This window comes from Nonomuraea montanisoli (assembly GCF_013363975.1).
GTDB lineage: Bacteria > Actinomycetota > Actinomycetes > Streptosporangiales > Streptosporangiaceae > Nonomuraea > Nonomuraea montanisoli.
The window spans coordinates 169,256-395,230 of record NZ_JABWGN010000003.1 but is presented as its reverse complement, the minus strand read 5'-3'; the positions used below and the strand labels follow the sequence as shown (position 1 = coordinate 395,230).

At 73.0% G+C, this 225,975-nt stretch carries 207 protein-coding genes, 2 pseudogenes and 1 riboswitch (2 of these 210 only partly in view); of the genes and pseudogenes, 122 read left to right on the top strand and 87 right to left on the bottom strand.

Going from position 1 to position 225,975, the window contains the following annotated elements; all coding sequences use genetic code 11:
- The 4 genes from HTZ77_RS08700 to HTZ77_RS08685 form a co-directional block, all read right to left on the bottom strand.
- Positions 1-17, bottom strand: the beginning of a protein-coding gene (locus HTZ77_RS08700) for an ABC transporter permease (protein ID WP_175588952.1). It extends 709 nt beyond the left edge of the window; only the first 17 of its 726 coding nucleotides appear in the window; its start codon is at positions 15-17; the stop codon falls past the left edge of the window.
- A 13-nt stretch (positions 18-30) separates the two neighbouring features.
- Positions 31-918: an ABC transporter ATP-binding protein gene (locus HTZ77_RS08695; protein ID WP_175588951.1), complete on the bottom strand. Its 888-nt coding sequence runs from the start codon at positions 916-918 to the stop codon at positions 31-33.
- 45 nt (positions 919-963) lie between these two features.
- A complete protein-coding gene (locus HTZ77_RS08690) occupies positions 964-1,650 on the bottom strand; it encodes an alpha/beta hydrolase (RefSeq protein WP_175588950.1) in 687 nt (228 codons plus the stop codon).
- 137 nt (positions 1,651-1,787) lie between these two features.
- Positions 1,788-3,272 carry an aminotransferase-like domain-containing protein gene (locus tag HTZ77_RS08685; RefSeq protein WP_175588949.1) on the bottom strand — a complete coding sequence of 495 codons (1,485 nt, stop codon included), beginning with the start codon at positions 3,270-3,272 and terminating at the stop codon, positions 1,788-1,790.
- Positions 3,273-3,332: 60 nt separating this feature from the next.
- On the opposite strand from HTZ77_RS08685, the gene HTZ77_RS08680 reads away from it, so the two are divergent.
- Positions 3,333-4,508, top strand: a complete 1,176-nt coding sequence (locus tag HTZ77_RS08680; RefSeq protein WP_175588948.1) for a trans-sulfuration enzyme family protein — start codon at positions 3,333-3,335, stop codon at positions 4,506-4,508.
- A 40-nt stretch (positions 4,509-4,548) separates the two neighbouring features.
- Positions 4,549-5,574, top strand: coding sequence for a pyridoxal-phosphate dependent enzyme (locus HTZ77_RS08675; protein ID WP_175588947.1), 1,026 nt, complete (start codon positions 4,549-4,551; stop codon positions 5,572-5,574).
- A gap of 52 nt (positions 5,575-5,626) precedes the next feature.
- Here HTZ77_RS08675 and panB read toward each other — a convergent pair whose 3' ends face one another.
- A complete protein-coding gene (panB, locus tag HTZ77_RS08670; protein ID WP_175588946.1) occupies positions 5,627-6,478 on the bottom strand; it encodes a 3-methyl-2-oxobutanoate hydroxymethyltransferase in 852 nt (283 codons plus the stop codon).
- Between the two features lie 132 nt (positions 6,479-6,610).
- On the opposite strand from panB, the gene HTZ77_RS08665 reads away from it, so the two are divergent.
- The 7 genes from HTZ77_RS08665 (at position 6,611) to HTZ77_RS08635 (ending at position 15,198) form a co-directional block, all read left to right on the top strand.
- On the top strand, positions 6,611-7,828 hold the full coding sequence (locus HTZ77_RS08665) for an MFS transporter (RefSeq protein ID WP_175588945.1): 1,218 nt from the start codon (positions 6,611-6,613) through the stop codon (positions 7,826-7,828).
- Between the two features lie 468 nt (positions 7,829-8,296).
- Complete coding sequence (locus HTZ77_RS08660) at positions 8,297-9,847, top strand: MFS transporter (RefSeq protein WP_175588944.1); 1,551 nt, start codon at positions 8,297-8,299, stop codon at positions 9,845-9,847.
- Between the two features lie 7 nt (positions 9,848-9,854).
- Positions 9,855-10,487 carry a TetR/AcrR family transcriptional regulator gene (locus HTZ77_RS08655; RefSeq protein ID WP_235994452.1) on the top strand — a complete coding sequence of 211 codons (633 nt, stop codon included), beginning with the start codon at positions 9,855-9,857 and terminating at the stop codon, positions 10,485-10,487.
- 246 nt (positions 10,488-10,733) lie between these two features.
- Positions 10,734-12,818, top strand: coding sequence for a right-handed parallel beta-helix repeat-containing protein (locus tag HTZ77_RS08650; RefSeq protein ID WP_328808492.1), 2,085 nt, complete (start codon positions 10,734-10,736; stop codon positions 12,816-12,818).
- Positions 12,815-13,213 carry a cupredoxin domain-containing protein gene (locus HTZ77_RS08645; protein WP_175588942.1) on the top strand — a complete coding sequence of 133 codons (399 nt, stop codon included), beginning with the start codon at positions 12,815-12,817 and terminating at the stop codon, positions 13,211-13,213. The genes HTZ77_RS08650 and HTZ77_RS08645 overlap by 4 nt, the downstream gene beginning before the upstream one ends.
- On the top strand, positions 13,210-14,496 hold the full coding sequence (locus HTZ77_RS08640; protein WP_328808491.1) for a hypothetical protein: 1,287 nt from the start codon (positions 13,210-13,212) through the stop codon (positions 14,494-14,496). Before HTZ77_RS08645 ends, HTZ77_RS08640 begins: the two co-directional genes overlap by 4 nt.
- Positions 14,497-14,595: 99 nt before the next feature.
- Positions 14,596-15,198: a superoxide dismutase gene (locus HTZ77_RS08635; RefSeq protein WP_175588941.1), complete on the top strand. Its 603-nt coding sequence runs from the start codon at positions 14,596-14,598 to the stop codon at positions 15,196-15,198.
- Positions 15,199-15,301: 103 nt separating this feature from the next.
- Here HTZ77_RS08635 and HTZ77_RS08630 read toward each other — a convergent pair whose 3' ends face one another.
- The 3 genes from HTZ77_RS08630 to HTZ77_RS08620 form a co-directional block, all read right to left on the bottom strand.
- A complete protein-coding gene (locus tag HTZ77_RS08630; protein WP_175588940.1) occupies positions 15,302-15,883 on the bottom strand; it encodes a helix-turn-helix domain-containing protein in 582 nt (193 codons plus the stop codon).
- Positions 15,880-16,671 carry an alanyl-tRNA editing protein gene (locus HTZ77_RS08625; protein ID WP_175588939.1) on the bottom strand — a complete coding sequence of 264 codons (792 nt, stop codon included), beginning with the start codon at positions 16,669-16,671 and terminating at the stop codon, positions 15,880-15,882. The genes HTZ77_RS08630 and HTZ77_RS08625 overlap by 4 nt, the downstream gene beginning before the upstream one ends.
- A gap of 73 nt (positions 16,672-16,744) precedes the next feature.
- Complete coding sequence (locus HTZ77_RS08620) at positions 16,745-16,897, bottom strand: hypothetical protein (RefSeq protein WP_175588938.1); 153 nt, start codon at positions 16,895-16,897, stop codon at positions 16,745-16,747.
- Between the two features lie 193 nt (positions 16,898-17,090).
- On the opposite strand from HTZ77_RS08620, the gene HTZ77_RS08615 reads away from it, so the two are divergent.
- Positions 17,091-18,098: a hypothetical protein gene (locus HTZ77_RS08615; protein ID WP_175588937.1), complete on the top strand. Its 1,008-nt coding sequence runs from the start codon at positions 17,091-17,093 to the stop codon at positions 18,096-18,098.
- A 5-nt stretch (positions 18,099-18,103) separates the two neighbouring features.
- On the opposite strand, the gene HTZ77_RS08610 is transcribed toward HTZ77_RS08615, so the two are convergent.
- Positions 18,104-18,847, bottom strand: a complete 744-nt coding sequence (locus tag HTZ77_RS08610; protein ID WP_175588936.1) for an endonuclease/exonuclease/phosphatase family protein — start codon at positions 18,845-18,847, stop codon at positions 18,104-18,106.
- 80 nt (positions 18,848-18,927) lie between these two features.
- Here HTZ77_RS08610 and HTZ77_RS08605 point away from each other — a divergent pair, with 80 nt between their 5' ends.
- The 3 genes from HTZ77_RS08605 to HTZ77_RS08595 are packed head-to-tail and all read left to right on the top strand — an operon-like array spanning position 18,928 to position 21,719.
- The gene (locus HTZ77_RS08605) at positions 18,928-19,257 is read left to right on the top strand and encodes a hypothetical protein (RefSeq protein ID WP_175588935.1); all 330 of its coding nucleotides are present in this window, start codon (positions 18,928-18,930) and stop codon (positions 19,255-19,257) included.
- A gap of 16 nt (positions 19,258-19,273) precedes the next feature.
- Positions 19,274-20,605 carry a WXG100-like domain-containing protein gene (locus HTZ77_RS08600; protein ID WP_175588934.1) on the top strand — a complete coding sequence of 444 codons (1,332 nt, stop codon included), beginning with the start codon at positions 19,274-19,276 and terminating at the stop codon, positions 20,603-20,605.
- 10 nt (positions 20,606-20,615) lie between these two features.
- Positions 20,616-21,719, top strand: coding sequence for a 1-aminocyclopropane-1-carboxylate deaminase (locus HTZ77_RS08595; protein ID WP_235994451.1), 1,104 nt, complete (start codon positions 20,616-20,618; stop codon positions 21,717-21,719).
- Between the two features lie 79 nt (positions 21,720-21,798).
- Here HTZ77_RS08595 and HTZ77_RS08590 read toward each other — a convergent pair whose 3' ends face one another.
- A complete protein-coding gene (locus HTZ77_RS08590; protein WP_175588933.1) occupies positions 21,799-22,992 on the bottom strand; it encodes a TolB-like translocation protein in 1,194 nt (397 codons plus the stop codon).
- Positions 22,989-23,489 carry a SigE family RNA polymerase sigma factor gene (locus HTZ77_RS08585; RefSeq protein ID WP_175588932.1) on the bottom strand — a complete coding sequence of 167 codons (501 nt, stop codon included), beginning with the start codon at positions 23,487-23,489 and terminating at the stop codon, positions 22,989-22,991. The genes HTZ77_RS08590 and HTZ77_RS08585 overlap by 4 nt, the downstream gene beginning before the upstream one ends.
- A gap of 143 nt (positions 23,490-23,632) precedes the next feature.
- On the opposite strand from HTZ77_RS08585, the gene HTZ77_RS08580 reads away from it, so the two are divergent.
- Positions 23,633-23,977 (top strand): helix-turn-helix domain-containing protein, encoded by a 345-nt coding sequence (locus tag HTZ77_RS08580; RefSeq protein WP_328808490.1) that lies wholly within the window; start codon positions 23,633-23,635, stop codon positions 23,975-23,977.
- 171 nt (positions 23,978-24,148) lie between these two features.
- Here the strand turns inward: HTZ77_RS08580 and HTZ77_RS08575 are convergent, their stop codons facing one another.
- The 4 genes from HTZ77_RS08575 to HTZ77_RS08560 all read right to left on the bottom strand — a co-directional run bounded on the left by HTZ77_RS08575 (position 24,149) and on the right by HTZ77_RS08560 (position 30,890).
- Positions 24,149-25,918 (bottom strand): NAD+ synthase, encoded by a 1,770-nt coding sequence (locus tag HTZ77_RS08575; protein WP_175588931.1) that lies wholly within the window; start codon positions 25,916-25,918, stop codon positions 24,149-24,151.
- A gap of 52 nt (positions 25,919-25,970) precedes the next feature.
- Positions 25,971-27,455, bottom strand: a complete 1,485-nt coding sequence (locus tag HTZ77_RS48105; protein WP_175588930.1) for a BTAD domain-containing putative transcriptional regulator — start codon at positions 27,453-27,455, stop codon at positions 25,971-25,973.
- Between the two features lie 122 nt (positions 27,456-27,577).
- Positions 27,578-29,470 (bottom strand): sensor histidine kinase, encoded by a 1,893-nt coding sequence (locus tag HTZ77_RS08565; protein WP_175588929.1) that lies wholly within the window; start codon positions 29,468-29,470, stop codon positions 27,578-27,580.
- A 226-nt stretch (positions 29,471-29,696) separates the two neighbouring features.
- Positions 29,697-30,890 carry an MDR family MFS transporter gene (locus tag HTZ77_RS08560; protein WP_175588928.1) on the bottom strand — a complete coding sequence of 398 codons (1,194 nt, stop codon included), beginning with the start codon at positions 30,888-30,890 and terminating at the stop codon, positions 29,697-29,699.
- Between the two features lie 66 nt (positions 30,891-30,956).
- On the opposite strand from HTZ77_RS08560, the gene HTZ77_RS08555 reads away from it, so the two are divergent.
- Positions 30,957-31,916: a DUF5937 family protein gene (locus HTZ77_RS08555; RefSeq protein ID WP_175588927.1), complete on the top strand. Its 960-nt coding sequence runs from the start codon at positions 30,957-30,959 to the stop codon at positions 31,914-31,916.
- 72 nt (positions 31,917-31,988) lie between these two features.
- On the opposite strand, the gene HTZ77_RS08550 is transcribed toward HTZ77_RS08555, so the two are convergent.
- A complete protein-coding gene (locus tag HTZ77_RS08550) occupies positions 31,989-33,041 on the bottom strand; it encodes a terpene synthase family protein (RefSeq protein WP_175588926.1) in 1,053 nt (350 codons plus the stop codon).
- 8 nt (positions 33,042-33,049) lie between these two features.
- Complete coding sequence (locus HTZ77_RS08545) at positions 33,050-33,622, bottom strand: EF-hand domain-containing protein (protein WP_205302311.1); 573 nt, start codon at positions 33,620-33,622, stop codon at positions 33,050-33,052.
- 149 nt (positions 33,623-33,771) lie between these two features.
- Here HTZ77_RS08545 and glnA (HTZ77_RS08540) point away from each other — a divergent pair, with 149 nt between their 5' ends.
- On the top strand, positions 33,772-35,133 hold the full coding sequence (gene glnA / locus HTZ77_RS08540) for a type I glutamate--ammonia ligase (RefSeq protein ID WP_175588925.1): 1,362 nt from the start codon (positions 33,772-33,774) through the stop codon (positions 35,131-35,133).
- A gap of 413 nt (positions 35,134-35,546) precedes the next feature.
- On the opposite strand, the gene HTZ77_RS08535 is transcribed toward glnA (HTZ77_RS08540), so the two are convergent.
- Complete coding sequence (locus tag HTZ77_RS08535; RefSeq protein ID WP_175588924.1) at positions 35,547-37,703, bottom strand: hypothetical protein; 2,157 nt, start codon at positions 37,701-37,703, stop codon at positions 35,547-35,549.
- A 75-nt stretch (positions 37,704-37,778) separates the two neighbouring features.
- Positions 37,779-38,021 (bottom strand): annotated as a pseudogene (locus HTZ77_RS48685) (helix-turn-helix domain-containing protein); the annotation flags it as partial.
- An 819-nt stretch (positions 38,022-38,840) separates the two neighbouring features.
- Between HTZ77_RS48685 and HTZ77_RS08530 the strand changes: the two are divergent.
- Both HTZ77_RS08530 and HTZ77_RS08525 read left to right on the top strand, forming a co-directional pair.
- Positions 38,841-39,386, top strand: coding sequence for a Panacea domain-containing protein (locus HTZ77_RS08530; protein ID WP_175588923.1), 546 nt, complete (start codon positions 38,841-38,843; stop codon positions 39,384-39,386).
- Entirely contained in the window at positions 39,379-39,681 is a 303-nt protein-coding gene (locus HTZ77_RS08525) for a hypothetical protein (RefSeq protein ID WP_175588922.1), read from the top strand. The genes HTZ77_RS08530 and HTZ77_RS08525 overlap by 8 nt, the downstream gene beginning before the upstream one ends.
- A 491-nt stretch (positions 39,682-40,172) precedes the next feature.
- Here the strand turns inward: HTZ77_RS08525 and HTZ77_RS08520 are convergent, their stop codons facing one another.
- Together HTZ77_RS08520 and HTZ77_RS08515 are read right to left on the bottom strand one after the other, a co-directional pair.
- Positions 40,173-40,559 carry a type II toxin-antitoxin system VapC family toxin gene (locus tag HTZ77_RS08520; RefSeq protein ID WP_175588921.1) on the bottom strand — a complete coding sequence of 129 codons (387 nt, stop codon included), beginning with the start codon at positions 40,557-40,559 and terminating at the stop codon, positions 40,173-40,175.
- A complete protein-coding gene (locus tag HTZ77_RS08515; RefSeq protein WP_175588920.1) occupies positions 40,556-40,792 on the bottom strand; it encodes a FitA-like ribbon-helix-helix domain-containing protein in 237 nt (78 codons plus the stop codon). Before HTZ77_RS08515 ends, HTZ77_RS08520 begins: the two co-directional genes overlap by 4 nt.
- 359 nt (positions 40,793-41,151) lie before the next feature.
- Here HTZ77_RS08515 and HTZ77_RS08510 point away from each other — a divergent pair, with 359 nt between their 5' ends.
- The 3 genes from HTZ77_RS08510 to HTZ77_RS08500 are packed head-to-tail and all read left to right on the top strand — an operon-like array spanning position 41,152 to position 43,023.
- Positions 41,152-41,514 (top strand): YbaB/EbfC family nucleoid-associated protein, encoded by a 363-nt coding sequence (locus HTZ77_RS08510; RefSeq protein WP_175588919.1) that lies wholly within the window; start codon positions 41,152-41,154, stop codon positions 41,512-41,514.
- A complete protein-coding gene (locus tag HTZ77_RS08505) occupies positions 41,511-41,840 on the top strand; it encodes a hypothetical protein (RefSeq protein ID WP_175588918.1) in 330 nt (109 codons plus the stop codon). Before HTZ77_RS08510 ends, HTZ77_RS08505 begins: the two co-directional genes overlap by 4 nt.
- A 16-nt stretch (positions 41,841-41,856) precedes the next feature.
- A complete protein-coding gene (locus tag HTZ77_RS08500; RefSeq protein ID WP_175588917.1) occupies positions 41,857-43,023 on the top strand; it encodes a hypothetical protein in 1,167 nt (388 codons plus the stop codon).
- A gap of 450 nt (positions 43,024-43,473) precedes the next feature.
- On the opposite strand, the gene HTZ77_RS08495 is transcribed toward HTZ77_RS08500, so the two are convergent.
- Positions 43,474-45,786 carry a WD40 repeat domain-containing protein gene (locus HTZ77_RS08495; protein WP_175588916.1) on the bottom strand — a complete coding sequence of 771 codons (2,313 nt, stop codon included), beginning with the start codon at positions 45,784-45,786 and terminating at the stop codon, positions 43,474-43,476.
- 197 nt (positions 45,787-45,983) lie between these two features.
- Here HTZ77_RS08495 and HTZ77_RS08490 point away from each other — a divergent pair, with 197 nt between their 5' ends.
- From HTZ77_RS08490 to HTZ77_RS08475, 4 genes are all read left to right on the top strand, one after another.
- Positions 45,984-46,496 carry a SigE family RNA polymerase sigma factor gene (locus tag HTZ77_RS08490; RefSeq protein WP_175588915.1) on the top strand — a complete coding sequence of 171 codons (513 nt, stop codon included), beginning with the start codon at positions 45,984-45,986 and terminating at the stop codon, positions 46,494-46,496.
- On the top strand, positions 46,493-47,650 hold the full coding sequence (locus tag HTZ77_RS08485) for a TolB family protein (RefSeq protein ID WP_175588914.1): 1,158 nt from the start codon (positions 46,493-46,495) through the stop codon (positions 47,648-47,650). The genes HTZ77_RS08490 and HTZ77_RS08485 overlap by 4 nt, the downstream gene beginning before the upstream one ends.
- Before the next feature lie 70 nt (positions 47,651-47,720).
- Positions 47,721-48,236, top strand: a complete 516-nt coding sequence (locus HTZ77_RS08480; protein WP_175588913.1) for a GNAT family N-acetyltransferase — start codon at positions 47,721-47,723, stop codon at positions 48,234-48,236.
- 127 nt (positions 48,237-48,363) lie between these two features.
- Complete coding sequence (locus tag HTZ77_RS08475) at positions 48,364-49,635, top strand: YncE family protein (protein WP_175588912.1); 1,272 nt, start codon at positions 48,364-48,366, stop codon at positions 49,633-49,635.
- Between the two features lie 190 nt (positions 49,636-49,825).
- On the opposite strand, the gene HTZ77_RS08470 is transcribed toward HTZ77_RS08475, so the two are convergent.
- Positions 49,826-50,494, bottom strand: coding sequence for a hypothetical protein (locus tag HTZ77_RS08470; protein ID WP_175588911.1), 669 nt, complete (start codon positions 50,492-50,494; stop codon positions 49,826-49,828).
- A gap of 556 nt (positions 50,495-51,050) precedes the next feature.
- Here HTZ77_RS08470 and HTZ77_RS08465 point away from each other — a divergent pair.
- Positions 51,051-51,764 (top strand): PaaI family thioesterase, encoded by a 714-nt coding sequence (locus tag HTZ77_RS08465; RefSeq protein ID WP_175588910.1) that lies wholly within the window; start codon positions 51,051-51,053, stop codon positions 51,762-51,764.
- Between the two features lie 65 nt (positions 51,765-51,829).
- Here the strand turns inward: HTZ77_RS08465 and HTZ77_RS08460 are convergent, their stop codons facing one another.
- Positions 51,830-52,684 (bottom strand): alpha/beta hydrolase, encoded by an 855-nt coding sequence (locus tag HTZ77_RS08460; protein WP_175588909.1) that lies wholly within the window; start codon positions 52,682-52,684, stop codon positions 51,830-51,832.
- Positions 52,685-52,849: 165 nt separating this feature from the next.
- On the opposite strand from HTZ77_RS08460, the gene HTZ77_RS08455 reads away from it, so the two are divergent.
- Positions 52,850-53,524, top strand: a complete 675-nt coding sequence (locus HTZ77_RS08455) for a type 1 glutamine amidotransferase (protein WP_175588908.1) — start codon at positions 52,850-52,852, stop codon at positions 53,522-53,524.
- Between the two features lie 38 nt (positions 53,525-53,562).
- On the opposite strand, the gene HTZ77_RS08450 is transcribed toward HTZ77_RS08455, so the two are convergent.
- Positions 53,563-54,129 carry an HXXEE domain-containing protein gene (locus tag HTZ77_RS08450; RefSeq protein ID WP_328808489.1) on the bottom strand — a complete coding sequence of 189 codons (567 nt, stop codon included), beginning with the start codon at positions 54,127-54,129 and terminating at the stop codon, positions 53,563-53,565.
- Positions 54,130-54,215: 86 nt separating this feature from the next.
- Between HTZ77_RS08450 and HTZ77_RS08445 the strand changes: the two genes are divergently transcribed.
- From HTZ77_RS08445 to HTZ77_RS08430, 4 genes are all read left to right on the top strand, one after another.
- Positions 54,216-57,230, top strand: coding sequence for a bifunctional [glutamine synthetase] adenylyltransferase/[glutamine synthetase]-adenylyl-L-tyrosine phosphorylase (locus tag HTZ77_RS08445; RefSeq protein WP_175588907.1), 3,015 nt, complete (start codon positions 54,216-54,218; stop codon positions 57,228-57,230).
- A gap of 44 nt (positions 57,231-57,274) precedes the next feature.
- Positions 57,275-58,318, top strand: coding sequence for a hypothetical protein (locus tag HTZ77_RS08440; RefSeq protein WP_328808488.1), 1,044 nt, complete (start codon positions 57,275-57,277; stop codon positions 58,316-58,318).
- 9 nt (positions 58,319-58,327) lie between these two features.
- Positions 58,328-59,194 carry a phosphotransferase family protein gene (locus HTZ77_RS08435; RefSeq protein WP_175588905.1) on the top strand — a complete coding sequence of 289 codons (867 nt, stop codon included), beginning with the start codon at positions 58,328-58,330 and terminating at the stop codon, positions 59,192-59,194.
- 98 nt (positions 59,195-59,292) lie between these two features.
- Positions 59,293-60,165 (top strand): NmrA family NAD(P)-binding protein, encoded by an 873-nt coding sequence (locus HTZ77_RS08430; protein WP_175588904.1) that lies wholly within the window; start codon positions 59,293-59,295, stop codon positions 60,163-60,165.
- 20 nt (positions 60,166-60,185) lie between these two features.
- Here the strand turns inward: HTZ77_RS08430 and HTZ77_RS08425 are convergent, their stop codons facing one another.
- On the bottom strand, positions 60,186-61,079 hold the full coding sequence (locus HTZ77_RS08425) for a hypothetical protein (protein WP_175588903.1): 894 nt from the start codon (positions 61,077-61,079) through the stop codon (positions 60,186-60,188).
- Positions 61,076-61,441 carry a hypothetical protein gene (locus HTZ77_RS08420; RefSeq protein ID WP_175588902.1) on the bottom strand — a complete coding sequence of 122 codons (366 nt, stop codon included), beginning with the start codon at positions 61,439-61,441 and terminating at the stop codon, positions 61,076-61,078. Before HTZ77_RS08420 ends, HTZ77_RS08425 begins: the two co-directional genes overlap by 4 nt.
- Positions 61,442-61,624: 183 nt before the next feature.
- Between HTZ77_RS08420 and HTZ77_RS08415 the strand changes: the two genes are divergently transcribed.
- Both HTZ77_RS08415 and HTZ77_RS08410 read left to right on the top strand, forming a co-directional pair.
- Positions 61,625-65,458 carry a CHAT domain-containing protein gene (locus HTZ77_RS08415; protein WP_175588901.1) on the top strand — a complete coding sequence of 1,278 codons (3,834 nt, stop codon included), beginning with the start codon at positions 61,625-61,627 and terminating at the stop codon, positions 65,456-65,458.
- A 14-nt stretch (positions 65,459-65,472) separates the two neighbouring features.
- Positions 65,473-68,367 (top strand): AAA family ATPase, encoded by a 2,895-nt coding sequence (locus tag HTZ77_RS08410; protein ID WP_175588900.1) that lies wholly within the window; start codon positions 65,473-65,475, stop codon positions 68,365-68,367.
- 322 nt (positions 68,368-68,689) lie between these two features.
- Here the strand turns inward: HTZ77_RS08410 and glnA (HTZ77_RS08405) are convergent, their stop codons facing one another.
- Positions 68,690-70,114, bottom strand: a complete 1,425-nt coding sequence (gene glnA / locus HTZ77_RS08405; protein ID WP_175588899.1) for a type I glutamate--ammonia ligase — start codon at positions 70,112-70,114, stop codon at positions 68,690-68,692.
- Positions 70,115-70,278: 164 nt separating this feature from the next.
- Between glnA (HTZ77_RS08405) and HTZ77_RS08400 the strand changes: the two genes are divergently transcribed.
- The 3 genes from HTZ77_RS08400 (at position 70,279) to HTZ77_RS08390 (ending at position 72,416) form a co-directional block, all read left to right on the top strand.
- The gene (locus tag HTZ77_RS08400; RefSeq protein ID WP_175588898.1) at positions 70,279-70,740 is read left to right on the top strand and encodes an RDD family protein; all 462 of its coding nucleotides are present in this window, start codon (positions 70,279-70,281) and stop codon (positions 70,738-70,740) included.
- Between the two features lie 66 nt (positions 70,741-70,806).
- Entirely contained in the window at positions 70,807-71,481 is a 675-nt protein-coding gene (locus tag HTZ77_RS08395) for a TetR family transcriptional regulator (protein WP_175588897.1), read from the top strand.
- A complete protein-coding gene (locus tag HTZ77_RS08390) occupies positions 71,478-72,416 on the top strand; it encodes a hypothetical protein (RefSeq protein WP_175588896.1) in 939 nt (312 codons plus the stop codon). Before HTZ77_RS08395 ends, HTZ77_RS08390 begins: the two co-directional genes overlap by 4 nt.
- On the opposite strand, the gene HTZ77_RS08385 is transcribed toward HTZ77_RS08390, so the two are convergent.
- The 10 genes from HTZ77_RS08385 to HTZ77_RS08340 form a co-directional block, all read right to left on the bottom strand.
- Positions 72,401-73,195, bottom strand: coding sequence for a class I SAM-dependent methyltransferase (locus HTZ77_RS08385; protein ID WP_175588895.1), 795 nt, complete (start codon positions 73,193-73,195; stop codon positions 72,401-72,403). The two genes, HTZ77_RS08390 and HTZ77_RS08385, sit on opposite strands and share 16 nt — an antisense overlap.
- On the bottom strand, positions 73,196-73,876 hold the full coding sequence (locus HTZ77_RS08380; RefSeq protein ID WP_175588894.1) for a DUF4191 domain-containing protein: 681 nt from the start codon (positions 73,874-73,876) through the stop codon (positions 73,196-73,198).
- Positions 73,877-74,013: 137 nt separating this feature from the next.
- Positions 74,014-74,943, bottom strand: a complete 930-nt coding sequence (gene lipA, locus HTZ77_RS08375) for a lipoyl synthase (protein ID WP_175588893.1) — start codon at positions 74,941-74,943, stop codon at positions 74,014-74,016.
- Between the two features lie 63 nt (positions 74,944-75,006).
- Complete coding sequence (locus HTZ77_RS08370; RefSeq protein ID WP_175588892.1) at positions 75,007-75,981, bottom strand: M48 family metalloprotease; 975 nt, start codon at positions 75,979-75,981, stop codon at positions 75,007-75,009.
- A gap of 60 nt (positions 75,982-76,041) precedes the next feature.
- Positions 76,042-76,737, bottom strand: a complete 696-nt coding sequence (lipB, locus tag HTZ77_RS08365; RefSeq protein ID WP_175588891.1) for a lipoyl(octanoyl) transferase LipB — start codon at positions 76,735-76,737, stop codon at positions 76,042-76,044.
- A 38-nt stretch (positions 76,738-76,775) separates the two neighbouring features.
- Positions 76,776-77,513 carry a Type 1 glutamine amidotransferase-like domain-containing protein gene (locus tag HTZ77_RS08360; RefSeq protein ID WP_175588890.1) on the bottom strand — a complete coding sequence of 246 codons (738 nt, stop codon included), beginning with the start codon at positions 77,511-77,513 and terminating at the stop codon, positions 76,776-76,778.
- Between the two features lie 141 nt (positions 77,514-77,654).
- Positions 77,655-78,545 carry a TIGR01777 family oxidoreductase gene (locus HTZ77_RS08355; RefSeq protein WP_175589170.1) on the bottom strand — a complete coding sequence of 297 codons (891 nt, stop codon included), beginning with the start codon at positions 78,543-78,545 and terminating at the stop codon, positions 77,655-77,657.
- 494 nt (positions 78,546-79,039) lie between these two features.
- Positions 79,040-80,518 (bottom strand): 2-oxoglutarate dehydrogenase, E2 component, dihydrolipoamide succinyltransferase, encoded by a 1,479-nt coding sequence (sucB, locus tag HTZ77_RS08350; RefSeq protein ID WP_175588889.1) that lies wholly within the window; start codon positions 80,516-80,518, stop codon positions 79,040-79,042.
- Between the two features lie 34 nt (positions 80,519-80,552).
- Entirely contained in the window at positions 80,553-81,917 is a 1,365-nt protein-coding gene (gene lpdA, locus HTZ77_RS08345; RefSeq protein WP_175588888.1) for a dihydrolipoyl dehydrogenase, read from the bottom strand.
- A gap of 51 nt (positions 81,918-81,968) precedes the next feature.
- A complete protein-coding gene (locus HTZ77_RS08340) occupies positions 81,969-83,450 on the bottom strand; it encodes a leucyl aminopeptidase (RefSeq protein WP_175588887.1) in 1,482 nt (493 codons plus the stop codon).
- A gap of 96 nt (positions 83,451-83,546) precedes the next feature.
- On the opposite strand from HTZ77_RS08340, the gene HTZ77_RS08335 reads away from it, so the two are divergent.
- The 3 genes from HTZ77_RS08335 to HTZ77_RS08325 are packed head-to-tail and all read left to right on the top strand — an operon-like array spanning position 83,547 to position 85,938.
- The gene (locus HTZ77_RS08335; protein WP_175588886.1) at positions 83,547-83,894 is read left to right on the top strand and encodes a GntR family transcriptional regulator; all 348 of its coding nucleotides are present in this window, start codon (positions 83,547-83,549) and stop codon (positions 83,892-83,894) included.
- Complete coding sequence (locus HTZ77_RS08330) at positions 83,891-84,889, top strand: SdpI family protein (protein WP_175588885.1); 999 nt, start codon at positions 83,891-83,893, stop codon at positions 84,887-84,889. The genes HTZ77_RS08335 and HTZ77_RS08330 overlap by 4 nt, the downstream gene beginning before the upstream one ends.
- Positions 84,886-85,938: a CPBP family intramembrane glutamic endopeptidase gene (locus HTZ77_RS08325; RefSeq protein ID WP_235994450.1), complete on the top strand. Its 1,053-nt coding sequence runs from the start codon at positions 84,886-84,888 to the stop codon at positions 85,936-85,938. The genes HTZ77_RS08330 and HTZ77_RS08325 overlap by 4 nt, the downstream gene beginning before the upstream one ends.
- A 51-nt stretch (positions 85,939-85,989) precedes the next feature.
- Here the strand turns inward: HTZ77_RS08325 and HTZ77_RS08320 are convergent, their stop codons facing one another.
- The gene (locus HTZ77_RS08320) at positions 85,990-86,871 is read right to left on the bottom strand and encodes an adenosylcobinamide-GDP ribazoletransferase (protein ID WP_175588884.1); all 882 of its coding nucleotides are present in this window, start codon (positions 86,869-86,871) and stop codon (positions 85,990-85,992) included.
- Positions 86,872-86,904: 33 nt separating this feature from the next.
- Here HTZ77_RS08320 and HTZ77_RS08315 point away from each other — a divergent pair, with 33 nt between their 5' ends.
- Entirely contained in the window at positions 86,905-87,705 is an 801-nt protein-coding gene (locus HTZ77_RS08315) for an ABC transporter ATP-binding protein (RefSeq protein WP_175588883.1), read from the top strand.
- 78 nt (positions 87,706-87,783) lie between these two features.
- On the opposite strand, the gene HTZ77_RS08310 is transcribed toward HTZ77_RS08315, so the two are convergent.
- A complete protein-coding gene (locus HTZ77_RS08310; RefSeq protein ID WP_328808487.1) occupies positions 87,784-88,803 on the bottom strand; it encodes a bifunctional adenosylcobinamide kinase/adenosylcobinamide-phosphate guanylyltransferase in 1,020 nt (339 codons plus the stop codon).
- A gap of 163 nt (positions 88,804-88,966) precedes the next feature.
- On the opposite strand from HTZ77_RS08310, the gene HTZ77_RS08305 reads away from it, so the two are divergent.
- On the top strand, positions 88,967-89,173 hold the full coding sequence (locus HTZ77_RS08305; protein ID WP_175588881.1) for a hypothetical protein: 207 nt from the start codon (positions 88,967-88,969) through the stop codon (positions 89,171-89,173).
- Positions 89,174-89,372: 199 nt separating this feature from the next.
- Here the strand turns inward: HTZ77_RS08305 and HTZ77_RS08300 are convergent, their stop codons facing one another.
- Positions 89,373-90,371: an aldo/keto reductase family protein gene (locus tag HTZ77_RS08300; protein WP_175588880.1), complete on the bottom strand. Its 999-nt coding sequence runs from the start codon at positions 90,369-90,371 to the stop codon at positions 89,373-89,375.
- Between the two features lie 56 nt (positions 90,372-90,427).
- On the opposite strand from HTZ77_RS08300, the gene HTZ77_RS08295 reads away from it, so the two are divergent.
- Positions 90,428-91,402: an SMI1/KNR4 family protein gene (locus tag HTZ77_RS08295; RefSeq protein WP_175588879.1), complete on the top strand. Its 975-nt coding sequence runs from the start codon at positions 90,428-90,430 to the stop codon at positions 91,400-91,402.
- Between the two features lie 28 nt (positions 91,403-91,430).
- Here HTZ77_RS08295 and HTZ77_RS08290 read toward each other — a convergent pair whose 3' ends face one another.
- Positions 91,431-92,015 (bottom strand): DUF3043 domain-containing protein, encoded by a 585-nt coding sequence (locus tag HTZ77_RS08290; RefSeq protein WP_328808486.1) that lies wholly within the window; start codon positions 92,013-92,015, stop codon positions 91,431-91,433.
- Positions 92,016-92,168: 153 nt separating this feature from the next.
- Between HTZ77_RS08290 and HTZ77_RS08285 the strand changes: the two genes are divergently transcribed.
- The 4 genes from HTZ77_RS08285 to pspAB are packed head-to-tail and all read left to right on the top strand — an operon-like array spanning position 92,169 to position 94,731.
- The gene (locus HTZ77_RS08285; RefSeq protein ID WP_175588878.1) at positions 92,169-92,993 is read left to right on the top strand and encodes a PspA/IM30 family protein; all 825 of its coding nucleotides are present in this window, start codon (positions 92,169-92,171) and stop codon (positions 92,991-92,993) included.
- A complete protein-coding gene (pspAA, locus tag HTZ77_RS08280) occupies positions 92,990-93,268 on the top strand; it encodes a PspA-associated protein PspAA (protein ID WP_175588877.1) in 279 nt (92 codons plus the stop codon). The genes HTZ77_RS08285 and pspAA overlap by 4 nt, the downstream gene beginning before the upstream one ends.
- Before the next feature lie 3 nt (positions 93,269-93,271).
- The gene (htpX, locus tag HTZ77_RS08275) at positions 93,272-94,171 is read left to right on the top strand and encodes a zinc metalloprotease HtpX (protein WP_175588876.1); all 900 of its coding nucleotides are present in this window, start codon (positions 93,272-93,274) and stop codon (positions 94,169-94,171) included.
- 2 nt (positions 94,172-94,173) lie between these two features.
- The gene (gene pspAB, locus HTZ77_RS08270) at positions 94,174-94,731 is read left to right on the top strand and encodes a PspA-associated protein PspAB (protein ID WP_175589167.1); all 558 of its coding nucleotides are present in this window, start codon (positions 94,174-94,176) and stop codon (positions 94,729-94,731) included.
- Positions 94,732-94,764: 33 nt separating this feature from the next.
- Here pspAB and HTZ77_RS08265 read toward each other — a convergent pair whose 3' ends face one another.
- Complete coding sequence (locus HTZ77_RS08265; protein ID WP_175588875.1) at positions 94,765-95,367, bottom strand: hypothetical protein; 603 nt, start codon at positions 95,365-95,367, stop codon at positions 94,765-94,767.
- Positions 95,368-95,519: 152 nt separating this feature from the next.
- On the opposite strand from HTZ77_RS08265, the gene HTZ77_RS08260 reads away from it, so the two are divergent.
- Together HTZ77_RS08260 and HTZ77_RS08255 are read left to right on the top strand one after the other, a co-directional pair.
- Positions 95,520-97,328 carry an alpha/beta fold hydrolase gene (locus HTZ77_RS08260; protein WP_175588874.1) on the top strand — a complete coding sequence of 603 codons (1,809 nt, stop codon included), beginning with the start codon at positions 95,520-95,522 and terminating at the stop codon, positions 97,326-97,328.
- Between the two features lie 113 nt (positions 97,329-97,441).
- The gene (locus tag HTZ77_RS08255; RefSeq protein ID WP_328808485.1) at positions 97,442-98,101 is read left to right on the top strand and encodes an SIMPL domain-containing protein; all 660 of its coding nucleotides are present in this window, start codon (positions 97,442-97,444) and stop codon (positions 98,099-98,101) included.
- Here the strand turns inward: HTZ77_RS08255 and nadA are convergent.
- Positions 98,098-99,255, bottom strand: a complete 1,158-nt coding sequence (gene nadA / locus HTZ77_RS08250; RefSeq protein WP_175588872.1) for a quinolinate synthase NadA — start codon at positions 99,253-99,255, stop codon at positions 98,098-98,100. The genes HTZ77_RS08255 and nadA overlap by 4 nt on opposite strands.
- 180 nt (positions 99,256-99,435) lie before the next feature.
- On the opposite strand from nadA, the gene erpA reads away from it, so the two are divergent.
- Together erpA and HTZ77_RS08240 are read left to right on the top strand one after the other, a co-directional pair.
- The gene (gene erpA, locus HTZ77_RS08245; RefSeq protein ID WP_175588871.1) at positions 99,436-99,789 is read left to right on the top strand and encodes an iron-sulfur cluster insertion protein ErpA; all 354 of its coding nucleotides are present in this window, start codon (positions 99,436-99,438) and stop codon (positions 99,787-99,789) included.
- A gap of 111 nt (positions 99,790-99,900) precedes the next feature.
- Positions 99,901-100,887, top strand: a complete 987-nt coding sequence (locus tag HTZ77_RS08240) for a carbohydrate kinase family protein (protein ID WP_175588870.1) — start codon at positions 99,901-99,903, stop codon at positions 100,885-100,887.
- A gap of 69 nt (positions 100,888-100,956) precedes the next feature.
- On the opposite strand, the gene HTZ77_RS08235 is transcribed toward HTZ77_RS08240, so the two are convergent.
- From HTZ77_RS08235 to HTZ77_RS08225, 3 genes are all read right to left on the bottom strand, one after another.
- On the bottom strand, positions 100,957-101,391 hold the full coding sequence (locus HTZ77_RS08235; protein ID WP_175588869.1) for a CBS domain-containing protein: 435 nt from the start codon (positions 101,389-101,391) through the stop codon (positions 100,957-100,959).
- 97 nt (positions 101,392-101,488) lie between these two features.
- Positions 101,489-101,734 (bottom strand): sulfurtransferase TusA family protein, encoded by a 246-nt coding sequence (locus HTZ77_RS08230; RefSeq protein ID WP_175588868.1) that lies wholly within the window; start codon positions 101,732-101,734, stop codon positions 101,489-101,491.
- Positions 101,731-102,864: a cysteine desulfurase family protein gene (locus tag HTZ77_RS08225; RefSeq protein WP_175588867.1), complete on the bottom strand. Its 1,134-nt coding sequence runs from the start codon at positions 102,862-102,864 to the stop codon at positions 101,731-101,733. Before HTZ77_RS08225 ends, HTZ77_RS08230 begins: the two co-directional genes overlap by 4 nt.
- 184 nt (positions 102,865-103,048) lie before the next feature.
- On the opposite strand from HTZ77_RS08225, the gene ctaC reads away from it, so the two are divergent.
- The 4 genes from ctaC (at position 103,049) to HTZ77_RS08205 (ending at position 107,330) form a co-directional block, all read left to right on the top strand.
- Entirely contained in the window at positions 103,049-103,912 is an 864-nt protein-coding gene (gene ctaC / locus HTZ77_RS08220) for an aa3-type cytochrome oxidase subunit II (protein WP_456237984.1), read from the top strand.
- Positions 103,909-105,570, top strand: coding sequence for an aa3-type cytochrome oxidase subunit I (ctaD, locus tag HTZ77_RS08215; protein WP_175588865.1), 1,662 nt, complete (start codon positions 103,909-103,911; stop codon positions 105,568-105,570). The genes ctaC and ctaD overlap by 4 nt, the downstream gene beginning before the upstream one ends.
- Positions 105,570-105,983 (top strand): cytochrome c oxidase subunit 4, encoded by a 414-nt coding sequence (locus tag HTZ77_RS08210; RefSeq protein WP_175588864.1) that lies wholly within the window; start codon positions 105,570-105,572, stop codon positions 105,981-105,983. Before ctaD ends, HTZ77_RS08210 begins: the two co-directional genes overlap by 1 nt.
- Before the next feature lie 153 nt (positions 105,984-106,136).
- Positions 106,137-107,330, top strand: a complete 1,194-nt coding sequence (locus tag HTZ77_RS08205) for a L,D-transpeptidase (RefSeq protein WP_175588863.1) — start codon at positions 106,137-106,139, stop codon at positions 107,328-107,330.
- Between the two features lie 165 nt (positions 107,331-107,495).
- Here the strand turns inward: HTZ77_RS08205 and HTZ77_RS47350 are convergent, their stop codons facing one another.
- From HTZ77_RS47350 to HTZ77_RS08195, 3 genes are all read right to left on the bottom strand, one after another.
- Complete coding sequence (locus HTZ77_RS47350) at positions 107,496-107,627, bottom strand: hypothetical protein (RefSeq protein WP_268959930.1); 132 nt, start codon at positions 107,625-107,627, stop codon at positions 107,496-107,498.
- Between the two features lie 84 nt (positions 107,628-107,711).
- Positions 107,712-108,749, bottom strand: coding sequence for an anthranilate phosphoribosyltransferase (trpD, locus tag HTZ77_RS08200; protein WP_175588862.1), 1,038 nt, complete (start codon positions 108,747-108,749; stop codon positions 107,712-107,714).
- A 9-nt stretch (positions 108,750-108,758) separates the two neighbouring features.
- A complete protein-coding gene (locus HTZ77_RS08195) occupies positions 108,759-109,157 on the bottom strand; it encodes a response regulator transcription factor (protein WP_175589166.1) in 399 nt (132 codons plus the stop codon).
- A 198-nt stretch (positions 109,158-109,355) separates the two neighbouring features.
- On the opposite strand from HTZ77_RS08195, the gene ctaE reads away from it, so the two are divergent.
- Genes ctaE through qcrB form a run of 4 tightly spaced genes read left to right on the top strand, consistent with a single transcriptional unit; the run spans position 109,356 to position 113,585 of the window.
- Positions 109,356-110,006, top strand: coding sequence for an aa3-type cytochrome oxidase subunit III (ctaE, locus tag HTZ77_RS08190; protein WP_175588861.1), 651 nt, complete (start codon positions 109,356-109,358; stop codon positions 110,004-110,006).
- Positions 110,007-110,020: 14 nt separating this feature from the next.
- Positions 110,021-110,830, top strand: coding sequence for a cytochrome bc1 complex diheme cytochrome c subunit (gene qcrC, locus HTZ77_RS08185; protein ID WP_175588860.1), 810 nt, complete (start codon positions 110,021-110,023; stop codon positions 110,828-110,830).
- Positions 110,827-111,939 carry a cytochrome bc1 complex Rieske iron-sulfur subunit gene (gene qcrA, locus HTZ77_RS08180; protein WP_175588859.1) on the top strand — a complete coding sequence of 371 codons (1,113 nt, stop codon included), beginning with the start codon at positions 110,827-110,829 and terminating at the stop codon, positions 111,937-111,939. The genes qcrC and qcrA overlap by 4 nt, the downstream gene beginning before the upstream one ends.
- Positions 111,936-113,585, top strand: coding sequence for a cytochrome bc1 complex cytochrome b subunit (gene qcrB / locus HTZ77_RS08175; RefSeq protein ID WP_175588858.1), 1,650 nt, complete (start codon positions 111,936-111,938; stop codon positions 113,583-113,585). Before qcrA ends, qcrB begins: the two co-directional genes overlap by 4 nt.
- Positions 113,586-113,994: 409 nt before the next feature.
- On the opposite strand, the gene HTZ77_RS08170 is transcribed toward qcrB, so the two are convergent.
- Together HTZ77_RS08170 and HTZ77_RS08165 are read right to left on the bottom strand one after the other, a co-directional pair.
- Positions 113,995-114,282 carry an Lrp/AsnC family transcriptional regulator gene (locus tag HTZ77_RS08170; protein ID WP_175588857.1) on the bottom strand — a complete coding sequence of 96 codons (288 nt, stop codon included), beginning with the start codon at positions 114,280-114,282 and terminating at the stop codon, positions 113,995-113,997.
- Between the two features lie 18 nt (positions 114,283-114,300).
- A complete protein-coding gene (locus tag HTZ77_RS08165; RefSeq protein WP_175588856.1) occupies positions 114,301-116,031 on the bottom strand; it encodes a DEDD exonuclease domain-containing protein in 1,731 nt (576 codons plus the stop codon).
- An 88-nt stretch (positions 116,032-116,119) separates the two neighbouring features.
- On the opposite strand from HTZ77_RS08165, the gene HTZ77_RS08160 reads away from it, so the two are divergent.
- From HTZ77_RS08160 to HTZ77_RS08140, 5 genes are all read left to right on the top strand, one after another.
- A complete protein-coding gene (locus HTZ77_RS08160) occupies positions 116,120-117,625 on the top strand; it encodes a serine/threonine-protein kinase (protein WP_175588855.1) in 1,506 nt (501 codons plus the stop codon).
- A complete protein-coding gene (locus HTZ77_RS45165) occupies positions 117,615-119,048 on the top strand; it encodes a serine/threonine-protein kinase (protein WP_205302303.1) in 1,434 nt (477 codons plus the stop codon). The genes HTZ77_RS08160 and HTZ77_RS45165 overlap by 11 nt, the downstream gene beginning before the upstream one ends.
- Before the next feature lie 906 nt (positions 119,049-119,954).
- Positions 119,955-121,607: a hypothetical protein gene (locus HTZ77_RS08150; protein ID WP_175588854.1), complete on the top strand. Its 1,653-nt coding sequence runs from the start codon at positions 119,955-119,957 to the stop codon at positions 121,605-121,607.
- A gap of 83 nt (positions 121,608-121,690) precedes the next feature.
- Positions 121,691-123,955 carry a sensor histidine kinase gene (locus tag HTZ77_RS08145; RefSeq protein WP_175588853.1) on the top strand — a complete coding sequence of 755 codons (2,265 nt, stop codon included), beginning with the start codon at positions 121,691-121,693 and terminating at the stop codon, positions 123,953-123,955.
- The gene (locus HTZ77_RS08140; protein WP_175588852.1) at positions 123,945-124,598 is read left to right on the top strand and encodes a response regulator; all 654 of its coding nucleotides are present in this window, start codon (positions 123,945-123,947) and stop codon (positions 124,596-124,598) included. Before HTZ77_RS08145 ends, HTZ77_RS08140 begins: the two co-directional genes overlap by 11 nt.
- 348 nt (positions 124,599-124,946) lie before the next feature.
- Here the strand turns inward: HTZ77_RS08140 and HTZ77_RS08135 are convergent, their stop codons facing one another.
- Positions 124,947-126,887 (bottom strand): PH domain-containing protein, encoded by a 1,941-nt coding sequence (locus HTZ77_RS08135; RefSeq protein WP_175588851.1) that lies wholly within the window; start codon positions 126,885-126,887, stop codon positions 124,947-124,949.
- On the bottom strand, positions 126,884-127,402 hold the full coding sequence (locus tag HTZ77_RS08130) for a PH domain-containing protein (protein WP_175588850.1): 519 nt from the start codon (positions 127,400-127,402) through the stop codon (positions 126,884-126,886). Before HTZ77_RS08130 ends, HTZ77_RS08135 begins: the two co-directional genes overlap by 4 nt.
- A gap of 203 nt (positions 127,403-127,605) precedes the next feature.
- Between HTZ77_RS08130 and HTZ77_RS08125 the strand changes: the two genes are divergently transcribed.
- Positions 127,606-128,916 (top strand): sensor histidine kinase, encoded by a 1,311-nt coding sequence (locus HTZ77_RS08125; protein ID WP_328808483.1) that lies wholly within the window; start codon positions 127,606-127,608, stop codon positions 128,914-128,916.
- Between the two features lie 76 nt (positions 128,917-128,992).
- A complete protein-coding gene (locus HTZ77_RS08120; RefSeq protein ID WP_175588849.1) occupies positions 128,993-129,649 on the top strand; it encodes a response regulator in 657 nt (218 codons plus the stop codon).
- A gap of 61 nt (positions 129,650-129,710) precedes the next feature.
- Here HTZ77_RS08120 and HTZ77_RS08115 read toward each other — a convergent pair whose 3' ends face one another.
- Positions 129,711-130,844, bottom strand: coding sequence for a phosphotransferase family protein (locus tag HTZ77_RS08115; RefSeq protein WP_175588848.1), 1,134 nt, complete (start codon positions 130,842-130,844; stop codon positions 129,711-129,713).
- Positions 130,845-131,029: 185 nt separating this feature from the next.
- Here HTZ77_RS08115 and HTZ77_RS08110 point away from each other — a divergent pair, with 185 nt between their 5' ends.
- The 6 genes from HTZ77_RS08110 to HTZ77_RS08085 all read left to right on the top strand — a co-directional run bounded on the left by HTZ77_RS08110 (position 131,030) and on the right by HTZ77_RS08085 (position 138,498).
- Positions 131,030-132,307 (top strand): NYN domain-containing protein, encoded by a 1,278-nt coding sequence (locus HTZ77_RS08110; RefSeq protein ID WP_328808482.1) that lies wholly within the window; start codon positions 131,030-131,032, stop codon positions 132,305-132,307.
- A 262-nt stretch (positions 132,308-132,569) separates the two neighbouring features.
- Positions 132,570-133,496, top strand: a complete 927-nt coding sequence (locus tag HTZ77_RS08105) for a C40 family peptidase (RefSeq protein ID WP_235994478.1) — start codon at positions 132,570-132,572, stop codon at positions 133,494-133,496.
- A 465-nt stretch (positions 133,497-133,961) separates the two neighbouring features.
- Positions 133,962-134,121: riboswitch (cyclic di-AMP (ydaO/yuaA leader) on the top strand.
- 187 nt (positions 134,122-134,308) lie between these two features.
- Positions 134,309-134,722, top strand: a complete 414-nt coding sequence (locus HTZ77_RS08100) for a C40 family peptidase (RefSeq protein ID WP_328808481.1) — start codon at positions 134,309-134,311, stop codon at positions 134,720-134,722.
- Between the two features lie 166 nt (positions 134,723-134,888).
- On the top strand, positions 134,889-135,842 hold the full coding sequence (locus HTZ77_RS08095; RefSeq protein ID WP_175588844.1) for a hypothetical protein: 954 nt from the start codon (positions 134,889-134,891) through the stop codon (positions 135,840-135,842).
- Positions 135,843-135,850: 8 nt separating this feature from the next.
- Entirely contained in the window at positions 135,851-137,401 is a 1,551-nt protein-coding gene (locus HTZ77_RS48100; protein WP_328808480.1) for a M48 family metallopeptidase, read from the top strand.
- Positions 137,398-138,498 (top strand): glycosyltransferase family 4 protein, encoded by a 1,101-nt coding sequence (locus HTZ77_RS08085; protein ID WP_175588843.1) that lies wholly within the window; start codon positions 137,398-137,400, stop codon positions 138,496-138,498. Before HTZ77_RS48100 ends, HTZ77_RS08085 begins: the two co-directional genes overlap by 4 nt.
- A gap of 38 nt (positions 138,499-138,536) precedes the next feature.
- Here HTZ77_RS08085 and HTZ77_RS08080 read toward each other — a convergent pair whose 3' ends face one another.
- The 3 genes from HTZ77_RS08080 to HTZ77_RS08070 are packed head-to-tail and all read right to left on the bottom strand — an operon-like array spanning position 138,537 to position 141,612.
- Positions 138,537-139,454 carry a carbohydrate ABC transporter permease gene (locus HTZ77_RS08080; RefSeq protein ID WP_175588842.1) on the bottom strand — a complete coding sequence of 306 codons (918 nt, stop codon included), beginning with the start codon at positions 139,452-139,454 and terminating at the stop codon, positions 138,537-138,539.
- Complete coding sequence (locus HTZ77_RS08075) at positions 139,451-140,323, bottom strand: carbohydrate ABC transporter permease (RefSeq protein ID WP_175588841.1); 873 nt, start codon at positions 140,321-140,323, stop codon at positions 139,451-139,453. Before HTZ77_RS08075 ends, HTZ77_RS08080 begins: the two co-directional genes overlap by 4 nt.
- Positions 140,323-141,612, bottom strand: coding sequence for an ABC transporter substrate-binding protein (locus tag HTZ77_RS08070; protein WP_175588840.1), 1,290 nt, complete (start codon positions 141,610-141,612; stop codon positions 140,323-140,325). The genes HTZ77_RS08075 and HTZ77_RS08070 overlap by 1 nt, the downstream gene beginning before the upstream one ends.
- Before the next feature lie 253 nt (positions 141,613-141,865).
- On the opposite strand from HTZ77_RS08070, the gene HTZ77_RS08065 reads away from it, so the two are divergent.
- Entirely contained in the window at positions 141,866-142,633 is a 768-nt protein-coding gene (locus HTZ77_RS08065) for a DeoR/GlpR family DNA-binding transcription regulator (protein WP_175588839.1), read from the top strand.
- A 43-nt stretch (positions 142,634-142,676) separates the two neighbouring features.
- Here HTZ77_RS08065 and HTZ77_RS08060 read toward each other — a convergent pair whose 3' ends face one another.
- Positions 142,677-143,069 carry a hypothetical protein gene (locus HTZ77_RS08060; protein ID WP_175588838.1) on the bottom strand — a complete coding sequence of 131 codons (393 nt, stop codon included), beginning with the start codon at positions 143,067-143,069 and terminating at the stop codon, positions 142,677-142,679.
- Between the two features lie 232 nt (positions 143,070-143,301).
- On the opposite strand from HTZ77_RS08060, the gene HTZ77_RS08055 reads away from it, so the two are divergent.
- Positions 143,302-143,574, top strand: a complete 273-nt coding sequence (locus tag HTZ77_RS08055) for a MerR family transcriptional regulator (RefSeq protein ID WP_175588837.1) — start codon at positions 143,302-143,304, stop codon at positions 143,572-143,574.
- Between the two features lie 67 nt (positions 143,575-143,641).
- On the opposite strand, the gene HTZ77_RS08050 is transcribed toward HTZ77_RS08055, so the two are convergent.
- Positions 143,642-145,420: an AMP-dependent synthetase/ligase gene (locus HTZ77_RS08050; protein ID WP_175588836.1), complete on the bottom strand. Its 1,779-nt coding sequence runs from the start codon at positions 145,418-145,420 to the stop codon at positions 143,642-143,644.
- A gap of 172 nt (positions 145,421-145,592) precedes the next feature.
- Between HTZ77_RS08050 and HTZ77_RS08045 the strand changes: the two genes are divergently transcribed.
- The 7 genes from HTZ77_RS08045 to HTZ77_RS08015 all read left to right on the top strand — a co-directional run bounded on the left by HTZ77_RS08045 (position 145,593) and on the right by HTZ77_RS08015 (position 151,620).
- Positions 145,593-146,360, top strand: coding sequence for a metallophosphoesterase family protein (locus HTZ77_RS08045; RefSeq protein WP_175588835.1), 768 nt, complete (start codon positions 145,593-145,595; stop codon positions 146,358-146,360).
- A 157-nt stretch (positions 146,361-146,517) separates the two neighbouring features.
- Complete coding sequence (locus HTZ77_RS08040) at positions 146,518-146,955, top strand: SRPBCC family protein (RefSeq protein ID WP_175588834.1); 438 nt, start codon at positions 146,518-146,520, stop codon at positions 146,953-146,955.
- 1 nt (position 146,956) lies between these two features.
- Complete coding sequence (locus tag HTZ77_RS08035) at positions 146,957-148,159, top strand: ArsA family ATPase (RefSeq protein WP_175588833.1); 1,203 nt, start codon at positions 146,957-146,959, stop codon at positions 148,157-148,159.
- A gap of 37 nt (positions 148,160-148,196) precedes the next feature.
- Positions 148,197-148,778 carry a hypothetical protein gene (locus HTZ77_RS08030; protein WP_175588832.1) on the top strand — a complete coding sequence of 194 codons (582 nt, stop codon included), beginning with the start codon at positions 148,197-148,199 and terminating at the stop codon, positions 148,776-148,778.
- Between the two features lie 13 nt (positions 148,779-148,791).
- Complete coding sequence (locus HTZ77_RS08025) at positions 148,792-149,724, top strand: ROK family glucokinase (protein ID WP_175588831.1); 933 nt, start codon at positions 148,792-148,794, stop codon at positions 149,722-149,724.
- An 18-nt stretch (positions 149,725-149,742) separates the two neighbouring features.
- Positions 149,743-150,465: an endonuclease/exonuclease/phosphatase family protein gene (locus HTZ77_RS08020; protein ID WP_175588830.1), complete on the top strand. Its 723-nt coding sequence runs from the start codon at positions 149,743-149,745 to the stop codon at positions 150,463-150,465.
- A gap of 9 nt (positions 150,466-150,474) precedes the next feature.
- Positions 150,475-151,620, top strand: coding sequence for a hypothetical protein (locus HTZ77_RS08015; protein WP_235994447.1), 1,146 nt, complete (start codon positions 150,475-150,477; stop codon positions 151,618-151,620).
- Between the two features lie 54 nt (positions 151,621-151,674).
- Here HTZ77_RS08015 and HTZ77_RS08010 read toward each other — a convergent pair whose 3' ends face one another.
- Together HTZ77_RS08010 and HTZ77_RS08005 are read right to left on the bottom strand one after the other, a co-directional pair.
- A complete protein-coding gene (locus HTZ77_RS08010) occupies positions 151,675-152,139 on the bottom strand; it encodes a hypothetical protein (protein ID WP_175588829.1) in 465 nt (154 codons plus the stop codon).
- A 46-nt stretch (positions 152,140-152,185) separates the two neighbouring features.
- The gene (locus HTZ77_RS08005; RefSeq protein WP_175588828.1) at positions 152,186-152,944 is read right to left on the bottom strand and encodes an alpha/beta hydrolase; all 759 of its coding nucleotides are present in this window, start codon (positions 152,942-152,944) and stop codon (positions 152,186-152,188) included.
- Between the two features lie 147 nt (positions 152,945-153,091).
- On the opposite strand from HTZ77_RS08005, the gene HTZ77_RS08000 reads away from it, so the two are divergent.
- Complete coding sequence (locus tag HTZ77_RS08000) at positions 153,092-153,793, top strand: lysophospholipid acyltransferase family protein (protein WP_175589162.1); 702 nt, start codon at positions 153,092-153,094, stop codon at positions 153,791-153,793.
- Between the two features lie 39 nt (positions 153,794-153,832).
- Here the strand turns inward: HTZ77_RS08000 and HTZ77_RS07995 are convergent, their stop codons facing one another.
- On the bottom strand, positions 153,833-154,288 hold the full coding sequence (locus HTZ77_RS07995) for a MarR family winged helix-turn-helix transcriptional regulator (RefSeq protein ID WP_175588827.1): 456 nt from the start codon (positions 154,286-154,288) through the stop codon (positions 153,833-153,835).
- A gap of 84 nt (positions 154,289-154,372) precedes the next feature.
- Between HTZ77_RS07995 and HTZ77_RS07990 the strand changes: the two genes are divergently transcribed.
- Positions 154,373-154,798, top strand: coding sequence for a DoxX family protein (locus tag HTZ77_RS07990; RefSeq protein WP_175588826.1), 426 nt, complete (start codon positions 154,373-154,375; stop codon positions 154,796-154,798).
- 251 nt (positions 154,799-155,049) lie between these two features.
- Here HTZ77_RS07990 and mmuM read toward each other — a convergent pair whose 3' ends face one another.
- Positions 155,050-155,925, bottom strand: a complete 876-nt coding sequence (mmuM, locus tag HTZ77_RS07985) for a homocysteine S-methyltransferase (RefSeq protein ID WP_175589161.1) — start codon at positions 155,923-155,925, stop codon at positions 155,050-155,052.
- A 595-nt stretch (positions 155,926-156,520) separates the two neighbouring features.
- On the opposite strand from mmuM, the gene HTZ77_RS07980 reads away from it, so the two are divergent.
- From HTZ77_RS07980 to HTZ77_RS07975, 3 genes and pseudogenes are all read left to right on the top strand, one after another.
- Positions 156,521-157,555, top strand: coding sequence for a zinc-dependent alcohol dehydrogenase family protein (locus HTZ77_RS07980; RefSeq protein WP_175588825.1), 1,035 nt, complete (start codon positions 156,521-156,523; stop codon positions 157,553-157,555).
- 22 nt (positions 157,556-157,577) lie between these two features.
- Positions 157,578-157,691: pseudogene (locus tag HTZ77_RS48095) on the top strand (aldo/keto reductase); the annotation flags it as partial.
- Between the two features lie 70 nt (positions 157,692-157,761).
- Positions 157,762-158,289: an aldo/keto reductase gene (locus HTZ77_RS07975; protein ID WP_328808505.1), complete on the top strand. Its 528-nt coding sequence runs from the start codon at positions 157,762-157,764 to the stop codon at positions 158,287-158,289.
- A 57-nt stretch (positions 158,290-158,346) separates the two neighbouring features.
- On the opposite strand, the gene HTZ77_RS07970 is transcribed toward HTZ77_RS07975, so the two are convergent.
- Together HTZ77_RS07970 and HTZ77_RS07965 are read right to left on the bottom strand one after the other, a co-directional pair.
- Positions 158,347-160,842, bottom strand: coding sequence for a VIT domain-containing protein (locus HTZ77_RS07970; RefSeq protein WP_175588824.1), 2,496 nt, complete (start codon positions 160,840-160,842; stop codon positions 158,347-158,349).
- On the bottom strand, positions 160,839-161,561 hold the full coding sequence (locus tag HTZ77_RS07965; RefSeq protein WP_175588823.1) for a helix-turn-helix domain-containing protein: 723 nt from the start codon (positions 161,559-161,561) through the stop codon (positions 160,839-160,841). The genes HTZ77_RS07970 and HTZ77_RS07965 overlap by 4 nt, the downstream gene beginning before the upstream one ends.
- 106 nt (positions 161,562-161,667) lie before the next feature.
- On the opposite strand from HTZ77_RS07965, the gene HTZ77_RS07960 reads away from it, so the two are divergent.
- Positions 161,668-162,135, top strand: a complete 468-nt coding sequence (locus HTZ77_RS07960; protein ID WP_175588822.1) for a Dps family protein — start codon at positions 161,668-161,670, stop codon at positions 162,133-162,135.
- A 202-nt stretch (positions 162,136-162,337) separates the two neighbouring features.
- The gene (locus tag HTZ77_RS07955; RefSeq protein WP_175588821.1) at positions 162,338-163,372 is read left to right on the top strand and encodes an alkaline phosphatase PhoX; all 1,035 of its coding nucleotides are present in this window, start codon (positions 162,338-162,340) and stop codon (positions 163,370-163,372) included.
- Positions 163,373-163,385: 13 nt separating this feature from the next.
- Here HTZ77_RS07955 and HTZ77_RS07950 read toward each other — a convergent pair whose 3' ends face one another.
- Positions 163,386-163,979, bottom strand: a complete 594-nt coding sequence (locus HTZ77_RS07950) for a TetR/AcrR family transcriptional regulator (RefSeq protein WP_328808479.1) — start codon at positions 163,977-163,979, stop codon at positions 163,386-163,388.
- A 114-nt stretch (positions 163,980-164,093) separates the two neighbouring features.
- Between HTZ77_RS07950 and HTZ77_RS07945 the strand changes: the two genes are divergently transcribed.
- Positions 164,094-166,337, top strand: a complete 2,244-nt coding sequence (locus tag HTZ77_RS07945; protein ID WP_175588820.1) for an MMPL family transporter — start codon at positions 164,094-164,096, stop codon at positions 166,335-166,337.
- Here HTZ77_RS07945 and HTZ77_RS07940 read toward each other — a convergent pair.
- Entirely contained in the window at positions 166,327-167,181 is an 855-nt protein-coding gene (locus HTZ77_RS07940; RefSeq protein ID WP_235994446.1) for a bifunctional helix-turn-helix transcriptional regulator/GNAT family N-acetyltransferase, read from the bottom strand. The two genes, HTZ77_RS07945 and HTZ77_RS07940, sit on opposite strands and share 11 nt — an antisense overlap.
- A gap of 94 nt (positions 167,182-167,275) precedes the next feature.
- On the opposite strand from HTZ77_RS07940, the gene HTZ77_RS07935 reads away from it, so the two are divergent.
- Together HTZ77_RS07935 and HTZ77_RS07930 are read left to right on the top strand one after the other, a co-directional pair.
- A complete protein-coding gene (locus HTZ77_RS07935) occupies positions 167,276-168,178 on the top strand; it encodes a lactonase family protein (RefSeq protein ID WP_175588819.1) in 903 nt (300 codons plus the stop codon).
- Between the two features lie 81 nt (positions 168,179-168,259).
- Positions 168,260-169,486 carry a N,N-dimethylformamidase beta subunit family domain-containing protein gene (locus tag HTZ77_RS07930; RefSeq protein ID WP_175588818.1) on the top strand — a complete coding sequence of 409 codons (1,227 nt, stop codon included), beginning with the start codon at positions 168,260-168,262 and terminating at the stop codon, positions 169,484-169,486.
- Between the two features lie 57 nt (positions 169,487-169,543).
- Here HTZ77_RS07930 and HTZ77_RS07925 read toward each other — a convergent pair whose 3' ends face one another.
- Complete coding sequence (locus HTZ77_RS07925) at positions 169,544-170,320, bottom strand: ATP-dependent Clp protease ATP-binding subunit (RefSeq protein ID WP_175588817.1); 777 nt, start codon at positions 170,318-170,320, stop codon at positions 169,544-169,546.
- A 213-nt stretch (positions 170,321-170,533) separates the two neighbouring features.
- Between HTZ77_RS07925 and HTZ77_RS07920 the strand changes: the two genes are divergently transcribed.
- From HTZ77_RS07920 to HTZ77_RS07910, 3 genes are all read left to right on the top strand, one after another.
- Positions 170,534-174,313: a Pls/PosA family non-ribosomal peptide synthetase gene (locus HTZ77_RS07920; protein WP_328808478.1), complete on the top strand. Its 3,780-nt coding sequence runs from the start codon at positions 170,534-170,536 to the stop codon at positions 174,311-174,313.
- A gap of 20 nt (positions 174,314-174,333) precedes the next feature.
- Positions 174,334-175,608 carry a M1 family metallopeptidase gene (locus HTZ77_RS07915; RefSeq protein ID WP_328808477.1) on the top strand — a complete coding sequence of 425 codons (1,275 nt, stop codon included), beginning with the start codon at positions 174,334-174,336 and terminating at the stop codon, positions 175,606-175,608.
- A gap of 324 nt (positions 175,609-175,932) precedes the next feature.
- Positions 175,933-176,958 (top strand): 6-phosphofructokinase, encoded by a 1,026-nt coding sequence (locus tag HTZ77_RS07910; RefSeq protein ID WP_175588814.1) that lies wholly within the window; start codon positions 175,933-175,935, stop codon positions 176,956-176,958.
- A 162-nt stretch (positions 176,959-177,120) separates the two neighbouring features.
- On the opposite strand, the gene HTZ77_RS07905 is transcribed toward HTZ77_RS07910, so the two are convergent.
- Positions 177,121-177,951 (bottom strand): MHYT domain-containing protein, encoded by an 831-nt coding sequence (locus HTZ77_RS07905; protein WP_235994445.1) that lies wholly within the window; start codon positions 177,949-177,951, stop codon positions 177,121-177,123.
- Between the two features lie 37 nt (positions 177,952-177,988).
- Positions 177,989-179,107, bottom strand: a complete 1,119-nt coding sequence (locus tag HTZ77_RS07900; RefSeq protein WP_205302295.1) for an MHYT domain-containing protein — start codon at positions 179,105-179,107, stop codon at positions 177,989-177,991.
- Positions 179,108-179,325: 218 nt separating this feature from the next.
- Between HTZ77_RS07900 and thiI the strand changes: the two genes are divergently transcribed.
- Positions 179,326-180,522 carry a tRNA uracil 4-sulfurtransferase ThiI gene (thiI, locus tag HTZ77_RS07895; protein WP_175588812.1) on the top strand — a complete coding sequence of 399 codons (1,197 nt, stop codon included), beginning with the start codon at positions 179,326-179,328 and terminating at the stop codon, positions 180,520-180,522.
- Between the two features lie 145 nt (positions 180,523-180,667).
- Here thiI and aroF read toward each other — a convergent pair whose 3' ends face one another.
- Complete coding sequence (gene aroF / locus HTZ77_RS07890) at positions 180,668-181,699, bottom strand: 3-deoxy-7-phosphoheptulonate synthase (protein WP_175588811.1); 1,032 nt, start codon at positions 181,697-181,699, stop codon at positions 180,668-180,670.
- A 294-nt stretch (positions 181,700-181,993) separates the two neighbouring features.
- Between aroF and HTZ77_RS07885 the strand changes: the two genes are divergently transcribed.
- Complete coding sequence (locus HTZ77_RS07885) at positions 181,994-182,590, top strand: molybdopterin-dependent oxidoreductase (RefSeq protein WP_328808476.1); 597 nt, start codon at positions 181,994-181,996, stop codon at positions 182,588-182,590.
- 93 nt (positions 182,591-182,683) lie between these two features.
- Positions 182,684-183,418: a LytR/AlgR family response regulator transcription factor gene (locus HTZ77_RS07880; RefSeq protein ID WP_175588809.1), complete on the top strand. Its 735-nt coding sequence runs from the start codon at positions 182,684-182,686 to the stop codon at positions 183,416-183,418.
- Positions 183,419-184,141: 723 nt separating this feature from the next.
- Here HTZ77_RS07880 and HTZ77_RS07875 read toward each other — a convergent pair.
- The gene (locus HTZ77_RS07875; RefSeq protein ID WP_175588808.1) at positions 184,142-184,984 is read right to left on the bottom strand and encodes a deoxyribonuclease IV; all 843 of its coding nucleotides are present in this window, start codon (positions 184,982-184,984) and stop codon (positions 184,142-184,144) included.
- A 146-nt stretch (positions 184,985-185,130) separates the two neighbouring features.
- Here HTZ77_RS07875 and uraD point away from each other — a divergent pair, with 146 nt between their 5' ends.
- The 9 genes from uraD (at position 185,131) to alc (ending at position 193,241) form a co-directional block, all read left to right on the top strand.
- The gene (uraD, locus tag HTZ77_RS07870; protein WP_175588807.1) at positions 185,131-185,640 is read left to right on the top strand and encodes a 2-oxo-4-hydroxy-4-carboxy-5-ureidoimidazoline decarboxylase; all 510 of its coding nucleotides are present in this window, start codon (positions 185,131-185,133) and stop codon (positions 185,638-185,640) included.
- Between the two features lie 25 nt (positions 185,641-185,665).
- Entirely contained in the window at positions 185,666-185,965 is a 300-nt protein-coding gene (uraH, locus tag HTZ77_RS07865) for a hydroxyisourate hydrolase (RefSeq protein ID WP_175588806.1), read from the top strand.
- Positions 185,966-186,832: a factor-independent urate hydroxylase gene (pucL, locus tag HTZ77_RS07860; protein WP_175588805.1), complete on the top strand. Its 867-nt coding sequence runs from the start codon at positions 185,966-185,968 to the stop codon at positions 186,830-186,832.
- A gap of 2 nt (positions 186,833-186,834) precedes the next feature.
- Positions 186,835-187,719, top strand: a complete 885-nt coding sequence (locus HTZ77_RS07855; protein ID WP_175588804.1) for an FAD binding domain-containing protein — start codon at positions 186,835-186,837, stop codon at positions 187,717-187,719.
- Positions 187,719-188,216 carry a (2Fe-2S)-binding protein gene (locus HTZ77_RS07850; RefSeq protein WP_175588803.1) on the top strand — a complete coding sequence of 166 codons (498 nt, stop codon included), beginning with the start codon at positions 187,719-187,721 and terminating at the stop codon, positions 188,214-188,216. The genes HTZ77_RS07855 and HTZ77_RS07850 overlap by 1 nt, the downstream gene beginning before the upstream one ends.
- Positions 188,213-189,589: an 8-oxoguanine deaminase gene (locus HTZ77_RS07845; protein ID WP_175588802.1), complete on the top strand. Its 1,377-nt coding sequence runs from the start codon at positions 188,213-188,215 to the stop codon at positions 189,587-189,589. Before HTZ77_RS07850 ends, HTZ77_RS07845 begins: the two co-directional genes overlap by 4 nt.
- A gap of 134 nt (positions 189,590-189,723) precedes the next feature.
- On the top strand, positions 189,724-190,899 hold the full coding sequence (locus HTZ77_RS07840) for a glycerate kinase (RefSeq protein WP_328808475.1): 1,176 nt from the start codon (positions 189,724-189,726) through the stop codon (positions 190,897-190,899).
- A gap of 71 nt (positions 190,900-190,970) precedes the next feature.
- Positions 190,971-192,275, top strand: coding sequence for an allantoinase AllB (gene allB / locus HTZ77_RS07835; protein ID WP_175588801.1), 1,305 nt, complete (start codon positions 190,971-190,973; stop codon positions 192,273-192,275).
- The gene (alc, locus tag HTZ77_RS07830) at positions 192,276-193,241 is read left to right on the top strand and encodes an allantoicase (protein WP_175588800.1); all 966 of its coding nucleotides are present in this window, start codon (positions 192,276-192,278) and stop codon (positions 193,239-193,241) included.
- Between the two features lie 57 nt (positions 193,242-193,298).
- On the opposite strand, the gene HTZ77_RS07825 is transcribed toward alc, so the two are convergent.
- The 4 genes from HTZ77_RS07825 to thiO form a co-directional block, all read right to left on the bottom strand.
- Complete coding sequence (locus HTZ77_RS07825; protein WP_328808474.1) at positions 193,299-195,497, bottom strand: Stk1 family PASTA domain-containing Ser/Thr kinase; 2,199 nt, start codon at positions 195,495-195,497, stop codon at positions 193,299-193,301.
- Between the two features lie 287 nt (positions 195,498-195,784).
- On the bottom strand, positions 195,785-196,540 hold the full coding sequence (locus HTZ77_RS07820; protein ID WP_175588799.1) for a thiazole synthase: 756 nt from the start codon (positions 196,538-196,540) through the stop codon (positions 195,785-195,787).
- Complete coding sequence (gene thiS / locus HTZ77_RS07815; protein ID WP_175588798.1) at positions 196,533-196,733, bottom strand: sulfur carrier protein ThiS; 201 nt, start codon at positions 196,731-196,733, stop codon at positions 196,533-196,535. The genes HTZ77_RS07820 and thiS overlap by 8 nt, the downstream gene beginning before the upstream one ends.
- Positions 196,730-197,941 carry a glycine oxidase ThiO gene (gene thiO / locus HTZ77_RS07810; RefSeq protein ID WP_175588797.1) on the bottom strand — a complete coding sequence of 404 codons (1,212 nt, stop codon included), beginning with the start codon at positions 197,939-197,941 and terminating at the stop codon, positions 196,730-196,732. Before thiO ends, thiS begins: the two co-directional genes overlap by 4 nt.
- A gap of 165 nt (positions 197,942-198,106) precedes the next feature.
- On the opposite strand from thiO, the gene HTZ77_RS07805 reads away from it, so the two are divergent.
- Genes HTZ77_RS07805 through HTZ77_RS07790 form a run of 4 tightly spaced genes read left to right on the top strand, consistent with a single transcriptional unit; the run spans position 198,107 to position 200,500 of the window.
- A complete protein-coding gene (locus HTZ77_RS07805) occupies positions 198,107-199,270 on the top strand; it encodes an NAD(P)/FAD-dependent oxidoreductase (RefSeq protein ID WP_328808473.1) in 1,164 nt (387 codons plus the stop codon).
- A 30-nt stretch (positions 199,271-199,300) separates the two neighbouring features.
- Positions 199,301-199,675, top strand: coding sequence for an Rv2175c family DNA-binding protein (locus HTZ77_RS07800; RefSeq protein WP_175588795.1), 375 nt, complete (start codon positions 199,301-199,303; stop codon positions 199,673-199,675).
- On the top strand, positions 199,653-200,291 hold the full coding sequence (thiE, locus tag HTZ77_RS07795) for a thiamine phosphate synthase (protein WP_175588794.1): 639 nt from the start codon (positions 199,653-199,655) through the stop codon (positions 200,289-200,291). Before HTZ77_RS07800 ends, thiE begins: the two co-directional genes overlap by 23 nt.
- Positions 200,291-200,500 carry a hypothetical protein gene (locus HTZ77_RS07790; protein WP_175588793.1) on the top strand — a complete coding sequence of 70 codons (210 nt, stop codon included), beginning with the start codon at positions 200,291-200,293 and terminating at the stop codon, positions 200,498-200,500. The genes thiE and HTZ77_RS07790 overlap by 1 nt, the downstream gene beginning before the upstream one ends.
- Before the next feature lie 72 nt (positions 200,501-200,572).
- Here HTZ77_RS07790 and HTZ77_RS07785 read toward each other — a convergent pair whose 3' ends face one another.
- Positions 200,573-201,640, bottom strand: a complete 1,068-nt coding sequence (locus HTZ77_RS07785; protein WP_175588792.1) for a polyprenyl synthetase family protein — start codon at positions 201,638-201,640, stop codon at positions 200,573-200,575.
- Between the two features lie 90 nt (positions 201,641-201,730).
- Between HTZ77_RS07785 and metF the strand changes: the two genes are divergently transcribed.
- Entirely contained in the window at positions 201,731-202,654 is a 924-nt protein-coding gene (metF, locus tag HTZ77_RS07780) for a methylenetetrahydrofolate reductase [NAD(P)H] (RefSeq protein ID WP_175588791.1), read from the top strand.
- 417 nt (positions 202,655-203,071) lie between these two features.
- Here metF and HTZ77_RS07775 read toward each other — a convergent pair whose 3' ends face one another.
- Both HTZ77_RS07775 and HTZ77_RS07770 read right to left on the bottom strand, forming a co-directional pair.
- Complete coding sequence (locus HTZ77_RS07775; protein ID WP_328808472.1) at positions 203,072-203,725, bottom strand: GNAT family N-acetyltransferase; 654 nt, start codon at positions 203,723-203,725, stop codon at positions 203,072-203,074.
- Between the two features lie 10 nt (positions 203,726-203,735).
- Complete coding sequence (locus HTZ77_RS07770; RefSeq protein WP_407940486.1) at positions 203,736-204,200, bottom strand: YbaK/EbsC family protein; 465 nt, start codon at positions 204,198-204,200, stop codon at positions 203,736-203,738.
- 179 nt (positions 204,201-204,379) lie between these two features.
- On the opposite strand from HTZ77_RS07770, the gene HTZ77_RS07765 reads away from it, so the two are divergent.
- Positions 204,380-205,189: a L,D-transpeptidase family protein gene (locus tag HTZ77_RS07765; protein ID WP_328808471.1), complete on the top strand. Its 810-nt coding sequence runs from the start codon at positions 204,380-204,382 to the stop codon at positions 205,187-205,189.
- A gap of 349 nt (positions 205,190-205,538) precedes the next feature.
- Here HTZ77_RS07765 and HTZ77_RS07760 read toward each other — a convergent pair whose 3' ends face one another.
- On the bottom strand, positions 205,539-205,925 hold the full coding sequence (locus tag HTZ77_RS07760) for a RidA family protein (RefSeq protein WP_175588789.1): 387 nt from the start codon (positions 205,923-205,925) through the stop codon (positions 205,539-205,541).
- A 73-nt stretch (positions 205,926-205,998) separates the two neighbouring features.
- Here HTZ77_RS07760 and HTZ77_RS07755 point away from each other — a divergent pair, with 73 nt between their 5' ends.
- Both HTZ77_RS07755 and HTZ77_RS07750 read left to right on the top strand, forming a co-directional pair.
- Positions 205,999-206,919 (top strand): LysR family transcriptional regulator, encoded by a 921-nt coding sequence (locus HTZ77_RS07755; protein WP_175588788.1) that lies wholly within the window; start codon positions 205,999-206,001, stop codon positions 206,917-206,919.
- A gap of 100 nt (positions 206,920-207,019) precedes the next feature.
- Positions 207,020-208,993, top strand: a complete 1,974-nt coding sequence (locus tag HTZ77_RS07750) for a hypothetical protein (protein WP_175588787.1) — start codon at positions 207,020-207,022, stop codon at positions 208,991-208,993.
- A gap of 77 nt (positions 208,994-209,070) precedes the next feature.
- Here HTZ77_RS07750 and HTZ77_RS07745 read toward each other — a convergent pair whose 3' ends face one another.
- Positions 209,071-209,679 carry a TetR/AcrR family transcriptional regulator gene (locus tag HTZ77_RS07745; RefSeq protein ID WP_175588786.1) on the bottom strand — a complete coding sequence of 203 codons (609 nt, stop codon included), beginning with the start codon at positions 209,677-209,679 and terminating at the stop codon, positions 209,071-209,073.
- A 115-nt stretch (positions 209,680-209,794) separates the two neighbouring features.
- On the opposite strand from HTZ77_RS07745, the gene HTZ77_RS07740 reads away from it, so the two are divergent.
- The 3 genes from HTZ77_RS07740 to HTZ77_RS07730 all read left to right on the top strand — a co-directional run bounded on the left by HTZ77_RS07740 (position 209,795) and on the right by HTZ77_RS07730 (position 212,015).
- Positions 209,795-210,991 carry a cytochrome P450 gene (locus tag HTZ77_RS07740; protein ID WP_175588785.1) on the top strand — a complete coding sequence of 399 codons (1,197 nt, stop codon included), beginning with the start codon at positions 209,795-209,797 and terminating at the stop codon, positions 210,989-210,991.
- Positions 210,992-211,001: 10 nt separating this feature from the next.
- Entirely contained in the window at positions 211,002-211,196 is a 195-nt protein-coding gene (locus HTZ77_RS07735; protein ID WP_175588784.1) for a ferredoxin, read from the top strand.
- A gap of 372 nt (positions 211,197-211,568) precedes the next feature.
- Positions 211,569-212,015 carry an SAV_6107 family HEPN domain-containing protein gene (locus HTZ77_RS07730; RefSeq protein WP_175588783.1) on the top strand — a complete coding sequence of 149 codons (447 nt, stop codon included), beginning with the start codon at positions 211,569-211,571 and terminating at the stop codon, positions 212,013-212,015.
- An 825-nt stretch (positions 212,016-212,840) separates the two neighbouring features.
- Here HTZ77_RS07730 and bldD read toward each other — a convergent pair.
- The 5 genes from bldD to HTZ77_RS07705 form a co-directional block, all read right to left on the bottom strand.
- The gene (gene bldD / locus HTZ77_RS07725; protein WP_026214021.1) at positions 212,841-213,335 is read right to left on the bottom strand and encodes a transcriptional regulator BldD; all 495 of its coding nucleotides are present in this window, start codon (positions 213,333-213,335) and stop codon (positions 212,841-212,843) included.
- A 303-nt stretch (positions 213,336-213,638) separates the two neighbouring features.
- Positions 213,639-214,505 (bottom strand): universal stress protein, encoded by an 867-nt coding sequence (locus HTZ77_RS07720; RefSeq protein WP_175588782.1) that lies wholly within the window; start codon positions 214,503-214,505, stop codon positions 213,639-213,641.
- On the bottom strand, positions 214,505-215,926 hold the full coding sequence (locus tag HTZ77_RS07715; RefSeq protein WP_175588781.1) for an amino acid permease: 1,422 nt from the start codon (positions 215,924-215,926) through the stop codon (positions 214,505-214,507). The genes HTZ77_RS07720 and HTZ77_RS07715 overlap by 1 nt, the downstream gene beginning before the upstream one ends.
- 17 nt (positions 215,927-215,943) lie before the next feature.
- Positions 215,944-216,879, bottom strand: coding sequence for a carbamate kinase (gene arcC / locus HTZ77_RS07710; protein ID WP_175588780.1), 936 nt, complete (start codon positions 216,877-216,879; stop codon positions 215,944-215,946).
- A 45-nt stretch (positions 216,880-216,924) separates the two neighbouring features.
- Positions 216,925-218,169 (bottom strand): arginine deiminase, encoded by a 1,245-nt coding sequence (locus HTZ77_RS07705; protein WP_175588779.1) that lies wholly within the window; start codon positions 218,167-218,169, stop codon positions 216,925-216,927.
- Positions 218,170-218,306: 137 nt separating this feature from the next.
- Here HTZ77_RS07705 and pyrR point away from each other — a divergent pair, with 137 nt between their 5' ends.
- The 6 genes from pyrR to HTZ77_RS07675 form a co-directional block, all read left to right on the top strand.
- The gene (gene pyrR / locus HTZ77_RS07700; protein ID WP_175588778.1) at positions 218,307-218,852 is read left to right on the top strand and encodes a bifunctional pyr operon transcriptional regulator/uracil phosphoribosyltransferase PyrR; all 546 of its coding nucleotides are present in this window, start codon (positions 218,307-218,309) and stop codon (positions 218,850-218,852) included.
- Positions 218,849-219,769 (top strand): aspartate carbamoyltransferase catalytic subunit, encoded by a 921-nt coding sequence (locus HTZ77_RS07695; protein ID WP_175588777.1) that lies wholly within the window; start codon positions 218,849-218,851, stop codon positions 219,767-219,769. The genes pyrR and HTZ77_RS07695 overlap by 4 nt, the downstream gene beginning before the upstream one ends.
- The gene (locus HTZ77_RS07690) at positions 219,766-221,052 is read left to right on the top strand and encodes a dihydroorotase (protein ID WP_175588776.1); all 1,287 of its coding nucleotides are present in this window, start codon (positions 219,766-219,768) and stop codon (positions 221,050-221,052) included. The genes HTZ77_RS07695 and HTZ77_RS07690 overlap by 4 nt, the downstream gene beginning before the upstream one ends.
- Positions 221,053-221,281: 229 nt before the next feature.
- Positions 221,282-222,388 (top strand): glutamine-hydrolyzing carbamoyl-phosphate synthase small subunit, encoded by a 1,107-nt coding sequence (gene carA, locus HTZ77_RS07685; RefSeq protein ID WP_175588775.1) that lies wholly within the window; start codon positions 221,282-221,284, stop codon positions 222,386-222,388.
- A complete protein-coding gene (gene carB, locus HTZ77_RS07680) occupies positions 222,375-225,665 on the top strand; it encodes a carbamoyl-phosphate synthase large subunit (RefSeq protein ID WP_175588774.1) in 3,291 nt (1,096 codons plus the stop codon). The genes carA and carB overlap by 14 nt, the downstream gene beginning before the upstream one ends.
- Positions 225,666-225,702: 37 nt before the next feature.
- Positions 225,703-225,975, top strand: the beginning of a protein-coding gene (locus tag HTZ77_RS07675) for a dihydroorotate dehydrogenase electron transfer subunit (RefSeq protein WP_175589154.1). The gene runs 594 nt beyond the window's last position; only the first 273 of its 867 coding nucleotides appear in the window; its start codon is at positions 225,703-225,705; its stop codon lies beyond the right edge, outside the window.

Here is a 225,975-nt window from a genome sequence, read left to right as displayed (position 1 = left end):
GTGGCGGTCAGGGTCATCGGTGCCTCCAGATCATCGGGCCGACGTCGGCAGGTCGAGGAAGAGGTCCTCCAGGGTGGCGGCGCGGACCTCCAGACCCGGCAGGCGCAGCCCGCGCTCGGCGGCCCAGCTCAGCAGCGTCTGCGCCGCCAGGTCAGGGTCCTCGGCGCGGCAGACCGCCACGTCGCCGTCCACGGTCACGGGCAGCGGCAGGTTGGCGGCCGCCACCGCGGCGGGCAGCCGGAAGGACACCCGCCCGCCGCGCGCGGCGAGCGTCTCGGCCATCCCGCCGGAGGCGACGATCTCGCCGCCGTCCATGATCGCCATCGCGGACGCCAGTCGCTGGGCCTCCTCCAGGTAGTGCGTGGTCAGCAGCACCGCGGTGCCCCGCCGGGCCAGCTCGCGCACCACCTCCCAGGTCGCCGCGCGGCCCTCGGGGTCCATGCCGGTCGTCGGCTCGTCCAGGAACAGCACGTCGGGGCGGCCGAGCAGGGCGAGCGCGAGGTCGAGGCGGCGCTTCTCCCCGCCGGAGAGCTGGCGCACGCGCACCCCGGCGCGGCCGGCCAGCCCGGTCAGTTCCAGCGCCTCGTCGCGGGGCCGGGGCGCGGCGGTGAAGCCGCGCCACGCGTCGACCGTGGCCGCGACCGTAAGGTCGGGGAAGAACCCCGCCTCCTGCAGCATGATCCCGGTGCGCCGCCGCACCTCCGCCCGCTCGGTGGACGGGTCGAGCCCGAGCACCCGCACGGACCCGCCGTCCGGCCGCAGGAACCCGGCCAGCACCTCCACGGTCGTCGTCTTGCCGGCCCCGTTCCGGCCGAGCAGTGCGAACACCTCACCGGCGGCCACCTCGAAGGAGATGCCCTTCACCGCCTCGAACCGTCCATGACTTTTCCGGAGCGCTTCCACGCGAATCGCCGTCATGAACACGACTATTCCTGGGCGTTCCGGGCGGCGGCAGTGAAGAATTCACGAGACGCGCGACAGCTTCAGCAACGCGCCGGTGACGGCCTCCGGGTCCACCATCTGGTGCAGGTGCCCGCCCGGCACCCGGGTCACGGGCCAGCCGCGCCGTTGCGCCTCCTCGGCCATCACGTCGTACGGCGGGCCGTACCACAGGCACGAGCACCTGACCCGGTCCCATCCCTCGGGGACCGGGACGCGTTCGGTGAAGAAGGCGAGCGGCAGCCGGGGCTGCTCGGCCACCACCCTGGCCCGCGCGGCGGGGTCGGGCAGCATCGCCGCGACGACCTCCTCCTTCCACCAGTCGGTCCAGCGCGGCAGCAGCCCGTCGTCGCCCGCCCGGGCGCGCAGGAACTCCAGCCGCCGCTCCTCGGCGGCCCGGACCAGCCCCTTGGGCGGCGGCACGTGGGCGTCGGCGAACACGCACGCCACCACCCGCTCGCCCAGCCCCTCCTTGACCACGGGCGCGAACAGGCCCGCGGTGCTGTGGGCCACCAGCACCAGCGGCGTCTCGGGGACGGCGGCCCGCACGGCGTCGACCACCCGCGGCCAGGTCGGCGGCCCGCCGGCGGTGACGCCGGTCAGGTCGGGGACGACGGCGGCGCGGCCCCGCCGTTCCAGTGCCGCGACGACGGGCTCCCACGTCGAGGGGCCGACGGCGGGGCTGTGCAGGAACACGAAAGTGGTCGTCATGCCTCCAGGGTCGCGCGGCCGGGGAGCGCGGCAGACCGCTGTCAGCTCACAGCGGATCGCACACGGTCACCGGCGCGCCGCGGCCCTGAGGCCCGCGCTGCTCCCACGACGAGCCGCGGCCCCCAGGCCCGCACCGCTCACACGACGAGAGGGCGGCGGGAGGCCGGGCCCCTGGTGCCGTCGTAGGCGTCCCAGGCCGCCGCCAGGCCGGAGACCGCCCGCGACAGCTCCTCCCGCGGGAACAGGAAGTGCAGCCGCATGTACTCGGCATGGCCGCCGAGCGGGTCGAACGAGCGTCCCGGCGGCACCGCCACCCCGTGCCTGAGCGCCACCTGCGCGAACGAGTCGGCGTCGCCGCGCGGGATGCGCACCCAGATCGTCTGCCCGCCCGTCGCCCGCTCGAACGACCATGACGGCAGGCGCGCGGCCAGCTCGGCGCAGAGGTGGTCGTGCCCCTCCCGCAGCTCGCGCACGCGCGCGGGCCGGATCTCCGGCAGCCGTCGCAGCAGCGCCGCCGCCGCGACCTGGCCGAGCACCTCGCCGCCCAGGTCGTGCACGGCCCGCAGCCGTGCCAGCCGCGACACCAGCGGCGCGGGCGCGCGCACCCAGCCCACCCGCAGCCCGCCCCACACGACCTTGCTCAGGGAGGCGATGGTGATGACCTGCTCGCCGCGGGCGTACGAGGCGACGGGCGGCGGGGTCTCGCCCGAGAAGCACAGCTCGGCGCAGACCTCGTCGTCGACGATCGGCACGTCGTGATCGCCGGTCAGCCGCGCCAGCCGCCTGCGCTCGCCCGCGGACAGGGTGGCGCCGGTGGGGTTGCTCGCCGTCGGCACGGTGTAGACGAGCGACGGCCGCTCCCGCAATGCCGTCGCCAGGTCGGGCGGGGGCTCCGGCTCCGATCCGGCGCCGGAGAACGCGGGGGAGGGCGCGAGCGCCACCGGCCGCACCACCGCGGCGGCGTGCCGGAACACCTCCAGCGCCCCCGGGTACGTGGGCGACTGGGTCAGCACCGTGTCGCCGGGCGCCAGCAGCAGCCCCGCCACCAGCGTCAGCGCCTGCTGCGCCCCCGTCGTGACCAGGATCTCCTCCGCCGTCGTGGGCAGCCCACGGCCGCGGTAGTAGGCGGCCACGGCCTCGCGCAGCTCCGGGTTGCCGGCCGGCTGGTATCCCAGGTCGCGGAGGTGGCCCAGCCGGCCGATCGCCTCCTCGTACGCCTCCGCCAGCACGGCGGGCGGCCGGTCCGGCGCCGCGCAGGTGAGCAGGCTCACGCCGTCCGGCGGATGGAGGATGTGCAGGAGGAGGGGGTTGGCGGGCACGCCGTCGGCGCTGCGGGAGGCGGGCAGCTCCAGCGGCGCGACCCGGGTGCCGCTGCCCTGGCGGCGCGTCACGCGCCCCTCCTGCTGGAGCAGGTCGTACGCGGCGACGACGGTGCCCCGGCCGACGGCCAGCCGGCGCGCGAGCGTCCGGTCGGGCGGCAGCGGCGTGCCGGGCGGCAGCACCCCGTCGTCCACGAGGGCCCGGAACCGGGCGGCCAGCAGCAGGTAGAGCGGCCCGCGCCCGGACGCCCACCGGCCGAGCAGGTCGACCAGATCATCGATGCTGACATTGGCCCCATTCATGGACCAATTCTGCGGCATTGGCTCTGACTGAAGCCACCTCGAACGGACATCCTTGACGACATGAGCGAACTCCGACCTGAGACCCGCGTCGTCCATCCGCCGCAGCCGCCCGTCGAGCACAGCCGGCCGATCACGATGCCGATCTACCAGACGTCCGGATTCGTCTTCGACGACCCGGCGGTGATGGCCGACGCGATGGGGCGCCCCGACGGCCCGTTCGTGTACGGCCGCTACAGCAACCCCACCGTGCGCGCCCTGGAGAGCGCCGTGTCCGGCCTGGAGGGCGGCGTCGCGGCGTTCGCCACCGGCTCCGGCATGGGCGCCATCAACACGGTCCTGTTCGGCCTGCTCAAGCCGGGCGACCACGTGATCGCGCAGAAGTCCCTGTACGGCGGGACCGCCGCGACCCTCAACGACCTCACCGCCCGCTTCGGCGTCACCGTCACGTACGTGGACGAGGCCGACCCCGGCGCGGTCCGCGAGGCCGCCCGCCCCGAGACGCGGATGCTGTACCTGGAGACCATCTCCAACCCGATGACCCTGGTCGCCGACCTGCCCGGGATGTGCGCGGCGGCCCGCGAGCTGGGCCTCGTCTCGGTGGTGGACAACACCTTCGCCTCGCCGGTGCTGTGCCGTCCGATCGAGCACGGCGCGGACATCGTCGTCCACTCCACCACCAAGTACCTGTCCGGCCACACCGACGTGGTCGGCGGCCTGGCCGTCTTCCGCGACCACGAGCTGCACGAGAAGGTGTGGCACCACTCCACCGTGCTCGGCGCCTCGGCCGACCCGTTCCCCGCCTGGCTCACGCTGCGCGGCATGCAGACGCTGGCCCTGCGCATGGAGCGCCACTGCTCCAACGCCCGGCTGCTGGCCACCCGGCTGGCCGAGCACCCGGCCGTCACCGCGGTCCACTGGCCGGGGCTGCCGTCGCACCCGTCGTACGAGGTCGCCGGCAAGCTGCTGCCGGACTTCGGCGGGGTGTTCTCGTTCGACCTCGCGGGCGGGCGCGCGGCGGGGGAGAGGTTCATGAAGTCCGTACGGCTCGCCCTGCTGGCGCCGTCGCTGGGCGGCGTCGAGACGCTCACGCTGCATCCGGCCACCACCTCGCACCGCTCGCTCGACGCCGAGGCGCTGGCCCGGTTCGGCATCGGCGAGGGCACGGTCCGCATCGCGGTGGGCATCGAGCACCCGGAGGACCTGTGGGCCGACATCGAGCAGGCGTTGGCAGACTAGTCATCGCGCTGTGTCCTGGCACGATCGAGAGGGAGCCCCCATGACGGTGACGTACGAGGACGTGACGGGCGCCGCCCGGCGGATCGCGGGCCACGCGCTGCGCACGCCGGTCCTCGAGGTGTCACCGGGGCTGTTCCTGAAGCTGGAGCAGCTCCAGCACGCCGGGTCGTTCAAGGCGCGCGGCGCCTTCAACCGGATCCTGTCCGCGGGCGAGCTGCCACCGGCCGGCGTTATCGCGGCCAGCGGCGGCAACCACGGCCTGGCCGTCGCCCACGCGGCCCGCGCGCTCGGCGTCCGGGCCGAGATCTTCGTGCCCGAGGTCACCAGCCCCGTCAAGGTGGCGGGGCTGCGCGCGCTGGGCGCGGAGATCCGGCAGGCCGGGGCCCTCTACGCGCAGGCCGCCGAGGCCGCCGCCAAGCGCGCCGCCGAGACGGGCGCGCTCGCGGTCCACGCCTACGACCAGCCCGAGGTGGTCGCCGGACAGGGGACGCTCGGGCTGGAGCTGACCGGGCAGGTGCCGGGGCTCGACACGATCCTCGTGGCGGTGGGCGGCGGCGGGCTCGTCGCCGGCGTCACGGTCGGCAGCGGCGCGCTCGGCGGCGGGGTGCTCGGCGGCGGGGTGCTCGGTGACGGCGGGCTCGGTGAGGGCGTCTCGGTGGGGGGCGGCGCGCTCGGTGAGGGGACGGCCGGGCCGAGGATCGTCGCCGTGGAGCCGGAGCTGTGCCCCACGCTGCACGAGGCGCTGCGCGCGGGGGAGCCGGTCCAGGTCCCCGTCAGCGGGGTCGCGGCCGATGCCCTCGGCGCGAGCCGCGTCGGCGGGCTGGCGTACGGGATCTGCTCGCGGGCGGCCGCGGCGGGGAGCCTGGCCAGCGTGCTCGTGACGGACGAGGCCGTCGTCGCGGCGCGGCGCGCGCTGTGGGAGCGCCACCGGGTGGTCGCCGAGCACGCCGGCGCCGCGGCGTACGCGGCGCTGCTGTCAGGCGCGTACACCCCGGCGTCGGGGGAGCGGGTCGCGGTCGTCGTCTGCGGCGCCAACACCGACCCGTCCACCCTGAACGCGGAGTGAGATTCGTCGCACCGCCCGGCCGCCGTGCCCCGGCCGCCGGAAGGCGGCGCGGTCAGCGGTAGGTGTGCTCCTGGGCGGGGAAGGCGCCCGAGACGACGTCCGCCGCGAAGGCGCGGGCCGCGCGGTCGAGGTCGGCGCCCAGGTCGCCGTACCGCTTGACGAACCTCGCCGGGTGCGGCGTGAGCCCCATGAGATCCTGCCAGACGAGCACCTGCGCGTCCGTGGCCGGACCGGCGCCGATGCCGATCGTCGGGATCGACAGGGACGTCGTCACCCGCTCGGCCAGCTCGGCCGGCACGCACTCCAGCACCAGCGCGAACGCGCCCGCCCGCTCCAGGTCCTTGGCGTCCTTCATCAGCTCCTCGCCCGACTCGCCGCGCCCCTGGACGCGGTAGCCGCCGAAGACGTTGACGGACTGCGGGGTGAGACCGAGGTGGCCCATGACCGGGACGCCGGCCGACACCAGGGCCTCGACCTGCGGCAGCACCCGGTGGCCGCCCTCCAGCTTGACCGCGTGGGCCCCGGCCTCCTTCAGGAAGCGGGCGGCCGACTCCAGGGCCTGCGCCGGCGACGCCTGGTAGGAGCCGAACGGCAGGTCGGCCACCACGAGCGCCCGCGAGGAGCCGCGCACGACGCCGGCCGTCAGAGGCAGCAGGTCGTCCACGGTCACGGGGATCGTGGAGTCGTAGCCGTACACGACCATGGCCGCCGAGTCGCCGACGAGCAGCACCGGCACGCCCGCCTCGTCGAACACCCGCGCCGTCATGGCGTCGTAGGCCGTCAGCATCGGCCACTTCTCGTGGCGCTCCTTGGCCGCCGCGAGGTCGCGGACGGTGACGCGCCGCCCGGCGGCGCCGCCGTACAGGGAGGTGGGGGTGGGTGGGGGCATGGTGGAAGAAGGCATGTCGAACGCTCCTGCAAGGTCTCGAGGCGCCCCAGTGGCGTACCCGGACCCTTCGATGATGCCACCCGCGAAATCCAGTGGCGAGAGTGTCGGTGCCGCTTGCCACAATGGGTGCGGAGGTAAGCAATCACCATGGCTCTCGAACCTTACCGGCGTCTGCTCGGACTGCCCGGCGTCCGCACCCTGCTCCTCGTGGGCCTGCTGGCCCGCGTCCCGTCGACCGCGACGGGCATGGCGCTGACGCTGCACGTCGTCGAAGGCATGCGTCTCGGCTTCGGGCAGGCGGGGCTGGTCACCATGGCCAGCACGGTCGGCATGGCCGTCGGCTCGCCGTTATCCGGGAGGTTCGTCGACAGGCACGGGCTGCGCCCGGTGCTGGCCGTCACGACGGGCGCGCAGGCGGCGTTCTGGGCGTGCGCGTGGGCGCTGCCGTTCCCCGCGCTGGTGGCCGCGGCGGCGGTGGCGGGCCTGCTGGCGCTGCCGGTGTTCAGCGTGATCAGGCAGTGCCTGACGGCCATGGTGCCGCCGGAGCAGCGCCGCATGGGCTTCTCCCTCGACTCGATGATCGTCGAGCTCTCCTACATGACGGGGCCCGCGCTGGCCGTGGCCGGCGTCACCACGCTGGGCAGCGGCCCCACCATGGCGGTCATCGCCTGTGGCATGACGGCCGCCGGGCTGGGGCTGATCGCGCTCGACCCGCCGACCCGCTCGGCCGAGGAGCTCGCCGCCGAGCAGGTGCGGGTGCCGAGGCGGCGCTGGCTCACGCCCGGCCTGGCCGCGCTGCTCGGCACGGCCGCCGCGGCCACGTTCGTGCTGACCGCGAGCGAGCTGGCCCTGGTCGGCACCATGAAGAACGCCGGCCAGACCGCGTGGGTGGGGCTGGCCGTCGCCCTGTGGTGCGTGTACTCCCTGCTGGGCGGGTTCGTGTACGGCGGGCTGAGCCGGGGGTTCTCGCCGCTGGGGCTCATCGCCGGGATGGGGCTGCTGACCGCGCCCGTGGGCCTGGCCGCCGGCGACTGGCGATGGCTGGTCCTGGCGATGCTGCCCGCGGGGCTGCTGTGCGCGCCGGCGCTGTCGTCCACGGTGGAGGCCGTGAGCGGGCGGGTTCCGGCGGCGGCGCGGGGCGAGGCGATGGGCCTGCACGGCACGGCCCTGCTGGTCGGCGGCGCCCTGTCCGCGCCGATCGCGGGCGCCGTCATCGACGCGCACGGCCCGGCCTGGGCGTTCGCCGTGGCGGGCGCGGTGGGCGTGGTCATGGTGGGGGTGGCGGTGCCGTTCTGGCGCGGCCGCTCCACGGAGGCCACCCTGACGACGACGGAGGAACCGGCCCCGGCCGCCGCGACGCCCTGACTCCGCGTACCCCTTCTCAGGGACGGAGGAACCGGCTTGATACTGGGCCGGTCCGCCGCACGTGAAGCATGCCCCCTGAAGGCGACCCGCTTCATGCGCCGCCCCTGCTCGGCGTCTCCCGCAGCGCCCGCTGCGCGGCGCGCCGTGTGCGACGTCCGCCCCTGTGAAGTGCCGCTCCGGTGAGGTGCCGCGCCGGGTGAGGTGCCCGCCCCCGTGAGGCGCACGTTCCGGCGGGGTGCCCCTTGCGGGCCCCGCGCGGTGCTAGCTCTGTGCGGCGCTTGCTCAGAGGGCGATGCCTTGCGCGGAGCCTGCGAGGTGCTTCCCAAAGGCGGGGCCCAGGGCGCTTCGCGGCCGGGCGGGCGTGATCGGCACCGGGAGACCAGCTTTCGAAACGACACCGTTGCGTATCGGAATATCTTCCGATACGCTCGCGTTGCGAAACATTGACGTATCGAAATTGGAGTTCGCATGGAAACCCACGCAGGCCATCCGCGCCGGTGGACGATCCTCGGCGTGCTGGTCTTCAGCCTGCTGGCGGTCGTGCTCGACAACACGATTCTCAACGTCGCGATGAAGACCATCGCCGACCCCACCCACGGGCTGGGCGCCACCCAGAGCGAGCTGGAGTGGGCGATCAACTCCTACACGCTGGTGTTCGCCGGACTCCTGTTCACCTTCGGCGTGATCGGTGACCGCACCGGCCGCAAGCGGATGCTCTTCATCGGCATGGCGCTGTTCGGCCTGGCATCACTGGCCAGTGCCTACTCCCAGGATCCGACCCAGCTGATCCTGGCGCGCGCGGCGATGGGCATCGGCGGTGCGGCGATCATGCCGGCCACCCTGGCCATCATCTCGAACGTGTTCCCCCCGGCCGAGCGCGGCAAGGCGATCGGCATCTGGGCGGGCGGCGTCGGCCTGGCCGTGGCCATCGGCCCCATCACCGGCGGCCTGCTGATCGAGCGGTTCTGGTGGGGCTCGGTCTTCCTCATCAACGTGCCGATCGTGATCATCAGCATGTTCCTGATCGGTTTCGTGGTGCCCGAGTCGCGTGACCCCAAGCCGTCCAAGCTCGACCCGGTCGGCGTGCTGCTGTCGATCATCGGTCTCGTCGCGGTCGTCTACGGCATCATCCGCGGCGGCGAGCTGGCCACCGTCACCGACCCCGAGGTCTACGTCCCGGCGGTCGTCGGCATCGCGGTGCTCGCGGTCTTCGCCTGGTGGGAGCGGCGCATCGACAACCCCGTCTTCGACGTCCGCAACTTCGGCAACGTCCGCTTCAGCTCGGCCATCGGCATGATGGGCATGGTCTTCTTCGCCATGATGGGCGGGATGTTCTTCCTCACCTTCTACCTGCAGATCGTGCTCGGTTTCAGCCCGGTCCAGGCGGGAGCGCTGATGATCCCCTTCGCCGCGGCCCAGCTCATCTTCGCGCCGCTCAGCCAGCGCGTGAACCAGCGCTTCGGCGCCAAGCTCGCCTCCGGCGTCAGCATGGCCGTGATCACCCTGGTCCTCGCCAGCTACGCGCTCCTCGACCAGGACACCCCGGTCCTGCTCATCGAGGTGATCTTCTTCATCCAGGGCGCCGCGATGGCCAACATCATGCCGCCCGCCACCACCGCGATCATGGAGTCGCTGCCCCGCGAGAAGGCCGGCGTCGGCTCGGCCATGAGCAACACCGTCCGCCAGGTCGCCGGCGCGCTGGGCGTGGCCGTGCTCGGCTCGGTGCTGTCCTCCAGCTACCGCGGCGAGATTGCCCCGCACCTGACCGGCCTGCCCGAGGCCGTGCGCCACGCCGCCGGCGAGTCGCTCATGGCCACGGACGCCGTCGCCAAGGCGCTCGGCGCGCGCGGTCAGGGCCTGATGGAGCCCGCCTACGACGCGTTCATCCACGGCATGCACATCACCGCCCTGGTGTCCGCGGCGATCGCGCTGATCGGCGTGGTCGTGGTCTTCCGCTGGATGCCGGGCAAGCCGGCCCCTGTTCAGGAGGCCGAAACGAGGGAACCAGCGGTAGTGTGAGGCCGCGATGACGACGCAGGAGATGACGCACGGGACGGCCGGGCAGGCGACGGCGGGAGCCGGCCGCCCGGCGGGCCGCCCCCGGAGCGAGAAGGCCGAGAAGGCGATCATCGAGGCCACCCTCGACCTGATCGCGGAGGGCATGGGCGTGGCCGAGCTGTCCATCGAGGCGATCGCCTCCAGGGCCGGGGTCGGCAAGACGACCATCTACCGGCGCTGGTCCAACAAGGAAGACCTGGTCGCCGACTCGCTCGCCACCCTCAAGGCCCCGCTGCCCGCCGTCGGCGGCGTCTCGGTGCGCGACGACCTGATCACGCTCCTGGCGGCCATGCAGAACGAGGCGGGCCAGGAGCGTACGCGCTGCCTCATGAACATCGCCATGAGCGACGCCGACCGCTACCCGCGCCTCATGGGCCGGTTCGTGAAGGTCGCCGTCGAGCCGCGCAGGAAGGCCGTGCGCGACGTCGTCCAGCGGGGCGTCGACAACGGCGAGCTGCGGCCCGACACCGACGTGGAGGTGGCGCTCGCCACGCTGTCGGGCGCCATGCTCTGGTACACCAAGTGGGGCAACGGCGAGCTCACCGACGACCTCGCCGAGCGGATCGTCGATCAGGTCCTGTCCGGCATCGCCCCGCTCTGACCGCCTCTCCCGCACACGTACGGCCGCCCCGGGTTCCCTCCGGGGCGGCCGTCGTCGTTCCGGGGTCACGCGCCAGAGATCCCGGGGTCGCGCCGGAGTTCCCGAGGCCGCGCGCCGGAGTTCCGGGACCGCGCGACAGAGAAGATCATCCGCCTCTAGGCAGAACGTGAGCCCTGTTCTAGTCTCGCGGCCATGCCCCCCTTACGCCCCTTGCCCAGGCCCCCCTTACCCGGCCTCCTCCGCCGCGTGGGATCCGTCGCCGCTCTCACCGTGGCCCTGCTGCTGCCCGCGGGCGTCGCCCTCGCCCACGAGGAACGGCCGGTCACCCTGCCGGACGGATCGGGCAGCGTCCCGGCGCTGCGCACCGGCGAGCCGGACCTGCTGGTGTGCAAGACCGACGAGGCCGACTTCGCCCGCCGCGTCGCCCAATTTCCGGCCGAGCTGCGCGAACGCAACCTGACGCTGTTCCGGCGGTGCCTCAAGGACGGCGTCAGGCACCTCCAGGAGGCCGTCGACAAGGTGGACCGGCCCGGGATGACGATCGCGATGCTGCCCGGCCTCTACCGCGAGGAGCCCAGCCGGGCCGCCCCGACCGGCGCCTGCGCCCGGCTGCCCGCCCGCTGGTCCACCTGGGGCTACCAGATCCTGTCGTTCGAACAGCAGCAGCAGTGCCCGCACAACCAGAATCTCGTCGCCATCCTCGGCAAGAAGCACCTCCAGATCGAGGGCACCGGCGCCGGACCGCTCGACGTGATCGTGGACGCCGAGTACCGCAAGCTGAACGCCATCCGCGCCGACCGTACCGACGGCGTCTACTTCCGCAACCTCACCGCCCAGCGCACCACGTTCAACTCCCTGTACGTGCTGGAGACCGACGGGTTCGTCATCGACCGGGTCCTCACCCGCTGGAACGACGAGTACGGCTTCCTCACCTTCGCCAGCGACCACGGCCTCTACACCGACTGCGAGGCGTACGGCAACGGCGACGGCGGCCTGTACCCGGGCAGCGCCTCCAACCTCAACGACGGCCGCGGCCACGACGTCCCCCGCTACGCGATCGAGATCCGCCGCTGCCGCAGCCACGACAACGCGCTCGGCTACTCCGGCACCGCGGGCGACTCGATGTGGGTCCACGACAACGAGTTCTACGACAACATGGTCGGCGCCACGATGGACAGCCTCTGGCCCAGCCACCCCGGGCTGCCGCAGAACCACGCCAAGTTCGAGAACAACAAGATCTTCGACAACAACCGCGACTACTACCGCTACACCCGCGACGGCACGTGCGCCAAGCCGCCCGCCGAGCGCGGCTACGAGCGGGGCGTGGTCTGCTCCCAGGTCGGGGTGCCGCCGGGCACCGGCGTGATCGTCGCGGGCGGCAACTACAACATCTTCAGGGACAACCAGGTCTGGGGCCACCGCGGGGCGGCGTTCCACCTGTTCGGGGTGCCCGCGTTCATCCGCGGCGAGAGCCGGCTGGACCGGCAGGCCGACACCTCCGACTACAACCGGTACGAGGGCAACGTGCTCGGCGTCGCCCCGGGCGGGCAGCGGCGGCCCAACGGCCGCGACGTGTGGTGGGACGGCCAGGGCACCGGCAACTGCTGGCAGGCGCGGGCCGCGCGCACCAGCCCGGCGGCGCTGCCGCACTGCGCGGCCAGGGCGCCCGAGCTGTCCGGCGGATCCAGCAGGTGGCTGGCCGAGCCGGTCAAGCTCACCAAGCTCTACCTGTGCGCGGACTTCAGCGCCCAGGCGGCGCGGCTGCCCGCGGGCTGCGACTGGTTCGGCGCGTCGGGGTTCGGCAAGGTGGAGACGCAGCTCGCGCTGGGCGGGTCGCTCGTGCTCGGGCTGCTGGCCGTGCTGTTCTGGACGCGGGCGGGCCGCACGACGCGGCGGCGCCCGGGCGACCCGTCGGCCAACGGCGTGGCGCCCGAGCACCGGGAGCGCGCCGGGCGCGGGCGGCGGCTCGTCGTCGCGGGCACCGTCCTCGGGCTGCTCGGGCTGGCGCTGGACGTGGTGGCGGCGGCCGTGGACGACACGCTGCTCGCGGGGGTGGCGCTGCTGCTCATGGCCGGGTGGTGGCTGTGCCTGGGCGCGGCGGTGCTGAGGGACCGGCGGGCGTTCGGCTGGCTCACGGTCGCGCTGGGCGTGCTGGCGCTGGCCGACGCCTACGACCGGTTGATCCGGCTCATCCCGGTCATCCCGCTCGGGCCGGGCTGGATCCGGGGGCTCCTGGTCGGGGTGTGGGTGCTGTGGGCGGTCGTGGTGCTCGCGCCGCGCCGCGCCCGCACCGCCGGGAAGGCCGCCGTGGAGGCGGAGGTCCCGGCATGAGGTGGCGGCTGATCCAGTGGGCGGCACTGGTCCTCCTGGTCGCCGGGTGCGGGCCGCTGTCGCAGACGCATCACAACCCGGGCAACAGCCACGAGGTGGCCACCGCCCCGCCGGACGCGGGCGGCCAGGGCGGTGAGGTCCGGGCGGAGATCACCGTACGGGCCGGGCGGGTGAGCCCCCCGTCCGGCTGGCTGGAGGCGCGGCGCGGCCAGACGGTCGCGCTCACGGTCACCAGCGACGTCGCCGACGAGCTGCACGTGCACGGCTACGACCGCACGGCCGAGCTGCGGCCCGGGCAGGCCGTGACGGTGCGCTTCCGTGCGGACCTGACCGGCGTGTTCGAGGTGGAGACGCACGAGAGCGGCCTCGTCCTCACCCAGGTGACCGTGCGGTGAACGGCTCCGCGACCACGGCGGGCATCCTCGCTCAAGGGGCCGGCGGGCGCGGCGGCCTGCTCATCCTGGCGCACGGGGTGGGCGAGCGCAGCGACCTGCCCATCCCGCTCTTCTACGCCTACGCCGGGGCGTTCGCCGCGCTGGTCGTGTCGTTCCTGGCGCTCGGGCTGCTGTGGGCGGACTCCCGCTTCAGCGGCGACCGGGCGGGACGGGCGGTCCGCGTGCGGCTTCCCGCCCGCCCGGCCCGCGTGGCGGCCCTGCTCGCCGCCCTCTACACCGCCGGCTGGCTGCTGCTGGGCCCGGCCGAGGGCAACGCCGGCCCGTACCTCGTGTACGTGCTGTTCTGGGTCGGCCTCGTCCCGGCGTCGCTGCTGTTCGGGCCGGTGTGGCGGACGGTCAGCCCGTTCCGGCTGCTGCCCGACCGGCCGCGCCGTCCGCTGCCCGCCCGCCTCGGGTACTGGCCGGCCGCCGCCGGGCTGCTCGCGTTCACCTGGACGGAGCTCGTCGCGCCCGAGCCCGCCGCGCCGCCGACGCTGCTCGCCTTCTGCGCCGTGTACGCGGCGGCGCAGGTCGCGGGCACGCTCACCTACGGCCACGCCTGGCTCGAACGCGGCGACCCCTTCGAGGTGTACTCGACCCTGATCGGCCACCTGTCCCCGCTCGGCCGGCGCGAGGACGGCACGCGGGTGCTGCGCGGCCCGTTCGACGGCCTGGACGCCGTGCGGCCCGCGCCCGGCCTGGTCGCGACCGTGTGCGTGCTGCTCGGCGGCACCGGCTACGACGGCTTCTCCGGCGCGCCCGTCTGGGTGAACGCCCTGCAGACGAGCCCGCTCGGCCGCGCCGGGCTGGGCACCGCCGGCCTGCTCGCGGCGGTGGCGGGGGTGGCGCTGCTGTACGCGGCGTGCCTCGGCGTGGCCGGCCTCGTCGGCGGGACACGCGGCCTGGCCCCCCGCTTCGCCCACTCGCTGGTGCCCATCGCGCTCGGCTATCTGGTGGCCCACTACTTCTCGCTGCTCGTCTTCGAGGGCCAGCGGGCCGTCATCCTCGCCCTCGGCCTGGACCGGCTCGGCGTGGAGGTGAACCGGGACGTCGTCGGGCCGGGCACGATCGCCACGGTCCAGGTGGTGGCCATCGTCGCGGGCCACGTCGCGGGAGTCGTCGCGGCGCACGACCGCTCCGTCCGGCTCCTGCCGCCGGACCGCGCGGTTGCGGGCCAGATCCCGCTGTTCGTCCTCATGCTCTGCTACACCCTCGGCGGCCTCACGCTCCTGTTCACCGCGTGAGCGTGAGCCTGTGCTGGCACCCGGCACGGCTTTCTGCTTGGATATCGCTATTGCAAATAACTCGCATTAAGCGATGGATCGTTGGAGGAGAGCGCGCCGATGGGCCAGTACACCCTTCCGGACATGCCGTACGACTACGCCGCCCTGGAGCCCGCCATCACCGGCGAGATCCTGGAGCTGCACCACGCCAGGCACCACGCCGCGTACGTGAAGGGCGCCAACGACACCCTCGAACGGCTGGCCGAGGCCCGTGACAAGGGCGAGTTCGGCGGTCTGGTCGGGCTGGAGAAGACGTTCGCGTTCAACCTGTCCGGGCACGTGCTGCACACGATCTTCTGGGAGAACCTGTCGCCCGACGGCGGTGACCGCCCCGACGGCGAGCTGGGCGACGCCATCGTCGAGCACTTCGGCTCCTTCGAGGCCTTCCGGAAGCAGCTCACCACCGCCACCGCCACCGTGCAGGGCTCCGGGTGGGGCGTGCTGGCCTGGGAGCCCCTCGGCCGCCGCCTGGTGGTCGAGCAGGTCTACGACCACCACGGCAACGTCGGCATGAACACCACCCCGCTGCTCGTCTTCGACGCCTGGGAGCACGCGTACTACCTGCAGTACCGCAACGTCCGCCCGGACTACGTCGAGAAGCTGTGGGGCCTGATCAACTGGAACGACGTCATCGCCAGGTTCGACGCCGCCCGCGGCGCCTGACCCTCACGCCGGCGGCGTCCGCCCGGCCCGAGCTTGGTCCGCGGGGCCGGACGGACGCCGCTCCCCTTTGATCTCCTGATCCGCGCTCGCCCTCACCCGGCGCTCATCCGGCGGAGGGGGAGGCGATGACGACCGTGACGTCGGCGGACTCGTCATCGGTGGTGCGGTAGCGGTGCGGCGCGTCGCCGGCGAAGGCCAGCATGTCGCCGGGCCCCAGATCGCGCGGGTCGTCGGACGGGCCGGCGAGCAGGCGGCCGGAGGCCACGAGCAGGTGCTCGGTGGTGCCGGGCGCGTGGGGCACGCCGTCGACCGTGGTGCCCGCCGGCAGCCGCAGCCGCCAGATCTCCAGGCTGTGGCCGCCGCTGATGCGACGCAGCAGCTCGCGCGTGGGCTCGCCGGGCGCGGCGGGCGTCGAGGGCAGATGGACGGTGCCGTCGCCGGAGTGGCGGGCCAGCAGGTCGGTGAGGGGGACGGCCAGGGCGACGGCGATGGCGTCCAGGGTGTCGACGGTGGGGTTGCCCAGGCCCGCCTCCAGCTGCGACAGCGTCGCCTTGCTCAGCCCGGTGCGCCGGGCCAGTTCGGCCTGGCTCATCCCGCGTTGCAGGCGGCGGCGCTGGATCTGCGCGCCGGCCGCGGCGGCGGCCCCGCTGGCGGGCCGCCGGTCACGCCCCGGGGCGGCGCTCATCGAACCGCGCCGGCGGCGAGCGGTCCGGCGGTGAGCGGTCCGGGAGGTCCGGCGGTGAGCGGTCCTGCGATGGGAGGGCGGTGGGCGGCGGAGTAGGAGACGCGGACGCGGCCCTTCTTCAGCTTCACGCCCGAGATCGTCACCTCCGCCAGGTCGCCGAGAGAGCGCACGTGCGTGCCCCCGCACGGAGCGGCGTGCAGGTCGCCGAGCCGGACGACCCGCCGGCCCTCGGGATCGCGGCCGGCGACGACCGGCAGGTCGCCCGCCACGGCGGCGGCCACGAACGCGCGCAGCCGGTCGGCGGCCTCGTCCCGCTGTTCGGGCTCTGCCAGGGAGCCGCCGGCCTCCGGCGCGGTGAGCTCGATGCGCGCCTGCCCGGGGAAGTGGTTGTTGCCGGCCAGGCTCCAGCCCTCGGCCCGGGCCGCCGCCTCCACCAGGTGGCCGGCGGTGTGCAGCGCGGCGTGCAGCAGGCGCAGGTCCGCGTCGAGGCGGGCCTCCACGACGTCGCCCTCCGCCAGGTCGCCGAGCCCGGGACCGGTGTCGTCGACGGCCCGCAGCACCACCAGGCCGGTCGCGGCGTGGCGCGCGGGCGTCACCGCGCACGCGCCCACCCTGCCCCGGTCGGCGGGCTGGCCGCCGCCTTGGGGGTGGAAGATGTTCCGCCGCAGCGCGATCCACGCCCCGCCGTCCTCGTCCTGCCCGGTCGCGGCCACGGGACCGCTGAGCCCGGTCAGGTACGTGTCCTCCAGGTAGAGGGACTCCTGCAGGGGGCCACTTTGATGAACCATGCGTTCACTTTACCAAACGCCGCGCTCGCATCGAGGAGGCCGTGCGTTGTCTGGCTGACCGCCCTCCGGTGCGTCACTTGCGCAGGGGACGGTGACGCTCGGCGCGGGCGCCCACGTTCCAGTTCTCGTCGCGCACCATCTTGAGCACTGTCTCGACGAGCAGGAAACCCATGCTGAAGACGATCGCCACGGCGATCAGGAGAATGAGAAAGAAGCCGATGTTCATGAGATCCCCCAGTTATCCAGCGTAATCCTTATTTCGGTCACCGGCGGGGATCGGTTGCCTTCGGTTTTCGGGCCGGCCGAATGACGGCTACCCGTACCTGCTGCGACCGCCGAGCTCGCTGAAGGCGATCTTGCAGAAGATCGTGCGAGGGTGTAAGGGTGGTGCGGCCGTTCACCGTACCGAGGAGGCGCTGATGGCCCAGCCCGACCCGATCACCACCACCGACCTGTGGGACCTGAAAGCCGATCCGGGTCGTCTGGAGGTGCTGGCCGGCACGTGGCGCGCGCTCGGTACCAAGGTGGGCTCCGTGGAGGGGCTGATCAACGACGCCGCGCACACGGTGTTCGCCAAGGAGCACTGGACGGGCGACACCGCCAAGTCGTTCAACGACTACCGCAAGAAGTTCACCGCCGATGTGGAGCGGTTCGGCGCGTGGGCCGTCAACGTCGCCGAGCTGCTCGGCTACACCGCCACTGTGCTGCGCGTGCAGCAGGGGCTCCTCGACGACGAGCGCAAGAAGCTCGCCGCGGTGCCCACGACCACGGACCTCACCGGCCTGACCTTCCGCCCGCGCGACGCCAAGGAGTCGAGCCTCGTCGCCGGCGCGATCAGCACGGCGCAGGAGATCCGCGGGCGGGTGGACGAGGTGCTGGCCGAGAAGAAGCGTGACATGGCGTTCTACGAGAACCAGCTCGAGCTGATCGCCAAGGAGTGGAAGCCGCGCACGGTGCGCATGCTGAACCTCAACATCGGCCAGGGCGCCGGCAACTCGCCCGGCGACTCCGCCGGCACCGACTCCGAGGACATCTCCAGCATCGCCCAGGTGGTCGCCGACCAGGGCGCGGACATCGCCACCGTCCAGGAGGTCTTCCGGCACGACATCGCCAACCTGGAGGAGGAGCTCGAGAACCGCACCGGCGACAACTGGGACGTCAGGTTCGAGGAGGCGAGCAAGAAGTACCACGCGAACGACGACTGGCCCATCATCGGCGACATCATCAACGCGCCGTTCGGCAACGCCGTCCTCGTCCGCGAGGGTGACGTCATCGAGGGCACCGGTGACAGCGAACGGGTCAAGCTGGACGTCGAGGGCGGCAGCATCACGGTGCCCGCCAACCAACCCGGCGGTGGCGACAGCCGGATCGACGACGGCGAGGGCCGGTCCGCGGCCAGGACCGAGGTGCAGATCAGGCCCAGGTGATCGGCCTACCAGTTGGGGATCTCCACGTCGACCCGCTGGCCGTCGTGGTCGGAGGTCGCCCCGTCGAACAGGACGGGCGGCCCGTCCACGGTGAAGGCCGGCGAGCCCGCGACGTGGTCGATGCGGGTTCCCGACGGTGAGGTGCCGACGACCTTGCCGTCCTCGCCGACCGCCCCCGAGTAGACCGTGTAACCCTCGTCCTTGAGGTCGTGGATGGCGCCCCCGGACGCGTTCTTCTGCACGTTGTCGCCGTTGTGCGTCACGACGTTGAGGTCGGCGCCCAGCAGCGAAGGCCCGCGGTTCATGGCCTCGTGGAGCTTGCCGATCTGGTCGGAGCGGACGAAGTCGTCGTACTTGTGCAGACCATGACTGTGCACGTGCGCGCTGTAGACGTCGAAGCCCTTGGCCGCCCCGGCGAACAGCCGGTCGGCGAGGTCGTCGTCGAGCTCCTTGAACGCCCGGATGACCTTGCGGAGCCTGCTCTCGTCGGAGGTGAGCACGCCGATGAGGATCTCCGCCAGGTCGTCGGCCGACGTCTGCAGGTCGGCGTGCGCGGAGCCGGCGGAGGTGGCCCTGCTGGTGTCGCCGAACGCGTTGGAGGCCGGCACGACGGGCACCGGGACGTACGTCACGGCTCCCGGGCCACCGGACAGGGCCGTGCGTCCCTGCTCGACGGCCTTGCGGGCCTCCCCGATCTTCCCGGCCAACTTGTCCACGGGGTCGAAATCCATGCTCGCTTCGGTGCCCATAGCCGGTCAGCGTAGACCACGACCGTGGCTGTCGAAGTAAAGTGTGATGAGCGCGTATCAACGGGACGGGAGAGGCGCAGGTGACACAGGTATACCGCTTCGATCACTCGTCGCTGAGCAGTGCGGGCGACGGCCTGCTGGACGCCGCGGCCGAGTTCGAGCGGCACACCGGCAACCTCCTCGCGACCATGGTCAACACCGGCGACACGGCGTGGGGCGGCACGCCCGTCGGCGCGGCCATGGACCGGCTCGGCGACCTGCTCGGTGACGCCTGCGGTGTGCTGCGCCTCAACCTCCACCGGACCGGCGACGGCATCCGCGACATGGCCGACGATCTCCGCCGGGCGGAGACCGACACGTACGCCGGCGTCCAGGACGCCGGCATCGCCGGCGCCGACCGCCCCGTCTGACCGTCCGCCCGCTCGCATGGCACTGACCCTGCCCCCCGCTCTGCAGGCTCCGTTCGGCCTGCTCCACGTCGACTGGCCGCGGGAGGACGAGGACCACATCCGCGCCTGCGGAACGGCCCTGCGCGCCTGCGGCACCGCCCTCGAGACACAGACGATCCCGGCGGCGCACGGCGCCGTCGGCCATGCGGCCCGGCACAACGCCGGGGACCACATCGACGCGCTGACGGGACACTGGGCCGACTACCACGCCGACGACGCGCGGTCCGGTCACCTGCAGAGCCTCGCCGTCACCCTGCACGCGCTGGCCGACGGCTGCGACCTGTTCGCCCGGATCGTCGAGATCGTCAAGGCCCTCCTGCTGCTCCTGGCGGCCTATGTTCTGACAGCCCTCGTCTGGGCGGCGTCCATGGCCGCCCTCTCGGGCGGGCTCGCCGCACTCAGGGCCCGCGGCTTCGTCATGATGCTGCGGACCTTCGCCAGGAAGGCCGTGGCGACGTTGCGGGGCAGGCTGCAGCGATACTTCGGCCACCGGCTGGTCCACGCCGTGGAGACCCGCCTGCGCCGTATCCTGCACGCCAAGCCCCCGTCGCTCCCGTCCCGTCCGGCGGGTTCGCTGCTGCGCCGCGCGTACGCGGTCAAGGGCCTGGCCGCCTCCTCCGCGGGCGTCGCCTGGCTGGTGGACGGGCGGCCGGAGAGCCATCCGCGCCCGCCCGTGAACCCTCCCGAGAAGGGCCCGCGCGACGGCAAGTACGACCTCGGCCCGGCCCGGGACCCCGGCATCCCCTTCGACGACCCCTGGCCGTACGACCCGGACGCCAAGCCCTCCATCGACGACCACATGACCTGGCACAAGTGGCGGGCGCTGCAACTCGCCGAGGAGGCCACGCCGGGGTTCGACGAGGCGGCCGCCACCTTCAAGCACTACCTGGAAGGTTCCGGCGACGACTACCGCATCGACTACGACAAGGCGTACAACGACGACAAGCTGATCCGTGACGCCGTGGACGCCGAGATCCGCCGCGCCCAGCGCAACGCCGAGCGCCTCTACGGAGAGAGCGGACGGCGGGACTTCCAGATGACCGGCGAGCCGGTGAACATCGACAAGACGGAGACCAAGAACTGGGAGTTCGCACTCGGCCGCCACTCCATCTGGGGCAGCGCGGACGTCCGGGTCGACGGAGGCAAGGCCACCATGGACATCACCGTCCACGCCTACGACCGCTACAACTTCAACCGCGAAGACAAGTGGATCAACCAGGAGAACGGCCGGTTCGAGACCCTCGGCTGGGCCAGGTCCTACGACACGCACGGGGCCCTGAAACGGACGGTCACCTGGACCCTCCCGTGACGCGGCGGGCATGCCGAGGGACGCCGTGCACGAGCTCGCGGTACGCGAGGCGCTGTCCGGCCTGTCGGCGATCGCCCATGACACACCACCAGGCAAGGAGCGACAGATGCCCCTCGACGGCTTCCCGCGCTACCCGCTGATGTTCGGGCCCAGCCCCGTCCACCCGCTGGACCGGCTGAGCGACCACCTCGGCGGCGCCCGCGTCTGGGCCAAGCGCGAGGACTGCAACAGCGGCCTGGCGTTCGGCGGCAACAAGACCCGCAAGCTGGAGTACCTCGTCGCGGACGCCCTGGCCCGCGGCGCCGACACCCTCGTCACCATCGGCGGCGTGCAGTCCAACCACACCCGCCAGGTCGCCGCGGCCGCCGCCAAGGCCGGGCTGAAGGCCGTGCTGGTGCAGGAGAGCTGGGTGGACTGGCCCGATCCGGTCAACGACAAGGTGGGCAACATCCTGCTGTCCAGGATCATGGGCGCGGACGTGCGACTGGTGCGGGCGGGTTTCGGCATCGGGTTCAAGGAGAGCTGGCAGCAGGCCCTGGACGACGTCCGCTCGGCCGGCGGCACCCCGTACCCGATCCCCGCCGGGGCCTCCGACCACCCCCTCGGCGGGCTGGGCTTCGCCGGCTGGGCGGAGGAGGTGCGGCGGCAGGAGGAGGAGCTGGGCGTCTTCTTCGACACGATCGTGGTGTGCAGCGTGACCGGCAGCACCCAGGCGGGCATGATCGCCGGCTTCGCCGGCCAGGACCGTCCCCGCCGCGTCCTCGGCATCGACGCCTCGGCCGAGCCCGCCGAGACCCGCGCCCAGATCGAGAAGATCGCCCGCGGCACGGCCGAGCTCATCGGTCTCGGCCGTGACCTGCGCGACGACGAGATCACCCTGCTGGAGGGCTGGGCCGGCGACCTGTACGGCGTCCCCGTCCCGTCCACCGTGGACGCCATCCGGCTCACCGGCCGCCTCGAGGGCGTGATCCTCGACCCGGTCTACGAGGGCAAGTCCATGGCGGGCCTCGTCGACCTCGTGCGGAGCGGGGAGATCCCGCGCGACTCCACGGTGCTGTACGCCCACCTCGGCGGCCAGCCCGCCCTCAACGCCTACAGCGGGGTCTTCCGCTGACCAGGCCCGTCGTCGACTTCGTCAGCCGGACCAGGACATCAGGAGGGCATGTGCCTGACGTCTCCGGCCGGCGCCGACGTCATCGGAGCTTGGCCAGGTCGATCAGGTAGAGCCGGTCACCCCGCTTGTAGCTGAGGAGCCGGCCGGTCGGCTCGGTGGACGGCAGGGAGATCAGCTGGCCATCACCTCGGATGCCGAGGTCGCCCGACGCGCCGGTCTCCACGTCGTAGAGCCCCACGCCCTCAGGCCGGCCGTCGCCGTACGTCGAGACGAAGAAGCGGTCCTGCGTCGGCGGGTCCATGAGGGCCACGTCCCCCGGCAGGGCCTTGGACGCGGAGCCGTCCCGGTGCCGGACGAGGCTCCGGCCCTCGGCGTTCTGGCCGAAGCAGAGCGTCACGCCGCAGATCTGGATCTGCTCGCCGGGCTCGGTGACGGCCGTCCTGGTCTCGCCCGTCTCGACGTTCACGATCCGGGCGTACACGGTGCCATGGGGCTCGCCGCCCGGCCCGGGCGTGCCGATCCACGGCCAGGAGAGCAGGTGCATCCCCGCGCCTCCCTCGACCGGCTCGACCGTGCCGCCCGTGAGGGGGACGGAGAAGACCCCGCCGGTGTAGAGCGAGAACACGAGCCTGTCGCCGGCGACGGCCATCCTGTCGATCCCGCTGCCGTCGCCCTCCTTGATGCTCCGGGTGCCGAGGAGCCGCGGCTTCCCGCCGTCCACGGGCACGGTCCACAGGCTGGCGACGCGGTCCTTGCTGCCGGTCCACCAGACGACGTGCCCGCCCCCCACGGCGATCCCGTTGGCGTGGCCGCTCTCGTCCTCGGGCTCCGGGAAGGTGACGATCTCGCGTTGCGTGCCGTCCTCCAGGTCGTAGGCGTACAGGGCGGCGTCCCGCCCGACGTCCGCCGTCACGGTGACCATCAGCGCCGTGCGGTCGTCGATCAGCGCGTCCAGCCGCCAGTCCAGGCCACCGGGTCCCTTCGCCGGAGCCTCCTTCACGGCCCGGGGCCAGACCTGCCGCACGGGGGCGTCCGGCTTGGCGGAGTACCGCTCCGAGGCGGGCACGGCGGTGATGGTGTCGCCGCCGCGCGTCACGGCGAACGTCCCGCCCACGGCCAGGGCGACCGCCGCGGCGGCCATCGCCGTCCTGACCCGCCGCCTCCTGCGCCGGTGAACCACCACCAGCCGCTCGGCCAGCAGCGCGGGCAGCCGGGGCGCGTGGTCCTCCGCCCGGCCGAACGTCGCCCGCAGCGTGTCCTCGACCTCGGTCATCGTGCGTTCCCCCTCGTCATCGGCTCGGCCGGGACGGCGGCCCGGAGCTTGTCCAGAGCGCGTGCGGCCTGACTGCGCACGGTCCCGCGCGAGATCCCCAGCACGGCGGCGATCTCGGCGTCGTCGAGCTGCTCGTAGTAGCGCAGCACCAGCACCGCGCGCTGTTTGCGCGGCAGACCGGCCAGCGCCTGCCACATCCTGCGCTCGTCGCCGCCGGGCAACCGGTCGTGGTGTTCGAGCTCCGGCAGCTCCCAGGCGAGCAGCTCGCGCCGGCGCAGCCGCCAGGTGGCGATGTGCAGCCGGGCCATCGTGGTACGGGCGTAGCTCTCGGGGTTCTCCTTGCGCCGCAGCCGGGGCCAGGCGCCGCGCAGCTTCAGCAGCGCCTCCTGCACCAGGTCGGCCGCGTCGTGCGGATTGCCGGCCAGCATGTAGCCGTAGCGCAGGAGCGCGTCACCACGTTCAGCGACGAACTCCGCGAAACGGGCATCTGCATCCACAACTCATCGCCCTTCGTCGGTCCTTCACAACTGAGAGGGACGAGGCGGGGAAACTGTTGCATGGGCGGCTCTCGCGAGGGCTGCGCCGGGTATTCGATCGAGAACGCTGCGTATCGAAGTCTAGACCTTATAGCATCGCTGCTATGAGCCGGCGAAGGTCGCCTTCTGCGTCGATCTCCCAGCAGCAGAAGGCCCGCTTCCAGGAGGGCCAGATGGGCGACCGGGAAGAGTGGCAGCAGCTCAGAGATCGTCGGATGGCGGAGCCCGGGGCCGCCGAAGCCTACGAAGCGGCCCGCCTCGCCCACGAACTGGGCAAGACCGTGCGCGCCATGCGGGAGAACCGCGGCTGGACCCAGAGCGACCTGGCGCGCGAGGCGGGCATGACCCAGTCGGCGGTCGCGCGTTTCGAGGCGGGTGGGTCATGCCCGCCCTGCCGGTCCTGGGACGGCTGGCGCGTGCGCTGGACGCGGCCGTGGATGTCAGGCTGACGCCGAAGGCCCCCGCGGCCTGAGCACGTCGTCCTGGTGAACGGACGACGCCTTTCACCGTGAGGTCTCCCGTCCGGTGCCGGGGAGCGCGAGGGGCCGGCAGGCCCCTCGCCCCGGGGCGACTCGTGAGGGCCTTGCCGTTCGGGCTCTTCCGCGGCCCTGGCCCAGAGGTCAGGTGGTCTCGCGCCAGCGGTTGGTGATGGGCAGGCGGCGGTCTCGGCCGAAGTTCTTCGGGGTGATCTTCGGTCCCGGCGGGTACTGGCGCCGCTTGTACTCCGCCAGGTCCACCAGCCGGATGACCCGCGCCACCAGCTCCGGGGCGTGTCCCGCCTCGATGAGCTCGCGCGAGCCCATGTCCTTCTCGACGTAGTCGTCGAGGAGCCGGTCCAGCACCTCGTACGGCGGGAGCGAGTCGGTGTCGCGCTGGTCGGGACGCAGCTCGGCGCTGGGCTCCTTGGTGATGGAGTTCTCCGGCACGGGCCGCTCGGCGCGCAGCAGGAACGACGGGTCGCCGTGCTCGTTGCGCCACCGGGAGAGCTCCCACACCATCGTCTTCGGCACGTCCTTGATCGGGGCGAAGCCGCCCGCCGAGTCGCCGTAGAGGGTGGAGTAGCCGGTGGCCAGCTCGCTCTTGTTCCCCGTGGTGAGCACCAGGTGGCCGTGCTCGTTGGACAGGCCCATGAGGATCATGCCGCGGACGCGCGCCTGGAGGTTCTCGGCGGACAGGCCCGACAGCTCGATCTCCTTCTCGAACGCGTCCACGATGTCGGCGATGGGCACGACGCGGGCGTTCACGCCCTGGCGGCGTACCAGCTCCTCGGCGTCGGCGAGCGAGTGGTCGGAGGAGTAGCGGGACGGCATGAGCACCACGTGCACCCGGTCGGGGCCGATGGCGTCGGAGGCGATGGTCGCGGTCAGCGCCGAGTCGATGCCGCCGGACAGGCCCAGGATGACCGACCGGAAGCCGTTCTTGGCCACGTAGTCGCGCACGGCGAGCACCAGCGCCGAGTAGACCTCGGCGTGCAGGTCGAGCCGCTCCGCGACGACCGGGGGCTCCGGCTCGTACGGCGGGACGGGCTCGGACGACAGCACCAGCCGCTCCACGGTGATCGTGGACCCGTCGCCCGCGTCGAACGGGTACCGGCCGGGCTCGGCGTCCGACACCGGCAGGTCGAGGTCCACGGTGAGCAGTTCCTCCCGGAACTGCCCGGCCCGCGCGACCAGCTCGCCCGAGGCGTCCACCACCAGCGAGTCGCCGTCGAAGACCAGCTCGTCCTGGCCGCCGACCTGGTTGGCGTACACGAGGGCGCACCCGGCCTCGCGCGCCCGCCGCGCGCACAGCTCCAGCCGGACGTCGTCCTTCTCCTTCTCGTACGGCGAGGCGTTCGGCACGACGAGCAGCCCGGCGCCGGCCCGGCCGACGACGGACACGGGGCCGCCCTCCTGCCAGAGGTCCTCGCAGACGGCGACGGCCACGTCGACGCCGTGCAGCCGGAAGACGGGCAGCCGGTCGCCGCGGACGAAGTAGCGGTACTCGTCGAAGACGCCGTAGTTGGGCAGGTGGTGCTTGGCCGTGCAGGTCACGACCTCGCCGCGGTGGAGGAGCGCGGCGGCGTCGAGCGGCGCGCCCTTGGGCTGGCCGACGCGCGGCGCCAGCCCGGCCCGGTCGACGTAGCCGACGACCACGGGCAGCTCGCCGAGCCCCTCGTCGCGCAGCCGGGCGGCCGTCTCCCGCAGCGCCCTGATGCTGGCGTCCACGAACGAGGTGCGCAGCACCAGGTCCTCGACCGGATACCCGGTGAGGAACATCTCGGTGAACACCACGAGGTGGGCGCCGCGGTCGGCGGCGTCGCGGGTCCACGCCACGAGCTTGCCGGCGTTGCCGCTGAGGTCTCCTACGGTGGGGTTGGTCTGTGCCAGGGCGATGCGCAGTTGAGCCACACGACCAGCCTAATACGCCATGATTTTCGGCACCCAAGCGGCGAAGAACGGGTCATTTCGTGATCGCGGCCCCCGGGGTGACCAGGCCGGACTCGTAGGCGGCGACGACGAGCTGCGCCCGGTCGATCAGCCCGAGGTGGTCGAGCAGCGCCGTCACCTCCGCGGCCACGGCCGGCTCGGGCAGCGCGAGGGTCTGCGCGATCTGCTGGTTCGTCAGGCCGCGGGCCACGAGCTTGAGCACGTCGATCCGGTCGTCGGGCAGCCCGGCCAGGGCCGGGGGAGAGGCCGGGTCGGTGCGGCCCGCGAACCCGGCGATGACCCGCGTCGTGACGGCGGGGTCGATGAGCGCGTCACCGGCCGCGGCGGCCCGGATCGCGGCCACGAGCTGCTCCGGAGGGGACGTCTTCAGCACGAACCCGCTCACGCCCGCCCGCAGCGCCGCGTACAGGTTCTCGTCGCTGCCGAACGTGGTCATCACGATCACCTTGGGCGGCCGCTCGTCGGCCAGGATGCGGCGCGCCGCGGCCAGGCCGTCCAGGCGCGGCATCTGGATGTCGAGCAGCACCACGTCAGGGCGGGTGCGGCGGGCGAGCGCGATCGCCTCCTCGCCGTCGGCCGCCTCCCCGGCCGGCTCCAGCCCGGCCTCGTCGCTCAGCACGGTCCGCATCCCAGCCCGTACCAGGGCCTGGTCGTCGGCCACGAGCACCCGCAGCGGCGGCCCCTCGACCGAGGCCGAGGCCGAAACCGTGGATGCGGCCGGGGGCGCGGTCGGCGGGCCCGCCGGGGCGGCGGGCTCCTCCAGACGCTGGGCGAGCATGTCGCCCTCCAGCCGCTGCAGCCCGCTCGTCAGGTCCAGCCCCAGCTCGTCGCGCCAGATCGCGCGGGCCCGCCGCAGCGCGCCGAGCGCGTCGCCCTGCCGGCCCGTCCGGTACAGGGCCAGTGCCAGCAGCCGCCACGCCTCCTCGCGCAGCGGGTACGCCGAGGCGTGCGCCTCCAGGTCGGCGACCAGCGCCGTCGCCCTGCCGAGCGCGAGGCCCGCGCCGGCGCGCCGCTCCACGGCGACCAGCCGCAGCTCCTCCAGCCGGCCCGCCTCGGTGACCGCCCAGGTCAGGTCCGTGAACTCGGCGAGCGCCGGCCCCCGCCACAGCGCGAGCGCCGCGTCCATGGTCTCCCACAGGCGCGCCGGGTCGCCGTCGGACTGGACGAGGTCCTCGAACCTCCAGGCGTCCACCTGGTCGGCCGTGGCGCGCAGCGCGTACCCCCGGGCGGCCGACACGAGCACCCCGGCCTCCTCGCGGGGCGCGCGGCCGGGTTCGAGCGCGCGGCGCAGGCGCGAGACGTACCCCTGGATGGTCGACAGCGCCTGCGCGGGCGGGTCGCCGGGCCACAGCTCGTCGATGAGCATGGTCACGGGCACGGCGCGGCCGCCGGCCACGAGCAGGCGGGCGAGCACCGCCCGCTGCCGCTGGCCGCCGAGGTCGAGGGGGACGCCGTCGGACCAGGCGTGGAACGGTCCCAGCGCGGTGAAAGTCAGCATGGCAGAGGTAAGCGTAGAGCCCTTTGACGTCGGGGTATATGGCGATTTTCTACAGTGTCTGATGATCGGGTGGAGAACGGCTTCACGGGCGCCGTCCCCGGCGGGAAGCTCCGCGGCGCGCGTCACAGCGGAAGGTCCGCGCGGACCTCGGTGCCGCCGCCCTCGCGCGGCCGGACCACGCAGGTGCCGCCCAGCTCGGCGGCCCGCTCGCGCATGGACGACAGCCCCACGCCCGCCCGCGCGTCCGGCGGGATGCCGCACCCGTCGTCGGTGACGGTCACCCGCAGCACGCCGCCCCGGACGAGGCCGGCCCCGGCGGAGTCGCCCGGGCGGCCGCCGCGCCGCAGCGCGACGTCGATCCGGGTGGCGCCGGAGTGCTTGCGGGCGTTCGTCAGCGCCTCCTGAACGATGCGGTACGCGGCCACCTCGACGGCCGCCGGCAGGCCGGTGAGGTCTCCGGACGCCTCGACCGGCGCGCCGGTCAGCTCCTCGACGGCCCCGGCCAGGCCCAGCTCGTCCAGCGCGGGCGGGCGCAGGCCGTACACGAGCTGCCGGATGTCGCCGGTGACGGCGTCCATGCCCTCGCGCAGGGTCGTCAGCAGCCGCGCGGCGCGCTCGGGGGACGAGCGCAGGGTCACGCGCGCCGCGTTGATCGACATGGCCATCCCGCTGAGCGACTGCCCCAGCCCGTCGTGCAGGTCGCGGCGCAGCCGCCGCCGCTCCTCCTCGCGCGCCGTGAGGATCCGCTCGCGCGAGCGCTGGAGCGCGGCCGTCAGCCGTACGGCGTGGGCGGCGTCGGCGATGAACGGCGTGAGCGTGCCGAGCACCCGCTCGTCGTGCGCGGCCGGGAAGCGGCGCCGGTCCGTCGGCCCGACCAGCAGCAGGCCGACCGGCTCGCCGTGCCACACCAGCGGCACCGTACGGGCCGGGACGTCCAGCGTGCCCGTCACCGTCACGGCGCCGTCCACCTCGACGGCCACGCCCGTCACCGACAGCCCGTCGCGCAGCACCTCCAGCGTGGCCAGCAGCCCGTGGCCGGGGTCGGCGAGCTGGAGGCGCAGCTTGAGCCGGTCGGCCAGCGCGTCCGGGTCGCCGGTGCTGCCGTAGAGCAGGCGGTCCACGCCGCGCAGGAACAGCCGGCGCATCGGGTGGAAGAACGCCCCGGCGAACAGCGCCGCCGCGAGCCCCGCCACCCGGTCCACCCCCGACAGGAACAGGCTCGACGCCGCCCCGGCCGCCAGGTACACGCCGCCGATCACCACCGCCAGTCCGGTCCCGACCAGCGCCCGGCTGATCAGCGTGTCGATGCCGAACAGCCGGTACCGCAGCACCGCGACCGCGATCGCCGCCGGGATCAGCGGGATCCCCAGCGACGCCAGCCACCAGAACGGGTCGCCGAGCATCCACGGGAGGAGCAGCCCCGGCAGCGTCACCAGCAGCCACAGCAACTGCCGCCGTTCGACCGCGTCACCCCGGGCGAACCGCACGGCCAGCGACACGAACGCCAGCCCCATGGCGGCCGCGACCGTCCAGTGGGCGGCGTCCCGCAGGGGATGGCTGCGGAGGGACACGGCGACCCAGTCGAGCGCGTCGCCGGCCAGCGCCAGCCCGGCGACCCACCCCCACCTCCTGCCCGGCAGCCGCCCGTTCGGGTAGAGGAGCGGCAGGAGGACGCCCAGGGCCAGCTCGCCGACCTGCCAGGTGACGTTCACGATCGGCCAGTTCAGCGGCGGGCCGTCGAGGAGCAGGTTGAGGTTGGCGGACAGGATGTTGGCAGCCGAGGCCAGTCCGCCCACCACCAACAGCCACCCGATGACCAGGCGCGGCCTGCTGTGCACCAGGATCGCGCCGAACACCGGGAACGCCGTGCCCGCGACGTCCTCGGGGGCGAACGGCAACGGCGTGTACGACGGCTGCGGGAGCTGGGCGGTCACCCAGATGTTGGTCAGCTCGAAGACGACGGCGAGCGAGGCCAGGCCGATCGCCACCCCGCGCGCCCGTCCAGCGTGGCGCATCCCACCCGTCCTCTCGCCCCGGTCACCCTGCGGTTGCTCGGGGAGGAACGTATCGGACGGGTGCCACCATCCAATCAAAAGCCGTTCAACGTCCCCTGAACGTCGTTCGGTCCGTACGACGGCGGTGGAGCCGGGGAAGTTCGGACGGGATCAGCGGCCGGGAAGTTCCGGCAGGGGCAGCGGCGGGGGAGGCTCCGGCAGGGGCAGCGGCGGGGGAGGCGGCGGGTCAGCGGCGGCGGATGGCGGGGCCGAGGGCGAGCATGCCGGCCGCCGACGCCAGCCCCAGCCCGCCGACCGTGAACCACAGCGCCTGCGGCCCCACCCCCAGCAGCAGCCCGCCGAACAGCGGCCCCAGCACCGCGGACACCGACCAGGGGAACCCCTCCAGCCCCGCGTACCGGCCGCGAAGGTGAGGGGGCGCGAGCCGGGCCACCACGGTCCCCGAGATGCCGGCCGTCACGATCTCCCCGCACGTCCACACCACGATCGTCGCCACCAGCCCCGCCACCGAGGTGACGAACGCGGTGAGCCCGAACCCGGCCGCCATGATCGCCAGCCCCAGGGCCAGCATCCGCGCCGGGTCGCGCCGCCCGATCCACCCGGACACCAACGGCTGCGCGAGCACGATGATCACCCCGTTCAGCGCCATGGCCAGCCCGAAGTCGCCGGACGGTATCCCCACGGTCCGGGTCATCGCGACCGGCAGCATCGTCACCGTCTGCGAGTACATGAGCGCGTTGCCCAGCATGACCAGGGTGAACGCGACCATGACCCGGTCGCGCAGCACCACGCCGAACCCGCCGGCCGTCTCACGCCCGCTCGCCCGGGTCTCCGGGACGGCCCGCCACACCAGCACCGCGAAGGCCACGCAGGTGGCCGCGTCGATCCAGAACAGCCAGGAGAACCCCATGCCGGCCAGCCGCCCGCCGGCGGTCATGCCGAACGCGTACCCCAGGTTGATCGCCCAGAACAGCAGGCCGTAGGCGCGGGGCCGCTCCGTGGGGGAGACCAGGTCGGCGACCAGCGCGTTCGTCGCGGGACGGTAGGCGTCGATCACCACGCCCAGCACGAACATCGCCGTCGTGATCATGGCGAGCGACGAGCTCGCGCCCAGCCAGAGCATCGTGGCGGAGGTGGCCAGCATGCCGGCCGCCAGCGTCGCCCGGCGGCCGATCCGGTCGGCCAGGACGCCGGCGCCGAGCTGCGACACCAGCGACCCGGCGCCGAACACGGCCATCACGACCCCGGCCGCCGCCACCGACAGGCCGCGCTCCTGCGTGAGATAGACGCCGGTGAACGGAAGGACCATCGTGCCCAGGCGGTTCACCAGCGTGCCGCCCCACAACGCCCAGAACGGGCGCGGCAGCCCGCCGAACGCGGACCGCAGGACATTGGGCTTCTCAAGAACGGGGGTGCTCACGGGACCAAGCGTGATGACCCGCGCGACGGTGGGCGAACGATTTAGGGCAGACTAAAACGTGTGGCGATGACCTGGGTGCTGAAGCCGGAGGACGTGGCGCGGATCAGGTTCGCGTTCTCGCCGTTGTGGGAGCTGGTGGCCAGCCTGCGGACGCTGCGCGACCCGGCCCGGCAGTCGGTCCACCTGCCGTGGGTCAAGTGCGTGCGGCCCCGCCTGGCCGAGCTCGACATGGAGGAGCTGTTCGCGCTCGTGCCCCCGGACGGCTACCTGGTGGACTTCATCACCCCGCCGCCGGCCACGCCGCTGCCCGACTTCGCGAGCGAGATCGAGGTGGTGCGGCGGACCCCGCCGGCGCGGGCCGCGGTCGAGGCGGCCTGCGTCGTGGGCTCGGACCCGGCGGTGATCGAGCGGTTCCGCGCCGACCCGGCGGCCGGGGTGGCCCGGGTCGCCGACGCGCTGGAGGCGTACTGGAAGGCGTGCCTGGAGGAGTTCTGGCCGCGCGTGTACGCGCTGCTGGAGCGCGACGTGCTGCGCAGGTCGCGGCTGCTGACGACGGGCGGGGCGCGGGAGCTGTTCGCCGGGCTCGACCCGGCCGTGTCGTGGACGGGGGAGCGGCTCGTCGTCGAACGCCCGTGTGCCCGTTCGACCGAGGCGATCCACGGCGACGGGCTGCTGCTGGTGCCCAGCGCGTTCTTCTGGCCGGCCACGGCCATCATGTCCGAGCCGTACCAGTCGATGCTCGTCTACCCGGTGTCGGGCGTCGGCACGCTGTGGGAGCAGGCGCCGCCGCCCGCCCCCGGCGCGCTGGCCGCGCTCATCGGCCGCAGCCGGGCGCGCATCCTGCTCGCGCTGGCCGAGCCGGCCACCACCTCGGCGCTGGCCGACCGGATGACGATCTCCCGCGGCGCCGTCAGCCAGCACCTCGGCGTGCTCAGCGACAGCGGGCTGGCCGTGGGGCTGCGCGTCGGCAAGGAGGTCGTCTACCGGCGCACCCCCACGGGCGACGCCCTCGCCCTGCACCCCTGACCCCTGACCCCGCTGCTCGCGTTGCGCTGTTTACGGGCGCGTACCGGGCTTCACGGGCACGCGTACCGGGCTTCACGGGCACGCGTACCGGGTGGACTCCACCAGCCAGTCGATGTGCGCCCGCGGCGCCGCCAGGTACGCGCACGCGACCTTGCTCACGTCCCGGGCCGCGCGCGGTCCCAGCTCGTCGAGCGGCAGCCGCCGGGCCGCCCGCGTCATGTCCTGGCAGCGCTCGGCGATCCGGTCGAGCACCCAGGCCACCGCCTCCGGCTCCGCCAGCCCCAGCTCGGCCGCCGCGACCACCACCAGGTTGTGCCCGTCGCCGCGTTCCTTCGCCCGCGAGGCGACGTCGTTGCACCACGCCGTCACGTCGTTGCAGGCGTCCACCAGCTCCCGCCACGCCTCGCAGCCCTGCAGCCAGGCCGGCGCCTCCACCCGCAGGCACGGCTCGACCAGGTCGAAGACGTACGGGCCGACGGTCGCCCGGCGCAGCGCCGGATACTGGCGCAGCGTCGGCACGCGGCCCGCCGCCCGGTTGGCCGCCTGCGCGCGGCACGCGTCGAGGTGGCGCCGCAGGTTCGCGGCGAACCTGGCCCGCCAGTGGTCGCTCATCCGCGCGCTCGTCACCCGCCACAGGTCCGCGAACGCCGCCTCCAGCGGGTGCGCCGCGCGGCCCTCCAGCAGCCCCTGGAAGATCTCCAGCCGGGCGGGACCCTCGTCCATCTCGTCGTCCAGGTGGAACAGCCACGTCAGCCACTGCGCGAACAGCGCCGCCGCGGCGGCGTCGAACTCGGCCAGCGCCCGCCCGGCGATCCGGTGGAACCCGACGCCCGGGTCCGCCTCCAGGCCGGTGCGCCGCGCCCAGTCGATCACGGCCGCCTCGATCGCGTACACGGACGGGTGCATCCGGCACGGGGCGGCCAGCGCCGGCACCCGCTCCGTCAGCGCCAACAGCGCCGCCGGCCCGCCTCTCGCGGAGGCATCGGCGGGACGCGGGTCCGCCTCGCCCGCCCACGGCGCGGGGGCATCGGCGGGACGCGGGTCCGTCTCGCCCGCCCGCGGCGCGGGGGCCAATGGCTTCCACTGCAGCACGGACCGCAGCGCGGTCCTCACGGTCGCGATCACGGCCGTGCTCACAAGGGCCCGAAGAGCCAGTTGCCCGCCGCGTTCGGGTCCTCGCCCGTGTAGTACTGACGGGCCGCCACGACCAGCCCGTCCACCGTCAGCCTGCCGCGTCCCGCCCGGTCGAGGCGGTCGAAGGCCGCGTCCACGTCGTCGTACGCGGTGCCGAACGCGCTGAGCATCGTCCGGAACTCGCGCGGCCCGATCAGCCCGTCGCCGTCCGGGTCGCACAGCCCGGCCACGGTCACCGTCACCGGCCGGAACACCGGCTCGTACCGGTCGCCCGCCACGAACGCCGCCCGCATGCCGTCCCGGAAGTCCTCCCGCGACAGCCGCGCGTCGCGGTCACGGCCGAGCGCGTCGGCCAGGGCCGCCCAGATCGCGTCGAAGCCGTCGACGAGCCCGCTGCCGGTGACCGACGTCGGCGACTCGCCGAAACCCACCAGAACGCGCGCCCCGAGCCCCAGCAGGTCCCCGCGCGCGACCGAACCGGCACCACCCGCGTCGATGTGGTCGAACGCCCGATCCAGCTTGTGATTGAGCAGGTCGATGGCCACCCATGCCTCCCCCGAGACCGACTGCATGATCACAGTAGGTGGGGGCGGGCGGTTTGTCAGCGAGGCTCGCACCCGCTTGTCGGCGAGGTCCGCGCCCACGGCCCCCCGTAACGTGTGCGAAACACGGACACGGCATGCTGGTAGGGACACGACGACTGTTTTCATGAGGGGATGCCTTGGACCGCCAGCAGGAGTTCGTGCTCCGCACGCTCGAGGAACGCGACATCCGGTTCATCCGGCTCTGGTTCACGGACGTCCTCGGCTTCCTCAAGTCCGTGGCCATCGCGCCGGCCGAGCTGGAGGGCGCCTTCGCCGAGGGCATCGGCTTCGACGGCTCGGCCATCGAGGGCTTCGCCCGCGTGTACGAGGCCGACATGCTCGCCAAGCCCGACCCGGCGACGTTCCAGATCCTGCCGTGGCGCAGCGAGACGCCCGGCGCCGGCCGCATCTTCTGCGACATCCTCATGCCCGACGGCTCGCCGTCGCACGCCGACCCGCGCTGGGTGCTCAAGCGCACGCTCGCCAAGTGCGCCGACATGGGGTTCACCTTCTACACCCACCCCGAGATCGAGTTCTTCCTGCTGAAGAACCGCCCCGAGCCCGGCCGGCGGCCCGAGCCGATCGACTCCGGCGGCTACTTCGACCACACCCCGCACAGCTCCGGCCACGACTTCCGCCGCCAGGCGATCATGATGCTGGAGTCGATGGGCATCTCGGTCGAGTTCAGCCACCACGAGGGCGCCCCCGGCCAGCAGGAGATCGACCTGCGCTACGCCGACGCCCTCACCACGGCCGACAACATCATGACCTTCCGCCTGGTCATGAAGGAGGTGGCGCTGGAGCAGGGCATCTGGGCCTCGTTCATGCCGAAGCCGTTCACCGAGCACCCCGGCTCCGGCATGCACACCCACATGTCGCTGTTCGAGGGCGACCGCAACGCCTTCTACGAGGCCGGCGCCGACTACCAGCTGTCCAAGGTCGGCCGCTCGTTCATCGCCGGCCTGCTCAAGCACGCCGCCGAGATCACCGCCATCACCAACCAGTGGGTCAACTCGTACAAGCGGCTCTGGGGCGGCGCCGAAGCCATCGCCGGCCAGGGCGGCGAGGCCCCGTCCTACATCTGCTGGGGCCACAACAACCGCTCGGCCCTGGTCCGGGTGCCCATGTACAAGCCGCACAAGGGCGGCTCGACCCGCATCGAGTTCCGTTCGCTCGACTCGGCCTGCAACCCCTACCTCGCCTTCGCCCTCATCCTCGCCGCCGGGCTCAAGGGCATCGAGCAGGGGTACGAGCTGCCCCCGGCCGCCGAGGACAACGTCTGGACCCTCACCAGCGCCGAGCGCCGCGCCCTCGGCATCCGGCCGCTGCCGCAGTCCCTCGACGAGGCCATCGCCGTGATGGAGCAGAGCGAGCTGGTGGCCGAGACGCTGGGCGAGCACGTCTTCGACTTCTTCCTGCGCAACAAGCGGGCTGAGTGGCGGGACTTCCGTCGGCAGGTGACGGAGTTCGAGCTCGACCGGTACCTGCCGGTGCTGTAAGGGGCTCAAGGGGCAAGGTCTTCACGGGGTGGCGCGCTTCGCGCGTAAGGGCGCTCAGGCGTGCCCCCCAGGGGGCTTCGCCCCCTTCGACCCCCAGGGGGGGGCCTGCCGGCCCCCGCACCCCCGCGACGCCGGCCGGTGACCAAGAGCGGCGTAGCACCGTTGACCCCACGGCTGTCTCACTGCTTCGGAGCCGTCGACTGCCTTGCTGGGGCCGCGTAGGCCTTGTCGACAGCACGGCGGGTCCGTCCCTCGCTGGTCGGCATCAGGTGGGTGGACGTTGAGATTGAAACCCGGATAGCCGTTCCAAGCCTCTGGGGTGACGCCTGCCTTCAACGAACGCGGGCGGCGATTCGGCGCCCCGAGGGTGTTAGCTTGATCAAGCCTGTGATTTAAGCGACTTAGTTGCGTGCCTATTCCTCTGGAGACAATCCAAAGCGACGCAGATGATGGGCCTCTTCGCTGCGACCGAGTCGTATCAGCGCCTGTGGTAAGAAGTAGCTGGCCGCGTGGTCGCCTGTACTGGCCCGCTCGCGCAGCTCGTCCACCTGCCCCTGCTCGGCCAATAGCTCAGCCAACTCTTCGGCGGCGATCCAGTCGTCCGCCTCAGCGCGCGTCCGTAGAAGCGCGATTGCCTCCTCGGTCCGCTTCTGGCGAGACAGCAGTTGCGCTAATTGATAGATGGAGTAGCGGTCACAAGCGTCCGCCCGATTGCGCAGTTCCTCCTCTCTCCCCTGTTCGCCGAGGAGGCGGGCTAGCAAATAAGCTGCGGGGCGCTCGCCAATGTCTGCCCGCTCCCGCAGTTCATCCACTCGTCCCTGTTTGGCAAGCAGATCGGCCAGACGGTCAATAGCAGCTTGGTCACCAGCATCTGCCCTTTGCTTCAGTTCCGTTTCCAGACCGTGTGCACTTAAAAGATCGGCTAGCTGGTTAGCGGCGGCGCGGTCGCCTCCGTCTGCCCGCTGAATGAGTTCCTCTATGTTTCCCGCCTGGGTCAAAACCTGCGCTAATCTGCAGGCGGCATCCCAGCCGCCGGCATCGGCGCGCGGTCGCAGAAGCGAAACCGCCTCGTCCATCTGGCCTTTTTTGGCCAGCAGACTGGCTAGCTCATTGGCGGCATGCCCTCTGCCGGACTCGGCATGTGTTCGCAAGAGTGAGATGGCGTCGTCTATCTGCCCATTTTTGGTTAGAATGCCTGCCAATTTGTATGCGGCATATTCGTTGCCAGCGTCGGCTTCCTGGCGCAGTCCTTCCGTCTTTCCCTGTTCAGCTAATAACACAGCCACCCATTCAGTCGCAGGCTGGTCACCGACCTCTACTCGTCTTCGCAACTCCTCCAATCGCCCCTGATTGGCAAGCACATCAGCTAGACGTTCAATGGCAGCCGCATCACCCGCGTCGGCCCGTTCGCGTAGCTCCTCTTCGCGGCCCTGCTCTTCTAGTAGAGCAGCAAGCGCATAGGTGGCATGCGCGTCGCCGGCGTCGACTGCGCGCTGCCAGAGGGTCTCGGCATAGCCATAGAGCAACCGGTCATAAGCGCTCTCGCCGACACGGACCTGATCGCTGGGACTGGTCAGATGCCGAACTAGGGATTCCCAAGTCGATGCAGGGACTTTGGCCTTACGGCGTTCGGCGCTGGCGTACTGCAACAGATAATCGGCCACTACATACCCAGCGATCTCTCCCATCTTCACGGCGACGGGCTCCAGCGCGGCGACTGCGCCTTTCAAGGTCTCTGTGGCGTATGCCAAGGCGGTCTCAAACCAGTTCGACGGGGCATCCGCCTTCTGGCGCGCGCTGCAGTACCCGGGTGCGGCCGCACGCAAGAGCTCAGCACTCAGCGGAGTCTGGACACCCAGGCGACTTGCGTCGACGGCTGCAGTCAAGACTGCACGTGCATATGCTTCCGCTCCGTGCCAGCGGTCGATCAGTTGGGGAGCAGCGGCGATGACTTGTGTCATGCCGTAGTCACTTGCTTCGAGTGCCAGTCGGATGCGTGCATCGGTTGCTGCGGCTTCGCAGGCGCGTTCGTGTTCCTGCTCGCTGAGTTCGGCGTCGATGTGAACAATCTCGGCTAGCTGCAGAACTCGGCGCTCGACTCGATATGGGTCCGGCCCAATGGCCGGTGGCGATGAGGTGAAGGCGCTGAGATACTTCGGCCACAACGAGGCCACCAGCACTGCGCCCGCCCCTAGTAGGGTGCGTACCGTGGCTGGCGTCAACCCGCGCTTTCCATCAAGGTAGGTCTGCAGTTCGTCCAGCCATACCACTGTCTTGGGGAGCGGCTGATCGGCTAGAGACTGGAGCTGAGCGGCATCAGCTGGGTGAACCAACCACCAGGCAGGCATCAGCGCTTGAACTGCCTCAAAGGCGCAGCGAGTCTTGCCAACAGAAGAGGTGCCGACCAGGACGACCAACCCTCCGTCGCGCATGGCCTGCCGCAGCCGGGCCCGCACCCCGTCGGGCGCTGTGTCCACATCGCGCTCCACATACACCGGCAGCGGCCCACTCGCATCCGCCACTGTGATCGCTGCATGTACTCCCAGCCGCCGCGCGACTGCCGCGTTCACCCGGATCGCCTGGGGCACTCCTAGTGGACGCTCCGATAAGGCTCGCTCACGCGCCGCTCTCCACGATGCCCACTCCTGCTTGGGCACGCTGCAGGCGCGTAGGAATAGCTCCAAGGTCTCGATGGTGGGACGGCCTTTATTGAGGAGATCACTAAGCGTGCTGGTCGACAACCGCTCTGGTCGAACGGCCCTGTCCAGGTCTCGATAGGACAGGCCGCGAGCTACTTGCAACGCCCTTAATGCTGCGGCTAGTTCGGCCGAGTTGTGCACCTCCTCCGGCGGAGGTTCGTGAGCGGCGAACTCTTGGATGCGGGACATCTGGACCTCTGCCTACGTTGTGCAGTTCCCTGGCCGAACCCTCCGGTCAGGTATGCCGGAGGGCGGCGGACACTTCGTTCCCACCGCCGCCGTCTCCCTGTTTGTCCCGGTCATTCTGCCTGCGGCTCCCACCTATGCGCATGGTTTTGCTCGGCTTCCTCCGTACTTGATGCCGGAGTGCTGCCCGAGGGATGTGCTGTGCCTCGGAAACGCGGCCCGTCCGCGCCGTCCCTCTGAGATCCTCAGGAGTCAAGCATGGAACACCTATCCGAGTGGATCCCGCTGCTAGTCGCGGGCATCAATCTGATCGGCGCGCTCACCGGGCTGGCCAGGGTGAGTCTGCGACGCCGCCGTATCAATCACTGTCCCAAGCACTCGAAGGCCAGGCAGGATTAGGAGCCTGCATATTCGGGTGGTGGGGCGGGACGAATGGGTGTTTCGTCGGCGCATTTCACATGCTCTCCATGAGGGGCGTCCGCGGACCGCGGCGCGATATCCAACAGAGCAAGTGATGGACGTGAAACTGGGCGAGGGGCACCAGGACGACCGCGATCACGGCGAACAAGGCGATCACCGCCATAGCGCAAGCGATAGGAGGTCGAGACGTCACTCTGGCTCCGCCTTAGTCGTGTTCGTCTTACCTCGGCGTGTCATGACGGCTGACTGGTGGCGGCGTAGCGTCCAAACCATGGCCCACGACTACGGCGAGGGGACTGGACCATGACGCGACCGGTGGCACATGTCCTATGCACGGATGACCGTATGTCTCAACAGAGTGAACATCCGGACCGGCCCCGACCCGGGGCATATCGTCGAAGCATGCCAGCCTCAGCCCATGACATCGCGGCAGCGCTACGGCAACGGCAGCCCGGGCTCGGTGCCAGGAAGCTCCAGGCCCTTCTGTACTACGCCCAGGGCCATCACCTGTCGTTCTTCGGTCGTCCCCTCTTCGAAAACCCGATCTCAGCATGGGACACCGGGCCTGGGGTCGATGCGCTCTGGGATGACGAAGGGGCCGGCAATGTCCTTGTCGACCTGCCTGACCTGGGCGAGGCGGAACTGAACACTGTTGGGTACGTCCTCAGCAAGTACGGCACGCTCAGCACATCAGAGCTAGAAGCCCGCATACGTGTAGAGAGCCCGTGGCAACGGGCGGCCGAAGGACGGGCAGCGGGCAGAAACCCTCGGATCGAACTGGAGCGGATCAGAGAATTCTTCGCTGCTCAAGCAGCGAAGGAGAACGACCTCGGGCTGGATCCTGCCCAGGTGAGGCGCATGCTGGGAGCCGCCAAGCGGCGCAAGAACGAGCCGCGACGCACGGACAGTCTGGAGGACATCCGCGCGTGGCTGGCTGCCCGTGCCTGACAGAGCCGACTGGGAACTGGCTGAGTTCGTTGAACGGCTCGACCTCTGGGAGAAGACCGAGCCGGCGTCGGCCGCGCTCGCTGATGTGTGCTTGGCTGTCACGCGCTGGATCATGAACCGCTGCGAGGATCCGTATAGGGGGGCCGAGCGGCAGGACGACTTCGACAACTTATGGTTCGCGGCAATTCCGGGAACGCTCCATGACGGGCAAGTGGTGTGCTGCTCATACTGGATCGAGGAGACCACCCGTACCGTTCGCTGCGACCTGATTTCAACTTTGACCTGGCCGGTCTAGCGCCCCTGACTCACTCCCCGCGACGCCGGCCGGCGACCGGGAACGGTGCCGTGAGGCAGGGCCGCCGCCGACCGGAAGCGTGGCAGACGAGTTCCGCGTTCTCTTCGTCTTAGGTGACCATGCCGAGCGCCCAGAACTCGTCGGGCCCCGTGGGCACCACGGCGCTTGGGTAACCCACTTCCCCTTGACGCCGGGCACCTGCACGATGCGCCAGGCGCGCCCGGTCCATTGGACCAGCCGTGCACGGGCGTCTTCGCCGAGGACGGCCCGGGGAGCCTGTGCTGTGCCGGTGAGTGAGGCGCCGTAGTCAGGCAGGGACGCTTGCTGCCAGGCGCGGCTGTTCCAGCGCATCGTCTGATTGCCCGCCATCACCCACGGGCCGCGGCCGTCCACATCCGCGCTGCGTATGCCTGAGAGGGTCATTGATGAGAGGCGCTGCTCAGGACGAAAGTGCTGAGGGCGTGAGACTCATGGCGGTATGGAACGGGAGATCAGCAGAGATCGACGTCCACGTACTCGCGGGCCACCTTGTAGATCTTCTCGTCCGTGGTGACGAGGGCGCAGTCCAGCGCTTCGGCCAGGGCGACGTAGGTGGCGTCGTACCCGTTGAAGGTTGCTCGCAGGTCCCAGGCGCGCCCGGTCGTCAGGTCGTCGGCGTGACGAGTGAAGGGCAGGCCGGCCTTGACGATCCGTGCCCCCTCGGCGCGGGCCTCGCTGATCTTTCCGCCGAGGAGCAGACCGCGCATGGCGTTGCGGAACTCGTAGTCGAGCAGGTGGGGGATGTGGAGCCGGTTCTCGGCGACGCGAGCGAGCAGTTCGTCTGCGGGGGCGTCTGCGGCCAGGGCCTCGACGAGCGCCGAACTGTCGATGACGATCACGACTCGCGGATCTTTCGTATTTCGGTGACCACGTCGTCGTGGCTGGCTCCGCCGCCCAGCGACCGGAGCGCCTCCAGCCGTTCTCTGATCGTGTCCGGGGCCGGAGTGGCGGCGACCTCGGTGAGGATGCCGGCCACGTACGCGGACAGCGACATGCGCTTACGGGCGGCGCGCGCCTTCAGTTCTGCGACTACTTCCGCATCGAGACCTCTGACCTGCAAGGTGGCATCCATGCTGTAAGCATAATGCTTTTCATACATGTGAGATATGCGTACAGCTGCCACCGTGGTCGCCGCATCTGGGCGAGGGGGCATGCGGGGGATCGGCGCGTGGCTGGGCGAGCGAGGCGGAAGCGGGGGCGACGACCCCACCAGCGCGCTGGCTCCGTGGCCCGCCGTTTCTCGGCTCGACCTTGACGGCTAGATACCTGTTACGTATAACTGACTGCCATGATCACGCGCGGCTGCCCGTCGATGTGAGGGAAGGTTCCTCGCCTCGACGATCCTGCGAGCCGACCGGGGACCCCACAACGGCGCCGTTCATCTTCGGCCGTCTCGTGATCCGGTTTCCCGAAGCGTTCTGGAGGTGGAGCGTGCCTACCCGTCAAGAAGCCGATGACCCTCGCGGCCGGGGAGAGTCCGCCGCGGGCCAGGTCGTCGCCGTGGTCGGGGCCGACGGGCTGCTGGAAAGCCTGAGCCTGAACCCCCGTTCCCTGCGCATGGGTTCCGACGAGCTCGCTGAGCACGTCGTCTCCGCCGTACGGGCGGCACAACAGGACCTGGTCGCGCGTACGGACGAGCCCCCTCCCGACGCGGAGGAGGCGGAGGGGGACGCCATCGATCCGGCCGAGCTGATGCACCGGCTGGACGAGCTGGAGGTCCAGTCCCTCCGCGACTTCGCGTCGTTGAACGCGACGCTGGACGAGCTGCTGCGGCGCATGGAAGGACATTCGTGACCGGCACGCCAGGTGATCGTGAACAGGTGTCGGTCAGCCTCGACGGGCGAGAGGCCGCGGGGCGGAACTACCGAACTCTGGCCGATGAGTACGCCCAGTTCGCCGCGGGGTTGCGAGGCAGCCTGAGCGGCGGCCTGCTGGACCTTCCCGAGATCAACGGCCCCTATGGCGAGTTGGTCACGAACCTCCATGAACGATGCCGCCAGGTGGAGATGCGGCTGCGCCACGCGGGGGACGGACAGGTGGCGGCGGCGGCCACGTTCGGAGAGACCGAGGCCGTCGCCGGCGAAGCCGCCGGCCGCCTCCAGCAGGCGTTCGAGGCGTGAACAGGGAGGGTGCGCGATGACGGACATCGACTACGGTCTCCTCGGGATCCCCGCGCTGCCGGACACCAGCGCCGTGAGCGGCCATGCCGACGCGCTGGGAACGGCCGCCGAGTTCCACGGGCGACTCCAGGGTGACGGCGTGGGAGCCTTCCAGCCTGCCAGCGAAGATGAGGGCGGGAGCGCCGACGCGACGCGCACCTACCTGGCGGGCCAAGGGGGCGTCCTGCCGGAGGCGGGCCACCTCTCCCATCACGCGGCGATGGCGTCCGGCGGCGTGTCCGTCTCGGGGAAGACCGTCGCGTGGGCCGCGGGGGGCATCGCCGCCGCCTCCGTGATCGCGACTCTGGCCCTGCGGGCGAGCGCCGTCAATCCCGAAGGCCTGGCCGTCCTGGCCCGGGCCAGAGCACTGGCCGGGGAGTTGTACAGCAACCTGCGCGTCCTCACTGCGAAAGAAGGCCGCGTCCTGAGGATCATCGCGGACCAGTTGAAGGCCGCGCCGAGGGCGACCCGCACCATGTCCCTGGGCGAGAGACCGGCGATGTCCCTGGGCGAGAGACCGGCGATCGAGTTCCGCCTGGAGCGGGCCAAGACCCTGCTGGCGCGGGCGGACGGCCGGCTGGTCGCCCAGGAGGGCCGGATCCGGACGATCAAGGGCGATCTGGCGGACGCCCGCTGGCACGAGCGGCTGAGGATGAAGCTGAAGGGCAAGCTCGACGTGGAGGACCTCAGGGACTACTCGAACGGCGTGTACCGGTACCAGCCGCAGCTGAACCCCTATCTGACGCGGGAGGAACAGGCCGTCCTCGAGCGGCACGCCCAGACCGTGTACTACAAGCTGCGCCCGGTCGGCGACAGAGTGTCGGCCAACGTGCACGAGGCGCACACGCATCTCAGAGCCGTCGACGACCTGGCCAGGAACCATCCCGGGTTCGACATGAGCGAGGTCGGCCGGTCCCGGGAATGGGCCGACGACCTCGTCGCGCGCGCCAGGCAGGCGGACCGGGACCTGGACGACCTGAGAAGGTTCGACTTCGCGCCCCAGATCACTGTGCACCGGAATCCCGGAGGCGGGTACGCCGAGGTGCAGCCGCACTACCACCCGAGCGGCCGCGTGTGGACAGGGCCGGGCCAGCCGCCGGCATACCGCGACATACCGGCCTACCCGGACATACCTGGCGTCTAGCGGCGATCCGCGGGCGCGACTGCCCGTACACGTGCGGCCTGCCGCGGACGGCAGCCGGACGTGCCCGACGAGGCCACCGTCAACGCCGTACACGACCCGCAGATCTCCCGTGGTCATCGTGGCTCGCACCGGCCGAGAAGCGCCACGGCCTGCTCGGCGAAGCCGGGGTGACCGGAATCGGCCGCGCGCCGGAGCGCGGCGCGGTCGCCCCCCGTCGTGCGCATCAGGCGCTCACCGATGGCGGCGGCTACCTCCTCCGGCTAGGCGTTCCCGCTTTCCAGGGCGTACCGCCACCTCGGCGACCAGGGCTCGGCTGTCACCCGCGACTCCAGCAGAGCGGCCACCATGTCGTCGTCACCCGCGCGGGCATGCGCGAACGCCAGGTCGGCATCGGCAACGAGGCGAGGTCAGCCGGCCGGCGGGCGGTGACCGTGGCCGACGACCCGCGAGTCAGGGGACCTCGACCCGCCAGGCGAGTACGCGCCCGTAGAGCGACTGCCCGTACACGTGCAGCCCGCAGCCGATGCCGGCCGCCGCCACGGACCGGACCGGCCGGGCGAACGCGCCCAGCACGGCGAGGCGGCGCTGCGTGGCGGCGTCCCACAGCGCCACCGTGCCGTCCTCGGTCCCCGTCACCAGCAGCGCCCGGTCACCGTGTTCGACCAGGCTCAGGCAGGTGACGGCCGAGGTGTGCGGCACCCACTCCCACCGCTCCCCGGTGGCGGCGTCCCACAAAACCACGTACCTGCCGCTGCCGACGGCGAGCACGTCGCGGCCGGCGACGCGGCCCATCGCCAGGCCGGCGCCGGCGTCGTCCACGCCGAGCGTCCGGACGCGCCGGCCGGTCAGCGGGTCCCACAGGTCCACCTCGTCGTCGCGGCGCGTGGCCAGCACCGGCAGGTCCCCGGCCCGGCCGAAGGCGTTCTCGCTGATCAGGAAGCCCGAGCGGTGCAGCTGGGCCACGCGTTCGTGCGTGAGCGGATCCCACACCTCGGCCCCGGCCGCGAGCAGCGCACGGCCGTCGGCCTCGCCGAAGGCCAGGGCGGCGGGGGAGTAGCCGCCGTCGGTGAACGTGACCCGGCCGCCGCCGGGGTCGTCCTTCGGCGCGACGCCGGGCGTCTCGCTCAGCGGCCGCCACAGCATGGTGCCGTGGGAGGCGCAGCCGCTGCTCGCGACGTACGGCCGGCGTGCCACGTCGCCGGCGGCCAGCCCGCGGCAGCAGTGCTCGTAGGGGGAGAGGTCGCAGTCGTGGCCGCGGCCGCTGCGGCGGCAGCCCACCGAGCCGATCCGCTCCCCGCTCGCGGCGTCCAGCAGCAGCACGGTGTCACTGTGCGTGCCGGCGGCCAGGACGGGCGCGCCCTGCTCCGTGGTGAACAGCGCCAGCCCCGACCCGCCGTACCCGACCCGCCGGTGCCGGTGCGGGGTCCGCGCGTCCCAGACCTGCACCGTCCCGTCGAGCCCGGCCGTGGCCAGGCAGAGGTCTCCGGCCAGGCCGCCGAAGGCGGCGGCGGTGACCAGGCTGGTGTCGGCGTCCAGGGCGACGTCCGGCTCGCCGCCCCAGCGCCGGATCACCGCCCGCGCGGGGCGTTCCCACGTCCGGCCGGAGTCGGAGGTGTGGTTGGCCACGAGCATCACGTCCCGCCCGGCGTGAGTCGTCACCGCCACCGGACCCTGGTCGCGGTCGAGCAACTGGCCGGGGCTGCTCGCGGCGAGGTTCTCCAGTTCCAGGTAGAGGATCTCGCGGCTGGTCGTCGTGTAGGACGGCGGGCGCTCGACCACCACGACCACGCCGACCTCGGGCCGCCCGCCGGAAAGGCTCAGCAGCAGGGGCGGGGTGAACCCCTCCCGATCCATGTCCTCGTCACAGACGTCGCCCACGTACGCGCTCCCCAGCCGCTCGCCCGTGGCCACGTCCCACACGTACACCTCGTAGGGGCTCAGCGCGGCCAGCGCCGTCCGCCCGTCGAGCCCCGCCACCGCGAGGTCGAGCAGCGCGTCCCCGTCCTCGGTGCGCAGCTCGCGCACGAGCTCGCCGGTGGACGGGTCCAGCAGGTCCACGCGGCCGTCCTCGCCGTCGCCCGGGTAGCCGCGGCCGGGGAAGCCGATCGCCACGGCGAGCAGCGTCCGCCCTTCCCCGGCCGCCACGAAGGCCAGGGCCGTCGGGTGGCCGCCGGTCGCCTCGCGGGTGAACCCGGGCGCTGCGGTGAGCGGGTCCCAGGTGCGGACCGTGCCCGCCTGGTCGCCGCCGGCCAGCACCGGGCGGCCGTCCACCACGCCGAACGCCAGGGCGCGGACGCCCGCCGTCATCCCCTCCAGGTCCGGGCCCGACTGGTCCAGGGCGTCGCGCAGCCGTACCACCTGGTCGTCGCCGCCGCTGGCCACGAACGTGCGGCCCGCGAACTCGCCCACCGCCACCGCCCGCACCGGGCCGTCGTGCCGGGCCGGGCACACGTGGAAGGCCGTGGGCCCCTCGCCGGCCTCCCACGCCAGGGTCCACGTCCCCTGCCCCGCCGCTTCGGGGGCGGCCGGCGCCTCCGGCTCCTCGGCCGCGGCCGCCGCGTCCAGGGCGGCCAGCGCCTCCGGCTCCTCGGCCGCGGCCGTCGCGCGCAGGAACTCCAGCCGTCCGGGGCCGGGCGGCAGGGCGAGGAGCCGCGGGAGCGCCCGCCGGCAGGCCCGCGCCAGGGCCGGCGGCCACGAGCCGTCGAGCGCGTCACGCAGGAGCGCCGGTCCGGCCTCGTTCAGGGAGGTGAGATCGAGCGGCATCAGCGCGAGTCCTCCGCGGGAGCTGGGTCGTCCGGCGCCGTACGCCGGGTCCCGTCGGACCCTAGTGATCGTGATGACCGGGGTACGGCCCGGTTCGCCGAATCGTGATCGTCCGCGGCCGCCCGGAGATCCTGGTGCGGGTTCCAACCTTCCGCCTCTCCCGGGACGTGAGAACCGATGAGAGGAGATCAACCACCTTGGATCGATACGACGGCTTCCGCGAGTTCGTGCTCGCCCGCCAGCAGGCGCTGATGCGGAGCGCGTACCTGCTCACGGGAGACGCGCACCTGGCCGAGGACCTGATGCAGAGCGTCCTGCTCAAGGTCGCCGGCCACTGGCCCCGGCTGGTCCGCAGCGGCGCCCCCGAGGCGTACACCCGCAAGGCCATGGTCAACCAGTACATCTCGTGGCGGCGGCGCAGACAGGCGGAGGTGTCCACCGCCGACCCGCCGGAGCACGGGCACGCCCACGACAACGCCACGGTCGATCGCATCGTCCTGCGCGAGGCGCTGGCCAGGTTGACGCCCCGGCAGCGCGCCGTGATCGTCCTGCGCTTCTACGAGGACCTCAGCGAGCGCCAGACGGCCGAGATCCTCGGCTGCTCGCTCGGCACGGTCAAGAGCCAGACCCACCACGCGCTCGGCCGCCTGCGGGTGCTCGCGCCCGAGCTGACCCGGTTGTTCGCCGAGATGGAGGAGGTGCGCCGATGAGCGGGCCGCATGAGGCGCTGCATGAGGCGCTGCACGAGGTGGCGTCCGACGCCCCGGCCGTGGACCTGGCCGACTGGGCGATCACGGGCAGCCGGCGCAGGCGGCGGGCCCGCCTGGCCGCCGGATCGGCCGTCGTGACGGGGCTCGTGGTGCTCGCCGGCGTCGTGCTGGGCGTGGCGCCCGGCACCAGGCCGGTGACGGCGGACGATCCCGTGGTGGCGGCGGCGACCGGCGGGATCGCCGATCTGCCGGGCCGGGGTGTCGGTCCGGTCAGCCACGCGTTCCGGACCTGGTGTCTCGTCGGTGGGCCCATCCCGGCCGACTGCAGGAACGGCGAGTGGCGCGTCGTCACCCGCTCCGGTGAGACCTACCACATGCCGCAGGCGCTGAGCTTCAAGAGCGGGCCGGTCTTCTGTCCGCTGGCGATCAGCCGCGACGGGCGCCTCATCGCCTACTACAGCAGGCCGGCCGGGACGTTCCAGGTACGCGACCTGGACAGCGGCGCCGTGCTCACCGCGCCCGTCGCCGTCGCCGAGGCGAAGCTGGGCCGCAACGCGCGCCTGGAGGTCTCCGACGACGGGCGCTACCTCGCCTTCACGGGCTACCCGTCGAGGAAGGAGGACGGCCTGATCATCGACCTGCGGGCGGGGACCACGACGCCCCTGCCGGCCGGCTGGGATCCCAGGAGCATCGACGGCACGACCGTGACCCTGGCCCGGTACGGGCGGTGGGGGCAGAAGGCGGGAATCTGGGTGATGCCTCTCACGGGAGGCGGCTCTCCCGTGACGGTGGAGGACGTCTACACCCGCTTCAGCGGGCTCGCCCCCGACGGCAGGACCGTGGCCGCGCTCCGCCCGGGAAGATCACCGGACGTGTGGGACGAAACGATCACCATGCTCGACGCCAGGACCGGCCGGACCACGAGGACGGCGACCATGCGCGGCCTGCCGACAGGCACGGGCATGCACACCCTCGGCGCCTGGCTGAACGCGTCCGAGGTCACGCTCGCCACCTTCCCGTCGGACGACGACCGGGACAACCGTCAGGTCACGTACGCGGTGAACGTGCGGACCGGCCAGGTGAGGCGGCTGGCCGTCTACCATCCGCAGGCTGTGACGCACCTGGTCGTCCCCGGGGTTCCGCCTGCCGCATGATGTTGATCTACGTCGTAAAGGCGGCGGGGCCTTTGACCGCCCGGCCGCCCGTGGGGTACGGCTGGGAGCCGTGATACGTGTACGCGCGCTGGAACCGGCCGACGCCCCCGTGGTCGCGTCGTGGATCGACGGCCCCGAGGCGCTGGTGATCTGGTCGGGCAAGGCCCTGTTCACCTGGCCCTTCGACGGGCGGCAGCTGCTCGGCCTGCGCGCCTCCGATCCCGGTCGCCGCCTCATGGTCGCGACCGACCCCGACGGGACCCCGGTCGGGCACTTCGGGCTGCGCCTCCAGCCCGGGGGCCGGTCGGTGCGGCTCGGCATGGTGCTGGTCGCGCCCTCCGCCCGCGGGCGCGGGCGGGGGGCGGCCCTGGTCCGGGCCGCGGTCGGCGCGGCCTTCGCGGATTTTGAGGTCGAGCAGGTCGAGCTGGGGGTCTACGCCCACAACGAGCGAGCCAGGACGATCTACGAACGGCTCGGCTTTCGCGAGGGGGAGAGGCACCCGCGCAGCGTCGAGATCGGTGGCGAGTGGTGGACGTCGATCACGATGATCCTGCCGCGCGACGCCTGGCACTCCTCCGAGAGCTGAACGTCCCGCCGTTCCTGCCCTGACGTGAACCGCGCGGACCTCCCTTTTCTCGCGCAGACGCATTGTTGACCTGACGCGTCCGGGAATTCCGCGCCGGGGGATCGGGCGTGCCGAATAATGCGGTGTCATGCGCTCGCCGACCAAGAACGCGCGGCAGGGATGGCGATACGGTCTCCGGCTCGGCATGGCGGTGACCGTGGCCGCCTGCGGGCTGCTTCCGCTGCCGTCCGGCCCGGCCGCCGCCGCGCCGCCCCCGGCCCCACGGCCGCCGAAGTTCCCGACGCTCGCGTACGTGGCCGAGAGCTGCTCCGACCCGTACTCCGACGGCGCGGTGGCGCGGCTCGACACGAGCGCCGGCACCGTCGCCGGTTACATCCCGACCGGCGGCTGCCCGGGCGCGATCGCGCTCGATCCCGGCGGCGCCGTCGCGTACGTGGCGAGAGTCGGCAGGAAGGACCCGGACGCGATCCTGGTGATGAGCACCGTCGCCAACCGGGTGTTCGACGTCATCGAGGTGGACCACGCCCCGGGGGGAGTGGCGGTCAGCCCCGACGGCGCCCAGGTCTACACCACCATCCACAACGACGACGACCTCTCCCGGAGGAGCACCAAGGTCGTGGTGATCGACACGCACGATGACTCCATCAGCGCGACCCTTCCCATCGCCGGCAATCCGGGCGCGGTGGCGGTCGACCACGGCGGGCGCCGGGCGCTCGTGGGTGTCACTCGGGACGCGAAGGGCACCTACGACAATCTCACCGTGATCGACACCAGGACCGAGCAGATCACGAGGACCGTCCCGCTGCCGTCGTCGCCCCGGGCGATCGCCGTCCATCCCTCCCGTCACCGCGCCTACGTGACCGGGACCGCCTCGGAGAAGGGGCAGGTGTTCGTGATCAACACGGCGACCGGCGGTCTCCTGGCGTCCATCCCCGTCAGCGAGGACCTGCCTCAGGGGCTGGCGGCCTCCGGCGACGGCACCCGTCTGTACGTGGGCACGCTCAACGACGCGGAAGGCGCCATCACGGTGATCAACACGGTGACCGACGCCGTCACCGGCACCATCCCGATCCCCGGCCACCGCCTTCCCGCCGCCGTGGCGCTCAGCCCCGACGGCGGGACCGCGTACGTCACCACGACGACCGGCAGGCAGGACGCGGTCGTGGCCGTCGACACCGCGGCCGGGGCCGTCACGGCCACGATCGACATCGCCGACGGCCTCGACCTGAACGACCTGCAGAACATCGCGGTCGGCCGGTTCGTCGGGCGTCGCCATGAACACCGGCCCCGCAAACCCCGGCATCCCGGCAAGCCCGGCAGGAGCGGCAAGCCCGGCAGGATCGGGCCGGCCCGGGCGGTCGACGTGCTGGGACCGCCGCCACCGCCCGCGGCCCGCTGACCGCCCGCGGCCCGCTGACCGGGCGCGGTCCTGGCCCGAGCCCTGCGGCCCTGTGACTGGGGCCGTCAGTACGAGCCGAGCGGCCCCGTGACCGGGGCCGTCAGTACGAGCCGAGCGGCCCCGTGACCGGGGCCGTCAATACACGTCGTGCGGCCCCGTGACCGGGGCCGTCAGTGAAGGAGATCGCGGCTCAGGACCCCGCCGGTGAACGGCGTCCCCCGCCCTGGGGCGGTGGCGGGTCGGGCCGCCGGGCGGGCCACATCGCGGTGAGCCGCTCCATGGTCGCCCGGTAGGCGCTCTCCTGCACCGGGCTGAGCACGACGTCCACGCCCGGCCCGGCCGCCGCCAGCCGTTCGCGCAGCACGATGGACTCGCCCGTGTCGGCCAGGTCGAGCAGCCCGCTGAAGCCCGCCGCGGCGACGACGAGCTCCACGCCCGGCGGGTCGCCGCCGGCCTCCTCCAGCGCCAGCCGCACCGGGCCCGCGCCGTTCGCGCCCCGCCCGAGCGCCGCCGCGGCGGCCGACAGGGTGGCCACGTCCAGCGGGCCGACGTCGACCAGGCGCAGCGGGACGAGCTCGGCCCGGCCGCCGTGCGCGTACAGCCTCCCGGCCGGAGACGGCCCTTGGCTTCCCCGGGCGGACGCCACCGCGCGCCAGAGTCCCTGGGTGGGCGCCACCGCGCGCCAGAGCCGCCGCAGCGCGGTGAGCGCCGCGCCGCCCGCCAGAGGGGGCGGCAGCGCGGCGCCGTCCTCCTCGGCCGCCCGCAACGCCAGGAGCAGCCGTTCCAGCGCGCCGACCGCGACCGCCAGGTCGTCGCCGAGGTCGGGCACCAGGACCGCGCGGGGGCCGAGGCCGTCCATCCGCTCCCCTTCCGAGGCCGTGACGAGGCGCGCCCTCCGGCCGCCGGGCCGGCATGGTCACACCCGTGACAGTACGCCCTCCCGCCATCGCGCGCCCCTGAAGTGCGGCGTCCCGGAAAGGCGTACCGGAAAGGCGTACCGGAAGGTCGTGACAGGCCCCGGCGCGGCGGCGCTGAGGCGGGGCGGCGCCGAGGCGGGGCGCGAGGGGGCGGCGCCGGGGGAGGGGCTGGTTCGCGCCTGACGTGAGACAACTTCGCGGAGTGATCAGCGTCACTTCTTACGCTGAAGTCACATGCGTGCAATTTAGCGCCCGTATCTTACGGGTACGGCTGATCCGCCACCCTCGGGTCCGCTCGCGAGCAGTGCCACGCGGCCCCGTCACCCCACAGGTGCGGATGGGGTGGGAAGGTTTCGCTGGGTCTGAAGTGTTGTGTCCTGTTGCGGGCTGATCGGCGGCGCCCCCCTGGTACGGGCCGTCCGGATCTCCGGTAATATCGGCCTGCTTTATATGTAATTTCGGATTTTTCGCTGTTGAAGCGATATGGGAGGGTGAGGCATGACGACGGCTGCCCTGCAGACCGTGTTGACCGTTCCCGAGCGTTTCCGGGGACCGGCAGGGGCCGCCAACGGCGGCTGGATAGCCGGGACCATGGCGGACGCGTTCAACGACAACCGATCAGCCGTCGAAGTCACGCTGCACGCCCCCACCCCGCTGGAGACCGAGCTCCGGCTGGAGCACGTCGCCAACACCGTCACCCTCTCCGACGGCGACCGGCTGCTCGTCGAGGCCATCCCGGTGGCGCAGGACCTCGACGCCCCCGAGTTCGTCCCGTTCAAGGACGCCGCGCGCGCCGAGGCCGGTTTCGCCGGGTGGAAGGGTCACGCCTTCCCCGAGTGCTTCGCCTGCGGCCTGCGCGAGCCGGGCGACGGCCTGCGCGTCTTCCCCGGCCCGGTCGAGGGCAAGGACGTGGTGGCGGCCGGCTGGCGGGTCCCGCACACGGTGGCCGACGCCGACGGCGTGCCCGGCTCGATCGTGGGCGCCGTCCTCGACTGCATCACGGGCTGGGCGCACTTCCAGCCCGGCGAGTCGGCGCTGCTCGGCCGGCTGACCCTGCAGATCCACCGGCGCGTCTACCCGGGCGGCGCCTACTCCGCCGTGGCCCGCGCCACCGGCCGCGAGGGGCGCAAGCTGTTCGGCGAGAGCGCCATCTACGAGGTGGACGGCACGCTGGTCGCCGCGGCCCGGGCCACCTGGATCGCCCCGCGCTAGCCTCCCCGGGTCGCCGAGACGTCCGGACGGCCCCGGAACCCACGCGGTTCCGGGGCCGTCCGCGTTCACGGCCCCGTGCCGGTGAGGCGGGCGGCGACCAGCGACGCGCAGCGCTCCTCGAACAGGATCGTGTAGTGGTTGCAGTCCGGCACCACCTCGTCCTCCAGGTGCGGCAGCCGGGCCGTCCAGGCGGCGGCCAGTTCGTCCGGAAGCATGCCGATCTCCTGGTCGAGCAGCCCGCGCGGGGCCCGCAGCACGCGCAGCGGCGCCTCGATCGAGGCCAGGGCCGCCCCGAGCTCCTCCGCCCCGGTCAGCAGCCAGCGGCCGTCCTCCCGGACCGCGTCCTCGGCGGCGCGTGAGCGCAGCGCCCCCGTCGGCCCGTCCAGGTCGTAGCGGACGTACGCCTCGACGTCGTCGTTCCACGCGTGCGCGAAGGCCGGGTGCGCGCGGAAGAAGGCGACGTAGTCCTCGGGCGTGGCGAACGTCCGGGACAGGCGGGCCAGCGCGGGCCCGAGCGTGGCCGCCAGCGCCGCGTCCGGGTCGGCGCCCGGCGGGAGCGGCAGCGGCAGGCCGCCGTCCACCAGCACGACCCGCGCGAACGGCCGCCGGGCCGCCGCCAGCGCCGCCACGTAGGCGCCCATCGAGTGCCCGGCGAGCACCGCGCCGGCGTCGGCGCCGACGTGGTCGGCCACGCGCAGCACGTCCTCGGCGTGCCTCGGCAGCCCGTACGGCCCGGGCAGCCCGGCGCTGTGCCCCCGGCCGCGCAGGTCCATCGCCACCATGGACCAGCCCTCCGGCAGCCGCCGCCCCACCGCCGCCCACGCCATGAGCGACGCCGTGATCCCGTGGACCGCGACGATCACGCGCGGCCCCTCCCCGAACCTGGCGATGCGCAGCCCGCCGACCTCGTCCACCCTCATGGACCGGATCTTAGGGACATACCGCCCCGTCGGCACGTATGAGACGCGTCTGCGCGGACCGCGGCGGGCACGTCGCCGTAGAAGGCGATGGACCGCGCAAACGGGAGGGCCAGCCGTAAAGGTGAGGGGAGACGTAATGCGGAAGTTCCGGATAAATTACCCGGTATGCGGATCACCGTGATCGAACACGAGGCCGAGGCCGGGCTCGGATACCTGGCCGACTGGTTCGGTCCGGTCTGTGACGTCGTCCGGCCGTACCTGGGCGAGGAGGTGCCCGAGCGGGCCGCCGACGGGCTCGTCGTGCTCGGCGGCGAGGCCGCCGCGTGGCAGGACGAGCGCTGGCCCTGGCTGCCCGCCACCCGCGCGCTGCTGCGCCGCTCGGTCCTCGACGGCACGCCCACGCTCGGGATCTGCCTCGGGGCCCAGCTCATGACGATGGCCTGCGGCGGCGCCGTCGAACGGGGCGGCGACGGGCTGGAGGTGGGGCTGTGCGAGGTGAGCGCGCTGCCCGAGGCCGCCACCGACCGGCTGTTGTCCGGGATCGGCACGGCGGTGGCGATCCAGTACCACCAGGACGTGATGGCGCGCCTGCCGGAGGGCGCGGTGCCGCTGATGACCGGTTCCCCCTATCCGAACCAGGCGTACCGGCTGGGGGAGAGCGCCTGGGCGGTGCAGTTCCACCCGGAGGCCACGCCCGGCATCTTCGCGTCGTGGGCCGGGTCCTCCACCCTGGAACGGGCGGAGGAACTGGTCGCGGCGGTCCGGGCGGGCGAGGACAAGCTGGTGTCCACCTGGCGTCCCGTGGCCGAGGCGTTCGCGGCCGTCGTCAGGGGCGGCTGAGCCGCACGCCGTACGACGTCGGCGGGGCCGGTACCGGTTCAGCGCCGGCGAGATGAGCCGGGCCGGGGCCTGGTGAGGGCGTGGGCCGCCGCGTGGACGCCGGCCAGCAGCAGCGGGACGGCCGCCACCGCGCCCGCGGTGAGCGCGCCGCCGCGGGGGGCCTCCACCCCCGCCGCGCGCAGCCGCCGCCGCGCCCACACGGTGAACGGGATGACGACGAGCGGCGAGGTCACCGCGCCCGGTGTGTAGCCGCCGGTGACCGCCGCCTGCGCGAGGTGCGCGACCCCGTGCAGCCCGAACGCCGCCAGCGCGGCCTGGAACGCCGGGCTCCGCCCGCCCGTGCGCGCCCCCGCGGCCGCCAGCGCAGCCACGGCCCCGCCCATGAGGCCGATCGCCACGGTCGCGTGCGCCCGCGACACGTCCAGCCGCTCCCACGGGACGCCGGGCAGGCGCCGTTCCAGCCGGGGGCGGGCCCGGCGCGCCCATCCGGGCATCGTGGCGAGCTCCTCGGCGTCGTGCAGCGCCCAGGCGGCCAGCAGCCCCCACGTCACGGCCGCCGGAACCCCGCCCGCGCCCGTCCGCCCGGCCTTCGTCGAGTCCTCCACCGTCGCCCCCTTGGATCACGTGAAATACAACGCAACGTTGCGTTGCACTCTACGCCGGTCGGCGGAGGGCCTGTCAAGATGGAGGGGTGCCGAGGATCGAGTCCACCGCCGCCAGGCTCGCCAAGCTCGGGTTCGCCGACGGGGCGACCGCCGCGCGGCTCGTCGAGCAGTCCGGCGGCGAGCTGGACGACCTGCTCGACGGGCTGGTCGAGGTCGCCGACCCCGACCTGGCGCTGCTGTCGCTGACCCGGCTGGCCGAGCGCGCCCCCGAGGCGATCGGCGCGCTGCGGGCCGACGAGCGGCTGCGCGAGCGCGCGCTGGCCGTGCTCGGCGTGAGCGCCGCCCTGGGCGACCACCTCGTCCGCCATCCCGGCCACCTCGGCCTGCTGGCCGCCGACCCGGGCGACCCCCGCGCCGACCTGCTGCGCGCCGTGGACGCCGACCCCGACGACCCGCTGCCCCACGCCGGCTCGGCCCGGCCGCCGTCCGAGCCCGGTGCGCCCGCCCGCCCGAACGACCCCGCGCCCAGCACCGGCGCCGCTCCGCACGCGGGAGATCCCGTGGTCGCGCTGCGCGTCGCCTACCGGGGGCGGCTGCTGGGCCTGGCCGCGCGCGACCTCACCGGCCGCGCCTCGCTCAGCGAGGTGACCGCCGAGCTGTCCGACCTCGCCGGCGCCGCCCTGGAGGCGGCCCTGGCCATCGCCCGCACCCAGGTCGAGGCCGACGACGTACGGCTCGCGGTCATCGGCATGGGCAAGGCCGGCGCCCGCGAGCTCAACTACATCAGCGACGTCGACGTGATCTTCGTGGCCGAGCCGCGCGAGGGCGCCGACGAGACCAAGGCGCTGCGCGCCGCGACCCGGCTGGCCCAGGCCATGATGCGGGTCTGCTCGGCCGCCACGCCCGAGGGCGCGCTGTGGGAGGTGGACGCGGGCCTGCGCCCCGAGGGCCGCAACGGGCCGCTGGTGCGCACCCTGGCCAGCCACCTGGCCTACTACGGCCGGTGGGCCAAGACGTGGGAGTTCCAGGCGCTGCTCAAGGCCCGTCCGATCGCCGGCGACATGGAGCTCGGCGCCGCCTACGTCGAGGCCGTCAACGAGCTGGTCTGGTCGGCCGCCACCCGCGACCGTTTCGTCGAGGACGTGCAGGCGATGCGCCGTCGCGTCGAGGAGCACGTGCGCGCCGAGGGCGAGCGGCAGATCAAGCTGGGCCCGGGCGGGCTGCGCGACATCGAGTTCGCGGTGCAGCTCCTCCAGCTCGTCCACGGCCGGCTCGACCCGCTGCTGCGCCGCCGCGCCACGCTTCCGGCGCTCGCCGCGCTGTCGCGGGGCGGATACGTCGGCCGCGACGACTCGCGCGGCCTGGCCGAGGCCTACACGTTCCTGCGCCAGGTCGAGCACCTGCTCCAGCTCCACCGCATGCGGCGCACCCACGTGCTGCCCACCGACCCCGCCGTCCTGCGCCGGCTGGGCCGCGCGCTCGGCATGCAGGCCGACCCGGTCGGAGAGTTCACCGCCCGCTGGCGGCGCCACGCGCGCGAGGCCAGGCGGCTGCACGAGAAGCTGTTCTACCGGCCGCTGCTCCAGGCCGTCGCCCGGCTGCCCGACACCGAGACCCGGCTGTCGACCGCGGCGGCGTCCGCGCGGCTGCGCGCCCTCGGCTACGTCGACCCCGACGGCGCGCTGCGGCACATCGCCGCCCTCACCTCCGGCGTGTCACGGCGCGCGGCCATCCAGCGCACCCTGCTGCCGGTCATGCTCGGCTGGTTCGCCGACACGCCCGACCCCGACGCCGGGCTGCTCGGCTTCCGGCAGGTCAGCGACAAGCTCGGGGCCACGCCGTGGTACCTGCGGCTGCTGCGCGACGAGACCGCCGTGGCCGCCCGCATGGCCCGCGTGCTGGGCGCCAGCCGCTACGCCACCGGGCTGCTCATGCACGCGCCCGACGCCGTGGCGCTGCTCGGCTCCGACGCGGACCTCGCGCTGCGCGCCGCCGAGGCGCTGCGGGCCGAGGCGTCCGCCGCGGTCACCCGGCACGGCGCCGACCCGGCCGGCGCCGTGGCCGCCGTGCGGGCGCTGCGGCGCAGGGAGCTGTTCCGCACGGCCGTCGCCGACCTGTTCGGGCTGGCCGGGATCGAGCACGTCGGGGTGGCGCTGTCCACGCTCAACGACGTGACGCTCCAGGCCGCGCTGGACGCCGCGATCGCCAGGCTGAGCGCCGACCGGGGCGCGCCGCCGCCCACCCGGTTCGCCCTCATCGCCATGGGCCGGCTCGGCGGCATGGAGTCGTCGTACGCCAGCGACGCCGACGTCATGTTCGTGCACGACCCCCACCCCGGCGCGGACGAGCGGGAGGCCGGCGACGCCGCGTTCGCCGTCGCCAACGAGCTGCGCCGCCTGCTCAGCCTGCCCGCCCCCGACCCGCCGCTGCTCATCGACCCCGACCTGCGGCCCGAGGGCCGGCAGGGCCCGCTGGTGCGCACCCTCGCCTCCTACCGGGCCTACTACGCGCGCTGGTCGTCGCCCTGGGAGGCGCAGGCGCTGCTGCGGGCCCGCTTCTCCGCCGGCGACGCCGCGCTGGGCGAGGAGTTCCGCGCGATGGCCGACGAGCTGCGCTACCCGGCGGGCGGCCTGCGCGAGGAGTCCGTACGCGAGATCCGGCGCCTGAAGGCCCGGATGGAGGCCGAGCGGCTGCCGCGCGGCGCCGACCCCGCGCTGCACACCAAGCTCGGCCCCGGCGGCCTGTCCGACGTCGAGTGGGTGGCGCAGCTCCTCCAGCTCCGCCACGCCGGGGCGGTCTCGTCCCTGCGCACCACCCGCACGCTGGAGGCGCTGCGCGCGGCCGTCGCCGAGGGGCTGCTGCGGGCCGCCGACGAGGAGGTGCTGGCCGAGGCCTGGCAGTGCGCCTCCCGCATCCGTGACGCGATCATGCTGGTCAAGGGGCGGCCCGGCGACAGCGTGCCCGCCGACGCCCGCGAGCGGATGCGGCTGGCCCGCACGCTCGGCTACCCGCCCGACGGCTCCGAGGACTTCCTCGACGACTACCGCCGCGTCACCCGCCGGGCCCGCCAGGTCGTGGAACGCGTCTTCTACGGCTCCTGAGCCATTGCGTCCCAGGCGCGCGCGGGTGTATGCAAGGCGGCGGGGTGATCACTTTGCTGTCGCTTTACGTGGATCTGGCCTTAGGTCTCGTGCTGTCGTTCCTGCTGCTGTCGCTGCTCGTCAGCGGGCTGAACGAGGCGTTCGTCCGGCTGCTCGCCATCCGCAGCAAGTTCCTGTGGGCGTACCTGCGCGACACCATGGACGGCAGCGACAAGGAGGGCAGGAGCTGGCTGCCCGCCAGCGTGCGCGAGGTGTTCGCCGTGCTGCCGTTCACCCGCGACCCGCGCCCCCGGCACAGCGACCAGCCCGCGCCGCCCGAGGCCGGCGAGCTGCCCGCCCAGGAGACCAAGGGCGAGGACGCCATGATCAATCTCCTGTACCAGCGGGTGCGCGAGATCGACCACCCCAAGCAGGGCCGCACCAGCATCGCCAACCTGCCGCCGGGCCGGTTCGCCACCGCCGTGATGGAGCTCGCGGCGGCCGAGGACGGCGGCGTCGAGGGGCTGCTGGCCAAGCTCAAGGCGATGGGCAGCCCCCTCCACGGCCACCTCAAGGGCGTGTGGGAGAGCGCGCAGCGCGACATGGAGCGCTTCCGGACCGGGGTCGAGACGTGGTTCGACGGCGAGATGCAGCGGCTGTCGATGCTGTACCGGCGCTACGTCAAGTGGGTCGTGGCGGCGCTCGGCCTGGTGGTGACGCTGGTGTTCACCATGGACGGGCTGGAGTACGCCAAGACGCTGCTGCGCGACAACGCCTTCCGCGCCTCCGTGACCGCCGTGGCCGAGTCCGGGCCCGACGCCTACGGCGAGCTCAAGGCCCGCTGCGAGAACGCCAACCCGGTGCCCTGCATCACCGACACCCTCAGCCAGCCCGCCCTGGTCAAGGTCTTCGACCACGCCCTCGTGAGCCTGTCGATCCCCGAGGAGGGCGACCCGGCCGTCCACTGGAACGGCCCCACCTGGTGGGACCGGCTCACCACGCTCAGCCACTGGCCCGGCTACCTCATGACGTACGTGGCGCTGCTGTTCGGCGCGCCGTTCTGGTGGGACGTCCTGCGCCGCCTCACCGGCATCCGCTCCCGCCGCTAGCCTCGGTGCGTGATCTCGCCCCTGGACCGGTACGCCCGCACGGTCGGCAGGCCGGTGGAGGCCCTGCGGCTTCGCGCGGGGGAGTCCGCCGACGTGGTGCTGGACGACGCCGCCGGGCTGGCGTGGCGTTTCCCGCGTCGCCCGGCCGGCCGCGCCGGCCTTACGTCCCTCGTGTCCCTCGCGTCCCTCGCGGACCGGATGAGGTTGGTGCGCGCGCACGGCATCCCGGCGCCCGAGGTGGTGGAGGTGCGCGAGGACTGCCTCGTCATGCGGCTCGTCGACGGGGAGCCGCTGGCGCCGGGTCGGGAGCCGGATCCCGCCGCGCTGACCGGCCTGCTGGAGCGGCTGTCCTCCGTCCCGCTGTCCTCCGTCCCGCTCGCCTCCGTCCCGCTCGCCTCCGTCCCGCCTGCCGGGTCCGGCCGGCGGGAGGAGTGGCGCGAGCTGGTCGATGACGTGCGGCGGCTCGTGGTCCCGCTCCTGGCGCCGGAGCAGGCCCGCCGCGCTCTGGCCGACGCCACGCGGGCGCTCCGGACGGCCGGGTCGGCGCCCACCGGATTCGTCCACGGGGACCTCGGCGGCGCCAACATCCTGGTCGCCGGGCCCGCGGGAGCGGCGAGGGTGGCCGGGGTGCTCGACTGGGAGGCCGCCGGCCCCGGCGATCCCGCGGTGGACCTCGCCGCCCTGTCGGTCTCGGTCGGGCCCGCCACGCGGGAACGGCTGGCCGCGGCGTTCCCCGGCCTCGCCGCCCGCGCGGACGCCTACGCGGCCACGTTCGCCCTGCAGGAGGCGGTCTACGGCCTGCGCGAGGGCGACGCCTCCGCCGTGGAGGCCGGCCTGGCCCCCTACCGGCGGACCGGCGGGCCGGACACCGCTTGACCTCAACCACGGTTGAGGTCACAGAATCCCGGTGGGGCCCGCTCCTTCGCGTCAGCCGCGCGCCCATTCAGGGATTACATGATTACAGGAGACCTTTCATGACCACAGTTCTCGTCATCGGCGCCACCGGCAAGCAGGGCGGCGCGGTGGCACGCCTGCTCCTGGACCGCGGGCACGAGGTGGTGGCCTACGTCCGCTCGCAGGAGTCGCCCGCCGCCCGGGCGCTGTCCGCCGCCGGCGCGCGGCTCGCCCCGGGCGACCTGGGCGACGCCGAAGCGCTCGACCGGGCCGCCACCGGCGTGGACGCCGTCTTCGGGCTGTCCGTGCCGTTCGGCGAGGGCGGCAAGGACGAGGAGGTCGCCCAGGGGCGGCGCATCGTGGACGCCGCCGAGCGCGCCGGCGCCCACCTCGTCCACTCCTCCGTACGCGGCGGCGACCGCCTGGAGGCCACCAACGTCGACCACGCCGACAGCAAGCAGCTCGTCGAGGCGTACCTGCGCGAACGGCAGGTGCCCGCGACGGTCCTCGGCCCCGTCTACTTCATGGAGAACGTCCTCGACCTCGGTTTCAGCGGCCTCGCCGACGGCGCCCTGGCCAGCCCGCTGTCGCCCGGCAAGCACCTGGACCAGGTCACGGTCCTCGACATCGCCGCCCTGGCCGTCCACGCCGTCGAGAACCCCGCCGAGATGATCGGCAGGCGCGTCGACCTCGCCTCCGACCGCGTCACGGGTGAGGAGGCCGCCCGGATCCTCGGCGAGGTCATCGGCCGCGAGATCCCGTACCGCAGGCTGCCCCTCGACATGGTCCGGCAGTGGGCGGGGGAGGAGGTGGCGGACATGTTCGACGCCTTCGAGCGCAACACCGACTTCGTCGACACGGCCGCCCTGCGCGCCGCCTACCCGTCGGTGCGCTGGCACACGTACGCCGACTGGGCCAGGACCGTCGACTGGGAGAGGGTCCTCAAGGGCTGACGGAGGCGCTCCGACGGGCTTCAGGTGCCCTTGCGGAGGAGTTCGGTGAGGGTGAAGCCGGCGCGCGGGGTCACCTGGCCGTCGGCGAGCGGGACGTTGAGGGCTTTGGCCAGCTCCACCCCGTAGAGGTCCACGGTGGCCTCACACACCTGGGCCAGCGTCCCCGTCGCCGCCCTTCCCCTGCGGTGGCCGACCGCGATCGTCACCGCGCCGACCAGCGCCGCCGGCCACCACAGGGTGATCGCCGCCGTGCCCAGGTACAGCACGCCCCAGGCCGCCGTGGTCGCGGCGCCGGACAGGGCGGCGCGGGCGTCGCCGATCGTGGCGCGTACGTGGTCGGGGACGACGAGCCACAGGCGCGGCCAGGCGGCGTCGAGGTCGATGCCGTAGCGGTTGTGGACGCGGGTGACGACGGCATCCATCTGGTCGCCCATCCAGGTCGGCCGGAACGGGCGGGCCAGGGCGATGGCGTTGCGCCGCGCGGCCAGTTCGCCTCGGCGGCGCTGGAAGTCCGCGGCGCTCTCGCCCTCGCCCGCCGTCGCCGTCTCGAAGTCCCGGTGCGCGCCGTCCCAGCGGTTCCTGCGCCGCTCGACCAGGGGCCGGGCCAGCCACCGCGGACCCCGCATGAACCAGCAGCGCACGACCGGCCCCGCGAGCGCGTTGGCGCCCAGCCCCGCCCCGAACGCGCCCAGCAGGAGGGCGACGAGCAGCAGGGCCTGCGCGACGGGCTTGCCGTCCAGGGCCCTGGTCTGGGCGGCGGCCCGGTCGGTCAGGAACGGGACGTCCCACGGGTGCCGGTGGCCGAGGACGGCGGCGAGCCAGAGCACCGCCTCGAACAGCGCGCCGGGCAGGACGAGCACGGCCAGCCACCGCTCGGCGAGCTTCTGCCCGAGGCCGGACAGGAACCCCGTCATCCCGGCGAGTATTTCAGCGGCAGCTCATAGACGTCGCAGGCCGGGATCGCGCCGCCGGGCTCGGGCCGGGTGTCGCGCGGGCAGCGGTCCTTCGGGCAGCGGTATCCGCCGGGCGGCGGCGGGAGGTGCCCCGCCGATGGAAGGTCGGGGACGACCGGTTTGCCGCGTATCAGGACGTCCAGGCCAAGCATCCGGCTCAGCTCGTCGACGACCTCCCGAGGGCGTCGCTCCCCTTCGCGCAGCGCGCGCCGGGCCTCGCCGAGCTCCGCCGACCACCCCTCCGACGCGGCCATGCGGACCAGCCGGGGGAAGCTCTCGCACAGAGCCGCCAAGGCGCGGCCGTCGTCCGGCAGGTCTGCCATGGCTTGGTGTCTACCACCCGCCGCGGGGGGCGGCAAGGCGAAGGGGCGGTAACACGCGCATCCCCGGAGACGAACCGCAGGAGAGTGCTCCGATGCGATGAGGATCGTTCGGCCGGCCCCGTGGGGAGGATGCGGATGCTTCGACGACGCCGAGCCGTGCGCGCCGCGCGACACGCGGCGTGGATGATCCGTGAGTACCCCTCGACACATGATCTCCAGCAGTTGGACGAGGCGCTGGAAACGCTCAGGGGCGCGCTGGAGCTGGTGCCCGAGCGCCACCCCGAGCGGGCGGAATGGCTGTCGGCGCTCGGCGACGGACTGTCGATGCGGTTCGACCACGTCGGGCGGATCGAGGACATCGCGGAGTCGCTCGCCGTCCACCGCACCGCCGTACGGCTGGCGGAGGGCACCGATGCCGGCGTGGCGGCCCGGCTGAGCCGGGCCACGGCACTGCTGAACACCTACGAGCTGCACCGGCCGGACCGCAGCATGGCGGCGGAGAACCGCGGCGTGCTGGACGAGGCCGTCGCCCTGCTCCGCGAGGCGTGCGCCGGCCCGGGGCTGGACCCCGAGCTGCGCGACTCGGCGATGGTGAACCTGATCCTGGCGCTGGAGATGCAGGCCGAGCTGCGCCCGGAGTCGCTCAGGGAGTATCAGGACGAGACCTACGCGATCCTGACCCGGCTGGTGCGGACGACCGGCCCCGACCACCCCTACTACCTGTCGCGGGTGGTCAAGCTGGCCATGCTGCTCCTGCAGCGATGGGACCTGCCACACCGCGACCGGGACCTGCGTGAGCTGCTCGAGGTCGTGCGGGAGCGCTTCCCGGCCGCGACCGAGATCGACCGGCGCAGCATCAGGGCGGGGCTCGGCTGGGCGCTCGACCACGGCATCGAGGTCTCGGAGCGGGTCGTCACCGTGGATCGGCTCATCGCCCATTTCCGCGAGCAGATGACGCTGCTGCCGGAGGAGCACGCGCTCCGGACCGAACACCTGGTCAGGATCGCCTACTACGCCTCGATCGTCGCGATGATGTCGGGCCGGCTCACGCTCCTCGACGAGGTCATCGCGGCCATGCGCGCGACCCTGGCGGGTCTGCCCGACCGGCATCCCGCGTACGCCGAGCTGTTGTCCGCGCTGGGCACCGCGATGGGGCGCAGGATGCAGGCGACCGGCTCCACCGCCGACCTCAAGGCGACCCAGGACCTGCTCGAGGCGGGCATCGAGCGGTTACCCGAGTGCGACCCGGAGCGCGGCCTGTTCCTGGCCAATCTCGCCAACACCTACTCGATCGCCTACCAGATCACCGGGCGCGAGGAGCACCTTGCCGAGTGCCTGCGGCTGTACCGGGAGGGGGTGGCGCTGACGCCGCCCGACCACGCCAACCGGGGCATGGCCCTCACCGGCCTCGGCACAGCCCTGCACCACGCCTACGAGCGCGGGCGCCGCCGGGAGGACATCGACGGCGCGATCGAGGCGCATTCCGAGGCGGTGCGGGCCACTCCCGACCACCACTACGACGCCGCCCTCTACCGGGCCAACCTCGGCGGCTCCCTGATCGCGCGGTTCGAGGACCTCGGCCTGGAGAAGGACCTGGACGACGCGATCGAGACGCTGCGCGCGTGCGTGCGGCTGACCCCGCGCGAGCACTCCCTGCGCGGCACCTACTTGTCCAACCTGGGCAGCGCCCTGTTCCAGCGGTACGTCCAGTACGACGACACGGCCGCGCTGGAGGAGGCGCGGCTGATCCTGCGTGAGTCCGTCGCCTCCGTGCCCCAGGAGACGCCGGACGGCGGCCTGGCCACGAGGAACCTGGCCAACGCGCTCATGGTCCACGACCAGGCGGCGGCCTCCGGTGATGCGGTCGAGCTGCTCCGCGCCGGCCTGGCCCGGCTCGGCGACACGCACGTGAGCCGGGCGGGCATGATGGCCAGCCTGGGGCTGGCGTTGATCGCGCAGTCCGAGGCCGCGCTGGTGACCGAGCGGGAGCGGAAGATCACCCACCTGATCCGGCGCCTGGCGAGTGGTGAGATCCCCCTGCCGGCCGACGCCGACGCGCTGGCGGGGCTCGTCCACGAGGTGCGGGACGGCCCCAGGCCCGCCCATGTGATCGACGATCTCGACGAGGCCGTCGACATGCTGGAGGGCGCGGTCGCGGCCGGGCCGGTCACGCACGCCGAATACCCCATGTGGCTCTCCGCGCTGGGCATCAGCCTGTCGCTGCGCGCCAAGGCCACGGGCGAGCCCGCCCCGTACGACAGGGTGGTGGGCCTTCTGCGCCAGACCCTGGAGCTGACGCCCCCTGGACAGCCGCGCAGGGCCAGCGTTCTCCACGAGTTGGCCCTGCTGCTCGACCGCTGGGCCGACGACGAGCCGGGCGAGGCGGAGCGGCTGCGGGCGGGGGCGATCGAGGCGCTGCGCGAGACCGCGGCCATCGAGGCGGCCCCGGCGGGCTCGCGCGCGGGCGCCGCCAGGTTCTGGGGGCGCCTCGCCGCGGGTCAGGGCGACTTCGCGCTGGCCGTACAGGGATTCGGGGTCATGGTGGGGCTGCTGGAGGCCATGGCCTGGCGCGGCCTGAGCCGCGGTGACCAGGAGCGGCTGCTCGCGGAGTTCCAGGGGGCGGCGAGCGACGCGGCCGCCTGCGCGCTCGAGACCGGCGACGCCCGCCTGGCGATCGAGCTGCTGGAGCAGGGCAGGGGAGTCCTGCTGGCGCAGGCGCTCGACGCCAGAGCCGCCCGCGACCGGCTGGCCCGGGAACTGCCCGACCTGGCCGGCCGCCTCACGGAGGTCTACGCCGATCTCGACGCCCGGTCCGCCGACATGGATCACGACATGGATCACGACATGGACCGCAGGCACGCGGCGGCCAGGCGGCACGCCGCGTTGGTGGCGGAGATCCGTCGGCAGCCGGGGTTCGAGGACTTCCAGCGGTCGATGAACTTCACCCGGCTGGCCGGGGCCGCCTCTGACGGCCCTGTGGTCGTCCTCAACGTCAGCCGCTACCGCTGCGACGCCCTCATCATCGCCGACGGGGAGGTCACGGCCGTGCCGCTGCCGGACCTGTCCGCGGAGGCGGTCGAGGACCGGGTGACGGGCTTCACCGAGGCGATCGAGGCGCTCCGCGGGGGCGCGCGTGAGTTCGACGACCGGCTGACGGCCAGACAGACCGTCCAGGAGACCCTCGGCTGGGTCTGGGACACCATCACGGGGCCGGTGCTCGACCGGCTGCCCGGCGCGCGGCGGGTCTGGTGGTGCCCGACCGGGCCGGCGGTCTTCCTCCCGCTGCACGCCTCGGGGGACCACCGCACGCGTCATGACGCGCGCCCGCGTACGGTGATGGACCGGGTGGTGTCCTCGTACACCCCCACCGTGCGGGCGCTGGCGCACGTCCGCTCGCTTCCGCCGCCCGTCGCCCGGCCCGACGGCCAGCCGCTGGTCGTGTCCATGCCCACGACGCCCGGCGCGGACGACCTGCCGGGAGCGGCCCGTGAGGAGGAGATCTTCCGCGAGTGCTTCCCCGGCGCCCGCGTTCTGCGCGAGGCGAGCGCCACGCGCGAGGCCGTGGTCACCGTGCTGCGGGCCAGCCCCTGGGTGCACTTCGCCTGCCACGGGGCGCAGGACACGGCGAGCCCGTTCCACGCCTGGCTGGTCCTGCGGGACGGGCCGCTGACGGTTCGCGACCTGGCGGCGCTCGACCTGTCCGAGCACGCGCGGCTGGCGTTCCTGTCCGGCTGCGACACCTCGCGCGGCGACGAACGGCTCTCCGACGAGGCCATCACGCTGTCGTCCGCCGTGCACCTGGCGGGATACCGCCACGTGATCGGCGCGCAATGGCAGTTGGAGGACAGTACGGCGCCCTACGTCGCGGCGCAGGTCTACCGGCGACTGGGCGACGGCCGGGGCGGCATGGACGCGGCCGGCACCGCCGCGGCACTCCACGAGGCCGTGCTGGAGCTGCGGGAACGCATGCCCTTCGCCCCGCTCGTCTGGGCGCTGTTCACTCATACCGGACCCTGAGCAGGGGAGACGCTGTGAAGTACCTGAGGCCGTTGGCGGTGCCCTCCCTCGCGGTCGTGTTCTACCTGGTGTTCAGCGGCGAATGGCGCAACCTGGGGTCGTGGATCAAGACGGCGTTCACCTGGCTCGTCGGCGTGCCGTGGGCGCTGGTCCTGGCCGTGAGCCTCCCGCTGATCTTCGTCGGGCTGGCGATCAGGATGCTGGCGGGGGGCCTGCGGCAGATCGCCGCCAATCAGCCCCAGCAAGTGCAGAGCCTCGGCCGGCCGGCGGAGAAGCCGGACGAACGCTTCGACCGCCTCGGCGGGCTCGACGAGGTGAAGAAGGAGCTCGGACCGGTCGTCGCCTGGCTGCGCAAGCCGTACGGCAGGCTGGGAGGCGACGTGCCGCGGGGGATTCTGCTCGCCGGACCGTCCGGGTGCGGCAAGACCGCTCTGGCGCGGGCGATCGCCGGTGAGGCGAACGCCCCCCTGTTCACCTACTCGGGGGCCGAGTTCCACGAGATCCTCATCGGCATGGGCTCCAGCCGGATGCGGCAGGCGTTCCTCGAAGCGAGCAGGAGCGCCGGCAGCAGCAAGCCGGTCGTCGTCTTCATCGATCAGATCGACCTGATCGCCGCGGAGCGCAGCAGCGGGCCCAGCGTCGGCGCCGGCGGTGACGCCGAGGCCCACCGCACGATGGCGCAGCTGATGAGCGCCATGGACGATCTCGACGACAACGGCAGGGTCTACGTCATCGCGGCCACCAGCAGGCCCCGTGTGATCGACCGGGCGCTGTTCGCGCCGACCCGCTTCGGTCTGCGCATCGACCTGGAACTGCCGGACGAGGCGCAGCGCGCCGACATCCTGCGGCTGCTGCTGAAGGAGCACGATCTGGCCGCCGGGCTGGACATCCGGGCCATCGCCGCGGGGGTCGCCGGGTTCACCGGCGCGGAGTTGCGGCAGCTCGTCCACTGGGCGGCTGCCGCCGCGGGCGCCCGGTCGGCCACGCGACTGACGCTGGACGACTTCATCGACGCCAAGACGCGCGTCCTGCCACGCGTGGACCTGCGCGACCCGTCCGACATCGTGCGGCACCTGGACGGCAGGATCGAGGGTCAGCGCACCGCCAAGGAACGGCTGGCCGTCGCGGTCAGCAACCACTACCTGCGGCTGACGATGGCCAACAGGTTCGAGGCGCCGCCCGTGGCCATCCGCAAGGCGAACGTGATGATGCTCGGCCCGACCGGCACGGGCAAGACGATGCTGGTCGAGACGATCGCCCGCTTCCTCGACGTGCCGTTCGTCATCGCCAACGCCACCGTGCTGAGCAGCACCGGCTACGGCGGGATGACGGTGGAGAAGATGCTCTACCGGCTGCTGATCGCCAGCTCCTTCAACCTGCGCAGGGCGGAGTACGGCATCGTCTGCGTCGACGAGTTCGACAAGCTCGCCCTCGGACACGGCGAGCGGAGCCGGGCCTCCAGCGGCGCCGTGCAGCAGGAACTGCTCAAGCTGGTCGAGGGGTCGGTGGTGGACGTCCCCAAGGGCGACTCGGAACTGTCGGGCAATCTCGACTTCTACCAGTTCGACACCAAGAACGTGCTGTTCGTGTGCCTCGGCGCCTTCAACGGCCTCGCTGAGCACGTGGCGCGCAGGCTCAGCCTCCCCCCGGGCTCCCTGGGCGACCGGGCGGCGCTCATGGACCACATCCTGCCCGAGGACGTCATCGAGTACGGATTCCTGCCCGAGCTGGTGGGCCGGTTCCCGGTGATCACGGCGACGCTCCCGCTCGACCACTCCGAACTGGTCCGGATCCTGCAGAACGAGCACAACGGCCTGACCCATGAGTACGCGGAACTGCTGGCCCTCCAGGGCAGGAAGGGCACGGTCTTCACCCAGGACGGCGTCGAGCGGATCGCCCGCGAGGCGCTCCTGCGCGGCGTCGGGGCGCGCGGGCTGCGCGGCGTCATGGAGAACGCGCTGGCGGCCACGATGTACGAGCGCGCGCAGCCCGGCGAGTCAGCGCTGATCATCGACGCCGAGCTGGTGGGCAGGGGGCTGAACTCCGCGGCGCTGGTCTCCGCGTCGACCGGCGGCCGGGCGCTGACCCCGCACCAGGTGTCGCGGAAGCTCGCCAACCTCCTGCCGGGAGCCGTCCGCGCCAGGGAGACCCTGGCGGTGGCCAGCAGCAGGCACTACGGCTCGCCCGCCGGCGGGGCGGACCGGCAGTGCGTCGTCCTGGTCGACCCGCGCACCGGCCAGCGCACCGCCCTGGTCGAGGCGCTGGCGGAGGTCTGGGACGTGCCGTGGGCGGTGCTGGACGCGACCGCGCTGACGCGGCCGGACGCGGAGGCGGTCAACGACGCCGGCGGGCAGCCGTGGTGGGTGACGGAGATCGTCGAGGAGCTGGTCTCCCGCTCCTCGGGCAGGCCGACGACCATCCACCGGGGCGTGATCCTGGTCGACGCCGTCGACGTCCTGCTGGCCCAGCACGCGCGGCGCGCTCTGACGAGCGTCGTCAGACCCCTGGTCGAGGGCCGTCCCCTGCCGGGCGGCTTTCCCACCGACGGGCTGATGGTCGTGCTGGCCGGAAGCTTTCCGCCACCCCAGGAGGACGTCGACCGCACCGATCCGGCGCGGCTGGTCGAGGAGGCCGGGGCGCACTACCCCATGCCCGCCTGGCTCAGGGACCGTGCGGTGCTGGCGGTCACGGACCTCGCGCACGACCACGAAGGGCTGCTCGCCTTCATCCGCCGCCACGACCACGAGATCCGCCGCAAGTACCAGCCCATTCTCGACTCACGGGGCCAGATCATCCCGGTGAGCGCCGAGCTGCACGAGGACCTGGCCCGCCGCGCCGCGCAGGAGGGCTGGCGACTGGCCGACGTCTCCGTGCACCTGGAGAACGCCCTCCTGCGCGACCTCGGCTAGCCGCCGTGGCCGGCCCTGGAGCACCGCGGTGCGGGATGCCAGCATGGAGTGGGTGATCGACTGCACCTTCTGCGAGATCGTCGCCGGTTCGCTGGGTCCCGCGCCGGCATGGCGACGGCCTACGTCTGACGTGGAGCGCCCCGCTCGCCTCGTCCCGCGAACTGGAGCAGGTCCTGGAACGGGTCACCGCGGGTCGCTGAGGTTCTCGCACGATGGCGCACGGGCCGGCCCTCGGGAGCCTGGGCGTGCGATGCGGAAAGCCCGTGACAAGGGACCTTGTCACGGGCTTCCGTCACCGTGCGATGACCGTGCCGGTCACCGGTCACACGTCGTAGTACAGCTCGAACTCGTGCGGGTGCGGTCGCAGGCGGATCGGGTCGACCTCGTTCTCCCGCTTGTACGACACCCAGGTCTCGATGAGGTCGGGCGTGAACACGCCGCCCTCCAGGAGGTAGTCGTGGTCGGCCTCCAGGGCGGCGAGCACCTCGGGCAGGGAGCCCGGCACCTGGGGCACCTGGCGGGCCTCCTCCGGCGGGAGCTCGTAGAGGTCCTTGTCGACCGGCTCCGGCGGCTCGATCTTGTTGCGGATGCCGTCGAGGCCGGCCATCAGCATGGCCGAGAACGCGAAGTACGGGTTGCACGACGGGTCGGGCACCCGGAACTCGATGCGCTTGGCCTTCGGGTTGGAACCGGTGATCGGGATGCGGACGCAGGCGGAGCGGTTGCGCTGGCTGTAGACCAGGTTGACCGGGGCCTCGTAGCCGGGCACCAGGCGGTGGTAGGAGTTGACCGTCGGGTTGGTGAAGGCCAGCAGCGACGGCGCGTGCCTGAGCAGGCCGCCGATGTAGTAGCGGGCCGTGTCGGACAGACCCGCGTAGCCGACCTCGTCGTAGAACAGCGGCGAGCCGTCCTTCCACAGCGACTGGTGGCAGTGCATGCCGGACCCGTTGTCGCCGAAGATCGGCTTGGGCATGAACGTGACCGTGTGGCCGAACTCCAGGGCCGTGCTCTTGATCACGTACTTGTAGAGCATGAGGTTGTCGGCCGTCTTCAGCAGCGTGCCGAACTTGAAGTCGATCTCGGCCTGGCCGGCGGTGCCCACCTCGTGGTGCTGCATCTCGACGTCGATGCCGCACTCGATGAGGTTGCGGACCATCTCGGAGCGCAGGTCGGTGAAGTGGTCCATCGGCGGGACCGGGAAGTAGCCGCCCTTGTAGCGCGGCTTGTAGCCGAGGTTGCCGCCCTCGGTGGCCTTGCCGGTGTTCCAGGCGCCCTCGATGGAGTCGATGTAGTAGTAGCCGGCGTTCTGCCGCGTCTCGAAGCGGACGTCGTCGAAGATGTAGAACTCCGCCTCGGGGCCGAAGTAGACCGTGTCGGCGATGCCGGTGCCCTTGAGGTACTCCTCCGCCTTGCGGGCGACGTTGCGCGGGTCGCGGCTGTAGGCCTCGCCCGTCAGCGGGTCGTGCACGAAGAAGTTCAGGTTGAGCGTCTTGTGCTGGCGGAACGGGTCGAGCACGGCGCTGGACGGGTCCGGCAGCAGCAGCATGTCCGACTCGTGGATGGCCTGGAAGCCGCGGATGGACGAACCGTCGAACATGAGCCCGTCGGTGAAGACTTTGGCGTCGAAGTTCTCGACCGGGAAGGTGAAGTGGTGCGTCGTCCCCGGCAGGTCGGTGAACCTGACATCGACGAACTGCACCCCTTCGTCGCTGATGAACTTCAGGACGTCGTCGGCGGAGTTGAACACTCTCGAACCTCCCTGGGGACTGACTATCAGCCGACGCTAGGTCGCGGCCGTTTCCGAACGGTGTCCCGATTGTTTCGCATGTGTTAAGCAGCGAGGCCGGGAGGGGGGTGCCCGGCGTCGCTCCGGGTGAGCGACCGGGCCCCCGGCCGGATACCGTTGAGGGCATGAGCGGCAACGAGCCCCGCTGGACGCAGACCTGGCTGGGCGGTGTAAGGGCGGCGGGAGTCGATCTCGGCTATCCGGGTGAGCGGCTGGGCCTGCCGGAGGAGGGCGGCGGGTCGGTCGCCGGGTGGGGCCGGCGCATCGCGGCGCTGGTCATCGACTGGATGATCTGCACCTGGGCGATCACGCAACTGCTGCTCCGGATCAACCCCGCCGACTCGCCGTGGGTGCCGGTGGTGGTGTTCGCGGTGCAGTACCTCGTGCTGGTGGCCTTCATGGGGCAGACGTTCGGCCACCGGCTGGCCGGCATCAGGGTGGCCGCCATGGACGGCGGCGACCCGCGGCTGCTGCCCGTGGTGGTGCGCACCGCGCTGCTCGCGCTGGCCGTGCCGGCGCTGATCTTCGACCGTGACCACCGCGGGGTGCACGACCGGGTGTCGAACACCGTGGTCGTCCGCATGTAGCCCGTCGTCGTCCGCACGAAAAAGCATACCCGGTTCGGATCTGAACCGGGTATGCTTTTTGTTGTGATGGCAGGACTGAGGGAGCGCAAGAAGGAGCAGACGCGGCGGCGGATCGCCGAGGTCGCGCTGCGCCTGTTCGCCGAGCGGGGCTTCGACGCGGTCACCGTGAACGAGATCGCCGAGGCGGCCGGGGTGGCCAAGGTGACGCTGTTCAGCTACTTCCCGTCCAAGGACTGCCTGGTCCTGGACGGGGTCAAGGACGACATGGCGCGGATCGTGGCCGGGCGGGGGCCGGGCGTGACGCCGCTCGCCGCGCTGCGCGCCCACTACCGGGCGCTGGTCGCCGCCGACACGGAGGAGCTGGACGTCGAGGCGCTGATGACCCGCGTACGGGTGATCTCCGCCAGCCCGGCGTTGCTGGCGGGCGTCCAGCAGGCGTACGCGGAGGAGCGCGAGGAGCTGGCCGCCGCCCTGGCCGCCGCCCGCGACCCCGACGGGACGGCTCAGGCCCCGGAGACGACGGCTCGGGCCCCGGAGAGGCCGGCACGGTGTCCCGACCTGGCGGCCAGGGTCATGGCCGCGCAGATCACCGCCACGGTCACCACGCTCCAGGAGACGTTCTTCGCCCGGCTGGCCGCCGGCACGCCGCTCGCCGAGGCGGGACGCGCCCTGGCCGAGGACGTCGAGCTGGCCTTCGACCTGCTGGAACACGGCCACGACACCGAGAGGGGCACGTCATGAAGAAGGGCATCAACTACGACACCGGGTTCCTGAACGGCCCGGAGCGCTCGCGCCAGGAGTTCGACCGCGAGACCGCCCGCCGCGAGATGCGCGTGATCGCCGGCGAGCTGCACTGCCGGGCCGTGCGCGTCTCCGGCGGCGACCTCGAACGCCTCGGCGTCGCCGCCGAGGAGGCCGCCGCGGCCGGCCTGGAGGTGTGGTTCGCGCCGTTCCCGGTGGACCTGCCGCGCGAGGAGACGCTCGCCCTGTACGCCGGCTGCGCCGCCCGCGCCGAGACGTTACGGCGCGGCGGCGCCGAGGTGGTCCTCGTCACCGGCTGCGAGACCAGCGCCTTCGGCCCCGGCTTCATCCCCGGCGACACCTACCGCGACCGGCTCCAGGCCATGGTGGACGGCGACATGGCGTGGTGGCGGTCGCTGGGCGAGGCCATGCCCCGCTTCAACGCCTTCCTGGCCGAGGCCGCCGCCACCGTCCGGCCGCTGTTCGGCGGCCGGGTCACGTACGCGGCCGGGCCCTGGGAGTTCGTCGACTGGGGCCCGTTCGACCTGGTCGGGGTGGACGCCTACCGCGCCGCGCACAACGCCGCGACCTTCCGCGAGGAGCTGCGCGGGCACGTCCGCCACGGCAAGCCGGTCGCGGTGACGGAGTTCGGCACGTGCGCCTACCGGGGCGCGGGGGAGCGCGGCGGCATGGCCTGGGTGGTGCCCGACGGTGCGGTGCTCGACGAGGAGGAGCAGGTGCGCTACCTCGACGAGCTGCTCGACGCCTTCGAGGAGGCCGGCGTGGACACGGCCCTGTGGTTCACCTTCGCCGGCTACGGCCACGCCGGCGCCGGCGACATCGGCTCGTACGGCGTGGTCCGGATGCTCGACCGGACCCGCTGGGAGCCCAAGAAGGTCTTCCACGCCATGGCCGCCCGCTACGCCCGCGACTGACCGCCGCCCGGGCCGTCAGGCCGCTCGACGGTGAAGATGGCCGTGCCGGGGAGGTGCCGGCCGCGCAGCGGGCTCCAGCCGCCCCACACCCGCTCGTGGCCCCGCGGCCACTCCGGCTCCAGCAGCCCGGCCACGCGCAGCCCGGCCGCAACGACCAGGCCCACCCAGTCGCCCATCGTGCGATGGTGCTCGACGTAGGTGAGCGCGCCGTCCTCGTCGCGCTCCTCGTACGGCGCGCGATCGAAGTACGACCGGTCGGAGGTCAGCCCGCGCGGCCCGGGATCGTCCGGGAACGCCCACCGGGTCGGGTGGCTCACCGAGAACACGAACCGCCCGCCGGGTCGCAGCACCCTGCCCACCTCGCGGAAGACCGCCAGCGGGTCGGCCACGAACGGCAGCGCCCCGAACGCCGAGCACGCCAGGTCGAACGACCGGTCGGCGAACGGCAGCGCCTCGGCGTCGGCCTGCAGCACCGGCACCCGCACGCCGGTCTCCAGGTCGATGCGCTGGGAGTGGCGGAGCTGCCGGTGCGAGATGTCGAAGGCCGCGACCTCGGCCCCGCGGGTCACCAGCCAGCGCGCGCACTGGGCGGCGCCGCAGCCGATCTCCAGCACCCGCCGCCCGCGCACCTCGCCCAGCAGGCCGGCCTCGGCCTCGTCGAGACCCTCGGGACACCACACGAACCCGGCGTCGCGCAGGAAGCCGCCGTGCTCGACCTGGTAGTCGTCGGCGTTGCCGTCCCACCAGCCGCGGTTGGCCCGCGACGAGGAGGAGGGCATCTAGCGCATCTTGGGGCCGCGCGGCATCCGCACGCCCTTGGGCATCGGGCCCTTGGGCATGGGGACGTTCTTCGGCAGCGACCGCAGGCGGTCCTTGACCTCGTTGACCGAGGGCTTCTTGAGGTTGCGCGGCAGCTTCATGATGTGGCGCTGCAACTTGCCCAGCGGCACCTGGCCCTCGCCGTCACCGCACTGGATGTCGTAGATCTCGATGCCGAGCACCACCCGCGAGACCCGCTTCTTCTCGGCGGCCAGCATCCGGGCCACCCGGTTGCCCGGGCCCTCCGACACCAGCACCACGCCGGGGAAGCCGACCACCATGTGCACGAGGTCCTGGTCGCGGTTGACCGCGATGGCCGGGGTGACCTGCCAGTTGCCGCGCATGCCCTGGAGCACCGCCGCGGCCGCGCCGGTCTGGCCGTCCAGGATGGAGTACTGGGCGCGCTGGGCGAGCTGGCCGAAGACGACCAGGCCCACGGTGAGCCCCAGCAGCACGCCGAGGAACACCGAATACCACAGGAAGCCCGTGACCAGGCCGATCACGACGACCACAGCGAGCGTGCCGACCGCCGACAGGAAGACGATCGGCAACCCCTTGGGGTTGGCCTGCTGAATGATCTGCGCGATCATGCGGAGCTGCTTGATGCGCCCCGGCTTCTCTGGATCCACGGACTTCGCCATGCTCGCAAGGATACAAACCAACCGGTCGTGAAAGGAAAACGTGACCTAACCGGCCGGGACGCGGCGCCCCCCGGAGGGGACGCCACGACGACGCCCGGCGGCCCCGGGAAGGGGCCGCCGGGCGGAAGACCGCTGCGTCAGGCGCTCTGCCGGGCGGCGATCGCCTGCTGGTAGAGCCGGCCCGCGCGGTACGACGAGCGCACCAGCGGCCCGGACAGCACGCCGGCGAAGCCGATCGCCTCGGCCTCGGCCTGCAGCTCCACGAACTCCTCCGGCTTGACCCACCGCTCCACCGGGTGGTGGCGGGGCGTCGGGCGGAGGTACTGGGTGATGGTGAGCAGGTCGGTGCCGGCCGCGTGCAGGTCGCGCATGGCCTCGACGACCTCCTCGCGCGTCTCGCCCATGCCCAGGATCAGGTTGGACTTGGTCACCAGGCCCGCCTCGCGCGCCGTGGTGATCACCGCCAGGGAGCGCTCGTAGCGGAACGCCGGCCGGATGCGCTTGAAGATGCGCGGCACCGTCTCGACGTTGTGCGCGAACACCTCCGGCTTGCTGGAGAAGACCTCCTCAAGCTGCTCACGGTTGCCGTTGAAGTCGGGCACGAGCAGCTCGACGCCGCAGCCGGGCAGCAGCGAGTGGATCTGCCGGGCGGTCTCGGCGTACAGCCAGGCGCCGCCGTCGGGCAGGTCGTCACGGGCCACGCCGGTCACGGTGGCGTAGCGCAGGCCCATCTGCTGGACCGACTCGGCCACGCGGCGCGGCTCGTCGCGGTCGTACTCCTTGGGCTTGCCCGTGTCGATCTGGCAGAAGTCGCAGCGGCGCGTGCACTGGTCGCCGCCGATGAGGAACGTCGCCTCGCGGTCCTCCCAGCACTCGTAGATGTTGGGGCAGCCCGCCTCTTCGCAGACCGTGTGCAGGCCCTCCCGGCGCACGAGCGATTTCAGCTCGGTGTATTCGGGGCCCGTCTTCAGCTTGGTCTTGATCCACGGGGGCTTGCGCTCGATAGGGGTCTCGGCGTTGCGCACCTCCAGGCGGAGGAGCTTTCGGCCTTCAGGAGCAACGGTCACCAGCCCAGCTTACGTCTCGCCCGGACCTGGCTCATGCGAGGGTGGCCGCGGATCGGGGCCGCGCTAGCTGATCAGGCCGAACCCGCGGATCGCCCGCGTGTAGTGCCGCAGCAGCTCGTCGTCGATCCGGTGCGACTCGGCCGCGCCCAGCAGCTCCGAACCGGAGTCGGAGGACGGCAGCGACGCCCGCCCCAGCGCACCCTCCCGGATGGCCGGCACGCTCTCCCCGCGCAGCGCCGCCGCCTGCATCGGCGCGAGGTAGCGCCCGCCGGCCAGCATCGCCCGCACCTCCGCCAGGTCGGCCGCCGGCACGACCCGCCGCGCCAGCTCCTCCTTGCGCCGCTCGACCCGACCGGCGTCCGAACGCGCCAGCCGGGCCAGCCCGTGCTCGGCCAGCAGCACCGGCGCGCCCACCACCCGGCCGATCACCCGGCCGAGCAGGCCGGCCGCCTCATACGTGGTGCCCGGTTGGTTCACGACGCCGAGCGAGGAGGCGGTCACCTTCGTCTGCGCCTCCTCGCGCGAGCGCGACGGGGCCGCGCCCAGGAGCGCCTCGCGCCACTCGGCCAGCGTCGCCAGCGCGCCGTCCACGATCAGCTCCTCGACCGTGGGAGTCTCCGCGTACGCCAGGGCCAGCGCCGCCGCCCGCTGCCGGGGCGACAGGGCCAGCCACAGCGGCAGCCCCACCACGAGCACGGGCCGGCGCAGCGGGCCGACCCGCAGGTAGCGGGAGACCGGGTCGAGGTCGCGCACGGCCACGGCCCGCGGACGCGGCACGCCGGCCCGGTCGGCCACGCGCTCGGCGGCGGCGTACAGCTCCCCGGCGGCCTGGCGGTCCAGGATCTCGGCGTCGGACGGCAGCCGCCCGCCCAGCCGGGGCCGCAGCATGACGCCGATGGCCACCAGCAACCCGCCCACCAGCCAGCCGAGGATCATGTCGGCGTTGTTGACGGCGGCCATCCACACGCCGCCCGCGACGAAGGCGACCGTGAGCAGATGGACGAGGAGCGCGAGGACGAGCGTGATCGACCGCTTCACGGCCCGAGCGTAAAACGACCGTCTCTTCCCTGACGATCACCTTTTCGCCACGATCGGGAACTACCTTCGCAGAAGATCCTCTTCGTGCAGGTCGAACGGCTGCATGCCCAGGGACTCCGCCAGCCGCTTCTCGGCGATCGGCATGACCTCGTCCACCACGATCCGCCGCCCGGTCTCCGCCGACAGCGACGTGACCCCCACGTCGGGGATGCCGCAGGGCACGATCCGGTTGAACCAGCGCGGGTCGTTGGCGCAGTTGAGGGCGAACCCGTGCATGGTGACGCCGCGCGTCACCCGGATGCCGACCGCGCCGATCTGCCGGTCGGGCAGCCCGAGCGCGGGATCGCCCGACACCCACACACCGGCCCGTCCGCTCACGCGGCGGACGATCACTCCGAAGTCGGCGCAGATCTGGATCATCGCCTCCTCGATCCGGCAGATGTACGTCGTCACGTCGCTCACGGCCACGATCGGGTACGCGACGAGCTGGCCCGGGCCGTGCCAGGTGACCCGCCCGCCCCGGTCGACGTCGACGACCGGGGTGCCGTCGGCGGGGCGTTCGTGCGGCGCGGCGCGACGGCCGGCGGTGTAGACAGGCGCGTGCTCCAGCAGGAGCACCGTGTCGCTCAACTCGCCGGCGACCCGTTTGCCGTGCACCCGGCGCTGGAGCGCCCAAGCCTGCTCGAAGGGGACGTCGACACCGAGGCGGACGATGGCGAGCGCGAGGGGATCATCGACCCCGTGCCTGGGGCGCATGGGTCCATTGTGCCGTTCCGTCACCCTTGAAGGGTAATTCAGGAGGTCAGCAGGCGCGGCTCGATCCTGAACTCCTTCACCCCGCCGTCACCGTCGTGCTCGACCCGGTAGGCGTAGCCGTCCGGCCGCGTGCTGACCGCCTGGATGAACTCGGTGCCCACGTAGTGCAGCCCCACGCCCTCGTCGGCGGCGTAGCCCGCGGGCAGCTCGCCCTCGGCCACCGACCGCTGCAGCAGCGGCCGCCGCTGCGGGTCGGAGTCGTAGTGGACCCCGCACGAGTAGGGGAGCAGGCCCATGCCGTCGGCCCACACCCGCAGCTCGGGGCCGAAGGAGTCGGTGTTGCCGCCGACGTGCCAGCACAGCGCGCCCGCGCTCTGCCCGGACAGCACCACCCCGGCCCGCCACGCCTCCGCGAACGCCTCGTCCAGGCCGTGCAGGCGCCACAGCGCCATCAGGTTGGCCACGCTGCCGCCGCTGACGTAGATCACGTCCTGTTCCAGGATCCACGCGCGCGGGTCGGCGACGTTGGGCATCGGGAAGACAGTCAGGTGGCTGACCTCGACGTCCCACCCCGCGAACGCCCCGTACATCTTCAGCAGCCAGTCGGAGTCGTCGCCCGTCGCGGTGGACAGCAGGCCGAGGCGCGGCCGGTCCTGGCCGGTCAGGTCGAGGGCGTAGCGCAGCAGGGGGCTCGCCTTCAGGAAGCCGTGACGCTCGGTGGGCACGAACGACCCGCCGCCGATGGCAAGGATGTGCGACTGCCCTGACCTGCTCATGCCGGTGCCTCCCCGATCCGGTTCACGCGTTCGATGGTCCCCCGTCCGGCGGCCCCGGGCCCGGCCGGGCCGATCCTCCGGCGCCGGCCGTTCGCGCCGGTCCGCTGGTGGCCGGTCCGCTGGTGAGGGACGAACAGCACCTTAGAGTACGGCGCGCAGCGCCTCGTCGAGACGGGTATGGGCGAAGCCGTACCCGGTGTCCTCCAGCTTGCGCGGCACGAGCCGATGGCTGCGCAGCAGCGCCTCCTTCGCGAACTCGCCGATCCCCAGGCTCAGCGCGAACGCCGGCACCGGCATCGGCACCGTGCCCTTGCGCAGCGCCTTGCCCAGCGTGCGGGTGAACTCCTCGTTGGTGACCGGTCCGGGCGAGCCGAGGTTGACCGGGCCGGACACCTCCGGACGGTCCAGCACGTGCAGCACCGCGCCCACCCAGTCCTGCTCGGAGATCCACGACCAGTACTGCCGGCCCGAGCCGAGCGGCGCCCCCAGCCCCGCCTTGAAGATCGGCAGCATCCGGCCGAGCGCGCCGCCCCGCCGGCTCAGCGCGATGCTCGTACGCAACTGCGCCGTCCGCATCCCCAGCGCCTCGGCCTCCCGGGCCTCCTTCTCCCACCGGCCGCACAGCTCCGCCAGGAACCCCTCGCCCTGGCCCGCCCTCTCGTCGATCGGCCGGTCTCCCGTGTCGCCGTAGAAGTCCACCCCGGACGCCGACAGCAGGGCCTCAGGAGGCCGCGACAGCTCTCCCAGGGCGCGGACGAGGGTGCGGGTGCCCAGGACCCGGCTGCGGATCAGCTCGCGCTTGTAGGCGGCGTTCCAGCGCCGGTCGCCGACGGGCGCCCCGGCCAGGTGGACCACCGCGGTGGCGTCCTCCAGGGCGGCGGGCTCCAGCACGCCTTCCGCGGGGTCCCAGAACCTCTCGTCGGGCCCCTGGGGCGGACGGCGCACCAGCGCGACGACCCGGTCGCCACGCCCGCGCAGAGCCTCCGCCAGCGCACCACCCAGCAACCCGGACGCCCCGGTCACGATGATCATCACCAACCCAGCCTACGCCGCACCTCCCCGAATCACCCCCCAGCACGCCGACATGGTGCCGCACCGTGCGATCCTCCGGCCCCGTGGGGGCGGCTGCCTTCGGGGCGCGGGAGGGCTGCCGAGGCTCAGGCCCGTGTGGTGTTCCGGGTCAGCGGAAGTGGCCGTCTTCCGGGGGTGGCGTGAGCCGCGCAGGGGAGGGCCGTGCGATCCTCCGGCCCGTGGGGGGCTGTCTTCAGGGCGTGGGAGGGCTGCCGGGGGTCAGGCCCGTGTGGTGTTCCGGGTCAGCGAGGGGGGCCGTCTTCCGGGGCCGGGGGTGACCACGGTGACGGTCAAGAGTGCGGCGTCACGGCGGCCCGCCACCATCCGGTCAGCGGCCGTCTTCCTGGAGGCCCTGAGCCCCGTGCGGCGGGTGGCGGCCGGCTCGGCTGTGCCGTAACCCCAAAGAACAAAAAAGAGGCCCGGGCGGAGAGCCCGCCCGGGCCGCTACGAAGAAATCACGCGAGGCCGAGCTGCGCCTCGAAGCGCCCCTCTTCGAGGCGGCGCTTGACCGTGGTGAGGAAGCGGGCCGCGTCGGCCCCGTCGACCAGGCGGTGGTCGTACGTCAGCGCCAGGTACACCATCGAGCGGACCGCGATGACCTCGCCCTCCGGCGTGTCGACCACCACGGGACGCTTGACGACGGCCCCGGTGCCCAGCATGCCGACCTGCGGCTGGTTGAGGATCGGCGTGTCGAACAGCGCGCCGCGGCTGCCGGTGTTGGTCAGCGTGAACGTGCCGCCGGTGATCTCGTCGGGCGTCACCTTGTTGGCGCGGGTGCGCTCGGCCAGGTCGGCCGTCTTGCGGGCCAGCCCGGCGAGGTTGAGGTCGCCGGCGTTCTTGATGACCGCCGCGATCAGGCCGCGCTCGGTGTCGACCGCGATGCCCAGGTGCTCGACGTCGAAGTACGTGACCTCCATGGTCTCGTTGTTGATCGTCGCGTTGAGCTTGGGGTGCTGCTTGAGCGCCTCGATGGCGGCCATCTCGAAGAACGGCATGAACGACAGCTTCACGCCCTCGCGGCGCAGGAACTCCGCCTTGGCCTGGTCGCGCAGCCGCGCGATCTTCGTGACGTCGACCTCGACGACCGTGGTGAGCTGGGCCGCCGTCTGCAGCGACTCGACCAGCCGCTTGGACATGGTCTGCCGCAGGCGCGACATCTTCTCGGTGCGGCCGCGCAGCGTGGTGTCGACCTCGACCGGCTCGGGAGCCGCGCTGACCGATGCCGCGGCCGGGGCCTGCGCGGCGGGCGCCGGAGCGGCGGCGGCCGGCTGGGCCGGGGCCGGGGCGGCCTGCTCGCGCTGCGCCTTGGCGGCCTCCAGCACGTCCTGCTTGCGGATGCGGCCGCCGACGCCGGTGCCGGCGACCGACTCCAGGTCGACGCCGTGCTCGTTGGCGAGCTTGCGCACCAGCGGCGTCACGTACGGGCTCTCGCCCCCGGACGGAGCGGCGGCCGGCTCGGCCGGGGCCTGCGCCTGCGGAGCCGGGGCCGGAGCGGGCGCAGGGGCCGGGGCCGGGGCCGGGGCGGGAGCCGGCGGCGCCTGCTGGGCCTGCGGAGCCGGAGCCGGAGCCGGCTGCGGCGGGGCCTGCTGGGCCGGCGCGGGCTGCGGGATCGACGAGGCCGGGGCGGGCTCCGGCTCGGGCTGCGCGGCGGGGGCCGGGGCCTCCTCCTGCGCGGGCGCGGCGCCGCCCGCCTGGCCGTTCTCGTCGATGATGGCCAGCTCGGCGCCGACCTCGACGGTCTCGTCCTCCGCGACGACGATCTTGGTGATGACGCCCGCGGACGGCGACGGGATCTCGGTGTCGACCTTGTCGGTCGACACCTCGAGGAGCGGCTCGTCGGCCTCGACGCGCTCGCCCTCCTTCTTCAGCCAACGGGTGACCGTGCCCTCGGTGACGCTCTCGCCGAGCTGGGGCATCTGTACGGAGACCGGCATCGTTATCTTCTCTCGCGTTCTGATGAGGGCTGGACTAGTTGTGAACGTGCAGCGGCTTGCCGGCCAGTGCCAGCATCGCCTCACCCATGGCCTCGGACTGGGTCGGGTGTGCGTGGATGAGCTGGGCGACCTCTGCGGGCAGCGCCTCCCAGTTGTAGATCAGCTGTCCCTCGGTCACGAGCTCGCCGATGCGGCGGCCCACCATGTGGACGCCGACGACGGGCCCGTCCTTCTGGGCGATGACCTTGACCGCTCCCGCGGTGCCGAGAATCTGACTCTTCGGGTTGCCCGCGAGGTCGTAGACCTGCTCGACGATCTCGATGCCGCGCTCGGCGGCCTGCGCGGACGTGATGCCGACCGAGGCGACCTCGGGATCGGAGTAGGTGATGCGGGGGACGCCGGCGTAGTCGATGGGCGGCGGGTTGAGACCGGCGATGTGCTCGGCGACCATGATGCCCTCGGCGAAGCCGGCGTGCGCCAGCTGCAGGGTGGGGATGAGGTCGCCGATCGCGTAGACGCCGGGGACCGAGGTGCGGCAGTGCTCGTCGACCACGACGGCGCCGCGCTCGATCGCGATGCCGGCCTCCTCGAAGCCCATGCCGGCCGACACCGCGCCGCGGCCGACCGCGACGAGCAGCACCTCGGCGTCGAGCGTCTTGCCGTTGGCCAGGGTGACCACGACGCCCGTGTCGGTGGTCTTGGCGCCGTCGAAGAAGACGCCGAGCTCGTACTTGATGCCGCGACGGCGGAAGGCCCGCTCCAGCAGCTTGGAGCTGGACTCCTCCTCGGTGGGCAGCAGGTGGGGCAGCGCCTCGACGATCGTCACCTCGGCGCCGAAGGAGCGGTAGACGCTGGCCAGCTCGACGCCGATCACGCCGCCGCCCAGCACCACGACGGACGCGGGGACGTGGTCCATGGTCAGCACGTGCTCGCTGGTGATGATCCGCTCGCCGTCGATCTCCAGACCGGGCAGCGACTTCGGCGCGGAGCCGGTGGCCAGGACGACGCCGGCCCCCTCGTACACCTCCGAGCCGACCTGGATCGCCCGCTCCCCGACGAGGCGGCCCTCGCCCTCGACGATCGTCACGCCCGCGGCCTTGAGCAGGCCCTGCACGCCCTTCCAGGCGCGGGTGACGATCTTGTCCTTGAACGCGTGGACGCCGGGGACGTCGATGCCGTCGAAGCGCGCCTTGACGCCGAACGTCTCGCTCTCGCGGGTCTCGTCGGCGACCTCGGCGGAGTGCAGCAGAGCCTTGGTGGGGATGCATCCCCGGTGGAGGCAGGTGCCGCCGATCTTGTCCTTCTCGATCAGGGCGACGGACTTGCCCAGCTCGGCAGCCCTCAGCGCGCAGGCATAGCCGCCGCTGCCGCCACCTAGGACGACGATGTCGTAGGCCACAGGAAGGCTCCTTGTCGGGGTGTTCGTGATGCCGTCATCTTTTCATTTGTTTCAGATGCTCGCGTGCCGCTCGGCGAGTCCGATCAAGGTGCGGGTGATGGCGCCCGTGCCGCCCTTGGGGATGTAGCCGTACGGCTCGCCCTTGTTGAAGGCGGGGCCGGCCATGTCGATGTGCGCCCAGCGCACCCCGTCGGGCACGAACTCCTTGAGGAAGATGCCCGCGGTCAGCATGCCGCCCCAGCGCTCGGGGTGGAGGTTGGCGAGGTCGGCGATCGGCGAGTCGAGGCCCTTGCGCAGCTCCTCGGGCAGCGGCATGCCCCAGGCGCCCTCGCCGGCGGCGGTCGCGGCCTCGACGACGAGCTCCCTGACGGCGTCGTCGTTGGACATGACGCCGGCGGTGCGCCAGCCCAGGGCGACGATCTGCGCGCCGGTGAGGGTGGCCACGTCGACGATCAGGTCGGGGGAGTCCTCGGCGGCGCGGGCGAGGCCGTCCATGAGCACCAGGCGGCCCTCGGCGTCGGTGTCGAGCACCTCGACGGTCTTGCCGCTGTAGCTGTGGATGACGTCGGAGGGGCGCTGCGCGGTGCCGCTCGGCAAATTCTCGGCCAGGCAGAGGTAGCCGACGGCGTTGACCGGGACGCCGAGGCGGGCGATGCCGAGTACCGCGCCGAAAACGGCGGCCGCGCCTCCCATGTCGGACTTCATCCAGTCCATGGACGCGGACGGCTTGAGCGACAGGCCGCCGGAGTCGAAGGTGATGCCCTTGCCGACGAAGGCCAGCGTCTTGGCGGCCTCGGGGTGGGTGTAGGACAGGCGGACGAGCCGGGGCGGGTTGGCCGAGCCCTGGCCGACGCCGATGAGGCCGCCGTAGCCGCCGTCCTTGAGCTGCTTCTCGTCGAGCACCTCGACCGACAGGCCGGCCTTGGCGGCGGCCTGCTCGGCGATCTCGGCGAACTTGGCCGGCCAGAGGTCGGAGGGCGGGGTGTTGACCAGGTCGCGCACGAGCGACACGGACTCGGCGAGCGCGGTGGCCCGCTCGGTGATCCCGGCGGCCTCCTCGCCGCCGAGCGGGGACAGCACGTCCAGCTCGGCCACGGGCTCCTTGGCGTCGGCGCCGGTGCGGTAGCGGCTGAAGCCGTACGCGCCGAGCAGGGCGCCGAGGGCGACGGCCTCGGCGTCGGCGGCGGACCCGGCGGGCAGCGCGATCGCGGCGCGGGCGGTGCCGGCGAGGGAGCGGGCGGCGGCGCCGGCGGCGCGGCGCAGGGTCTCGGCGTCGTTCTTGTCGCCCAGACCGACCGCGACCAGCAGCGGGGCGGTGATGGCGCCGAAGGTGGGGACCTTGGCGATCTCGCCCGGCTTGCCGGCGAACCCGGCGGCGGTGAGGGAGGCGGCGAGCTTGCCCCCGAAGGCGGCGTCGAGTGCCTCTGCGCCCGTGGCGGGGAGGGGGGCCTCGGAGCCGGACCGGAACCCGACGATCAGCGCGTCGGTGTCGAAAGAGACTGGATCTGCTGAGTTCAGCCGCACAGTGGTCACGTAAACCGACTCTATCGAGGGTTCCGAGGTACTCACAAACAGGGGTTCATCCTACCAATGACCGGTTGACGGAATGGTGCTAGTTTTATTGGCACCATGCTGCTCACGCTCGATCTCAACGACGCCCGCCCCCTGCACGAACAGGTGGCGGCGGCCGTCCGCCGGGCCATCGGCGAGGGCTCCTACGCGGCCGGCGACCGGCTGCCGCCGGCCCGCGAGCTGGCCCAGGCGCTCGGCATCAACACCAACACGGTGCTGCGCGCCCTGCGCGACCTGCGCGACGAGGGCCTGCTGGAGTTCCGGCGGGGGCGGGGCGTCAGCGTCGCCGGCGCCGCCGGGGGCCGCGCGCTGCTCGTCCAGCGGACGCGCGAGCTGTTGGAGGACGCCCAGAGGCACGGATACCGCCGAGAGGACCTCATCACCATCCTGAAGGAGCTGCCATGAACCCCGGCACGACGACCCCGACCCTCGCGACGCCCTCGCGCCGGACCGCCGCGCTCTGGGGGCTCACGGTGTCGGTCGCGCTCGCCGGCGGACCGCTCGTCCTGCGCGGCCGGCTGCCCGACCCGATCGCCGTCCACTGGGGTCTCGGCCTGGGCCCGGACCGCTCGATGCCGCTCGCGGCGTCCGCGACGACGGACGTGGCGCTCTGGACCGCCGTCTGGGTGACGCTCCTCGTCATGGTCCCGGCCGTCTCCGGGCGCCGGAGGGCCCGCGCCGGCTGGTGGGGCGCCCTGGCCGGCTCCTCGGCGCTCTTCCTCGGGATGGGCGCCACCACCCTGCTGGCGAACCTGGACGCCCCCTCCTGGACCGAGGCGCGCCTGCCCGGCTGGCAGGCGGCCGCGGTGCTCGCCGCGGCCGTGGCGGCGGCCCTGCTGGCCGCCCGCCTGCGCCGCGGCGCGACGGATGGGAGCGGCGGCGAGGCTCCCGTGCCTCCGGAGCTGCGGCTGCGGCCGGGGCAGCGCGCCGTGTGGGTCGGCCGCGCCGGCAACCGGTGGCTGTCCGGGATGACCGTCGCGGCGGGGGCGGGGCTGTGCCTGCTCCTCCTGATGTGGGGACTCGGACTGGTCAGGGACGAGACCGCGGCCGACGCGTCTCCCGGGCTGGCGATCGTGCTGGTCGCGGGCCTGTTCACCTCGTCGCTCACGGCCCGGGTCACCGAGGACGGGCTCGCGATCGGGTTCGGGCCGTTCGGCTGGCCGGTGCGCAGGATCCCCCTGGAGCGCGTCCAGCACGCGTGGACCGAGACGCGCAGCCCCGTCGAGGTCGGCGGGTGGGGCTTCCGCGGCCTGCCGGGCGACGCCACCATCATGCTGCGGGGCGGGGAGTGCCTCGTGATCGGCTACCGCTCGGGCGGGCGGCTCGCGATCAGCGTCGACGACGCCGAGCGCGCCGCGTCCCTGATCAACGCCCTGCTCGCGACGCGGGTGAGCGCATGAGGCCCCTGCCGGTGTTCCTGGTCGTCGCGTTCGGGCTGGCGTGGGTGGCGGCGCTGCCCGTGTGGCTGGCGGGCGGCCTCGCCTCGCCCATGACACAGGTGTGGGGGATGGTGATGATGTTCACGCCCAGCGTGGGCGTGCTGGCGGTGTGGCTGCTGACGGGCCGCGCCGCGGGCTCCGGCACGGACGCGGGCCCCGGCGTGGACGCGGGCACGGGTACGGGCCCCGGCTCGGGCTACGCCGCAGGGGCCGGCGCGGGCCCTGGCGCGGAGGCCGCGCCGGGACGGCCGCCGTTCCGGCGGTTCGCCCGGGAGACCGGGCTGACGCTGGGGGAGCGGCCCGGCCGCACCGTCCTGCTGGTGCTGCTCGCCTGGTTCGGCGTGCCGCTGCTCGTCGCGGTGTCGATCGCGTTGAGCGCCGCCCTGGGACTGGTCTCGCTGGACCTGACCCGGTTCAGCCTGTTCCAGCAGGGGCTGCGGGCCCAGGGAGTACAGGTGCCGGGCGGGCTGTCCACGGTGGTGGTCGTCCAGATCATGATCGCGATGCTGGTCGGCCCGCTGCTCAACGCGGTGCCGGCGCTGGGCGAGGAGTGGGGCTGGCGCGGCTGGCTCGCGCCGCGGCTCGTGGCCGCGCGGGGCACGGTCGCCGGGCTGGCGCTCTCCGGTGTCGTCTGGGGGCTCTGGCACGCCCCGCTCACGCTGCTCGGCTACAACTACCCCCGCCTCGGCCCCTGGGCCGCCCTGTACTTCGTGGGGTTCTGCGTCCTGGCCGGGGTGGTGTTCGGCTGGTTGCGGCTGCGCTCGGGCAGCGTGTGGCCGGCCGTGGTGGCCCACGGCTCGGTGAACGCGGTGACGGGTGTCGTGCTGCTGCTCGGCGACGCGGCCGCGCCGCCCGATCCGGTCGTGGCCGGGTTCACGGGGCTGGCCGGGTGGGCGGTGCTGGCCGTGACGGCGGTGGTGCTGCTCCGCTTCTTCCCGGTACGGGCCCCGCGGCCCCCGTACTTCCCCGTGCCGCGGCCCGAACCCGCCGAGAGCCCCTCCGCGGGCTGACGCGGGCTGACGCGGGCTGACGCGGGCTGACGCGGGCGGCCCCCGCGGCGTTCAGACCACCATGGCCCACACCACCAGGGCGGTGGTGGCCGCCGTCTCCACCAGCGCCCCGAGCACGTCCCCGGTGACGCCGCCCAGCCGCCGCCGGGCCCGGCGCAGGAGCAGCAGCGCGGCCCCCAGCCCCGCCGCCATGGCCACGGGCGCCACGACGACCGCGGACGTCCAGCCGGGAAGGCCGGTGGCGGACAGGTCGACGGGGGCGCGCGTCCAGCCGGTAAGAGCGGTCACGGGCGGCGTCCGGAAGGCGGGTGTCCAGGGGGCGAGGACGATCCCGGCGAGCGTGGCGACGATCAGCGCCGCCGCGGTCACCAGCCAGGCGGTCGCCGGCCGTACCGTGCCGGCCACGGTCGCCCCGAGCCCGCCGGGCCGCGCGGCGGGCACCCCGGACCGGCAGGCCCACACGAGCGCGAGCCGCCCCGTCACGCAGGCGGTCACCAGCGCGTACGGCCCGGCCGCCGCCAGCGCGGCGATCTGGGCGAGCAGCGTGATGACCAACGTCATCACCCCGAACGGCCCGATGTCCGACTTTTTCATGATGTCGAGCGCCTGGTCGGCGGGCTTGCCGCTGCCCAGCCCGTCGGCCAGGTCCGCCAGCCCGTCCAGGTGCAGCCCGCGCGTCAGCACGGCCAGCGCCCCCACGGCCAGCACGGCCCCCAGCAGCGGCGGCCCCGGGAGCAGGAGCGGCAGGCACGCCACGAGCCCCAGCGCCAGCCCCACCGCCGGCGCCGCGAGCATGGCCGCGCCCGCGGTCCGCCGATCCACCCGATCGACGCGTACCGGGAAGATCGTCAGCATGCCCACGGCCAGCCGGAGCCCGTCCGTCCGGCCCGCCCCGGCCGCCGACGAGCCGGGCGATCCCCCGCGAAGCCGCATAACGGTCGATGGTACGGCCGTTAGGGTGAGCGGATGCACGTGGTTCAACTCGAAGGCGTAGCGGTCCGGGTCGTCGGCAAGACGCTGCTGAGCGGCGTCGACTGGCGGGTGGAGTACGGCGAGCACTGGGCGATCCTCGGCCCCAACGGGGCGGGGAAGACGACGCTGCTGTCGCTGGCCGCCGCCGTAAGGCATCCGACCGAGGGCGCGGTCAGCGTGCTCGGCCACCGCCTCGGCCGGGTCGACCTGCGCTCCCTGCGCCGCCACATCGGCCTGGTCGCGGCCAGCCAGCGCCTGGTCGACGAGGATCTCCTGGAGGAGGAAGGGGCGACCGCGCTCACCGTGGTGCTCACCGGCCACACCGGGACGAGCGCCCCGCTGTGGGAGCAGTACGGCGACGCCGAGCGCGACCGCGCGCTGCGCCTGCTGGCCGACCTCGGCTGCAAGGACCTGGCCGACCGGCCGTTCCGGGTGTGCTCCCAGGGCGAGCGGGCCCGCGTCCGGGTGGCCAGGTCGCTCATGTCCGACCCGGCGGTGCTGCTGCTGGACGAGCCGTTCGCCGGACTCGACCTGCCCGCCCGCGAGGACCTGATCACCGCCGTCGAGGACCTGGCGGCCACGCGGCCGGTGCTCACCACGATCACGGTGACGCACCACCTGGAGGAGATCCCCGCGACCACCACGCACGCCATGCTCATGCGCGACGCCCGCGTCCTGGCGGCGGGGCCGGTCTCCGAGGTGCTCACGTCCGGCAACCTGTCCGAGTGCTTCGGCCGCGCCCTCCACGTCGACCGCCTCGACGGCCGCTGGTACGGCCGCGCCATCCGTCCCTGACCCCCATCCGCCCCTGCTCCCTCCATCCGCCCGGACCCGTCGTCGCCGAGGGCCCGCCCCCTCGCGGGGCACGGGACGTCAGGGCAGGGGAAGGACCCGACCGGCGACCACGAGGGCGACGTCCTCCGACTCGGCGGCCAGGCGCTCGTTGAGGCGGCCCAGGGCGTCCCTGAAGGCCCGCCCGCTCGGCGTGGCGGGCACCACGCCCATGCCCACCTCGTCCGACACCGCCACGATCCGCCGCCCCGCGCCGCGCCAGGCGGCCACGAGCTCGTCGCACCGCCGCCACACCGCGGCCCGGTCGCCCTCCCAGGCGGCGTGCTCGTCGAACACCGCCGCCAGCCACGTGCCGAGCCCGTCCACCAGCAGGGGCGTGGTGGCGTCGCGGACGACCCCCGCCAGGTCCGTCGTCTCCAGCGTCGCCCAGTGCGCCGGCCTGCGCTCCCGATGCGCGTCGATCCGGGCCGCCCACTCGGCGTCCCCCTCGCCTCCCGGGCCCGTGGCGACATAGGTGACGTACGGCTCGCCGGCCAGCCGGATCTCCGCCTCGGCCGACTTCCCCGAACGCGACCCGCCCAGCACCAACTCCCTCCAGGGCCCCTTCTCCGGCGGGCGCCGGGTGAGGGGGAGCGCCGCGGGGGAGGCCGTGTCGAGGGTCGTGCCGTCCGGGACGGCGTGCGCGCCCCACAGGGACAGCCGCCGGGCCAGCTCCTCCTCGGAACGCGCCCGATGGTCGAGCCCGACCGCCACCACGAGGGTGTCCCGGTCGGCGACACCGTCCCGCCGCAGCAGGCCGAGCCGCTCCGGCCGGTCGAGCAGGTCGATCAGGAGAAGGTCGCAGCGCCCCTCCACGCCGTCCGGGTACGCGCCGGGCGGGACGCGCAGGACGCGCGTGCCGTCGGGGCCCTCCAGGCCGTGGCCGCCCGCGAAGGCGCGGTAGCCGGGCGGCGGGGCGAGGAACGGCAGGCGCGCGACGCCGTCCACCACCATCTCGAACGGCCGGCGCCGTCCGGCGGGCAGGCGGCGGCAGGAGGCGCACCGGCAGCCCGGCTCCGGCCAGCCCGTGCCGCCCGCCGTACCAGGGAGAAAGACCTTCACCGCGCCGAGCGTACGCGCCCGGAGCGCCGGAGTCCCCCAAGCCCGGGGCACGGGGGTGTGCGGACGGTGTGTGCGGCGTGAGGCCCCGTGACGGGGCGCGGGAGTAGGGTGCCAGTGCCGCCGGAGGGTGCGCCGGCGAACCCGCGGAAAAGGAGCGTATGGCATGACATGGCGGTGGCGTTACGAGAACGCGCATGGCGGTGAGGTGACGGACCGCCCGTTGCCGCGAGAGGTCTTCCCCAGCCAGGCCGACGCGGAGTCCTGGCTCGGCGAGAACTGGCGTGACCTGCTCGAGTCCGGTGTCGAGCAGGTCGCCCTGCTCGACGAGGACCGTGTCGAGTACCAGGGCCTGTCCTTGCGCGCCGAGTGACGACCGGCATCCCCATGACGGAATGACGACGATGACGGAATGACGGACGACCGATCAGCTTCCGGGCCTCCTGACCGACCACGGAAGCCCCGCTGACGAGCGAGACCCCTTGAGCCGCGGTCACGGGCTCAAGGGGTCTCGTCGTGCCGGAGGCCGAGGGCCGGGGACCCTCATGGGCGAGGGGACGCCGGCCCGCCGGTCAGGGGCGCTTGGCGGGGCTGGCGGTCTTGCCCGGGTCGCGCTCGACCACGGAGCCGAGGACGTCGTCGATCCGCTTGAGCACCTCGGCGTCGAGCTTGACGCCCGCCGCCTTGACGTTGTCGCGCACCTGCTCGGGCCGGGAGGCGCCGATGATCGCGCTGGACACGTTCGGGTTCTGCAGCACCCACGCCACGGCGAGCTGCGCCATGCTGAGCCCGAGGTCGTCCGCGATCGGCTTGAGCTCCTGGACGCGGGAGAGCACGTCGTCGTTCATGAACCGGGCGATCATGCCGCTGCCGCTGGGGTCGGTGGCGCGGGAGCCCTCCGGCGGCTGCTGGCCGGGCAGGTACTTGCCGGTGAGCACGCCCTGCGCGATCGGCGACCAGACGATCTGGCCGATGCCCTCGCGCTCGCACAGCGGCACGACCTCGCCCTCGATGACCCGCCACAGCATGGAGTACTGCGGCTGGCTGGACACGATCCGGTCGAAGCCCATCTCGTCGGCGATCTTCAGCGCCCGGGCGATCTGGTCGGCGCTCCACTCGCTGACGCCGACGTAGAGGACCTTGCCCTGCCGTACGAGGTCGTCGAACGTCTTCAGGGTCTCCTCGAGCGGCGTCTCGTGGTCGAAGCGGTGCGCCTGGTAGAGGTCGACGTAGTCGGTCTGCAGGCGGCGCAGGGACCCGTGGATCGACTCGGTGATGTGCTTGCGGGACAGGCCCCGGTCGTTCTGGCCCGGTCCGGTGGGCCAGTAGACCTTGGTGAAGATCTCCAGCGACTCGCGGCGCACGCCCTTCAGCGCCCGGCCGAGGACCTCCTCGGCCTTGGTGCCGGCGTACACGTCGGCGGTGTCGAACGTGGTGACGCCCTCGTCGAGAGCGGCCTGCACACACTGCTTGGCGGCCTCTTCCTCGACCTGGGAGCCGTGGGTGAGCCAGTTGCCGTAGCTGATCTCGCTGACCATGAGACCGCTGCGGCCGAGGTGACGGAATTCCATGCCCTCGACCCTAGGCGGTCACGTGATGTGACCTGATTCGGGATAGGGTGCGCGACGTGCTGAAGCTCGTACGGACGGCGCTGACCGCGGCGATCCTGACCGCGATCGCCGTACGGCTGCGCCGCAGGGCGCGCCAGGAAAACCCTGGTCAGACGCCTGATCACACCGCGGTGGGGCCGGCCGGGAGCGGGCGGTCCCGGCGTTCCGGGCGGATCACGCCGCTCGTGCTCACCGCCGTGGCGGTCGTGGCGGTCGCGGTGCTGGTGGCCGCCGCGTTCCTGACGCCCGCCGCCTCGCCGGAGCCCACGCCCTCACCGGCGCCCGAACGGTCGATGCTGGCCGCCTCGTCGCCGGCGGACACCCCGTCGCCGGCCGGCACGCCGCCCCCGGCCACCGCGCCGCCCACGACTCCCGTCGGCGCGTCCCCGAGCCCCGAGCTCCTCGCCCCCTCGGACCTGGTCTGCCGTCCCCCCGCGCGTCCGGCGCTGGCGCGGCCGATCGACCCGCGCGTCCGGCGGGCCGTCAACGGCCAGTGGCGGCGCATCGAGCGGTGGCTGAAGCGGAACGCGCCGCGGACGTACGCGACGCTCGGCGCCCGGGGCAGGCCCGGGCGGATCGCGCTCGCGGAGGCGCGCATGGGCGTGGAGTTCCCCGACGCCCTGCGCGCCTCCCTCCTGCGCCACGACGGGGCGGCGGGTTTCGGGCTGCTGGGCGAGCGGATGTTCAGCGTGCGGGAGATCCGCCTCCTGTGGCGGCAGTACTGCCGCGACGGCGGCGGGATCCTGCCGGGGCAGGACTGGGACAACAAGCTGATCCCGGTCGGGAGCCAGGTGGAGGGGACGCTGCTCGTCTCCGCCGAGGACGCCGGCTCCGTCTTCGAGATCGGCGACGAGCCCACGTCGACCCGGCCCGGCGGCCTGCGGGTCAGGTCGTACTACGGGCTGCTGAGGGCCATGGCCGACGGCCTGGAGCGGGGCCGGCTGGGGGAGTGGCGGCCACGCGTCGCCGACGGCGTGCTCACCTGGGAGTAGGCTCCGAACCCGCGCCGCCTTCGGGGCCCTACTTCTTGGGCGGGACCGGCTTGCCGCCCGGCGCCACGGTGGGCGGCGGGAAGCGGAGCTTGCGGATCTGCAGGGCGCGCATCGCCGCGTAGAACCCGACGCCGCGCATGCTCTCGTTCGGCAGCTTCTCCGCGCCCAGCTTCTTGACCTTCCAGGCCACGTAGAGCGAGGTGGCCACGACGCCGATCATCATGACCGGCCAGCCGATCGTGATGACGTAGCCGAGGATCAGGCCCCGCACCTGGATCGGCCACGGGATCCACGTCGCCAGCAGGATCAGCAGCGAGAACGGCAGGAAGTACTGGCTCGGCAGCCGTCGCGAGTCGACCCAGTCGCGGGCGAACTTGCGGGCCGGGCCCTTGTCGCGCGCCGGGAGGTAGCGCTCGTCTCCCGCGAGCATGCCCTTGCGGGCCCGGTCGCGCTCCGCGGCCTGCTTGGCCCGCATCTGCCGGTAGGCCTCCTTGCGGTCCTTCGGAGCGCTGACCGGCTGGCGCCGCCTGCCTTCGGCGTCTCGGCGCTTGGGTGTGGGACGACCCTTGCCCTGAGGCTTAGGATCGTCAGCGGGGACGGGAGTGTCGTCCACGGAGGTTTGGGAACGGCGTCGCAACACGACGTCAACCCTACCTGGACTGCAACTTAGTGACGCCCTCGTGCGTTATGCGTAGGGTAATCCCAGGGCGGCTGCGCTGCACTGGGTGACCACCAGCACGACCTAAGAAGGGGACGGCCGACGCGCATGAGCGTGATGAAGAGACTTTCGATGATCTTCAAGTCCAAGGCCAACAAGGCCCTGGACAAGATGGAGGATCCACGCGAGACCCTCGACTACTCCTACCAGCGGCAGCTCGAGCTGCTGCAGAAGGTGCGCAGGGGCGTGGCCGACGTCGCCACCTCCCGCAAGCGGGTCGAGCTGCAGATCAACGGCCTGGAGCAGCAGGCCAGGCGATATGAGGAGCAGGGCCGCAAGGCGCTGTCCGTCGGCCGCGAGGACCTCGCCCGCACCGCGCTGGAGCGCCGGGCCGGGCTGCAGACCCAGATGGCCGACTTGAAGGTCCAGCACGACAACCTGCAGGCCGAGGAGGAGAAGCTCACGCTGGCCTCCCAGCGGCTGCAGGCCAAGGTCGACTCCTTCCGCACGAAGAAGGAGACCATCAAGGCGACCTACACCGCCGCCGAGGCGCAGACGCGCATCAACGAGGCGTTCTCCGGCATCTCCGAGGAGATGGGCGACGTCGGCCTGGCCATCCAGCGGGCCGAGGACAAGACCGCGCAGATGCAGGCCCGCGCCGGCGCCATCGACGAGCTGCTGGCCAGCGGCGCGCTCGACGACTTCAGCGGCACCCGCGGCGACGACATCCAGGCCGAGCTCGACCGCATGGGCGGCGGCATGGACGTCGAGCTGGAGCTGGCCCGCATGAAGGCCGAGCTCGGCCAGGGCCCCGCGCCGCAGAGCGCGATCGAGAAGGGCGCCCCGCAGCAGCAGGCGCAGCCCCAGCCGCAGCAGCAGGCCCAGCCGCAGCAGCACACGCAGCAGTTCCGTCAGCCGGGGGAGGGCGCATGATCGTCAGGATCATGGGCGAGGGCCAGGTCGAGATCTCGTCCGACGACATCGCCGTGCTCAACGAGCTGGACGGCGAGCTGGAGTCGGCGATCGAGTCCGGAGACGAGGCCGCCTTCCGCGTCAAGCTCCACGCGCTCCTCGACAAGGTGCGCCAGGTGGGCAAGGCGCTGCCCGACGACAGCCTTGAGCCGTCAGAGCTGATCCTTCCCCCCGCGGACGCCTCGATCGAGGAGGTCCGGGAGATGCTGGGCGACCAGGGCCTCATCCCGGGCTGAGCCGTGCGCACGCGGTTCGCGCCCGACCGCGGTCTGACCAGTCGCATGGTCGTGACGATGTTCCTGCTCGGGCTGCTCTATGTGGTGTTCGTCGGCGCCCTCGTCGCCCTGGGGGTCCGGGCGCTGACGGTGCTGCTGATCGCCGGGGGCCTGCTGCTGGCGCAGTACTTCCTGTCCGACCGCATCGCGCTGTACGGGATGGGCGGGCGCGAGGTGTCGCCACGGGAGGCTCCCGAACTGCACGGCCTGATCGACCGGCTGTGCGCCATGGCCGACATGCCCAAGCCGCGGGTGGCCATCGCGGACTCCGACGTCCCCAACGCGTTCGCCACCGGTCGCGATCAGAAGCACGCCGTCGTCTGCGTGACGACGGGCATCCTGCGCCGGCTGGACGCGCGGGAGCTCGAGGGGGTGCTGGCCCACGAGCTCTCGCACGTCGCCCACCGCGACGTGGCCGTCATGACGATCGCCTCGTTCCTCGGCCTCGTCGCGGGTCTCATGACGCGCTTCGCCCTCTACAGCGGGCTGGGCGCGCGCCGCTCCGACGGGCAGGGCGGCCTGCCGATCGGGCTGATCGTCATGGTGGTCTCCGTCGTGGTGTACGCGGTGAGCTTCCTGCTCACCCGGGCCCTGTCGCGCTACCGCGAGCTGTCCGCGGACCGGGCCGGCGCCCTGCTCACGCAGCGGCCGTCGGAGCTGGCCAGCGCGCTCGTCAAGATCAGCGGCGAGATGGCCCGGATCCCGACCCGCGACCTGCGGGAGGCCGCGCCGTTCAACGCCTTCTACTTCGCCCCGGCCGCGGCGCCCGGCGCCACGCTGGCGAACCTGTTCTCCACGCACCCGCCGCTGGAGCGCCGGCTCCGGCAGCTGTCGGAGATCTCCGCCCAGCTCGGGAGGGGATGAGCGTGGGCTGGCTGGACGCGCTGCTCGGCCGTTCGAAACCGGTCAGGCCGAACCTCGACGCGCTGTTCGCGCTGCCGTCCGCCCTGGTGACCCTGGAGGCGGCCACCGGGCTCAAGGCGACCGGGACGGGCTCGGTCGCCTTCCGCGCGGCGGAGGGCGGCGCCTTCGCGCAGGCCGAACGCGACGCCAAGGCGCTGCTCGGCGACCGCGTCGAGGAGTCGGACGACAGCTACGGCTACACGTGGCTGCTGGTCCGGCGCCCGCCGGAGGCGGTGGGCGACCTGGTGACGGAGCTGCACGCGGTCAACTCCACACTGGAGGGCGCCGGGTTCGGCCCGTCGCTGCTGTGCTCGATCGTGGCGCTCGCCGGGGAGGACGGGCGGCGGCTGTCGATCGTGTACCTGTACAAGCGCGGCACGTTCTACCCCTTCGCGCCGCTGCCGGGGCAGCGGCGCGACAACGCGCTCGAACTCCAGGCGCGCGGCGTGCTCGCCGGCGAGCTCCCGCTGGAGCCTGATCTCAGCCGCTGGTTCCCGGTCTGGGGCGCCCCCGGCCTCTGAGCCGCGCCCGGCGCCCGCCCGTGACCACGGGGGTCATCGGGTGCTGCCGAAGCGGCGCAGGAGGTAGTCGCCGCTTCCTGCGAGGCTGTGCGGCTGCCGGTCGCGGGGGCAGACGTTGCCGGTGTACAGGCTGTTACTGGTGGCGTCCCACAGCCCTGAGCACTTGAAGCACCACCGCCAGCCCGAGAACCCGCCGGGCCGGTCCCGGTTGGTGATGTCCTCCAGGACGTATTCGCCCGAGACGGCGGTCGGCTGGCCCACCACCACGGGCCCGATGGGCGAGTGCGCGGAGATCCTGGAGGAGGGGCAGGCGCTTCCGCCGGTGCCGCCGTTGAACCAGAGCGCCTGGCACCACGCGCACCATCGCCAGCCGGGCTGCCCGGCGCCGCCGTCCTCGACGGTCTTCACCATCCAGTCGATTCCGAAGTGGTGATGCCCGCCGTCGAGGATGTCGCCCGCCGGGCAGCCGCCTCGCGTGCCGTTGCCGGTGAACCAGAGGACTCTGCAGCGGGTGCAGGTGCCCCACAGGTGTTGCGCGGCCAGGGCGGGGCGAGCGGTGACGGCCAGGCCGCTCACCGCGGCCACCGATGCCGCCGCGACCAGCCGTAATGCCGAGCGACGCCCGATGTTCGCCATTCCGATTCCTCCTGGGGTCGTCTTCGAGGGTGGTAACGGATGGACGTCCTGTCATCACGCAAGGTTGCCGCCGGTGGGTGTCCGGATGTGGACACGGGCTCGCGCTGGGGGCGGTTCATGGCGCTTGATACGGAGAGTGATGTAATCGTCACGTGAAGCGACAATTGTCGGTATTTGCGGCTTCTGCGTTCATCGTGGCCGCCGTACTCGCCAGCGCCTGGGTGACCGGGCAGTTCACCACCCCGGCCCTGAGCGGCGCCGGCGGCTACGTGAGCGAGCTGGCCGCCCGCGACCAGCCGTGGACGCGCCTGTTCCGGGCCACCGACGCGCTCGCCGGCCTGGCCTGCCTGGCGGGCGTGGCGCTTGTGCCCCGTACGGCCCGTGAGGGGGCCGGCTGGCTGGCGCTGGCCGTCTTCGCCGCGCTCGCGCTGGCGGGAGGGGTGTTCCCGCTGGACTGCGCGGTGCTGAGCGACCCGTCGTGCGCGCACCGGGCGCGGTCGCTGGCCCACCACGTCCACGCCGTGGCGCAGGCGCCGTCGGAGGCGTGCGGCGTGGCCGCCATGGTGCTGCTGAGCCTGCGCTGGCACACCTGGCCCGCCGCCCTGCTCGCGGGCGCCTCCCTGGGCGCCACCGCCCTCGTGGGAGCGGTCTCGACCGGCGCCACCACGCTCATGACCGTGCTCCTCCCCGGCGGCCCCGCCCTCACGCCGTCCGCCGCACTCGCGCTTGCCGCGGGCACCTCGCCCTTCACGGCGGCCGCGGACGCGTCCGCCTTGCCTTTCACGCCGGCCGCTGACGCGTTCGCCTCGCCCTTCGCGCTTCCCGCAGGCGCTCCGGCGGCTGTCCCGTCGCTCGCTCGGGCCGTCCTCGGGCTCGATCCCGGCCTCCTGGCGCTTCCGGCGGGCGCGGGGGCCGTGCAGCGCCTCCAGGCGGCGCTCCTGGCCGGCTGGCTCGTGTACGCGGCGCTCAGGCTGCTCGTACGCCCCGGGCCGGAGCGCCCCGGCGCGCCGCCCCGCGTGGTGCGGCACGGGACCGGGCCCGCCGTGATCCTCACGGGCGGCCTCGGAGGGGCCTGGCTGCCCTGGGACCGGCTGACGCGGGCGCTGGCGCGCGGGCACCGGGTGACCCGCTTCGACCGTCCCGGTCTGGGCGCGGACGCGTGCGCCGCGAGCCTGGGGGCTTGCGGCGCGGCGTCCTCCGGGCCGCCCACCCTGTACGGCGAGGCCGCCCGGCTGGCCGCGCTCGCCCCCGCGCATCCCGAACGCGTCACCGTGGTCGCCCACGGGCAGGCCGCCTGGCACGCGGAGGCGTTCGCCCGGCTGCATCCCCTGCGGGTGGCCGGGCTCGTGCTCGTGGACCCGGAGCCCGGCGTGCGGGGCGCGCGCGGCACGTCGGCCACGGGACGGGAGGCGGCCCGCTGGCTGCCCGCGCTGGGCGGCACGTGGGGCGCCGCCGCCCTCGCCCGGCTCGCCGCCCCGGCCCTGGACCGGCTCCACACCCCCGTCCCGCCCGCCCGGCCCCGCCCCGGCGAGTCGGGGCGTGGGGGGAGCGAGGGTGGCGAACGCGGGCATGCGGGGAGCGCGGATGATGAACGCGGGCGTGTAGGGAGCGGGGAAGGCGAGCGCGGGCGTGTGGGGAGCGGGGAAGGCGAGCGCGGGCATCGCCGGTGCGGGCGTGGCCGGTGCCGCTGCGCCGGGCGCGGGCAGGTGGCGGCCGCGGTCGCGGCGGAGTGGCTGGCGCGCCGTGACATGGCCGCCGGCCTGCGTCTCCTGAGAGCCCGCCGGCCGATGCCCGCCGTCCCGGTCACCGTGGTCAGCACCACCCGCCGGCGCGCCCCGGGACGGCGGGTGGCGGCGGCGCTGGGAGCCGAGCTGGTCCGCGTGCCCCGCCGCGCCCTGATCCGCGACCCCGCCGCCCTGGTGGCGGCCGTACGGGGCCGGAGGGAGACCGGCGAGGGCTGACGGCGGGCGTGAGGGCCAGCACAATGGGGCAGCGGAACGGCTCATCCATGCCAGACATGTCCGACGACTCGGGTCCACCCGAAGGACCCGGACCCGTCCACGAAGGGGTGCGCGTGACCACCGAACACGAGCAGATCGCGGTCGCCGGGGAGGGATCGGCGTCGGCGACGCCCGACGTCATGCGCCTGAGCGCGGGGGTGGAGGTGCGCGGTGCCTCGGCCGCGCAGGCGTTCGCCGAGGTCAGGGCCGCCGCGACGCGGCTGGACGCCGCCCTGCGCGAGGCCGGGGTCGCCGCCGAGGACCTGCGCACGAGCGAGCTGTCCCTCGGCCCGGAGTACGAGGCGTACCCCAAGGTGTCCGGCTACCGCGCCGCCCAGGGGATCGAGGCCGTGGTGCGCGACCTGGCGCGCGCGGACCGGGTGGTCGACGCCGTCGCCGGGGTGGGCGAGGAGGCGCGGCTCGGCGGCGTGTTCTTCGAGCTGTCCGACCCGGCCGCGGCGCTCGCGCAGGCCCGCGAACGGGCGTTCCGCGACGCCGCGGCCAAGGCCGCCCAGTACGCGGAACTGGCCGGGCGGGCGCTCGGCCGGGTCGTCTCCGTCACCGAGGACCCCCGCGGCGGCCCCCAGCCGATGGCCTTCGCCACGATGGCGGCCGAGGAGCGCTCGTCGATCAGCCCCGGCCGCCAGACGCTGTCGGTCGGCGTGCGCGTCGTCTACGCCTTCGCCGACGCCGACGCGTCCGGCCCGCGCCGCCGAGGGCGGAAGGAGCCCTAGGGCAGGGCCAGCATGCGGTCGAGGGCCACGCGCGCCCAGTGGGCCGTGTCCTCGTCCACCGTGATCCGGTTGACCACCTCGCCCAGCGACAGCGACTCCAGCGCCCACACCAGGTGGGGCAGGTCGATGCGGTTCATGGTCGAGCAGTAGCAGACCGTGCGGTCCAGGAACGAGACGTTCTTGTCGGGGAACATCGCGGCGAGCCGCTTGACCAGGTTGAGCTCGGTGCCGACGGCCCAGCTCGACCCGGCCGGCGCCTCCTCCAGCGTCTTGATGATGTGCTCGGTGGAGCCGACGTGGTCCGCCTTGAGCACCACCTCGTGCCGGCACTCCGGGTGGACCAGCACGTTCACGCCCGGCACGCGCCGCCGTACGTCGTCGACCGACTCGGCCGTGAAGCGGCCGTGCACCGAGCAGTGGCCCTTCCACAGGATCATCCTGGCCCGCTGGAGCTGCTCGCGGGTGAGCCCGCCGCCGGGACGGTGCGGGTTCCACACCACGCAGTCGTCCAGCGACATGCCCATCTCCAGCACGGCCGTGTTGCGGCCGAGGTGCTGGTCGGGCAGGAACAGCACCTTGCCGCGCTGGTCGAACGCCCACTCCAGCGCGCGGCGCGCGTTGGAGGAGGTGCACACCGCGCCGCCGTTGCGGCCGCAGAACGCCTTGATGTCGGCGCTGGAGTTCATGTACGTGACGGGGATCACGTCATCGGCCAGGCCCGCGTCCTCCAGCGCCTCCCAGCACTCCTCCACCTGGTCGAACGTCGCCATGTCGGCCATCGAGCACCCGGCAGCCAGGTCGGGCAGGATCACCTTCTGGGCGTCGGAGGTGAGGATGTCGGCCGACTCCGCCATGAAGTGCACGCCGCAGAAGACGATGTACTCGGCCTCCGGCCGGGCGGCCGCCAGCCGCGCCAGCTTGAAGGAGTCGCCCGTCACGTCGGCGAACTGGATGACCTCGTCGCGCTGGTAGTGGTGGCCCAGCACGAACAGCCGCTCGCCCAGCGCCTCCTTCGCCTTGCGCGCCCGCTCCACCAGCCCCGGGTCGGACGCCGGCGGCAGCTCGCCCGGGCAGTCCACCCCCCGCTCGGAGTGCGGATCGGCGCCCTGGCCGAGGACGAAGAGCGGCAGACCGGTCTGGGTGGCCATCGCCATCCCCCCTTATCGTCGGTTTGACGATACCGATGATGGCACACGACGCGCGATGGTCGCGTCCCCGGGTGGGTAGGGACGGAGGAGAACCGGGAAGAGGCGGGGAATGCCGGGCATGGCCCCGGTGTTGGTAGCGTCTTAGTAGGACGTCAGAAAGAGACAGCCGGGTTAGGGAGTCAGCAGATGACGGTTGAGAGCAGCGAGACCACAGCGCAGGGCCTGATCCTGACTGACGCGGCCGCCGCCAAGGTCAAGAGCCTGCTCGAGCAGCAGGGCGAGGAAGGTCTGCAGCTGCGCGTGGCCGTGCAGCCGGGCGGCTGCTCCGGCCTGCGCTACCAGCTCTTCTTCGACGACCGCCAGATGGACGGCGACGTCGTCACCGACTTCGGCGGCGTGAGCGTCGTGACCGACAGGATGAGCGCCCCGTACCTCATGGGCGCCTCCATCGACTTCGTCGACACGATCGAGAAGCAGGGCTTCACCATCGACAACCCGAACGCCACCGGTTCGTGCGCGTGCGGCGACTCCTTCAACTAGTCGCCTGACGGGTCGTCACCGACACGGTCCCGCTCGCCTTTGTGCGTGCGGGACCTTCGCGTATTCTCGATGGGCTCAATTGGCTTGCTGACAACGAGGAAGAAGAATCCCGTGCGCATCGCCGTCACCGGCTCCATCGCGACAGACCAACTGATGACGTTCCCCGGCAGTTTCGGCGATCAGCTCATCGCCGAGCAGCTCGACCGGGTGTCACTCTCGTTCCTGGTCGACGACCTGCAGATCCGCCGCGGCGGGTGCGCGGCGAACATCGCCTTCGGCATGGGCTGCCTGGGCCTCAACCCGATCCTCGTGGGCGCCGTCGGCAACGACTTCGCCGACTACCACTCCTGGCTGGAGCGCCACGGCGTCGACTGCGGCTCGGTGCACGTCTCCGAGACCCGCCACACCGCCCGCTTCCTGTGCACCACCGACGAGCACCACAACCAGATCGCCTCCTTCTACACCGGGGCGATGGCCGAGGCGCGCCTCATCGAGCTGCAGCCGGTCGCCGCCCGCGTGGGCGGCCTCGACCTCGTGCTGGTCAGCCCCAACGACCCCGACGCGATGCTGCGCCACACCGACGAGTGCCGCCAGCGCGGCATCCCGTTCGCCGCCGACCCGTCGCAGCAGCTCGCCCGCATGGCCGACGACCAGATCCGCGACCTCGTCGACGGCGCCGCCTACCTGTTCTCCAACGACTACGAGAAGGGGCTCATCGAGCAGAAGACCGGCTGGTCCGACGAGGAGATCCTGTCCCGCGTCGGCGTCCGCGTCACCACGCTCGGCCCCAAGGGCGCGGTCATCGACCGCGCGGGTGAGCCGTCCCTCCACGTCGCCCCGGCGCCCGAGCTCGGCAAGGCCGACCCGACGGGCGTCGGCGACGCCTTCCGCGCCGGCTTCCTCGCCGGCCTGGCCTGGGGCCTGTCGCTGGAGCGCTGCGGCCAGATCGGCAACCTGACGGCCACCCACGTGCTGGAGAACGTCGGCGGCCAGGAGTACGAGCTCGGCCAGAAGGTCTTCCTGGAGCGCTTCGCCGCCGCCTACGGGGCCGACGCCGCCGCCGAGGTGGCCGCCCACGTGCGCTGCCACCACCCCTAGGGAACGCCGAGGACCCGCGAGCCGTGCGTCACCGCCGGCTCGCGGGTCCAGGCATGCGGGCCGCCCGGGTCAGCCGCGCGCGTAGACGCGGTGGACGAACTCGGCGAGCTGCGCGTCCGGCAGGTGCCTGGCCAGGTCGGCCTCGCTGATCATGCCCACCACGTGGTCGCCCTCGACCACGGGCAGCCGCTTGATCTGGTGCTCCTCCATGCGGGACAGCGCCTCGGCGAGCGGGGCGTCCGGCGTCACCGACACCAGCCCCGTCGTGAGGTCGCCGGCCCGTACCTGGGCGGGGTCGTGCCCCTCCGCGATGCACTTCACGACGATGTCGCGGTCGGTGATGATCCCGACGACGCGCCCGTCGGAGTCGCAGACGGGCAGTGCCCCGACGTTGTCGTTGCGCATGAGCTGCGCCGCCCGGTCGAGCGTCTCGTGGACCGGGAGGCATTCGGCGCCCGGGTTCATCACGTCACGGGCGGTCTCGTGCGGGTGTCCTGCGGTCATCTCTCCCCCTGGGGTGGCTCGTCAGCGGTCGGTCCGCTCTGGCCCTACCCAGGTCGCGCCACAAGCCACATCCCGCCGGACGCAGCCGGGGGAGAGGTCAGTAGTTGCGCCGCACGTGGATCGCCCAGCCGCCGCCCGGCAGCTCGTACGAGCCGACGTGGCGGTGCGACTTGAGCCGGCACCAGGCCGGGACGTCGGTGAAGGCGGCCGGGTCGTCCGCCAGGACGGCCACCACGGAGTTGAGCGGCACGTAATTGATCTGCTCGGCGAGCATGATGATCGGGATCGGGCACTTCTTCCCGAGCGCGTCGATCGTCAGTGCCGGCGTGGTGACCTCGGTCATGCGACTCCTGCGTCGTGGCGGATCCGGCGCACCAGCTCGGGCAGCACGGCGAGGAACCTGTCGACCTCGTCCGCGGTGGCGCCCCTGGGCAGGGAGACCCGCACGTTCCCATGGGTGAGCACGCCCATCGCTTCCAGGACATGCGATGGACGAAGCGTACTAGCGGTGCAGGAGCTCCCGGACGAGACCGCGAATCCCGCCCTGTCGAGTTCGCCGAGCAGCACCTCGCCGTCCACGTACAGGCAGGAGAACGTCACGATGTGCGGCGCGCGCTCGACCGGCTCGCCGATCACCTCGACGTCCGGGACGACCTTCGGGATCGTCTCCCTGATCCGCCCGACCAGCTCCGACAGCCGCCGCTGCTCCCCGGGCGCCTCCTGCGCCATGGCGCGCAGCGCCGCGGCGGCGGCCACGATCGCCGGCACGTTCTCGAAGCCCGGCACGCGGCGGCGCTCGCGCTCGTCCTCGGGCAGGAACGAGCGGAACCGCGTGCCCTTGCGCACGGCCAGCACACCCACCCCGGCCGGGCCGCCCCACTTGTGGGCGCTGGCCGTCAGCACCGACCACCCCGCCGGCACCGGCAGCCGGCCGGCCGTCTGCGCCGCGTCGACCAGCAGCGGCACCCCGTGCCGCCGGCACGCCTCGGCCGCCTCGGCGACCGGCTGCGACGTGCCCACCTCGTGGTTGGCGGTCTGCAGGCACGCCAGCGCGGTGCCCTCGCGGGCCACGGCGGCCTCGAAGGCGGCCGGATCGACCCGTCCGGTCAGGCTCACGCCGACCGTCTCGACCGTGCCGCCGTCGCGTTCGTGCAGCTGGGCCGCGTGGAGCACGCTGGAGTGCTCCACCGCGCTCGTCACCAGATGGCGTCCGGCCCGGCGCCTGCCGTGTAGGGTGCCGAGGACGCCGAGATGCACGGCCTGCGTGCCCGAGGAGGTGAACGACACCTCGTCGGGGCGCGCGCCCAGCACCTCGGCCACCTCCGAGCGCGCCTGCTCCAGCAGCAGATGCGCCCGGCGGGACTGGGTGTACGGCCTCGCGGGGTCGGCCCAGCCGACGTCGACCGCCTCCAGGAGCGCCTCGCGCGCCCGGGGGTGGAGGGGCTCGGTCGAGGCCGCGTCGAAGTACGCCACGAGACCATCGTCCCACCCGCGCGAACCCGCTCGCGGCCGGCTCCCGGCCGTCCGGCCGTATCCGGCCGGAGGTGGCGAGGCCCCGTCGGGGCGCGCCATCCAAGGGGCCGCGCGGGAGGGCGGGGCCCCTGCACGCTAATGTGTCTGCAATCAGCTGTGCATTTGGAAATACGAGCGCCCAAGAGTGACTCTTGGGCTTCATCTGTGGGGTAGGCGATCCGTGAGTCCGACTCGCCGTTCGACACGGCGTTCGTTGGCCCGGCGCGGGGTGCCGCGCGCCGCCGCTTTGGCGTTGCTGCTGGCCACCGTGACGGCGTGTGCTAATGACGTGCCCGAGGCCGACTGGAGTCGTGGCCTCCTTCCGCCGAGCATCACCACCCAGGGTGACACCGTCACCAATCTGTGGAACGGTGCCTGGATCGCCGCGCTCGCCACGGGCGCCGTCGTCATCTTCCTGATCGTGTGGGCGTGCATCTTCCACACCAGGCGCCGCGCCAAGGCCGAGCTGCCTCCGCAGGTGCGCTACAACCTGCCGATCGAGATCTTCTACACGCTGGTCCCGCTGGTCATGGTGTCGGTGTTCTTCTTCTTCACCGCCCGTGACACCCGCGAGCTGGACGCCGTGTCCGGCAAGCCGGACGTGCAGGTCAAGGTCGAGGCGTTCCAGTGGAGCTGGCGCTTCACCACGGTCATCGGCGGCAAGACGCTCAAGCCCGTCACCGGCGTGCCGGTCAACGACTACCACCAGGGCCCCCAGCTCGTCCTGCCGGTGAACAAGCGCGTGGAGTTCGACCTGAGCTCCCCGGACGTCATCCACTCCTTCTGGGTGCCGGCCTTCCTCTTCAAGCGCGACGTGATCCCCGGCCTGCAGGAGAACGACAAGGGCCGGAAGTTCGAGATCGTCACGCTGAACAAGCCCGGCGTCTACGCCGGCCGCTGCGCCGAGCTGTGCGGCGTCGACCACAGCCGCATGCTGTTCAACGTCAAGCTCGTTCCGCAGGCTGAGTACGACCAGTACATCGCGACCCAGACTGGGAGCGCCCAGTGACCGCCATCCAAGAGCCCCTCCGGACGACGGCCAGGCCCACACCCAAGGGCCGGATCATCGCCAAGTGGCTGTCCTCCACCGACCACAAGATCATCGGTCATCTGTACCTGATCACGTCGTTCGTCTTCTTCCTCATCGGCGGCGTCATGGCGCTGGTGATGCGGGCGGAGCTGGCACAGCCGGGCCTGCAGATCACCACCAACGAGCAGTTCAACCAGCTGTTCACCATGCACGGCACGATCATGCTGCTGATGTTCGCGACGCCGCTGTTCGCCGGCTTCGCCAACGAGCTGATGCCGCTGCAGATCGGCGCCCCCGACGTGGCGTTCCCGCGCCTCAACATGGTGAGCTACTGGCTCTACCTGTTCGGCAGCGTCATCGCGGTGTCGGGCTTCTTCACCCCGAACGGCGCCGCCTCCTTCGGCTGGTTCGGCTACGCGCCGCTGTCCAGCGCGGTCTACTCGCCCGGCATGGGCGGCGACCTGTGGATCATGGGCCTGGCGCTGTCGGGTCTCGGCACCATCCTGGGCTCGGTCAACTTCATCACCACGATCATCTGCATGCGCGCTCCCGGCATGACGATGTTCCGCATGCCGATCTTCACCTGGAACGTCCTGCTGACCAGCATGCTGGTGCTCATGGCGTTCCCGGTGCTGGCCGCCGCGCTGCTCGCGCTGGAGGCCGACCGCAAGCTCGGCACCCACATCTTCGACGCGGCCAACTCCGGCCCGATCCTGTGGCAGCACCTGTTCTGGTTCTTCGGCCATCCCGAGGTGTACATCATCGCGCTGCCGTTCTTCGGCATCGTGACGGAGATCCTGCCGGTCTTCAGCCGCAAGCCGATCTTCGGTTACATCGGCCTGGTGGCGGCGACCATCGCGATCGCCGGTCTGTCCATCACGGTCTGGGCGCACCACATGTTCCCGACCGGCCAGGTCCTGCTGCCGTTCTTCTCGTTCATGACGTTCCTCATCGCGGTGCCGACGGGCGTGAAGTTCTTCAACTGGATCGGCACGATGTGGCGGGGCCACCTGAGCTTCGAGGCGCCGATGCTGTTCTCGGTCGGCTTCCTCATCACCTTCCTGCTCGGCGGTCTGACGGGCGTCATCCTGGCCTCGCCGCCGCTGGACTTCCACATCAGCGACACCTACTTCGTGGTGGCCCACTTCCACTACGTGGTGTTCGGCACGGTCGTCTTCGCGATGTTCGCGGGCTTCTACTTCTGGTGGCCGAAGTTCACCGGCAAGATGCTCAACGACCGGCTCGGCAAGCTGCACTTCTGGCTGCTGTTCATCGGCTTCCACACCACGTTCCTCGTGCAGCACTGGCTGGGCGTGGTCGGGTTCCCGCGCCGCTACGCCGACTACAGCGCGGCCGACGGCTTCACCGACCTCAACATGATCTCGTCGGTGGGCGCCTTCGTGCTCGGCGCGTCCACGCTGCCGTTCTTCTACAACGTGTGGAAGACCTGGCGCACCGCGCCCAAGGTCACGGTCGACGACCCGTGGGGCTTCGGCGGCTCGCTCGAATGGGCGACCTCCTGCCCGCCGCCGCGGCACAACTTCACCTCGCTGCCGCGCATCCGCTCGGAGCGTCCGGCGTTCGACCTGCACTACCCCCACACGTCCGCCAAGTCCGCCCAGGAGGTTGAGGCCTGATGAAGGTCCAGGGTTGGCTGTTCCTGCTGTGCGGCCTGTTCTTCGCCGGCGTCGACGTCGCCTACTGGTTCTGGACGAAGGCCGAGTCGGGCCGGGGTGAGCCGGTCGGCACCACCGCCATGGCCATCTCGGTCGGCTTCGCCTTCATGATCGGCTACTACCTGATGTTCACCGCGCGGCGCATCGGCGCCCAGCCGGAGGACAACAAGCAGGCCGACATCAGCGACGGCGCCGGCGAGATCGGGTTCTTCAGCCCGAGCAGCTGGTGGCCGCTGTTCCTCTGCCTGGCCGCGGCCTTCGCCTTCGCCGGGTTCGTCATCGGCCTGTGGATGTTCATCATCGGGGTCTTCCTGGTGATCATGGCCATGATCGGCTTCGTGTTCCAGTACTACCGGGGCAACTTCTCGCACTGACCCGAGCCGTCTGATCCGAGCCTGACCAGCGGGCGTCCTCCTTGGGGGAGGACGCCCGCTTTTTGATGATCTTTACCACGTCGCGGAAGTGGCCAATCCATCACGCAGGGTAAGACAAGAGGCGAAGGGACCGAACGGGACGGGGGAGTACTCGTGGGGCACCTCGCGCATGGATCGGCCGCTCTGATCGCCGTGTCGCTGCTGACGGCCTGCACCGCCACCACCGCGACCAAGCAGACCGTCAAACCCGCCGCGGCCCCGGACGTCTTCGTGGCCGTGAGCCCCCGTGACCGCACCGGCGACGTGCCGACCGACGAGACCGTGGTCGTCGCCGCGGACGCCGGGACGCTCAAGAGCGTCCACGTCACCAGCGCACACGGCCGCCTGCCCGGCGTCATCAGCGACGACGGCACCCGCTGGCGCAGCAACCAGACCGCCCGGCCCGGCACCACCTACACGGTGCGGACCGTCGCGGTCAACGCCGACGGCAAGCGCAAGGAGAGCTCCAGCACCTTCACCACGGTCAAGGCGAAGGACACCTTCGACATCGAGTACATCACCCCCAACAGCAACGACACCGGGCTCACCGTCGGCGTCGGCATGCCCGTCATGATCACCTTCGACAAGCCGGTCACCGACCGGGTCTCCATCGAGCGCAACCTCAGCGTGCAGAGCTCCAAGCCCGTCCAGGGCGCGTGGCACTGGTTCGACGACCGGCACGTCGACTTCCGGCCGAACGAGTACTGGCCCGCCCGCACGAAGGTGCGCGTGGAGGCCCGCCTGGCCGGCGTGCGCGGCGGCGAGGGCCTGTACGGCAAGCGCGACGTGCGGCTCGACTTCCGCATCGGGCGCGAGCAGATCACCCGCGGCACCACGCAGAACCACGTCCTGACCGTCAAGCGCGACGGCAAGGTCATCCGCACCATGCCGATGAGCGCGGGGCAGGGCGGCGCCTGGAAGTTCTACACGACCTCCGGCATCCACCTGGCCATGTCCCGGGAGAACGTCACGGTCATGACCTCACCCGGCATCGGTCCCGGCCAGCCCGGCTACTACCAGCTCACGGTCTACGACACCGTCCGGATCTCCAACAGCGGCGAGTACGTGCACAGTGCGCCCTGGTCGGTGGGGGCGCAGGGCAACTCCAACGTCAGCCACGGGTGCGTGAACGTCAGCCCGGCGAACGCCAAGTGGTTCCTCGACAACACCCTGATCGGCGACCCGATCATCATCACGGGGTCGCCTCGGGTGCTGGAGCCCACGAACGGGTGGGGGCACTGGCAGGAGAGCTGGAAGGAATGGCTGAAGTGGAGCTCGCTCAAGGACGGCCCCACGACGACCTTCTGACCCGGACGCCCTGACGACGACCTTCTGACTCGGACGCCCTGACTCGCCCGCCCTGACCCGGACGCCCTGATTCGGCTGCCTGTCATTCCGGTGCCTGACCCCGGGCTACCGCGTCCCGGCCCGTCAGAGGGCTCCTGGCGCTCTGTGACGGTCCCGCCACTCCCGTCATGCGGAATCGGGCCTGCGGCTGGCTGAGGGCCGCTCAGGGCCGTACAGGCCGGTCAGCGGCACGGCCCGGGTCGCGCCGTGCACGCCGTACAAGCCGTGCACGCCGTACGCGACGACGGGCCGCGCCATGTCCGGGCAGGACACGGCGCGGCCCGTTCGACGACGACCGCGGCCCGCGCGGTGAGACGGGGCCGGTGCGCAGGCGGAAAGGGGTCAGGCGGCGCGGCTGACCTCGACCCAGCGGTCGAGGGTCGCGGCGGCCCGGCCGGAGTCGACGGCCTGCGTCGCCCGCGCGTACGCGTCGATCATGGCGGAGTCGAGGTCCTCGCCCGGACCGTCGAGCGCGACCAGCGCGGCGGCGGCGTTGAGCAGCACCGCGTCGCGCACCGGCCCCGTCGTCCCGCCGACCAGGTCGCGCACCGCCTGGGCGTTGAAGGCCACGTCGCCGCCCCGCAGCGCGCCCGCGTCGGCGCGCGCGATGCCCAGCACGGCCGGGTCGAACACGGTCTGCGTGGCGGCGCCGTCGCGGACCGTCCACACCGTGGAGGTGGTGGAGATCGTCAGCTCGTCGAGGCCGTCGTCGCCGCGGAACACCAGCGCCGACACGCCGCGCTCGGCGAAGACGCCCGCGAGCACCGGCAGCATGCCGGCGTCGTAGACGCCGATCGCCTGGGCGGCCGGGCGGGCCGGGTTGGTGAGCGGGCCGAGGAAGTTGAAGACCGTCGGGACGCCGATCTCCTTGCGCGGGGGCCCGGCGAAGCGCAGCGCCGGGTGGTAGACGGGCGCGAAGCAGAAGGCGATGCCCGCCTCCCGGGCGACCCGGGCGGTCTGCTCGGGCGTGAGGTCGAGCCGGATGCCGAGGTGCTCCAGGACGTCGGCCGCGCCGCACGAGGAGGAGGCCGCGCGGTTGCCGTGCTTGACGACCCGGGCGCCCGCCGCGGCGGCCACGATCGCCGCCATCGTCGAGACGTTGACCGTGTGGGCGCGGTCGCCGCCGGTGCCGACCACGTCGACCACCGGGCCCTCCACGCTCAGCGGCGTGGCGAACTCCAGCATGGTGCGGGCCAGGCCCGCCACCTCGGCCACGGTCTCGCCCTTGGCGCGCAGCGCGACGGCGAAGCCGGCGATCTGCGCGGACGTCGCGGAGCCGGACATGATCTCTCGCATCGCCCACGCGGTCTCGTCGGCGGTGAGGTGCTCGCCGGCGAGGAGCGCCGACAGCAGGGCGGGCCAGGTGGTCCGGGCATCCACGGAGGGCACCTACTTAGCGTTGAGTCGGGTGGAGGAGCGGCGGCGCATGAGGTCGGCGACGGTGTCGGCCAGCACCAGGGGCTCCAGCGGCTGCGGGACGACGGCGTCGGCCTTGGACCACTCGGCCAGCCAGCGGTCGTCGCGCCGGGCGATGATCAGGCACACCGGCGGGCAGTCGTAGACCTCGTCCTTGGCCTGGCGGCACACGCCCATGCCGCCGGCCGGCTGGGTCTCGCCGTCGAGCACGGCGACGTCGATCTCGCCGGAGCCGAGCCACTGGTGCGCCTTGGGCTCGGTGGCGCACTCGACGATCTCCACGAAGGGCACGTCGGCGGCCGGACGGCGGCCGAGAGCCTGCCGCACCTCCTCGCGGGTGGTGGCGTCGTCGCTGTAGACGAGGACCTTCATGGTGTCGTCGGTGCTCACGGTCGCGCTCACTATCGGTCGAAGCGGTATAGGGTCACCTGGGATCGTACCGGTGCGGCGGCGTGCAATCCCAGGCCGCCGCCCCTGGCGCGTGATTTGCAGGAATTATCCCAGCTTGATGGTCTCCGGACCCCCGCTAACGGGGGGTCGTGCGCCGGACCGACACCCGGAGCCGCAATAATGCTGCCCGTGGCGACAGCATCCGCAATAACTTCGACGACGACAGCACACCCGGCCCGTAGACCGAACCTGGTCAGCGTCGGGACCATCGTGTGGCTGTCCTCCGAGCTCATGTTCTTCGCGGCGCTGTTCGCGATGTACTTCACCATCCGGTCGGTGAGCGAGGGCCACGGCCTCGAATGGGGGCCTGCGCTGCTGCCGAAGGGCGCGACGGCCGAGGGCGCTCACCTGAACATCCCGTTCGCGACGGTCAACACGATCATCCTGGTGCTGTCGAGTGTGACGTGCCAGCTCGGCGTGTGGGCCGCTGAGAAGGGACAGGTCGGCAAGCTCCGCTTCTGGTACATCGTCAGCTTCCTGATGGGCGCCGTCTTCGTCGCCGGGCAGCTGTACGAGTACGGCGAGCTGGCGAGCGAGGGCGCGACCCTGTCCGCCAACGCATTCACGTCGGTGTTCTACCTCACGACGGGCTTCCACGGCCTGCACGTGACCGGTGGCCTGATCGCGTTCCTGTTCATGCTGGGACGCACGTACGCCGCGAAGCGCTTCACGCATGAGCAGGCCACCAGCGCCATCGTCGTGTCCTACTACTGGCACTTCGTCGACGTCGTCTGGATCGGTCTTTTCGCGACCATCTACATCATTCGTTAAGGAACGGGATCTCTGTGACTAGGATCACCGCTTGGCGGCGGCATCCCCTCGCGAGATACGCCGTCCTGATTTTGGCGTTGGCGCTGGTCGGGATGGTATACACCGCGTTCGTCCAGGCCGGCAGGCCCGCGGACGCGGCCCTTGCCTCGGGCAAGCTCGACGACGTCGCCGCGGGCAAGAGCCTGTTCGAGGTTCACTGCGCCAGCTGCCACGGCATGAACGCGCAGGGCACCTCGACCGGCCCGACGCTGATCGGCGTGGGCGCGGCGGCCGTCGACTTCCAGATGAGCACCGGCCGCATGCCGGCGTCCAACCCCGGCGCCCAGGTGCCGCGCAAGCCGATGGCGGGCTGGGTCACGCCGGACAAGATCCGTCAGATCGGCGCCTTCGTGCAGTCGCTCGGCGGCGGCCCGCAGGTGCCCGGCAAGGAGCAGGTCGACCCCGCGCTCGGCGACGCCGGCAAGGGCGGCGAGCTCTTCCGCGCCAACTGCATCCAGTGCCACAACTGGGCAGGCGCGGGCGGCGCGCTCACGCAGGGCAAGTACGCGCCCAACCTGAACCAGGCCACCCCCACGCAGATCTACGAGGCGATGGCCACTGGCCCGCAGGCCATGCCGGTGTTCAACGACACCACGATCACGCCCGAAGAGAAGCGCAGCATGATCGCCTACATCACCCAGGTGCGCGAGCAGAAGGACCCGGGAGGCTTCGGCCTGGGCCGCATTGGCCCCGTGACCGAGGGTCTCGTAGGTTGGGTCGTGGGCATCACCGCCCTCGTACTCGCCTCCATCTGGATCACCGCGAAGAAGCGACAGAAGTCATGACAGACATCGAGCACGAGATCGAGCAGCCGGACGAGCGCGCGCCCAAGCGCGTCATCGGCACCCCCGCCCCGGGCACCTCGATGCTCGGCGACGGGGAACCCGCCGCACGCGACGCGGAGGTCGCCGGCGTCACGTACCAGGACGAGACCAAGGCCCGCAAGGCCGAGAAGATCGTGGCGCTGTGCTTCACGATCACCTTCCTGGCGGCGATCGCGTTCATCATCTCCTACGTGGTGTTCCAGGTGGGCAGCCCGGAGAAGACCGCGACCTCCACCCTCGCGCTGGGAGGCAGCCTCACGCTCGCGTTGCTGGGGCTGGCCGTCGGCATCGTGGTCTGGGTCCGCCAGATCATGCCGAAGTACTCCCTCATCCAGGAGCGCCACCCGATGGTCTCCGACGAGGACACTCGCGAGGTGGTCGCCGAGACCTTCCTCCAGGGCGCCAAGGAGAGCGGGTTCGTCAAGCGCCCGCTGCTGCGCCGCACCCTGCTGCTCGCGGCGGCCCCGCTCGGCCTGATCCCGCTGGTCCTCCTGCGTGACCTCGACAACTCGAAGATGCCGGGCGCGAAGTTCAACGAGACGCTGCGCCACACCGTCTGGGGCGAGAAGACCAAGGAGGGCAAGCCGCTGCGCCTCGTCGTCGAGGGCACCGGCCAGCCGATCCGCGCGGCCGACTTCAACTCGCCGGGCGGCATCCTGTCCGTCGTTCCCGAGGGTTACGAGCACGACCTCAACGCCCTCGCCAAGGCCACGCTGATCTTGATCAAGTTCCGTGCGGACGAGATCAAGTCGGGCACCAACCTCAACTGGACGCACGACGGCATCGTGGCCTACTCCAAGATCTGCACGCACGTGGGCTGCCCGGCGGCCCTGTACGAGCAGACCACCCACCACATCCTGTGCCCCTGCCACCAGTCGACGTTCGACGCCGCCGACGGCGCGAAGGTCATCTTCGGCCCGGCCGCCCGGCCGCTGCCGCAGCTGCCGATCACGGTCGACGACCAGGGCTACCTCATCGCCAAGGGCGACTTCGCGGTGCCCCCGGGTCCCAGCTACTGGGAGCGCGGTGACGCCGAGGCCGAGGCCAGGTCCAAGGGAGGTCACGCATGAGCAGCGACCTGACAACGGTTCCCAAGGGCGTCGCCGGTCCGTCGAACTTCCTCGACGAGCGCATCGGCGGGGCCAACTTCCTCAAGCGCAACCTGCGGAAGGTCTTTCCCGACCACTGGTCGTTCCTGCTCGGTGAGATCGCCCTCTACGCGTTCATCCTCCTGCTGCTGACCGGTACGTTCCTGACGCTCTGGTTCAAGCCCGGCATGGGGGAGATCGCCTACAACGGCTCGTACGCCCCGCTCAGGGGCGTCATGATGTCTGAGGCGTACGCGTCGTCGCTGGAGATCAGCTTCGACGTGCGCGGCGGCCTGCTGGTGCGGCAGATGCACCACTGGGCGGCCCTGCTGTTCGTCTCCGGCATGATGGTGCACATGCTCCGGGTGTTCTTCACCGGCGCGTACCGCAAGCCCCGCGAGCTCAACTGGCTGATCGGCGTCCTGCTGCTGACGCTGGCGCTGGTCGAGGGCCTCACCGGCTACTCCCTGCCCGACGACCTGCTCTCCGGCGCCGGTCTGCGGATCACCGAGGGTGTGGCGATCTCGCTGCCGCTGGTCGGAACGTACATCACGTTCTTCCTGTTCGGCGGGGAATACCCGGGCGAGGACATCATCTCCCGGTTCTACTCGCTGCACATCCTGCTCATCCCGGGCCTCATCCTGGCGCTCGTGTCGGCCCACCTGGTGCTCATGTGGGTGCAGAAGCACACCCAGATGCCGGGCAAGGGCCGCACCAACAAGAACGTGGTGGGCGCGCCGTTCTACCCGGCCTTCATGGCCAAGGCGGGCGCGTACACCCTGTTCACGTTCGCGGTGGTGGCCGGGCTGGCCACGTTCACCCAGATCAACCCGATCTGGCTGTTCGGCCCGTACACGCCGGCGGACATCTCGGCGGGTTCGCAGCCCGACTGGTACATGGGCTTCCTGGAGGGCTCGCTGCGGCTCATGCCGTCGTGGGAGATCAACCTCTTCGGCACGTCCCACGCGGGCACGCTGCCGCTGAGCGTGATCATCCCGGCGCTCGTGCCGCTGGGGCTCGTCATGACCGGTCTCGCGCTGTACCCGTTCCTCGAACGCTGGATCACGGGCGACCACCGCGAGCACCACATCGCCGAGCGCCCGCGCAACAACCCGCACCGCACGTCGATCGGCATGGCCGCCATCACGTTCTACGGCGTGCTCTGGCTGCTCGGCGCCAACGACGAGCTCTCGGCGAACTTCCAGATCTCGCTCAACTGGACGACGTACATCGGCCGGGTGCTGGTGTTCGTGGGGCCGGCGCTGGCGTACATCATCACCTACCGCGTCTGCCTCGGCCTGCAGCGCTCCGACGCGGCCGTCGTCTCGCACGGCGTCGAGTCGGGCGTCATCAAGCGGCTGCCGCACGGTGAGTTCATCGAGATCCACACGCCTCCGGCGGACGACATCGAGGCTCACGTGCGCGGCAAGGAGGCGGTGCAGATGCTGCCCGTCGAGGCGGACGGCGCCGGCATCCCGCCGAAGGGCATGCGCGGGCCGCTCGGCAAGCTCCGGGCCCGCATGTCCCGCGCGTACGGCGGCGAGAAGATCGCTCTGGACGAGGGCCACGGCCACGAGGACGAGCACGCCGCGATCGGGTCGGGCGAGGACCGCTCGCTGACCCACTGATCCACCCGCCGCCGCTCCCCTGAGGACCGGCGGCCCAGCCCGGGCCCGGACGGCACCAGCCGTCCGGGCCCTCGCTGTTTCCGCATGCTGTGACGGCCGGGGGGAGAGCGGGTGGCGCGAGGAGCGCGGGCGGGCGGAGGCGCCGGGGCACGGCGCGGGGCCGCATGCGAGCAGGCCGCACGCGAGCGGGTGGCGGGGCGGGCAGCGCGACGACAGGGCGCCCCGTAAGCGGACGGCGCGGACGTCGGCGACGCAGGTCGGCGACGCGGTGACCGGGCGCCTGTGCGTGGGAGGCGCAGGTCGGCAGCGCGGAAGGGGGGCCCGGAGGGACGGGCCGCCGCGAGAGACGGATCGTCAGCCCCTCAAGAAGTGAACCGTCGGGCCCTCAGGAAGGGAACAGGCCGGAGGTTCAGTCGGACTCGGTGAAACCGATGGAGAAGGCGGCGTCCAGGTCGTGCTTGGAGTAGGCCCGGAAGGCGATGTGGGTCTCGGTGTGCAGCACGCCCGAGACCTTGTTGATGCGGCCCGGGACCACCTCGGCGATCTCCTCGTAGGCGGCCACCCGCACCATGGCCAGCAGGTCGTACTCGCCGGTGATGGAGTAGACCTCGCTGACGCCGTCGATCTCGGCGATCGTCTGGGCGACCTCCGGAATCCGGTCGACCTCGGCGTTGATGTGAACGATAGCCGTGACCATGGCCCCAACTCTATCGGGTCAGCGCAAGGGCCGGCCCTCGCGGGAGTGGGAGCGCTCGGCGGCGAGCGGCCGGTAGGCGAGCTCGATGCGGGCCTTGTGGCGGGCCGCCCCGTGGATGGGCAGCGCCCAGTCGCCGTCGACCTCCACCAGCCGCACCCCCGGCGACTCCAGCCAGCGCAGGATGCACTCCGTCTCCTCGGCGCCGGCCGCGTGGATCGGCCCCGCCCCCGGCAGGACGGTCTCGGCGCGGACCGCCAGCGACTCGACGAACGGCACGGGGTGGGCGCCGCGCGGCATGACCCCGGCGGCCGCGAGCCGGCCGTACCGGACGACGTGGATGTCCCAGCCGCCGTCGAAGGCGGGGCTGGCGGCGATGAGCTGCGGGATGCGGGTGATCGCGGACAGGCGCTGCATGCGCGCGGCCGTGCGGACGAACGCGGCCAGCCGGTCGCGCTCGATCGACGCCTCCTCGTAGCGCTGCTCGGCCGACAGCCGCTCCATGCGGGCGGTCACGGCGGCGAGGACGGGCGTGGCGTCGAGCGTCATGGCCCGGCGCGCCGTCTCGGCGTGCAGGGCGTACTCGGCCTGGCTCTGCCGCCCCTCGCAGGGCGCGCCGCAGCGGCCCATCTCCAGCAGCACGCACGCCGCCCGGCGGGTGCGCAGCGTCATCGGCTGGGTGCACTGGCGCAGCGGCACCGCCTCCTGCAGGGCGAGGCGGGCGTCGTCGGCGGAGCGGTTGCTGCCGAACGGGCCGAGGTAGGCGGCGCCGTCGTCCTTGAGCTCGCGCACGATCGACAGCCGGGGGAACGGTTCCTGGGTGAGTTTGAGCCAGACGACCTTCTCCGGGAAGCGGGAACGGCGGTTGTAGCGGGGCTTGGCGCCGCCGATGAGGCGCAGCTCCCGCACCTCGGCCTCTAACGCCGTGGCGCACACGATGTGGCGGACCCGTTCGGCGATGCCGATCATCTCGCGGATGCGCGGCCGGGTCTCGCTGGCGGTGAAGTAGGAGCGCACGCGGTTGCGCAGGTTGGTGCTCTTGCCGATGTAGAGCACCTCGCCGCGCTCGTCCTCGAACAGGTAGACGCCGGGGGAGTGCGGCACCGACTCGGCGAGGTGGCGCTTGCGCTGCTGCTCGGGCGTGGGCGCGCGGACGAACGACTTCAGCTCCTCCAGCGTGTGGACCTGGAACGATCCCGCCCGCTCGATGAGCCCGTGGAGGACGTGCACGGTGGCCCTGGCGTCCTGCAGGGCGCGGTGGCACGGCTCGGCGGGGCTGCGGAAGAACCGGGCCAGCGTGCCGAGCTTGGCGTTGGGCGTCTCGTCGCGGGTCAGCACCCGCCGGGCCAGGTCGACGGTGTCGACGACCGGGTTGGCCGGCGGCGGGTAGCCGTGGGCGGCGCAGGCCGCCTTGACGAAGCGGGTGTCGAAGCCCGCGTTGTGCGCGACCAGCGTGGTGCCCTGGATGAACTCGAGGAAGCTCGGCAGCACCGCCTCGATGCGCGGCGCCGCCACGACCATGGAGTCGGTGATGCCGGTCAGCACCGAGATGAACGGCGGGATCGGGCCTCCCGGATCGACCAGCGTGGAGAACTCGCCCAGCACCTCGCCGGCCCGCACCTTGACCGCGCCGATCTCGGTGATCTGGTGCTCGGCCGGCGAGCCGCCGGTCGTCTCCAGGTCGAAAACGACGAACGTGACGTCACTCAGCGGGGTGCCGAGCTCGTCGAGGGTGCCTTGTACCGCGTCCACGATCCAAGACCATAGAGTCGGCCACCGACAGTTGCGCGTCCGCCCGACGAATAACCTTTCATCATGATCCTTAGTTAGTCTTCCGGGTATGTCTGGCGGAAGACTCGCCGGCCGCTACTCCCTGATCGTCCAGCTCGGCGCCGGCGGCATGGGAAGGGTGTGGCTGGCCAGGGACGAGATGCTCGATCGCGAGGTGGCGGTCAAGGAGCTCACGCTGCCCGAGGGGCTGCCCGCCGCGGAGCGGAACGAGCTGGTCACGCGGGCCGTGCGCGAGGCGCAGGCCACCGCCAGGCTGCGCCACCCCGGCATCGTGGCGCTGCACGACGTCATCGTCGAGTACGGCCGTCCGTGGCTGGTCATGGAGCTGCTGCGGGGCGGCAGCCTGGCCGACGTGGTCAAGCGGCACGGCCCGATGCCGCAGGAGCACGCGGCGCGGGTCGGCGCCGACCTGCTGGAGGCGCTGGCCGCCGCCCACGCGCAGGGGCTGCAGCACCGCGACGTGAAGCCGGGCAACGTGTTCATCACCGACACGGGCCGGGTGGTCCTCACCGACTTCGGCATCGCGCGCCAGGAGGGCCAGGCCGCGATCACCGAGCAGGGGCTGACGATCGGCTCGCCGGGGTTCATCGCGCCGGAGCGGCTGGACGGAGACCCGGGCGGCCCCGCCTCCGACCTGTGGTCGGTCGGGGCCACGCTGTTCTACGCGGTCGAGGGCCGTCCGATGTACGGCGGCACGGCCGGCGAGCGGATCACCGCGACGCTGACCACGCCGCCGCCCGAGGTCGGCGGCCTCATCGGCCCCGTGATCGCCGCGTTGACCGCGCGTCACCCGTTCGCCAGGCCGGACGCCCGCACCGCCCGTGACGCGCTCCGGCAGGTGGCGGCCGGCCAGTCGCCGCGCCTGACGGTCACGCACGAGATGACCGCCCCCGGCCGGGTGCGGCGCCCCCGCAAGGGCCTCCTGTGGGGCGCCGTGGCCGCCGTCGTCGCGCTCGCCGTCGTGGGCGCGGGCGTGTTCCTGCTGGTGCGGCGGCAGGACGACGGGATTCCCGAGGCGTTCACCGTGCCGATGGACGCCTGTTCGGTGCTGCAGGGCGAGGACGTGGCCCGGCTGCTGCGGGTCCAGAAACCCCCGGCCGGTCGGCGCAGCTCCGACGAGGAGGGTCCCACCTGCGGCTGGACCATCCCCAAGACGGGGATCGGCGTCCAGCTCCAGAAGGACTCCGACACGGCCGACCCGTGGTCGATGACCCCGGCCTCGGCGCACACCCTGTTCGAGAACCAGAAGATCAAATGGGGGAAGTACCGGGAGGGTGTCGACTGGACCTGGCCGGAGGTCGGCGCGACGGGCACCAACAAGGCCAGCCTCACCCCCGCCCACGCCGTGACGGGGATCGGGGAGGAGGCGTTCGGCTACGAGATGAAGGGGCCGACGGGCCGGATGCACAGCGCCCACGTCTACTTCCGGCTGGCCAACCTCGTGGTGCGGGTCGAGTACACCACGCTGGGCGACCGGCCCACCGACGACGACATCAAGCGCACCGCGCTGGACGCGGCGCGGGCCACCGAGAAGGCGTTGCGCCGTGCCGGCTGAGGCCTACCGGCTGGCCGGCCGCTACCGCCTGGTCGAGCGGCTCGGCGAGGGCGGCGCGGGCACGGTGTGGCGGGCGATCGACGAGACGCTCGACCGGCAGGTGGCGGTCAAGCAGGTCCGCGTGCCGCCGGGCCTGACCCCGCCGCAGCGGGCCGCGTTCGCCGACCGCGCCATCCACGAGGCCAGGTCCGCCGGGCGGCTGCGCGACCCGGCGATCGTCATGGTCCACGACGTGGTGCTCGAGGGCGACCAGCCGTGGATCATCATGGATCTGGTCACCGGGCGCTCGCTGGATAAGGTGGTCAAGGAGCGCGGACCGCTGCCGCCCGAGGAGGTGGCGCGCATCGGGCTGAGGGTGCTGTCGGCGCTGGAGACCGCGCACATGAACGGCATGCTCCACCACGACGTCAAGCCGGCCAACATCCTGCTCGACGCCGACGGCTCGGCCATGCTCACCGACTTCGGCATCGCCGTGCCCCTGTACGGCCAGGACGGAGCGGGCCCCACCTCGGGCGGCGGCTCGCTCGGCTACATGGCTCCCGAACGCCTGAACCAGCAGGCCGCCGGCTCCGCCTCCGACCTGTGGTCGCTCGGCGCGGCCCTGTACGTGGCGGCCGAGGGCAGGGCGCCGTTCGAGCGCGCCATGCCGGCCGCCGTCGCGGCCGCGGTGCTGCTGCACGACCCCCCGTTCCCGGAACGGGCCGGCTCCGAGCTCGGTGGGCTCATCATGGCGATGCTGGCCAAGGACCCGGTCACGCGCCCGCCGGCGGGCGTGGTCCGCGAGCGGCTGAACGCGCTGGCCGAGCCCGTCCGCCGCCGTCGCCGCCGGTGGCTCGTACCGGTGGCGGCCGTGGCCGCCGCGCTGGTGGGCGTGGCCGGCTGGTACGGGGTCACGGCGCTCAAGGGGACGCCCGAGGCCGGGAGGTTCGCGACGGCGCCCGACCCGTGCGGGCTGGTCGGCGACGCCCGGGCCGTGGAGCTGCTGGGCGGGGCGGTGGTGCGGACGGCCCCACGGCCGGGTGAGTGCCAGTGGAAACTCGACAACACCAACGCGCCGCGCACGCTGATCGTGGAGGTCTGGGCCGAGCGGCCGGCCGGCGACCTCAGCGGCCCCCGGATCGCCGAGCGCAGGTACGCCAGCGAGCGCGCCGGCAGGGTGGGCGCGAAGGGCACGGTGTTCCGCAGGGTCACCGGCGAAGGGCAGGACGTGAAAGGGGTGGGCGAGACCGCGTACGCGCAGACCTCGTTCGCGTTCGCCGCCCCGAACGAGGGGCGGAGCAACGACGTCGTGCTGTTCCGGCTGAGCAACCTCATGGGGCAGGTGACCCTGCAACGCGAGAGGGTGGCGGTCAAGGACGCGGGAGGCGGCAAGCAGACGGTGCTCACGGCCGCGCGGACGGTCTCGGCGGCACTGGGAGGATGACCCGCCGCGGGGCGGGACGGCGAGCCGTCCCCGCCGGGCCCGTCGGTCACGTTCCTGCACGTTCCTGCCCGACCGAGCTGCAGGGGCCGCGAACCACCGCGCCGACAGGCGCGGCCGGTCGAGCGGGTTCGGCTCCTCCGCCGACGGGTCCGTCACGTGGGGCTGCTTCTCTGGCTCCTGAGGCGCTCTGGGTGGATCGGCGAGTGCCGCATCACGGCTTTTACTAGCATGTTCAGTCGCATGTCATGACGAAATCCCCAGGAGTCCCTCGTGAATGCCGGTGACCGGAACGAGCCCCCGCACAACCCCCGACCGGGGCCGGGCGGCCCGTCCGAGCCACCGGCCGGGCCCCCGTCCCCACCGCCCGGCTTCCCGCCGCCGTCCCCGCAGTCCGGGCCGCAGGGCTTCCCCACGCAGCCGGGGCCGGGGGGCTTCGCGCCGCAGCCGGGGCCGGGGGCGCAGGGCTTTCCGCCGCACTCCGGGGTCCCGCAGGCGCCGTACTCCGGTCCGCCGGGGTTCCCGCCGTCGCAGGAGTCGCCGGCGCCTGGTGCGTTCGTTCCGTGGGAGCCGCAGGCGGAGCCGTACGAGGGGCGCCCGGTCCCTCCGCCCGCCGGCCCGCCGGCGGCTCCTCCGGCCGGGCAGCCCCCCGGCCCTCACTCCGCCGGTCCTGAGTCTGGGGCCCCGTCAGGCCCTGGCTTCGAGGCCCCGTCAGGTCCTGGCTTCGAGGCCCCGTCAGGTCCTGGCTTCGAGGCCCCGTCAGGTCCTGGCTTCGGGGCGCCGGTGTGGCCTCCCTCGGCTCCGCCTTCCGCCCCTGCGGCCGGGCAGTTCTCGGGGCCCTCGGGACCTGAGGGGCCTTCGGGGCCGCCCGGCCGGCCGCCCGCCGGTCCCTCCGCCGCACCAGAAGGCATGCCCGGCCCGTACGGCGGCCCGCTTCCCGGACCGTCCCAGGGCCCCGCGCCCCAGCCGTACGGCGCACCGCCTCCGGGCACCCCGTACGGCCCGCCCGGCCAGAACCCGCCCGGCCGGAACCCTCAAGGCCCCGGATACGGCCAGGCGGCGACCGGGGACGGCGGGTCGGTCACCATGCCGTCGTCCGTCGGCCTGGACGTCCCCACCGGCGGAACCCCCACCCCCGACCGCCCGAAGGCGCGCCGCCCCTGGGTCATGCCCGTCGTGGCCGCGGGCGTGGCGCTCCTGCTGGCGGGCGGCGCCGGCGGCGCGTACCTCGTGTACGGCAGGACGTCCGCCGGTCAGGAGCCGGCGGCCAAGGCGTCGAAGGCGGCGAACGGCCCCGTGCCCGGCCCGGACGTGTGCGCCATGCTGCCCGAGGAGACGATCGACCGGCTCGTGCCCGAGGCGAAGGTCACCGGCGACTCCCGGTCCAGCGACTACACGATCAACTTCACCTGCACCTGGGCGAACCTCCGCATCTCGTTCGGCGAGTACTGGCGCAGCCGCCAGATCGAGGTCAAGGTCGACCAGCACCGCGGCGACGGCGCGAAGACCGGCCGGTCGATGGCGCAGAACTCGTTCGAGATCGACCGCGGCGGCGCCAAGTACGCCGAGACCGCCAAACCCACCCCGACGAAGGGCGACAGGGACTACACCTCCAAGGTCACGGACATCCAGGGCGTCGGCGACGGCGCGTTCGCCCAGTACGTGTGGCGGCGGTCGGGCACCGTGCTGTGGTACTCCTACGGCGAGGCCCACGCCCGGGTGGGCGACATGACCATCGAGGTCAAGTACCAGGCCGACCAGCGGCGCAAGGACGCCGCCCTCCTCACCAACAAGACCGTCCAGTCGGTCACCGAGGGCAACGCCATCCGCGAGGTCACCGGCATCGTCGGCCAGATCGCCAAGGGCGTGGCCGCGTGGAAGGCCCAGCACCCCGACGTGCTGGCTCAGCCGCTCAAGATCCCCACGCCCACGGCCACGCCTACGACCGCCGCCCCCACGCCGACGCCGACGCCGCTCGCGGCCATGCCCGCCGACTGCGTCGCGGCGGGGAAGGCGGCGACCGCGCTGGTGCCGGACGCCGAGACCAAGGCGACGGGCAGTACGACGGGCGCGGACACCCAGACCGAGTGCCGCTGGCTCAACCGCAAGATCGACGCGGGTGGCGGCGTCACGAAGGTCCGCAGCGTGCTGATCACCACGCACCGGTTCACCAACCGGGCGGGGGCGCCCGACGCCGGCGCGGCCGGCACGTTCTACGCGGGCCGGCGCGGCGGCAACAAGTCCATGGAGTCCTTCTCCACGAAGGACGTCGTCTGGGACAAGCTGACCGACATCAAGGGCATGGGCGACGCCGCCTACAGCCAGTACCTCAGCTACCGCAGGAACGTGGTGTTCGCCGGCAGCACGACCGTGATGATCCGCAAGGGCGCGCTGGTCGTCGCGGTGGACTACGCGGGTCAGCAGCATCGCGGCGACGAGCCCACCAACTCGCCCGAGGTCCGCCTCATGCCGAAGAAGGAGGCGCAGGCGGGGGCGCTCAAGGTGGCCCGCGCGTACCTGGCGGGCCTGGAGGGCCTGGAGGGCAAGCCCACCGGGAACTGACCGTCGGGGAGGGGCCGCGGCCCCGCAGTCCCGGGACATCGTGTCCCGGGACAACGGGACACAAAACCGGCGACAATGCTCGAATGACGAAAACCGGACCAGTCGAGGCGCCGGCCGCGGACGGTGGGGGCTCGGCCGGGGTGCCGGGCAGAGACGGCCGGGGCTCGGCCGGGGCGCCCGGCACAGACGGCCGGGGACTGTCCAGGGCGCCGGCGAGCGCCGCCCGTCTGCCCGTGATCGTGGCGGTCGCGGTGGCGCTCCTCGTGGTCGCGCTCACGGCCGGCACGGCCGTCCTGGACGTGGTCAACGCCGGCGTCGCCGTCCCGCCGGGCGCCGACCTGGACGAGGTGAGCTGGCCGTACGCCGTGGCCGGGCTGGCCCAGGTGGTGCCGGGCGCGCTGCTGCTGCGGCGGCTGCCCCGGCATCCGGTCGCCTGGGTGCTGGTGCTGTCGGGGGTCCTGTGGGGGCTGAACGGCTTCGCCGACGCCTGGTCGCTGCACGCCGTCTACGGCTCCCCGGGGACGCCGGGGGCGGCTCTGGCGTACTGGCTGTACGCCCGGTTCGGAGCGTTGCTGCTCGTCGGGCTGCCGCTGCTGATCCTCCTCTTCCCCGACGGCCGCCTGCCCTCGGCGCGGGGATGGCGGTGGCTGTCGCTGGCCAGCCTCGGCCTGACCGCGTTCCAGGCCGTGGTCTGGCTGCTCGTGCCGATGGACGTGCTGAGCCGTCACTGGGCGGCCGAGCTGCCCGCCGGGATCGCCCGGCTCGACCTCGACCTGCTCAGCGTCGGCCTGCCGTACGAGGTGTGGCAGCCGCTGATCGCGGTGGCCCAGGCCGCGGTGCCGGTGAGCCTGGTGGTGCCGTTCGCGGTCATGGTGCGCCGCTACCGTGCCGCGGACCCGGAGCGGCGGGCGCAGATCCGCTGGCTGACGTGGGCGGCGCTGGTGGACATGTTCGTGCTGCTGCTGCCGCTCGTGGCGCCGCCGGGGGTGCCCGCGGTGCTGCTCTGCGTCGCGCTCGGGCTCACCTCGTGCGCGGTGCTGGTCGCGGTGACCAAGTACCGCCTCTACGACATCGACCGGCTGCTGCCGGCCACCTTCCTGTACGGCGTGCTCGCGGCCCTGGCCGTCGTGATCGACATCGTCGTGTTCACCGTGGCGGGGAGCGTGCTGGGGGAGCGCGAGTCGGCGCTGACCGCGATGGCGATCGTGGCGGTGGCCTACGCGCCGCTGCGCACCTGGCTGTGGCGGGCGGCCCGGCGGCTGGCCCGCGGGGCGCGCGACGACCCGTACGCCACGGTCTCCACGCTCGCCGAACGCCTCGAACTCGCCACCGAGCCGGACGACCAGCTCCGCGCGCTGGCCACGACCGTGGCGGAGGCGTTCCGCCTGCCGTACGTGCGGGTGGAGATCGAGCGGCCCGGCGGCGTGCGGTCGGTCGTCGAGCACGGCTCGCCGCGCGGGCCGTCGCTGTCGCTGCCTGTCGCCTACCGCGGCGAGGCGGTCGGCCGCCTGGTGCTGTGCCGCGCCGACCTCACCGAACGCGACCAGCGGCTGCTCGGCGACCTCGTCCGGCAGGCCGCGGCGGCGGCGCGCGCCAGCGAGCTGAGCACCGACCTGCAGCGCATCCGCGCCCGGCTCGTCCTCGCCCGCGAGGAGGAGCGCCGCAGGCTGCGGCGCGACCTGCACGACGGGCTCGGCCCCAGCCTGGGCGCGGTGGCGCTGCGCATCGAGGCCGCCCGCAACCTCGCCGCGTCCGCGCCCGCGGAGTCGGACCGCATCCTGGAGCAGACGGCCGCCGAGGTCACCACCGTGCTGGCCGACGTCCGCCGGCTGGTCCACGACCTGCGCCCGCCCGCGCTCGACGAGCTCGGCCTGCTGCGCGCCGTCGAGCAACTGGCCGACCGCCTGCGCTCCGGCGGGCCGCACGTGGCCGTGTCCGGCGACGGGCTCGCCGCGCTGCCGGCCGCGGTCGAGGTGGCGGCGTACCGTATCGTGTCGGAGGCGCTGGCCAACGTGGTGCGGCACTCCGGCGCGGGACGCTGCGAGGTCACGCTCGGCGTGCGCGAGGGCGCGCTGGAGGTGCTGGTGCGCGACGACGGGCGCGGCATCGGCCCGGACGTCGTCGCCGGGGTCGGCATGCTGTCGCTGCGCGAGCGCACGGCGGAGCTGGGCGGCGACTGCGAGGTGAGCTGTCCCGAGGAGGGCGGCACGCTGGTCCGCGCGAGACTGCCGCTGGCGCAGATCCCGGAGACGCCGGCGGCTCGGCCTTCGCTTTCGCCTTCGGCCTCGGTTTCTGTCGCGGCGGCGGGCTTGGAGGAGACAGGTATGGAGGCGACAGGTGTCCGATGAGCCGATCCGCGTGCTGCTGGCCGACGACCACCCGGTCTACCGGGACGGGCTGGCGGTGCTGCTGGGCTCGATCCCCGGCGTGGAGGTCGTCGGCACGGCCGCGACCGGACGCGAGGCGGTGGAACGAGCCGCCGCCCTCCAACCGGACATCGTGGTCATGGACGTCACCATGCCCGACCTCGACGGCATCGAGGCGACGCGGCGGGTGGTCGCCGACAGCCCGCACATCGGCGTGCTCATGCTGACGATGTCGGAGGAGGACGCCACGCTGTTCGCCGCCATGCGTGCCGGGGCCCGCGGCTACCTGCTCAAGGGCGCCAACCAGGCGGAGATCGTGCGCGCGATCCAGGCGGTCGCCCACGGGGAGGCCATCTTCGGGCCGACGGTCGCCCGCCGTGTGGCCGAGTACTTCTCCGCCCCGGCGCCCGCCCCGGACGAGAGCATGTTCCCGCAGCTCACGCCGCGCGAGCGGGAGATCCTCTCGCTGATCGCCGCCGGTCGCTCCAATCCGCAGATCGCCTCGGCGCTGTTCCTGTCGCCGAAGACGGTGCGCAACAACGTCTCCAACATCTTCGCCAAGCTGCACGTCGCCGACCGGACCGAGGCCATCGTCCGCGCCCGCGACGCCGGCCTCGGCCGCTGACCTCTGCCGCGTGGGCTCCGGCCGCGAGATCGACCGCGGCGGCCGCTCGGGTGAAAGGGCGTTCCCGGACTCATGACGCGAGAGGTTTACGAGCCTGCAACCGCTCTGCAAGCGGGACAAATAGCGTCGATCACGCAACAGCCGAGCCGCGTGATCTCGCTTGACCGTGACAGGGGCGCGGGCAAGCCGTGGGGGATCCCGCGACTCACCGCCTCGCGCGCGCCCGCCCGTTGGGAGCCGGGCCCGCGCGCGCGAGGCTCCTTCGGCGCACGCATGCGACTCCGGGGTCATCCTGCGCGGGCCGCATACCACCTACGTCGGGTCATCTCGCGTGTGAGCGGCCCACGGTCATCCTCGACCGGTCCCCGTGCGAGGGCCGCGACGGACCAGGAACGGGTCGAGCAGTCCGGGCACGGCGTGTGCCGCCAGCTCCAGACCGGTGTCGCCGCCCACGTCCAGCACGTCGTAATGACCGTCCCCGGCGGCCGTCGTGGCCGAGACCGTCAGCAGCCCGGCGCGGCGCTGGACGTACGACTGGGTGATCGTCCAGCCGACGATGCCGCCACGGTCGAGCGCGACGGTACGCCGGACCACCGCACCGGACCGGGACACCAGGTGACGCCCGCCCAGCCCGTGCCCCAGGCTCCGGTACCCGGCCAGGGCCGCCAGGAGCGCGAGCGGCAGCACCAGGAGCAGCACCGCAGCCGCCGCCCCCCATACCCACGCCTCCAGCGCGCCGTCCCGGATCCACGCCCGCACGTCGTCGGTCCGTGCCCACGCGCCCGGCCCGCCGCCCCGGGTCCACGCCTCCGCACCGCCGTTCCGGATCCACGTGGCCGTCGCCGCGAGCGCCACCGCGGGGGCGACGGCGGCGATCAGCGCCCGCCGCACGCGCCTGCGCCGCGCCGCCGCCGGATGCGGCACCGGTTCGGGCAGGCGCTCGCCCGCGACCCGCGCCGCGATGCGCGCGGCTTCGGCCCGGGGGAGGGGCGGGGTCAGCGCCGCCACGTCCTCGGTCTCGCCCTCCTGCGCCTTGCCGAGCCCGGTGGCCACCGCCTTGACGCGCGCGCCGCCGCCCAGCCTGAGCAGCAGCGGCTCGCGGAGTTCCACGCCGCGCAGCCGCAATTCGTCCAAGCTGAGGGAGCGGCTGGTCAGCAACCCGCGCCGCACCCGCCACCGCCCATCCCGCGGTGCCGGTCCCTCGTGCGATCCCGCCGGGCGTCCGTGCGGTCGCGCGGCGTGCGGCGTGGCCGGTGACGAATCCGTGTCCGGTCCGGCGTCCGCGGGCGCTGCGGGGCGGCCGGGCTCGCGTTCCAGGCGGTAACCGCCCCAGGACTCCACGAAGAGCAGGACGGCCCCCGTCACACCGGCCACCACGTTGCCCGCGACCACCACCGGGATCGTCACCCAGGGCCGCTCCGTCAGCCAGCCCCACACGAGGGCCGCCGTCTCGCCCGAGAACACCTCCACCCCGAGCGCGTCCAACGGCTTGTAGAGCGCGCCGAGCACCAGCGCCGCACCGGCGAACGACCACACGGTCAGCGGCGCGTACCGGACCCACGGCCACCGCAGCCGCGCCACCACCTCGACCGCGCGCGCCGCTCCCAGAGGCTCGTCTCCCCGAGCAGGTCGATGTCCGGAAGCAGCCTCGTCCCGTTGAGCAGGACCGTTCCTCCGGGACGCCTCGGTCTCCCGGGAACGCCCACTGCCCAGGAATGCCTCGTCTACCCGGGAAGTGCCGCTTCCCCGTGAGGTCTCGCTTCCCGGGACCGGCTCGTCCCCTCGGCTCGGCGCGCCCGCGACGACAGGATCCTCCGCGAGGAAGGCGTCGGCCGGAGCGTCCGACAGGAGGACGCGGCGCAGGGCCTCGGCCTCGGCGACCGGCAGCGGGTCCAGGGTCAGCTCGGCGCTCTCGTCCCCATGGCCGCCCGTACCGATCTTCACGACGGTCAGCCCGAACGCCCGCCGTACCAGATCGGCGCGCAGGTCCACGCTGCGGATCCGGTCGCGCGGCACCGACCGGTGCTGCCGGGACACCACGCCGGAGCGCAGCTCCAGGCGCTCGCGGGTGAGCCGCCAGCGGGTCACGCGCAGCCGCGTCACGTCGTACGCCACGACGCCCGCCACGATGAGCGCCGCGCCCACGGCCGCGACGGCCGCGATCGCCCCCCACGTCCAGTCGAGCCCGCGCAGCACGCGCACCACCACCACGTCCACCGGGACCACGACCCCCAGCGACAGCACCGCGGACACCGCCAGGCTCCGCCGGGTCAGCCGGCGCCAGCTCATGTCGCGTCCCCGGGCGTGGCCTGCGTGATCGCCGTCAGCCTGGCCGCCAGCTCGGCGGCCAGCTCGTGGTCCAGCCCTTCGATCGTGATCGGCCCGGCGGCCGAGGCCGTGGTCACCGTCACGTCCGCCAGCCCGAACAGCCGCTGCACCGGCCCCCGCGCGGTGTCGACCGTCTGGATGCGCGACATCGGCGCCACCCGCCAGGTGTGGGTCAGCCAGCCCTTGCGCGTGTACACGGCGTCGTCCGTCACCTCCCAGCGCTCCACCCGGTACGACGCCCGCGGACCGGCGAGCGCCAGCGCCAGGCAGCAGACCGCGAACCCCGCCACCAGCACGCCCAGCCACACCGGGTGCCCCGTGAACAGCCAGTACGCCGCCACGGCCGCGCCCGCCACCGGGACGGCCAGGATCAGCGCCTGTGCCGTCCACCACGCGACCGCGCGCGGGTCGGCCTGATGACGCGGCGGCCTCAACGCCACACCGCCCGCACCGTCGCCCGCGTCAGGGGCGCGCATGCCGCTCCGGAGGGCCGGATCAGGACGGGGGAGTGGGGGCGCTCCCCGTCGAGGGGAAGGCCGGGAGGCCGGGGGCTCGTCGTGACGTTCCATGCCCCCGACCATGACACCGGCGGTGACTCCGGCGCGTCCGCCGGAGGTCGCTCGGTGTATCGACTTTGGTCGCTGTCCGCCCGCCCCGCGAACCCCTAACCTCGGGACATGTGAGCGACCACGACGAGTACCGCTGGGCCCTGCCGTCCGTCCTGCTGGGCGACGGCTCCGCCGGGCGGCCGGTGCGGCGCTCCACCCGCGACTGGATCGTCGACATCACGATGTTCCTGGCCGCGTGCGGCATCACGCTCCTGACCGCGCCGGAGCTGGAGGGCCTGCCGGGACCGCTCATAGTGATCGAGCAGGTCGCCGGGGTGCTGGCCTGCGTGGCCGTGTGGCTGCGCCGCCGATGGCCGGTGTGGTTCGCGCTGGTCACCACGCTGTTGTCGACGTTCCTGCTGATGGTGGGCGGGGCGGCGGTGGTGGGCCTGTTCACGGTGGCGGTGCACCGGCCGTTCAAGGTGGCGGGGGCGGTGGCCGCGTTCGCCATGCTGACGCTGGGCCCGTACGTGATGCTGCACCCCGACCCCGACCTGGGGCCGACCGGCACGATGACGCTCAGCGTGGCGATCCTGCTGACCGTGTTCGCGTGGGGCGTGGTGATCCGGGCCCGGCGGCAGCTCGTCTGGTCGTTACGGCAGCGCGCGGTCATCGCGGCCGAGGAGGCCAAGCGGCTCGAACGCGAGCGGATCGCCCGGGAGATGCACGACGTGCTGGCCCACCGCATCTCCATGCTGAGCCTGCACGCGGGGGCGCTGGAGTTCCGGCCCGGCGCGCCGCCGGAGGAGGTCTCCAGGGCGGCGGGCGCCATCCGGCACAGCGCGCACCAGGCGCTCCAGGATCTGCGCGAGGTGATCGGGGTGCTGCGCCACCCGTCGTCCTCCGGCGACGAGAACGGCCCGGTCCCGGCCCGGCCCCAGCCCACGCTGGCCGACCTGCGCTCCCTCGTCGAGGAGTGCCGGCAGGCGGGCATGAAGGTGTCCTTCACGATGGACGGATTCGGGGGGACGGGGACGCGGGGCGGCCCCGGCGGTGATCCCGGCGAGAGCGACGCCGATGGCGGCGGCGGAAGTCCCGGCGACACCTCTGGCGACGCCACGGGTGAGGCGGCAGATGAGGCGGTGGTGTCCGACGGTCTCGGCCGTACCGTCTACCGCGTCGTCCAGGAGGCCCTCACCAACGCGCGCAAGCACGGGGGTGGGGCGCCGGTGTCGGTGACCGTCGCGGGACGTCCGGGCGACGGGGTGACGGTCGAGGTGCGCAACGCGGTGTGGGCCAGGCAGAGCCCGCGCATCCCGGGCGCGGGGGCGGGGCTCATCGGGCTCACCGAACGGGTCGAGCTCGCGGGCGGCCGCCTCGACTTCGGCCCGGCGGCGGGAGGGGACTTCCGCCTGCACGCCTGGTTGCCATGGACACCGTGATCCCGTCGGGTGCGGTGGGGCATGGTCGGACGGGGTGCGCGGAGGTCGGTGGCGGAGGGTGGTTACGGTGGACGGCATGACGATCAAGGTGCTCATCGTGGACGACGACCCGCTCGTCCGGGCCGGTCTGGCGATGATCCTCGGCGGCGCCGACGACATCGAGATCGTGGGCGAGGCGGGTGACGGGTCACAGGTGCCGCCGATGGTCGCCGAGCACCGTCCCGACGTCGTCCTCATGGACATCCGCATGCCGGACGTCGACGGGCTCACCGCCACCGAGGCGCTGCGCGCGGCGAAGGAGCCGCCCGAGGTGGTGGTCCTGACCACGTTCCACGCCGACGCGCAGGTGCTCCGGGCGCTGCGGGCCGGCGCGGCGGGGTTCCTGTTGAAGGACATCGCGCCCGCCGAGCTGGTCGGGGCCATCAGGAAGGTGGCCGCCGGCGAGCCCATCCTGTCGCCGGTCGTCACCCGGCAGCTCATCAGCCACGTGTCGGGCGGCGGGACGGAAAGCCGCTCCGGTCGCGCCCGCGCCCTGCTCGACCGGCTGAGCGAGCGCGAGCGGGAGGTGGCGGTGGTCGTCGGCCAGGGCCGGTCCAACGCCGAGATCGGCTCCGATCTCTACATGAGCGTCGCCACGGTCAAGGCGCACGTCTCGCGCATCCTCACCAAGCTGGGGCTGAACAACCGGGTGCAGATCGCCCTGATCGTCCACGACGCGGGCTCCGCGAGCTGAAATGAGCCGTCGAACGGCTGCTCAGGGGTACGGAGGAGCGGTGGACGGCCGGTGACACGGGTCAGTCCGCGATCATGCGTTCCAACGTCGCGCGGTGCAGGACGAGGTCGTCGGGGTCGTCCGGCATGGCCTGTTCGCCGAAGTGGATCCGTCGCCGCCACACCCTCGCCATGATCACCCCATGTCTGAGCGCCGCGTACGTGAGGTGGAAGTCCATGTTCGCGGGCGGATGACCCGTGAGGTCCTGGTACGTCCGGCAGACGTCGTCCCGGCGCATGAAGTCCGGCAGCCCAGGCAGGCCCATGGCCTCCGTGAGGTCCTGGAAGAACCGGTGCAGGAAGACCATCCACGCCAGGTCGAGCTCCCGCGGCCCCACCGCGGCCATCTCCCAGTCCAGCACCGCGACCGGCCGGAAGTCCCGGTACATCACGTTGCCGATCCGGGCGTCGCCCCACGTCAGCACGTCGGGTCCGGGGTCGTCCGGCCAGTGCGCCTCCAGCCAGCCGAAGGCGCGCTCCAGCAGCGGGATCGGGTGGTCCCCGTGCGCCCACGCGTAGTAGGCGCGCTGCGCGTCCACGTGCGCCCGCAGCCCGCCCCTCCCGCCGTAGGAGGAACCGGGCGAGCCGTGCGGCTGAGGTCCGTCGTCCGGCAGAGCCGGGCCCCGCCGTGAGAGGGGCGACAGTTCCTCCCCCGTGAACGGGGTGTCGTGCAGCGCGGCCAGCAGTCCCACGCTCGCGTCCTGGAGCGTCCGCCGCCTCCCCGGCGGTGCGTCGAGCAGCCAGCCCTCGAACGTGTACGGCATGACGTCCGGCGGCACGTCCCCGTCCTCCCGCTCCATGACGAAGAACGGCGTGCCCAGCGCCCCCGGGTCCGGCTCGAACCACAGCGCCCTCGGCGCCGGAACCCCCGCCCTCTCCCGGGCCAGCCGCATCACCTCGAACTGGGCCTCCAGGTCGTAGCGGGGGAAGACGGGCACCGCCTCGGCCGCCGGGGCCAGCCGCGCCACGCAGCGCACCGGCCGCTCTCCCGCCCAGGAGGCGGTGAAGAACAGCGTCTCGCTGGACATGCCGTTCGCCGAGGGCCGCGACAGCTCCGACACCTCCACCGGGCCGCCGGTGCGGCCGGCCAGCCACGCGGTCACCCGGTCGTGGAGGGCACGCAGGTCACGGGTCGACGTCCGCATCTCCTCGGCCATGGCGGTCTCCTCCGGCTGTTCGGGTCCCGCACCAGTGGTATACCCCTAGCAAGCGCTTGTCCACGTGGGGCGAGCGTTACGGTCAGGTACGGGGCAGCCGTACCCTTGTCTGAAAGGGCATGTCACGAAGGGACAGTGGGATGAGCTCAGCGGGTGAAGGCCTGTCTCGCCCGCTTCCCGAACCGGTGCGGCTGAACGTCGTCGACCTGGCGGCCCAGGTCCTCGGCTCGCTTCCCGCTGCGTCCGTTCCGCCCCCGTTGCGGGGCATCGCCAAGTTCGACCCGCGCAAGCGCGCCCGCCTGGGCAGCGCCCCCATCGCCGCGCAGCTCGAGAACGACAAGGAGTTCCGCGAGCTGGTCGCCGAGTCGGTCACGGCGGGCTGGCCCGAGCTGGTCGCCTCGCTGACCGAGGGGCACGTGCCGCCCGCCGCCGACCCCGTGCTCGTGGCCGCCGCGGCCTACCTCACCCGCCCGCCCGGCTGGGCCGACATGGTCGAGGCGGCCCGCGCCGACCTCGAACGCTCCGCCGTGGCCGCCGAGGGGTCCGAGCGCGAAGAGGTCGTGACGCGGCTGCGCGAGCAGCTCGCCGCCCAGAAGAACGCCGCCAAGGAGGAGACCGAACGGCTGCGCGAGCAGCTCAAGGCCGCCCGTACGGAGAACTCCGACCTGCGCCGCCGCCTCCACGAGGCGCGCGAGCGGGCCAGGGCGGCGCAGCGGCACTCCGAGGAGATGGCGCAGGCGGCCGAGGAGGCCCGGTCGGCGGCCTCGGCCGCGGGCAGCGCCGGCGAGGCCGAGCTGCGACGGCTGCGCGAGCGGCTGGCCGACGCCGAGAAACAGCTCGAAGCCTCCCGCCGGGCCGCCCGCGAGGGCCGCAGCATCGAGGACGCCCGCATCCGCGTCCTGCTCGACGCCCTCCAGGACGCCTCCGCCGGGCTGCGCCGCGAGCTGGCCCTGCCCACCATGATCAGCCGGCCCGCCGACTCGGTCGCGGCCGTCACCGGCGAACGTCCGAGCGTGCGCGGCGTGCCCGCCCGCGCGCTGGCCGACGACGACCCGCAGCTCCTCGACCAGCTCCTCGCGTTGCCGCAGGTGCACCTGATCATCGACGGCTACAACGTGACCAAGGCCGGCTACGGCACGCTCACGCTGGCCGACCAGCGTAACCGCCTCATGACCGGGCTCGGCGGGCTCGTCGCGCAGACCCGCGTCGAGGTGACCGTGGTCTTCGACGGGGCCGAGCTGAACGCGCCGGTCCAGGTGGTGGCGCCGCGCGGGGTGCGCGTGCTGTTCAGCGCGCCGGGGGAGATCGCCGACGACCTCATCCGCCAGCTCGTCCGGGCCGAGCCGCCGGGGCGGGCCATCGCCGTGGTGTCCTCCGACCGCGAGGTCGCCGAATCCGTGCGCAGGATGGGCGCCCGGCCCGTACCATCAGGACTGCTGCTGCGCAGGCTGGGCCGCGCCTGAGCCCGAACCCGCGCCGGTGGCTCCGTTCGGGCTGGGCCCGGCGCGGCATCGCCGCCCGGGTTGGACAGGTGCGGTCAGGGGCGCCGACGTGAACGGATGCGGTCAGGGCCGCCGGCGGTAAAGCAGCGGTAAAAGGAATCTGGCGTTTAGGTGAGATCCCTGCCGCCACTTCTGTACTATTTCGCCCCAGGTGTGTTCCCTGGGAGGCGTCGCTGTGAGGTTGGGCCGGTTGCCGGTGGTCGCGGGTCTCGCGGTCGGATTGATGGTCGTGCCGACAGGTGGAGCCCAGGCCGCGCCAAAGCCGACGATCAAGCAGGCGAAGGCCAAGCTCGCCAAGCTCAACGACAAGGCCGACAAGGTCGTCGACCGCTACAACACGGCGACCGAGAAGCACAAGAAGGCCCAGGGCGTCTACGACGGGCTCAACGCCAGCTACAAGCGCAAGCTCGCCACCGTGGCCGACCTGCGCCAGCAGGTCATCTCCGCGGCGGTCAACAGCTACAAGCTCGGCGGCGACGCCGCGGCCGTGCCGGGCGTGATCACCTCCGACGACCCCACGACCGTCCTCGGCGGCCTCGCCCTGGCCGACCAGGTGTCCCGGGAGCGCGCCGAGAAGCTGGCCGCCTTCGACCGGGAGAACCGCGGCCTCAAGACCGAGCGCGACAAGGCCGAGGCGGCCCTGGCCGCCGCCGACGACGAGCGCGACGCGGTGCGCAAGGAACGCGCCGAGGTCCTCAAGCTCATCGCCCAGCAGAAGAAGCTGCTCGACCGGCTCGGCGCCTACCGGGCAGGCGACCCGAACAGCACCGGCATCAAGTACACCGGTGCGGCCTCGGGCAACGCGGCGGCCGTCCTGAGGTTCGCCTACGCGCAGGTCGGCAAGCCGTACGTGTTCGGCGGCACGGGCCCCGGGGGCTGGGACTGCTCGGGCCTCACGCAGGCCGCCTGGCGCGCGGCCGGCGTCTCCCTGCCGCGCACCACCTGGCAGCAGTGGGCGTGGGGCGCCTCGCGCAAGGTCTCGCTGGACGCGCTCCAGCCCGGCGATCTCATCTTCAGCAACGGTCTCGGCCACGTCAGCATCTACGCGGGCAACGGCCAGATCGTTCACGCGCCGCAGACGGGCGACGTGGTCAAGGTCGTCACGCTCTCCTCGTACGGCGGCAGCATCGTCGGCGCCGTCCGTCCCTGAGACCGGCCTCACGGCCCGTCCCTGAGACCGGCCTCACGGCGGCCCTCCCGCCCCGTTCGCGAGCTCGCGGCGGGGCAGTCTAGCAATCCTGCCGTTATTCCGTGCCGGAACGACTGTAAAGAACTGAACGGATCCGGTGCCGTTCATGGTCACGTGGCCTGGCAGGACGACCGGGGCAAACCTGACAAATGCGACGAAAGAGTCCTGACTGGCCAGTGATTCGTCAAGTGTGAGCAGAGTCACATTTGCGTAACGAATCATGGCGACAAGCTGGGATTCATCGTCTTACTAACACCTTATGTGGATCTTTACAGCTTGACGATGGCTTTGCCGTTTCATGACTTGTCGGCGTAACTTCTGGCGTCGCGGCGAACAAGCCATGGCGTCGCGAGCCAGCATCGGTCCTCCCGATGTGGACGAGATAGAGATCCAGCGGTCGCCGCCGTAGATATCCGTACGTGTGTCGGCGGTGACCTGCCGAGTCCGTGCAGCCAGGAGGCACGGAGCCGGGGACCCAGCGATCCCGAGCCCGGGATCAGGGGTGAATCGGCGCGCGAGCGCGCCGTAGGGCGACTTCCAGGCCCGAATCCGTCAGCTAACCCGGTAGGCGTTCGTGGAAGATCCAAGGAGAAATCCTGTCTACCTCTTCGCACAACCCCCGTCTGTCCCGAATCGCTCTGAGCGGTGTCGCTCTCTCCATGACCGTGACGGCCGGAGGCCTGGTTCTCCATGCCCCGGCGGCCCAGGCGCAAGGGACGACGAGCAGCACGGCCGGCGTTTCCACGGTTTCGGCGGGCACGGCCGCCGCGTCCGTGAAGCAGGCCATCCGTAAGACGGCGAAGGCGTCGAAAGCCGTCCGGCAGCAGGCGAAGGCCCACACGGCCGTCGCCGTGGCGAAGGCCCAGATCGGTGACCCGTACCGCTACGGCGGCACCGGCCCTGGCGCGTTCGACTGCTCCGGTCTCGTCCAGTACGCCTGGAAGAAGGCCGGCGTGCGCATCCCCCGCGTGACGAACAGCCAGTACGCACGCATCAAGAAGAAGATCTCCTGGAAGCACCTGCGGCCGGGCGACCTGATGTTCTTCCGGGGACTCGGCCACGTGGGCATGTACGTCGGCCACGGCAAGATGGTCCACTCGCCGCGGACAGGTCTGACGGTACGCATCGAGAAGCTCAGCGGATGGCGCAAGTCGTCGTTCGTGGGTGCGGTACGTCCTGGCCTGTGAGCACTCACGAAGACCCCGTCCCGGGTTGGGGACGGGGTCTTCGTGCGTTCGCGGGGTCATCGTGCGTTCGCGGGGCGTCGTACGTTCACGGGGCTCGGGGCCGACCGGTCCGTCGTATGGCGGAACCGCCGGGCGGCGGCCGGACGGCCGGGTACGATCGGACAGCGTGTCCGCCCGGGTGAGTCGTCGTGCCGTGCTGGCGGGGGTGGCGCCCCTGCTCGCGCTCGCCGCCGCGTCCTCTCCCGACCGCACCGGCGCCGCCCTCCAAAACGCTCCTGACCGCACCGGCGCCGCCCTTCACGAGGCTCCTGACCGCACCGGCGCCCTCCAGGACGCTCCTGACCGCACCGGCGCCCTCCAGGACGCGAGGGTCACGACGGCAGGCCCCTCCGGCACCGGAATGGCGGCCGAGCCGTGGCCGGGGGAGACCCGGGCCGTCCCCGGCGCGCGGTCCCTCGTGCTGGGACACGTGCGCGGACACCGGGCCGACCCGGCGCTCCTGCGGGACCTGGCTCACCGCGCCGACGCCGCCGCCGCGCGCGTCTCCGCCGTCCTGCGGACCCCCGTGAGGCCGCTCGTGCTCGTGCCGGCCACCTCCGCCGAGGCCGCGCGGCTGGCCGGCGTCACAGACGTCGAAGGGCTGGCCGCCCTGGCCGACGGCGGGCGGGTCATCGTCGTTCCCGAGGCGTTCGGCCGCCTCACCGACGTCGGCCGGGACGTCGTGCTCGCCCACGAGCTCACCCACGTCGCCGCCGGCACCGGCGGACTGCCACCCTGGCTGTACGAGGGGTTCGCCGACTACGTGGCCTACCGCGACGCCGGCTTGGCCGTGCCGGTGGCTGCCGCCGAGCTGGCCGCCGAGGTGCGGGCCGGGAGGACGCCGGGCAGGCTGCCCGGGGCCGCCGACTTCGCGCCCGGTTCGTCCAGGCTGGCGGCGGTCTACCAGGAGGCGTGGCTCGCGTGCCGGTTCGTCGCCGAGTGGCGCGGAGAGGAGACGCTGGTAAGGCTCTACCGTGATGCCAGGACGCGGGGCGCCGCCCGGGCGCTCGCCGCCGCCGGGCTGCCCATCGCGAGGCTGACGGCGGGCTGGCGCGCGTACGTGCGTGAGAAGCTGGCGTAGGGGGAAACGTGACGAAGGACGGGCAGGTGGGGGACACCTTCCCCACGACGGACGCGTCCGGGCCGGACACGCCGCAGGAAGCGGGGTCCGACGTGCCCGGGTCCTCCGACCCCGGGGAGCCGGGCTCCGACGTGCCCAGCGCCTCCGAATCTGGGCAGCCGGGCTCCGGGGTGCCCGGCGCCTCCGCGGCCGGGGAGTCGAGGCCGGACGTGCCCGGCGCCTCCGAATCCGGGGAGCCGGGCCCTGGCGCGTCCGGGACGGGCGCGCGAGACGATCAGGCCGGGGCCGGGGCCGGGGCCGGGGCTGAGGCCGGGGCCGGGTGGCGGCAGGCCGGGGTGGTGTGCGCCGTGCTCGGCCTCGCCACCCTGGCCGTCGTGGTCGTCACGACGCCCTGGCGGGCGCTGCCGCCCTCCGCGCCGTACGTCGCCCCCGACCCCGCCCGCGACTTCACCCCCGCCGAGATCGCCCGCGCCGCCGCGTTCGACGCCGCCACCACCGCCCCCGCCTACCTGTCGCTGGGCCTCAGCCTGCTGTTCGCCGGCCTGCTCGTCCTCACCCCGGTCGGCGCCCGGCTGCTCGGCCGCCTGCGCGGCCCGTGGTGGGTGCGGGTCGTCCTCGGCGTGCTGCTCCTCACCGCACTGGTCGAGGCGGTGCGCTGGCCGCTCGGCATGTGGGCCGAGACCGTGCTGCGCGCGTACGGGCTGTCCACGCAGGACTGGGCCGCCTGGTCGGCCGACCGCGTCAAGGGCATCGGGGTCAACGCCGCCGTGCTGGCGGTCGCGATGATCGCCGTGGTCGGCCTGGCCCGGAAGGTGCGGCGGTGGTGGATCCCCGCCGCCGCGGGGGCGTTCGCGCTGACCGTGGCGCTGTCGTTCGTCTATCCCGTGGTGGTCGAGCCGCTGTACAACGACTTCCGCCCCATGCCGCAGGGCCCGCTGCGCACGGGCCTGCTGCAGATGGCCGCGCGGGACGGCGTGCCGGTCGAGGACGTGCTCGTCGCCGACGCCTCCCGCCGCACCACGGCGCTCAACGCGTACGTCTCCGGCTTCGGCGCCACCCGCCGGATCGTCGTCTACGACACGCTGCTGCGCGCGCCGGCCCCGCAGGTGGAGCTGGTGGTCGCGCACGAGCTCGGCCACGCCAGGAACGGCGACGTGCTCGACGGCACCCTCGTCGGCGCGCTGGGCGCCGCCGCCGGCACGGCGCTGCTGTACCTGGCCTTCCAGCTCGTACGGCGGCGCGCCGGAGTCGCCTCGGCGGCCGACCCGAGGGCGGTGGGCGTGCTGGTCGGACTGATGTCCCTGGCCACCGTGCTGTCCGGCCCCGCGCTGAACCTCGTCAGCCGCCACGTCGAGGCCCGGGCCGACGTCCACGCCCTCGACCTGACGAGAGACCCGGCCACCTTCGTGGCCATGCAGAAACGCCTGGCGATCACCAATATTGCCGACTTGTCGCCTGATGCCGTGGAATATGCGCTCTATGCGTCCCATCCGTCGACGCCCGAGCGGATCGCCCTGGCGCGGGCCTGGGCCCGGCTGAATGGCGTCCCGGCGCCGTGACCGGCCGCGTCGTCATCGTCACCAACGACTTCCCGCCGCGGCCGGGCGGCATCCAGTCCTTCGTCCACGGCCTGGCCGCGCGCACCCCCGGCGTGGCGGTCTACGCGCCCGCCTGGCCGGGCTGCGCCGAGTTCGACCGCAGCCAGCCGTACCCCGTCGTGCGCCATCCGACCTCGCTCATGCTGCCCACGCCCGACGTCGCGCGCACGGCGGCCCGGCTGGTCGCCGAGCACGGCGCCCGGACCGTGGTGTTCGGCGCCGCGGCCCCGCTCGGGCTGCTCGCCCCGCGGCTGCGCGCCGCGGGGGCGCGGCGGGTGGTGATGCTCACGCATGGCCACGAGGCGTCCTGGGCGGCCGGGCCCGGGTTCCGCTCCGTGCTGCGCCGCATCGGCGGGCACGCCGACGTGGTCACGTACCTGGGGGAGTACACGCGCGCCCGGCTGGCCGCCGCCATCCCGCCGGACAAGCTCGTCCAGCTCGCGCCCGGCGTCGACACCGGGCGCTTCCGCCCCGAGGCCGAGCCCGGCCGGGCCAAGGAGGCGCTCGGGCTGGCCGGCCGGCCCGTGGTCGTGTGCGTGTCCCGGCTCGTGCCGCGCAAGGGCCAGGACCGGCTGATCGCGGCCTGGCCGGAGGTGCTCGCGGCCGTCCCGGACGCCGTGCTGCTGCTGGTGGGCGGCGGCCCGTACCGGCGGCGGCTGGAACGGCTGGCCGGCCGGCACGAGTCGGTCCGCTTCACCGGCACCGTCCCGGCCTCGGAGCTGCCCGGCTACTACGCGGCGGGCGACGTCTTCGCCATGCCCTGCCGTACGCGCTGGCGCGGGATCGACGTGGAGGGGCTCGGCATCGTGTTCCTGGAGGCGTCGGCGACCGGCCTGCCCGTGGTGGCGGGCGCCTCCGGCGGGGCGCCCGACGCCGTCCGCCACGGCGAGACCGGCCTGCTCGTGGACGGCGAGGACACCGGCGAGGTCGCCGCCGCCCTCGCCGAACTGCTCGGCGACCCCGAGCGGGCCCGCAAGCTGGGCGCCGCCGGCCGCGAGTGGATCGGCCGCGAGTGGTCCTGGGACCTGGTCGCCACCCGCTTCCACACCCTCCTGTGAGAGTCATCCCTCCTGTGAGAGTCATCCTTCCGGTGAGGTCATCCCTTCGTCGCCCCGAGCGTCAGCCCGGCCACGAACTGCTTGTGCAGCAACTGGAACACGATCAGCGTCGGCAGCGCCACCAGCACCGACCCGGCGGCCAGCAGGTTGTAGTCGGTGAAGAACTGGCCGCGCAGGTTGTTCAGCGCCGAGGTGACCGGCAGCTTGTCGCCTGACGACATGAGCACCAGCGCCCACAGGAAGTCGTTGTACATCCAGGTGAACTGCAGCGTGGACAGCGCCGCGAGCACCGGCCGGCACAGCGGCAGCGTCAGCCGCCAGTACCGTTTCCACACGCTCGCCCCGTCCACCAGCGCCGCCTCGTTGATCTCCTCCGGGATCGTGCGCATGAAGTTGGCCATCACGAACACGCAGAACCCGAACTGGAACGCCACGTGGACCAGGATCAGCCCGAGGTAGGAGTCGTACAGGGACTGCGAGTCCGACAGCCACGCCGGCAGCGGGACCATCGCGTACACGGTGTAGAGCGGGGTGATGAGCACCTGCGGCGGCAGCAGGTTGCCCGCGGTGAAGACGATGAGCAGCGTCCTGCGGCCCGGGACGCGCAGCCGCGCGATGGCGAACGCCGTGAACGACGCCATGAACAGCGTGACCACCAGCGCCGGGACCACGATGATCAGCGTGTTGAGGTAGTAGCGGGGCAGCTCCGCCTGGCTCCACGCCCGGCCGTAGTAGTCGAGCGTCAGGTGCTCGGGCAGCGAGAGGTAGCCCAGGCGGGCCGTCTCGTCGTACGGGCGCAGCGAGGCGTACACCGCGAGCGCCAGCGGCAGCAGCCAGCCCAGCGCGACCAGCCCGAGGAAGGCGTGCAGCAGCACCCGCAGCGGGCGCACCGGGCGGCGGGGCGGCGTGCCGGGCCGCCCGGACGCGCGGGTGGGGGCGGGGGCGGTGAGCGTCATCGTTCCTCCCTGAACAGCTGCGACAGGTACGTCACGATGAACCCGATCGAGATCGCCAGCAGGATCACCGCGATGGCCGAGCCGAACCCGATCCGGCTGGCCTCGCCCACGATGTTCTCGGTGACCAGCACGGACAGCAGCTCCAGCCCGTTGCGGCCGCGGTTGATCGCGTAGACGATGTCGAACGCGCGCAGCGCCTCGATCACCGTGATGACCAGCACGATCACGTTGATCGGCCGCAGCGTGGGGAACACGACGCGGAAGAACGTCTGCGCCTCGCTCGCCCCGTCGATGGCCGCAGCCTCCTTCAGCGCGGGGTCCACCGCCTTCAGCCCGGCCAGATAGATGATCATGACGTAGCCGACGTGCCGCCAGCCGGCCGCCACCATGACCACCCAGATGTTGATCGACCGGTCGCCGAGCCAGTCCACGCTCAGCCCGGTCACCGCGTTCAGCACGCCGTAGTCGGAGGAGTAGACGAGCTGCGCGATGAAGCCCACCACGGCCAGCGACAGCACGACCGGCAGGTAGAGCGCGCTCTGGTAGATCCGCGACAGCCGCAGCCGCCGGTCCAGCAGCACCGCGCAGAACAGCCCGAACGGCGTCGCGACCAGGCCGAGAAACCCCAGCCACAGCAGGTTGTTGCGGATCGCGGACCAGAACGGCGGGTACGCGCCGGCCAGGTCGGCGTAGTTGCGTCCGCCGACCCAGTCGAGAGGGCCGATGCCGTTCCAGTCGGTTCCGGACAGCCCCACGGAGGCCAGCGTGGGCCCCCAGATGAGGCCCACGTTGACGACGATGGCCACCCCCAGCCCGATGACCAGCACGGTCACGTCGCGGGCGGAGTAGCGACGGGTCTTGACGGCCATCAGCGGAAGATGGTGGCCTTCTGCTTCTCGATGCCGGCCAGCAAGGAGTCGATCTCGCCGGGTTTGCCGACGAACGACTGGAGTGAGGGGATCATCACGGTCGAGGCGAAGTCGGGGCGGGTGTCGCGGTCGAGGAACTGGGCGATGTGCGCCGCCTTGGACACCAGCTCGGCGCCGCGCTTCTGCAGCGCGCTGTAGCCGCTCGTGTCGGCCTTGGAGCTGGCGGCCAGGGTGCCGGGGTCCAGCCCGGTGGCGACGTTCTGCGCCGCGGCCTGGGCGAGATGCTTGAGCAGCGCCTTGGCGCCGTCCACGTTCTTCGCCTTGGCGGAGATCATGTAGCCGTCGATGGGCGCGTCGATCGAGTCGGTGCCGTGCGCCGGGTTGATCTCCGGGAAGGTGAAGAAGTCGAGGTCGTCGCGCTCGTTCTCGGGGAACTGCTGGGCGACGAACATGCCGAGCAGGTACATGCCGGTCTTCTTCTGCTGGAGCGACTGCGCGGCCTCCTGCCACGTACGGCCCAGCGCGGCCGGCTGGTGGTACTCCATGAGCCCGCGCCAGGTGTCGAAGACCTGCCTGACCCGCGGGTCGGTCCACGACTCCTTGCCGCCCATGAGGGAGATGTGGAAGTCGTAGCCGTTCGTCCGCATGTTGATGATGTCGAACGTGCCCATGGCCGGCCAGCCGTCCTTGTCGGCGAACGCGAGGGGGATGAGCCCGTCGGCCTTCATCTTCCTGGCCAGCGCCGTGAACTCGTCGAGCGTCCTGGGCGGCTCGTAGCCCTTCTGCTGCCAGAGGCTCTTGCGGTAGAAGACGGCCCAGGGGTAGTAGGTGAACGGCACGAAGTACTGCTTGCCGTCCGTGCCCGTCGAGGCGTCCTTGAACGCCTGCGTGTAGTCGCCGCCGATCTCGCGCCACACGTCCGAGATGTCGGTGGCCAGGCCCTGCTCGGCGAAGAACTGCATCCGGTAGCCGGCGAACCAGGTGAAGACATCGTCCGGCGTGCCCTTGAGGTAGCGGTTGATGTTCTCCTGGAACGTGTTGTGATCGACCGTGTTGACCTTCACCTGGGCGGAGTGGAAGCTGTCGAGCACCGTGGCCAGCGACTTCTTCGGCACCTCGTCGGAGGCGTTGGAGCCGAGCGTCACCGTGCCGAGGCCGCCCGAGGCGCTCGCGCCGCCCGTGGCCGGCCGGGGGCCGGAGGAGCAGCCGGTGAGCAGGGCCGGGACGCCGAACGCGGCGGCGGCCCCGAGCAGGAGGTTGCGGCGGGAGAGGGGCGCACCATGGTCCATGGGTGGTTCCTCCTAGCGTGGACCGTCAGATTCCCCCGAGTTCGCGCACTTCCATTCATCGAAAACCCAACATTTCGGACTGTCAACGCATGATTTCGTGCGAGTTTGCGGGAGTTCGGCGGAGTTCGCGGGAGTTTGCAGGAGTTCGGCGGAGTTCGCTGGTGTTCGCGGAACAAGGCGGAGGGATTTCCGGGAACGGCGTGTCATCATGCGTCTGAGGGCGTGTCGGAAACTGTTGGGATGTGGTGACGCGATGCTGGCCCCGCAGCGGCAGCAGGCCATTCTCGAACTGGTCCGGCTGAACGGCGGCGTCAAGGTCGTCGATCTCGTACGGGCGTTCGGCGTCTCCGACATCACCGTCCGCCGTGACCTGGAGGTGCTGGCCGAGCGGGGGCTGCTCGCCAAGGTGCACGGCGGCGCCACGGCGATCGGCACCGGCTCTACCGACGAGCCCGGCTTCGCCGCCAAGTCCATGCGGCAGGAGGAGGAGAAACGGGCCATCGCCCGGCGCGCCGCGGTCCTGGTGGAGCCGGGCTCCGCGGTCGCGCTGTCGGCCGGCACGACGACGTACACGCTGGCCCACGAGCTGGCCGCGGTGCCCGGCCTGACCGTCGTGACGAACTCGGTGCGCGTCGGCGACGTCTTCCAGCGGGCCGGCCGGCCGGACCAGACGGTCGTGCTCACCGGCGGCGAGCGCACCCCGTCGGACGCGCTCGTCGGCCCGGTCGCCGTCGCCGCGATCCGGCGGCTCAACATGGATCTGCTCTTCCTCGGCGTGCACGGAATGAGCGTGCGGGCCGGATTCACCACCCCGAACATGATGGAGGCCGAGACGGACCGCGCGCTCGTCGAGGCCGCCTGCCGCCTCGTCGTGCTCGCCGACCACACCAAGTGGGGCACGGTCGGCATCAGCACCATCGCCGAGCTGGCGGAGGCGGACGTGGTGGTCTCGGACGCGGGGCTGCCGGAGGAGGCCCGGCAGGTGCTGGGTGAGCAGGCGGGCGAGCTGATCGTCGCGTGACCGGCCGGGCGCGCGGCCGGTCACGCGTCATGCCCTGTGGGGGCTAGTTGCGCTCGAGCTTGGTCTGGATGGAGACGAGGATGTCCATCATCTCGAGCTGTGTCTTCTGCATGGACCGCTGGCTGTCCTGCATCGTGGCCATCGTGCCCTCCATCACCGTGAACCTGGTGTCGAGGTTGGCGACCTTGTCGTCCAGCCTTGCGACCTTGTCGTCCAGCCTTGCGACCTTGTCGTCCAGCTTCGCGACCTTGTCGTCCAGCCTGGCCACCTTGGCATCCAGGGCCGTGACCTTCCCGTCGAGGACCTTGACCCGGTCGGCGACGCCGTTGATGCGCTCGGTGAGTTGCTGGCCGAGCTCCATCTGGTCGGCGCGGACCTGGATCAGCTCGTTCTCGATCGCCGTGGCGTATTCGAGCGCCGCGTCCTTGATGCTCATCGCGATCTCCCCTACCTTTCTAGGTAGGGACCGGGGATGTATTGGATCTCCGGTCCCGCTTCCTTTCTTTCTTGGTGCTCAGATTACCCGTGCGGTCGCGGCTGCCAAGGCCATTTCCGGACGCGACTTCGAACAAATTTCAGGTCGCCTACCTGGGCAAATCCAAGAAATGCCGGAAAATTCGCCCGTAATTCTCGTCGCTCAAATTGGAGATAAAGGGCGCAATGGCGGGGTGGGCGAGCGGCACTACGGGCCCGACGCGCCGGTCGTCGTGCGGCGCATCCGCACCCTGCTCGACGCCGGGCTGCCGACCAGGGTGATCAAGGAGGTGCTGCCCTGCGTCGAGGGGGACGACCGGCTCGCCGCCTGCACGCTCACGCACCTGCGCGGCCGGCTCGCCGGGCTGGAGGAGCGGCTCGCCGGGCTGCGGGCCACCCGTGACGCCCTGGCCGGCCTGTTGGAGGCGGTCGAGGGCGCCGGCCGGCGGCTCGCCTCGGTCGGCTGAAGCCCTCCCGGCCGCGAAAGGGAGCGCGAAAGGGAGACAGACACCTTCCCGGCCGTGAGGGAGGGCGTCAGGACGTGTACAGGGCCTCCACGTCGGCGGCGAAGTCGCGCATGACGATGTTGCGCTTGATCTTAAGGGTCGGCGTCAGGTGGCCGCTCTCCTCGGTGATGTCCGCGTCCAGGATCGTGAACTTCTTGATCTGCTCCGCCTTCGACACCGTGGCGTTGGCCCGGTCCACCGCCTGCTGGACCTCGGCGCGGATCTCCGGGTCGGCGGCCGGATCGGCGGCGCCCCCGGCCCGCCCGCGCGTGGAACGCCACTGCTCCAGCGCCTCCGGGTCGAGCGTGATCAGGGCGCCCACGAACGCCCGGCCGTCGCCGACCACCACGGCCTGGGAGACCAGCGGATGGGCCCGCAGCGCGTCCTCCAGCGGCCCGGGGGCCACGTTCTTGCCGGCCGCGGTGACCAGGATCTCCTTCTTGCGCCCGGTGATCCGCAGGTAGCCGTCGGCGTCCAGCTCGCCCACGTCGCCGGTGCGGAACCAGCCGTCGCCGTCGACCACCTCGCCGGTGGCGTCCTCGTTGTTCCAGTAGCCGCGGAAGACGTTGCGGCCCCGGGCGAGGATCTCGCCGTCCTCGCCGATGCGCAGGGTGACCCCGGGCAGCGGCTTGCCGACGGTGCCGATCTTGTTGGCTCCCGGCATGTTCACGGTGCACGGCGCGGAGGTCTCCGTCAGCCCGTACCCCTCGAAGACCTCGATGCCGGCGCCGCGGAAGAAGTGGCCGAGCCGCTCGCCGAGCGCGCCGCCGCCGCTCACGGCCGCCGACAGCCGGCCGCCGGTGGCCGCGCGCAGCTTGCGGTACACGAGCCGGTCGAACAGGGCGTGCCGCAGGCGCAGCCCGAGGGGGGCGCCGCCCGCGCTCTCGGCGCGGCTCCAGGCCACGGCCGTGTCCACGGCGCGGGCGAAGATCGCGCCCTTGCCGCCCGCGATGGCCTTCTGCTCGGCGCCGTTGTAGACCTTCTCGAAGACCCGCGGCACGCCCAGCAGGAACGTGGGGCGGAACTCCACCAGGTCGGGCGCGACGTTCTTCATGTTCGGGGTGTGGGCGAGGACCGCGCCCGCCTCGACCAGCGCCACCTGGATCATGCGCGCGAAGATGTGCGCCAGCGGCAGGAACAGCAGCCCCGCCGGGTCCTTGGTGGTGAACAGCGGCTCCAGCGGCCCGCGCACCACGTTGCGGCCGGTGAAGAGCAGGTTGTCGTGGGTGATCCGGCAGCCCTTGGGGCGGCCGGTCGTGCCGGAGGTGTAGACGACGGTCGCGAGGTCGGCGCCGCAGACCCGGCCGCGGCGCTCGGCCACGTCCGCCTCGGAGATCTCGGAGGCGCCGGGCAGGCCGTCGAGCGCGGCCTCGACCCGCCACAGGTCCTTCAGTCCCGGCGCGGCCTCGCGCACGGTCTCCTCGTGCCCGTCCAGCTCGACGAATGCCGCGCGCGCCGCGCTGTCGGTGAGGATCCACCGGACCTGCTCGATCGAGGACGTCTCGTAGATGGGCACGGTCACCGCGCCCACCGACCAGATGGCGTAGTCGATCAGCGTCCACTCGTAGCGGGTGCGCGACATGAGCGCGACGCGGTCGCCGTGCTCGATCCCCGCCGCGATGAGTCCCCTGGCCAGCGCGACGACCTGGTCCCGCAGCTCGGCGGCCGTGACGGCCGCCCAGGCGCCGTCCACCTGGCGCCGCACGACGACCCGGCCGGGTTCCCGCTCGGCCCTGTCGAACACCGTGTCGGGCAGGCTCGCGGTGGGCGGCACATCCACCAGTACGGGAACGCTGTACTCGCGCACGGACAAACTCCTCCAGGCGGACGCTTCGGGGATTGCCTGGACGTTACCGCGATAAGTTACGCGTCGGTAGCTTTGTCATCCAGGCGTTATGAACCCATTCCTCACGCTAGCAGCCACAGATCAGTTGGGACGCCCGCCGCATCGGCGACCCGCCATGCCTAGGATTGCCCGCATGCGGGTCCATGTCATCAGCGATGTGCACGGCAGGGCCGACGCGCTGGCCGCCGCCGGGGAGGGCGCCGACGCGCTGGTCTGCCTGGGCGACCTCATCCTGTTCATCGACTACGCCGACCACGGGCAGGGCATCTTCGCCGACCTGTTCGGCGCCGAGCGGGCCGCGGAGTTCATCGGGCTGCGCACGGCGGGGCGTTTCGACGAGGCCCGCGCCATGTCCGCCCGCCTGTGGGCGACCCTCGACGGCGACCCGCGCGAGCACATCGAGCGCCAGGTGCGCGCCCAGTACGAGCGCCTGTTCGCCGCGATGCCGGCGCCCGCCTACCTCACCTACGGCAACGTCGACCTGCCGGGCCTGTGGGCCGACTACGCGCGGGACGGGCACCGGGTGCTCGACGGCGAGAGCGTGGAGATCGGCGGGCTGCGGTTCGGGTTCGTGGGCGGGGGCCTGCGCACCGCGTACCGCACGCCGTACGAGATCAGCGACGAGGAGTACGCGGCGAAGGTGGAGGCGGTCGGCGAGGTCGACGTGCTGTGCTGCCACATCCCGCCCGCGGTGCCCGAGCTGCTCTACGACGTGGTGGCCCGGCGCTTCGAGCGGGGCAGCGAGGCCACGCTGGAGCTGATCCGCCGCACGCAGCCCCGGTACGCGCTGTTCGGCCACGTCCACCAGCCGCTGCACCGGCGCGTCCGCATCGGCCGCACCGAGTGCGTCAACGTGGGGCATTTCCGGGGACGAGGCGTTCCGTTCGTCCTTGAATGGTGAAGCGTCCACACCTGATCAGTGGGTCCGCCGCAAGTAGCGGTTTCTGCACTACGGTGGGCCGCGTTCAGCGGTCCGCCGCAAGTAGCGGTTTCTGCACTACGGTGGGCCGCGTTCAGCGGTCCGCCGCAAGTAGCGGATTCTGCACTACGGTGGTCGCATGGCTGATCGCACGACTTCGAGCATCGTCATCGACGCCGACCGGCCCGGCGTGATGGCCGTCATCGCTGACTTCCCCTCCTACCCCGCATGGGCGGGCCAGGTGAAGAGCGCCGAGGTCCTGACCACCGGCGCCGACGGCCGGGCCGAGACCGTGCGGTTCGTGCTCGACGCCGGAGTGATCAGCGACACCTACACCCTCGGCTACACCTGGCACGACGACGAGAGCGTCTCCTGGCAGGTCGCCGAGCCCGGCAAGATGGTCGCCGAGCTGGCGGGAAGTTACCTCCTGTCCGAGGTGGGCACGGGCACCGAGGTGACGTACGAACTGGCGGTCGAGCTGAAGGTGCCGATGATCGGCATGCTGCGGCGCAAGGCCGAGAAGGTCATCGTGGACACCGCCCTCAAGGGCCTGAAGAAGCGTGTCGAAGGCCGCTGAGGTGAGGCCCCGGGTCCTGCTGTTCACCGGGAAGGGCGGGGTGGGCAAGACCACGGCCGCCGCCGCGACCGCGACTCTCGCCGCCCGGCGCGGCCTCAAGACGCTGGTCGTCTCCACCGACACCGCGCACTCGCTGGCCGACGCCCTGGCCGTCGAGCCCGGCGAGGTCGCCCCCGGCCTGCACCTGCACCAGGTCGACACGCAGAAGTCCCTCGAACGCCACTGGGGCGAGCTGCGCGACTACGCCCGCGGCCTGCTCACCGAGCTGGGCCTGGACGAGATCACCTCCGAGGAGATCACCGTCCTGCCCGGGGCCGAGGAGATCATCGCCCTGCTGGAGCTGCGCGAGCACGCGCAGTCCGGCGCCTGGGACGTCATCGTCGTCGACTGCGCGCCCACCGCCGAGACGCTGCGGCTGCTCGCGCTGCCCGAGGCGCTCGACTGGCACGTGAACAGGCTGCTCCCCGTGGGCCGCCGGATCATGAAGCTCGCCGCGCCGTTCGTGCGCGGCGTCGCGCGCGTCAGCACCCCGGGCGACGAGGTCGTCGGCGCGGGCGAGCGCCTGCACCGCGCCCTGCTGGAGGTGCGCGAGCTGCTCACCGGTGACGGCGCGTCCGTGCGGCTCGTGCTCACGCCGGAGGCCGTGGTGCTCGCCGAGGCCCGCCGCACGCTCACCTCGCTCAACCTGTACGGCTACCGCGTCGACGCGGTCATCGCCAACCGGGTCTTCCCGGCGGGCGGGGCCGACGAGTGGCGCGCCCAGTGGGTGAACGCCCAGTCGCGGCTGCTGGCCGAGGCCGAGGAGTCGTTCGCGCCGCTGCCTCTGCACGTCGTGCCGTACCTGCCGGCCGAACCGGTCGGCGCCGACGCGCTCGCGGCGGTCGGCGAGCGGCTGTACGGCGAGGCCGACCCGTTCGGGCCGCCCGGCGTGCGGCCGCCGCTGCGGCTGTCCGCCGACGAGCTGGAGCTCGACCTGCCCGGCGCCGACCGCGGCGACGTCGATCTGGCCCGCAAGGGCGAGGAGCTGATCGTCACCGCCGGGCCGTACCGGAGGATCCTGGCGCTGCCGGTGGCGCTGGCCCGCAGGGAGATCGGCGGCGCGGTGCTCCGTGACGGCGTCCTGCGGGTACGGTTCAGCTCGGGAGCCCGATCCGGCGCGACGAGCGGAGCCTCCGGCCACGACGACAGGCCGGCCGCCACGTGAGCGAGACGGCGGGCGCTCCGGAGCCAGGGAGGGCCAGATGACCGAGACCAACGACAGCAACCCCCGCGACACCGACGCCCGCGCCGCCGACCCCCGCGCGGACGAGACCCGAAGCACCCGGCCGGGCCAGAGCGGCCAGACCGGTCAGAGCGGCCAGAGCGGTCAGACCGGTCAGAGCAGCCGCACCGGCCAGAGCGGCCAGACCGGTCAGAGCGGTCAGAGCGGCCGTGACCCGATCGGCACGGTGGCCGACGAGGCGCGCAAGCTGTTCGACGCGATCCAGGGCCAGGCCACCCGCCACGTCGGCCGCACGGTGCTCAGCTCGTTCACCGGTTCCCTCGGCGGCGGCGGACGCAGGGAGCAGCAGGACGTGTGGAGCGAGGCCGTCTCCGAGCCCCACGAGGAGTACATCTGCCGCGCCTGCCCGGTCTGCCGGGCGATCGCGGCGCAGCGCGAGTCGGGCAAGGACGTGACCGGGCATCTGGTCGCGGCGGGCGGCGAGCTGTTCGCCGCGTTCCGGCAGACGCTCGACGCGCTCAGCAAGCCGGCCGCCCCCCGCGGGCCGCGCGACGACCGGGAGCGCGGGCGCGATACCGTGCAGCACATCGACCTGGGATAAGGGGGCTACGGCAATGCTCACGATCGGCGTGGACATCGGCGGCACGAAGGTCAGCGCGGGTGTGGTCGACGAGAACGGCGCGATCGTCGAGCAGGCGCTGCGGAAGACACCGGCCGACCGGCCCGACCTCATCGCCGAGACCGTGGCCGACGTGGTCCGCGAGCTGGCCGAGGGCCGCGACGTCGAGGCCGTCGGCGTCGGCGCCGCCGGGTTCGTGGACGAGTCGCGGTCCGTCGTCCGCTTCGCGCCCAACCTCGCCTGGCGCGAGGAGCCGCTGCAGAAGAAGATCAGCGGCATGGTCGGCCTGCCCGTCGTGATCGAGAACGACGCCAACGCCATGGCCTGGGGCGAGACCCGGTTCGGCGCCGGCCGCGGGCAGTCCCACATCGTGTGCCTCACGGTCGGCACCGGCATCGGCGGCGGCCTGGTGTTCGACGGCGCCCTGTTCCGCGGCCACTGGGGCATGGCGGCCGAGCTCGGCCACATGCAGGTCGTCCCCGACGGGCGGCCGTGCGGCTGCGGGCAGCGCGGCTGCTGGGAGCAGTACGCCAGCGGCAACGCGCTGGTCATGGAGGCCAGGCGCATCGCCGAGGAGCAGCCCGAGCGCGCCGGGATCCTGCTCGGCCTGGCCGGCGGCAAGATCGAGGGCGAGGAGGTCACCGAGGCGGCCCGGCAGGGCGACGAGGCGTCGCTCGCGGCGTTCGCGAGCCTGGCCGACTGGCTCGGCCAGGGCATGGCCGACCTGGCCGCCGTCCTCGACCCCGGCTGCTTCATCGTGGGCGGCGGCGTGAGCCGCGCCTCCGACCTGTTCCTCGACCGGGCGCGCGAGGCGTTCGCCCAGCGGCTGACCGGCCGCGGGCACCGGCCGCTGCCCGAGATCCGGCTGGCCGAGCTGGGCGCCAACGCCGGGATGGTGGGCGCCGCCGACCTGGCCAGGCATCGCTGACGGGATTACAGTCCGTCCGTGACGGTCAGGCTCGCCACCTACAACGTGCGGGGGATGAAGGACAGCGTCCCCGCGCTCACCCGCGTGATCGGCGCGCTGCGCGCCGATCTGCTCTGCGTCCAGGAGGCGCCCCGGCTGCTCGGCTGGCAGGCACGGCGTGAGGAACTGGCCGGCTCGTGCGGGCTGCGCGTCGTGGCCGGACGGCGGCTCGGCGGCGTGGCCGTCTTCGCCGCCCCCCGGGTGCGGCTGCTGCACGCCGAGAACCACGTGCTGCGCGTCTTCGTCGGCCTGGAGGTACGCGGCCTGGCGGTCGCCGTCGCCGAGGTCGAGGGCGCGCGGCTGGCCGTCGGCTCCACCCACCTGGACCTGAACGGCGCGGCCCGGCTGCACCACGTGACCGAGGCGATGACGCTGCTGGAGGCGACGGCGGCCCGCTTCGGCGCGGAACCCGTCCTGTGCGGCGACTTCAACGAGCGGGACCACCAGCCGGCCTGGCGCTACGTCGCCGCCCGGCTGGCCGACTGCTACCCGGCGGCCCCGAGGGGCGACGGCCTGACCTTCCCCGCCAGGTCGCCCCAGGCGCGCATCGACGCGATCTTCACCGGGCCCGGCCTGCGGGTTCGCGACTGCGGCGGGGCGCCGGCCGATCCCGCCGACCTGGCCGCGGCTTCGGACCACCTGCCGGTGGTCGCGGAGGTGGAATCGGGGGCTGGGCTCCGGGGACCTGTCGTGAACCCTTAGCATTTGTTCATGACCCGTCGCTTCCGGCGGCGTGCGCTCTCCTTGATCATGGCGACGTCCGTGGCCTGGTCCCAGGTCACGCATGCCGCGCTAGCCGAGCCCCGGCCCGCCTCGGTCGAGGCGTGGCAGCGCTCGTCGAGCGCGCGCCTGGTCGCCGACGGTTCCCTGTCCGACGTGGCCGCCCTGTCCGCCGACGACGTGTGGGCCGTGGGGCAGCAGGAGATCTGGGACGTCTGGAAGAGCCGCGGCACGATCCGCCACTGGGACGGCTCCCGGTGGTCGGAGGTCGCGATCCGGGACGCGAGCGGCGCGGGCAACCTGCGCGGCGTCGCCGCGGCCGCGCCGTCCGACGTGTGGGCCGTGGGCGACGGCCACGACGGCGTGCCCTACCTCGCCCACGGCGACGTCAACGGCTTCGACCGCGTCCGCGCCGAGGGCCTGTGGACCGGCGACTGGCTCGGCGGCGTCGACGCCCGCCCCGGCCGGGTGGTGGCCGTCGGCCGCGGCAAGACCCGCGACCCCGACCCGGAGAAGCGCAACTGGACGGTCGGGCTCATCGTCACCGGGCAGAACAGCAGGTGGACCGTCCAGGAGACCGAGGTCCAGGGCGCCCTCTACGCGGTGTCCGGAGGCGTCGCGGTCGGCGACACCGGCAGCCAGCCGCTGGTCATGCACCAGTCGGGCGACACGTGGAAGGCCATGCCGGTCCCCGACGTGCCCGGCGGTTACCTGCGCGACGTGCAGGTCGACGGCGGCAAGCGGGCCATGGCCGTCGGCGGCGTCTACCACGGGCCGAGCGACGTCGAGCCGCTCGTGCTGTCCTGGGACGGCAAGCACTGGCGGCGGGTGCCGCTGCCCGGCACCGACGCCCGCCTGTACGGGGTGACCGGCGACGGCAAGGGCCGCTACTGGATCTCCGGCTACGACCCCACCCGCGAGACCGAGCCGTTCATGCTGCGCTGCGAGAAGGGCGACTGCGAGATCATCCGCGGCGCCGCCGCGCAGGGCCGCAGCAGCGTGCGGCTGCAGGCCGTCACCTACCTGCCGGGCAAGGGGGCGGTGTGGGCCGTGGGCCACGCCGTCGACCTGGCCGACCGCTACAGCGACGTGGTGGAGACCTTCGGTCCGGGCGGCCCGCCGCCGAAGGACTCCTGACCCAGGCCGGCTCCTCCTCGGAGCCGTCCTGAGCCGTTCAGGGAGCGAAGCCGTCTACAGCACGGCCCCGTCGTCCCAGCCGGAGTCGTTGGGCGGGCCGTCGCCCATGCGGACCACCAGCGCCACGAAGCCGCCGATGAACGCCGCGACCGCCGTGAACAGCGCCCAGCCCTCCATCCGCCAGTCGGCCATCGCGGCCAGCAGCAGATAGGCCGGGCCGCCGAACAGCGCCGTCCAGGCCAGTTTGGTGGTCAGGTCGAGCTTGGGCAGCGGGGGTGGCGGCGGCGGCTCGTAGTGGCCCTCGTCGTCCTCGTCGTGCTCGTCGTGGTGCGGCTCGGGACGCTCGGCGTCGCTCTCGCGCAGGACGGGCTCGGCGGGCTGGATCACCCGGCGCGGCTGCTCGAGGGGGACGTTCTCGCTGTCCGGCCATGGCTGATCGGCCGAGTCGCGCTCGGCGGTGTCGTTGAAGGACGCGACGATCTGCCGCCAGACCTCGTCCTCGTCACTCTGGGGCGTCACCTAGCCGGCCCTCTCCGCAGCGATCGCGGCTTCCCCCTGGGCGCGATCAGTCCCTCTGCAAGGGTACCGAGGCATGCGTCCTGATGAAGCCGAGGCTACCGGCAAAGATCCTGTCGGCATCGTTGTCGAGCGTCGCAACATGGTAGCTATCCGTAAGCTCCTCGATCGTGGCCTGCGGGACCTTCTGACGGATGACGGCCACGCTGGTGGGTTTCACCACGTGGTCGTCGATGCTGTGGAACACCAGCAGCGGCTGCGTCACCCGGGCGAGGTCGGCCTGCACCAGCGACCACAGGCCCGGCAGCGAGGCGGCCGCCTTCACGGGGGTGCGCGTGTACGCGAGCTCGGTCACGCCCGGCTTCTTCACGTCGTTCGCCACGCCGGGCACCGACGGCAGGAACCACTTGAGCAGCGGCGCCAGCTTCAGCAGCGGCACGTCGTTGGCGATCGACGGGTTGACCACCACCACTCCCTTGATCGCCTCGCCGTGCACCTCGGCCAGCCGCAGCGCCAGGCAGCCGCCCAGCGACAGGCCGGCCACGAACACCTCGGCGCAGCGCCCCTGGAGGTCCTCGAACGCCTTCTCGACCTCGGCGTACCAGTCCTCCCAGCGAGTATGGTTCATCTCCTGCCAGGTGGTGCCGTGACCGGGCTGGCGGGGCAGGGAGACGCTCAGGCCGTGCCCGGCCAGGAACTCCGCCCACGGCCGCAGCGACTGCGGCGTGCCGGTGAATCCATGGCAGAGCAGCACACCGATCTGGCCTGCTTCGTGATGGTACGGCTCCGCGCCTGGCATGAGCGGCATAACAGCTCCTCGAAGGGATTTCATCCCGGAACTGCCCGATCGTCGCACGATCCCGGGGCTTTGTGCGAGAGGTGGTGTAGGAGCATCGAGTCTGAGATGCGAAGATGACGTTGCTCACACATGAAGCGCAGAGGAAGAGGTGGCCGGGTGTTCTACTGGGTGGTCAAGGCCATCTTGGGGCCGTTCCTCCATCTCATCTTCCGTCCCTGGACGGAGGGTGCGGACAACGTGCCCCGGCAGGGGCCGGTGATCCTCGCCGGCAACCACCTGTCGTTCGCCGACCACTTCTTCGGCCCGCTGCACCTGCGCCGTAAGGTCATCTCGCTCGGCAAGTCGGACTACTTCACCGGCCGGGGCGTCAAGGGCTTCTTCACCCGGCTGTTCTTCAGCGGCGTCGGCACCGTGCCGATCGACCGCTCCGGCGGCAAGGCCAGCGAGGCGGCGCTGCGCACCGGCCTGCGGGTGCTGCGCGAGGGCCACATCCTCGGCATCTACCCCGAGGGCACCCGCTCGCCCGACGGCCGCCTGTACAAGGGCAAGACCGGCGTCGCCCGGCTGGCGCTGGAGTCGCGGGTCCCGGTCATCCCGTGGGCCATGGTCAACACCTTCGAGATGATGCCCCCGGGCCGGCCGCTGCCCAAGCTGGGCATCCGGCCGGGTGTCCGGTTCGGCAAGCCGCTCGACTTCTCCCGCTACTACGGCATGGAGGACGACCGGCTGGTCCTGCGCGCGGTGACCGACGAGATCATGTACGCGCTCATGGAGCTGTCGGGCCAGGAGTACGTCGACAAGTACGCGGCCAGCGCCAAGGTCGAGATGGAGCGCGCGGCCCGCGCCGCCAAGCACTGACCCTCTTCCCGGAAACGGCCGGCTCCTCTCCGGGGCCGGCTACTCGCGCAGGGCCCGCTCCGTCCTGCGCATGGCCGTGGTCATGACCTCCAGCTCGTCGCGGGTGAGCCGGTCGACGAGGTAGGCGCGCACGACCGCGAGATGGCCCGGCGCCACGCGTTCGAGGCAGCGCAGGCCGGCCTCGGTGAGCACCGCCAGCACGCCCCGGTCGTCCGACGGGCAGGTCGTGCGCTCCACCAGCCCCGCCTTCTCCAGGCGGGTGATCTGGTACGTCAGCGCGCTCTTCGACACGACGACGCCCCGGGCCAGCTCCGTCATGCGCATCTGCCGGTCGGGGGCGTCCGCCAGCCGGACCAGGATCTCGTACTGCGGATGCGTCAGCCCGGCCGCGGCCTTGAGCTGCTCCTCGATGCGCCTCTCCAACAGGTGAGAGGTGGACAGGAAGGCGCGCCACGCCGCCATTTCCGTGTCGTCTAGCCACCGGGTGTCCGTCACGGCCCAAGTGTACTTGTTGTTCAGATTTGAACCATCCTGGTAGGGTCGTTCAAAACTGAACGAACCGACATCGGAGGAGACCGCATGATCGACCAGGCGCGCCCCGTCGCCCTGCTGCTCGCCCGGGTGGCGCTCGGCGTCATCTTCCTCGTGCACGGCTACCAGAAGTTCGCCGTCATGGGCATCGCGGGGGCCACGAAGTTCTTCGAGTCGATCGGCGTCCCGCTGGCCGGTGTGGCGGCTCCGGCCATCGCGGTGCTGGAGGTGGCGGGCGGCCTGGCGCTGATCCTCGGCGCGGCCCTGCCGATCGCGGGCACGCTGCTGGCGCTCGACATGATCGGGGCGATCGTGTTCGTCCACGGGGCCAACGGGTTCGGCGCGGACAAGGGCGGTTACGAGTTCGTGCTGTCGCTCGCGGCGGGGGCGCTGGCGGTCGGCTTCACCGGGGGCGGCGCGCTGGCCGTCGACACGCTGCTGCGCCGCCGCACCCCGGCCGGCGCGGCCGTCTGACGCGCGGCCGTCCCACCGGAACGGGCCGCGACCAGGAGGGGGCGCGGCCCGCTTCGGATGTGCGGCTCGCTTCGGACGTGTGGAGCGCGCGCGTGAGGCCGCGCGGCGCTGGGCGGCGCCGTGAGAGCGGCGAGGCCATCTCTGGAAGCGACGCGTCCGGGGTCGTCACGGGAGCGACTCCGCTCGCCCGAACCTCGGGGGTGGTCGTGCCCGTTGCTCCGCCGGCCCAGGAGTCAGGGCGGGCCCGGGGGTCAGGACAGGTGGGTGCGGATCTGCCTGATGTGGTCGGGGGTGGTGCGGCAGCAGCCGCCGATCAGGGACGCGCCCGCGCGCTCCCACTCCTTGGCCGCCTGGCCGTACTCCACCGGATCGGTGAGCCCGAGCCAGCGGCGGTTCGCCGCGTCCCACGTCTCGCCGGAGTTGGGGTAGACGACCACCGGCAGGCCGCCCGACAGGGAGGCGATCACGCCGGGCACGTGGCGCGGCGCCGTGCAGTTCGCGCCCACGGCCACGACCTGCGGGTCGCCCGTGAACAGGGCGGCCGCCTCGCGGATGGGCGTGCCGTCGCTGATGTGCTCGCCGTCGCGGCACGAGAAGCTCACCCACGCCTTGAGCCCCGGCGTCTCCTTCAGCAGCCGGGCCAGCGCCCGCGCCTCCGCGTACGACGGGATGGTCTCGCAGGCGAGCAGGTCGGCGCCGGCCGAGGCGAGGATCTCCCAGCGGGGCCGGTGCCAGGCGAGCAGACCCTCCTCGCCGAGGTCGTAGTCGCCGGTGTACTCGGCGCCGTTGGCGAGGCAGGCCCCGTACGGGCCGACGCTGGCGGCGACCAGCCCGCCGCCCGCCTCGTCGCGGGCCTGCGCGGCCAGCTCGACCGAGAGCCTGATGAGGCGCTCGGCCTGCGCCACGCTCGCGCCCCGGCGGAGGAACCCCGGGATCGACGCCTGGTAGCTGGCGGTGGTCGCCACGTTCGCGCCCGCCGCGAAGTAGTCGGCGTGGACGCGCCGGATCAGGTCCGGGTCTTCCATCAGCAGCCGGGCCGACCACAGCTCGTCGCTCAGGTCCGCGCCGAGCGTTTCGAGGTGGGTGGCCAGACCGCCGTCCAGGACAAGAGTGCTCACACGCTCCAGCCTATGGGCCGTGGCGTACCGGACCGGACGGTGCGCGGATTTTCCGGGATGCCGGTGGGGGCGGGATTTCCGTGACAACCAGGAAAGGCGACCTCCCCTCTCTATCAGTAAATATCCGAGATTATGGGTGCGGTGTGTGCCCGGCGCTGATGCGGCCGGGGCGGCGCCTCTCCGCAGGTCACCTGGCAGGAACGCGGACACGGTCGTGGCCGCCGGATGCCGCCGGGCTGTCTCCCGCGGGGTTGACCGCCGCGGGCCGGGCCGTTTTGGAGTGGTTTCGCAGAGTGCCGCGACGGCGGCGGATCGTATACGGCCTTCTCCCGAAATTCACGGCATTCTGCCAGCAAAGAATTATGTCCGGCCGGCGGGCGGTGAGCCCGCGCTGGGGGGCTCTGCCGTTACCCGTAACGGCAGAGCCTGCCTGGAGTCCGGGCGCGCGCGTTTGATGGAGGGTGACCGGTCCGCGCGGCCGCTGAGCCGCCGCCGCGCCGCAGATCTACCTGTGAGCGGCCCGGGGCAGGCGTGCCGGTCACCCGGCCTCGACCGGCCGGGGGTAGGTCCGACGACGGACGCCCCACGATGACGGAAGGCTCTCATGCAAGCGACCTTGATCTACGGCGCCGGTGACGTGCGCGTGGAGAACGTGCCCGACCCCGTGCTGCGGGAACCCACCGACGCGATCGTACGCGTGCTGCGCGCATGCGTGTGCGGCAGCGACCTGTGGCCGTACAAGTCCCGGGCGGCCACCGAGGAGGGGGAGCGCATCGGGCACGAGTTCCTCGGCGTCGTGGAGGACGCCGGCTCGCAGGTGTCCGGGCTGCGGCGCGGCGACGTCGTGGTGGCGCCCTTCGTGTGGTCGGACAACACGTGCGACTTCTGCCGCGAGGGCCTGCAGACCTCCTGCCGGCACGGCGGTCTGTGGGGCGCGAACGGCGTGGACGGCGGACAGGGAGAGGCGGTCCGCGTCCCGCAGGCCGACGGCACCCTGGTCAAGCTCCCGGTCGAGGAGGACTCGGAGCTGCTGCCGTCCCTGCTGACGTTGTCGGACGTCTACCCCACGGGCAACCACTGCGCGGTGACCGCGGGGGTCGGGCCGGGCACGACGGTGACCGTGATCGGCGACGGCGCGGTCGGGCTGATGGCGGTGCTGTCGGCCAGGCGGCTCGGCGCCGAGCGGATCATCCTCATGGGACGGCACCAGGGCCGCACCGACCTGGGCCGCGACTTCGGCGCCACCGACGTCGTCGCCGAACGCGGCGACGAGGGCGTCGAGCACGTCAGGCAACTCACCGGCGGCGACGGCACCCACGCCGTGCTGGAATGCGTCGGCACCAGGCAGGCGATCGAGACGGCGTTCGCGGTGGCCCGCGACGGCGGCACCGTCAGCCGGGTGGGCGCCCCCCAGTACGACGAGGTGCCCATGGGCTTCGGCGAGTTCTTCCGCAACCTCACCCTGACCGGCGGAGTGGCCCCGGCCCGCGCCTACATCGAGGAGCTGCTGCCCGCGATCCTGGACGGCACGCTGGAGCCCGGCCGCGTCTTCGACCGCACCGTCTCCCTGGAGCAGGTGCCCGACGGCTACCGCGCCATGAACGACCGCGCCGCGCTGAAGGTCCTCATCCGGCCCTGACCAGGAGGAGCCTGCCGCGATCATGAAGCACACCACCCTGGGAGACCTGGACGTCTCCCGCATCGGCCTGGGCGCGATGGGCATGTCCTTCGGCTACACCGGCGCCGGCAGCGACGACGCCGAGTCCGTCCGCGCCATCCACCGGGCGCTGGACCTGGGCGTCACCTTCCTCGACACCGCCGAGATCTACGGCCCGTACGTCCCACATCGGCCTGTCGGAGGCCGGGCCGGAGACGATCCGCCGCGCCCACGCCGTCCACCCGGTCACCGCCGTGCGGTCGGAGTACGCGCTGTGGACCCGCGACGTGGAGGAGCGGGTGCTGCCGGTGCTGCGCGAGCTGGGCATCGGCCTCGTGCCGTACTCCCCGCTCGGGCACGGCTTCCTCACCGGCGAGATCCGCTCGCCGGAGCAGTTCGACGCCACCGACTGGCGCAGGACCAGCCCGCGCTTCATGGGCGAGAACTTCCGGCGCAACCTGCGCCTGGCCGACGAGGTGCGGGCCGTCGCCGCCGAGGCGGGCGCCACCCCGGCGCAGGTGGCGCTGGCCTGGCTGCTGGCCAAGGGCGAGCACGTCGCGCCCATCCCGGGCACCAAGCGGGTCGCCCGCGTGGAGGAGAACGTCGCCGCCGACGGCATCGAGCTGACCGGCGAGCACCTGGCCAGGCTCGACGCCCTGCCCCCGGCCGCGGGTGACCACCACGAGGAGGAGCAGATGCGGATGATCGAACGCTGACGGGCACCCCCTCGCCACGGAGGGGATGCCCGTCAGCGTCAGCCGCGCTTCCAGAAGTCAGCCGCGCTTCCAGAAGGGCGCGCGCCGCGGCCCGGCCGGCGAGCCGCCGCCCGCCTCCGGCGAGCCGCCGCCCCCCGCGTCCGGGGCGGGGCCGCCCGTCAGCGACGTGAGCACCTCGACGGCGTGCCGCCGCAGCCCCGCCAGGTCCGTGCCCGGCCGCTCGGCCGCCTCCAGCTCACGTGCCAGGGCCGACAGCTCCGCGTGATCCCCCAGGTACGAGGACAGGGCCGCCAGCCGGGAGCCGAGGTCGGCGAGGTACAGCGCGTCGGCCGTGGGCAGCGCCTTGAGCCGGTCGAGCTCGGCCACGAGCTGTCCCCGTACCGGCTCCAGCCCGCCCGCGGCCCGGCGGGCGGGACGCGGCACCGCGCCCGGCCGGCCGAACACCGGCCCGCGCGGTCCCGCCGACCCGCCCGACGAGGCGCCGAACCCGCCGGCGTCCCCCGGCGCGGAGCCGGCGGCTCCTGCCCCCGGAGCCCTCGGCGGCGCGGGGGCGGCCGGCGGGCTCATCGGGACGCCCTGGTCCAGCGCCGCCTCGAACGTCGGCGACGACGCGCGGAACGGGCCCGGCGCCGCCATCACGGCGGCCTGCGCCATGAACCCGGGCATCGACGGCGCCGACGGCATCTCCCAGCCGCTCGGGGGCTCGACCGGCTGGATGACCCGGTGCTCGGGGCCGCCCTCGGCCACCGTCCTGCTGTCCACCGCGACGTAGGCCGTGAACCTGCACAGGACGCCGTACTCCAGCGAGACCCGGACGATCTCGTCCTCCAGCTCGTGCTCGCCCATCGCGTAGCGGTCCTCCAGCGCGCGCAGGTGCGCTCGGGCCCACACGGCGCGCAGCGCCGGGTTGTCCACGGCCGTCGCGGTGACCTGCCGCTCCCACGGCTCTCCCGCGGCGAGCCCCCGCACGGTCACGGTCGCGCCGCCCGGCTCGACGCGCCGCAGGCGCCCGTAGGCCCGCAGCGGCACACCCGGGAAGATCGAGCCCAGGTGCGTGACCGTGCCCGGCTCCGTGTCGAGGCCCTTGAGGGCCAGGTCCGTGACCAGGGGCGCGCCGATGCGCCGGTGGATCTGCTCCATGGCGGCGTCGAGCCGGTCCTCCGACTCGACCAGCTCGCACCGGCCCGCGCCGAGCCCGGCGAGCCTGCCGAGGAAGCCGGCGTTCACGGCGCGGTCGATGCCGACGGCGTGCACGCGCATGGCCGACAGCGCGCCGCCCGCCTGCTCCAGGATCTGGTCCTCGTTGCCGACCTGGCCGTCGGTGACGAGGACGAGCACGCGCTCGCGGCCCTCGGCGGGCGGCAGCAGCCGCACGGCCTCGCGCAGCGGCTCCAGCAGCTCGGTGCCGCCCCGGGCGTCCACGCGCGCGAGATGCTCGACGGCGCGGTACCGGTCGCGGTCGGACGCCTCCACGAGCCCCTCGAACGGCTGCTCCACCACCGAGTCGAAGGTCAGCACCGCGAACCGGTCGTTGGAGGTGAGCGTGTCGACGATGCGCGCGGCGGCCCGCCGGGCGGCGACCATCTTCCAGCCGCTCATGCTGCCCGAGCGGTCCAGCAGCAGCACCAGGTCGCGCGGCGCGCGCGGCGCCTCCAGGGCGGGCGGCACGACGGTCAGCGCGAACGTCCCGCCGCCGCGCGTCCCGCCGCCGTCCGTCTCGCGGTCCGTCTGGCCGCCCGTCTCGCCGTCCGTCCCGCTCGTGTCGATCTGGAGGGCGGTCGAGGCGTCGAAGGCCAGCCTGAGGATGAAGTCGCGATCCAGCCGCTCGCCGGGGCGCAGGCGTACGGTGTGGCCGTCCTCCTCGACCACGTGCAGGCTGGAGGAGACGTCCCGCAGGTCCAGACCTGCGGGGTCGAGGGTCACCGCCAGCGACAGCCGCACCGGCGCGGGGAAGCCGGGCAGGAGCACCGGCGGGGTGATCCGCGAGGCGTCGGGCACGGCCTCGGTGTCGGGCGCGGCGCCGTCCCCGGCGGGGGAGCCGTCGAGCGGGGCGCCCGGGATGTAGCGGGGCGCCACCACCAGCGGGAAGCGGAACGTGGCCGCGCCGTCCTCGTACGGCAGCGGCTGGCTGAGCGACATCCGGACCGTGACCCGCTCGCCGGGCAGGATGTTGCCCACCCGGATCGTGAACACGTCCGGCCGCTCCTCCTCGGCGATCGCCGCGCGCCGGCCCTCGCGCAGCGCCCGGTCGTAGTCGGCCCGCGCCTGGCCGCGCTCCTTGAGCACGCCGTCGATGACCCGGTCGTCGGCCTCCATCCGGAACGCGGTCACGGCCGCCCGGTCGGGGAGCGGGAAGACGTACGTGGCCTCCAGCGTGACGTCGAACGGGTTCCGGAACTCCTGGGCCACCTCGACGCCGGCGACGAGACCGGAGACGGCGGCCGTGACGTCCACGCCCTCCAGTGGCAGGTTGCCCCGGTCCGTGCGCAGCGCGCCGAACCCGGAGTCCGGCACCGGCCGGCACCGTCCGGGCTCGAGTGGAACGATCTTCATGCGAGCTTCCTCTCTTCGAGCACCGCCAGCAGCGGGGCGGCCGCGCCGAGCACGGCCTGGACGTCGTCGGTGGAGGGGGTGCGGCCGGAGCCGTCGAGCACCAGCGTCACGCCGGGCGCCAGCCTGATCCCGCGCACCAGGCCGCCGGGCGGCGCCGGCTCGGGAGCGACGGCGGGATCGCGGTGGCGCGGTTCGTCATGGCCATCGGTCCCGGGGCCGCGGGGCGCGGGCCGGTGCGAGGCGGGCGAGGGGGCGGGGGTGAGCGAGGGTGCCGGGGCGGGGGAGGGGGCGCGGCCTCGCGGAGCGCGCGCCCAGAAGCGGTCGGGCCCTGGCGCGGCCTCGCGCGAGGCGTCCGTCTCGCCGTCGGGGCGGGACGCGGAGCCGGCCGCTCCTGGCGCCTCCAGATCGGTCTCCGGGTGGGCGGCTCCCTCCAGCATGGCGTCCGTCGCGCCCGCCAGGGCCATCTGGATGTCGGCGATCGACAGCCCGGCCGCCTGGAGGCGCTTGACCGCCACGAGCTGGAGCAGGTGGCGCCGCCCGTACCGGGCGACCCGGCCGCGCCGGGACAGCGGCGGGTCGACCAGGCCGATCGTCGTGTACCACCTGATCAACCGCTCGCCCGGCACCTCGCGCACCCGGCCGTTGCCGTTCGGCCCGCCGGCGCGCAGCAGGCCGGCCGCCCGCTCCGCCAGCTCGCCGATGGTCCAGGTCTCCTCCATGCCCTCACAATGACACTGTCACTGTTGCAGTGTCAATGCGGAGGATTAAAGCGCCGGATTTGGTGCAGAAAGAGCGGAGATGTCGTACAACGGGGAGGAAAACATCATGGCTCCGATCACCGGACCCCTCTCGGGCGAGGCGAAGAGCACGGTCGCCGAGTGCCTGCAGGGCACCCTCGTCGACCTCATCGACCTGTCGCTCGTCGCCAAGCAGATGCACTGGAACATCGTCGGTACGAACTTCCGCTCGGTGCACCTGCAACTCGACGAGCTGGTCGCGCTGGCGCGCGAGCACGCCGACACCGTGGCCGAACGCGCGTCGGCGCTGGGCATCAACCCCGACGGCCGCTCCTCCACCCTGGCCAAGAACACCAAGCTGGCGCAGCCGGAGAACGGCTGGATCGAGGACGGCAAGGTCGTGGCCACGGTCGCGGACATCCTCGACGGGATCGGCCGGCGGCTGCGCGAGCGGATCGAGGCGACCGACGAGCCCGACCCCGCCACCCAGGACATCCTGATCGCGATCGCCCAGGACATCGACAAGGAGCGCTGGATGTTCCAGGCCCAGCGCTGACCCTGCCGGTGAAGCCCGGAGCCCCGCGCGGCCCCGGGCTTTTCCGTGCCGGAGGAGGGGGCGGGCGCGGGTGGAAGCCGTGAGCGATATGCGCGGATGCGACGGGCCGGTGGGCCGGGGTTCGCGTGCTGTTCGGCGGGCGGGATCCCGCCATTCATGTCCGTGCTGTCGACTAGCGTGGACCCAGAGGGAGGCCTGACCCATGTCCCGCAAGACTCTCCTCCGCACGGGCCCGCTCCGCCGGGAGGCGGCCGGCCCGTACGGCCCGCTCGCCCCGTACGGCGGCGACGGGCTGGTCCTGCCCGCCGGGTTCAGCGGCCGGGTCGTGGCCCGCTCGGGCCGCAAGGTGGCCGGGCTGACCTGGCACGCGGCGCCCGACGGCGGCGCCTGCTTCCCCGACGGCGCCGGCTGGATCTACGTCTCCAACTCCGAGCTGCCCCTGCTCGGCGGCGCCGCGGCCCTCCGCTTCGCCCCGGACGGCACGGTCGCCGACGCCTACCGGATCCTGTCCGGCACCGACCTCAACTGCGCCGGCGGCGCCACCCCCTGGCACACGTGGCTGTCGTGCGAGCTGGGCCACCGCGGCCGGGTCTTCGAGTGCGACCCGTACGGCGCCCGCGCCGCCCGGCCCCGCCTGGCCATGGGGCGCTTCCGTCACGAGGCCGCCGCCTGCGACCCCGACCGCCAGGTCGTCTACCTCACCGAGGGCGAGCCCGACGGGTGCTTCTACCGGTTCGTGCCGGGCGACTGGGGCGACCTGACCGAGGGGCGGCTGGAGGTGCTGTGCGTCTCCGGCGACTGGCGGCCCGTGCCCTCGCCGGCCGCGCTGCTCAAGGCCACGCGCCACCAGGTCGACGAGGCGCGCCGCTTCGACGGCGCCGAGGGCTGCCACTACGCCGGCGGCGTGTGCTACTTCACCACCAAGGGCGATCACGGCCTGTGGGCCTACGACGCGCAGACGTCCACGCTGGAGCGGCTGTGCGGAGGCGTGCGGGCCGTCACCGCCGCGCCCTCCGGCGACCTGTACGTGACCAGGGACACGATGGGCGTCGACGTCATCACCCCCGACCGGGCGATCGCCCCGTTCCTGCGCCTGGAGGGGCACGCCGGCGCGGAGCTGACCGGGCCGGCGTTCTCGCCCGACGGCTCGCGTCTGTACTTCTCCTCCCGGCGCGGCCCGGCCGGCGAGCCGGGCGACGGCCACACCTTCGAGGTGACCGGCCCCTTCCGCCACTGACCTTCGAGGCCGCTCAGTCCAGGTAGCGCACCAGCATCACCTTCAGCTCCGCCACGAGGGCGTCCGCCCGCTCCGGCGCGGCCGTGGAGACGAGCGGCATGACGGCCTTCACGGCGGCCACCGCCATCGTGCCGAGCGTCAGCGCCCGCTCCGGCTCCAGGCCGGGGGAGCGCCGCCGCAGCAGCTCCGCCACCTGGCCGGCGATCGCCTCGTGCAGCCGCCCCGCCGCGGCGGCCAGCCGGTCGCCGGTCGCCGAGCCGTACAGCAGCGCCCAGTAGGCGGGCGAGCGCGTCTTGAACGCCACGCTCTCGTCCACGAGCCGCCCGACCAGCGCCTCCAGCGGCACCTCCGGTGTGACCTCGGCCAACCGGGCCGCCCAGAACTCCTCCCGCTCGTCGGTGTAGCGGGTCACCAGCCCGTCGAGGATCTCCTCCTTGTTGCGGAAGAACTGGTACAGCGAGCCCGGCGACATCCCGGCGCGGGCCGCGACCTGGTTGGTCGTCATCTCCGGGTAGCCGACGTCGGCGATCACCAGCTCGGCCGCGTCGAGGATGTCCGCCATGCGCCGGAGCCCCCGCGCCTGCCTGCGCACCACGCGCTCGGTCACGACGACCTCCGGTCACGACGGCATCCCGCGTTGACAAATGCGAGCATTTACTTGTATTCCTGAGCCTCGAAGGGTGAAACACGAGTACATTACCGACTTTTCCGGGGAGTCCGCATGACCAACCCGTCCGCGCCCGTGGTCCCGGACGCCGCCGGACCCGCGCCGGCCGCGCCCGAGGGCGGGCCGCCCCTGCGCCGGCTCGGCCGCCTCCTCGCCCGGCGGCGCCGCGCGGTGCTCGCCCTGGCCCTGGCCCTGTTCGTGGCCGCCGCGGCGCTCGCGGCGGGCGCGGTGCCTCGCCTGTCGCTGGCCCGGTTCGAGGCGCCCGGATCCGAGTCCGACCGGGCCCAGGCCGAGCTGGCCGCCCGGTTCGGCACCGGGAGCCCCGACCTGGTCTTCCTCGTCACTCCGAGGACGGGCACCGTGGACGACGCCGCCGTCGCCGAGGCGGGCCGGCGGCTGACCGCCCGCGTCGGCGCCGCGGACGGCGTCGCCGAGGCCGCCTCGTACTGGACCCGCGGCGGCTCCGCCACCCTGCGCAGCGAGGACCGGCGGCACGCGCTGATCGTCGCGCGCGTCCCCGGGGACGCCGGCCACGTCCGGCAGGTCGTGCTGCCCCGCCTGGTCCCCGACATCACCCGGGGCGACGCGCTCCTCCAGGTGCGGGCCGGAGGGGGCGAGGAGGTGTTCCGCCAGACCGTGCCGCTGGCCCGCCAGGACTTCGTCCGCGCCGAGCTGGTCGTCTTCCAGCTGGTGTTCGTCCTGCTCTGGCTCTACCAGCGGCGGGTCGCGGCCGCCCTGGTGCCGATCCTGGCCGGGGTGTACGCCATGGTCGTCGGGCTGGCCCTGCTGCGCGGGGTGCTGGCGTTCGCCGAGATCTCCACCTTCGCCCTGAACCTGACGCTGGCGATGGGTCTCGGGCTCGGCGTCGACTACTGCCTGTTCATGATCGCGCGCTTCCGCGAGGAGACGCGGCGCGGGCTCGACCGGGTGGAGGCCGTGGCCGCGGCCGTCGAGCACGCGGGGCGCACCGTGCTCTTCAGCGGGTTCACCGTGGCCGCCTCCCTGGCGGTGCTGTTCGTGCTGCCGTTCGGGTTCCTGCGCTCGTTCGCGTACGCGGGCATCGCGGTGGTCCTGGGCGGGACGGTCGCCGCCGTGGTCGTGCTGCCGGCCCTCCTCGCCTCCGCCGGCGGGGCGCTGCTGCCGAGGAGGCCCGTGCCGGAGCGGGAGGGTGGGTTCTGGCACGGGCTCGCGACGCGGGTGATGCGCCGGCCGCTGGTCTTCGGGGGCCTGGCGGCCGGGCTGCTGCTCCTGCTCGCCTCGCCGTTCCTCGGGCTGCGCTTCGGCGTGGCCGACGACCGGATCCTCCCGGCCTCCGCCCCGGCCCGGCAGACGCAGGAGGTCATCCGGCAGGGCTTCCCCGCCGAGGAGACCGACGCCATCCAGGTCGTCTCCCGGACGACCGGCGGGCCGGCCGACGCCGGCGCGGCCTCTCAGGGGGCCGCCCGAGGTGGCGCCGGGCCGGTGGGCGCCTACGCGGCGGCTCTGTCGCGGCTGCCCGGCGTGGCCCAGGTCGACTCTGCGGCGGGCTCGTACGCGGCCGGGCGGCGCGTCGGCGCGGGCGAGCCGGCCCGGTTCGCCGGGCGGGGCGGCACCTGGCTGTCGGTGGTGCCCTCCGCGGAGGCGCTGGCCGGCGACCCGGTGCGGCTGGTCGCGGCCGTGCGGGCGGTGCGGCCTCCGTTCCCGGTGCTGGTGGGCGGCTATCCGGCGGAGCTGGCCGACTACCGGGCCTCGGTGGTGGGACGGCTGCCGCTGGTCCTCGGGCTGATGCTGGGCGTGAGCTTCGTCCTGCTGTTCGCCATGACCCGCAGCCTGCTCATCCCCGTCAAGGCGAGCGTGCTGAACCTGCTCAGCCTCGGCGTCATGTTCGGCGCGCTCGTCTGGGTCTACCAGGACGGGCACCTGGCGGGCCTGCTGGGCTTCACGCCCACCGGCAGCCTCGACCCGAGCATCCCCATCCTCATGCTGTGCGTGGCCTACGGCCTGTCCATGGACTACGAGGTGTTCCTGCTGTCCCGGATCGAGGAGGAGTACGCGAGGACGGGCGACACCGGCCGGGCCGTGGCGGCCGGGCTACAGCGGGGCGCCCCGCTGATCACCGCGGCGGGCGGCATCCTGGCGCTGTCCTTCGCGGCGTACGCCACGGCGGAGGTGACGTTCGTGCAGATGCTGGGCGTCGGCATGGCCGTGGCCGTGCTGGTGGACGCGACGGTGATCAGGGCGGTGCTCGTGCCCAGCCTCATGCGCCTGGCCGGGCCGCTCAACTGGTGGCCGGGCCGGCGCGCGCTGCTCAGAAGGTGAGCGTCCAGACCTCGTCGACCACCTCGACGCCGTTCTCGACGCCCCTCTCGCTGGACTCGTGCACGAATCCCGTCCGCGCGTAGATGCGCCGGGCGCCCTCCAGGCAGTCGCGGGTCCACAGCGTGATCCGCTGGTAGCCGCCCTCGCGGGCGTGGCGCACGCACTCCTCGACCAGCCGCCGCCCGAGGCCGAGCCCCCGGGCGGACGGCTCGACCAGCAGCATCCGCAGCTTGGCGGTGCCGTCGTCCACGTGCTCGAAGAACACGCATCCGAGCCGCTCGCCGCCGGCCTCGGCGATCCAGCCCGCGTCGCGGCCCGCGAGGTCCAGCCCGCCCAGGAGCCGGGCCACGAGCTGCTCGAACGCGAGGCCCCAGCCGTACTCGCGGCTGTAGAGGTCGCCGTGCCGCTGGACGACCCAGCCGAGGTCGCCGATGCGCGGCGGCCTGATGACGAACGGCTCGCGCTCCCTGTCCCGGCTGATCAGCTTCCGGATCGCCGCCATCGAGGTCACCAGCCGCTCCTGCCCGGTTTCGGGCAGGCCGGCCAGGAGCTGCTCGATCTCCTCGGCCGACCGGGCGTCCAGGCGCCGGAACGTGGCCACGCCGGCCTCGCTCAGCCGGACGACCTGCTTGCGCGCGTCGCCGGGCGAGCGCTCCCGCGACAGCAGCCCGTCGCCCTCCAGCCGCGACAGGATCCGGCTGAGATAGCCCGCGTCGAGCCCGAGCAGCCCCCGCAGGTCGCCGGTCTCCATCGGCTCGGCGTGGTGCGCCAGCTCGTACAGCACCCTGACCTCGGTGAGGGAGTACGCCGAGTCGAGCATCCCCGCCTGGAGAACCCCGATCATCTTCGTATAGAACCGGTTGAAGGCTCTGATCTCAGAAACCCTTGCTTGGGTCAACGAATTCATTGCTCCAGTCAACCATGAGAGGACGCTTTTCGTGAAGCACCTGTACATCGGCGGATACGGCCCGGGCATCGTCACGGGTGACGGGGAGCTGACCCGCATCGCCTCGCCCTCCTTCCTGGCCGCCCATCCCGCCCTTCCGGTGCTGTACGCGGTGGGCGAGCTGGCGCAGGGGTGGATCACCGCGTTCCGGGCCGAGGGCGGCCTGTCGCCGCTGGCCGAACGCCCCAGCGAGGGGCACACGCCGTGCCACGTGGCCGTCCACCCGTCCGGCACGCTGCTCGCCGTCGCCAACTACGGCGACGGCACCGCGAGCATCCACCGCCTGGACGAGCGGGGCGCCTTCACCGGCCCGGCGACCGCCCTGCGCCACGAGGGCTCCGGCCCCGTCGCCGACCGCCAGGAGGGCCCGCACGCCCACCAGGCGGTCTTCCACGAGGACGTCCTGCACATCAGCGATCTCGGCACCGACGAGATCCGCCGCTACACGCTCGACGGCGAGCCCCTGGAGCCGCTGCGCCTGCCGCCCGGCACCGGCCCGCGCCACATGGCCTTCGCCGGGTCGCGGCTGTACGTGGTGGGGGAGCTGGACGGGGTCGTCACGGCCATCGACGGCGACACGCGGTTCACCGGACCGGCCTCGGCGGCGGGCTCCGGCAACCAGCCGTCCCACCTGGAGGTGCACGGCGACCACGTCTACGTGGCCAACCGGGGGCCGGACACGATCTCCGTGCTGCGGGCCGGCGACCTGACGACGGTGGCGGAGGTGCCGTCCGGCGGCGCCTGGCCGCGCCACTTCGCCATCGACGGCGACCGGATGTACGTGGCCAACCAGAACGCGAACGTGGTGACGGTGTTCGCGCTGGAGGACGGGGTGCCGGTGCCGACGGGGGAGGCGTACGAGGTGGAGAGCCCGGGCTGCGTCCTGCCGGTGTGACGGTCCTGGGTGGGCCGTGGGGCCGTAAGGAGTCGGTCAAGTGGCCGGCTCGCGGGGGCGGGGTCGTGACGATGGGATTCCGTGCGTACCTCCCCGGGCGCGTCGGCGCCCTCGTCCCGCCGCGTCCCGCCGCGCCCTTCGCGGGCACTCAGGCTCCCGGCGGCCGGGCTCGCCCTGGCGCTGGCCTTGGCGCCGGTCGCCGGCTGCGGCGCCGCTGCCGTGCCGCCCGGCTCGCGTCCCACGCCCGCCGCCGCCCCGCCCCCGACCGCCGCCGGGACCGCGCCTCCGGGCGCGGCGGCATCCGGCCCTGGACCAGGCGAGGGGGCGATGGCGGACAAGGGCGCGGACCCGGGGACGGGCGCCGGGGCCGCCGGCCCGGTTCCGGGGCGCCGGCAGGTCCGGCGGGCCGCGTGGCGCGTCGGCGCCCAGGGCGGCGAGCACGAGATCGAAGGGTACGCCGACCGGGTCAGCGTGCTGCCGGGCGAGCGGTTCCGGCTGCTGGTGTCCACGACCGCGCCCGCCTTCACCGCGCGGGCCTTCCGGATGGGCGTCCGGCCCGAGCTGGTGTGGCGGTCGGGGAACGTCCCGGGGGCGCGGCAGGCCGAGCCGCTCACGGTCGGGGGCATGGTGACGGCCGCCCACTGGAAGCCGTCGCTGACCGTGGACACCACCGGCTGGCGGGAGGGCGCCTACCTGGTCCGGCTGGATGCGTCCACGGGCGGCGGCCGGTACGTGCCGATCACCGTGCGCTCCTCGTCGGCGCGTGGCCGCGTGGTGCTCGTCAACGCGGTCACCACCTGGCAGGCCCACAACCGGTGGGGAGGACGGGACCTCGCGGAGGGCGGGACGCAGGCGCCGAAGGTGACGTTCGACCGGCCCTACGACGGGACGGGCGCGGACTTCTTCACCGCCTACGAGCGGCGCGCCGTCGCCATGGCCGAGCGGAGCGGCGCGCCTCTGGCGTACCTGACCAGCGTGGACCTCACCCCCGGCGCGTTGCGCGGCGCGCTGGCGGTGGTGTCGCCCGGGTGGGACGCGTACTGGTCGCCGGAGATGCGCGCCGCCCTGACGCGGGCGGGACAGGACGGCGCGGACCTGGCCTTCCTCCACCCCGGCCCCGGCCGGACCCGCATCGGCCTGTACGGGCGGCTGATCCGCTGCGAGGGCCCGTGCCCCCGCTGGGAGACCCCGGGGCCGCCCCGCACCTCCCTCGGCCTGCACGCCCTGCTGCGCCGGATCACCCGGAGCCCGGCCCCGAGCCCCCGCCTCCTCCCGGCCCCGGCCTCGACCCCCCTGGCGCCCGCGTAGGCCGCACTCCGAGAGTTCTCGCAAGGATCCGGAGGAGGAGAGCGCCCTGGCGCCCGGTCAGGTGCGGTCGCGGAGGATGCGGGCCAGGCGTTCCTTGATCTCGCGCTCCGCCGCTTCCTTCCGCACGCCGAGCCCTTCGAGCACCGTCGCGACGGGATGCGCCGCCGGGCCCTCGCCGAGCGAGAGCACGCCCAGCAGCACGTGCTCGGTGCCGACGTAGTTGTGCCCGAGGTGCAGCGCCTCGCGCAGCGTCAGCTCCAGCGCCTTCCTGGACTGCGCGGAGAACGGCGGCCCCTCGGCGGCCCCGCCTTCCGGGCCCGCGCCGGGCGCGGTCGCGGAGGCGTCCCCCGACGCCTCACCGGCGGGCGTGAAGGCCCCCATCGCCTGGCGCACCGTGTCGGGCGGAGCGCCGAGCGCCTCCATCACGCGCACGGCCAGGCACTCCGGCACGCTCAGCAGCCCGAGCACGAGGTGCTCCGGCTCGATGTGGCCCGCCCCGCTGCTCTGGGCGAGGCCCTGCGCCGCCACGATGACGGCCCGGGTGCGGTCGGTGAAGCGCCCGTACGAGCGCAGGTCCTCGGCGAGCGAGGTCTCCTTGGGCACGAAGCGCTTCTGCGCGGCCTGCTTGGTCACGCCCATGCTGCGCCCGATGTCGGTCCAGGAGGCGCCGGCGTGCCGGGCCCGGTCGACGAAATGGCCGATCAGGTGGTCGGCCACTTCGCCGAGCTGCTCGCCGAGCACGACGGCGTCGGTGAGCTGCTCCAGCGGGTCGCCGTCGGGGTGACGGCTCTTGATCGCATTGATGAGTTCGCCTAGACGAACGATCTGATCCATGCGTCAACCATAGGTTGACGATGTTTATGGCGTCAACCGCTGGTTGACGTTTTGGCGGCGAGTGTGACCTTGCCGACGTGGCCGCGGATTGGGAAATATCCGCGTTCTTTGCGATCGTTGAAGGCTCGGCGGCGTGGGGAGCGCCGCGAGGGGCTGCGACGCGTACGAGTCGTCGACCAGGGCCCGCATCGTCGACGTGTGAGGTGAGCCTTGGTGGCGAACGCCGTCTTCCTGTCCGAAGCCGCGACACCGCCCGCCAGAACACTGGTGGACATCCTGAAACAGACGGCCGGGACGCACCCTGACGCGCCCGCGCTCGATGACGGTGTGACCGCTCTCGACTACGCGCAGCTGAGCAAAGAGGTGGCGTACCTCGCCGACACGCTCGGTGAGGCGGGGATCGGGCCGGGGGAGCGGGTCGGCGTCCGCGTGCCGTCCGGCACGGTGGATCTTTATGTCGCCGTCTTAGGGATCCTGGCGGCCGGGGCCGCCTATGTCCCCGTGGACGCGGACGACCCGGACGAGCGGGCCGAGCTCGTGTTCGACGAGGCCGGCGTCTGCGCGGTCGTCGGCGCGCACCGCTCGCTGACCGTGCGCCGGCCGACCGACTCCCGAGCCCGGCCGCCGCTGCCGGACGACGACGCCTGGATCATCTTCACGTCCGGGTCGACGGGCAAGCCCAAGGGCGTCGCGGTCAGCCATCGCAGCGCCGCCGCGTTCGTGGACGCCGAGGCGGGGCTCTTCCTCCGGAGCGATCCGATCGGGCCGGGTGACCGCGTCCTGGCCGGATTGTCGGTCGCCTTCGACGCCTCGTGCGAGGAGATGTGGCTGGCCTGGCGCCATGGCGCCTGCCTCGTGCCCGCTCCGCGAGCGCTCGTGCGTACCGGGATGGACCTGGGGCCCTGGCTGGTCGAGCGCGAGATCACGGTGGTGTCGACCGTACCGACGCTGGCGGCTCTGTGGCCGGTCGAGACGCTCGCGGACGTCCGGCTGCTGATCTTCGGCGGCGAGGCCTGCCCGCCCGAGCTGGCCGAGCGCCTCAGTGTCGAGGGCCGCGAGGTGTGGAACACCTACGGGCCGACCGAGGCCACCGTGGTGGCCTGCGCCGCGCCGCTCCGCAAGGACGAACCCGTCAGGATCGGTCTGCCGTTGACCGGCTGGGACCTCGCCGTCGTGGGCGCCGATGGCCGGCCCGTGGCGATGGGGGAGACCGGCGAGCTGGTCATCGGGGGCGTCGGACTGGCCCGATACCTCGATGCCGACAAGGACAGGGAGAAGTACGCGCCGCTCGCATCGCTCGGTTGGGGGCGCGCCTACCGCACCGGTGACCTGGTCGTGGCCGACCCCGAGGGCCTCGTCTTCGTGGGACGGGCCGACGAGCAGATCAAGCTCGGCGGGCGCCGCATCGAGCTGGGCGAGGTCGACGCGGCGCTGCAGGCTCTGCCCGGAGTCGGAGGCGGGGCGGCCGCGGTCAGGACGACCAGGTCGGGCCACCAGCTTCTGGTGGGCTATCTCGTGGTGACGGACGAGTTCGATCTCGCGCGGGCGCGGGAGCAGCTCGGCGCCGTGCTTCCGGCCGCGCTCGTGCCGCGCCTGGCGATCGTGGACCACCTGCCCACCCGCACGTCGGGGAAGATCGACAGGGACGCGCTGCCCTGGCCGATCGCCGGCGACACCCCGACGCGCCCCGACGGCACAGAGCTCGACGGCACGCAACGCTGGCTCGCCGAGCAGTGGCAGGAGGTGCTCGGCGACCAGGTCAGCGGGCCGGAGGCGGACTTCTTCACCTCCGGCGGCACCAGTCTCGCGGCGGCCAGGCTGGTGTCGCTGCTGCGCACGCGGTATCCGGCCGTCGCGGTCACCGATCTGTACGATCACCCGACGCTCAGGGGCCTGACGACACGGCTGGAAGCGCTCGAGGCGCCCACGGCGACCGACCGCAAGGTGACCCCGATGCCGCGCCGGGCCGCGCTGCTCCAGACGGCGCTGATGGTGCCGCTGCTGACGGTGCGCGCCATGCCCTGGGTCACCGGGGCGGCCGCGCTGGGCAACCTCGCCGGGGTCACCGCCGTCTCGTGGTGGTGGGTCGTCGCGGGCGTGCTGCTGTTCCTGATGCCGTTCGGGCGGCTCGCACTGGCGGCCGGCGCGGCCCGGCTGCTGCTGCGCGGCCTGCGGCCCGGCACATATCCGCGCGGGGGCGCCACGCATCTGCGCCTGTGGTTCGCCGAGCAGCTGGCGGCGGGGCTCGGCGTCGGCGGCCTGGCCGCCGCGCCGTGGATCACCTACTACGCCAGGGCGCTCGGCGCGCAGGTCGGGCAGGACGCCGACCTGCACACGCTGCCGCCGATCACCGGCATGCTCAGGCTGGGCAAGGCCGCGGCCGTCGAGCCGGAGGTCGACCTGTCGGGCTACTGGCTGGACGGCGATCTGCTCAGGATCGGCGAGATCAGGGTGGGGGCCGGGGCCACCGTGGGCGCCCGCTCGACCCTGCTGCCCGGCGCCCGCATCGGGAAGAACGCCCAGATCGCTCCCGGCTCCTCGGTGAACGGTCCCGTCCCCGGCGGGCAGCGCTGGGCGGGCGCGCCGGCCGTGCGCAGGGGCAAGGCGACGGCACGCTCGGCCGAGCGGCCGGCCCGCCACCGCCGCTGGAGCGTGTTCTACGGCCTGTCGGCGCTGGTGCTGAGCATGATCCCGGCGATCGCGGCGCTCCCCGGACTGGCCATCGTGGTCTCGATGGGGCCGGCCGGCGTGCCGCCGGCCACCGTGGCGTCGATGGTGTCGATGGCGTTGCTGCTGCTGGTGTCCGTGCGGTCGCTGGCGATCGGACTCCGCTCCGGCACCTACCCCGTGCACAGCCGTACGGCATGGCAGGCGTGGGCGACCGAGCGGCTGATGGCGATGGCCCGGGTGTGGCTGTTCCCGCTGTACGCCAGCGCGATCACGCCGCTGTGGCTGCGGGCGCTGGGCATGACGGTGGGGCGCGACGTCGAGCTGTCCACGGTGCTCGCGCTGCCGTCGATGACCGTCGTGGGCGACGGCGCGTTCCTGGCCGACGACACCAAGGTCGCGCCGTACGAGCTGGCGGGCGGCTGGATGCGCATCGACCATGTGCGGATCGGCAAGCGGGCGTTCGTCGGCAACTCGGGCATGACCGCGCCCGGCCGCAAGGTGCCCAAGGACGGGCTGGTCGGCGTGCTGTCGGCGGCCCCGAAGAAGGCCAAGGCCGGATCGTCCTACCTGGGGATGCCGCCGGTGAAGCTGCGCAGGACCGCCCAGAGCGGCGACACCAGCCGCACCTACGACCCGCCGCGCCGCCTCAAGGTGGCTCGCGCCCTGGTCGAGGCGTGCCGGGTGGTCCCCGCGATTGCGACGGCCGGGCTGGCCACGCTCGTGGTCATGACGCTCATGTGGATCGCGGGCGTGGCGGGATTCGGCGTCGCCGCGCTGCTCGGCGGCGTCGTGCTGGCCGGTGCCGGGTTCGTCGCGGCCGCGGTGGCGGTGGCCGCCAAATGGGCGCTCATGGGCAGGATCCGGGCGGGCGACCGGCCGCTGTGGAGCTCGTTCGTGTGGCGCAACGAGCTGGCGGACAACTTCATCGAGGTGCTCGCCGCGCCCTGGTTCGCCACCCCGTGGCTCGGTACGGCGGCGCTCAACGCCTGGCTGCGCGCGCTCGGCGCCGAGGTCGGCCGCGGCGTGTGGTGCGAGACGTACTGGCTGCCGGAGATCGACCTGGTCAGCCTGGGTGACGGTACCTCGGTCAACCGGGGCTGCGTGCTTCAGACCCACCTGTTCCATGATCGCGTCATGAGCATCGATACAGTCGAGCTGGCTGAGGGATCCACGCTCGGCCCGCACGGGGTGGTGCTGCCCGCGGCCACGGTCGGGAGCAACACCACGATCGGCCCCGCGTCCCTGGTGATGCGGGGTGAGTCGCTGCCCGCGCGGACCCGGTGGTACGGCAACCCGGTGGCCGTCTGGCACAAGGCCGCATGAGCGGCGTCGATGGGAGGACAGTGGCACCGGGCACCCGCTACTTCCCCGACCACGGCGATGACGGATACGACGTCAAGCACTACGACCTCGAACTGGACTACCGGCCGGGCCCCAACCGGCTGGCCGGCACCGCCCGGCTCGTCGCGGTGGCGGCCGAGCCGCTGAACCAGGTGCTGCTGGACTTCGGGCCGTTCAACGTCGGGCAGGTGCTCGTGAACGGGGAACGGGCCAGGCACACGCTCCGCGGTCAGAAGCTGCGCGTCATCCCGGGCCGCTGGCTGGCGGAGGGCCGGGAGTTCACGCTGGAGGTCCGCTACTCGGGCAATCCGCGGCCCGTGCCCAGCCCTTGGGGCGGGCTCGGCTGGGACCAGCTGGAGGACGGCGCGATCGTGGCCGGTCAGCCGATCGGCGCCCCGTCGTGGTTCCCGTGCAACGACCGGCCGTCCGCCAAGGCGACCTACCGGATCGCGGTGACGACGCCGTCGCCGTACACGGTCGTGTGCAACGGGAGGCTGGTGTCCACCCGCCGGGCGGGCTCCCGCACGACGTGGGAGTTCCGTGAGCGCGCGCCGATGGCCTCGTACCTCGCGAGCGCGCAGATCGGCCGCTACCAGGTCGCCGACCTGCCGGGAGAGGTGCCGCAGCGGGTGGCGGCGCCTGCCGAGTCGCTGACCCGCGCCCGGCTCGCCCTGGGCCGCCAGGATCTCATGATGCGGGTGTTCACCGACTGGTTCGGGCGCTACCCGTTCGAGGAGTACGTCGTGGTCGTGACCGAGGACGACCTGGAGATCCCCGTCGAGGCGCAGGGCATGTCGATCTTCGGCGCCAACCTCCTGGGGGAGGAGCGGCTGGTCGCGCACGAGCTGGCGCACCAGTGGTTCGGCAACAGCCTCACGCTGGCCCACTGGCGTGACATCTGGCTGCACGAGGGCTTCGCGGCCTACGCGGAATGGCTCTGGTCGGAGGAGTCCGGCGGGGAGAGCGCCGAAGCCCACGCCAGGCGCTGGCATGCCAGGCTCGCGGCCGGACCGCTCGATTTCACGCTGGCGGACCCCGGGGTGAAGCGGCTGTTCGACGACCGCGTCTACAAGCGGGGCGCGCTCACCCTGCACGCCCTGCGCCGCGTGCTCGGCGATCCCGCGTTCCGGTCGGTGTTGCGCGAATGGACCGAGGTCTATCGCCACGGCGTCGTCACGACCGGTCGCTTCACCGAGCTCGCCGCCCGCTACACGGCCGAGCCGCTGGACGCCTTCTTCATGTCCTGGCTCTACAGCGAACGCCTGCCACCGCTCTAGCCGCGCGCACCCATGGCCTTCACGCACACCGCCACCAACGCGCCGTGGCCGTCCACCGTCGTCTCATGACGAATGCCTGATCCTCATCGTGCGCATGATGCCGTCCGGTGCGGGGTTTCGGTCAGCGCCCGGCACGGGCATGACCTGGGGTGGCAGGTATGGGCGCGAAGCCCCCTCCGGCTCGCCGGAAGGGCCGACACGCTCGTGGAATTCCGCGCCGCGCCGGTCGCCGATCAGTACGCTCCCGTTTGGTCTAGACCAGTGCCCGCGGATGTGGGCACAATGCGATCCTGGTCGTGTGAAGCCCATCGGGAGGAACCCGCCATGCGTATTGGAGTGCTCACCGGAGGGGGCGACTGCCCCGGTCTCAACGCCGTCATCAGGGCCGTCGTCCGCAAGGGCGTGAGCGTCTACGGACACGAATTCGTCGGATTCCGCGACGGCTGGCGCGGGCCGCTCGAGGGCGACACCATGCCGCTGGACATCCAGGCCGTACGGGGCATCCTGCCGCGCGGCGGCACGATCCTCGGATCCTCGCGCACCAACCCCATCAAGATCGAGGGCGGCGTCGACCGCATCAAGGACAATCTCGCCTCGGGCGGCGTCGACGCGCTCATCGCCATCGGCGGCGAGGACACGCTGGGCGTCGCCCGCCAGTTGTTCGAGCGCGGCGTCAAGGTCGTGGGCGTGCCCAAGACGATCGACAACGACCTGTCCGGCACCGACTACACCTTCGGCTTCGACACGGCCGTCAACATCGCCACCGAGGCCATCGACCGGCTCCACACGACCGCCGAGTCCCACCACCGGGCGCTGATCTGCGAGGTCATGGGCCGCCACGCCGGGTGGATCGCGCTGCACGCCGGCATGGCGGGCGGCGCGAACGTCATCCTCATCCCGGAGAAACCGTTCGACATCGACCGGGTCTGCGAGTACGTCGAGTCGCGCTTCCGCACCCGCTACTCGCCGATCCTCGTGGTCGCCGAGGGCGCGCATCCCCTCGAGGGGCAGATGGCGCTGCAGGCCGGCGAGCTCGACGCGTTCGGCCACGTACGGCTGGGCGGCATCGGCGAGGTGCTGGCCAAGGAGATCGAGAAGCGCACCGGCAAGGAGGCGCGCACGACCGTGCTCGGCCACATCCAGCGCGGCGGCACGCCCACCGCGTTCGACCGGGTGCTGGCCACCAGGTTCGGGCTCCAGGCCATCGACGCCGCCCACGAGGGCGACTTCGGCACCATGGTCGCGCTGCGCGGCACCGACATCGTGCGCGTCAGCCTCGACGAGGCCACCTCCGAGCTCAAGACCGTCCCGGTGCAGCGGTACGCCGAGGCGGAGGTGTTCTTCGGCTAGCGGCTCCTTCGGCGGCCTGTAAGCCGCCTGCAAGCGGCGGGCCGTACCTTCGCTGCCAGGGGGTCATCGACGACCCCCTCCGGGTACGGCTTGCGCCGCGGCGAGTTGGCGGCCCACTACGTGACGCGAGCCGTACCCAGGGGACGTCCCACGGGGGTGGCGTCATCCACGGGGCGTGCCGAACGAATCCTGTTCCGGCGCGCCCCCTTCACTTCTCAGCATGCGCTCCCGGAACTTCATCTCGGCGAGCACCTCCCGCTCCGACGGCGACAGCAGCACGGCCAGCAGCAGTCCCACGGTCACCACGCTCAGGCCCACGACGAGCGGCAGCAGGAAGTCGCCCGCCGCGGCGCCCCCGACGGGCGTCTCGTCGGAGTGCACTTGCACGGCCATGGCGTACATGCCGGTGTAGTGCATCCCGGACACGGCCACGCCCATGACCAGGGCCGCGCCGGTCGTGCGCAGGGCGCCCCGGACGCGCAGCGCGAACCACAGCGCGGCCGTCGCCGCCGCGACCGCGATCACCACCGACAGCCCCACGACCACCGGGTCGTAGGAGACGTGACCGGCCATGCGCATCCCCGCCATGCCCAGGTAGTGCATGCCGGCCACGCCGAGCCCGGTGAGCACGCCGCCGCCGACGAGGGACGAGACGCGTTCGCCGCCGTGGAAGACGAGGAACAGCCCCATGCCCACCACCACGACGGCGAGCAGGGCGGAGGCGGCGGTCAGCGGCAGGTCGTAGTGGATGTCCGTGCCGTCCACGGCGAAGCCCATCATCGCGATGAAGTGCATGGTCCAGATGCCGGTGCCGCCGATGGCCAGCGCGGCCCCCACCAGCCAGTACCGGCCCTCCTTGCCGCCGATCAGGCGGGCCCGGGCGGTGAGCAGCAGGCCGAGCAGGGAGCCGACGCTGGACATGGCGTAGGCCAGGACGGGCGTGAGCAACCCGTACGAGAACTGGTCGATCGGCGACATGAGCCCCCTCGGCAATTCCTGGAGTATCGGGGCTCGGACCGACCGAAATCAACTACCTACGGCGAGATCGTGATCTCTTTCCGGATTGCTGCTGCTGAGGGGCCGGACCCTGGCCGCCCTGCTGGTGCTGCGTGCCGGGCTGGCCGGGGAAGGGGATGACGGGGGCGTTCTGGCCGGGCGCCGCCTGGCCGTCGGGATACGGCTGGCCGGAGTACGGCGTCCGCTGCGTCCCCGGGGTGAAGGCGCCGGGCGCGGAGGGGCCGGGGCCGTAGGCGTCGGAGGGGGAGGGCTGGTCGGGGACGGGGGCGGCGAACACCGGCCCCCGCTGCGCGCGCCGGCCGGTGGCGAGGGGCGTGGCCTCGGCGAGCGAGGTCTCGGTGAGCTGCTGCCGGGTGCGCCGCTGCATCTCCAGCTTGCGCGTGAGCTCGGCGTCCTCGCTCATCTCCTGCTCGGAGGGCGACAGGATGACCATGAGCAGCATGGTCAGCGTGATCAGGCTGATCACGGTCATGAGGGGCACCAGGAAGTCCAGCGCGTCGGCGCCGGCCACGACACCCGGCTCGGGGTCGACCGTGACCTGCAGCGCGTACATGCCGGTGTAGTGCATGCCGGAGACGGCCACACCCATGATCAGCGCGGCGCCGGCGATCCAGACCGGGCGGGTGACCCGCACGGTGAACCACAGGGCGGCGGTGGCGGCCACCACGGCGATGACCACGGAGGCGATCACGGTGGTGCGGTCGTAGGAGACGTGCGCGGACATGTTCATGGCGTACATGCCGAGGTAGTGCATGCTCGCCACGCCGAGACCGGTCAGCAGGCCGCCGCCGAGCAGCGCGAGCACCCGGCCGCGGCCGTACGAGACGAGGAACAGGCCGGTGCCGACGACCACGATGGCGACCGCGGCCGAGGCGGCGGTGAGGGGCACGTCGAACCTGATCTGGGTGCCCTCGACCTGGAAGCCCATCATGGCGATGAAGTGCATGACCCAGATGCCCGTGCCTCCGATGGAGACGGCCGCCCCGAGCAGCCAGCGCATCCGCGAGGCCCCGCGCGAGGCGCGGGCCTGGGCGGTCAGCCGCAGTCCGAGCATCGAGCCCATGCACGACATCACGTAGGCCAGGACCGGCGTGATGAGCCCATGGGTGAAGTGGTTAACAGCGGAAGACATTCGGTGAGGTTCCTTGCATTAGGGGTCACCGGATTGTGCCAGTTGTCCTGTCCTATTCGCATGGATACCCCGACTATCTGTCAACCGGGCGTGTCGGAGAACATGAGAACCCCTCACACCTGCCGTCGGCCGAAGTGACGGGGCCGGCGGCGGACTAAACTCGATGGGTCGCGGTGGTGACCGCGGTGCGCGTCCCTGTCTTCCCCGGAGGTTCCACCATGACGATGTCCGCCCTGGGCGAGCCCTGCGTTCTGCTCAAGCTGGGCGAGATCGTCCTCAAGGGCAAGAACCGCGAGCTGTTCGAGCGGCGCCTGATCGCCAACATCCGCCACGCCCTGAAGGAGCTCGGCCTGGAGCTCGACGTGCGCAAGCGGCACGGCGTCATCGCGATCTTCCTGCCCACGGGGTCCACCCCCGAGCAGGCCGAGGCCGTCGCCCGGCGCGTCGCCGACGTCCCCGGGCTGGTGTGGATCCACCCGGCCTGGCGCGTGGCCAAGGACCCCGACACCGTGCTCAAGGCCGGCCTGGAGCTGGTGCGCGACACCGACGAGGTGCGGCGCCGCGCGCCGTTCGCCGTGCGCTCCCGCCGCCGCGACAAGCGCTTCCCGCTGCGCTCCAACGAGCTCGACCGGCTCGTCGGCGGCGCCATCAACGACGAGTACGGCCTGCCGGTCGACCTCAAGCGGCCCGAGCTGACGGTGCACATCGAGGTCGACCGCGACGAGGTGTTCGTCTTCACCGGCGGGCTGCCGGGGCAGGGCGGCCTGCCGGTCGGCAGCAGCGGCCGGGCGCTCGTGCTCATGTCGGGCGGCATCGACTCGCCCGTGGCGGCCTACCGCATGATGCGGCGCGGCCTGCACGTGGACTTCCTGCACTTCTCCGGCATCCCGTTCACCACCTCCGAGTCGATCTACAAGGCGTACGCGCTGGTGCGCAAGCTCGACCGGTTCCAGAGCCAGTCGCGGCTGTGGGTGGTGCCGTTCGGCAAGGCGCAGCAGTCGATCCGCACCTCCGGCCAGGACCGGCTCGCGGTCATCGCCCAGCGGCGGCTCATGCTCAAGACGGCCGAGGAGGTCGCCCACCGCATCCGCGCCGCGGCGCTGATCACGGGCGACGCGCTGGGCCAGGTCTCCTCGCAGACGCTGGCCAACATCACCGCCCAGGACCACGCCGTCGAGCTGCCGATCCTGCGCCCGCTGGTCGGCTGGGACAAGACGGAGATCATGGCCGAGGCGCGGCGCATCGGCACGCTGGAGATCTCCGAGCTGCCCGACGAGGACTGCTGCAGCCTCCTCGCCCCCAAGCGGGCCGAGACCCGGGCCAAGATCGAGGACCTCAAGCAGATCGAGAAGCGCCTCGACGCCGAGGAGCTGATCGTCCAGCTCGCCGACTCCATCCAGGAGTACACCCTCTAGCCGGGCCGTGTCCCGGGGGCCGGTACGGCGCGTGCCCGCTGGTGGCGGGGCCTGCCGTACCGGGAGAGGATCGCTCGTGGCGAGTGGTGAGGCGGCGGAGCGGTGCGGCGCCGGTGAGGCGCCGGAGGGGGGCGGAGGGGGATGGTCAGACGGTCAGCGGCGCCGCGGCCGACTTGCCGAGCAGCGGCGGCAGGTCCCGCATGACCGCGGCCAGCTCGTCCAGGTCACCGTCCACCAGCGCCTGTGGGCCGTCGCACAGCGCGAGCTCCGGCTGCGGGTGCACGTCGATGATCACGCCGTCGGCGCCCACGGCCACGGCCGCGCGCGTGAGCGGCAGCACCAGGTCGCGCCGCCCGCCCGAGTGCGACGGGTCCACGAGCACCGGCAGGTGCGACAGGCGCTGCGCGACCGGCACGGCCGAGACGTCCAGCGTGTTGCGGGTGGCGGTCTCGAAGGTGCGGATGCCCCGCTCGCACAGCACGATGTCGAGGTTGCCGCGCTGCGCGATGTACTCGGCGGCCATGAGCCACTCCTCGATCGTGGCGCTCATGCCGCGCTTGAGCATCACCGGCTTGCCGGCCTCGCCCACGGCCTGGAGCAGCCCGAAGTTCTGCGCGTTGCGCGTGCCGACCTGGAGCATGTCGGCGTAGGAGGCGACGAGCGCCACGTCGTGGGCGTCGACCACCTCGGTCACGATCGGCAGGCCCGTCTCCTCCCGCACGTCGGCCAGGATCTGCAGGCCCCGCTCGCCGAGCCCCTGGAAGGCGTACGGCGACGTGCGCGGCTTGTAGGCGCCGCCGCGCAGCAGCGTCGCTCCCGCCGCCTGCGCCATCCGGGCCGCGCCCAGCGTCTGCTCGGGCGTCTCCACCGCGCACGGGCCCGCGATCAGCGTCACGGTCTCGGGCCCGATCGGCACGCCGCCCACGTGGACGGTCGAGCGCTGCGGGTGGTTCTCCCTGCTGACCAGCTTGTACGGGGTCGACACGCGCATCACGTCCCGTACGCCGCTCATGCCGCGCAGGCCCGCGGCGTCGAGCTGGGTGACGTCGCCGACCAGGCCGACGATCGTGCGCCGCACGCCCCGGCTCACGAACGCCTCGACCCCGGCCGCCTGAACGACCGTCACGATCGACTCGACGTCCTCCCGCGTGGCCTCCGGGCCCATCACGATGACCATCTGCTCGCTCCTTGTCAGAGAAGTGCTCTTGTCGGGGAACTGGGAAAACTTCCGGAAAACACGAAAGGCCCCGGGTCCTGTGAGGACCCGGGGCCTTTCGTTCGCCTGTCTGCTAGCGCAGCGTCAGATGGCGAACGGACTCGGGTCCGTCGCCATACCAAAACAGGAACGCGGTGCGCATAGGCCGCAATACTAGCGCACCGCTGGGGAAGAGGGACCGCACCCGGGCGCGGGTCACCCGCGGGCCGGTGGGAGGATGGCTCCGGACCACGAGACCGTGCGAGGGGAGTGCCCGTGGAGCAGTCGCGCCTGCCGCCAGGCCAGTACGTCCCGCGCGGCCGGCCCGTGATCCACTACGGCAGGGTGCCCGCCTTCAAGCCGGAGAGCTGGGACTTCCGCGTCTTCGGCGCCACCGCCTCCGGCGAGGAGCACTGCGTCACCTGGCCCGAGTTCGAGCGGCTGCCCCGCACCACCGTGCTCGCCGACTTCCACTGCGTCACCAAGTGGTCGATCATGGGCAACGAGTGGTGCGGCGTGAGCCCGGCCGCCATCATCGCGGCCGCGCCGCCCGACCCCGGCGTGCGGCACGTGATGATCTGGGCCGAGTACGGCTACGGCGCCAACATCCGGATGTCCGACTTCACCGCCGACGGCACGCTGTTCGCGATGGAGCTCGACGGCAGCCCGCTCAGCGCCGAGCGCGGCTTCCCGGTGCGCCTGGTCGTGCCCCACCTGTACGCGTGGAAGAGCGTGAAGTGGGTCCGGGCGGTGGAGTACCTGTTAGAGGATCGGCGCGGCTTCTGGGAGGAGCGCGGCTACCACAACGTGGCCGACCCCTGGCGGGAGCAGCGCTACTCCTATCAGGAGGAGCCGGGCGAAGGGCCCCCGTAACCCGGGCCGCGATATGGCTGATTGTGGCCAGATCTTTACTCTGGGTTTGCGTATCGCTTGTGACCTTGGCGTTCTTGCGTCAGCGTAGATGTCATGCTGCGTCTCCTGGCCGTCGACGACGAACCGCCCGCACTGGAGGAGCTGGCATACCTGCTCCGCCAGGACGTCCGTGTCGAGCAGGTGCTGACCGCGTCCGACGGCGTCGCCGCCCTCCAGGACATGGTCCAGATGATCGGGGCGGGCGACCGGCTCGACGGGGTGTTCCTCGACATCGAGATGCCCGGGCTGAGCGGGCTCGACCTGGCCCGCCTGGTCGGCGGCTTCCCGAGCCCGCCCAAGCTCGTCTTCGTCACCGCCCACGAGCGGTGCGCGGTGCAGGCGTTCGAGCTGGAGGCCGTCGACTACCTCCTCAAACCGGTGCGCGCCGAGCGCCTGTCGGAGGCCGTCCGCCGGCTCCAGGCCGCCGCCGTCCCCGTGGTCGACCCCGGCCACGACGACGTGATCCCGGTCGAGCTGGGCGGCATCACCCGGTTCGTGCCCCAGCAGGCGATCTGGTTCGCCGAAGCCAAGGGCGACTACGTGCGGCTGCACACGGTGGACGGCAGCTACCTCGTCCGCATGTCGCTGGCCGCGCTGGAGCGGCGCTGGGCCGAGGCGGGCTTCATCCGGGTCCACCGCAGCACGCTCGTGTCGTCGCGGCACGTGAGCGAGATGCGCTTCGAGGGCGGCCGGGTGACGCTGACCGTCGGCACCGAGACCCTGAAGGTCAGCCGCCGCCACAGCCGCCAGGTGCGGGAGCAGCTCGTCCACCAGCACCGGGGCGGCTAGCCGCCCCCCTCCGGCGGCGTCCTGGCCCGGCCGCGCGGGTCGCCGGGGCGCGAACGGCGCGTCCGGACCCCCGGGCGTCCCGGGCCGCGTCTTCGGCGCCGGCGAGGCGTTCGACGCGGGCGTGTGGGGGTGTGTGCGGCGTGCTCGCGTACGGGGCCGGCGGGTGTGAAAGGCATGGCCGCCGCGCCCGCGCCTGCGCCCCCCGCTGCCTGCCCGCGCGTGCCGTCACGCCGTGATTGTGCCTGGTCAAGACCCGGTCGTCCGCCGGCGATCGGCCGTGCCCGCGCGTCGCCGCTCCGCCCGTGCGCCGTTCACGCCCCTGGCGCCGGAGCGCGAGCCCCTTGGATGACCGCTCGTCGCGCCAGGACGACCGCTCGTCCGTCGGACACGCTCCGTATGGCGATGACTACGGACCGTTCATCGAGGCATGCGGAAAGCGGGTGTCGGGCGGAAGATCGCGACCGTAGTGTTTCGCCATCGGACAACATCCCGGCGCATCGGGGGACGAGCCGGGGGGCTCACCGCACGCCTGATGCGCCGGATCCACCGGTGACCGTCGAGGTCACCACGGCCGCCGGGCCCTTGCCGGGGGGTAGGGCCCGTCCGCCGGCCACGTGTAGGGGCGCCCGCCAGGGGGCCGCGAGCCTCTGGCCGCGATCCGCCAATCGGGGGCGCTGGATCGCGCTAGCGGGCGCCCCACACGAGCCCTCGGCCCCAGGAGGATCAGCCGCCGTCGCGCAGGCTCTTCAGCAGCTCGATGTCGGCCCGGTGCTTGTCGGCCTTGCCCGGGGTCTCGATGCAGATCGGCACGCCGGCCACCGCCGGATGGCGCATCAGCGCGGCGAACGGCGCGCTGCCGATCAGCCCGGCCCCGATGTTCTCGTGGCGGTCCTTCTTGGAGCCGCACGCGTCCTTGGAGTCGTTGGCGTGGATCAGCTTGAGCCGCCCCTCGGCCAGCTTGTGCAGCAGGTCGAACGTCTCCCGCAGCTCCTCCTCGCCGGTGAGGTCGTGGCCGGCGGCGAAGGCGTGGCAGGTGTCGAGGCAGATCCCGGCCCGCGGGTGCCAGTCGAGCGCCGCGAGGTACGGCTCGATGTCCTGGACCGTGGCGCACAGCATCGCGCCCTGCCCGGCCATCGGCTCCAGCAGCACGTCGGGCCCGCCGTCGGGGATCTCGTCCAGCAGCGGCAGCAGGTGCTCGTGGAGCTGGCTCATGGCGTCGTCGCGCGGCTGCGACACCGCCGAGCCGGTGTGGACCACGACCCCCTTGGCGCCGATCGCCGCGCCGCGCCGCAGCGTGTGGCGCAGGACCGCGATCGAGTTGGCCAGCGTCTCGGGGTTGGGCGAGCCGAAGTTCACGAGGTACGGCACGTGCACGAAGGTGTCGACGCCCGACTCGGCCAGCTTGGCGTCCTGGTCGGGCCTGCCCTCGGCCAGCGCCCAGCCGCGGGGGTTGGTGACGAACACCTGGATCATCTCGGCGCCGATGTCGGCCATGTAGGCGAGGCCGCCCTTGGCCAGGCCGCCGGTGACGGAGACGTGCCCGCCGATGAGAGAGCGTGAGGTCATGGTGCCCCCAGTTTAGGCGGGACGGCCGACCGTTCCCGCCGCGCACACGCCTTGGAGCATGCCACGAAAAGAGCTGGCCAACGGGTGGCGCGGTTCGGAGTTCTCGGGGATGGACCGGGAATGAGGGGCATGTGTGTACTGCTGGCATGCCCGAGACGCTCACCGCGCTGGCCCGGTTCGACGCGGCGCCGGACGCCGAGGCGCGGCGGCTGCTGCTGACCTGCTGCGCGTCCCGCGCGTTCGCCGCGGCCGTCGCCGCCGGCCGCCCGTACGAGGACCCGGAACGGCTCCTGGAGGCGGCCGGGGCCGCCGTGCGCGGGCTGGACTGGCCGGACGTGCTGGAGGCGCTGGCGGCCCACCCGCGCATCGGCGAGCGCCCGGAGGGCGCGGGCCGGGAGGCCGCCTGGTCGCGCCAGGAGCAGGCCGGGGTCGAGGAGGGGACGCGGCGGGAGCTCGCCGAGGGCAACCGCGCCTACGAGGACCGTTTCGGCCACGTCTACCTGGTCTGCGCCGCCGGCCTGAGCGGCGCCGAGCTGCTGGCCCGGCTGCGCGGACGCCTGGGCAACGACCCGGAGGACGAGCGGGCCGTCGTCCGCGGCGAGCTGGCGAAGATCACCCGCCTGCGGATCCGCAAGCTGCTGGGGGAGACGCCATGAGTCTCCTGACGGGAGGGACGACCCGATGAGCTTCTCCACCCACGTCCTCGACGCGGTCACCGGCCGGCCCGCCGCCGGGCTGCTCGTCCGGCTGGAGCACGACGGCCGGGTGCTGGGCGAGGGCCGCACCGACGAGGACGGCCGCCTCAAGGGCTGGACCCCCGGGGCCGGCGTCAACCGCGTCGTCTTCGACACCGGCGGCTACCTGGCCGACACCTTCTACCCGGAGGTCGTCGTCGCCTTCACCGTCACCGACCCCTCGGCGCACCACCACGTGCCGCTGCTGCTCAGCCCGTACGCGTACTCCACCTACCGAGGGAGCTAGATGGCGATCATCCTGGGGCCCAACCGCTACGGCAAGGCGGAGACCAGGCTCGTCCGCGTCACCAGGGACGGCGAGACCCACCACCTCAAGGACCTCAACGTCAGCACCTCCCTGTCGGGCGCCATGGAGGCCGTCCACCTGACCGGCGACAACACCGCCGTGCTGCCCACCGACACGCAGAAGAACACCGTGTACGCCTTCGCCAGGAAGCACGGGGTGGACCAGATCGAGGACTTCGCGCTGCTGCTGGCCCGCCACTTCACCACCTCCCAGCCGGCCGTCCACCACGCCCGGGTGGAGATCGAGGAGTACGCCTGGGACCGGGTCCCCGTCACCGGCCACTCGTTCACGCGCCGGGGCGGCGAGGTGCGCACCTGCGTCGTCCACCACGACCGCGACGGCCGCGTCAGCGTCGTGTCGGGGCTGAAGGACCTCGTCCTGCTCAACACGACGGGCTCGGAGTTCCACGGCTACGCGGTGGACGAGTACACCACGCTGCCGCCCGCCACCGACCGCGTGCTGGCCACCGCCGTCCACGCCCGGTGGCGGCACGCCGGCGACACCCCCTCCTACGGCGACTCCTACGCCCGCGTGCGCGAGCGCCTGGTGGAGGCGTTCGCCGGGACGCACAGCCTCTCGCTCCAGCAGACCCTGTACGCGATGGGCGAGCGCGCCCTGGCGGACTGCCCCGAGATCTGCGAGGTCAGGCTGGTGCTGCCGAACCGGCACCACGTCGCCGTGGACCTGTCGCCGTTCGGCCTCGACAACGACAACGAGGTCTTCAACGCCGCCGACCGCCCCTACGGCCTCATCGAGGGCGCCGTGCTGCGGGACGACGCGCCCGGCCCCGGATTCGCCTGGGAGTAGCGATGGACTTCTTGCGCCCGACGACGTGGCAGGAGGCGCTGGCCGCCCGGGCCGAGCGGCCCGGCGCCCTGCCCCTGCAGGGCGGCACCGACGTGATGGTCGAGATCAACTTCGACGTGCGCAGGCCCGAGGCGCTGCTGGACCTGACCGGGGTGGCGGAGCTGCGGGAGTGGTCCGTGACCGGCGGCGTGTGCCGGCTCGGCGCGGGCGTGACGTACGCGACCGTGATCGACGAGCTGGGCGGCGCGCTGCCGGGACTGGCGCAGGCGTCGCGGACCGTCGGCTCGCCGCAGATCCGCAACCGCGGCACGGTCGGCGGCAACCTGGGCGCGGCCTCGCCCGCGGGCGACAGCCACCCGCCGCTGCTGGCCGCCGGCGCCGCCGTCGAGGTCGAGTCGCGCGAGCGGGGCCTCAGGACGATCCCGGCGCACGCCTTCTACCTGGGCGTCAAACGGCCCGCGCTCGAGCCGGACGAGCTGATCCGGGCCGTGCGGATCCCGGTGGCCGCCGGGCCGCAGTACTTCTCCAAGGTCGGCACCCGCAACGCCATGGTCATCGCGGTCTGCTCGTTCGCGCTGGCGCTGCACCCGGAGGAGCGGCGGGTGGGCACCGGCATCGGCTCGGCCGCGCCCACGCCGCTGCGGGCGCTGGAGGCCGAGGACTTCCTGAGCCGCGAGCTCGACTGGGACGCCGCCCTCGACCTCGACTGGGACGCCGCCCTCGACGCCGGGCTCCTGCGGCGGTTCGGCGAGCTGTGCGCGGCCGCCGCCGCGCCGATCGACGACGTGCGCGGCACCGCCGCCTACCGCAGGCACGCCGTCGCCGTGATGGCCCGCCGCACGCTGACCTGGGCCTGGGACGACCACCGGGGAAGGAGGGCCGCCTGATGCGCGTCACGTTCACCGTCAACGGCCGCGAGGAGAGCGCCGACGACGTCTGGGAGGGCGAGAGCCTGCTGTACGTGCTGCGCGAGCGGCTGGGCCTGCCCGGCTCCAAGAACGCCTGCGAGCAGGGCGAGTGCGGCTCCTGCACGGTCTACCTCGACGGCACGCCGGTCTGCGCCTGCCTGGTCGCCGCCGGACAGGCCCAGGGCCGCCGCGTGCGCACCGTCGAGGGGCTGGCCGAGGGCGGGCGGCTGGACCCGGTCCAGGAGGCGTTCATGGAGTGCGGGGCCGTCCAGTGCGGCTTCTGCACGCCCGGGCTGCTCGTGCAGGCGCACGACCTGCTGAGCCGTGTCGCGCGGCCCTCCGACGCGGAGATCCGCGAGGCCCTGGCGGGCAACCTGTGCCGCTGCACCGGCTACGAGAAGATCCTCGACGCCGTCCGCCTCGCGGCGGAACGCAAGGCGGACCCGGCGCGGGCGCGGGGAGAGGCGGGCGCGTGAGCGGGCTGCTCATCGAGAACGCCTGCGTCGCCCCCGTCGCCGGGCCCGAGGTCAGCTCCGGGTACGTCCTGGTGGACGGCGACCGGATCGCCGCCGTCGGCCCCATGAGCGAGGTCCCCGACGCGCCCGGCGCGACCCGCGTCGACGGCTCCGGCTGCCTGGCCACACCCGGGCTCGTCAACACGCACCACCACCTGTACCAGTGGGCCTCGCAGGGGCTGGCCCAGGACGCGACGCTGTTCGAGTGGCTGGTGGCGCTCTACCCCGTGTGGGCGGCCATGGACGCCGAGGTCGTCCACGGCGCCGCCACGGCCGGACTCGGGCACCTCGCCCTGTCGGGCTGCACGACCTCCAGCGACCACCACTACCTCTTCCCCCGGGGCCGGGGCGACCTGCTGGCCGCCGAGATCGAGGCAGCCCGCGCGGTCGGGCTGCGCTTCCACCCGTCGCGCGGCTCCATGGACCGCGGCCGGTCGAGGGGCGGGCTGCCGCCCGACGAGGTGGTCGAGCCGCTGGAGGCCATCCTCGACGCCACCGCGGAGGCCGTCGACGCCTACCACGACCCGTCGTTCTCCTCGAAGCTGCGCGTCGCGGTCGCGCCGTGCTCGCCGTTCTCCGTCAGCTCCGACCTCATGACCGGCGCGGCGGAGCTGGCCAGGTCCAAGGGCGTGCGCCTGCACACCCACCTGGCCGAGACGCTGGACGAGGAGGAGCTCTGCCTGAAGCAGACGGGCGTGCGGCCGGTCGAGTACATGGAGGAGCTCGGCTGGCTCGGCGACGACGTGTGGGTGGCGCACGCCGTGCATCTGAACGACGCCGACATCGGCCGGTTCGCCGCGACCGGCACCGGCACCGCGCACTGCCCGTCGTCCAACGGGCGGCTCGGCGCGGGCGTCGCCCGGGTGTCCGAGATGCTGCGGCGCGGCGCCAACGTCGGTCTCGGCGTGGACGGCAGCGCCTCCGCCGAGCTGACCGGGCTGGCCGGGGAGATGCGGCAGGCCCTGCTGTTCCAGCGGGCGGTGAACGGGCCCACGGCGCTCACCGCCCGCCAGGCGCTGGAGCTCGCCACGCTCGGCGGGGCCCGCAACCTCGGCCGCGAACGCGAGCTCGGCACGCTGGAGCCGGGCAAGCTGGCCGACATCGCGCTGTGGCGGGTGGACGGGCCGTTCGCCGCGGCGGTGAACGACCCGGTGTGCGCCCTGGTGCTGGCCTCCGCGCAGCCGCCGCTGGCCCTCCTGCTCGTGGGCGGGGAGACCGTCGTGGCGGACGACGAGCTGAGGACCGTCCCCCAGGACGTGGCCGGGGAGGCGGGGGTGCGGGCGGGGCGGCGCCTGAGGCGGCTGGCGCGGGAACGCGGGGCGGACCTCGCGTAGCGCCCTGACATGGTGGGAGACGTGGGGCGCCGACATGGGAGATGTGATGATGAGTCCCACGCCGGCACGCCGCGCCCGCCCGCGGGACGCGGCGGGGTGGCCGGGCAACGTTCGTCGTCGCGTGGGAGTTCGCAGTGGTTGAGCACGTGCTTGTCGCCCCGGACAAGTTCAAGGGGTCGCTGACGGCCGCGGAGGTGGCCGCCAGGGTGGCGGCGGGGCTGGGCGTACCGGCGGTGGAGCTGCCGGTGGCCGACGGCGGCGACGGCACGGTCGACGCGGTGGTGGCCTGCGGCTTCACCCGGGTCACGCTGGAGGTGAGCGGACCCACCGGCCTGCCCGTGCGGGCCTCCTACGCCTGGCACCCCACCGGCACCCCCTCCGGCCCGCCGGACGAGGGCCGCCCGACCGCCGTGGTCGAGCTGTCCGAGGCGTCCGGGCTGCGCCGCCTGCCCGGCGGGCACGAGCCGCTCACCGCCACCAGCCACGGCACCGGCGAGCTGATCGCCGACGCCGTCGCCCGCGGCGCCCGGCGGATCGTGCTCGGCCTGGGCGGCAGCGCCTCCACCGACGGGGGAGCGGGCCTGGCGCGGGCCCTCGGCGCGCGGTTCCTCGACGCGGACGGCAAGGAGCTGGAGCCCGGCGGGGCGGCGCTCACCGCCCTCGACCGCATCGACATCAGCGGCTTCGCCGACGTCTCGGGCATCGAGTTCGTGGTGGCCAGTGACGTGGACAACCCCCTCCTCGGCCCCCACGGCGCCGCCGCCGTCTACGGGCCGCAGAAGGGCGCCAACCCGGCCGAGGTCAAGCTGCTGGAGGCGGCCCTGACCAGGCTGGCCGCCGTGGCCACCCGCACGCACGGGCTCGTCGGCGCGGTCGAGCACGACGGCACGCCGCGCCCCATGGGCGTCGCGGGCGCGCCCGGCGCCGGCGCGGCGGGCGGGGCCGGCTTCGCCGCACTGGCCTTCCTCGGCGCGGAGATCCGCCCGGGGATCGACTACCTGCTCGACCTGCTCGGCTTCAACGAGCTGGTGCGGGGCGCGCGGCTGGTGATCACGGGGGAGGGGTCGCTGGACGAGCAGTCGCTGCGGGGCAAGGCCCCGATCGGGGTCGCCCAGGCGGCGGCCAAGGCGGGCGTCCCGGTGGTCGCCGTGTGCGGCCGGCGCACGCTCTCCGACGACGAGCTCCGGGCGGCGGGCATCGAGGCCGCGTACGCGCTGACCGACCTGGAGCCCGACCCGGAGCGCTGCATGGCCGACGCCGCCGCCCTCCTGGAGCGGTTGGCGGCCCGCCTGGCCGCCGACCGCCTCTGAGACACGGCTGAGACAGGGCTGAGACGCGGCGTCAGGGTCGGCGCACACCCGTGGAGACGAAGGGAGCGGGCATGTTCGATCTGGTCGTGCGGTCGCGGCGGGTGGTCACGCCCGAGGGCGAGCGGCCCGCCGCCGTGGCCGTGCGCGACGGGCGGATCGCGGCCCTGCACCCCTACGAGGCGCCCCTGGAGACCGCCGAGGACGTCGACCTGCGCGCCCTGCCCCTCCTGCCCGGCCTGGTCGACACCCACGTCCACGTGAACGAGCCCGGCCGCGCCCACTGGGAGGGGTTCGCGTCGGCGACCCGGGCGGCGGCGGCCGGGGGCGTCACCACGATCGTGGACATGCCGCTCAACTCAGTCCCGCCCACCGTCACGCCCGACGCCCTGGACGCCAAGCTGCGCGCCGCGCAGGGCCGCTGCCACGTGGACACCGCGTTCTGGGGCGGCGCCGTGCCCGGCAACGTGGAGCACCTGCGGCCGCTGCACGAGCGCGGCGTGCGCGGCTTCAAGTGCTTCCTGTCGCCCTCGGGGGTGGAGGAGTTCCCGCCGCTGCGGCCGGAGGAGGCGCGGCGGGCGATGGCGGAGATCGCCGGGTTCGGCGGGCTCCTGGTGGTGCACGCCGAGGACCCGGCGCTGCTGGCCGAGCCGGCCGGGCCCAGCTACCGGGAGTTCCTGGAGTCGCGGCCCGGCGCGGCCGAGCGCAGCGCCGTCGAGCTGGTGATCCGGCTGGCCGAGGAGACCGGGGCCAGGGTCCACGTCCTGCACGTCTCCAGCGCCGCCTGCCTCGAACCGCTGGAGGAGGCCCGCGCCCGGGGCGTGCCGGTCACGGCCGAGACGTGCCCCCACTACCTCACGCTGGCGGCCGAGCAGGTGCCGGAGGGCGACACGAGCTTCAAGTGCTGCCCGCCGATCCGCGACGGGGCCAACCGCGACCTGCTCTGGGACGGCCTGGCGCGCGGCGTCCTCGACTGCGTCGTCTCCGACCACTCGCCGTCCACCGCCGACCTCAAGGTGCCCGATTTCGCCGCCGCCTGGGGCGGCGTCGCCTCGCTCCAGCTCGGGCTGCCCGCCGTGTGGACGGAGGCGTCACGCAGGGGGTACGGGCCGGCGGACGTGGCCCGCTGGATGTCCACCCGCCCCGCCGCGATCGCCGGCATCCCGCGCAAGGGCGCCGTCGAGCCCGGGAACGACGCCGACCTGGTGGCCTTCGACCCGGACGCGGCCAACCCCGTGGACGCCCGCGCCCTCCACCACCGCAACCCCGTCACCCCGTACCACGGCCGCACCCTGCGGGGCGCGGTGCTCACCACGTGGCTGCGCGGCCGGCCCGTCGACGGCGAGCCGCACGGCACCTTCCTGCTGGGAGATACGTAGATGGCGCCCGAACGGCCGACCGCCGGCTTCACCACGCTGCCCGACCTGGCGCTGCGCACCCTGGGCGGCTCCGTCATCGCCGCCAGCGACGAGTCGTTCGCCGAGAAGGAGAGCCTCATCAGGCCCGGCCGGCCCGCGTTCCGGCCCGAGACCTTCGGCCACAAGGGCCAGGTGTACGACGGCTGGGAGACGCGGCGGCGGCGCGAGCCGGGGCACGACTGGGCGATCGTCCGGCTCGGCCTGCCCGGCGCCGTGCGCGGCGTGGTGATCGACACGGCCTGGTTCACCGGCAACCACCCCACTCACGCCTCGGTCGAGGCGGCGGCCCTCGACGGTCACCCGTCGCCCGCCGAACTGCTCGACGCCCGCTGGAGCGAGATCGTGCCCAGGATCCCCCTGCGCGGCGACGCCGAGCACCCCGTGGAGGTCGCCGACGACGCCCGCTACACGCACGTACGGCTGTCCATGTTCCCCGACGGCGGCATCGCCCGGCTGCGGGTCCACGGCGAGGCGCGGCCCGACCTGTCGGTGTACGACGGCCTGAGCCTCGACCTGGCCGCGCTGCACAACGGCGGCCTGGTCACCGCCTGCTCCAACGCCTTCTACTCCTCGCCCAACAACGTCATCGCCCCCGGCCTGGCCCGCCACCAGGCGGAGGGCTGGGAGACCGCCCGCCGCCGCGAGGAGGGCAACGAGTGGCTGGTCATCCGGCTGGCCGGGCGGGGCGTCATCCGGCTCGCCGAGATCGACACCACGAACCTCGTCTTCAACGCCCCCGCCGCCGTGACCCTCACCGGCCTGGACGGCGAGCGCGAGGTCGAGCTGCTGCCCCGGACGCGGCTCCAGCCGGACACGCCGCACCGCTTCCGTCTCGCCCACGCCGGCCCCGTCACGCACGTACGGGTCGACATCCACCCCGACGGGGGCCTGGCCCGCGTGCGGCTGCACGGCCACCTCACGGGCTGACCCCGCCCGGCGCGGGGCCTCAGCGCCGAGCTCGCGGGCCGGTGCCGGGCGCGGGGGTCAGTGCCAGAGGATGACCTCCGAACCCGGTGGACGCTCGCTGTTGGGCAGGGGGCGCTGGAAGCGGACGACCCCGCTGCCCCGGCCCAGCTTGACGACGCGCACCTTCCAGCCGAGCTGCTGGAGCTCCTGCCGGGCGTCGTTGACGTTCTTGCCCATGACCGCGGGCACGAGCTGGTGCTCCTGGTCTTCGCGGGCCTCGTTGTCGCCCTTCCACCAGTCCCAGAAGTCGCTCTGGCAGCGCGCCACCGTGATCATCGCCGCGGCGCCCCGGTCGACCTCGGCGTTGGCCTTGGGCGACTGGGCGATGACCGTGCACGGCTCGGCGTCGTCGTCCACCTCGTTGACCTGCACCTGGAAGCCCTGCTCCTGAAGGAACGCGGCGGCCTGGTCCTTGGGCATCTTCGCGACGTCGGGCATGGTGAGCCCGGCGCTGACGTAGATCGAGACCTTGGTGCCCTCCTTGAGCTTCTCGCCCACGAGCGGGGAGGTGCGGATGACCGTGTTGCGGGGCACGTCGGGGTTGGCCAGCCGCCGGACGGTGCCGACCGTCAGGCCCGCCTTGGCGACGGCGGCGCGGGCGTCGTCGGCCGACATGCCCGCCACCTTGGGCACCACCACGAGCTTGGCGCCGAGCGAGGGGACGAGCGTCACGGTCGTGCCCGCCTCCACCTCCTGCCCGCCCACCGGATCGAGGCTGAGCACCATGCCCTCCTCGGTCTTGTCGTCGTGGCGGCCCTGCGCCACCTTCACCTTCAGGCCCCCGGCGGTCAGCTTCGACTCGACCAGGGACACCGGCCGGCCCACCAGGTCGGCGGGCACGGTCACGTACCGGGGACGGGAGACGTACCAGCCGGTCAGGCCGATCGCGGCCACCATCACGACGGCGAGCGCCACGATGATCCAGCTCGGCCGGAACCCGCGCCGCCGCCCGGAGGGATGCTCCGCCGGCGTCTCGGCGCGCGGCTGGATCATGGTCGGGTTGGGGGCCGCCGCGCCGCCGTGCGGGACCTGCGGCATGGCGACCGTCATCCCCGGCGAGCCCGGAACACCGGGCTGGGAGGCGGGCTGCGGGCCGTAACCGCCGGGCTGGGAGGCCGGCTGCGGGCCGTAGCCGCCGTGAGCCGGGCCGGTGGGCTGCGCCCCGGAGTGGGGGCCCGTCCGGGGCCCCGGCAGGTGCCCCGCGGCGGGCGACGTGTGCGCGCCGGAGGGAAGCTGCGCGGTGGGCGCCGGGAGCGGGCCCGAGGGCGCGTGGGCGCCCGAGGGGGCGTGCGGGACGGAGGACGCGTGCGGGCCGGTGCCCGGCATCGAGTACCGGGCGCCCGTGTGCGGGACGCCGGGGCCGGTGAGCCGGGGAAGCTGGCGGTGCGCCTCGACCGCCTCCACCAGCATCGCGGTCGCGTCGCCGGGCCGCGCGTCCGGCTCGCGTGCCGTGGCGTGCGCCACCAGCGCGTCGACCACCGGCGGCACCTCGGGATTCAGCGACGACGGCGCCGGCACGGTGTCGTGGACGTGACGGTAGGCCACGGACATGGGCGTCTCGCCCTCGTACGGCGGCTGGCCCGTCAGCAGCTCGAACAGCATGATCCCGGCCGCGTAGACGTCGGTGCGCACGTCGGCCCGGCCGGTGGTCACCTGCTCGGGCGACATGTAGCCGATCGTGCCGATCATCATGCCGGTGCGGGTCTGGTTGGTCGCCTCGATCGCCCGGGCCAGGCCGAAGTCCACGACCTTGACCCGGCCGTCGGCCGTCATCAGCACGTTCTCCGGCTTGACGTCGCGGTGGACCATGCCGGCCTGATGGGCCGCGCCCAGCGCAGCGAGCACCGGGATGAGGATCTCCAGCGCCTCGCGGGCCGGCAGCCTGCCGCGCTCGTTGAGGATGTCGCGCAGCGTCCTGCCGGGGACGTACTCCATGGACAGGTAGACGACGTCGCCGTCGGTGCCCTGGTCGAAGACGTGGACCACGTTGGGGTGGGAGAGGCTGGCCACGGACTTGGCCTCGCCGATGAAGCGCCGCACGAACGCCGGGTCCTCGGCGAGCGAGCGATGCATGACCTTCAGCGCGACCGTGCGGTCGAGCCGGACGTCCAGCGCGAGGTAGACGGTCGCCATGCCGCCCCGCGCGATCCGGGACTCGATGCGGTAGCGCCCGTCCAGGGTCCGCCCGACCAGGGGGTCCGCAGTCGTCGTGTCCACGTCGCCGAGTTTACGGGCGTTTCGCGGCCCGCAGGGCGCGACCATCCGAAACGATGCGGACCCGTGGCCCCCGCCACGCCCGGTCCCGCCTCGGGAATCCCACCGGGACCAGGGCGCCGTCCGCTCCCCGGCGCCCCTGAGGCCACGCCCGGCCGGGCCGGCCCGCGGGCCTCGGACCCGCCCGCCCGAGGGCCGCCACCCGCCGTAGCGGCCCTTGAGGGCTTGACGGCGACCCCTTTGCGGACATCCGATACGCGCCCGCGTGCCCGATCCGGGAGTACCCGGGATTACGGGGTCATCGGGGAGGACGCCTCGGCGTAGCGGCGGCGCGGGATGCGGCCGGCCTGCCGGGCGAGGCGCCCGGCCTGGACGGCGCCCCGCATGGCCGCCGCCATCAGGTCGGGCCGCTGCGCCCGGGTGACGGCCGTCGCCAGCAGCACCGCGTCGCAGCCCAGCTCCATCGCCAGAGCGGCGTCGCTGGCCGTGCCGATGCCCGCGTCGAGGATCACCGGCACGCCGGCCGCCTCCACGATGAGCTCGATGTTGTGCGGGTTGCGGATGCCGAGCCCCGAGCCGATGGGCGCGCCGAGCGGCATGACCGCCGCGCACCCCGCCTGCTCCAGGCGGCGCGCCAGCGCGGGGTCGTCGCCGATGTACGGCAGCACCACGAAGCCGTCGGCCACCAGCCGCTCGGCCGCGTCGAACGTCTCGATCGGGTCGGGCAGCAGAGTGCGCTCGTCGGCGATCACTTCGAGTTTGACCCAGTTCGTGCCGAGCGCCTCGCGGGCCAGCCGGGCCGTCAGCACGGCCTCGCCCGCCGTGAAGCAGCCCGCGGTGTTGGGCAGCACCTTGATGCCGCGCCCGCGCAGCACGTCGAGGACGGAGCCGCGCGCCGACGGGTCGAGCCGCCGCATGGCGACCGTGGTCAGCTCGGTGCCGGAGGCGGCGAGGGCCTGGTCCAGCACCTCCAGCGAGGGCGCCCCGCCGGTTCCCATGATGAGCCGGGAGGAGAACTTCTCCCCGGCGATGATCAGATCATCCACCCTGCACCGCCGTCAGCACCTCGACGCGGTCGCTGTCGCCGAGCGCCGTGGTGTCCCACGAGCCGCGCGTCACGACCTCGTCGTTCAGGGCCACCGCCACGCCGGTGGTGGCGGTGGTCAGGATCCGTACGGCCTGCGCCACGGTGGTGCCGTCGGGCACCTCGCGCGGGCTGCCGTTGATCGTCACTCTCATCCCAACTCCTCGGAACCGGAGGTCTTCTCGTACAGGGGAACGGCCGGGCCGCGGGAGGCGGCGCTCCCGGCGGCCGGACGGTGGCGGGCCGGTGAGCACAGGGCCGCCAGCTCGGGCTCCTCCCCCTGGAGGAGGGCCGCCGTGAGCGGCGCCAGCAGCACCCCGCCACGGTGGTGCCCGGTGGCCAGCGTCAGGCCCGGCGTGCCGCTCGGGCCGATGAGCGGAAGGTTGTCCGGAGTGCCGGGACGCAGGCCGGCGACCACCTCGGCCACCTCCAGCTCCGTCACCCCGGGCACCAGCTCCCGGGCGTCGCGCAGCAGCTCGTACACGCCGCCTGCGGTCACCCGCGTGTCGAAGCCCATCTCCTCCTGCGTGGCGCCCACCACGAGCTCGCCGTCGCCGCGCGGCACCAGGTAGACGGGGGTGCCGTGGACCGTGCCGCGTACGCACCTGCTCAGCCGCGGCTCGGCGGAGCGCAGCCGCATGATCTGCCCCTTGACCGGCCGGACGGGGACGCCGGCCAGCTCCGCGCTCCACACCCCGGCCGCCAGGACGACCCCGTCGGCCTGGATCTCCGCGGGCACCGTCCCGCCCGCGGCCGCATCGTCCAGCTCCACGCCCACGACCGCGCCCTCACCGGAGCCCTGGGAGGCCCGCAGCAGCCTCGACACCCGGGCCCGCACCACGGGGACGCCCCGCCGCTCCAGGGCGGCGAGCAGGGCCGAGGTGACGCGGCGCGGGTCCACCCAGGCGTCGCCCGGCGCCAGCAGGCCGCCCCGTACCGAGGGGGCCAGCATCGGCTCCAGACGCCGGCACTCCCGGCCCGTCAGCCGCTCCACCGGCAGCCCCAGCTTGCCCATGAACGCGGCCAGCTCGTCCAGCGCGGCGAGGTCGTCCGTCCCGAACGCCACGTCCAGGGTGCCGTCGGCGCGGAAGTCCAGCCCGTACGAGGGCCCGCCGGGCGGCAGTCCCGCGTCGGCGGCCAGCTCGGCGGCGAACGACGGCCAGCGGCGCAGCGACGCCACCCCCAGCCGCAGCAGCGGCTCCTCGGTGTAGGTGACCTCGCTCACGGGCGCCAGCATGCCCGCCGCCGCGTGCGAGGCACCGGAGGCCGGAGCGGGGTCCACCACGGTGACGGGACGCCCCGCCCGCGACAGCCGCCAGGCGATCGACAGCCCGACGATCCCGCCGCCCACGATCAGCTCCATGCGCGCTCCCTTCGCCGGCATGATCCGGATCAGGTGGATTGCGGTCGAAGGCCCGGTCAAGCCTTCCTCTCAGCCCGGTCACGGCCGGACTCCCGCGCGTCGTACGACACCCAGCCTACGGCCTCGGTGCGAAACCCCGGCGGCGGCCCCGTTATGGTCTTGAACGTGAACCGTGTCGTGGTGGCCGGAGCGGGCCTGGCCGGAGTGCGGAGCGTCGAGGCCCTGCGGGCGCGGGGGTTCGGCGGCGAGATCGTCCTGCTGGGGCAGGAGCGGCACCGCCCGTACGACCGCCCGCCCCTGTCCAAGGCGGTGCTGCTGGGCACCAGCGACTCCAGCTTCGTCGACTCCGACCTCGCGTCGATGGAGGTGGATTTCCGCCCCGGCGTCAGCGCCGTCGGCCTGCGCGCCGGCGTGGTCGAGACGAGCGAGGGCGACCTGCCGTACGACGGCCTGGTCATCGCGACCGGCGCCGACCCGATCACGCTGCCCGGCGACGGGCAGCAGCACGTGCTGCGCACCCTCGACGACGCGCTGGAGCTGCGCGCCAGGCTCGTCCGCGGCGCCCGTGTCGTCGTGATCGGAGCCGGCTGGATCGGCGCCGAGGTGGCCACGGCCGCGCGCCGCGCCGGCTGCGAGGTGACGGTGATCGAGGCCGGGCCCGCGCAGCTGTCCCACGCCGTCGGCGCCGAGCTCGGCGCCCGCACCCTCGCCTGGTACGACGGGATCGACCTGCGGCTCGACACCATGGTCGCCTCGGTCGACGAGGGCGGCGTGCGGCTGGTGGGCGGCGAGTTCATCGAGGCGCACGTGGTCGTCACCGGCGTCGGCGTCCGCCCGGCCGTCGAGTGGCTGGCCGGCGCCGACATCGACCTGCACAACGGCGTCGTCGTGGACGAGCACCTGCGCGCCTCGCTGCCGGGCGTGGTCGCGGTGGGCGACTGCGCCGCCTGGTGGTCGCGCCGCTACGGCACCCGCCTGCGGGTCGAGCACTGGGACACCGCGCTCGGCGCGCCCGAGGTCGCCGCGGCCACGCTGCTCGGCGAGGACGCGGTCTACGACCCGGTGCCGTACTTCTGGTCCGAGCAGTTCGGCCACATGGTCCAGTACGCGGGCCACCACCCGGCCGGCGCCCGCCTCCTGCACCGGGGCGAGCCGGAGGGCAAGTGGTCGGCCTGCTGGCTGGCCGAGGACGACACCCTCGCCGCGGTCCTCGCCGTGGACCGCCCGCGCGACCTCGTCCAGGGCCGCCGCATCATCGGCGCGGGCCAGCGGATGGACCCAGAACGCCTGGTAGATCCCGATGTCCCTCTACGGGATTGTGTTGTTTGAGCAAGCGCGCCATGTGGTAGTTGTGGTTTCGTGACGCTTTCTGTTGCACAGATCGACCGGGAGACCGAGCAGCTCGTCGACGAGTGGCTCACCCTTCCCGAAGTGGCCCAGCGCATGCAGCTGTCGCTCGGGCGCACCAAGCAACTCCTCAAGGACCACAAGCTGCTCGGCGTGCGGCGAGGGAGTGGCGGGCCACACGTGCCCGCCGTGTTCCTCGACGGCAACGACGTGACGAAGGGCCTGCCCGGCACGCTCACCGTGCTGCTGGACGCCGGCTACGACGACGTCGAGGCACTGCGCTGGCTGTTCACCCCGGACGACTCGCTGCCGGGCTCGCCCATCCAGGCGATCCGCGCGGGCCGCCACACCGAGGTCAAGCGACGTGCCCAGGCCCTCGGTTTCTGACGCCCGGCTCTACCTCTGCACCGACGGCCGCCGCGGACGCGGCGATCTGGCCGACTTCCTCGACGCGGTCCTGGCCGGCGGCGTCGACATCGTCCAGCTCCGCGAGAAGGGCCTGGAGGCGCGCGAGGAGCTCGCGCTGCTGGAGGTCTTCCGCGACGCCTGCGACCGGCACGGCAGGCTCCTCGCGGTCAACGACCGGGCGGACGTGGCCTACGCCGCCCGGCCCGACGTGCTCCACCTGGGGCAGGACGATCTTCCGGTGAGGGTCGCACGAGAGATACTCGGCGACGACGTCCTCATCGGCAGGTCCACCCACTCCGTCGCCGAGGCGTCCGCCGCGGCGGTGGAGGAGGGCGTCGACTACTTCTGCTGCGGGCCGACCTGGCCCACCCCGACCAAGCCGGGGCGTCCGGCGCCCGGGCCGCCGCTGCTGCGGCACGCGGCCGGGCTCGGCGCCGACCGGCCGTGGTTCGCGATCGGCGGCATCGACCTCGGCAACCTCGACGAGGTCATGGCGTACGGGGCGACCCGCGTGGTCGTGGTGCGGGCGATCACCGAGGCCGACGACCCGGGCGCCGCGGCCGCCGAGTTCGCCAAGCGCCTGGGAGCGACCTGATGACGGTGTCCACGGTGGTGGCGGCCGGGTTGGTGATCGCGTTCGCCGGCGTCCTCGTCTGGACGGTGTGGTCGCTGGTCAGCGGACGTCCCTCCGTGCGGAGAGGATCCGGCAACCCGGGCCTCCCCCCGCACGGCGTGACGATGCCCGGCACGGGCGCCGACTGCGGCGGCTCCTCGGGCGGCGACGGCTCCTCAGGCGGTGGCTGACGGCTCAGGCCTGGCGTCCTCGGGCGGTGGCTGACGGCTCAGGCCTGGCGTCCTCGGGCGGTGGCTGACGGCTCAGGCCTGGCGTGAGGTGGCCGCGACCGCCAGGTCGGCGAGCGCGGCGCGCGCCTCCGCCGTGATCGGCGCCTGTTCGAGGCAGGCCAGCGCCTCGGTCAGGTACGCCCCGATCAGGTCCTCGCACTCCTTCAGCGCCCCCGTGTCCTCGATGACCTCGCGCAGCGCCGCCACGCCCCGGTCGTCGAGCCCCGGGTCGCCCAGCAGGCTGCGCACCAGCGCCGCCTGCTCGGGCGTCGCGGCGGCCAGCGTGCGCGCCACGAGCATCGTCCGCTTGCCCTCGCGCAGGTCGTCGCCGGCCGGCTTGCCGGTGGCCGCCGGGTCGCCGAACACGCCGAGGATGTCGTCGCGCATCTGGAACGCGATCCCCACCCGCGTGCCGTACGTGGTGCACAGCTCGTCCATCCACGGGGTGAGCCCGCCCGCCGCCAGCGCCAGGCCCAGCCGGAGCGGCTGCTCCACGGAGTACTTGCCGCTCTTGTAGAGCGCGACCCGCAGCGCCGACTCGAACGTGTTCTCCCCGTGGGCCTGCTCCAGCAGGTCGAGGTACTGGCCGCACATCAGCTCGGTGCGCATGTGGTCGTGGACCGGCTGCGCCCCGGCGAGCGACTCGGGCGGCAGGCCGCTGCCGCGCCACATCTCGCCCGACCAGATCAGCAGCAGGTTGCCCAGCAGGATCGCCGCGCCCATCCCGAACTGCTCGGCCGAGCCGTGCCAGCCGGCGCCGGCGTGCATCGCCTCGAAGCGGCGGTGGGCCGAGGGCATGCCGCGCCGCAGGTCGCTCTTGTCCATCACGTCGTCGTGGACCAGCGCGCTCGCCTGCAGCAGCTCCAGCGACGCCGCCGCCTGGTAGACGCCCGGCAGGTCCGCCCCGCCCGCGCCGCGCCATCCCCAGTAGCAGAACGCGGGACGCAGCCGCTTGCCGCCCGCCAGCAGCTCCTTGGCGGCCAGGCGGAGCGGCTCCAGCTCCGGCGCGCCCGTGAGGGGAAGCTGCCGGTCGACGAACTCCCTCAGGCAACGGTCCACCTGTTCGCGCAGGGTGTCCATGCTCGCGGCCTCAGTGTTCATGCCTTGAGACTAGTGGCCGGAGGGCGACGCCGGATCTCCAGGCCACCCGTGTGACCGCTGGTTCGGGCCCCGCCACGGTAACCTTGGACCATGGCCCTTGGTCGACCATCCGTCCTGCCCGATCGTGTCCCCACCGTCCGCGAGCTTCTCGCCTCGGGTGGCCGGTCGTTCTCCTTCGAGTTCTTCCCGCCGAAGACCGACGAGGGCGAGCGGCAGCTCTGGCGCGCGATCCGGGAGCTGGAGTCGCTGCGGCCGACCTTCGTCTCGGTGACGTACGGTGCGGGCGGCTCCACCCGCGACCGCACGGTCGACATCGTCGAGCGGGTCGCCCACGACACGACGCTCACGCCGGTGGCCCACTTCACCGCCGTCAACCACTCGACCCGCGAGCTGCGCCACCTCGTCGGCCGCTTCGCCGACGCCGGGGTGCGCAACATCCTGGCCGTGCGCGGCGACCCGCCCGGCGACCCGACCGGCGACTGGGTCCGCCACCCCGAGGGCGTCCTGTACGCCGAGGAGCTGGTGCGGCTCATCCGCCAGGCCGGCGACTTCTGCGTGGGCGTGGCGGCCTTCCCCTACAAGCATCCGCGCTCGCCGTCCATCGAGTCCGACACCGAGTTCTTCGTGCGCAAGTGCCGGGCGGGCGCCGACTACGCGATCACGCAGATGTTCTTCCAGGCCGACGACTACCTGCGGCTGCGCGACCGGGTCGCGGCCCGCGGCTGCGACACGCCGATCATCCCGTGCATCATGCCGGTCACCCAGATGAGCACGATCGCCCGCTCCGAGCAGCTGTCGGGGGCGCCGTTCCCGCCGGCTCTGGCGGCCCGCTTCGAGGCCGTCGCCGACGACCCGGCGGCGGTGCGGCAGCTCGGCATCGAGCACGGCGCCGAGCTGTGCCAGCGGCTGCTCGACGAGGGCGCGCCGGGCATCCACTTCATCACCTTCAACCGGTCGAGCGCCTCGCGCGAGGTCTTCCAGCTCCTGTCGCATCCGGAGCCGGTCGCGGTCTGAGGACCTTCCCGCCGCGACAGCGCGAAGCGCCCGCCCCCTGACGGGGACGGGCGCTTCGACGTGTGCGTACCGGTGTGCGTGTCGCCTCTCGGCGAGGTGCACAACGCGGCTCCAGCCGAACGGTATTCCGCGAAGGCGATAGGTGAGGCCCGGGGACACTGGGCACACCGGCCACGTGTCATAGAACCGGCCGCCGCCCCCGAACATTCCCGGGCGGCGGAAAAACCCGCCCGTCGCCGGAAGAACCGTGCCCGCGGGTGCCGGCGGGGCCCGCCACCCGCCCGCAGGGGGACCCGGCGGGTGGCGGGTAGGGGTGGGACAGACGCGCGGTAGAGCGTCCATTACTTTGCGTAGCCATTCATCCCCGACCGTCACGCCCGCCAAACCCGCTGGTCAAGGCTTTACCAGGAGGCCGGCTCAGCTCAGCGGCAGCGGCCGGCCGGCGATCGCGTACTCTTCGTGGCCGCCGGGGAAGACGAACCGGGAGAGCAGGTCCGTGAAGCCCATGCTGCGGTAGAGGTGGCGGGCGGCCGTGGGCCGGTCGTGGGTGGACAGCACGGCCGAGCGCTCCGCCCGTCCCGCGCACAGCGTCGTGATCATGGCCCGGCCGATGCCCTTGCCCTGGTGGTCGGGATGGACGTGGATCTCGGCCAGCTCGAACGCGTCACCGAGCCAGGCGTCGGCCACCCGGGGCCCGGAACGGTCCTCCAGCGCCCGGTAGACCACGTCGTGCCACCACTGGCCCGGCGCGCCGTGGAAACCGTACGCGAACCCGACGACCTTGGCCGCCCCCCGGCGCCCCGGCCCCGTGCCCGGCGCTGTGCCCGGCACTGTGTACGGCCCCGTGCCCGGCGCTGTGTCCGGCCACGGGACGGTGACGGGCACGGCCGGTTCGCCGCGCAGCTCGGCGAAGTAGCACTGGAAGCGCGGGTACATGCCGTGGTTGCGCATGATGCTGCGCCGTCCCGTGATCTGGTCCGCGGGCGGGCGCATGGCGGCGGTGTAGATGTCGATCACCGTGTCCAGCCGCTCGTCGAACTCGGCCGGCCCCGCCCCGCGAAACTCGATCACGCTGCGCACATTACTCGACGTCGACCGGCGTGCCCCCGGTGATGCGCACCAGCTCGTCGAAGGTCGTCGGGAACACCGTGTGCGGGTGGCCGCCGGCCGCCCACACCACGTCGTACTTGCTCAGCCAGGTGTCGATCAGGGTGCGGATCGGCGAGGGATGGCCCACGGGCGCGACGCCGCCGATCGGCTGGCCGGTCGCCTGCCGGACGAACTCCGGCGTGGCCCGCCGCACCGACCGGACGCCGGCCGTGCGGGCGACCAGCTCGACGTCCACGCGGTGGGCGCCGCTCGTCATCACGAGCAGGGGCGCGCCGTCGGCGTCGAAGACGAGGCTGTTGGCGATCGCGCCGACCTCGCAGCCGAGCTGGGCGGCGGCGGTCGCGGCGGTCGGGGCCTTCTCCGGCAGGACGACGATCTCGCCGGTGGCGCCGAGCTCGCGCAGGGCGGCCTGGACGATGACGGCGTTGGCGGGCAGCCCGGTGGAGCGGGCCGCCAGCTCGGCCGCGGTGGGAGGCGCGGACGGTTCCGTGTGCTGTGCGTCAGGCGACTTCTCGGACATGGGGCCACTCTACGGGGATTGACCTTGCCCTTACCTGGTCATGGTGGTGGTGTAAGGTCCTTTGATTCGATTGTTGAGCTGAAGAGGTGATTCGGGTGAGGGCACGACGTCTGCCGGGAATGGCGGCTCTCGTCACGGCCGGCGTGGTCGTCCTGACCGGGTTCGGGACGGGGCCCGCGGCCGCCGCTCCCACCCGGACGCCGGTGCTCCAGGCCGCGACGACCATCCCCACGACGACTCCCGCGGCCGTCACGGCCGAGGCGCCGCGCAAGACGCTGCGGCTGGGCGCCAAGGGCGAGGCCGTCGTCTGGCTCCAGCGCCGCCTGGCCGAGCTCGGCTACCAGCCGGGCCGGGCGGACGGCCGGTACGGCGGGACGACGCTGACGGCCGTGTGGGCCTTCCAGAAGGTCAACGGCATCGCGCCGACCAGCACAGTCGCCGCGCGGACCTGGAGGGCTCTGGAGAGCCCCAGGGCGCCGAAGATCCTCGTCCCCACCGGACGGCCGACCCGCGCCGAGGTGAACCTCGCCAAGCAGATCATGGTCCTGTACGTGGACGGGCAGCCCAAGCTGATCACGCACATCTCGTCGGGCAGCGGCGTGGCGTACTGCGAGACCGCGGTGTGGCAGGGCAAGAAGCAGCGCTTCTGCGGCTCGGCCCGCACGCCCACGGGCGACTACAAGACCACCTGGCGCAAGTCGGGCTGGCACACCTCGTACCTGGGCCGGCTGTACAACCCGATCTTCTTCAACGGCGGCATCGCCTTCCACGGCGCGCTGTCGGTGCCGCTGTACCCGGCCTCGCACGGGTGCGTGCGGATGCCGATGAACGTGGCCGAGGTGCTGCCCGGGATGCTCGGCACGGGCGTGCCGGTGCACGTCCGGGGCGCCTTCCACCGCGCCTGACGGGCGCGCCGGAGACTCGCGCCTGTCCGCTCGGGGCGCGGGGACGGTGGTCTCCTCCACCTCCCCGCGGTCCCTACGCCTCGACGCCCGCCTCCTCGGCCGCCCGGGAGTCCTCCGGGATGCCGTCGAGGTAGCGGTCGGTCGGCAGACCCTGCGCCAGCGGCGAGTACACCGCATCAGCGCGGCGGTCCCGGCGGTGCGCTCGGGGGAGAAGTCGGACACGCCCGCGTACGGGGCGCGGCCGGTGCGCACCATGTGGTCCAGCGTGGCCGGCAGGTGCTTGCGCGAGTTGCCCTCGCCGTACGGGCCGTCCCCCATGGGGTTGCCGCCCTCGGCGGCGGGGTTCCGGCTAGGCGGGCCGGCGGGCGTCCACCTCGATCTCGATCCTCATCCGCGGGTCGGACAACCCGCACACGAGCATGGTCGCGGCCGGGCGCACCCCGCCGAAGCACTCGCGCAGCACCGGCCAGCACGGCTCGAAGTCCTCGCGGTCCGGCAGCATGTAGCGCACCCGCACCACGTCGGCGAACGAGCATCCCGCCTCGGCCAGGGCCGCCGCGATGTTGCGCAGGCACTGCCGGGCCTGCTCCACCACGTCGTCGGAGATGGTCATGGTCGCGTAGTCGAAGCCGGTGGTGCCGGACACGTGCACCCGGTCGCCGTCCACCACGGCCCTGGCGTACCCGATCTGCTCCTCGAAGACGGACCCACTCATGATCGCGCGTCGCTCTGTCATGCCCCCGAACGCTAGGGGAGCAGCGACGATACGTCCAAGACGACCGCGGACATGGTGTGATATCCCTGCGCGTATGGACCGCCCCGGGGGACAGCGGCCGGAGCTCGCGCTGCACCAGCTTCACGCCTTCGCCGTGCTCGCCGAGGAGCTGCACTTCGGCCGGGCCGCCGAACGGCTCGGCATCGCGCAGCCGCCGCTCAGCCAGCAGATCCGGCGGCTGGAGCGCAAGGTCGGTCATCCGCTGTTCGACCGCGGCCCCGGCGGGGTCACGCTGACGCCCGCCGGGCACGAGCTGCTGCCCGCCGCGCGGCGCGCCCTCGGCGAGATCGCCGGCGGCCTCGACGCGGCCCGCCGCGCCGGACGGGGAGAGGCGGGCCGCATCCGGATCGGCTTCGCGGCCTCGCTCGCGCTGACCGTGCTGCCGCGGATCCTCGGCGCGTACCACGACCGGTATCCGGCGGTGGAGATGGAGGTCCGCGAGATGACCACGGCGCCGCAGGTGGCGGCGCTGCGCGACGGCTCCCTGGACGTGGGGCTGCTGCGGGAGCCGCCCGAGACGGACGGCCTGGTGGCCGAGCCGCTGCTGTCGGAGGGCTTCGTCGCGGTGCTCCCCGCCGGGCATCCGCTGGCCGCCCGGCGCGCCGTCCCGGTGGCGGCCCTGGCGGGCGAGCCGTTCGTGCTGCTGCCGCGCGAGGCGGCGCCCACGGTCCACGACCGGATCGCCGGGCTGTGCCGGGCGGCCGGCTTCGAACCGCGCGCCGGGCAGCGGGCGGTGGAGTGGCAGACGGTCTGCGCGCTCGTCGGAGCGGGCCTCGGCGTGTCGCTCGCCCCGGCGAGCGTGCGGCGCCTCCGGTCGGCGGGCGTCGCGTACCGGAGGATCAGCCCCGGCGGCGCGCGCACGACGGTCGCCGCCTGCTTCCGGGACGAGGACCCGAACCCGCTGGTGGCCCGCTTCCTGCGGACGGCCCGCGAACAGACCTCGGCTCCGGCATAACGTCCGGATAACCACATGTGGTGACGGCCCGGTTAGCGGGCTTTTGCTGAACTCCCTGCTCTGAGCTCGGGAAACACCCGACGCCGAGCAGGGGGAGATCATGCTGTCCACGCCCGTGGCCCGTACCGCGCCCACCTCGCCACCTGTCAGGCGGGCGGTCAGGCAGACGGCCAGGGGACGGAGCAGGTGGCTGGGGTGGGCCCTGGCGGGCGGCTGGCTGGCCCAGGTGCTCCTGCGCCTGTGGCTGTACCGGTACCACACCGGCCCCGTCGCCAACCCGGACGAGACCGGCTACCTGGTCGCGGCCCGCTGGCTGGCCGGGGGAGCGGGGGCGGACCTCACGGGCTCGACGTTCTACCAGGGCGGCTACGCGTTGCTGCTCGTGCCCGCGTACTGGGTGACGTCCGATCCGGTCATGGTCTACCGGCTGGTGGCCGGGATCGGCTCGATGGCGGCCGCCACGGCGTTCCCGCTGGCGTACGTGGTGCTGCGGCGGCTCGCGGTGGGGCGGCGGGAGGCGGTGGCGCTGGCGTTCGTGGCGGGGCTGTCGCCGGCGCTGCTGCTGTTCTCGGGGCTGGCGCTGGCGGACGCGGTGCTGCCCACGCTGCTGCTCGCCTGGCTCCTCGCCACGCACGACCTGGCGCGCACCGGCTCGCCGCGGGCGGGCGCGGCGGCGGGCGCCCTGGCGGGCTTCGCCACGGCGGTGCACCTGCGCGGGACGGTGATCCTCGCGGCGTACGCGCTGACGGTGGTGGCGCTCCTGGTCGTCCGCCGGCCGGCGCGGGGCGCGGGACGGCGGCTGCCGCTCCGGGCCGGGGCCGTCGCCCTGGGCGTGGCGGGGGCGGTCGCGGCGGCGGGCGCGGCGCTCAACCGCGCGCTGGCGGCGGCGGTGTACCCGGGCGGCGCCCGTGACCTGTCCGGGATGCTGGCCGAGCGCCTGACCGGGCTCGACGGCCAGGCGTGGGCGCTGTCGGGCGCCACCGGCCAGCTCTGGTACCTGATCGTGAGCACGTGGGGCCTCGCCGGCGTCGGCCTGGCGGCGGCGGCCGTCCAGCTCGTACGGCGGGACGGCCCGTTCGCCCGCCGCGTGCTCGCGGGCACGCTGCTGGCCGTCACCCTGGGAGTGGCGTACGCGTCGTCGGCGGCGCTGCCGGACGAGCACCGGGTGGGCAACTACGTCTACGGCCGGTACCTGGCGTGCGTGGCCGTCGTGTGGACCCTGGTGGGCCTCGCGGTCCTGTCCAGGGCGGTCCGCGCCGCCACGATCCGCCGCACCGCCGTCATCAGGGCGGTCCGCGTCGGAACCGCGGCCCTGGAGGCGGCCCCGCCCCGCCCGGGCGTCCCGCCCGGCCTCCACCCGGCCCCGCGCCGCGCGGGCGTCCCGCGCGGCCTCCACCCGGCCCCGCGCCGCGCGGGCGTCCTGCGCGGCCTCCACCCGGCCGTGCGGAACATGGTGGCGTACGCGGGGGCGGCCGCCGTGCTCATGGCGGCGACCGGGGGAGTGGCGGCCTGGTACGCGGGCGACCGGCTCAGGCGCTATGCGTATATCGCGTTCGACTTCCCCGAGGTGTCGTTCCTCAGCGGTGTGCGCGACTCCCTCGACATGGCGCGGACCACGGCGGCGGCCCTCGTCCTGCTGACCTGCCTCACCCTGGCGGCCTGCCTGGCCGCGTTCCGGAGCGCCGGCCGCGCCGCCCGCGGCTCCGCGCGCCGTCCGTGGACGCGCGGGCTGGTGCCGGTCGTGGCCGTGCTGGCCGCCGTCAACGTCGCCTTCACCGCCGACCTCGCCCCCAAGGCCGCCCCCGCCGCCGGTCCCGACTGGCTGCCCGCCCCGCCGCCCGGCAGGGTGGCCCTGGACAGCAGGGTGCGGTGGAACGTCTGGGTGCCCCTCACGTTCCGGGTGTGGTGGACCAGGCTGGAGCGGTACGACGGCGACCGCCAGGCGCCGCCCGCCGGAGCCTGCACGGCCGTGGTGCCCCCGGACGCCGGCACACCCCCGGAGGGCTGGACCGCCACGGGCCTGGGCGGCGAGCGCCAGGGCTGGACGAGCTGGTCCGCCCCCGGCTGCCGGTGAAGAGCCCGGTGAAGAGCCCGGTGAAGAGCCCGGAGCGACAGGGCGAGCAGCGGTTGCGCGCCGGAAGGCGCGCCCGCTCAGGTCGTCAGCGAGCCGAGGCCCCGCACCGAGATCTCCGCCGCGCGCAGGGCGGCGTCCAGCGCCTCCTCCATCGAGTCGCCCCGCTCGACGCTGGCCACGATCGCCAGCTTGGCCGCGCCCGCGAGCGCGCCCACCGCCGCCGCGGCCTCCACCATCCCCAGCCGTCCCCGGTACGACTCCTCCAGCGCCTGCACGAGCCGGAGCTGGTTGGCGAACACCATGCGCAGGGCGCGCGCCTGCAGGCCCGGGACGGTCGTCACGAGCCTGATCCGCAGCCGTGCCTCCTCGGCGTCGTAGTCCTCGTCGCCGGCCACCTGGTCCAGCGCGTCGCGCACGATCCGCATCAGCAGGTCGGGAAGGGGCTCGTCGGGGGCATGGCGCGCCACGATCGCGATGGTGCGTTCCATGCGGGTCTGGATGTCGTGGAGGAGCACGTCCTCCTTGCTGGCGAAGTAGCTGAAGAACGTGCGCGTCGACACGTCCGCCTCGGCCGCGATCTCCGCGAGCGTGGTCTCCTCGTAGCCCTTCTCGGCGAAGAGCCGGAGCGCCGCCTCGATCAGCGCCCGGCGCGTGCGCTGCTTCTTGCGCTCCCTGATGCCCGCCATGGCGGAACTGTACTGCACGCATTTTAGATTTTCATCCATTGAAAGTTTGCATTCGATGATGTTTTGTGGGGAGTGACCCGGAAGTTCTGTGCAAGGCGACCGCTAGGAGCCACGGATGTCAGAGCTCATCATGACCACCGACCGCGAACGCCCGTTCGACCCGCCGGACCGGATCGCCGGACTGGGCGGGGAGGCGCCCCTCCATCGGCTCACCTTCGCCGACGGGCACGAGGGCTGGCTGGTCACCGGTTACACGGCCGCCCGCGCCATCCTCGCCGACCCCCGCTTCAGCAACCGGCCGGAGTACACGCACCCCACCATCCCCGCCCGCGCCGAGGTCGCCGAGAAGCTGCGCGGCAGGGAGTTCGCGGTGCCGGGATTCTTCCTGCGCATGGACGCGCCCGAGCACACGCGCTACCGCAAGCTGCTCACCGGCCAGTTCACCGTCCGCCGGATGAAGCAGCTCGAACCCCGCGTCGAGGAGATCACCCACGCCCGCCTGGACGCCATGGAGGCCGCCGGCAAGCCCGCCGACCTGGTCGAGCAGTTCGCGCTGCCGATCCCGTCGCTGGTGATCTGCGAGCTGCTCGGCGTGCCGTACGAGGACAGGGAGCGCTTCCAGAGCGACTCCAGGGCGCTGCTCGCGCTGGAGAGCGGCGCCGACGAGGTCATCGACGCCATGAGGAGCATGACCGGCTACCTGTACGGCCTCATCCAGCGCAAGCGCGCCGAGCCGCAGGACGACCTCATCAGCGGCCTGGTCCAGGGCGGCGAGCTGGCCGACGACGAGCTGACCGGCGTCTCGTTCCTCCTGCTCGTGGCGGGGCACGAGACGACCGCGAACATGCTCGGCCTCGGCACGTACGCGCTGCTGCGCAACCCGGACCAGCTCGCCGCCATGCGCGACGACCCGTCCGTGGTCGACAACGGCGTGGAGGAGCTGCTGCGCTACCTCACGATCATCCACGTCGGCCCGATCCGCTCCGCGCTGGAGGACGTCGAGGTCGAGGGCGTCGTGGTGCGGAAGGGACAGTCGGTCGCCTTCAGCCTGCCCGTCGTCAACCGCGACCCCGCCCGCTTCCCCGGCGGCGACTCCCTCGACCTCGCGCGGCCCGCCGGCGGCCACCTGACCTTCGGCCACGGCATCCACCAGTGCCTCGGCCAGCAGCTCGCCCGCATCGAGATGCGGATCGGCTATCCGGCGCTGCTGCGCCGCTTCCCCGGGCTGCGCCTGGCCGTGCCGCCGGAGGAGGTGCCGATGCGCACGGACATGAGTATCTACGGGGTGCATCGCCTCCCCGTCACGTGGTAGGGAGATCACCATGGAGATCAAGGCTGACACGACGGTGTGCATCGGGGCGGGCATGTGCGCGCTCACGGTGCCCCAGGTCTTTGACCAGAGCGACGAGGACGGGACGGTGGTCCTGCTGGAGACGTCGCCGCCGGCGGAACTCGAGGACGGGGTCAGGCGCGCGGTGACGCTGTGCCCGTCGGGCGCCCTGTCGATCGCGGAGTGACGCGACCCGCCCGGGGTCGTCCGTGTGTCCTGTCGCGGCGCTTTTCGCCATGCCGATCGAACCTGTGTTCTGAAACGGGTTGACACCGAGCGTGATCGAAATTATGTTCGACGTAGTGACGTGAGGCTCGCGGCTCACGTCGAAGGACCTGGTCGCGGGCCACGCTTCCCCAAGCGAGACCCGCGGTCAGGCTCCACGGGCGAAGGGCGCGTCCTCGTCGTCGGCGGAGACGAGCAGGGCGTGTCCTGGCCGGACGGGGAGAGGGGAAGCTCCACGTCCGGCCGGCCCGGCGGAATTGTCGGTGGCGCCTGCGATTCTGGCTTCACCGGCGGTGACGCCGGCCGCCCGCGACGACCCCAAGGAGGCGTGCACATGGCACCACGGTCTAGAGACCCGCAGGGTCCCCGGCTGTCGCAAGCCGTTCGGGCGCACCTGACGGATTCACGTTCCTGCCTGGCGGAGGCGTCAGTCGCCCGCACCCCGGCATCCCGATACGTGTCGGCACACCTGGCGGCGTTGCGCGCGGCCGCCGCGATCCTGGCCGCCCGGCCCCAGCCGATGGAGGGCCGCAGGCGCCGCCTGCGCAGCGCTTGGGAGCTGCTCCCGGAGGCGGAGCCCGAGCTGGCGGAGTGGGCCGCCTACTTCGCGGTGAGCGCCGCCAAGCGCGCCGCCGCCGAGGCCGGCATGGTCCGCGGGGTCTCCGCGGCCGACGCCGACGAGCTGCTGGCCGAGGCCGAGACCTTCGTGACGCGTGTGGAGGAGATGCTGGGGGTCCCTACCCAGCCCCAGTTGCCCGTCGAGGTCCCTTTGGCCGGGTGAGCCGCCGCCGCGCCCAGCCACCCCAGGGCCCCGCCCTGTTCTGACGGCGCTTCAGAGCCACGTCAGGGCCTCGGCCCTGCTCGGGTGTGACGCGATTTCCCGTCACGTCAGGCATTCGCCGTGTTCATGAGCGACGCGGTGTCGAATCGACCCGGAGCCACGCCCTGTGCGCGACGTGGTGGCGAGTCCCAAAGCCTCGTCCTGTCCTTCGCCATGCGGTTTCGAGTCGCGCCAGGTCCTTCCCTGTCCGGGCAGGGGCATGGTTTTGAGTCGTGTCAGGCTTGTTCTGTCCTTGCGCCGCGCGGTTTCGAGTCGCGCCGGCGCCTTGCGCCGTTCTGGTGCGGCGCGTTTCCGGAGCCGCCCCAGAGGCTTGCTCTGTCCCGGTGCGGCTGCGATGTGGCGCCGCTCCGAGTCGCCCTCGCGACATCGCCCCAGCGGTGCCTTCTGGCCCCTCCTGACGCCGCCCGCGCCGTGCGAGCGCCTGTGCCCGCGCCGTGCGAGGACCCGCGCCGCGCCACGCGAGCATCTGCGCCTGCGTCGCGCCAGGACGCACCCGCGCCGTGCGAGCACCCACGGCGGCCCGGTGTTGCGTCAGGGCGCGGCCCCCCGGCCGGGTTGGGCGCGTGCCCCTCTCGAAGGACGTCCTGGGCCCTCAGGAGGCGCGGGCGATACGGCCACCTCGACCGCCCGCGTACGACGGGCCCCGGACACGCCTGAGGGGCGCGCAGTGCGGTGCGCGCCCCTCAGGGTGGGAAAACCATCTCGCCCCCGGCGAAAGGGCCGGGACGGGAGCCGGTGGGGCAGGGCCCCGGTCCGGGCGGGGGGTCAGAACGACTCGACCGCCCTGCGGGCCTCCGCGTCCAGGACACCCCAGCTGATGAGCTCCTCCGTCAGCTCGCTGGGCGACTTGTCATAGATCACGGCCAGGGAGCGCAGGTCCTCCTGGCGGATCGACAGCACCTTGCCGTTGTAGTCGCCACGCTGGCTCTGGATGGTGGCGGCGTAGCGGGCGAGCGCCCCGGCCTTCTCCTTCGGCAGCGTGGCAAGCCGCTCCAGGTCGATCACAAGCTTCGGCGTCGGCCCGAGCGGGCTGGGCGCGGCGCCACCCGGCAGGAGCTCGGAGACGGGCACCCCGTAGAAGTCGGCAAGCTCGGCAAGCTTCTGCACCGTGACGGCGCGGTCGCCGCGCTCGTACGACCCCACGACCACGGCTTTCCACCTGCCGCGCGACTTCTCCTCGACCCCGTGCAGGGACAGGCCCTGCTGGGTGCGGATGGCGCGCAGTCGTGCACCCAGCGACTTTGCGTACTCAGACGGCATCGTGTGGCCCCCCGGCTCTCGTATGTATCGCTATCAGTAGATTGTGCTCCCCCGCGGTGAACGCCGAAGCCACCGGGGGTCTGGTGCCGAACTCGGCACCATCGGTAGCCAAGGCCCTGGGTTTACCCCAAAAACCCCGCCGGGTGTGGTTACGCACAGTGACGGTAAAGGGGAGGACGCCCAAGGTCAAGCTGATTGGAAAAAAGATGCCGAATCCGATCCGGGAGGGTACGCCACATTAGTCCCACTTGTCCCGGCAATAACGGTACTTCGTCACCGTTTGTCGAGTACGTGTTTTCCGTTTCACGGTTGTCGAGTGAGGATCATCACAGGGCACGTGGCAGCCTTGACGATCTTGACGGAAGTGTCGCCGAGGAAGACGCGGCGCAGCGGCCCGCCCGTGCTGGACGCGCACACGAGGATTTCCCCCGGCCGCCACGACGTCGTGACGAGCGCCTGGGCCACGTTCCGCCCCTCCAGCACCTCCACCTCCACGTCGAGCCGCCGCCGGTGCCCCCGCGCCGCCACCTTGAGGTCGGCCGCGGTCTGGTCGCGCAGCCGCTCCAGCATCCGCTCCTCGATCTCGACCCTCTTGCCACTGCTGAGGACCATCGTGACCAGGCGCAGCGGGACCTCCAGCGCGGCCGCCGCCTTGGCGGCCGAGGCGACCGCCGCGTCGGAGCACGGGCTGCGCCGGTAGGCGACCGTGATGCGCTCGAAGACGCCCGGCGGGTCCTCGGCGTAGCCGCGCGGGGCCAGCAGCACCGGCACCGGCGAGGAGTGCAGGAGCTGGTCGGCGGTGCTGCCGATCGCGATGCGGCCCTTGGCGCCGCCCGGCGCCGAGCCGATCACGACGACGTCCGCCGAGCGCCGGCGCGCGAGCTCCACCAGGCCGCGCCCGCTGCCCTTGTGGGCGTGGACGACGTACTCGGCGTCGTCGCCGGCGACCTGCCGGGCCTGGATGAGCGTGGTCTCGGCCTGCTCCTTGAGGTAGGCGCGCCAGGCGGCCTCCTCCGCGCGCGCCGGACCGGGCGTGCTCCAGCCCGGCGGCTGGATGGCGGCCACCGTGAGCCGCCCGCCCGACTGCTTGGCGAGCAGCGCCGCCAGCACGAGCCCGTCGCGGCCCCTCGGCTCGGGGATGGCTCCGGCCAGGATGTCGTCGAACCGCATCAGACCACCTCCGCGTTCAGGCGCGACTTGCGGAAGCCGTACAGGAAGTACCCGGCCAGGCCCACCAGCATCCACAGGCCGAAGGCCAGCCAGGTGACGCCCGCGAGCCCGGCCATCACCAGGGCGCAGAAGATCGCGCCCAGCACCGGGGTGAGCGGGAAGAGCGGCGTGCGGAAGCTGCGGGGCAGCTCGGGGCTGCGGTAGCGCAGGACGAGGACGCCGATGTTCACGATGAGGAACGCGAACAGCGTCCCGATGCTGGTGGCCTCGGCGAGCTGGCCGAGCGGCACGAAGCCGGCCAGCACCGAGATGAACCCCGCGACGATGAGCGTGTTGGCGACCGGCACCTGGTGGCGCGGGTTGACCTTCTGGAACACCCGGGGGATGAGCCCGTCGCGGGACATCGCGAACAGGATGCGGGTCTGGCCGTAGATGACGGTCAGCACGACGCTGGCGATGGCGATGACCGCGCCGAAGGACACGATGAGCCCCGCCCAGGTGGAGCCGGTCGCGAGGTCGGCGATCTGCGCCAGGCTCGCCTCGGTGCTCTCCGGGTCGAACTGCGTCCACGGCATGGCGCCCACCGCCGCGGCCGCGACGAGCACGTACAGGACCGTCACGATGGCCAGCGACAGGATGATGGCCAGCGGCAGGTCCCGCTTGGGGTTCCTGGCCTCCTCCCCGGCGGTGGAGGCGGCGTCGAAGCCGATGTAGGAGAAGAACACCTGCGAGGCGGCGGCCGTGATGCCGGCGACGCCGAGCGGGGCGAACGGGGTGAAGTTCTTCGCCTGGAACGCCGAGAACGCCACCACGCAGAAGAACACCAGTACGACGATCTTGATGAGCACGAAGACGGCGTTGGCCGTGGCGCTCTCGGAGGCCCCGTACAGCAGCACCCAGGTGGCCAGCACGACGATGAGGATGGCGGCCAGGTTGATCACGCCGCCGTCCTGCCCGGGGGAGGCGATGATCGCGGTGGGCAGCGTCCACCCGAACAGGCTGTGCAGGAACGAGTTGAGGTACTGGCCCCAGCCGACGGCCACGGCCGCCACCGAGACGGCGTACTCCAGCATGAGGCACCAGCCGCACACCCAGGCGATCAGCTCGCCCAGCGTGGCGTACGCGTACGAGTACGACGAGCCGGACACCGGGATGGTCCCGGCCAGCTCGGCGTACGACAGCGCGGAGAACAGGGCCGTGATGGCGGCCAGCACGAACGACAGCACCACCGCGGGACCGGCCTTGGGCACGGCCTGGCCGAGGATGACGAAGATGCCCGTGCCGAGCGTCGCGCCGACGCTGAAGAGCGTGAGCTGCCACAGGGACATGGTGCGGCGCAGCTCGCCGCCCTCGCCCCGGCCGCCCTCCGCGACGATCTGCGCGGTCGGCTTGGTGCGGAAGAGCCGTTGGGCCAGAGTCACCGGAACCTCCTACGGACCTAGAGCGTGCTCGTCAGCGGCCAGCGGGCGTTGGGCGTGACGATGGTGCCCGCGGAGCCCTCCAGGATCTGCTCCGCCTGGTCGAGCCGGCCGATGGCGGCCATGTCGCCGGTCGTCTCGACGAACCTGCACGCCCCCTCGACCTTCGGCCCCATCGAGCCGGCCGGGAAGTCGAGGGCGCGCAGCTCGTGCGGGGTGGTGTGGCCGATCTCGCGCTGCGCGGGGGTGCCGAAGCCGCGCATCACGCGCGGCACGTCGGTCAGGATGAGCAGCGCGTCGCATTCGAGGGCCTCGGCCAGCATCGAGGCGGTCGCGTCCTTGTCGATGACGGCCTCGACGCCGGACAGCCGGCCGTGCTCGTCGCGGATGACCGGCACGCCGCCGCCCCCGGCGCAGATCACGATGACCCGCTCGCCCAGCATCCGGCGGATGAGCCGGGTCTCCACGACCCGCTGCGGCGCGGGGGAGGGGACGACCCGCCGCCAGTAGTCGCCGTCCTGCTTGACGGTCCAGCCGTACTCCTCGGCCAGTTTCGCGGCCTCGTCGCGGTCGTAGACCGGGCCGACGAACTTGCCGGGGTCGTCGAAGGCCGGGTCGACGGCCGAGACGAGCGTCTGCGTGACCATGGCGAGGACCTGGCGGCCGGGCAGCGCGTTCTGCAGGGCCTGGAGCATCCAGTAGCCGATCATGCCCTGGGTCTGCGCGCCCAGCGCGTCGAACGGGTACGGCCGGGTCAGGTGGTGGTCGGTGGCGCTCTCCAGGGCGAGCAGCCCGACCTGCGGGCCGTTCCCGTGCGTGATGACCAGCTCGTGCCGGTCGGCCAGGCCGGCCAGCGTCCGCACGGCGGCGGCCACGTTGGCGACCTGCGTGTGCGCGTCCGGCTTCTGCTGCCGTTGCAGCACCGCGTTGCCGCCCAGCGCCACGATGACCCGCATCCCGTCCCTCCCTCTCCCCGCTCGGATCCCCGCTCGGAGTCCCCGTCAGATCCCGTCGCGTTCGAGCGGGCAGCTCATGCAGCGCGGCCCGCCGCGGCCCCGGCCCAGCTCGCTGCCCCGGATGGTGATGACCTCGACGCCGTTGTCGCGCAGGAAGTTGTTGGTCGTGGTGTTGCGCTCGTAGGCGACGACCACGCCGGGCTCGACGGCCAGCGCGTTGCAGCCGTCGTCCCACTGCTCCCGCTCGGCGGCGTACACGTCCTGGGTCGGCGTGAGCACCTTGATGTCGTCGAGGCCGAGCGCGCGGCCGATGGCCCGGTGCATGTCCTCCGGCGGGTGGTCGGTGACCTTCAGCTCCTTCTCGGTGTCGCCCGGCTCGATCGTGTACGACGGCAGCATGCCGAGCCCGGCGTATTTGGTGAACACGCCCACGTCCACCATGGTCATGACCGTGTCGAGGTGCATGAAGGCGCGCGCCTTCGGCATGTTCAGCGCGACGATCTTCGTCACCGAGCCGGCCTGGAACAGCCGCTGGGCGAACATCTCGACGGCCTGCGGGCGGGTGCGCTCGCTCATGCCGACGAGCACGGCGCCGCGGCCGATGACGAGCACGTCGCCGCCCTCCAGCGTGGCCGGCGCGACCGCGTGCCCGGGCAGCCAGACGTGGAAGCCGCCCTTCTGCGGCGTGCCGAAGCCGTCGGCGAACGTGGGATGGAACTGGTAGACCGCCTCCATGTTCACGGTCTCGCGCATGCGGGCCTTCTTGCGCATCGCGTTGATCGAGACCCCGTCGTACACCCAGCACGAGGTGTCGCGCGTGAACAGGTGGTTGGGCAGCGGAGGCAGCACGAAGCCGTCCTCCGGCAGCGAGTGGTAGGCGACCGACTTGGGGTCGCAGCCCATCGCCGCGAGCTCTCTCTTGGTGATCCCGCCCGTCAGGTACGTCTGCAGCGTGGCCGAGTCCATCGCGTCGAGCGTGTTGCGCACGTCGTCCACCGCCAGGGGGCCCATGAAGCGCTCGTCCACGATCGCGTCCAGGATGTGCTTGCGCGCCTCGGGGATCTCGACCGTCTCGCGCAGCAGGTCGGCCAGGATGTGCACCTCGACGCCGCGACGGCGCAGCGCGTCCTGGAACTCCTCGTGCTCCTCCATCGCCCGCTGCACCCACAGGACGTCGTCGAACAGGAAATCGTCCTTGTTGGTGGGCGTCAGCCGCTTGAGCGCCAGGTCGGGCTTGTGCAGCAACACCTGCCGGAGCCGGCCCACCTCCGAATCGACATGGAACGTCATTGTCTGTCTCTTCCCCGAGGAACGCGGTGTCACGCGGACGGGCCCTCCCTGTTGTGGCTGGTGACGCCTGGTAATGTGAGTGCGGCCAACACCCTTTAAGACCCGTCCCGTGAGGCGGGAAAGGTGGTGAATTCCCCATGTCCGAATCCAGGGCCGTCCTTGAGGGCCCGGACATCCATCGGGCGCTGACCCGTATCGCGCACGAGATCCTCGAGCGCACGAAGGGCGCCGGCGAAGTCGTCCTCCTCGGCATCCCGACCCGCGGCGCCACGCTGGCGCGCCGGCTCGGCGACCGCATCGAGCAGTTCGAAGGGGTCAAGATCCCCGTCGGCTCGATCGACATCACGATGTACCGCGACGACCTGCGGCTCAAGCCCGCCCGGCCGCTGGGCCGCACCGAGCTGCCGCCCGACGGCATCGACGGCAAGACCGTCGTGCTGGTCGACGACGTCCTCTACTCCGGCCGCACCGTGCGCGCCGCGCTCGACGCGCTCAACGACCTCGGCCGGCCGACCTCCGTGCAGCTCGCCACGCTCGTCGACCGGGGCCACCGGGAGCTGCCGATCCGCGCCGACTACGTCGGCAAGAACCTGCCGACCGCGAAGAGCGAGAAGGTCAAGGTCTACCTGGAGGAGACCGACGGGCGCGAGGCCGTCCTGCTGATCAAGGAGGGCGCCAAGTGAACCGCCACCTCATCTCCGCCGGCGACCTGTCCAAGGACGACGCGCTGCTCATCCTCGACACCGCCGAGGAGCTGGCGAGGGTCTCGGAACGTTCCATCAAGAAGCTGCCCACGCTGCGCGGACGCACCGTGGTCAACCTGTTCTTCGAGGACTCCACCCGCACCCGCATCTCGTTCGAGGCAGCGGCCAAGCGCCTGTCGGCCGACGTGATCAACTTCTCGGCCAAGGGGTCGAGCGTCTCCAAGGGCGAGTCGCTCAAGGACACCGCGCTCACCCTGGAGGCCATGGGCGCCGACGCGGTCGTCATCCGGCACGGCTCCTCCGGCGCGCCGCACCGGCTGGCCACCTGGGTGCGCGGCAGCGTCGTCAACGCCGGCGACGGCACCCACGAGCACCCCACGCAGGCGCTGCTCGACGCGTTCTCGATGCGCCGCCGGCTCGGCGGCCTCGACGGGCGCCGCATCACGATCGTGGGCGACGTGCTGCACAGCCGGGTCGCCCGCTCCAACGTGCTGCTGCTGGCCACCCTCGGCGCCGACGTCACCCTGGTGGCGCCGCCCACGCTGCTGCCGGTCTCGGTCGGCAGCTGGCCCTGCGAGGTCTCCTACGACCTCGACGCGGTGCTGCCGAAGTCCGACGCGGTGATGATGCTGCGGGTGCAGAAGGAGCGGATGAACGCCGCGTACTTCCCCAGCGAGCGCGAGTACTCCCGCCGCTACGGCCTCGACCGCGACCGGTTCGCCAAGATGCCCGACGAGGCGATCGTGATGCACCCCGGCCCGATGAACCGGGGCATGGAGATCGCCGCCGAGGTGGCCGACTCCCCGCGCTCGACCATCGTCGAGCAGGTCGCCAACGGGGTGACCATCCGCATGGCCGTCCTGTACCTGCTGCTCGGGGGAGAGACCGTAGCATGATCATCAAGAATGTGCGGGTTCTCGGCGGGGAACCCGTGGACATCCGTGTCGAGGACGGCCTCATCGCCGAGATCGGGCCCGGCCTGAGCGGCGGCGAGGTCGTCGACGGCCGGGGCGCGATCGCCCTGCCCGGCCTCGTCGACCTGCACACCCACCTGCGCGAGCCCGGCCGCGAGGACGCCGAGACCGTCCTGACCGGCACCCAGTCCGCCGCCCGCGGCGGCTACACCGCCGTGCACGCCATGGCCAACACCTCGCCGGTCGCCGACACCGCCGGCGTGGTCGAGCAGGTGTGGCGGCTCGGCCGCGAGCACGGTCACTGCGACGTGCAGCCGGTCGGCGCGGTCACCGTCGGCCTGGAGGGCGGCCGGCTGGCCGAGCTCGGCGCGATGGCCGACTCCGCGGCCCGGGTCCGCGTCTTCTCCGACGACGGCAAGTGCGTCAGCGACGCGGTGCTCATGCGGCGCGCCCTGGAGTACGTCAAGGCGTTCGACGGCGTCGTCGCCCAGCACGCCCAGGAGCCGCGGCTGACCGAGGGCGCCCAGATGAACGAGGGCGTCGTCTCCGGCCGGCTCGGCCTGACCGGCTGGCCCGCGGTCGCCGAGGAGGCGATCATCGCCCGCGACTGCCTGCTGGCCGCGCACGTCGGCTCCCGCCTGCACGTGTGCCACGTCTCCACCGCCGGCTCGGTCGAGATCATCCGCTGGGCCAAGTCCAAGGGCTGGAACGTCACGGCCGAGGTCACCCCGCACCACCTGCTGCTCACCGACGACCTCGTCGAGCACTCCCCGGTGGGCGCCTACAACCCGATCTACAAGGTCAACCCGCCGCTGCGCACCCGCGCCGACGTCGAGGCGCTGCGCGCCGCGCTGGCCGACGGCACGATCGACGTCGTCGCCACCGACCACGCCCCCCACCCGGTCGAGGACAAGGAGACCGAGTGGTCGGCCGCGGCCATGGGCATGATCGGCCTGGAGACGGCGCTCAGCGTGGTCCAGGAGGCCATGGTCGACACCGGGCTGCTCGACTGGGCCGGCGTGGCCGAGCGCATGTCGGCCGCTCCGGCGCGCATCGGCCGCCTGCCCGGCCACGGCCTCGCCCTGGGAGCGGGCGCGCCGGCCAACATCACCCTCTACGACCCGTCCGTCCGCACCCCGGTCGACCCGTCCGGCTACGCGTCCAAGAGCAGGAACACGCCCTACGAGGGCATGACGCTGCCGGGCCGCGTGGTGGCGACGTTCCTGCGCGGCCGGCCCACCGTCCTCGAAGGGAAGCTCACTTGACATCCACCCTGTCCTGGCCGGACCGGGTTTCCCGGGTCTCCCCGGGCGGTTCGCGGTTCACGGCCCCGCCCAGAGGCTGGAGGGCTCCCCGCGCTGCAACCCCATGTCCTGGGGCCGTCAAGCACGTCGGCTTGGTTGTCGCCGACGCTCCGAACTCCAGTGAACGGTGTCGAGAGAACATGGCCATTCGCACAAGCCCCGCAGACCACGGCTCCCTGGTGAGGTTCCGGTGACCGAAGCGCTACTCGTACTCGAAGACGGGCGCACCTTCCGCGGCACGCCCTACGGCGCCGAGGGCGAGACGTTCGGCGAGATGGTCTTCAACACCGGCATGACCGGCTACCAGGAGACCCTGACCGACCCGTCCTACCACCGGCAGATCGTGGCGATGACGGCCCCGCACATCGGCAACACCGGCGTCAACGACGAGGACCCCGAGTCGGGCCGCGTGTGGGTGGCCGGCTACGTCGTGCGCGAGCCGTCCCGCGTCGTCTCCAACTGGCGGGCCGACCGCTCGCTCGACGACTACCTCAAGGAGCAGGGCGTCGTCGGCATCGCCATCCCCGGCACCCGCGCCCTGACCCGCCACCTGCGCGAGCGCGGCGCCATGCGCGCCGGCATCTTCAGCGCCCCGGCCGAGCCGGTGGAGGCCCTGGTCGAGCGCGTACGGCGGGCGCCGGTCATGGAGGGCGCCGACCTGGCCGCCGAGGTGGCCACCGCCGAGCCGTACGTGGTGCCCGCCATCGGCGAGAAGCGCTACACGGTCGCGGCCGTCGACCTCGGCATCAAGGGCATGACCCCGCACCGCATGGCCGAACGCGGCTGCGAGGTGCACGTGCTGCCCGCGACGGCCACCGCCGAGCAGATCCTCGGCCTGCGGCCCGACGGCGTGTTCTTCTCCAACGGCCCCGGCGACCCGGCCACCGCCGACGTCGAGCCGCTGCGGGAGGTGCTGGCGAGCGGCACCCCGTTCTTCGGCATCTGCTTCGGCAACCAGCTCTTCGGGCGCGCCCTCGGCCTGTCCACCTACAAGCTGCGCTACGGCCACCGCGGGGTCAACCAGCCCGTCCAGGACGTGCGCACGGGCAAGGTCGAGATCTCCGCGCACAACCACGGGTTCGCGGTCGAGGCGCCGCTCGACGGGCCGTTCGACACCCCGTTCGGCGCCGCCGAGGTCAGCCACGTCAACCTCAACGACCGCTGCGTGGAGGGCCTCCGGCTGCTCGACGGCCGCGCCTTCAGCGTCCAGTACCACCCGGAGGCCGCCGCCGGCCCCCACGACGCCGCCTATCTGTTCGACGAGTTCTGCGAGGTCATGAACCGTGCCCAAGCGTGAGGACATCAGGTCGGTCCTGGTGATCGGCTCCGGGCCGATCGTCATCGGGCAGGCGTGCGAGTTCGACTACTCCGGCACCCAGGCCTGCCGCGTGCTGCGGGCCGAGGGGTTCCGGGTGATCCTGGTCAACAGCAACCCCGCCACGATCATGACGGACCCGGAGTTCGCCGACGCCACGTACGTCGAGCCGATCACTCCCGAGTACGTCGAGAAGATCATCGCCAAGGAGCGGCCCGACGCGCTGCTGCCGACGCTGGGCGGCCAGACCGCGCTCAACACCGCGGTCGCGCTGCACGAGTCGGGGGCGCTGGAGCGCTACGAGGTCGAGCTGATCGGCGCCGACTTCGACGCCATCCAGGCCGGCGAGAACCGCGAGCGGTTCAAGGAGATCGTCGCCAAGGTCGCCCGCGAGCACGGCCTGAACGCCGAGTCGGCCCGCTCGTTCATCTGCCACTCCATGGACGAGTGCGTGGCCGCCGCGGGCGAGCTGGGCTACCCGCTGGTGGTGCGGCCGTCGTTCACCATGGGCGGCGTGGGCTCCGGCTTCGCCTACGACGAGTCCGACCTGCGGCGCATCGCCGGCGCGGGCCTCGACGCGTCCCCGACCACCGAGGTGCTCCTGGAGGAGTCCATCCTCGGCTGGAAGGAGTACGAGCTGGAGGTCATGCGCGACAGGGCCGACAACGTCGTCATCGTGTGCTCCATCGAGAACATCGACCCGATGGGCGTCCACACCGGCGACAGCGTCACCGTCGCGCCCGCGCTGACGCTGACCGACCGCGAGTACCAGAACATGCGTGACGTGGCCATCGCGGTCATCCGCGAGGTCGGCGTCGACACCGGCGGCTGCAACATCCAGTTCGCGGTGGACCCGCGCACCGGCCGCATGATCGTCATCGAGATGAACCCGCGCGTGTCGCGCTCGTCCGCGCTGGCCTCCAAGGCGACCGGCTTCCCCATCGCGAAGATCGCCGCCAAGCTGGCCATCGGCTACACCCTGGACGAGATCCCCAACGACATCACCCGCGAGACGCCGGCCTCCTTCGAGCCGACCCTCGACTACATCGTGGTCAAGGTGCCGCGCTTCGCCTTCGAGAAGTTCCGCGGCGCCGACCGCACCCTGACCACGCACATGAAGTCCGTGGGCGAGGCGATGGCCATCGGCCGCTCCTTCCCCGAGGCGCTGCAGAAGGCGCTGCGCTCGCTGGAGAAGTCCGGCTCGTCGTTCTCCTGGGCGCCCGGCGAGCTGCCCGCCAAGGAGGAGCTGCTGGCCGCCTGCCGCACCCCGCACGACGGGCGGCTGCGCACCATGCAGCAGGCCATCCGGGCCGGCGCCACGGCCGCCGAGCTGTACGAGGCGACCAGCGTCGACCCGTGGTTCGTCGACCAGCTCTTCCTGCTCGACGAGGAGGCCGCCGAGCTGGCCGCCGCGACCGAGCTGACCGCCGGCGTGCTGGAGCGGGCCAAGCGCCACGGCTTCAGCGACGCGCAGATCGGCGAGATCCGCGGCGTCGGCGAGGCGCGGGTGCGCGACCTGCGCCACGCCCTCGGCGTCCGCCCGGTCTACAACACCGTCGACACCTGCGCCGCCGAGTTCGCCGCGAAGACCCCGTACCTCTACTCGACCTACGACGAGGAGAACGAGGTCCCCGCCGGCGAGCGGCCGAAGGTCATCATCCTCGGCTCCGGCCCCAACCGCATCGGGCAGGGCATCGAGTTCGACTACGCGTGCGTGCACGCCTCGTTCGAGCTGTCGCGGGCCGGGTTCGAGACCGTCATGGTCAACTGCAACCCCGAGACCGTCTCCACCGACTACGACACCTCCGACCGGCTCTACTTCGAGCCGCTCACGCTGGAGGACGTCCTGGAGGTGGTCCACGCCGAGCAGCAGACGGGCCCGGTCGCGGGCGTCGTCGTGCAGCTCGGCGGGCAGACGCCGCTGGGCCTGGCCCAGGCGCTCAAGGACGCCGGCGTGCCCGTCGTCGGCACCTCGCCCGAGTCGATCCACCTGGCCGAGGAGCGGGGCGCGTTCGGCCGTGTCCTGGCCGAGGCCGGCCTGCCCGCGCCCAAGCACGGCACCGCCACCACCGTGGCCGGCGCGCTGAGCGTGGCGGGCGAGATCGGCTACCCCGTGCTCGTGCGGCCCTCGTACGTGCTGGGCGGCGCCGGCATGGCCATCGTCTACGACGACGAGACGCTGAGCCGCTACATGGCGGCCCAGGAGGGCGGCCACCCGGTGCTGGTCGACAAGTTCCTCGACGAGGCCATCGAGATCGACGTCGACGCGCTCTTCGACGGCGAGGAGCTCTACCTCGGCGGCGTCATGGAGCACATCGAGGAGGCCGGCATCCACTCCGGCGACTCGGCGTGCGCCCTGCCGCCCATCACGCTCGGCAGCCACGACATCAAGCGCATCCGCGCCGCCACCGAGGGCATCGCCCGCGGCGTCGGGGTGCGCGGGCTGCTCAACGTCCAGTACGCGATGTCGGCCGGCGTCCTGTACGTCCTGGAGGCCAACCCGCGGGCCAGCCGTACCGTGCCGTTCGTCTCCAAGGCCACGGCGGTGCCGCTGGCCAAGGCGGCGGCCCGGGTCATGCTCGGCGCGACGGTGGCCGAGCTGCGCGCCGAGGGCATGCTGCCCGCCGACGGCGACGGCGGCACGCTGCCCCTGGACGCGGCCATCGCGGTCAAGGAGGCGGTGCTGCCCTTCAACCGCTTCCGCGGCGTCGACACCGTGCTCGGGCCGGAGATGCGCTCCACCGGCGAGGTCATGGGCATCGACGAGTTCTTCGGCATCGCCTACGCCAAGTCGCAGGCCGCCGCGTACGGCGAGCTGCCCACCAAGGGACGCGCGTTCGTGTCCGTGGCCAACCGCGACAAGCGTGCGATGATCTTCCCGGTGCGGGCGCTGGCCGACCTCGGCTTCGAGATCCTCGCCACCGAGGGCACGGCCGAGGTGCTGCGCCGCAACGGCGTCCATGCCAAGATCGTGCGCAAGCACAGCGAGGGGCCCGGGCCCGGAGGTGAACCGACGATCGTGCAGTGCATCCTCGAAGGCGAGGTGGACCTGATCGTCAACACGCCGTTCGGCAGCCCGGGACAGTCCGGCCCGCGTCTCGACGGGTACGACATCCGCACCGCGGCGGTGCTGCGCGGCGTCCCGTGCATCACCACGGTCTCAGGACTCGCGGCGGCCGCCGCGGGCATCCAGGCCATCGTGCGGGGCGATGTGGGCGTACGGTCCCTCCAGGAGCACGCGCAGGCGCTGCGGGGCTAGCAGGGGGCCCTGGGCGGCCCACAGGAGGTGAAGGAGACTGGCCGGCACTCCGGTGCAGGTGACGGGCACGGTGCTGACGACGCGCCGCGTCGACGCCTACCATGCGCTGACGGTGGTGGCGCCCGGCATCGCCGAGCGTCACCGGCCCGGCCACTTCGTGTCCGTCGCCGTCGGCGGGCCGGGCACGGCCATGATCACCCGACGGGCGTTCACCGTCCACGACGTCAAGCCCGACTACGGCGGCACGGTGGAGCTGGTCTTCACCGTGCGCGGCCCCGGCACGGCCTGGCTCGCCGAGCGGCGCGCCCGC

What these genes read in the sequence shown, in the direction of transcription:
- HTZ77_RS08695 (WP_175588951.1), bottom strand. Translation starts at nt 918, where the DNA reads ATGACGGCGATTCGCGTGGAAGCGCTCCGGAAAAGTCATGGACGGTTC.
- HTZ77_RS08690 (WP_175588950.1), bottom strand. Translation starts at nt 1,650, where the DNA reads ATGACGACCACTTTCGTGTTCCTGCACAGCCCCGCCGTCGGCCCCTCG.
- HTZ77_RS08685 (WP_175588949.1), bottom strand. Translation starts at nt 3,272, where the DNA reads ATGAATGGGGCCAATGTCAGCATCGATGATCTGGTCGACCTGCTCGGC.
- HTZ77_RS08680 (WP_175588948.1), top strand. Translation starts at nt 3,333, where the DNA reads ATGAGCGAACTCCGACCTGAGACCCGCGTCGTCCATCCGCCGCAGCCG.
- HTZ77_RS08675 (WP_175588947.1), top strand. Translation starts at nt 4,549, where the DNA reads ATGACGGTGACGTACGAGGACGTGACGGGCGCCGCCCGGCGGATCGCG.
- panB (WP_175588946.1), bottom strand. Translation starts at nt 6,478, where the DNA reads ATGCCTTCTTCCACCATGCCCCCACCCACCCCCACCTCCCTGTACGGC.
- HTZ77_RS08665 (WP_175588945.1), top strand. Translation starts at nt 6,611, where the DNA reads ATGGCTCTCGAACCTTACCGGCGTCTGCTCGGACTGCCCGGCGTCCGC.
- HTZ77_RS08660 (WP_175588944.1), top strand. Translation starts at nt 8,297, where the DNA reads ATGGAAACCCACGCAGGCCATCCGCGCCGGTGGACGATCCTCGGCGTG.
- HTZ77_RS08655 (WP_235994452.1), top strand. Translation starts at nt 9,855, where the DNA reads ATGACGACGCAGGAGATGACGCACGGGACGGCCGGGCAGGCGACGGCG.
- HTZ77_RS08645 (WP_175588942.1), top strand. Translation starts at nt 12,815, where the DNA reads ATGAGGTGGCGGCTGATCCAGTGGGCGGCACTGGTCCTCCTGGTCGCC.
- HTZ77_RS08635 (WP_175588941.1), top strand. Translation starts at nt 14,596, where the DNA reads ATGGGCCAGTACACCCTTCCGGACATGCCGTACGACTACGCCGCCCTG.
- HTZ77_RS08630 (WP_175588940.1), bottom strand. Translation starts at nt 15,883, where the DNA reads ATGAGCGCCGCCCCGGGGCGTGACCGGCGGCCCGCCAGCGGGGCCGCC.
- HTZ77_RS08625 (WP_175588939.1), bottom strand. Translation starts at nt 16,671, where the DNA reads ATGGTTCATCAAAGTGGCCCCCTGCAGGAGTCCCTCTACCTGGAGGAC.
- HTZ77_RS08620 (WP_175588938.1), bottom strand. Translation starts at nt 16,897, where the DNA reads ATGAACATCGGCTTCTTTCTCATTCTCCTGATCGCCGTGGCGATCGTC.
- HTZ77_RS08615 (WP_175588937.1), top strand. Translation starts at nt 17,091, where the DNA reads ATGGCCCAGCCCGACCCGATCACCACCACCGACCTGTGGGACCTGAAA.
- HTZ77_RS08610 (WP_175588936.1), bottom strand. Translation starts at nt 18,847, where the DNA reads ATGGGCACCGAAGCGAGCATGGATTTCGACCCCGTGGACAAGTTGGCC.
- HTZ77_RS08600 (WP_175588934.1), top strand. Translation starts at nt 19,274, where the DNA reads ATGGCACTGACCCTGCCCCCCGCTCTGCAGGCTCCGTTCGGCCTGCTC.
- HTZ77_RS08595 (WP_235994451.1), top strand. Translation starts at nt 20,616, where the DNA reads ATGCCGAGGGACGCCGTGCACGAGCTCGCGGTACGCGAGGCGCTGTCC.
- HTZ77_RS08590 (WP_175588933.1), bottom strand. Translation starts at nt 22,992, where the DNA reads ATGACCGAGGTCGAGGACACGCTGCGGGCGACGTTCGGCCGGGCGGAG.
- HTZ77_RS08580 (WP_328808490.1), top strand. Translation starts at nt 23,633, where the DNA reads ATGAGCCGGCGAAGGTCGCCTTCTGCGTCGATCTCCCAGCAGCAGAAG.
- HTZ77_RS48105 (WP_175588930.1), bottom strand. Translation starts at nt 27,455, where the DNA reads ATGCTGACTTTCACCGCGCTGGGACCGTTCCACGCCTGGTCCGACGGC.
- HTZ77_RS08565 (WP_175588929.1), bottom strand. Translation starts at nt 29,470, where the DNA reads ATGCGCCACGCTGGACGGGCGCGCGGGGTGGCGATCGGCCTGGCCTCG.
- HTZ77_RS08555 (WP_175588927.1), top strand. Translation starts at nt 30,957, where the DNA reads ATGACCTGGGTGCTGAAGCCGGAGGACGTGGCGCGGATCAGGTTCGCG.
- HTZ77_RS08545 (WP_205302311.1), bottom strand. Translation starts at nt 33,622, where the DNA reads ATGCAGTCGGTCTCGGGGGAGGCATGGGTGGCCATCGACCTGCTCAAT.
- HTZ77_RS08530 (WP_175588923.1), top strand. Translation starts at nt 38,841, where the DNA reads ATGCCAGCCTCAGCCCATGACATCGCGGCAGCGCTACGGCAACGGCAG.
- HTZ77_RS08515 (WP_175588920.1), bottom strand. Translation starts at nt 40,792, where the DNA reads ATGGATGCCACCTTGCAGGTCAGAGGTCTCGATGCGGAAGTAGTCGCA.
- HTZ77_RS08500 (WP_175588917.1), top strand. Translation starts at nt 41,857, where the DNA reads ATGACGGACATCGACTACGGTCTCCTCGGGATCCCCGCGCTGCCGGAC.
- HTZ77_RS08495 (WP_175588916.1), bottom strand. Translation starts at nt 45,786, where the DNA reads ATGCCGCTCGATCTCACCTCCCTGAACGAGGCCGGACCGGCGCTCCTG.
- HTZ77_RS08485 (WP_175588914.1), top strand. Translation starts at nt 46,493, where the DNA reads ATGAGCGGGCCGCATGAGGCGCTGCATGAGGCGCTGCACGAGGTGGCG.
- HTZ77_RS08475 (WP_175588912.1), top strand. Translation starts at nt 48,364, where the DNA reads ATGCGCTCGCCGACCAAGAACGCGCGGCAGGGATGGCGATACGGTCTC.
- HTZ77_RS08470 (WP_175588911.1), bottom strand. Translation starts at nt 50,494, where the DNA reads ATGGACGGCCTCGGCCCCCGCGCGGTCCTGGTGCCCGACCTCGGCGAC.
- HTZ77_RS08465 (WP_175588910.1), top strand. Translation starts at nt 51,051, where the DNA reads ATGACGACGGCTGCCCTGCAGACCGTGTTGACCGTTCCCGAGCGTTTC.
- HTZ77_RS08460 (WP_175588909.1), bottom strand. Translation starts at nt 52,684, where the DNA reads ATGAGGGTGGACGAGGTCGGCGGGCTGCGCATCGCCAGGTTCGGGGAG.
- HTZ77_RS08455 (WP_175588908.1), top strand. Translation starts at nt 52,850, where the DNA reads ATGCGGATCACCGTGATCGAACACGAGGCCGAGGCCGGGCTCGGATAC.
- HTZ77_RS08430 (WP_175588904.1), top strand. Translation starts at nt 59,293, where the DNA reads ATGACCACAGTTCTCGTCATCGGCGCCACCGGCAAGCAGGGCGGCGCG.
- HTZ77_RS08425 (WP_175588903.1), bottom strand. Translation starts at nt 61,079, where the DNA reads ATGACGGGGTTCCTGTCCGGCCTCGGGCAGAAGCTCGCCGAGCGGTGG.
- HTZ77_RS08420 (WP_175588902.1), bottom strand. Translation starts at nt 61,441, where the DNA reads ATGGCAGACCTGCCGGACGACGGCCGCGCCTTGGCGGCTCTGTGCGAG.
- HTZ77_RS08415 (WP_175588901.1), top strand. Translation starts at nt 61,625, where the DNA reads ATGATCCGTGAGTACCCCTCGACACATGATCTCCAGCAGTTGGACGAG.
- HTZ77_RS08400 (WP_175588898.1), top strand. Translation starts at nt 70,279, where the DNA reads ATGAGCGGCAACGAGCCCCGCTGGACGCAGACCTGGCTGGGCGGTGTA.
- HTZ77_RS08395 (WP_175588897.1), top strand. Translation starts at nt 70,807, where the DNA reads ATGGCAGGACTGAGGGAGCGCAAGAAGGAGCAGACGCGGCGGCGGATC.
- HTZ77_RS08390 (WP_175588896.1), top strand. Translation starts at nt 71,478, where the DNA reads ATGAAGAAGGGCATCAACTACGACACCGGGTTCCTGAACGGCCCGGAG.
- HTZ77_RS08385 (WP_175588895.1), bottom strand. Translation starts at nt 73,195, where the DNA reads ATGCCCTCCTCCTCGTCGCGGGCCAACCGCGGCTGGTGGGACGGCAAC.
- HTZ77_RS08380 (WP_175588894.1), bottom strand. Translation starts at nt 73,876, where the DNA reads ATGGCGAAGTCCGTGGATCCAGAGAAGCCGGGGCGCATCAAGCAGCTC.
- lipB (WP_175588891.1), bottom strand. Translation starts at nt 76,737, where the DNA reads ATGCGCCCCAGGCACGGGGTCGATGATCCCCTCGCGCTCGCCATCGTC.
- HTZ77_RS08360 (WP_175588890.1), bottom strand. Translation starts at nt 77,513, where the DNA reads ATGAGCAGGTCAGGGCAGTCGCACATCCTTGCCATCGGCGGCGGGTCG.
- HTZ77_RS08355 (WP_175589170.1), bottom strand. Translation starts at nt 78,545, where the DNA reads ATGATCATCGTGACCGGGGCGTCCGGGTTGCTGGGTGGTGCGCTGGCG.
- sucB (WP_175588889.1), bottom strand. Translation starts at nt 80,518, where the DNA reads ATGCCGGTCTCCGTACAGATGCCCCAGCTCGGCGAGAGCGTCACCGAG.
- HTZ77_RS08335 (WP_175588886.1), top strand. Translation starts at nt 83,547, where the DNA reads ATGCTGCTCACGCTCGATCTCAACGACGCCCGCCCCCTGCACGAACAG.
- HTZ77_RS08330 (WP_175588885.1), top strand. Translation starts at nt 83,891, where the DNA reads ATGAACCCCGGCACGACGACCCCGACCCTCGCGACGCCCTCGCGCCGG.
- HTZ77_RS08325 (WP_235994450.1), top strand. Translation starts at nt 84,886, where the DNA reads ATGAGGCCCCTGCCGGTGTTCCTGGTCGTCGCGTTCGGGCTGGCGTGG.
- HTZ77_RS08320 (WP_175588884.1), bottom strand. Translation starts at nt 86,871, where the DNA reads ATGCGGCTTCGCGGGGGATCGCCCGGCTCGTCGGCGGCCGGGGCGGGC.
- HTZ77_RS08315 (WP_175588883.1), top strand. Translation starts at nt 86,905, where the DNA reads ATGCACGTGGTTCAACTCGAAGGCGTAGCGGTCCGGGTCGTCGGCAAG.
- HTZ77_RS08305 (WP_175588881.1), top strand. Translation starts at nt 88,967, where the DNA reads ATGACATGGCGGTGGCGTTACGAGAACGCGCATGGCGGTGAGGTGACG.
- HTZ77_RS08300 (WP_175588880.1), bottom strand. Translation starts at nt 90,371, where the DNA reads ATGGAATTCCGTCACCTCGGCCGCAGCGGTCTCATGGTCAGCGAGATC.
- HTZ77_RS08285 (WP_175588878.1), top strand. Translation starts at nt 92,169, where the DNA reads ATGAGCGTGATGAAGAGACTTTCGATGATCTTCAAGTCCAAGGCCAAC.
- pspAA (WP_175588877.1), top strand. Translation starts at nt 92,990, where the DNA reads ATGATCGTCAGGATCATGGGCGAGGGCCAGGTCGAGATCTCGTCCGAC.
- HTZ77_RS08265 (WP_175588875.1), bottom strand. Translation starts at nt 95,367, where the DNA reads ATGGCGAACATCGGGCGTCGCTCGGCATTACGGCTGGTCGCGGCGGCA.
- nadA (WP_175588872.1), bottom strand. Translation starts at nt 99,255, where the DNA reads ATGGCGATGGCCACCCAGACCGGTCTGCCGCTCTTCGTCCTCGGCCAG.
- erpA (WP_175588871.1), top strand. Translation starts at nt 99,436, where the DNA reads ATGACGGTTGAGAGCAGCGAGACCACAGCGCAGGGCCTGATCCTGACT.
- HTZ77_RS08235 (WP_175588869.1), bottom strand. Translation starts at nt 101,391, where the DNA reads ATGACCGCAGGACACCCGCACGAGACCGCCCGTGACGTGATGAACCCG.
- HTZ77_RS08230 (WP_175588868.1), bottom strand. Translation starts at nt 101,734, where the DNA reads ATGACCGAGGTCACCACGCCGGCACTGACGATCGACGCGCTCGGGAAG.
- HTZ77_RS08210 (WP_175588864.1), top strand. Translation starts at nt 105,570, where the DNA reads ATGAAGGTCCAGGGTTGGCTGTTCCTGCTGTGCGGCCTGTTCTTCGCC.
- HTZ77_RS47350 (WP_268959930.1), bottom strand. Translation starts at nt 107,627, where the DNA reads ATGGCGCGGCCCGTCGTCGCGTACGGCGTGCACGGCTTGTACGGCGTG.
- HTZ77_RS08195 (WP_175589166.1), bottom strand. Translation starts at nt 109,157, where the DNA reads ATGAAGGTCCTCGTCTACAGCGACGACGCCACCACCCGCGAGGAGGTG.
- ctaE (WP_175588861.1), top strand. Translation starts at nt 109,356, where the DNA reads ATGCTGCCCGTGGCGACAGCATCCGCAATAACTTCGACGACGACAGCA.
- qcrA (WP_175588859.1), top strand. Translation starts at nt 110,827, where the DNA reads ATGACAGACATCGAGCACGAGATCGAGCAGCCGGACGAGCGCGCGCCC.
- qcrB (WP_175588858.1), top strand. Translation starts at nt 111,936, where the DNA reads ATGAGCAGCGACCTGACAACGGTTCCCAAGGGCGTCGCCGGTCCGTCG.
- HTZ77_RS08170 (WP_175588857.1), bottom strand. Translation starts at nt 114,282, where the DNA reads ATGGTCACGGCTATCGTTCACATCAACGCCGAGGTCGACCGGATTCCG.
- HTZ77_RS08160 (WP_175588855.1), top strand. Translation starts at nt 116,120, where the DNA reads ATGTCTGGCGGAAGACTCGCCGGCCGCTACTCCCTGATCGTCCAGCTC.
- HTZ77_RS08150 (WP_175588854.1), top strand. Translation starts at nt 119,955, where the DNA reads ATGCCCGGCCCGTACGGCGGCCCGCTTCCCGGACCGTCCCAGGGCCCC.
- HTZ77_RS08145 (WP_175588853.1), top strand. Translation starts at nt 121,691, where the DNA reads ATGACGAAAACCGGACCAGTCGAGGCGCCGGCCGCGGACGGTGGGGGC.
- HTZ77_RS08135 (WP_175588851.1), bottom strand. Translation starts at nt 126,887, where the DNA reads ATGAGCTGGCGCCGGCTGACCCGGCGGAGCCTGGCGGTGTCCGCGGTG.
- HTZ77_RS08130 (WP_175588850.1), bottom strand. Translation starts at nt 127,402, where the DNA reads ATGCGCGCCCCTGACGCGGGCGACGGTGCGGGCGGTGTGGCGTTGAGG.
- HTZ77_RS08120 (WP_175588849.1), top strand. Translation starts at nt 128,993, where the DNA reads ATGACGATCAAGGTGCTCATCGTGGACGACGACCCGCTCGTCCGGGCC.
- HTZ77_RS08115 (WP_175588848.1), bottom strand. Translation starts at nt 130,844, where the DNA reads ATGGCCGAGGAGATGCGGACGTCGACCCGTGACCTGCGTGCCCTCCAC.
- HTZ77_RS08105 (WP_235994478.1), top strand. Translation starts at nt 132,570, where the DNA reads ATGGTCGTGCCGACAGGTGGAGCCCAGGCCGCGCCAAAGCCGACGATC.
- HTZ77_RS08080 (WP_175588842.1), bottom strand. Translation starts at nt 139,454, where the DNA reads ATGACGCTCACCGCCCCCGCCCCCACCCGCGCGTCCGGGCGGCCCGGC.
- HTZ77_RS08075 (WP_175588841.1), bottom strand. Translation starts at nt 140,323, where the DNA reads ATGGCCGTCAAGACCCGTCGCTACTCCGCCCGCGACGTGACCGTGCTG.
- HTZ77_RS08070 (WP_175588840.1), bottom strand. Translation starts at nt 141,612, where the DNA reads ATGGACCATGGTGCGCCCCTCTCCCGCCGCAACCTCCTGCTCGGGGCC.
- HTZ77_RS08065 (WP_175588839.1), top strand. Translation starts at nt 141,866, where the DNA reads ATGCTGGCCCCGCAGCGGCAGCAGGCCATTCTCGAACTGGTCCGGCTG.
- HTZ77_RS08060 (WP_175588838.1), bottom strand. Translation starts at nt 143,069, where the DNA reads ATGAGCATCAAGGACGCGGCGCTCGAATACGCCACGGCGATCGAGAAC.
- HTZ77_RS08045 (WP_175588835.1), top strand. Translation starts at nt 145,593, where the DNA reads ATGCGGGTCCATGTCATCAGCGATGTGCACGGCAGGGCCGACGCGCTG.
- HTZ77_RS08040 (WP_175588834.1), top strand. Translation starts at nt 146,518, where the DNA reads ATGGCTGATCGCACGACTTCGAGCATCGTCATCGACGCCGACCGGCCC.
- HTZ77_RS08030 (WP_175588832.1), top strand. Translation starts at nt 148,197, where the DNA reads ATGACCGAGACCAACGACAGCAACCCCCGCGACACCGACGCCCGCGCC.
- HTZ77_RS08025 (WP_175588831.1), top strand. Translation starts at nt 148,792, where the DNA reads ATGCTCACGATCGGCGTGGACATCGGCGGCACGAAGGTCAGCGCGGGT.
- HTZ77_RS08015 (WP_235994447.1), top strand. Translation starts at nt 150,475, where the DNA reads ATGACCCGTCGCTTCCGGCGGCGTGCGCTCTCCTTGATCATGGCGACG.
- HTZ77_RS08005 (WP_175588828.1), bottom strand. Translation starts at nt 152,944, where the DNA reads ATGCCGCTCATGCCAGGCGCGGAGCCGTACCATCACGAAGCAGGCCAG.
- HTZ77_RS07990 (WP_175588826.1), top strand. Translation starts at nt 154,373, where the DNA reads ATGATCGACCAGGCGCGCCCCGTCGCCCTGCTGCTCGCCCGGGTGGCG.
- HTZ77_RS07980 (WP_175588825.1), top strand. Translation starts at nt 156,521, where the DNA reads ATGCAAGCGACCTTGATCTACGGCGCCGGTGACGTGCGCGTGGAGAAC.
- HTZ77_RS07970 (WP_175588824.1), bottom strand. Translation starts at nt 160,842, where the DNA reads ATGAAGATCGTTCCACTCGAGCCCGGACGGTGCCGGCCGGTGCCGGAC.
- HTZ77_RS07965 (WP_175588823.1), bottom strand. Translation starts at nt 161,561, where the DNA reads ATGGAGGAGACCTGGACCATCGGCGAGCTGGCGGAGCGGGCGGCCGGC.
- HTZ77_RS07960 (WP_175588822.1), top strand. Translation starts at nt 161,668, where the DNA reads ATGGCTCCGATCACCGGACCCCTCTCGGGCGAGGCGAAGAGCACGGTC.
- HTZ77_RS07955 (WP_175588821.1), top strand. Translation starts at nt 162,338, where the DNA reads ATGTCCCGCAAGACTCTCCTCCGCACGGGCCCGCTCCGCCGGGAGGCG.
- HTZ77_RS07945 (WP_175588820.1), top strand. Translation starts at nt 164,094, where the DNA reads ATGACCAACCCGTCCGCGCCCGTGGTCCCGGACGCCGCCGGACCCGCG.
- HTZ77_RS07940 (WP_235994446.1), bottom strand. Translation starts at nt 167,181, where the DNA reads ATGATCGGGGTTCTCCAGGCGGGGATGCTCGACTCGGCGTACTCCCTC.
- HTZ77_RS07925 (WP_175588817.1), bottom strand. Translation starts at nt 170,320, where the DNA reads ATGGATCAGATCGTTCGTCTAGGCGAACTCATCAATGCGATCAAGAGC.
- HTZ77_RS07910 (WP_175588814.1), top strand. Translation starts at nt 175,933, where the DNA reads ATGCGTATTGGAGTGCTCACCGGAGGGGGCGACTGCCCCGGTCTCAAC.
- HTZ77_RS07900 (WP_205302295.1), bottom strand. Translation starts at nt 179,107, where the DNA reads ATGTCTTCCGCTGTTAACCACTTCACCCATGGGCTCATCACGCCGGTC.
- thiI (WP_175588812.1), top strand. Translation starts at nt 179,326, where the DNA reads ATGACGATGTCCGCCCTGGGCGAGCCCTGCGTTCTGCTCAAGCTGGGC.
- aroF (WP_175588811.1), bottom strand. Translation starts at nt 181,699, where the DNA reads ATGGTCATCGTGATGGGCCCGGAGGCCACGCGGGAGGACGTCGAGTCG.
- HTZ77_RS07880 (WP_175588809.1), top strand. Translation starts at nt 182,684, where the DNA reads ATGCTGCGTCTCCTGGCCGTCGACGACGAACCGCCCGCACTGGAGGAG.
- HTZ77_RS07875 (WP_175588808.1), bottom strand. Translation starts at nt 184,984, where the DNA reads ATGACCTCACGCTCTCTCATCGGCGGGCACGTCTCCGTCACCGGCGGC.
- uraD (WP_175588807.1), top strand. Translation starts at nt 185,131, where the DNA reads ATGCCCGAGACGCTCACCGCGCTGGCCCGGTTCGACGCGGCGCCGGAC.
- uraH (WP_175588806.1), top strand. Translation starts at nt 185,666, where the DNA reads ATGAGCTTCTCCACCCACGTCCTCGACGCGGTCACCGGCCGGCCCGCC.
- pucL (WP_175588805.1), top strand. Translation starts at nt 185,966, where the DNA reads ATGGCGATCATCCTGGGGCCCAACCGCTACGGCAAGGCGGAGACCAGG.
- HTZ77_RS07855 (WP_175588804.1), top strand. Translation starts at nt 186,835, where the DNA reads ATGGACTTCTTGCGCCCGACGACGTGGCAGGAGGCGCTGGCCGCCCGG.
- HTZ77_RS07850 (WP_175588803.1), top strand. Translation starts at nt 187,719, where the DNA reads ATGCGCGTCACGTTCACCGTCAACGGCCGCGAGGAGAGCGCCGACGAC.
- allB (WP_175588801.1), top strand. Translation starts at nt 190,971, where the DNA reads ATGTTCGATCTGGTCGTGCGGTCGCGGCGGGTGGTCACGCCCGAGGGC.
- alc (WP_175588800.1), top strand. Translation starts at nt 192,276, where the DNA reads ATGGCGCCCGAACGGCCGACCGCCGGCTTCACCACGCTGCCCGACCTG.
- thiS (WP_175588798.1), bottom strand. Translation starts at nt 196,733, where the DNA reads ATGAGAGTGACGATCAACGGCAGCCCGCGCGAGGTGCCCGACGGCACC.
- thiO (WP_175588797.1), bottom strand. Translation starts at nt 197,941, where the DNA reads ATGGAGCTGATCGTGGGCGGCGGGATCGTCGGGCTGTCGATCGCCTGG.
- HTZ77_RS07790 (WP_175588793.1), top strand. Translation starts at nt 200,291, where the DNA reads ATGACGGTGTCCACGGTGGTGGCGGCCGGGTTGGTGATCGCGTTCGCC.
- HTZ77_RS07785 (WP_175588792.1), bottom strand. Translation starts at nt 201,640, where the DNA reads ATGAACACTGAGGCCGCGAGCATGGACACCCTGCGCGAACAGGTGGAC.
- metF (WP_175588791.1), top strand. Translation starts at nt 201,731, where the DNA reads ATGGCCCTTGGTCGACCATCCGTCCTGCCCGATCGTGTCCCCACCGTC.
- HTZ77_RS07760 (WP_175588789.1), bottom strand. Translation starts at nt 205,925, where the DNA reads ATGACAGAGCGACGCGCGATCATGAGTGGGTCCGTCTTCGAGGAGCAG.
- HTZ77_RS07755 (WP_175588788.1), top strand. Translation starts at nt 205,999, where the DNA reads ATGGACCGCCCCGGGGGACAGCGGCCGGAGCTCGCGCTGCACCAGCTT.
- HTZ77_RS07750 (WP_175588787.1), top strand. Translation starts at nt 207,020, where the DNA reads ATGCTGTCCACGCCCGTGGCCCGTACCGCGCCCACCTCGCCACCTGTC.
- HTZ77_RS07745 (WP_175588786.1), bottom strand. Translation starts at nt 209,679, where the DNA reads ATGGCGGGCATCAGGGAGCGCAAGAAGCAGCGCACGCGCCGGGCGCTG.
- HTZ77_RS07740 (WP_175588785.1), top strand. Translation starts at nt 209,795, where the DNA reads ATGTCAGAGCTCATCATGACCACCGACCGCGAACGCCCGTTCGACCCG.
- HTZ77_RS07735 (WP_175588784.1), top strand. Translation starts at nt 211,002, where the DNA reads ATGGAGATCAAGGCTGACACGACGGTGTGCATCGGGGCGGGCATGTGC.
- HTZ77_RS07730 (WP_175588783.1), top strand. Translation starts at nt 211,569, where the DNA reads ATGGCACCACGGTCTAGAGACCCGCAGGGTCCCCGGCTGTCGCAAGCC.
- bldD (WP_026214021.1), bottom strand. Translation starts at nt 213,335, where the DNA reads ATGCCGTCTGAGTACGCAAAGTCGCTGGGTGCACGACTGCGCGCCATC.
- HTZ77_RS07720 (WP_175588782.1), bottom strand. Translation starts at nt 214,505, where the DNA reads ATGCGGTTCGACGACATCCTGGCCGGAGCCATCCCCGAGCCGAGGGGC.
- arcC (WP_175588780.1), bottom strand. Translation starts at nt 216,879, where the DNA reads ATGCGGGTCATCGTGGCGCTGGGCGGCAACGCGGTGCTGCAACGGCAG.
- HTZ77_RS07705 (WP_175588779.1), bottom strand. Translation starts at nt 218,169, where the DNA reads ATGACGTTCCATGTCGATTCGGAGGTGGGCCGGCTCCGGCAGGTGTTG.
- pyrR (WP_175588778.1), top strand. Translation starts at nt 218,307, where the DNA reads ATGTCCGAATCCAGGGCCGTCCTTGAGGGCCCGGACATCCATCGGGCG.
- HTZ77_RS07690 (WP_175588776.1), top strand. Translation starts at nt 219,766, where the DNA reads ATGATCATCAAGAATGTGCGGGTTCTCGGCGGGGAACCCGTGGACATC.